The 230,686-nt window shown below is 65.9% G+C and carries 182 protein-coding genes, 3 tRNA genes, 1 rRNA gene, 3 pseudogenes and 1 riboswitch (1 of these 190 cut by a window edge); of the genes and pseudogenes, 83 read left to right on the top strand and 106 right to left on the bottom strand.

The features are described from left to right. Positions 1–85, top strand: partial view of a hypothetical protein gene (locus tag FEZ61_RS04625; RefSeq protein ID WP_017640235.1) — the 3' end only. It extends 161 nt beyond the left edge of the window; only the last 85 of its 246 coding nucleotides appear in the window; the start codon falls outside the window, past its left edge; its stop codon occupies positions 83–85. After that, a complete protein-coding gene (locus FEZ61_RS04620) occupies positions 85–948 on the top strand; it encodes a formate/nitrite transporter family protein (RefSeq protein ID WP_064308696.1) in 864 nt (287 codons plus the stop codon). The genes FEZ61_RS04625 and FEZ61_RS04620 overlap by 1 nt, the downstream gene beginning before the upstream one ends. A gap of 56 nt (positions 949–1,004) precedes the next feature. On the opposite strand, the gene fabI is transcribed toward FEZ61_RS04620, so the two are convergent. The 3 genes from fabI to gloB form a co-directional block, all read right to left on the bottom strand. Next, on the bottom strand, positions 1,005–1,805 hold the full coding sequence (fabI, locus tag FEZ61_RS04615) for an enoyl-ACP reductase FabI (RefSeq protein ID WP_017640233.1): 801 nt from the start codon (positions 1,803–1,805) through the stop codon (positions 1,005–1,007). 193 nt (positions 1,806–1,998) lie between these two features. Then, positions 1,999–3,633, bottom strand: a complete 1,635-nt coding sequence (locus tag FEZ61_RS04610; protein WP_026083748.1) for a lytic transglycosylase domain-containing protein — start codon at positions 3,631–3,633, stop codon at positions 1,999–2,001. Between the two features lie 145 nt (positions 3,634–3,778). After that, positions 3,779–4,558 (bottom strand): hydroxyacylglutathione hydrolase, encoded by a 780-nt coding sequence (gene gloB / locus FEZ61_RS04605; protein ID WP_093251086.1) that lies wholly within the window; start codon positions 4,556–4,558, stop codon positions 3,779–3,781. An 83-nt stretch (positions 4,559–4,641) separates the two neighbouring features. Between gloB and FEZ61_RS04600 the strand changes: the two genes are divergently transcribed. From FEZ61_RS04600 to nudC, 5 genes are all read left to right on the top strand, one after another. Beyond that, a complete protein-coding gene (locus FEZ61_RS04600; RefSeq protein WP_017640230.1) occupies positions 4,642–5,418 on the top strand; it encodes a methyltransferase domain-containing protein in 777 nt (258 codons plus the stop codon). Continuing rightward, positions 5,411–5,875: a ribonuclease HI gene (rnhA, locus tag FEZ61_RS04595; RefSeq protein WP_017640229.1), complete on the top strand. Its 465-nt coding sequence runs from the start codon at positions 5,411–5,413 to the stop codon at positions 5,873–5,875. Before FEZ61_RS04600 ends, rnhA begins: the two co-directional genes overlap by 8 nt. 18 nt (positions 5,876–5,893) lie before the next feature. Then, positions 5,894–6,628, top strand: a complete 735-nt coding sequence (dnaQ, locus tag FEZ61_RS04590; RefSeq protein ID WP_173147489.1) for a DNA polymerase III subunit epsilon — start codon at positions 5,894–5,896, stop codon at positions 6,626–6,628. 413 nt (positions 6,629–7,041) lie between these two features. After that, on the top strand, positions 7,042–8,742 hold the full coding sequence (locus FEZ61_RS04585; protein ID WP_173147487.1) for a ferrous iron transporter B: 1,701 nt from the start codon (positions 7,042–7,044) through the stop codon (positions 8,740–8,742). Further along, positions 8,739–9,566: an NAD(+) diphosphatase gene (gene nudC / locus FEZ61_RS04580; protein ID WP_173147485.1), complete on the top strand. Its 828-nt coding sequence runs from the start codon at positions 8,739–8,741 to the stop codon at positions 9,564–9,566. The genes FEZ61_RS04585 and nudC overlap by 4 nt, the downstream gene beginning before the upstream one ends. Here nudC and FEZ61_RS04575 read toward each other — a convergent pair. Together FEZ61_RS04575 and pobA are read right to left on the bottom strand one after the other, a co-directional pair. Next, positions 9,534–10,310 carry a TSUP family transporter gene (locus FEZ61_RS04575; RefSeq protein ID WP_173147483.1) on the bottom strand — a complete coding sequence of 259 codons (777 nt, stop codon included), beginning with the start codon at positions 10,308–10,310 and terminating at the stop codon, positions 9,534–9,536. The genes nudC and FEZ61_RS04575 overlap by 33 nt on opposite strands. Positions 10,311–10,388: 78 nt before the next feature. Beyond that, a complete protein-coding gene (gene pobA, locus FEZ61_RS04570; RefSeq protein WP_017640223.1) occupies positions 10,389–11,573 on the bottom strand; it encodes a 4-hydroxybenzoate 3-monooxygenase in 1,185 nt (394 codons plus the stop codon). Positions 11,574–11,687: 114 nt separating this feature from the next. Between pobA and FEZ61_RS04565 the strand changes: the two genes are divergently transcribed. Then, positions 11,688–12,602 (top strand): helix-turn-helix domain-containing protein, encoded by a 915-nt coding sequence (locus FEZ61_RS04565; RefSeq protein WP_017640222.1) that lies wholly within the window; start codon positions 11,688–11,690, stop codon positions 12,600–12,602. Here the strand turns inward: FEZ61_RS04565 and FEZ61_RS04560 are convergent. Both FEZ61_RS04560 and FEZ61_RS04555 read right to left on the bottom strand, forming a co-directional pair. Then, complete coding sequence (locus FEZ61_RS04560) at positions 12,565–15,636, bottom strand: hybrid sensor histidine kinase/response regulator (RefSeq protein WP_017640221.1); 3,072 nt, start codon at positions 15,634–15,636, stop codon at positions 12,565–12,567. The two genes, FEZ61_RS04565 and FEZ61_RS04560, sit on opposite strands and share 38 nt — an antisense overlap. A gap of 91 nt (positions 15,637–15,727) precedes the next feature. Then, a complete protein-coding gene (locus FEZ61_RS04555) occupies positions 15,728–16,996 on the bottom strand; it encodes a 3-phosphoshikimate 1-carboxyvinyltransferase (protein WP_173147481.1) in 1,269 nt (422 codons plus the stop codon). A gap of 204 nt (positions 16,997–17,200) precedes the next feature. Here FEZ61_RS04555 and FEZ61_RS04550 point away from each other — a divergent pair, with 204 nt between their 5' ends. The 5 genes from FEZ61_RS04550 to FEZ61_RS04530 all read left to right on the top strand — a co-directional run bounded on the left by FEZ61_RS04550 (position 17,201) and on the right by FEZ61_RS04530 (position 22,672). Further along, positions 17,201–18,778, top strand: coding sequence for an alkaline phosphatase D family protein (locus FEZ61_RS04550; protein WP_173147479.1), 1,578 nt, complete (start codon positions 17,201–17,203; stop codon positions 18,776–18,778). Positions 18,779–18,872: 94 nt separating this feature from the next. Then, positions 18,873–19,817 (top strand): DNA replication terminus site-binding protein, encoded by a 945-nt coding sequence (locus FEZ61_RS04545; RefSeq protein ID WP_173147477.1) that lies wholly within the window; start codon positions 18,873–18,875, stop codon positions 19,815–19,817. 593 nt (positions 19,818–20,410) lie between these two features. Beyond that, on the top strand, positions 20,411–21,511 hold the full coding sequence (locus FEZ61_RS04540; protein ID WP_173147475.1) for a saccharopine dehydrogenase NADP-binding domain-containing protein: 1,101 nt from the start codon (positions 20,411–20,413) through the stop codon (positions 21,509–21,511). Next, on the top strand, positions 21,508–21,999 hold the full coding sequence (locus FEZ61_RS04535) for a DUF2269 domain-containing protein (protein ID WP_093251054.1): 492 nt from the start codon (positions 21,508–21,510) through the stop codon (positions 21,997–21,999). The genes FEZ61_RS04540 and FEZ61_RS04535 overlap by 4 nt, the downstream gene beginning before the upstream one ends. Before the next feature lie 79 nt (positions 22,000–22,078). Then, positions 22,079–22,672 carry a DUF1349 domain-containing protein gene (locus tag FEZ61_RS04530; protein ID WP_093251050.1) on the top strand — a complete coding sequence of 198 codons (594 nt, stop codon included), beginning with the start codon at positions 22,079–22,081 and terminating at the stop codon, positions 22,670–22,672. Between the two features lie 11 nt (positions 22,673–22,683). Here FEZ61_RS04530 and FEZ61_RS04525 read toward each other — a convergent pair whose 3' ends face one another. Together FEZ61_RS04525 and FEZ61_RS04520 are read right to left on the bottom strand one after the other, a co-directional pair. After that, a complete protein-coding gene (locus FEZ61_RS04525; protein WP_093251047.1) occupies positions 22,684–23,457 on the bottom strand; it encodes an L-iditol 2-dehydrogenase in 774 nt (257 codons plus the stop codon). A 67-nt stretch (positions 23,458–23,524) separates the two neighbouring features. Then, positions 23,525–24,832, bottom strand: coding sequence for a sugar ABC transporter substrate-binding protein (locus FEZ61_RS04520; RefSeq protein ID WP_173147473.1), 1,308 nt, complete (start codon positions 24,830–24,832; stop codon positions 23,525–23,527). Between the two features lie 248 nt (positions 24,833–25,080). Between FEZ61_RS04520 and FEZ61_RS04515 the strand changes: the two genes are divergently transcribed. After that, positions 25,081–25,995: an AraC family transcriptional regulator gene (locus FEZ61_RS04515; RefSeq protein ID WP_173147471.1), complete on the top strand. Its 915-nt coding sequence runs from the start codon at positions 25,081–25,083 to the stop codon at positions 25,993–25,995. A gap of 93 nt (positions 25,996–26,088) precedes the next feature. On the opposite strand, the gene mgrA is transcribed toward FEZ61_RS04515, so the two are convergent. The 6 genes from mgrA to FEZ61_RS04485 form a co-directional block, all read right to left on the bottom strand. Further along, positions 26,089–27,126, bottom strand: coding sequence for an L-glyceraldehyde 3-phosphate reductase (gene mgrA / locus FEZ61_RS04510; protein ID WP_173147469.1), 1,038 nt, complete (start codon positions 27,124–27,126; stop codon positions 26,089–26,091). A gap of 689 nt (positions 27,127–27,815) precedes the next feature. Further along, on the bottom strand, positions 27,816–28,790 hold the full coding sequence (locus FEZ61_RS04505; RefSeq protein ID WP_173147467.1) for a biotin-dependent carboxyltransferase family protein: 975 nt from the start codon (positions 28,788–28,790) through the stop codon (positions 27,816–27,818). Beyond that, positions 28,787–29,659 carry an allophanate hydrolase subunit 1 gene (locus tag FEZ61_RS04500; protein ID WP_173147465.1) on the bottom strand — a complete coding sequence of 291 codons (873 nt, stop codon included), beginning with the start codon at positions 29,657–29,659 and terminating at the stop codon, positions 28,787–28,789. Before FEZ61_RS04500 ends, FEZ61_RS04505 begins: the two co-directional genes overlap by 4 nt. After that, a complete protein-coding gene (locus tag FEZ61_RS04495; protein WP_346342857.1) occupies positions 29,656–31,029 on the bottom strand; it encodes an acetyl-CoA carboxylase biotin carboxylase subunit in 1,374 nt (457 codons plus the stop codon). Before FEZ61_RS04495 ends, FEZ61_RS04500 begins: the two co-directional genes overlap by 4 nt. Next, positions 31,026–31,277 (bottom strand): acetyl-CoA carboxylase, encoded by a 252-nt coding sequence (locus FEZ61_RS04490; protein WP_017640209.1) that lies wholly within the window; start codon positions 31,275–31,277, stop codon positions 31,026–31,028. Before FEZ61_RS04490 ends, FEZ61_RS04495 begins: the two co-directional genes overlap by 4 nt. 92 nt (positions 31,278–31,369) lie before the next feature. Then, positions 31,370–32,134 carry a 5-oxoprolinase subunit PxpA gene (locus tag FEZ61_RS04485; protein WP_173147463.1) on the bottom strand — a complete coding sequence of 255 codons (765 nt, stop codon included), beginning with the start codon at positions 32,132–32,134 and terminating at the stop codon, positions 31,370–31,372. Positions 32,135–32,252: 118 nt separating this feature from the next. On the opposite strand from FEZ61_RS04485, the gene FEZ61_RS04480 reads away from it, so the two are divergent. From FEZ61_RS04480 to FEZ61_RS04470, 3 genes are all read left to right on the top strand, one after another. Beyond that, a complete protein-coding gene (locus FEZ61_RS04480; RefSeq protein WP_173147461.1) occupies positions 32,253–33,170 on the top strand; it encodes a LysR family transcriptional regulator in 918 nt (305 codons plus the stop codon). A 137-nt stretch (positions 33,171–33,307) separates the two neighbouring features. After that, on the top strand, positions 33,308–33,559 hold the full coding sequence (locus tag FEZ61_RS04475) for a helix-turn-helix domain-containing protein (RefSeq protein WP_173147459.1): 252 nt from the start codon (positions 33,308–33,310) through the stop codon (positions 33,557–33,559). Beyond that, complete coding sequence (locus FEZ61_RS04470) at positions 33,556–34,842, top strand: HipA domain-containing protein (RefSeq protein WP_173147457.1); 1,287 nt, start codon at positions 33,556–33,558, stop codon at positions 34,840–34,842. Before FEZ61_RS04475 ends, FEZ61_RS04470 begins: the two co-directional genes overlap by 4 nt. Before the next feature lie 9 nt (positions 34,843–34,851). Here the strand turns inward: FEZ61_RS04470 and FEZ61_RS04465 are convergent, their stop codons facing one another. Together FEZ61_RS04465 and FEZ61_RS04460 are read right to left on the bottom strand one after the other, a co-directional pair. Continuing rightward, on the bottom strand, positions 34,852–35,250 hold the full coding sequence (locus FEZ61_RS04465) for a hypothetical protein (RefSeq protein WP_173147455.1): 399 nt from the start codon (positions 35,248–35,250) through the stop codon (positions 34,852–34,854). A 34-nt stretch (positions 35,251–35,284) separates the two neighbouring features. After that, positions 35,285–36,292: a 1-aminocyclopropane-1-carboxylate deaminase gene (locus FEZ61_RS04460; RefSeq protein WP_197480268.1), complete on the bottom strand. Its 1,008-nt coding sequence runs from the start codon at positions 36,290–36,292 to the stop codon at positions 35,285–35,287. 165 nt (positions 36,293–36,457) lie between these two features. Between FEZ61_RS04460 and FEZ61_RS04455 the strand changes: the two genes are divergently transcribed. Beyond that, a complete protein-coding gene (locus FEZ61_RS04455) occupies positions 36,458–36,928 on the top strand; it encodes an Lrp/AsnC family transcriptional regulator (RefSeq protein WP_064308720.1) in 471 nt (156 codons plus the stop codon). A gap of 402 nt (positions 36,929–37,330) precedes the next feature. Beyond that, entirely contained in the window at positions 37,331–38,689 is a 1,359-nt protein-coding gene (locus FEZ61_RS04450; protein WP_068384191.1) for a DUF4041 domain-containing protein, read from the top strand. A gap of 180 nt (positions 38,690–38,869) precedes the next feature. Here FEZ61_RS04450 and FEZ61_RS04445 read toward each other — a convergent pair whose 3' ends face one another. Genes FEZ61_RS04445 through FEZ61_RS04415 form a run of 7 tightly spaced genes read right to left on the bottom strand, consistent with a single transcriptional unit; the run spans position 38,870 to position 46,800 of the window. Then, positions 38,870–40,024, bottom strand: coding sequence for a M20 family metallopeptidase (locus FEZ61_RS04445; protein WP_173147453.1), 1,155 nt, complete (start codon positions 40,022–40,024; stop codon positions 38,870–38,872). Further along, complete coding sequence (locus FEZ61_RS04440) at positions 40,024–41,418, bottom strand: M20 family metallopeptidase (RefSeq protein ID WP_068384187.1); 1,395 nt, start codon at positions 41,416–41,418, stop codon at positions 40,024–40,026. Before FEZ61_RS04440 ends, FEZ61_RS04445 begins: the two co-directional genes overlap by 1 nt. Before the next feature lie 14 nt (positions 41,419–41,432). Beyond that, positions 41,433–42,395: an oligopeptide/dipeptide ABC transporter ATP-binding protein gene (locus FEZ61_RS04435; RefSeq protein ID WP_173147451.1), complete on the bottom strand. Its 963-nt coding sequence runs from the start codon at positions 42,393–42,395 to the stop codon at positions 41,433–41,435. After that, positions 42,392–43,387, bottom strand: coding sequence for an ABC transporter ATP-binding protein (locus tag FEZ61_RS04430; RefSeq protein ID WP_173147449.1), 996 nt, complete (start codon positions 43,385–43,387; stop codon positions 42,392–42,394). The genes FEZ61_RS04435 and FEZ61_RS04430 overlap by 4 nt, the downstream gene beginning before the upstream one ends. A 14-nt stretch (positions 43,388–43,401) precedes the next feature. After that, the gene (locus FEZ61_RS04425) at positions 43,402–44,304 is read right to left on the bottom strand and encodes an ABC transporter permease (RefSeq protein ID WP_173147447.1); all 903 of its coding nucleotides are present in this window, start codon (positions 44,302–44,304) and stop codon (positions 43,402–43,404) included. 9 nt (positions 44,305–44,313) lie between these two features. After that, positions 44,314–45,231, bottom strand: a complete 918-nt coding sequence (locus tag FEZ61_RS04420) for an ABC transporter permease (protein ID WP_160922414.1) — start codon at positions 45,229–45,231, stop codon at positions 44,314–44,316. Between the two features lie 48 nt (positions 45,232–45,279). Next, positions 45,280–46,800: an ABC transporter substrate-binding protein gene (locus FEZ61_RS04415; RefSeq protein WP_093255713.1), complete on the bottom strand. Its 1,521-nt coding sequence runs from the start codon at positions 46,798–46,800 to the stop codon at positions 45,280–45,282. 171 nt (positions 46,801–46,971) lie between these two features. Between FEZ61_RS04415 and FEZ61_RS04410 the strand changes: the two genes are divergently transcribed. The 8 genes and pseudogenes from FEZ61_RS04410 to atzF all read left to right on the top strand — a co-directional run bounded on the left by FEZ61_RS04410 (position 46,972) and on the right by atzF (position 57,837). After that, complete coding sequence (locus tag FEZ61_RS04410) at positions 46,972–47,877, top strand: LysR family transcriptional regulator (RefSeq protein WP_173147445.1); 906 nt, start codon at positions 46,972–46,974, stop codon at positions 47,875–47,877. Positions 47,878–48,055: 178 nt separating this feature from the next. Continuing rightward, positions 48,056–48,155: riboswitch (guanidine-I (ykkC/yxkD leader) on the top strand. Positions 48,156–48,206: 51 nt separating this feature from the next. Further along, positions 48,207–49,271: a putative urea ABC transporter substrate-binding protein gene (locus FEZ61_RS04405; protein WP_017640189.1), complete on the top strand. Its 1,065-nt coding sequence runs from the start codon at positions 48,207–48,209 to the stop codon at positions 49,269–49,271. Positions 49,272–49,294: 23 nt separating this feature from the next. Then, on the top strand, positions 49,295–50,107 hold the full coding sequence (locus tag FEZ61_RS04400) for an ABC transporter permease (RefSeq protein WP_017640188.1): 813 nt from the start codon (positions 49,295–49,297) through the stop codon (positions 50,105–50,107). After that, positions 50,107–50,817, top strand: a pseudogene (locus FEZ61_RS04395) (ABC transporter ATP-binding protein); the annotation flags it as partial. The gene FEZ61_RS04400 and the pseudogene FEZ61_RS04395, both read left to right, overlap by 1 nt. A gap of 59 nt (positions 50,818–50,876) precedes the next feature. Next, positions 50,877–51,587 (top strand): urea amidolyase associated protein UAAP1, encoded by a 711-nt coding sequence (locus tag FEZ61_RS04390; protein ID WP_173147443.1) that lies wholly within the window; start codon positions 50,877–50,879, stop codon positions 51,585–51,587. A 9-nt stretch (positions 51,588–51,596) separates the two neighbouring features. Then, complete coding sequence (locus FEZ61_RS04385; protein WP_017640185.1) at positions 51,597–52,232, top strand: urea amidolyase associated protein UAAP2; 636 nt, start codon at positions 51,597–51,599, stop codon at positions 52,230–52,232. A gap of 191 nt (positions 52,233–52,423) precedes the next feature. After that, entirely contained in the window at positions 52,424–56,023 is a 3,600-nt protein-coding gene (gene uca, locus FEZ61_RS04380; RefSeq protein WP_173147441.1) for an urea carboxylase, read from the top strand. An 11-nt stretch (positions 56,024–56,034) separates the two neighbouring features. Next, positions 56,035–57,837 (top strand): allophanate hydrolase, encoded by a 1,803-nt coding sequence (gene atzF, locus FEZ61_RS04375; RefSeq protein ID WP_173147439.1) that lies wholly within the window; start codon positions 56,035–56,037, stop codon positions 57,835–57,837. A 54-nt stretch (positions 57,838–57,891) separates the two neighbouring features. Here the strand turns inward: atzF and FEZ61_RS04370 are convergent, their stop codons facing one another. The 9 genes from FEZ61_RS04370 to urtA form a co-directional block, all read right to left on the bottom strand. Continuing rightward, complete coding sequence (locus FEZ61_RS04370; RefSeq protein ID WP_173147437.1) at positions 57,892–58,926, bottom strand: AAA family ATPase; 1,035 nt, start codon at positions 58,924–58,926, stop codon at positions 57,892–57,894. Between the two features lie 24 nt (positions 58,927–58,950). After that, on the bottom strand, positions 58,951–59,994 hold the full coding sequence (locus FEZ61_RS04365) for an aliphatic amidase (RefSeq protein WP_173147435.1): 1,044 nt from the start codon (positions 59,992–59,994) through the stop codon (positions 58,951–58,953). Between the two features lie 33 nt (positions 59,995–60,027). Then, positions 60,028–60,375: a zinc ribbon domain-containing protein gene (locus FEZ61_RS04360; RefSeq protein WP_173147433.1), complete on the bottom strand. Its 348-nt coding sequence runs from the start codon at positions 60,373–60,375 to the stop codon at positions 60,028–60,030. A 49-nt stretch (positions 60,376–60,424) separates the two neighbouring features. After that, a complete protein-coding gene (gene fmdA, locus FEZ61_RS04355; protein WP_017640178.1) occupies positions 60,425–61,654 on the bottom strand; it encodes a formamidase in 1,230 nt (409 codons plus the stop codon). 192 nt (positions 61,655–61,846) lie between these two features. Further along, complete coding sequence (gene urtE, locus FEZ61_RS04350) at positions 61,847–62,536, bottom strand: urea ABC transporter ATP-binding subunit UrtE (protein WP_173147431.1); 690 nt, start codon at positions 62,534–62,536, stop codon at positions 61,847–61,849. A gap of 50 nt (positions 62,537–62,586) precedes the next feature. Next, entirely contained in the window at positions 62,587–63,351 is a 765-nt protein-coding gene (gene urtD, locus FEZ61_RS04345) for an urea ABC transporter ATP-binding protein UrtD (protein ID WP_173147429.1), read from the bottom strand. Next, entirely contained in the window at positions 63,348–64,511 is a 1,164-nt protein-coding gene (urtC, locus tag FEZ61_RS04340; protein ID WP_068384158.1) for an urea ABC transporter permease subunit UrtC, read from the bottom strand. The genes urtD and urtC overlap by 4 nt, the downstream gene beginning before the upstream one ends. Before the next feature lie 10 nt (positions 64,512–64,521). Then, the gene (gene urtB / locus FEZ61_RS04335; protein WP_017640174.1) at positions 64,522–65,439 is read right to left on the bottom strand and encodes an urea ABC transporter permease subunit UrtB; all 918 of its coding nucleotides are present in this window, start codon (positions 65,437–65,439) and stop codon (positions 64,522–64,524) included. 63 nt (positions 65,440–65,502) lie between these two features. Further along, positions 65,503–66,747: an urea ABC transporter substrate-binding protein gene (gene urtA, locus FEZ61_RS04330; protein ID WP_068384156.1), complete on the bottom strand. Its 1,245-nt coding sequence runs from the start codon at positions 66,745–66,747 to the stop codon at positions 65,503–65,505. Between the two features lie 295 nt (positions 66,748–67,042). Between urtA and FEZ61_RS04325 the strand changes: the two genes are divergently transcribed. Both FEZ61_RS04325 and FEZ61_RS04320 read left to right on the top strand, forming a co-directional pair. Next, complete coding sequence (locus FEZ61_RS04325; RefSeq protein WP_093255743.1) at positions 67,043–70,438, top strand: ATP-binding protein; 3,396 nt, start codon at positions 67,043–67,045, stop codon at positions 70,436–70,438. Next, on the top strand, positions 70,435–71,091 hold the full coding sequence (locus FEZ61_RS04320; RefSeq protein WP_173147428.1) for a response regulator: 657 nt from the start codon (positions 70,435–70,437) through the stop codon (positions 71,089–71,091). The genes FEZ61_RS04325 and FEZ61_RS04320 overlap by 4 nt, the downstream gene beginning before the upstream one ends. Before the next feature lie 96 nt (positions 71,092–71,187). Here the strand turns inward: FEZ61_RS04320 and FEZ61_RS04315 are convergent, their stop codons facing one another. Beyond that, complete coding sequence (locus FEZ61_RS04315) at positions 71,188–71,640, bottom strand: winged helix-turn-helix transcriptional regulator (RefSeq protein WP_173147425.1); 453 nt, start codon at positions 71,638–71,640, stop codon at positions 71,188–71,190. A 101-nt stretch (positions 71,641–71,741) separates the two neighbouring features. Here FEZ61_RS04315 and FEZ61_RS04310 point away from each other — a divergent pair, with 101 nt between their 5' ends. From FEZ61_RS04310 to FEZ61_RS04295, 4 genes are all read left to right on the top strand, one after another. After that, the gene (locus tag FEZ61_RS04310; RefSeq protein WP_068384149.1) at positions 71,742–72,353 is read left to right on the top strand and encodes a LysE family translocator; all 612 of its coding nucleotides are present in this window, start codon (positions 71,742–71,744) and stop codon (positions 72,351–72,353) included. A gap of 222 nt (positions 72,354–72,575) precedes the next feature. Further along, positions 72,576–73,901, top strand: a complete 1,326-nt coding sequence (locus tag FEZ61_RS04305; protein ID WP_173147423.1) for a tetratricopeptide repeat protein — start codon at positions 72,576–72,578, stop codon at positions 73,899–73,901. A gap of 99 nt (positions 73,902–74,000) precedes the next feature. Then, positions 74,001–74,405 carry an antitoxin Xre-like helix-turn-helix domain-containing protein gene (locus FEZ61_RS04300; RefSeq protein WP_017640167.1) on the top strand — a complete coding sequence of 135 codons (405 nt, stop codon included), beginning with the start codon at positions 74,001–74,003 and terminating at the stop codon, positions 74,403–74,405. Beyond that, a complete protein-coding gene (locus tag FEZ61_RS04295; RefSeq protein ID WP_173147421.1) occupies positions 74,399–75,106 on the top strand; it encodes an RES family NAD+ phosphorylase in 708 nt (235 codons plus the stop codon). The genes FEZ61_RS04300 and FEZ61_RS04295 overlap by 7 nt, the downstream gene beginning before the upstream one ends. Positions 75,107–75,121: 15 nt before the next feature. Here FEZ61_RS04295 and FEZ61_RS04290 read toward each other — a convergent pair whose 3' ends face one another. Genes FEZ61_RS04290 through FEZ61_RS04275 form a run of 4 tightly spaced genes read right to left on the bottom strand, consistent with a single transcriptional unit; the run spans position 75,122 to position 79,457 of the window. Next, positions 75,122–76,489, bottom strand: a complete 1,368-nt coding sequence (locus FEZ61_RS04290) for a glutamine synthetase family protein (protein WP_173147419.1) — start codon at positions 76,487–76,489, stop codon at positions 75,122–75,124. Further along, complete coding sequence (locus tag FEZ61_RS04285) at positions 76,486–77,886, bottom strand: aspartate aminotransferase family protein (RefSeq protein ID WP_173147417.1); 1,401 nt, start codon at positions 77,884–77,886, stop codon at positions 76,486–76,488. Before FEZ61_RS04285 ends, FEZ61_RS04290 begins: the two co-directional genes overlap by 4 nt. Before the next feature lie 40 nt (positions 77,887–77,926). After that, entirely contained in the window at positions 77,927–78,679 is a 753-nt protein-coding gene (locus FEZ61_RS04280) for an SDR family oxidoreductase (RefSeq protein WP_173147415.1), read from the bottom strand. A gap of 1 nt (position 78,680) precedes the next feature. Continuing rightward, positions 78,681–79,457 carry an SDR family NAD(P)-dependent oxidoreductase gene (locus FEZ61_RS04275; RefSeq protein WP_017640162.1) on the bottom strand — a complete coding sequence of 259 codons (777 nt, stop codon included), beginning with the start codon at positions 79,455–79,457 and terminating at the stop codon, positions 78,681–78,683. A gap of 86 nt (positions 79,458–79,543) precedes the next feature. Between FEZ61_RS04275 and FEZ61_RS04270 the strand changes: the two genes are divergently transcribed. Together FEZ61_RS04270 and FEZ61_RS04265 are read left to right on the top strand one after the other, a co-directional pair. Continuing rightward, positions 79,544–80,440 carry a LysR family transcriptional regulator gene (locus FEZ61_RS04270; RefSeq protein WP_173147413.1) on the top strand — a complete coding sequence of 299 codons (897 nt, stop codon included), beginning with the start codon at positions 79,544–79,546 and terminating at the stop codon, positions 80,438–80,440. 124 nt (positions 80,441–80,564) lie between these two features. After that, positions 80,565–81,332: an ATP-binding cassette domain-containing protein gene (locus tag FEZ61_RS04265; protein WP_017640160.1), complete on the top strand. Its 768-nt coding sequence runs from the start codon at positions 80,565–80,567 to the stop codon at positions 81,330–81,332. A gap of 180 nt (positions 81,333–81,512) precedes the next feature. Here FEZ61_RS04265 and fhuF read toward each other — a convergent pair whose 3' ends face one another. The 13 genes from fhuF to FEZ61_RS04200 all read right to left on the bottom strand — a co-directional run bounded on the left by fhuF (position 81,513) and on the right by FEZ61_RS04200 (position 120,893). Continuing rightward, positions 81,513–82,253, bottom strand: a complete 741-nt coding sequence (fhuF, locus tag FEZ61_RS04260) for a siderophore-iron reductase FhuF (protein WP_173147410.1) — start codon at positions 82,251–82,253, stop codon at positions 81,513–81,515. Positions 82,254–82,346: 93 nt separating this feature from the next. Beyond that, on the bottom strand, positions 82,347–83,345 hold the full coding sequence (locus FEZ61_RS04255) for a GNAT family N-acetyltransferase (protein WP_017640158.1): 999 nt from the start codon (positions 83,343–83,345) through the stop codon (positions 82,347–82,349). Continuing rightward, entirely contained in the window at positions 83,342–84,334 is a 993-nt protein-coding gene (locus FEZ61_RS04250) for a TauD/TfdA family dioxygenase (protein WP_173147408.1), read from the bottom strand. The genes FEZ61_RS04255 and FEZ61_RS04250 overlap by 4 nt, the downstream gene beginning before the upstream one ends. A 14-nt stretch (positions 84,335–84,348) precedes the next feature. Then, complete coding sequence (locus tag FEZ61_RS04245; protein WP_330219874.1) at positions 84,349–84,558, bottom strand: MbtH family NRPS accessory protein; 210 nt, start codon at positions 84,556–84,558, stop codon at positions 84,349–84,351. 64 nt (positions 84,559–84,622) lie between these two features. Continuing rightward, positions 84,623–85,558, bottom strand: coding sequence for an ABC transporter substrate-binding protein (locus FEZ61_RS04240; RefSeq protein ID WP_173147406.1), 936 nt, complete (start codon positions 85,556–85,558; stop codon positions 84,623–84,625). Beyond that, a complete protein-coding gene (locus FEZ61_RS04235) occupies positions 85,555–87,579 on the bottom strand; it encodes an iron ABC transporter permease (protein ID WP_242455100.1) in 2,025 nt (674 codons plus the stop codon). Before FEZ61_RS04235 ends, FEZ61_RS04240 begins: the two co-directional genes overlap by 4 nt. Positions 87,580–87,812: 233 nt before the next feature. Continuing rightward, positions 87,813–89,984 (bottom strand): TonB-dependent siderophore receptor, encoded by a 2,172-nt coding sequence (locus FEZ61_RS04230; protein WP_017639883.1) that lies wholly within the window; start codon positions 89,982–89,984, stop codon positions 87,813–87,815. Positions 89,985–90,145: 161 nt separating this feature from the next. After that, positions 90,146–91,531, bottom strand: coding sequence for a diaminobutyrate--2-oxoglutarate transaminase (locus tag FEZ61_RS04225; protein WP_017639884.1), 1,386 nt, complete (start codon positions 91,529–91,531; stop codon positions 90,146–90,148). Next, the gene (locus FEZ61_RS04220) at positions 91,521–107,522 is read right to left on the bottom strand and encodes a non-ribosomal peptide synthase/polyketide synthase (RefSeq protein ID WP_173147404.1); all 16,002 of its coding nucleotides are present in this window, start codon (positions 107,520–107,522) and stop codon (positions 91,521–91,523) included. The genes FEZ61_RS04225 and FEZ61_RS04220 overlap by 11 nt, the downstream gene beginning before the upstream one ends. After that, a complete protein-coding gene (locus tag FEZ61_RS04215; protein ID WP_173147402.1) occupies positions 107,522–117,070 on the bottom strand; it encodes a non-ribosomal peptide synthetase in 9,549 nt (3,182 codons plus the stop codon). Before FEZ61_RS04215 ends, FEZ61_RS04220 begins: the two co-directional genes overlap by 1 nt. 73 nt (positions 117,071–117,143) lie before the next feature. Then, complete coding sequence (locus FEZ61_RS04210; RefSeq protein WP_173147400.1) at positions 117,144–118,430, bottom strand: lysine N(6)-hydroxylase/L-ornithine N(5)-oxygenase family protein; 1,287 nt, start codon at positions 118,428–118,430, stop codon at positions 117,144–117,146. A 148-nt stretch (positions 118,431–118,578) separates the two neighbouring features. After that, positions 118,579–120,243 (bottom strand): multidrug ABC transporter permease/ATP-binding protein, encoded by a 1,665-nt coding sequence (locus FEZ61_RS04205; RefSeq protein ID WP_173147398.1) that lies wholly within the window; start codon positions 120,241–120,243, stop codon positions 118,579–118,581. Continuing rightward, the gene (locus tag FEZ61_RS04200; protein WP_081594575.1) at positions 120,240–120,893 is read right to left on the bottom strand and encodes a sigma-70 family RNA polymerase sigma factor; all 654 of its coding nucleotides are present in this window, start codon (positions 120,891–120,893) and stop codon (positions 120,240–120,242) included. Before FEZ61_RS04200 ends, FEZ61_RS04205 begins: the two co-directional genes overlap by 4 nt. A 561-nt stretch (positions 120,894–121,454) precedes the next feature. On the opposite strand from FEZ61_RS04200, the gene FEZ61_RS04195 reads away from it, so the two are divergent. From FEZ61_RS04195 to FEZ61_RS04165, 7 genes are all read left to right on the top strand, one after another. Further along, on the top strand, positions 121,455–122,066 hold the full coding sequence (locus FEZ61_RS04195; protein ID WP_173147396.1) for a glutathione S-transferase: 612 nt from the start codon (positions 121,455–121,457) through the stop codon (positions 122,064–122,066). A gap of 30 nt (positions 122,067–122,096) precedes the next feature. Further along, positions 122,097–124,124 carry a pyridoxamine 5'-phosphate oxidase family protein gene (locus tag FEZ61_RS04190; RefSeq protein WP_173147394.1) on the top strand — a complete coding sequence of 676 codons (2,028 nt, stop codon included), beginning with the start codon at positions 122,097–122,099 and terminating at the stop codon, positions 124,122–124,124. Between the two features lie 76 nt (positions 124,125–124,200). Further along, positions 124,201–125,109, top strand: coding sequence for a LysR family transcriptional regulator (locus FEZ61_RS04185; RefSeq protein ID WP_173147392.1), 909 nt, complete (start codon positions 124,201–124,203; stop codon positions 125,107–125,109). 141 nt (positions 125,110–125,250) lie between these two features. Next, a complete protein-coding gene (locus FEZ61_RS04180; RefSeq protein ID WP_173147390.1) occupies positions 125,251–126,714 on the top strand; it encodes an NAD-dependent succinate-semialdehyde dehydrogenase in 1,464 nt (487 codons plus the stop codon). A 302-nt stretch (positions 126,715–127,016) separates the two neighbouring features. Further along, positions 127,017–128,306 (top strand): 4-aminobutyrate--2-oxoglutarate transaminase, encoded by a 1,290-nt coding sequence (gabT, locus tag FEZ61_RS04175; RefSeq protein WP_173147388.1) that lies wholly within the window; start codon positions 127,017–127,019, stop codon positions 128,304–128,306. Positions 128,307–128,360: 54 nt separating this feature from the next. Continuing rightward, a complete protein-coding gene (locus FEZ61_RS04170) occupies positions 128,361–129,050 on the top strand; it encodes a hypothetical protein (RefSeq protein WP_173147386.1) in 690 nt (229 codons plus the stop codon). A 29-nt stretch (positions 129,051–129,079) separates the two neighbouring features. Continuing rightward, on the top strand, positions 129,080–129,571 hold the full coding sequence (locus tag FEZ61_RS04165; protein ID WP_007161776.1) for a winged helix-turn-helix transcriptional regulator: 492 nt from the start codon (positions 129,080–129,082) through the stop codon (positions 129,569–129,571). A 52-nt stretch (positions 129,572–129,623) separates the two neighbouring features. Here FEZ61_RS04165 and FEZ61_RS04160 read toward each other — a convergent pair whose 3' ends face one another. Beyond that, entirely contained in the window at positions 129,624–130,337 is a 714-nt protein-coding gene (locus FEZ61_RS04160) for a cupin domain-containing protein (protein WP_173147384.1), read from the bottom strand. A gap of 231 nt (positions 130,338–130,568) precedes the next feature. On the opposite strand from FEZ61_RS04160, the gene FEZ61_RS04155 reads away from it, so the two are divergent. Then, on the top strand, positions 130,569–131,495 hold the full coding sequence (locus tag FEZ61_RS04155) for a glyoxylate/hydroxypyruvate reductase A (RefSeq protein ID WP_173147382.1): 927 nt from the start codon (positions 130,569–130,571) through the stop codon (positions 131,493–131,495). A gap of 18 nt (positions 131,496–131,513) precedes the next feature. On the opposite strand, the gene argE is transcribed toward FEZ61_RS04155, so the two are convergent. The 11 genes from argE to FEZ61_RS04100 form a co-directional block, all read right to left on the bottom strand. Continuing rightward, on the bottom strand, positions 131,514–132,665 hold the full coding sequence (gene argE, locus FEZ61_RS04150; RefSeq protein ID WP_093255803.1) for an acetylornithine deacetylase: 1,152 nt from the start codon (positions 132,663–132,665) through the stop codon (positions 131,514–131,516). Further along, positions 132,662–133,822: an FAD-binding oxidoreductase gene (locus FEZ61_RS04145; protein WP_173147380.1), complete on the bottom strand. Its 1,161-nt coding sequence runs from the start codon at positions 133,820–133,822 to the stop codon at positions 132,662–132,664. Before FEZ61_RS04145 ends, argE begins: the two co-directional genes overlap by 4 nt. After that, positions 133,819–135,234: an FAD/NAD(P)-binding oxidoreductase gene (locus tag FEZ61_RS04140; RefSeq protein WP_173147378.1), complete on the bottom strand. Its 1,416-nt coding sequence runs from the start codon at positions 135,232–135,234 to the stop codon at positions 133,819–133,821. The genes FEZ61_RS04145 and FEZ61_RS04140 overlap by 4 nt, the downstream gene beginning before the upstream one ends. Beyond that, positions 135,219–135,524 carry a (2Fe-2S)-binding protein gene (locus tag FEZ61_RS04135; protein WP_093255810.1) on the bottom strand — a complete coding sequence of 102 codons (306 nt, stop codon included), beginning with the start codon at positions 135,522–135,524 and terminating at the stop codon, positions 135,219–135,221. Before FEZ61_RS04135 ends, FEZ61_RS04140 begins: the two co-directional genes overlap by 16 nt. Further along, entirely contained in the window at positions 135,521–137,365 is a 1,845-nt protein-coding gene (locus FEZ61_RS04130) for an ABC transporter ATP-binding protein (protein ID WP_093255813.1), read from the bottom strand. The genes FEZ61_RS04135 and FEZ61_RS04130 overlap by 4 nt, the downstream gene beginning before the upstream one ends. A gap of 1 nt (position 137,366) precedes the next feature. Next, positions 137,367–138,269: an ABC transporter permease gene (locus FEZ61_RS04125; RefSeq protein ID WP_093255816.1), complete on the bottom strand. Its 903-nt coding sequence runs from the start codon at positions 138,267–138,269 to the stop codon at positions 137,367–137,369. After that, the gene (locus tag FEZ61_RS04120; RefSeq protein WP_093255819.1) at positions 138,266–139,222 is read right to left on the bottom strand and encodes an ABC transporter permease; all 957 of its coding nucleotides are present in this window, start codon (positions 139,220–139,222) and stop codon (positions 138,266–138,268) included. Before FEZ61_RS04120 ends, FEZ61_RS04125 begins: the two co-directional genes overlap by 4 nt. A gap of 72 nt (positions 139,223–139,294) precedes the next feature. Further along, positions 139,295–140,932: an ABC transporter substrate-binding protein gene (locus FEZ61_RS04115; RefSeq protein WP_093255822.1), complete on the bottom strand. Its 1,638-nt coding sequence runs from the start codon at positions 140,930–140,932 to the stop codon at positions 139,295–139,297. Between the two features lie 609 nt (positions 140,933–141,541). Further along, the gene (locus FEZ61_RS04110; RefSeq protein WP_173147376.1) at positions 141,542–142,834 is read right to left on the bottom strand and encodes an FAD-binding oxidoreductase; all 1,293 of its coding nucleotides are present in this window, start codon (positions 142,832–142,834) and stop codon (positions 141,542–141,544) included. 27 nt (positions 142,835–142,861) lie between these two features. Then, entirely contained in the window at positions 142,862–143,533 is a 672-nt protein-coding gene (locus tag FEZ61_RS04105) for a haloacid dehalogenase type II (RefSeq protein WP_093255828.1), read from the bottom strand. 165 nt (positions 143,534–143,698) lie between these two features. Then, complete coding sequence (locus FEZ61_RS04100) at positions 143,699–145,174, bottom strand: aldehyde dehydrogenase family protein (protein WP_017639909.1); 1,476 nt, start codon at positions 145,172–145,174, stop codon at positions 143,699–143,701. 183 nt (positions 145,175–145,357) lie between these two features. Here FEZ61_RS04100 and FEZ61_RS24360 point away from each other — a divergent pair, with 183 nt between their 5' ends. Together FEZ61_RS24360 and FEZ61_RS24355 are read left to right on the top strand one after the other, a co-directional pair. Next, a complete protein-coding gene (locus FEZ61_RS24360; protein WP_242455099.1) occupies positions 145,358–145,564 on the top strand; it encodes a hypothetical protein in 207 nt (68 codons plus the stop codon). Next, positions 145,561–146,202, top strand: coding sequence for a GNAT family N-acetyltransferase (locus FEZ61_RS24355; RefSeq protein WP_346342856.1), 642 nt, complete (start codon positions 145,561–145,563; stop codon positions 146,200–146,202). The genes FEZ61_RS24360 and FEZ61_RS24355 overlap by 4 nt, the downstream gene beginning before the upstream one ends. 21 nt (positions 146,203–146,223) lie before the next feature. Here the strand turns inward: FEZ61_RS24355 and FEZ61_RS04090 are convergent, their stop codons facing one another. From FEZ61_RS04090 to hmgA, 11 genes and pseudogenes are all read right to left on the bottom strand, one after another. Beyond that, complete coding sequence (locus FEZ61_RS04090; RefSeq protein WP_173147374.1) at positions 146,224–147,003, bottom strand: ABC transporter permease; 780 nt, start codon at positions 147,001–147,003, stop codon at positions 146,224–146,226. Next, complete coding sequence (locus FEZ61_RS04085) at positions 147,000–147,821, bottom strand: ABC transporter ATP-binding protein (RefSeq protein WP_173147372.1); 822 nt, start codon at positions 147,819–147,821, stop codon at positions 147,000–147,002. The genes FEZ61_RS04090 and FEZ61_RS04085 overlap by 4 nt, the downstream gene beginning before the upstream one ends. Then, positions 147,821–148,861, bottom strand: a complete 1,041-nt coding sequence (locus FEZ61_RS04080; protein ID WP_173147370.1) for an ABC transporter substrate-binding protein — start codon at positions 148,859–148,861, stop codon at positions 147,821–147,823. Before FEZ61_RS04080 ends, FEZ61_RS04085 begins: the two co-directional genes overlap by 1 nt. A gap of 145 nt (positions 148,862–149,006) precedes the next feature. After that, positions 149,007–149,300, bottom strand: a pseudogene (locus tag FEZ61_RS04075) (ABC transporter permease subunit); the annotation flags it as partial. A gap of 58 nt (positions 149,301–149,358) precedes the next feature. Further along, on the bottom strand, positions 149,359–149,745 hold the full coding sequence (locus FEZ61_RS04070; RefSeq protein WP_242455098.1) for a hypothetical protein: 387 nt from the start codon (positions 149,743–149,745) through the stop codon (positions 149,359–149,361). Positions 149,746–149,843: 98 nt separating this feature from the next. Next, positions 149,844–150,980 (bottom strand): glycerate kinase, encoded by a 1,137-nt coding sequence (locus tag FEZ61_RS04065; protein WP_173147366.1) that lies wholly within the window; start codon positions 150,978–150,980, stop codon positions 149,844–149,846. 83 nt (positions 150,981–151,063) lie between these two features. Next, positions 151,064–152,158 carry a sugar diacid recognition domain-containing protein gene (locus tag FEZ61_RS04060; protein ID WP_173147364.1) on the bottom strand — a complete coding sequence of 365 codons (1,095 nt, stop codon included), beginning with the start codon at positions 152,156–152,158 and terminating at the stop codon, positions 151,064–151,066. Between the two features lie 94 nt (positions 152,159–152,252). Beyond that, positions 152,253–153,332, bottom strand: coding sequence for a 4-hydroxyphenylpyruvate dioxygenase (gene hppD / locus FEZ61_RS04055; protein ID WP_017639920.1), 1,080 nt, complete (start codon positions 153,330–153,332; stop codon positions 152,253–152,255). Between the two features lie 136 nt (positions 153,333–153,468). After that, a complete protein-coding gene (gene maiA / locus FEZ61_RS04050; protein ID WP_173147362.1) occupies positions 153,469–154,107 on the bottom strand; it encodes a maleylacetoacetate isomerase in 639 nt (212 codons plus the stop codon). Between the two features lie 143 nt (positions 154,108–154,250). After that, positions 154,251–155,549 (bottom strand): fumarylacetoacetase, encoded by a 1,299-nt coding sequence (gene fahA, locus FEZ61_RS04045; protein WP_173147360.1) that lies wholly within the window; start codon positions 155,547–155,549, stop codon positions 154,251–154,253. Next, positions 155,546–156,844 carry a homogentisate 1,2-dioxygenase gene (hmgA, locus tag FEZ61_RS04040; RefSeq protein ID WP_173147358.1) on the bottom strand — a complete coding sequence of 433 codons (1,299 nt, stop codon included), beginning with the start codon at positions 156,842–156,844 and terminating at the stop codon, positions 155,546–155,548. The genes fahA and hmgA overlap by 4 nt, the downstream gene beginning before the upstream one ends. A 122-nt stretch (positions 156,845–156,966) precedes the next feature. On the opposite strand from hmgA, the gene FEZ61_RS04035 reads away from it, so the two are divergent. Both FEZ61_RS04035 and FEZ61_RS04030 read left to right on the top strand, forming a co-directional pair. Continuing rightward, positions 156,967–157,740 carry an IclR family transcriptional regulator gene (locus FEZ61_RS04035; RefSeq protein WP_173147356.1) on the top strand — a complete coding sequence of 258 codons (774 nt, stop codon included), beginning with the start codon at positions 156,967–156,969 and terminating at the stop codon, positions 157,738–157,740. A gap of 174 nt (positions 157,741–157,914) precedes the next feature. Then, positions 157,915–158,946 carry a GGDEF domain-containing protein gene (locus tag FEZ61_RS04030; RefSeq protein WP_017639925.1) on the top strand — a complete coding sequence of 344 codons (1,032 nt, stop codon included), beginning with the start codon at positions 157,915–157,917 and terminating at the stop codon, positions 158,944–158,946. 63 nt (positions 158,947–159,009) lie between these two features. Here FEZ61_RS04030 and FEZ61_RS04025 read toward each other — a convergent pair whose 3' ends face one another. Next, on the bottom strand, positions 159,010–160,680 hold the full coding sequence (locus tag FEZ61_RS04025) for a methyl-accepting chemotaxis protein (protein ID WP_173147354.1): 1,671 nt from the start codon (positions 160,678–160,680) through the stop codon (positions 159,010–159,012). A 159-nt stretch (positions 160,681–160,839) separates the two neighbouring features. Here FEZ61_RS04025 and FEZ61_RS04020 point away from each other — a divergent pair, with 159 nt between their 5' ends. Then, positions 160,840–162,030 (top strand): MFS transporter, encoded by a 1,191-nt coding sequence (locus FEZ61_RS04020; protein WP_173147352.1) that lies wholly within the window; start codon positions 160,840–160,842, stop codon positions 162,028–162,030. Here FEZ61_RS04020 and FEZ61_RS04015 read toward each other — a convergent pair. Both FEZ61_RS04015 and FEZ61_RS04010 read right to left on the bottom strand, forming a co-directional pair. Then, positions 162,027–162,290 carry a hypothetical protein gene (locus FEZ61_RS04015; protein ID WP_173147350.1) on the bottom strand — a complete coding sequence of 88 codons (264 nt, stop codon included), beginning with the start codon at positions 162,288–162,290 and terminating at the stop codon, positions 162,027–162,029. The two genes, FEZ61_RS04020 and FEZ61_RS04015, sit on opposite strands and share 4 nt — an antisense overlap. 50 nt (positions 162,291–162,340) lie before the next feature. Beyond that, positions 162,341–162,793: a MarR family transcriptional regulator gene (locus tag FEZ61_RS04010; protein ID WP_017639929.1), complete on the bottom strand. Its 453-nt coding sequence runs from the start codon at positions 162,791–162,793 to the stop codon at positions 162,341–162,343. A 178-nt stretch (positions 162,794–162,971) separates the two neighbouring features. Here FEZ61_RS04010 and FEZ61_RS04005 point away from each other — a divergent pair, with 178 nt between their 5' ends. Together FEZ61_RS04005 and FEZ61_RS04000 are read left to right on the top strand one after the other, a co-directional pair. Beyond that, positions 162,972–164,204 (top strand): MFS transporter, encoded by a 1,233-nt coding sequence (locus tag FEZ61_RS04005; protein ID WP_026083712.1) that lies wholly within the window; start codon positions 162,972–162,974, stop codon positions 164,202–164,204. 89 nt (positions 164,205–164,293) lie between these two features. Further along, the gene (locus tag FEZ61_RS04000) at positions 164,294–164,950 is read left to right on the top strand and encodes an ion channel (protein WP_017639931.1); all 657 of its coding nucleotides are present in this window, start codon (positions 164,294–164,296) and stop codon (positions 164,948–164,950) included. Here the strand turns inward: FEZ61_RS04000 and solA are convergent. Together solA and FEZ61_RS03990 are read right to left on the bottom strand one after the other, a co-directional pair. After that, positions 164,947–166,116, bottom strand: coding sequence for an N-methyl-L-tryptophan oxidase (solA, locus tag FEZ61_RS03995; protein WP_173147348.1), 1,170 nt, complete (start codon positions 166,114–166,116; stop codon positions 164,947–164,949). The two genes, FEZ61_RS04000 and solA, sit on opposite strands and share 4 nt — an antisense overlap. Before the next feature lie 132 nt (positions 166,117–166,248). After that, positions 166,249–167,247 (bottom strand): fatty acid desaturase, encoded by a 999-nt coding sequence (locus FEZ61_RS03990; protein WP_173147346.1) that lies wholly within the window; start codon positions 167,245–167,247, stop codon positions 166,249–166,251. 663 nt (positions 167,248–167,910) lie between these two features. On the opposite strand from FEZ61_RS03990, the gene FEZ61_RS03985 reads away from it, so the two are divergent. Both FEZ61_RS03985 and FEZ61_RS24580 read left to right on the top strand, forming a co-directional pair. Further along, positions 167,911–169,134 carry an acyl-CoA dehydrogenase family protein gene (locus FEZ61_RS03985; RefSeq protein WP_173147344.1) on the top strand — a complete coding sequence of 408 codons (1,224 nt, stop codon included), beginning with the start codon at positions 167,911–167,913 and terminating at the stop codon, positions 169,132–169,134. Between the two features lie 103 nt (positions 169,135–169,237). Further along, positions 169,238–169,372: a hypothetical protein gene (locus FEZ61_RS24580; RefSeq protein WP_017639934.1), complete on the top strand. Its 135-nt coding sequence runs from the start codon at positions 169,238–169,240 to the stop codon at positions 169,370–169,372. A 30-nt stretch (positions 169,373–169,402) separates the two neighbouring features. Here FEZ61_RS24580 and tauD read toward each other — a convergent pair whose 3' ends face one another. The 5 genes from tauD to FEZ61_RS03960 all read right to left on the bottom strand — a co-directional run bounded on the left by tauD (position 169,403) and on the right by FEZ61_RS03960 (position 173,498). Further along, positions 169,403–170,254 carry a taurine dioxygenase gene (tauD, locus tag FEZ61_RS03980; protein WP_173147342.1) on the bottom strand — a complete coding sequence of 284 codons (852 nt, stop codon included), beginning with the start codon at positions 170,252–170,254 and terminating at the stop codon, positions 169,403–169,405. Between the two features lie 10 nt (positions 170,255–170,264). Further along, positions 170,265–171,080 carry a taurine ABC transporter permease TauC gene (tauC, locus tag FEZ61_RS03975; RefSeq protein ID WP_026083713.1) on the bottom strand — a complete coding sequence of 272 codons (816 nt, stop codon included), beginning with the start codon at positions 171,078–171,080 and terminating at the stop codon, positions 170,265–170,267. Continuing rightward, entirely contained in the window at positions 171,070–171,858 is a 789-nt protein-coding gene (locus FEZ61_RS03970) for an ATP-binding cassette domain-containing protein (protein WP_173147340.1), read from the bottom strand. The genes tauC and FEZ61_RS03970 overlap by 11 nt, the downstream gene beginning before the upstream one ends. A gap of 70 nt (positions 171,859–171,928) precedes the next feature. Continuing rightward, a complete protein-coding gene (gene tauA / locus FEZ61_RS03965; protein ID WP_173147338.1) occupies positions 171,929–172,960 on the bottom strand; it encodes a taurine ABC transporter substrate-binding protein in 1,032 nt (343 codons plus the stop codon). Positions 172,961–173,126: 166 nt separating this feature from the next. Then, entirely contained in the window at positions 173,127–173,498 is a 372-nt protein-coding gene (locus tag FEZ61_RS03960) for a response regulator (RefSeq protein ID WP_017639939.1), read from the bottom strand. A gap of 324 nt (positions 173,499–173,822) precedes the next feature. Between FEZ61_RS03960 and FEZ61_RS03955 the strand changes: the two genes are divergently transcribed. The 10 genes from FEZ61_RS03955 (at position 173,823) to FEZ61_RS03910 (ending at position 189,690) form a co-directional block, all read left to right on the top strand. Continuing rightward, a complete protein-coding gene (locus FEZ61_RS03955; RefSeq protein WP_173147336.1) occupies positions 173,823–174,944 on the top strand; it encodes a mechanosensitive ion channel domain-containing protein in 1,122 nt (373 codons plus the stop codon). 346 nt (positions 174,945–175,290) lie between these two features. Further along, complete coding sequence (gene glgA, locus FEZ61_RS03950) at positions 175,291–176,874, top strand: glycogen synthase GlgA (protein ID WP_242455096.1); 1,584 nt, start codon at positions 175,291–175,293, stop codon at positions 176,872–176,874. Between the two features lie 159 nt (positions 176,875–177,033). Then, on the top strand, positions 177,034–178,839 hold the full coding sequence (treZ, locus tag FEZ61_RS03945; protein WP_173147334.1) for a malto-oligosyltrehalose trehalohydrolase: 1,806 nt from the start codon (positions 177,034–177,036) through the stop codon (positions 178,837–178,839). After that, positions 178,836–180,902 (top strand): 4-alpha-glucanotransferase, encoded by a 2,067-nt coding sequence (malQ, locus tag FEZ61_RS03940; protein WP_068384057.1) that lies wholly within the window; start codon positions 178,836–178,838, stop codon positions 180,900–180,902. The genes treZ and malQ overlap by 4 nt, the downstream gene beginning before the upstream one ends. Continuing rightward, positions 180,899–183,706 (top strand): malto-oligosyltrehalose synthase, encoded by a 2,808-nt coding sequence (gene treY / locus FEZ61_RS03935; RefSeq protein WP_173147332.1) that lies wholly within the window; start codon positions 180,899–180,901, stop codon positions 183,704–183,706. Before malQ ends, treY begins: the two co-directional genes overlap by 4 nt. After that, positions 183,703–184,206 (top strand): DUF2934 domain-containing protein, encoded by a 504-nt coding sequence (locus tag FEZ61_RS24245; protein ID WP_178121330.1) that lies wholly within the window; start codon positions 183,703–183,705, stop codon positions 184,204–184,206. The genes treY and FEZ61_RS24245 overlap by 4 nt, the downstream gene beginning before the upstream one ends. Positions 184,207–184,455: 249 nt before the next feature. Next, on the top strand, positions 184,456–186,645 hold the full coding sequence (gene glgX / locus FEZ61_RS03925) for a glycogen debranching protein GlgX (protein ID WP_231893088.1): 2,190 nt from the start codon (positions 184,456–184,458) through the stop codon (positions 186,643–186,645). Further along, entirely contained in the window at positions 186,642–187,403 is a 762-nt protein-coding gene (locus tag FEZ61_RS03920) for an endonuclease/exonuclease/phosphatase family protein (RefSeq protein ID WP_017639947.1), read from the top strand. The genes glgX and FEZ61_RS03920 overlap by 4 nt, the downstream gene beginning before the upstream one ends. Beyond that, a complete protein-coding gene (clsB, locus tag FEZ61_RS03915) occupies positions 187,400–188,647 on the top strand; it encodes a cardiolipin synthase ClsB (protein WP_173147330.1) in 1,248 nt (415 codons plus the stop codon). The genes FEZ61_RS03920 and clsB overlap by 4 nt, the downstream gene beginning before the upstream one ends. Beyond that, positions 188,644–189,690: a YbhN family protein gene (locus FEZ61_RS03910; RefSeq protein WP_017639949.1), complete on the top strand. Its 1,047-nt coding sequence runs from the start codon at positions 188,644–188,646 to the stop codon at positions 189,688–189,690. The genes clsB and FEZ61_RS03910 overlap by 4 nt, the downstream gene beginning before the upstream one ends. 7 nt (positions 189,691–189,697) lie before the next feature. On the opposite strand, the gene FEZ61_RS03905 is transcribed toward FEZ61_RS03910, so the two are convergent. From FEZ61_RS03905 to FEZ61_RS03870, 8 genes and pseudogenes are all read right to left on the bottom strand, one after another. After that, positions 189,698–190,423 (bottom strand): polysaccharide lyase family 7 protein, encoded by a 726-nt coding sequence (locus FEZ61_RS03905; RefSeq protein WP_173147328.1) that lies wholly within the window; start codon positions 190,421–190,423, stop codon positions 189,698–189,700. 89 nt (positions 190,424–190,512) lie between these two features. Further along, the gene (gene glgB / locus FEZ61_RS03900; RefSeq protein WP_173147326.1) at positions 190,513–192,732 is read right to left on the bottom strand and encodes a 1,4-alpha-glucan branching protein GlgB; all 2,220 of its coding nucleotides are present in this window, start codon (positions 192,730–192,732) and stop codon (positions 190,513–190,515) included. Continuing rightward, a complete protein-coding gene (gene treS, locus FEZ61_RS03895) occupies positions 192,729–196,058 on the bottom strand; it encodes a maltose alpha-D-glucosyltransferase (protein WP_064308795.1) in 3,330 nt (1,109 codons plus the stop codon). Before treS ends, glgB begins: the two co-directional genes overlap by 4 nt. 133 nt (positions 196,059–196,191) lie before the next feature. Further along, entirely contained in the window at positions 196,192–198,195 is a 2,004-nt protein-coding gene (locus tag FEZ61_RS03890; protein ID WP_173147324.1) for an alpha-1,4-glucan--maltose-1-phosphate maltosyltransferase, read from the bottom strand. Positions 198,196–198,656: 461 nt separating this feature from the next. Beyond that, positions 198,657–199,484, bottom strand: coding sequence for an ammonia-dependent NAD(+) synthetase (gene nadE / locus FEZ61_RS03885; RefSeq protein WP_064308797.1), 828 nt, complete (start codon positions 199,482–199,484; stop codon positions 198,657–198,659). After that, positions 199,481–199,990 (bottom strand): CinA family protein, encoded by a 510-nt coding sequence (locus FEZ61_RS24350; RefSeq protein ID WP_173148073.1) that lies wholly within the window; start codon positions 199,988–199,990, stop codon positions 199,481–199,483. Before FEZ61_RS24350 ends, nadE begins: the two co-directional genes overlap by 4 nt. A gap of 162 nt (positions 199,991–200,152) precedes the next feature. Beyond that, a pseudogene (locus FEZ61_RS24345) lies at positions 200,153–200,638 on the bottom strand (nucleotidyltransferase family protein); the annotation flags it as partial. Positions 200,639–200,640: 2 nt separating this feature from the next. After that, positions 200,641–201,630, bottom strand: a complete 990-nt coding sequence (locus FEZ61_RS03870) for an XdhC family protein (protein WP_173147322.1) — start codon at positions 201,628–201,630, stop codon at positions 200,641–200,643. 144 nt (positions 201,631–201,774) lie between these two features. On the opposite strand from FEZ61_RS03870, the gene FEZ61_RS03865 reads away from it, so the two are divergent. The 6 genes from FEZ61_RS03865 (at position 201,775) to FEZ61_RS03840 (ending at position 208,343) form a co-directional block, all read left to right on the top strand. Then, positions 201,775–202,644: a Ku protein gene (locus FEZ61_RS03865; protein ID WP_173147320.1), complete on the top strand. Its 870-nt coding sequence runs from the start codon at positions 201,775–201,777 to the stop codon at positions 202,642–202,644. Between the two features lie 11 nt (positions 202,645–202,655). Further along, positions 202,656–205,214: a DNA ligase D gene (gene ligD, locus FEZ61_RS03860; RefSeq protein ID WP_173147318.1), complete on the top strand. Its 2,559-nt coding sequence runs from the start codon at positions 202,656–202,658 to the stop codon at positions 205,212–205,214. Between the two features lie 81 nt (positions 205,215–205,295). Continuing rightward, the gene (locus FEZ61_RS03855) at positions 205,296–206,345 is read left to right on the top strand and encodes an acyl-CoA dehydrogenase family protein (RefSeq protein ID WP_093255873.1); all 1,050 of its coding nucleotides are present in this window, start codon (positions 205,296–205,298) and stop codon (positions 206,343–206,345) included. After that, positions 206,333–207,094, top strand: a complete 762-nt coding sequence (locus FEZ61_RS03850) for a PIG-L family deacetylase (RefSeq protein WP_236712145.1) — start codon at positions 206,333–206,335, stop codon at positions 207,092–207,094. The genes FEZ61_RS03855 and FEZ61_RS03850 overlap by 13 nt, the downstream gene beginning before the upstream one ends. An 8-nt stretch (positions 207,095–207,102) precedes the next feature. Beyond that, complete coding sequence (locus FEZ61_RS03845) at positions 207,103–207,690, top strand: class I SAM-dependent methyltransferase (protein ID WP_068384038.1); 588 nt, start codon at positions 207,103–207,105, stop codon at positions 207,688–207,690. After that, the gene (locus tag FEZ61_RS03840) at positions 207,687–208,343 is read left to right on the top strand and encodes a glycosyltransferase (protein ID WP_017639962.1); all 657 of its coding nucleotides are present in this window, start codon (positions 207,687–207,689) and stop codon (positions 208,341–208,343) included. Before FEZ61_RS03845 ends, FEZ61_RS03840 begins: the two co-directional genes overlap by 4 nt. 3 nt (positions 208,344–208,346) lie before the next feature. On the opposite strand, the gene FEZ61_RS03835 is transcribed toward FEZ61_RS03840, so the two are convergent. Further along, a complete protein-coding gene (locus FEZ61_RS03835) occupies positions 208,347–209,138 on the bottom strand; it encodes a helix-turn-helix transcriptional regulator (RefSeq protein WP_068384204.1) in 792 nt (263 codons plus the stop codon). A 79-nt stretch (positions 209,139–209,217) separates the two neighbouring features. Between FEZ61_RS03835 and FEZ61_RS03830 the strand changes: the two genes are divergently transcribed. Next, entirely contained in the window at positions 209,218–210,228 is a 1,011-nt protein-coding gene (locus FEZ61_RS03830) for a bile acid:sodium symporter family protein (RefSeq protein WP_068384035.1), read from the top strand. A 24-nt stretch (positions 210,229–210,252) separates the two neighbouring features. On the opposite strand, the gene gorA is transcribed toward FEZ61_RS03830, so the two are convergent. After that, entirely contained in the window at positions 210,253–211,626 is a 1,374-nt protein-coding gene (gene gorA / locus FEZ61_RS03825) for a glutathione-disulfide reductase (protein ID WP_093255878.1), read from the bottom strand. A 127-nt stretch (positions 211,627–211,753) separates the two neighbouring features. Further along, on the bottom strand, positions 211,754–212,584 hold the full coding sequence (gene galU, locus FEZ61_RS03820; protein WP_007161840.1) for a UTP--glucose-1-phosphate uridylyltransferase GalU: 831 nt from the start codon (positions 212,582–212,584) through the stop codon (positions 211,754–211,756). A 227-nt stretch (positions 212,585–212,811) separates the two neighbouring features. Between galU and FEZ61_RS03815 the strand changes: the two genes are divergently transcribed. Next, positions 212,812–213,306 (top strand): hypothetical protein, encoded by a 495-nt coding sequence (locus FEZ61_RS03815; protein ID WP_026083720.1) that lies wholly within the window; start codon positions 212,812–212,814, stop codon positions 213,304–213,306. A gap of 149 nt (positions 213,307–213,455) precedes the next feature. Further along, positions 213,456–213,830, top strand: a complete 375-nt coding sequence (locus FEZ61_RS03810; protein ID WP_064308804.1) for a hypothetical protein — start codon at positions 213,456–213,458, stop codon at positions 213,828–213,830. Here the strand turns inward: FEZ61_RS03810 and FEZ61_RS03805 are convergent. The 3 genes from FEZ61_RS03805 to FEZ61_RS03795 all read right to left on the bottom strand — a co-directional run bounded on the left by FEZ61_RS03805 (position 213,796) and on the right by FEZ61_RS03795 (position 216,067). Next, on the bottom strand, positions 213,796–214,152 hold the full coding sequence (locus FEZ61_RS03805; protein ID WP_017639968.1) for an antibiotic biosynthesis monooxygenase: 357 nt from the start codon (positions 214,150–214,152) through the stop codon (positions 213,796–213,798). The two genes, FEZ61_RS03810 and FEZ61_RS03805, sit on opposite strands and share 35 nt — an antisense overlap. After that, positions 214,149–214,853: a hypothetical protein gene (locus FEZ61_RS03800; RefSeq protein WP_173147316.1), complete on the bottom strand. Its 705-nt coding sequence runs from the start codon at positions 214,851–214,853 to the stop codon at positions 214,149–214,151. The genes FEZ61_RS03805 and FEZ61_RS03800 overlap by 4 nt, the downstream gene beginning before the upstream one ends. 176 nt (positions 214,854–215,029) lie before the next feature. Next, positions 215,030–216,067, bottom strand: coding sequence for an NADP(H)-dependent aldo-keto reductase (locus FEZ61_RS03795; protein ID WP_173147314.1), 1,038 nt, complete (start codon positions 216,065–216,067; stop codon positions 215,030–215,032). 193 nt (positions 216,068–216,260) lie between these two features. Here FEZ61_RS03795 and FEZ61_RS03790 point away from each other — a divergent pair, with 193 nt between their 5' ends. The 5 genes from FEZ61_RS03790 to tcyN all read left to right on the top strand — a co-directional run bounded on the left by FEZ61_RS03790 (position 216,261) and on the right by tcyN (position 220,317). Next, entirely contained in the window at positions 216,261–216,914 is a 654-nt protein-coding gene (locus tag FEZ61_RS03790; RefSeq protein ID WP_064308808.1) for a 7-cyano-7-deazaguanine/7-aminomethyl-7-deazaguanine transporter, read from the top strand. A 68-nt stretch (positions 216,915–216,982) separates the two neighbouring features. Beyond that, complete coding sequence (locus tag FEZ61_RS03785) at positions 216,983–217,975, top strand: D-cysteine desulfhydrase (protein ID WP_173147312.1); 993 nt, start codon at positions 216,983–216,985, stop codon at positions 217,973–217,975. 112 nt (positions 217,976–218,087) lie between these two features. Next, a complete protein-coding gene (gene tcyJ / locus FEZ61_RS03780) occupies positions 218,088–218,885 on the top strand; it encodes a cystine ABC transporter substrate-binding protein (RefSeq protein WP_017639973.1) in 798 nt (265 codons plus the stop codon). After that, on the top strand, positions 218,882–219,556 hold the full coding sequence (tcyL, locus tag FEZ61_RS03775; RefSeq protein ID WP_064308810.1) for a cystine ABC transporter permease: 675 nt from the start codon (positions 218,882–218,884) through the stop codon (positions 219,554–219,556). Before tcyJ ends, tcyL begins: the two co-directional genes overlap by 4 nt. Next, positions 219,553–220,317 (top strand): L-cystine ABC transporter ATP-binding protein TcyN, encoded by a 765-nt coding sequence (gene tcyN / locus FEZ61_RS03770; protein ID WP_173147310.1) that lies wholly within the window; start codon positions 219,553–219,555, stop codon positions 220,315–220,317. The genes tcyL and tcyN overlap by 4 nt, the downstream gene beginning before the upstream one ends. Here tcyN and epsC read toward each other — a convergent pair. Next, entirely contained in the window at positions 220,308–221,252 is a 945-nt protein-coding gene (gene epsC / locus FEZ61_RS03765) for a serine O-acetyltransferase EpsC (RefSeq protein ID WP_017639976.1), read from the bottom strand. The two genes, tcyN and epsC, sit on opposite strands and share 10 nt — an antisense overlap. Positions 221,253–221,368: 116 nt before the next feature. On the opposite strand from epsC, the gene sseA reads away from it, so the two are divergent. The 6 genes from sseA (at position 221,369) to FEZ61_RS03735 (ending at position 226,074) form a co-directional block, all read left to right on the top strand. After that, positions 221,369–222,220, top strand: coding sequence for a 3-mercaptopyruvate sulfurtransferase (gene sseA / locus FEZ61_RS03760; RefSeq protein ID WP_173147308.1), 852 nt, complete (start codon positions 221,369–221,371; stop codon positions 222,218–222,220). Between the two features lie 157 nt (positions 222,221–222,377). Then, the gene (ahpC, locus tag FEZ61_RS03755; protein WP_007161854.1) at positions 222,378–222,941 is read left to right on the top strand and encodes an alkyl hydroperoxide reductase subunit C; all 564 of its coding nucleotides are present in this window, start codon (positions 222,378–222,380) and stop codon (positions 222,939–222,941) included. Between the two features lie 83 nt (positions 222,942–223,024). Then, positions 223,025–224,584, top strand: coding sequence for an alkyl hydroperoxide reductase subunit F (gene ahpF, locus FEZ61_RS03750; RefSeq protein ID WP_068384018.1), 1,560 nt, complete (start codon positions 223,025–223,027; stop codon positions 224,582–224,584). 213 nt (positions 224,585–224,797) lie between these two features. Then, on the top strand, positions 224,798–225,463 hold the full coding sequence (locus FEZ61_RS03745) for a gamma-glutamylcyclotransferase (RefSeq protein ID WP_173147306.1): 666 nt from the start codon (positions 224,798–224,800) through the stop codon (positions 225,461–225,463). Further along, positions 225,460–225,687, top strand: a complete 228-nt coding sequence (locus FEZ61_RS03740; RefSeq protein ID WP_173147304.1) for a TIGR02450 family Trp-rich protein — start codon at positions 225,460–225,462, stop codon at positions 225,685–225,687. The genes FEZ61_RS03745 and FEZ61_RS03740 overlap by 4 nt, the downstream gene beginning before the upstream one ends. 126 nt (positions 225,688–225,813) lie before the next feature. Beyond that, positions 225,814–226,074: a hypothetical protein gene (locus FEZ61_RS03735; protein WP_007161858.1), complete on the top strand. Its 261-nt coding sequence runs from the start codon at positions 225,814–225,816 to the stop codon at positions 226,072–226,074. Positions 226,075–226,116: 42 nt separating this feature from the next. Here FEZ61_RS03735 and FEZ61_RS03730 read toward each other — a convergent pair. From FEZ61_RS03730 to uvrY, 6 genes are all read right to left on the bottom strand, one after another. Further along, positions 226,117–226,203, bottom strand: a tRNA-Leu gene (locus FEZ61_RS03730). 107 nt (positions 226,204–226,310) lie between these two features. Further along, positions 226,311–226,384 (bottom strand) — tRNA-Cys (locus FEZ61_RS03725). Positions 226,385–226,420: 36 nt separating this feature from the next. After that, positions 226,421–226,496: transfer RNA gene (locus FEZ61_RS03720), tRNA-Gly, on the bottom strand. Positions 226,497–226,557: 61 nt separating this feature from the next. Next, entirely contained in the window at positions 226,558–227,118 is a 561-nt protein-coding gene (pgsA, locus tag FEZ61_RS03715; protein WP_007161859.1) for a CDP-diacylglycerol--glycerol-3-phosphate 3-phosphatidyltransferase, read from the bottom strand. A 31-nt stretch (positions 227,119–227,149) separates the two neighbouring features. Then, positions 227,150–228,976, bottom strand: coding sequence for an excinuclease ABC subunit UvrC (gene uvrC / locus FEZ61_RS03710; RefSeq protein ID WP_173147302.1), 1,827 nt, complete (start codon positions 228,974–228,976; stop codon positions 227,150–227,152). 1 nt (position 228,977) lies between these two features. Then, positions 228,978–229,622 (bottom strand): UvrY/SirA/GacA family response regulator transcription factor, encoded by a 645-nt coding sequence (uvrY, locus tag FEZ61_RS03705; RefSeq protein WP_027599189.1) that lies wholly within the window; start codon positions 229,620–229,622, stop codon positions 228,978–228,980. 167 nt (positions 229,623–229,789) lie between these two features. Here uvrY and FEZ61_RS24575 point away from each other — a divergent pair, with 167 nt between their 5' ends. Next, the gene (locus FEZ61_RS24575; protein ID WP_313959675.1) at positions 229,790–229,960 is read left to right on the top strand and encodes a DUF1698 domain-containing protein; all 171 of its coding nucleotides are present in this window, start codon (positions 229,790–229,792) and stop codon (positions 229,958–229,960) included. A gap of 452 nt (positions 229,961–230,412) precedes the next feature. Here FEZ61_RS24575 and rrf read toward each other — a convergent pair. Further along, positions 230,413–230,528, bottom strand: a 5S ribosomal RNA gene (rrf, locus tag FEZ61_RS03700). Between the last annotated feature and the right edge of the window lie 158 nt (positions 230,529–230,686).

Genomic DNA, 230,686 nt, shown 5'->3' with positions numbered 1-230,686 from the left:
GGAGGAGGCCGCCGATGCCGCGCTCAATCGCGTGACGGAGATCGGCGACGACGATGAACTCCTCTGGGACGAGCAGGCCGTCTGATGAAGAGAGACCAGGAGCGGGACGAAGAACCGCGACAGAGCCAGGAGTCCACGCCGGATGACCCGGAGCTGAGTCGCGAAGAAGAAGAGGACGTCGACGAAAACCAGTTGCCACGCGCCGTGGTGCTCCACGAGATCATCCGCACCCAGGGTGATCACGAATTGGAACGGACCATCGCGGCGTTGTTCTGGTCGGCGCTGGCCGCCGGCCTGACCATGGGGCTCTCGCTGATGGCGATGGGGCTGCTCAACGCCAATCTGCCCGAGGGCGGCTACAGCAAGGTCATCGCCAGCTTTGGCTATTCGGCCGGCTTCCTGGCGGTGATCCTGGCTCGTCAGCAACTGTTCACCGAAAACACCCTGACGGCGGTGCTGCCGGTGATGAGCGAACCCACCCTGCATAACTTCGGTCGCCTGGGGCGGCTGTGGGGGGTGGTACTGGTGGGTAATCTCCTCGGGACCATCCTGGTCGCCTATGTGATCCTCCATCTGCCGCTGTTCGATGCCAAGGCCGACGCGAAATTCTTGGAGATAGGAACCAAGGTGATGGAAAACGATGCCTCGGCGATGTTCGCCAAGGGCATCGTATCCGGCTGGATGATCGCCACCATGGTCTGGATGCTGCCGGCTGCGGAGCACGCCAGGATCTGGATCATCGTGCTCATCACCTACCTGATGGCCCTGGGGGACTTCACCCACATCGTGGTCGGCAGTCTGGAGGTGGCTTACCTGGTGTTCGCCGGAGAGGCGAGCTGGGGCGATTTCTGGCTGACCTTCGCCGGGCCGACACTGGCCGGCAACATCGTCGGCGGCAGTCTGATCTTTGCGCTGATCAGCCATGCCCAGGTGCGCAGCGACACCTGAAAGCGAAAGGGCCGGCAAATTGCAGGCCCTTCGCGGTGATCAGGTAGCTGCTTCGATCACTCGTCGTCGTTGAGCTGACCCATGGCGGTGGTGTTGAAGCCACCGTCGACATAGAGGATCTCGCCGCTGATGCCCGACGCCAGGTCGGAGCAGAGGAAGGCGCCGGCGTTGCCGACTTCGTCGATGGTCACGTTGCGGCGCAGGGGCGTCTGACGCTCGTTGGCGGCCAGCATCTTGCGGAAGCTCTTGATGCCCGAGGCGGCCAGGGTGCGGATCGGACCGGCGGACACGGCGTTGACGCGGGTGCCTTCCGGGCCGAGGCTGCCGGCCAGGTAGCGGACGCCGGCCTCCAGACTGGCCTTGGCCATGCCCATGACGTTGTAGTTGGGCATGGTGCGCTCGGCGCCCAGGTAGGACAGGGTCAGCAGGCTGCCGTTACGGCCACGCATCATCTCGCGACCGGCCTTGGCCAGGGCGACGAAGCTGTAGGCGCTGATGTCGTGGGCGATCTTGAAGCCGTCACGGGTGGTCACCGCGGTGAAGTCGCCGTCCAGCTGGTCACCAGGGGCGAAGCCGACCGAGTGAACGATGCAGTCCAGACCGTCCCACTTCTTCGCCAGCTCGGTGAACACGGCTTCGATCTGGGCGTCATCGGCGACATCGCAGGGGAAGCACAGCTCGGGATTGGAACCCCAGCCCGCGGCGAATTCTTCGACGCGACCCTTGAGCTTCTCGTTCTGGTAGGTGAAGGCCAGCTCGGCGCCTTCGCGGTGCATGGCGGCGGCGATGCCGGAGGCGATGGACAGCTTGCTGGCGACGCCGACGATGAGAACGCGCTTACCGGCGAGAAATCCCATGGTTTTTTCCTCTTCTGTGTTGAATCCCGGGCAGCCGCCAAGGGCTGAGGTCCGGGTTGGGCATGGCTCTGCGCAGGTCAGAGCGAGATCTGGCCTGGCTCCGCTAGGGGTCAGGCACGGGTGGGGCGGTAAGGTAGCAGGTCGATACCCGGGACAAAAGCGCTGGTTGACCGCTGCGGTGAGCGGTCGCGCCTCAGTTGAGGAACAGCGTCAGGGTCTGGCCGGGGGTCAGGGCGGAGGCCACGCGTGGATTCCAGTCCTGCAGCGCCTGCACGCCGATGTTGTAGCGCTTGGCGATCTGGTAGAGCGAATCGCCCGCCTTGACCCGGTAGTAGGTGGGCGCGGCCTTGGCGTTCTTGGTCGTCTTGACAGCTGCCTGGGTGGCCTTGACGGTATAGGAGGCCGGCATCGCCACGGCCGTGGCGGTGCCGCTGCCGGTACCGTGCAGCTTCAGGGTCTCACCGACCTTGAGGCCGCGCTTGCCGAGATCGTTCCAGCGCTTGAGATCGCCCAGCTCCACCTCGTTGGCCCGGGCGATGGACCAGAGGCTGTCGCCGGTGCGCACCTTGTAGGTCCGTACCACGGGCTCTTCGGCCACGGCGATGGTTTCCAGGGGCGTGGTGGTCTTGCCGGTCTCGCGCCGTGGGATCAGCAATTCCCGGCCAGCGGCCAGGCGGCTGCTGCCACTGAGCTTGTTGAGGGCGACGAGTTGCTCGACGCTCACGCGGTTGCGCTTGGCGACGCTGCGCAGGGTATCGCCGCGGCGAACCCGGTATTCCTGCCACTGCACCACGGCCTCGGGGGCGATGTCGGGCAGGGTCGCGACCAGGCGCTGGGCCTTTTCCGCCGGCACCAGCAGGTGCTTGGGGCCGTCCATGGTCACGCGCTGCGTGTAGGCGGGATTCAGACGATAGAGTTCGTTGGCGTCCAGGTCCGCCAGTTCCGCGACCCGGGCCAGGTCCAGGTGCTGCTTGATGTCCACCACTTCGAAGTAGGGCTCGTTCGGGATGGACTCCAGGGCCAGGCCGTAGGCGTCCGGATTGCGCACGATCTGGGAAACGGCGAGCAGCTTGGGTACGTAGTCCTGGGTCTCCGGCGGCAGGGAGGACAGGTTCCAGTAGTCGGTCGGCAGACCCAGTGACTGGTTGCGTTCGATGGCACGACCGACCGTGCCTTCGCCGGCATTGTAGGCGGCCAGGGCCAGCAGCCAGTCGCCACCGAACATGTCATGCAGCTTGCTCAGGTAGTCCAGCGCGGCATTGGTCGAGGCGGTGATGTCGCGGCGACCGTCATAGAAGCGGGTCTGGCGCAGATTGAAATACTTGCCGGTGGTGGGAATGAACTGCCACAGACCGGAGGCCGCACTGCGCGAGAGGGCATTGGGATTGAAGGAGCTTTCCACCACCGGTAGCAGGGCCAGTTCCAGCGGCATGTTGCGCTCTTCGAGGCGCTCGACGATGTAGTGCAGGTAGGGCGCGCCGCGGCTGCAGGATTGGGCGAGGGCGGCTTCATGGCTCGCATACCAGAGGCGCTGGCGATCGATGCGCGGATTGGTACCGTTGTCGCCTGCGCCCTGGAGCTGATAGCCGTCGCGCACCCGGTCCCAGATGTCGCCGCTGGTAGCCGCCGCGGTCGGCGCCTTGCGCAGCCATTCCGGGGGACGCTGCATCTTGCTTTGCGTCATGTGCAGATCGGCCTGATAGGCGCGATTCTCCGGCTGCGAGTTGCTTTGACAGCCGGCGAGAACGACCGCGAGGCAAAGCGCCGAGACTTTGAAGGAGGTGGCCAGCACGTCTAGTTCGCGGGTTTTCGGCGTCGCTGGCGGCATTGGTCTGGGCTTTCCGGGAGCTGGAGGATGGGCGATTCTAGGAACCGCATCCCGGGGGGTCAAGGAACAACCCCTTGGCCTGTGACCTGTACGACGACCGAAAACCGCGCGTTCCGGCGTGGTGACGGGACCTGGGCAATAGGTGTCAGAACGTGTCCTTCCAGCCTCTCAGGGCGGCGAAATAGGTATCCTCAGACGCCTCCGCAGCCACTCCGCGCTCCTCCTGCAGGCGTTGGCGCACGCCGTTTTCGGCCGTGCGCAGAAAGGGATTGATGCGGCGCTCGCGCCCCAGGGTGGAGGGCAGGGTAGGCCGCTGGGCCTCCCGCAACCGCTGGGTCTCGGCCAGGGCCTGTTGGACCGTGACATTCTCCGGTTCCACGGCCTGGGCGAAGCGCAGGTTGCTCAAGGTGTATTCGTGGCCGCAGTAGATTTCGGTGGCGTCCGGCAGGCTGGCCAGGCGCTGCAGGGAGGCCAGCATCTGGCTGGGCGTGCCTTCGAAGAGCCGACCACAGCCCGCCGAGAACAGGGTATCGCCGCTGAACAGCAGGGGTCGTTCGCCAGCCACATAAAAGGCGATGTGGCCGGCGGTATGGCCGGGCACGCGCAGCACCTCGAACGCGATCCCCAGGACTTCTAGCCGCTGGCCGTCGGCCAGGGGCAGGTCGACCGCGGCGATGCGCTCGTCGGCCGGCGCGCTCACCCGGGCGCCGCTACGCTGCTTGAGCGCGGCGATGCCGCCGGTATGGTCGTTATGATGATGTGTGATCAGGATATCGGTCAGGCGCCAGTCGGGATTCGCGTCGAGCCAGGCGAGTACGGGCGCGGCATCGCCGGGATCGACCACGACCGCCTGTCTTGTCGCCGCGTCCTTGATCAGCCAGATGTAGTTATCGTTGAAGGCGGGCAGCGGAAGGATGTCGAACATGGATGAGCTCTCGGGTCGGACTGCAGGCCCCTAGGGTAGCAGTGGGTGGTAGGGCATAGGCTTCAGTATGAGAGGACCAGACGATGCACGATGAATTCTCCGCCCAGGTCGATCCGCGCTGGCTGAAGTTGATGACTTCGGCGCGGGAATGGCTGGCAGGCCCCCTGGGCCAGTTGCTGCTGGAGCAGGAGCGGGTGCTGATCGACGAAGAACTCAAGCGCCATTTCGGCAGCTATCTCGTCCATTACGGACCGCACCCGACGGCTCCGGCCAATTGCGGTCAGCTCAGGCACGCGGTGCGCATCGGGCCGCCGCTGGGCGATGTCGACATCGTCTGCGAGGAAGGCGCCTGGCCGCTGAGTGAGCATGCGGCCGACGTGGTCCTGCTGCAGCATGGCCTGGATTTCTCCCTGGCGCCCCACCGGCTGTTGCGCGAAGCGGCGTTGAGCGTCCGGCCCGGCGGCCATCTGGTCGTAGTGGGCATCAATCCCTGGAGCCTTTGGGGCGTGCGTCATTACCTGGCCCGGGATGCGCTGCGCAAGGCCCGCTGTTTCGGCCCTAGTCGAGTCGGCGACTGGCTGTCGGTGCTGGGCTTCGCGCTGGAGAAACGCCGCTTCGGGTGTTATCGTCCGCCGCTTTCATCCCCCAAGTGGCAACAGCGGCTGGCCTGGATGGAGCAGGGCGAAGCCGAACCCAATTGCGAACAGGCAGCGGGTGCGGGTTTCTATCTGCTCTCGGCGCGCAAGCTGATGTTCGGCCTGCGTCCGGTGCCCCAGGCGCGCAAGGAACCGCGCGGCAAGCTGGTGCCCATGCCGGTGGCCAAGATCAGCCGCCGCGAATCGAGTGAATCCAATGAGTGACGACATCGTCGAGGTCTTTACCGACGGCGCCTGCAAGGGCAATCCCGGCCCCGGTGGCTGGGGTGCCCTGCTGAAATTCAAGGGTGCGGAGCGCGAGCTCTGGGGCGGCGAAGCCAACACCACCAACAATCGCATGGAGCTGATGGCGGCCATCCAGGCCCTGGCGGCGCTCAAGCGCCCCTGCCAGATCCGCCTGACCACCGACTCCGAGTACGTGATGAAGGGCATCACCCAATGGCTGGTGAACTGGAAGAAGCGCGGCTGGCAGACCGCCGCCAAACAGCCAGTGAAGAATGCCGAGCTCTGGCAGGCCCTGGATGAGCAGGTGCAGCGCCATCAGGTGGAGTGGCGCTGGGTGCGTGGCCATACCGGCCATCCAGAGAACGAGCGGGCCGACCAGTTGGCCAACCGCGGTGTCGATGAAGTCCGGCAGGCCAAGCAGGCCGCCAAGGCGTAACCAGCCAAGAGGTTAGCGATGAGATATGTAGTTCTGGATACCGAAACCACCGGCATGCCGGTGACCGATGGCCATCGGATCATCGAGATCGGTGGGGTCGAGGTCATCGGCCGGCGACTGACCGGGCGGCATTTCCATGTCTATCTCAATCCAGATCGGCAGATCGACGAAGGTGCCATCGCGGTCCACGGCATCACCGATGAATATGTCGCCGACAAGCCGCGCTTCGCCGAGATCGCCGACAGCTTCTTCGAATTCATCGAAGGCGCCGAACTGGTCATCCACAACGCGCCCTTCGACGTGGGCTTCATCAACATGGAGTTCGCCCGGCTGGGTGCCCATCCCGAGCGCGCCGACATCACCCAGCACTGCTCGGTGCTCGACACCCTGGTCATGGCGCGCGGTCGGCACCCCGGTCAGCGCAACAGCCTGGATGCGCTCTGCAAGCGCTACGGCGTAGACAACTCCAACCGTGAGTTGCACGGCGCCTTGCTGGACGCCGAGATCCTCGCGGACGTCTACCTGGCCATGACCGGTGGCCAGACCAGCCTGTCGCTGGCGGCCCACGGCCAGGAAGGCAACGGCGACGGCAATTACGTCATGCCGGTCAAGCGGCTGCCGACCGATCGTCAGCGGACCCGGGTAATCAGCGCCACCCCCGCGGACCTCGATGCCCATGCGGCGCGCATGGCGGCCATCGAAAAGAGCTGTGGACGGACCCCGCTCTGGCTGGCCGGCACCACCGCCGAATAGCCACCTCCGCCTCTCGCCATACGCCCGGTCGGCCAATGACTGGGCGTCCGCGTTCGTCTGAATAAGCTGAAAGACCTCACAATTTTCAGCTATCGTTCAACTAAGATGCTGCAGGCTGGTCATTTGAGCCCGCATGAAGCCTCGAATTTCGAATTGCGCGGAACTTTATTTCTGCCGCGAACTCGTATGACGATTCGGAATTATCGCTTCGCTTTTGTGGATTTACAGGTCTAGCGTTCCAGAGCAAGGTTCCCTGGCATGGCGAGAGGTCAGATCCCCGTCCGCCTGGAATGATGAGGGTGGCCCGGTCAGGAAGACGCAGGTACCTAGGCTCCAGTTGGAATAGCAAGCCTTTCTTCCCGTTTTAAAATGGCGTTGGCGAGGTTGTAATGGCGCAGGAGGCGTAAGGCACCATGGTGACCGGAGCAAGAGCTTTGAGCTTGGTCCGCGAACAGCTGTTCGCGACCATCGAGGAAGCTGAATCCCATCTTGAACGCTTCATCGTCGAGCGGCACTGCAGCAGCCTGTTGCAGCGTGCGGTCGAGAGTCTTGGCCAGATTCGCGGCGCCCTGACGCTGATCGAACTGGCAGGCGCCCAGTTGCTCGCCCACCAGACCCTGCAGATCGCCAACGACATCCCTGCGGGTGCCGGTCCCGAACACGACGAGCACCTGATGGCGATCTGTCGTGGGTTGCATGTGCTGCGCCGCTATCTCGAACAGCTGCGCAGCGGCCAGGACGAGATGCCCGAACTGTTGCTGCCGGCGATCAATGCCCTGCGCCTGGCTGGCGGCGAGCCAGAACTTCCGGAAAGCTACTTCTTCAGCGTCCGTCTCGACCAACGCCCCCTGATCAGCGCGACCACGCGCTTGGGCCTGCGCGAGCGTCAGGCCCAAGCGCGCCGAATGCGTCAAACCTACCAGATCGGCCTGCTGGGCTTTCTGCGTGACGTCAACGGTGCGGCCAGCCTCAGACTGATGGCGAGAGCGCTGGAGCGCTCCGCCGCGTTGCTGCACGATCATGTCGGCGGCTACCTGCCGTGGGTTGCCGCGGCCACGGTCGAAGGCTTCGCCCAGGGTCGCCTGACCGCCACGCGTGAACGCAAGCAGTTGTTCGCCCGGGTCGATCGCGAATTGCGTCAGATGCTGGGTAACGACCTGCACGAGCCGGCGCGTAGCACCCTCAAGGAACTCCTCTATCTCCTGGCGTTGGCTGGTGTCGAGGGCGCCCATCCGCAGGAGGTCATGAACGCCTACGGCTTCGAGCGCCTCGGATTCACCGATGCTCAGCTCGAAGCCGGCAAGAAGCGTCTCGCCGGTCCGGGCCATGCCGTGATGCATTCGCTGTCGGCCGCCATCCGCGAAGAGGTGGAAACGGTCAAGGATCTGATCGACCTCATCGAGGCCGAGCTGCGCACGGGCGCCGAGCAGCATCGTCTGCCGCGCTCCGATAACTTCTCCCGGCTGTATGTCCAGGTTGGCCTATTGGGCAAGACCCTGGAAATGGTCGGGCAGGAGAATGCCGGTCAGGTGCTGCAGCAGTGCCTGCCGAACATCTCTCAATTACGCGACAAGCCACTCGTGCTCGAAGATCTCGCACCGCTGGCCGATGCCCTGTTGCTGGTGGAAAGCCTGCTGGGCCAGCCCGAAGGGCAAGGCTCGCTGATCGACGTGCCGCTGGAAGCCGAAGGCGTCCAGCTCAGCGTCGCCAACTACCAGTTGGGCGAGGCCCAGGCGCTACTGCACCGGGAAGCCTACAAGGGCCTGACCGATGCCAAGCGCGCCATTGGCGCCTTTCTCGATTCGCGGGGCGATACCCTGCATTTGGCCACCGTGCCGGCGCTGCTGGATACCGTCCGCGGTGCGCTGTTCTTCCTGGGCAATCCCCGTGCCGCTGAACTGGTCCGTGCCTGCACTGGCTATATCCAGCGCTGCCTGATCGAAGGTGGTCAGGCTTGCGAGCCGGCGACCCTTGAGGTGCTGGCGGACGCTCTCAGCAGCATCGAGTTCTTTGTCGAAAGCGGTGGCACCGAGGGTCAGGACGGCACCCCGGAAATCCTCGATATCGCGGCGCAAAGCATCCGCGCCCTGGGCTGGACCTCGGCTGCGGCATGAGTCTCTGGCAACCTGGCTGGTTCCAGACCGCCCAACCCGCCGGCGGTTGGCTGGTCGTGCATAGCGGTCAGGCGTTTCTGACCGCGGGGACGGAGGTGCTCTTCGCCCCGGACGATCCGCGCGTCCAGGGGTTCGCAGGTGAGCACCATGGTCTGGGTCAGTGGCAGGCGCAGCCGGTCACTCTGCTCGAAGTGGATACGCCGGCGGACGTCGAAGGCTGCGTCTGGCAGCCGCTGCGGCCGCTGATGCTGCAGTCGCCCCATGCGCTGTTCAAGTTGCTGGGCTACGCCAATCAGATCGGCACCTGGGCCCGGCAGCATCGCTTCTGCGGGCAGTGCGGTACCCCTACCTTCGCCCTCGATGGCCAGCGTGGCCTCAAGTGCCCGAATTGCCAGCTCACCCAGTATCCGCGGCTGTCCCCGAGCATGATCGCCCTGGTCACGCGCGGCGATGAGGTGCTGCTGGCGCGGTCGCCACGCTTTGCGCCCGGGGTCTTCAGCACCCTGGCCGGCTTCGTCGAGCCGGGCGAGTCGGCGGAGGCCTGTGTGCACCGGGAGATCATGGAAGAGGTGGGCGTCTCGGTCACCAACCTGCGCTATCAGGGCAGCCAGAACTGGCCTTATCCGCATTCCCTGATGCTGGGTTATCACGTCGACTATCTGGGTGGAGACATCCGCTGCCAACCGGATGAGATCGAGGATGCACGCTGGTTCCATCTGCGCGAGTTGCCGACGCTGCCGCCGGCCTTTTCCATCTCGCGCTTTCTGATCGATCGCTATCGCGTCGAGCGGCTAGGCGGCGCTGAACCAGTGCTGCCAGATTAGCTTGACGGTCAGCGCCAGCACGACGCAGATGAACACCGGGCGGATGAACTTGGCACCGCCGGCGATGGCACTGCGCGCGCCCAGATAGGCGCCCAGGGTCAGCGACAGACCCATGGTCAGTCCCAGCACCCAGAGTACCTGCCCCAGGGCGATGAACATCACCAGGGCGACCCCGTTGCTGACGAAATTCATGGTGCGGGCCACGCCACTGGCCTTGAGCAGGTCCAGGGGGTAGAGCAGCAGGCTGCTGACCGTCCAGAAGGCGCCCGTGCCCGGTCCGAACAGGCCGTCGTAGGCGCCCAGCGTCAGCCCCTGCGGCCACTGGCGTCGCTGCGGTACGGACGCGTCGCTGAGTACCGGCGCCTTGGGTGTGCCACCGAACAGCAGATAGAGGGCGCAACTGAACACCACCACCGGCAGCAGCTGGTTGAGGAAGTCCGCGGAGAGATGGTGGGCGACCAGGGCGCCGATCCCCGCACCGAGGGCGGTAGCCACCAGGGCATGCCGCCACTGACGGGGATGGAACAGCTTGCGGCGGTAGAAGGTATAGGCAGCGGTGGCGCTGCCAAAGGTGGAGCTGAGCTTGTTGGTGCCGATCGCCAGGTGGGGAGGAACGCCGGCCATCAGCAGGGCGGGCACCGTGAGCAGGCCACCGCCGCCGGCGATGGCGTCGATGTAGCCGGCGAGGAAGGCGACCCCGGCGAGCAGCGTCAGGGTCATGGGGTCCAGGGCGAATTCGAGCATGGGGGTAGGGCGCCAGGTGGAACGGGGGCGCCATCATGCATCAGACGCGCAGCCGTCACCACCTGCAGGCGATCCCGATCAATCCAGTGCGGGGAAGGGCAATCCGACGTAGTTTTCCGCAAGGGTCGTGCGACCCGCTCTGGAATCGAGCAGTGCCTGGAGTTCGGCGTCCTGCACCCGCTGGGTGAAGGCATCGGTATCCGGAAAGCGGTGCAGGGCGGTGGTCATCCACCAGGAGAAGCGCACTGCCGCCCAGATGCGCTTCAGGCAGAGCGCCGAGTAGCGTTCGAGGCAGCTGGCATCGCCGCTGCGATAGGCGCGTTCCAGCAGCAGGTGCAGATTGCGCACGTCGCCCAGGGCCAGGTTGAGCCCCTTGGCACCGGTGGGCGGGACGATATGGGCGGCATCGCCAACCAGGAACAGCCGGCCGTACTGCATGGGTTCGACCACATAGCTGCGCAGCGGGGCGATGCTCTTTTCCAGCGAGGGGCCGGTCACCAGCTGGGCCGCCGTCTCGGCCGGCAGGCGCGCCTTGAGCTCTTCCCAGAAGCGCTCGTCCGACCAGTTCTCCACCGAATCCCCGGCTTCCACCTGCAGGTAGTAGCGGCTGCGGGTCGCCGATCTCATGCTGCACAGGGCGAAGCCACGCGGGTGATTGACGTAGATAAGTTCATCGGCGGCGGGCGGCGTATCGCTCAGCAGACCCAGCCAGCCGAAAGGGTAGACCCGCTCGTATTCGGTGAGTACGCCGTCGGGGATGCTGCGGCGCGAGACACCGTGGAAACCGTCGCAGCCGGCGATGTAATCGCAGTCGATGCGCAGCGTCTCACCGGCGACCTGGCAGGTGACATAGGGGCGCTCGCCCTTGAGTTCGTGGGGCTGGACCTCGCTGGCCTGGTAGAAGGTAGGGGCGCCGCTGGCCTGGCGGGCGGCCATCAGATCGCGGGTCACCTCGGTCTGGCCATAGACGGTGACGCAGCGTCCGCCCAGCAGATCGTTCAGATCCAGGCGCTCGCGCTGGCCGTGGATGGCGAACTCTACGCCTTCATGCACCTGGCCTTCCTGTTCCAGCCGCTCGGCGACGCCGGCCTGGCGCAGCAGATCGACCGTGCCCTGTTCGAGCACGCCGGCACGGATCCGACTGAGTACGTGGTCGGCGCTCTGGCGCTCGACGATGACATTGTCGATACCCGAGCGGGTGAGCAGCTGGCCCAGCAGCAGCCCGGAGGGGCCCGCGCCGATGATGACGACTTGGGTGCGCATGGAGTCTGTCCTTTTGTCTGGCGTGATCGCCGTTTTGTTATGGGGCTCCGGTATTTTTGGACGGTTTTCGCCGGTATCGGCAGCGACCTTTCCGATACTTTCTGGTACTTTTCAATGATTCGTGCGGCTATCGCCCAGGGACTGTCGATGACCACTGCCTTGCCACCCATCTTCAAGCTGTATGGCGAGGCCCAGGCCTGGCCGGCGCCGGACCTGCTGCACTGCGAAACCATCGAGAGCCGCAGTCGGCTGCATGCCTGGCATATCGAAACCCATCGCCATGCGGATCTCGCGCAACTGCTCTATGTGCGCCAGGGCGGGGTGCGTCTGCAACTGGAAGACTGGCAGGGAGAAAGGCGCGGACCGCTGCTGGTGGTGCTGCCGGTGCTGTGCGTGCATGCCTTCGAATTCGAGCCCTCGGTGGAGGGCTTCGTGATCACCCTGCCGGTGCCCCAGCTGGAGCGCCTGAAGCAGCGCTGCCAGAGAGCCGGGCAGGGGCTGTTCCTCGGGGCCGAGTGCCTGGCCCTGACCGGGCCGGATGCCACCTGGATCGATCAGTTGGTCGGCCAGCTCGTCGCCGAGTACGAAGGGCACAAGCCGGGGCGTGAGGTGGTACTCGAAGCCTTGCTCGACAGCCTGGCGATCTGGCTGCTGCGGCAGCATCGCCAGGAACAGGGCGCGACCCTGCCACGGCGCGCCGAACAACACCTGGGACGCTTCCTGGCGCTGGTGGAGCAGCATTATCGCGAGCACTGGAGCCTGGGGCGCTACGCGGCGGCGCTCGGGATCTCGGGAGTGCACCTGAATGGCCTCTGCCGGCAGCTGGCCGGCGCCTCGGCGCTGGCCATCGTGCACCAGCGCCTGCTGCTGGAGGCGCGCCGCACCCTGACCTACACCCAGGCATCGGTAGGCGAGATCGCCGACGCCCTGGGCTTTGCCGATCCGGCCTACTTCGCCCGGTTCTTCCGCCGTGGCACCGGCCAGAGTCCGCTCAACTATCGGCGTCTCGCGGATCAGCCGCAGCGCTGACGGCCAGGCTATCGGCTGCCGCCAGAGTTTCGCCGACACGTGCGGCCAGGGCGTCGAGATTGAAGGGCTTGGTGATCAGGGTCATGCCGGGGTCGAGATAGCCTTCCAGGTGCGCCCCTTCGGCATAGCCGGTGGCGAACAGCACCTTGAGGCCAGGCCGGCGCTGCCGCGCGATCTCGGCCAACTGGCGGCCATTCATGCCCGGCAAGCCGACATCGGACAGCAGCAGGTCGATGGGCCGCCCGCTTTCCAGCAGCGGCAGGGCGCCGCGGGCGTCTTCGGCCTGCAGGGTCGCGTAGCCCAGCTCCCTGAGCAGGTCCACCACCATCTGCCGGACCACGGGCTCGTCTTCCACCACGAGTACCGTCTTGCCCGCGCCCTGGGCCGTGACCGTGGGAGCGGCCAGCCGGGGTGGCTCGACATCGGCGCCCAGGTAGCGGGGCAGATAGAGGCCTACGGTAGTGCCCTGGCCCGGCAGGGAGTCGAGGCGGACATGACCCTTGGACTGCTTGGCATAGCCATAGATCATCGACAGCCCGAGACCGGTGCCCTGGCCAATGGGCTTAGTGGTGAAAAAGGGGTCGAAGGCCCGCGCCATGACCTCGGGCGGCATTCCGGTACCGTTGTCCGCCACCAGCAGCGCCACGTAGTCGCCCGCGCTCACGGCATCCAGGCCGTTGCCGCTGTCGGTCAGATAGACATTGTGGGTTTCGATGCGGATGTTGCCGCCATGGGGCAGGGCATCGCGGGCATTGATGACCAGGTTGAGCAGGGCGTTTTCCAGCTGGTGCCCATCGGTCAATGCCTGCCAGAGACCCCCATCCAGATCGAGCTCCAGCACGATGTCACCGCGCAGACTGCGCAGCAGCAGCTCCTCCATGGAACGCACGCAGTCGTTGACATGGATGGGCTGCAGATCGAGTGCCTGGCGCCGGGAAAAGGCCAGCAGGCGCTGGGTGAGGGCAGCCGCGCGTTGGGCGGAGGTCAGCGCCGAATGCAAATACTGGTCGAACTTGTCCTGGCGCCCGGCTTTCTGCTGCCGCTGCAGCATGTCGAGACTGCCCATAATGCCAGTGAGCAGATTGTTGAAATCGTGCGCGATGCCGCCGGTGAGCTGGCCCACCGCCTCCATCTTCTGCGCCTGGCGCAGTTGCTCCTGCAGCTCCTGCTGCTCGGTGACGTCACGCCCCACAGCGTAGATGAGATCGTCCTCGGCGCTGGCCGTCCAGTCGAGGATGCGATAGCTGCCATCGCGGGCACGCACCCGCGCCCTGAGGCCCGCCGAGCCCTGCTGGCGGCCCAGGCAGCGCAGGGTATCGAAGACCTGGCGCTGATCGTCGGGATGGATCAGTTCGGTGAGCTGGACGCTGGCCAGATCGGTCTCCCGCCGTCCCAGCAGGCGGGCGGCGGCGCTGTTCACGGTCTTCACCTCGCCATCGGCCCGGCAGATCACCATCAGGTCATGGCTGATACGCCACATCCGATCGCGTTCGCGGGTGCGCAGCTCGATCTGCTGTTCCAGCTCCTGGCGCGAACGGGTGAGGACCTCTCGCGCATCGACGATGCTCTGGATGTCGGTGCAGGTGCCGAACCACTGTTCGATGCGCCCCTTGGCGTCACGCACCGGCTGGGCGCGGCCGAGCACCCAGCGATAGCGCCCCGAGCGGTGCCGCAGGCGGTATTCGATATGGTAGGGCTCGCCGGTGCTGAGGCTGTGATGCCAGACCTTCCAGGTCCGTTCCTGGTCGTCGGGATGAAAGACGTTCGCCCAGCCTTCGCCCTCCGTGGAGCCTTCCGGCACCCCGGTGAACTCGTACCAGCGATCGTTGAAATAGAAGTGGTGGCCGTCGGGTCGCGTGGCCCAGACCATCTGGTCGATGGAGTTGATGATGGCGCGCAGCTGCGCCTCGTTGCGGGCCAGCTCCTGGGCCTGGCGGCGATGGCCGCTGATGTCGATGAACAGCACCGCGAAGCGATCGCCTGGCAGCTTGTGGGCGCGCACCTCGTACCAGTGTTCATGCTGCAGGTGCAGCAGGATGTCGAACTGGATGAACTCCGCATCGCCATTCATGAAGTCGATGTAGGCGGGCAGCAGATCGGCTTCCAGTTGCGGCAGGGAGGCACGCAGGGTCCGCCCCAGGACCTGATCCAAGGGAATGCCCGTCAGGGTGGCGAAGACCGGATTGACCTCCAGGAAGCGGAAATCCTCCATTCGGCCACTGGCATCGCGGATCGCCTGGGCCATGTAGAAGCCCTCGCGCATGCCGTGGTACAGCTCCTGCAGCCAGATATCACGCTCGGTGATGGCAGCTTCGTTGAGCTTGCGTTCGGTGATGTCATAGCACACGCCCAGGTAGCGATCACTGCCGTGGCTGGCCATCAACTGGCCGCGCCGACCGAGCCAGCGTTCTTCGCCGGTATCGGCGCGGCGGATGCGGTATTCGAGATAGTCCAGAGCGTCGTCGCCCGGCGTCGCGGTGAGGGTCCGCAGGCTGGCGACATCGTCGGGATGCAGTTGCCGGACCAGTTCGTCGAGGGAATAGCTACGTCGAACCGGGAGGCCCCAGAGCTGGCAAAAGCCCGAGGACACCAGCAGCCGGGCTTCCCCCGGCAACAGTTCGAAGGTGCCGACCCGGCCGACCTCCTGGGCCAGCCGCACCCGCTCTTCGGCCACCAGTTGTTCGGTGCGATCCTGCAGGACGTGCACGAAGCCGAGCGTGTCTTCGGCGTCCTTCAGCGCCGTGGTGGCGATTTCCACCCAGCGCGGCGTGCCGCCCTGAACCGTGATCCAACCCGCGCCCTGGCCATGCTCGTCAATTAGAGCCTGGTGCTGAGCGGTGGTCAGGAAGGCGGCATCGCGGCCCGCCGTCAGCAGCTCGATGAAGCGCTGACCCTGGGCTTCGCCGGCTGACCAGCCACACAGCAGCTCGGCCCCCCGATTCCAGCGCTCGATGCAGCCCTGGCGGTCGGTGATGACCAGGGCATGGGAGGTCAACTGCAGGAGCGCCTGCTGTTCGAGCAGAGAGATCGGCATGCGGGGATTCCATTCAGCGAGCGGGCGTGTGGCGAGCGTTTCCTGGGGCTTGCTGAAAAGTCGCCGAGCGCAGGCACTTTTCAGACAAAGCCTAGGCTTCGATACCCTCGCTCAACTGGATGTTCAAACTACGCAGGGCATTCCAGTACTCAGGATAGGTCTTGCCGACGCATTCGGGGTCCAGGATGCGGATACCGGCTATCTTCAGGCCTGCGAGGGCGAAGCACATGGCGATCCGGTGGTCGGCATGGGTCTCGATCACGGCATCGGTCCGGGTGCCGGCCAGGGCGGGATCCGCCGCCACCAGCAGGTCATCGCCCTCGACGCTGGCGAGCCCGGCACGAATGGCGTTCAGGCCATCGTGCAACGCCGCGACCCGGTCGCATTCCTTGACCCGCAGGTTGGCCAGGCCTACGAAGCGCACGGGCGTCTCGTTGAAGGCGGCCAGCACCGCCAGGGTAGGGATGGCGTCCTGCATCTGCGAACCGTCGATGACCGCCGGCAGCCGGGGGAAGGCGGCGATATGGTCATGGGCCTTGGCATCGGGCTGGGTAAAGGCGTCATCGGCCACGCCCAGGTCGATGGCGCCCCCGGTCAGGGCCTGGGCCGCCCAGAGATAGGTGGCGGCGGAAGCGTCCGGCTCGATGAAGTAATCGCGGGCGACATAGCCGGTCGGGGCCACCCGCCAGGTGGCGGCGTCCAGTTGCTCGACCTGGGCACCGAAGGCACGCATCGCCTCGACGGTCAGGTCCACATAACCGCGGGCACCGATGTCGCTGCCGCGCAAGGCGACATCCACCGGTTCGCTGCCCAGCGCTGCCAGCATCAGCAGCGCCGAGACGTATTGGCTGGAAAGCCCGGCATCCACCTCGAAGCGGCGAGCGGTGAGACGTCCCTGACCCGTGACGGTCACGGGCGGGCAGCCGCTAGGGGCCTCGACCTGGATGCCGTTGGCGCTCAGGGTTTCCAGCAGGGGACCGATGGGCCGCTTCTGCATATAGGCATCGCCGGTGAGGGTGACGGCGCCATCGACGGTGGCGACCGCGGCGGTCAGAAAGCGCACCGCAGTGCCGGCATTGCCGAGAAACAGCGGTGCGGCCGGTTGCTGCAGGAGCCCGGAGCTGGTCACCACGAAGGTGGTGGCATCGGGCTCGTCCACGGTGACACCCATCTGCCGCAGGGCCTCGGACATGTGGCGGGTGTCATCGCTCTTGAGCGCGCCGGTCAGGCGACTGGTGCCCTTGGCCAGAGCCGCCAGCAGCAAGGCGCGGTTGGTGATGGACTTGGAGCCGGGTGGGGCGATCCGACCATGCAGCGCGACGTTGGGCGGGGTAACGGTGATGTAGGGTCTGGCGGACATGGGGGCTCCAAGCAACTTCGCGACGGCCGAAACGGCGGATCGTAACAAGGCCGCCATGATGCCATTTCAGGCCTCCCAGACCAAAGTGTCCATTTATTAATACCACCCCTATAGGGCTGATCAGGCTTGCCTGATACCTCCTATATCACGAACAAGTCATCAAGGCGGGGTAGTGCTAACGGTTTTCCGCCAGAGGCCGCCACCATGTCCCTTATTCGTCCCGATCGTCGTCGTGTTCTGCAAGGCCTGGGAGCCACGCTGCTGTTACCGGCCCTGGGCCAGCGGACCTGGGCCGCACCGGCAGGGCGCCCGGGCATACCCGATGGTGTCCAGGCGGGTGATGTCACCGAGGGCCGGGCACTGATCTGGAGTCGTACGGATCGCCCGGCGCGGCTACTGGTGGAGTGGGATACCCAGGAAAGCTTTCGCACGCTACGCAAAGCGGCGAGGCCGATCACCACGGCCGCCCAGGACTACACCGCCCGTATCGATCTGGCAGGGCTGCCCGCCGATCAACATATCTTCTACCGGGTGCGCTTCGAGGACCTGGACAGCGGTGCGCTCAGCGAGCCCATCATCGGCCACTTGCGCTCGGCCCCCAGCCAGCGCGGCGACATCCGCTTCGTCTGGGGTGGTGACACCGTTGGCCAGGGCTTTGGCATCAACCCTGACATCGGCGGCATGCGCATCTACAACGCCATGCGCGAGCGGCGCCCGGATTTCTTTCTGCACAGCGGCGACACCATCTATGCGGACGGCCCCGTTCCGGCGCAATTGACGGTGGAAGAGGGACGCATCTGGCGCAACCTCACCACCGAGGCCAAGAGCAAGGTCGCGGAAACCCTGGACGAATTCCGCGGCAACTATCGCTACAACCTGATGGACACTCACCTGAAGAGATTTAATGCCGAGGTGCCCCAGGTATGGCAGTGGGACGACCACGAGACCACCAACAACTGGTCGCCGAGCAAGACGCTGGACGAGCGCTACCAGGTCAAGGACATCACTGTCCTGAGTGGTAGGGCGCGCCAGGCCTTTCTGGAGTACGCACCCATGCGCGGCGTCTCGGCAGACGGGGCAGGGCGCATCTACCGCCGCATCGCCTACGGCCCCTTGCTGGATGTCTTCGTGCTGGACATGCGCAGCTATCGTGCCGGCAATGACAGGAACCTGGGTGACGAGGAGGGCGGTCAGGGTGCCTTCCTCGGTCAGGAGCAACTCGACTGGCTGAAGAAGGAGTTGCAGGCGTCCAGGGCGACCTGGAAAGTCATCGCGGCCGATATGCCCATCGGGCTGCAGGTCCCGGACGGCAAGGATGCGCAGGGCCAGGCGCGCTGGGAGGCCATCGCCAATGGCGATCCCGGAGCCCCCAAGGGGCGCGAGCTGGAAACGGCCGACCTGTTGCGCTTCATCGCGCGGCAGGGGATTCGCAATACCGTCTGGCTCACGGCGGACGTGCATTACTGCGCCGCGCATCACTATCACCCGGACCGGGCGGCGTTCCAGGATTTCGAGCCCTTCTGGGAGTTCGTGGCAGGGCCCCTCAATGCCGGCAGCTTCGGTCCCAACCCGCTGGATGCCACCTTCGGCCCCGAGGTGGTGTTCCACAAGGCACCTCCCCAGGCCAATACGTCACCCCTTAGTGGCTTTCAGTTCTTCGGCGAGGTCGAGATCGACGGCACGACCGCGGAATTGCAGGTCACCCTCAGGGATCAGGATGGTCGTTCGCAATTTACCCAGAAACTGCAGCCCCTGAATAGCAATACCACCCCTGTAGCGTAGAAGAATTTCATGATAACCCTCTGCACAGCTATCAAGAAGAGGCCCAAGTTCTTGTAAATGCTACAATCTGGTAGTTATCAGGTTGGAGTTGGCCATGCACGAAGACATCAAGAACGCGTTCGAAGATCTCAAACTGAGCATCGCGACCTTCAACGAGCGCTGGCCCGGCAAGGTGATAGCCGCCCGGGTCTGGCGACTGCCTTTGTTGGCGCAGCAGCGAGTGCCGGATCACATCGCCGTGGAGGCTTTCGAGGGCAGCGCCGCGGTGGAGCTCACCCGCGACGCCTTGCTGGCTTTCCACCTGCAGCCAGGGCAGGCACCAGGCACCGTCAGTCGCTTGCCAGGCTATATCGCGCTGGCCGAGCCGTTGATGGAGGAGATCCTGGCCATCAATAGCTGCAAGGCGGCCTTCAGTGCCGCCATCGAGCAGACGCGTCTGGAGCTGGAACTGGCGCCCGAGGCGCGACCGCGCATCATGCGCAAGGCGCTGGGAGGGGCCTTCAATACCAAGCAGTTGATCCGCAAGGTGCACGGCTTTCCCGATCCGGTCCGCCAGCTGACCTTTACCTGGGCCGGTCATACCGCCGGAGGAGAGCGGGTAAAGGTGTCCAAGGTACGGGAACAACTGAAAACCCTGGCCATGGCGCGCGCCGACCGCGAGCGAATCGCCCTGGATCGCACCCCGGAATGGCAGGAACACCAGGCGCTCAATCGCATGGCGGATGACGACATCCTGGTCCGGCACAAGAAGATTGCCCCGCATCCACGGGCGATGCTCTGGTTCGGTGAGGAAAGCCGTTATGACGCCATGATCCACGCGAACCTGCCGGTCTTCGTGGTACCGGCCGAGGACGGCATGCAGGTCGTCGATCTGCGCGATTTCGACCGTACCCAGCGCGGCGCGCTGCGACCCGACATCAAGCCGCGTCGTGAGGTCCTGGCCACGCGGCTGCTCTACCTGCCCACCGACAATCCGGAACGTCCCGCCGCCCAGCGCAACAACGAGGCGACCCTCAAGCGCTCGACCTACAGTCGCTGAGGGTCAGTGGCGTTACCGAGGAGATGAATGTCGTAACCAGATCCTTCGCCGCCGAGTGAAAAGGTAACGAAATCCTCTGCAACAACTGCGTGAACGCCAAGCCCGAATCTATTAAACCTAGCAATTTCAATGGTTTATGAATGTTGGCACGGCGAGTGCTTTATTACTGGCACAAGAACAACAAGATGCGCCGCTAACCGCCCACAACAAGAACAAGACGGCCAAGGCTCGCGAACCGATCATTTTGGAACTCGCCAGAGCGACCAAAGTAATCTGTTCACTTCCCACCTCCTTGGTGGGGCGTACCAAAGATCGATGACGTTGACGTCCGACAACAAGAACAAGAGGACAGCAGACGTACTTGAACAGGGGAGCCTTAGGGCTCCCTTTTTTCATGCCTGCCAAAACGCTCTAATACCACTTGCAAGACGTCAAGCAGCCACATCTAGCCCCGCCTGCCTTAAGCCCATCCCCCCGTCCTGAGAAAGCGTTGCCCTTGGCCGGTGCTCCCGTCCTTGTTGGCCTATGCTCACAGGAAGGGCGTCGCCAGAGAGGCTGACGACACGGCTTGGCTGGAAAGGGGAGCGGTACTGGTGAGTTTGAACGTGATGGTAGTGGGAGCGTATGGAAATTTCGGCTCCATCATCAGCCGCCGTCTGGCGCGAGTGGACGGGATCGAGCTTGTGCTCGCAGGGCGCGGAGCGCAGATAGCCCAGTTGGCGCAGGAACTAGGCACCCGATTTTGGCAGGGCGATGTGCTCGGCGCTGACTTCGCCAAAGCGCTAAGCGCGTTCCAGGTCGGACTCGTCATTCACACTGCGGGGCCTTTTCAAGGGCAGGACTATGCGGTGGCCAGGGCCTGCATAGCCGCAGGCGCGCATTACTGTGATCTATCCGATGCACGGGAATTCGTGGCGGGTATCACCCAGCTCGACGAGTCCGCAAGGTCTCGCGGCGTGGCTGTGCTCAGTGGCTGCAGCTCCGTTCCTACGCTGTCCGCCGCCGTCATTGAGGCTTTTCTCGCGAAGGCAGGTGGCGATTTTCGCGCGCACAGCCTGCGCTACGGCATCACGTCCTCTGCCAAGATGCCCGGGCTTTCCACCGTCCAGGGCGTACTCAGCTATGCCGGACGTCCCGTTCCCCAGCAACGCAATGGACGGCTGGAGCAGGTGCCTGGCTGGTATGGCCTGCAGTGGGTATCCATAACAGGCATGCGTGGTCGGCGTCTCGTGGCCAACGTGGATGTGCCTGACATGGCGGTATTTCCAGAGCGCTATGGTCTTCGTGACGTCTGCTTCAAGGCCGGTCCAGGTCTCGCCTTGGGCACCTTCGCCAATCATCTGTTGGCACGCGCCATACGGAGTGGACTCATCAGCCGACCTGATGGCATCGCCAGCAGGCTGCATCGCCTGGGCCGCCGGTTTGAGGCTTTTGGCAACGGTAAAAGCGCCTTCTATCTGGAGCTGGGCGGTGTCAAAGGTGAGCAACCATCGCGCTACCGTTGGGAGCTTCTGGCTACGCACGACAAGGGCCCGCAGATACCCTGCTGTGCAGCCATTGCCTTGGCTTGCAAGATGGCAACAGGCTTCCAGCCCACGCCAGGCGCTCGCGTCTGTGTGGGCGAAATAGATCTGCAGGAGTATCTGGAGGCGATAGGGCCTTCGTTCATCACGGTCACGGAGTGGTCGCGATGACCTATCTGGTACTGAAGTACCTGCATATCCTGGCCGCGGTGTTCCTGTTCGGATTCGGCATGGGCTCCTACCTTTATCTGATCGCTGCCACACGCAGTCGTATACCTCAGGTCATTGCCCAGGTCGCACGCATGGTGGTGTTCTTCGATACCTGGATCACCACACCCGCCGGCTTTCTGCAGTTGGGCACAGGCATCGCATTGGTCACGCTGATGGGATTGTCGGCATCCTCCGGCTGGGTATTCGGCTCACTCCTGGTATTTTTCGCCGTAGGAGCGCTCTGGTTGCCGGTGCTCTGGCTGCAGGGGCGAATGCTGAAGCTTGCACGGCAAGCCTCGGAGCGCGGCGAGGCGCTTGGCCCGGATTTTCAGCGAGCCTACAGACTCTGGTTCTGGATGGGTGTCGCCGGCTTCCTCGGGATGTTCGTCATCCTGCTGATGATGGTCACCAAGCTCTATCCCCATCAGCTGCTGGCGTTGTATCGCTAGGGATTCACGGTCCGAGTTTGGCGCATCCCGCGTCCTTGATCTATCGTGTGCGCAGCCCATCAGCCGCGGATACCTGTCCATGAGCCTTGCGAAGACCTTGCCTGCCCAGTGGCTGAACGAACCGACTCACTGGTCCGATACGGATGGTCTGCTGCACATCAGTACCGATAGCGAAACCGACTTCTGGCAGAAGACCCAATACGGCTTCGAGCGTGACAGCGGGCATTTCCGCGGTTATGCGGCCGGTGCGGATTTCACCGTGCAGGTACGGATCACCGGGACCTTCACCGAGCTGTACGATCAGGCTGGCCTGATGGTACGGCAGGGTAGCGATCGCTGGTGCAAGACGGGCCTGGAGATCAACGATGGCATCGCCCATCTAGGCAGTGTCCTCACCCTGGGGCATTCCGACTGGGCCCTGGGGCCGATGCCCGATGCCGTCCGCGGCTTCTGGCTGCGCATGACGCTGCATGGCGAGGTGCTGCGCCTGCAGTATTCCCTGGATGGCCTGAGTTGGCCGCTGTTGCGGCTGTGTCGATTCGCCAGCGAAGAGGGTGCGGACCTACGAGTTGGCCCCTATTGCTGCTCGCCGCAGCGCGAGGGCTTGGAGGTCAGCTTTGCCGACCTCCAGATAGGGCCGGCGATCGTCAAGGAACTGCACGACCTAAGCTGACCGAGCGGCGATCAGCTCATCCAGTTGCCGCCGTCGACGTTGTAGGTCTGGGCCACCACGAAGTCGCTGTCACTGGACGCCAGGAACAGCGCCATGCCGACCAGGTCCTCGGCGGTTCCCATGCGGCCGTAGGGCACGGCTTCGCCGACCAGGCGCTTCTTCTCGCCGAGCGGTCGCTGCTCGTAGTGGGCGAAGAGGGCGTCCACGCCTTCCCAATGCTCACCATCGACCACGCCCGGGGCGATGGCATTGACGTTGATGCGGTGCTTGATGAGGTCGAGGCCGGCCGACTGGGTCAGGCTGATCACCGCCGCCTTGGTCGCGCAATAGACCGCAACCAGTGCTTCGCCACGACGCCCGGCCTGACTGGCCATGTTGATGATCTTGCCGCCATGACCCTGGGCGATCATCTGCCGGGCAGCGGCTTGCAGGGTGAACAGGGGACCGGCCACGTTGATGGCGAACAGCCGGTCATAGCTTTCCCGCGAGATCTCGACGATGGGTGCCAGGTCGAACAAAGCGGCGTTGTTGACCAGGATGTCGAGCTTGCCAGCGGTAGCGACCACTTGGGAGATGGCCGTGTCGATGGAGGCCTGGTCGGTGACGTCCATGGCCAGGGCATAGGCGCGCTCGCCCAGTTCCTCGGCCGTTTCGCGGGCTCTTTCGATATTGATGTCGGCGATGGCCACCGTCGCGCCTTCTTTTAGGTAGGCCCGGGCGAAGGCCTTGCCGATACCGCGTGCGGCGCCGGTGATCAGCGCGCTCTTTCCTTGCAGTCTGTTCATGGTCTGGCTCCAATCGAGAGACTGACCGCGCGGTGCAGTGCGCGATCATGTCCTGGATAAAGGGACGTTACTTGAGATAGCCCGCGCGTTTCATTTCGCGGGTCGTCGAGGTCTGGGCCGCGTTAAGGGCCTGCTCGACGCTCATCTGGCCGGTGAGGGCGGCGGAGAACAGCTTGCCGACCGAGGTGCCGATGGCCTGGAACTCGGGAATGGTCACGTACTGGATGCCGACATAGGGCACCGGCTTGGCCGAGGGATGGGCCGGGTCGGCGTGCTGCATCATCTCCAGGGTGATCTTGGCGAAGGGCGCAGCGCTCAGGTAGGCCTGGCTGTAGGTGGACTGGCGAGTGCCCGGCGGGACGTTGGAGATGCCGTCCTGGTCGGCCACCAGTTGGATGTATTCCTTGGAAGTCGCCCAGGTGATGAAGGTCTTGGCCGCCTCCTTGTGCTTGGCGCTCGCCGGGATCGCCAGCGACCAGGCGTACAGCCAGGAGGAGCCCTTGTCGGTGACCTCGTGGGGCGAGGCGGCGAAGCCGACCTCATCGACCACCTTGCTCTGGCCCTTGTCGGTGGTGAAGGAGCCGGCGACGCTGGCATCCACCCAGAGCGCGCACTTGCCGCTGTTGAACAGCGCCAGGTTCTCGTTGAAACCGTTGCTGGAAGCCCCGGGCGGCCCGTACTTCTTCATGTTGTCGACGTAGAAGTTGGCCGCTGCCGTCCACTCGGGACTGGTCAGTTCGGGGTGCCATTGCTCGTCGAACCAGCGCGCGCCGAAGGCGTTGCCCATCAGGCTGAGCAGCGCGACGTTTTCCCCCCAGCCGGCCTTGCCCCTCAGGCAGAGACCGTATTGCTCCTTGTCCGGCTGGTTGAGCTGGCTGGCGAACGCGGCGAGTTGCGACCAGGTCGGCTTGTCGGGCATCTGCAGGCCGGCGGCCTTGAACAGGTCCTTGCGGTAGTAGGTGACGGTGCTTTCGCCATAGAACGGCAGGGCATAGAGATGGTTGTTGACCGACAGTCCCTGGCGGACCGCCGGGAAGATGTCTTCGACGTCATAGCTGGCAGGCAGGTTGTCGAGCGGCTCCAGCCAGTTCTTGGCCCCCCAGAGCGGGGTTTCGTAGGTGCCGATGGTCAGGACATCGAATTGGCCGCCACCGGTGGTGATGTCGGTGGTCAGCCGCTGCCGCAGCACGTTTTCCTCGAGCACCACCCAGTTGAGCTTGATATCGGGATGCTGTTTTTCGAAGACCTGGGACAGCCGCTGCATGCGCACCATGTCGCTGTTGTTGACGGTGGCAACGGTGACCGATTCGACGGCCTGGGCAACACCGGTCAACCCGAGACCGGCCAACAGCAGCAAGGCGATAGGGCGCTTCATCTTCTTCTCTCCGTGACTGCCACGACGGGCAGCTTGTTGTTGTTATGAATGGCGGGCCGCCGATATAAATCTGATCTCGACAGCGCAGCTGGAGAGGATTACAACAGCAGGGCCAAGCCGCTGGCTAACCTGGCATTGACCAGTTGCCGATACATTTTTGACCTGGATCGCCGAGCGCATCGAGGTCAAAAAAGCATCGATAGCCAGGCTGGTCTGTGCGGGCCTACAAGAACAAGCAGAGGTACATCATGAAGGCGACCGCCTTCCTCGAGGCGCGACCGGCAGAGCTGGAAGTGATCCTTGCCGCGCCCGACCAGAGCTTTCGCTGGTACGAGCACGACTATCCCTACGCCTTGGCGCGCTGGAATCATCACCCCGAATACGAGATCCACCTGATCCGCCAGGGCAGCGGCCGGCTGCTGGCCGGCGACTATGTCGGGCCCTTTGCGGCAGGTCATGTGGCCATGATCGGGCCGGATCTGCCGCATGACTGGATCGGTGATCTGCCACCCGGCGAGGTGATCGCCGGCCGTGACGTGGTCATCCAGTTCAACGGCGAATTGTTGCGCTCGCTGAGCGCCGTGGCGCCGGAGCTGGGCGATTATCTGCCGTTGCTGGAACAGGCCCGCCGCGGGCTGGAGTTCACCGGCGACACGGCTCGGCAGGCGGCGGCCTTGATCGAGGCGATCGGCCAGGCCCACGGCGCCGAGCGGCTACTCAGGCTGTTCGCCTTGCTGGGCTTGCTGTCCCGGGCACCGGAAACCGAAAGGCTCGTCCTGGCCAGTGCCTGTTATGCGCCGGCGCTGGATGCCCGCAGTTCCGCCCGGGTGCATCAGGCCTTCGACTATCTGCTGAGCGAACTCACCGAGGATATCCGGCTGCCAGTGATCGCCAGGCGCGTCGGCATGAGCGAGGCGGGTTTTTCGCGTTTCTTTAAGAAGGTCACCGGCCACGGTTTCATCGAACTGGCGCGCAAGCTGCGCATCCAGCGGGCCTGTCGGCTGCTGCTGCAGGCGGAATTGTCCATCGCCGCCATCTGTTTCGAGGTCGGCTATTCCAATCTGTCCAATTTCAACCGGCATTTCCGTAACGAGACCGGACGGACGCCCAGTCAGTATCGACAGGAGCAGATCGGAACCCTGCGTCAGCAGCCGAATGGGTGAGGGCGGGCGAGGGTGGTTGTGCCCTGGACCGGTCGGGCTTTTATAGAGGTAGGCGTACCTGGCCCCGGAGCGCCAGATACGCCGAACACAGGCTTATTCCGCGCTGGACGGCTTGGCCCAGAGGTTGATGTCGCCTTCGACCGCATGGGTGTCGATCTCGGCCAGTTCCTCGGCGGTAAAGCTCAGGTTGTCCAGCGCCGCCACGTTTTCCACGATCTGTTCGGGCCGACTGGCACCGATCAGGGCGCTGGTGATGCGCGGATCGCGCAGGGTCCAGGCCAGGGCCAGCTGCGCCAGGCTCTGGCCGCGGCGCTTGGCGATGGCATCCAGGACGCGGACCCGGGCCAGGTTCTCGGCGGACAGATGGCCTTGCTGCAGCGACTGGCCACCGGGCTGATTGACCCGGGCTTCGGCCGGAACGCCATTGAGGTACTTGTCGGTCAGCAAGCCCTGGGCCAATGGCGTAAAGGCGATCACGCCACTGCCGATTTCCTCCGTCGCATCCAGCAGATCCTTTTCGATCCAGCGATTGAGCAGGTTGTAGGCCGGCTGATGGATCAGCAGCGGGATCTTCCAGTCGGCCAGCAGCTTGGCCATTTCCCGGGTCTTGGTCCCCGAATAGGAGCTGATGCCGATATAGAGCGCCTTGCCTTGCTGGACCGCGGTGGCCAGGGCACTGGCGGTTTCTTCCAGCGGCGTGTGTTCGTCGAAGCGGTGCGAATAGAAGATGTCGACGTAATCCAGGCCCAGGCGCTTGAGGCTCTGGTCCAGGCTGGCCAGCACGTATTTGCGCGAGCCGCCACCTTGGCCATAGGGCCCGGGCCACATGTCCCAGCCGGCCTTGCTGGAGATGATGAGCTCGTCGCGATAGGCGGCGAAGTCTTCACGCAGCAACCGACCGAAATTGATCTCGGCGCTGCCATAGGGCGGCCCGTAGTTATTGGCCAGGTCGAAGTGATTGATGCCCAGATCGAAGGCGGTGCGCAGCAAGGCGCGCTGACGATCCAGCGGCGTGGTATCGCCAAAGTTGTGCCAGAGGCCCAGCGACAACGCCGGGAGCACGAGACCGCTGCGACCCACGCGGCGGTAAGGAATACGGTCATAACGATCGGAAGCGGCTTGATAAGCCATGCAAAATTCCTCGGGATGGAATACGTGTTGGAAACCCAGGACATTCGCGCGTGGTGACACAGGCAGAGGCGCGACAACCAGAAAGAGCTCCGGGAAAGGACGCCATCCGATTAAAGCTGTCGACGGCGTCTTGTACAAACGGGCGCTGCGGAATTTGCGGTACAGGTGTGGCAGCGGCGATCTGAATGCCCGAAGCCGTAATGCCAGGCAAAATGACCAGATCGCAGGAAATGGAAGAAAGCAGCCAACGTGAAAAGGCAGCCACTCGATGCAGCACTCCATAACCATAACTTCGCATAATGTATATTATGTTAAATTGGATATGGACAGGTGCTGGTCATTGCCCTTTGCCATCCAATTAGCCCACTGCCTTTCTCCCTTACTGCCAGACCAGGCTCGGCTTCGACTTCCCTACCCTGGCATCGTCGACCAGCTTGTTTTTAACTGCAGCGATTGCTGCTTGTGACGAATCTTCGCTGCGCGAACAAAACCGTCTTTGGCTTGCACCGCTGGACCTGTACACGGCTGCAGAACAATTTCTCGCCGGCATCCAGTGTCACCCGCACGCATCGCTGCTCAGCGTTTCTGCTAAAGGTCGTTCAGCGACGATCCTGAAGACGCGCCTGTTACCGACCGCGCCTTCAGGATCTTTCAGCTCACCGTTGAACGTTCTGGCTGATTGTCGCCAGTCATCCAGCCAAGGCCTGCTCCAGGCGCTGCAAGCGTTCCTGGTAGATCCGACGTGCCGCTAATGCATCTTCCAACGTTACGGCGACGAACCGCGCCTTCTGGTTGGGCTGCAGCTGGCCGATCAGATCCAGGTCGCTGCTGATGACCGTGCCGATCATGGCGTAACCGCCGCCCGACACCGCGTCTCGGTGCAGGACGATGGGCTCGAGGCCCGCCGGTACCTGGATCGAGCCGATGGGATAACAGCTGTCGACGATATTGGATGGATCCGAGCCGGCCCCAAAGGGTTGTTCGCGCGGCGTGAATGCCAGCGGTCGACCGCCCTTGAATCTATAGCCGATGCGATCGGCTTCGGAGCCCACCGTCCAGGTATCGGCGAAAAAGGCCTCGGCGGCTTCCGCGGTCAGGCGGTGATGATAAAGCCCGGGTACGACACGCAAGGTCACTTCGCCGCCGCAGGCCGGTACCAGATCGCTCGGTAATCGAGTTCCAGGCTTGGCAGCTGCCGCTGGCGTTCCGATCGGCAATTCGTCTCCCGCGGCGAGACGTCGACCCTGGAAGCCACCGAGGCCACCCAGCGTATAGGTCGAACGACTGCCCAGCACCTCGGGCACATCGAAGCCTCCGGCCACCGCCAGATAGCCGCGGGCACCGGCCTTGAGGTAATCGAACTTGAGCACCTGGCCGGCCCGCACCATGAAGGCCTCGTCCAGCGGCATTTCGGCGCCGTCCAGGCGTGGCGTCATGCGCGCGCCGCTCAGGGCGACCAGGGCGTTTTCGGCGAACTGCAGCTCCGGCCCGAGCAAGGTGCATTCCAGCGCGGCGGCGCCGGCTGCATTGCCCACCAGCAGATTGGCCGCACGCAAGGCATAGCTGTCCATGGCGCCGGACGGCGGAATGCCCAGGTGATAGTAGCCTTCGCGACCGAGGTCCTGGATCGCGGTGGCCAGGCCGGGTTTGAGTACCTTGATCATGCCGGCTCCTCCATCAGGGCGCGCGGATAGCCACGGGGATCGTCGAGAAAGGCGTCCAGGGAAAAGTCCATGGGGCGTATGTTCAGGGTGAAGCTACCCTCCTCTACCTCGGCCAGCATCCGGTCGTACTCGGCGCGGTCAATGGCGCGGAAGCGGACGATGTCGCCGGGCCGGAAAAACACCATGTGCTCTTGCAGATAGTCGAGGCGCTGCGCCGGATCGTAGATGGGCGCTGGCGTCACCCCGAACATCTGGTAGCCACCGGCACCCCGGACCGAGTAGATGCAGCCGAAGCAGCCGCCGTGACCCAGGGTCTGTTTGGGCGTGTCGGTGCGGGGCCGCAGGTACTTCGGCACCTGCAGCTGCCGCTCCGGCTCCACCATCTGGAACATGAACGGTAGCCCGGCGACGAAGCCCACCATGGAGACGAACCAGGGCGCGCCGCTGTGGGCCGCGATAAAGGCTTCGACATCGGCCAGGCCGTTGATGCGCGCGGCGTATTCCAGATCAGTGGCGGACGGATCCTGGTGGCGATCGCGAAAGCGCATCAGCGTCTCGTGGGTCCAGGGGTCGTTGTAGAGCACCGGGATCTCGATGATGCGGGTGGCCAGTTGGCGCTCGGCCACCGCCAGGTCTTCCACGCCCTGGACGGCGGCCAGCAGCCGGTCGGGCGGCAGGACATCGGGATCGAAGCGAATCTGGAAGGAGGCATTGGCCAGGCAGATGTCGTGGATGCCGGGCAACTGCAGCGCCTGCACCGCGCGGGTCATGGCCAGGCCACGGAAAAAGGTCTCCAGGGACATGCTTTCGGACAATTCGACGAACAGGTGCTCGTCGCCGCCAAAGCTGTAGCGGATCGCGGTCGTCATGCGGGAATCTCCTCGGCCAGCCAGTGTTCCAGGGTACCGGTGTCGAAGCAGGCTTCGATCACCCAGGGTTCGTCCAGCAGCCGTCGATGCAGGGATGCGGTGGTGGCCATGCCGGTAAAGCGCAACTCGTCCAGCGCCTGACGCGCACGGGCCAGCGCCTCGGTGCGATCGGCGCCATGGGCGATGAGCTTGGCCAGCAGCGAGTCGTAGTAAGGCGGCACCCGATAGCCGGCATAGAGATGGCTGTCGACGCGGATGCCCGCGCCACGCGGCCAGGCGAGCTGCTCGACCGTTCCGGGACTGGGGAAGAAATTGCGCGCCGGGTCCTCGGCGTTGAGCCTCAGCTCGATGGCCGCGCCCAGCAGATGGATGTCTTCCTGGCGCAGCCGCAGGGGTTCGCCACCGGCGATGCACAGCATGGCCTGGACCAGGTCGATGCCGGTGACCATCTCGCTGACCGGATGCTCCACCTGGATGCGGGTATTCATCTCGATGAAGAAGAACTCGCCTCGGGCTTCGTCGAACAGGTATTCCAGAGTGCCCGCGCCGCGATAGCCGAGACTTTCGGCCAGACGGACCGCGCTGGCGCAGAGGGTCTCGCGCTGGGCAGCGCTCAGCACCGGTGATGGTGCTTCTTCCAGAAGTTTCTGACGGCGACGCTGTAACGAGCATTCGCGTTCGAACAGATGCACCGCGCGCTGGCCATCGCCCAGGATCTGTACCTCTATATGGCGAGCGTGCTCGATGAAGCGCTCCAAATAGAGGGCACCGTTGCCAAAGGCGGCCTGGGCTTCACGTTGAGCGAGGGGAAATTCCCGCGCCAGTTCGGCGGCATCGCGGGCCAGGCGGATGCCCCGGCCTCCTCCTCCCGCCGACGCCTTGATCAGCAGCGGATAGCCCACCGTCTCGGCTGCCGCTATGGCCGCTTCTATATCGGCCGGTTCGGCGGCGGAGCCAGGCACCACCGGCACGCCAGCCGCCAGGGCGGTACGCCGCGCCTCGGCCTTGTCGCCCATGCGGCGAATGATGTCACCCGAGGGGCCGACGAAGATGGCACCGGCCTCCTCCACTGCATCGGCGAAGGCCGCGCTCTCGGCCAGGAAGCCATAGCCGGGATGGACCGCATCGGCACCGCTGTCGTGCAGCGCCCTGAGCAGCGCGTCGATGTTGAGGTAGCTGCGATCCGCCCGCGCTGGGCCGATCACCACCACGGCATCAGCCTGCCGCGCCGCCAGGGAATCCTGGTCCGCCTCGCTGCAGGCTAGCACCGTCTCGATGTTCAAGGCCTTGGCGGCGCGCAGAATACGGACAGCGATCTCGCCACGATTGGCGACCAGCAGACGGCGGATGCCGCCCCCTGTCGTGCTCACGAGTCGGCTCCGCTCAGGGTCGCCAGCAACTGACCCGGCTCGACCGGATCGCCGTCTTCGACCACGAAGGCCGTGAGGGTCCCGGCGACCTCGGCGTGGACCTCCGAGAATTGCTTCATCACCTCGACCAGGCCGATCACGGTACCGGCGGTGACGGTTTCCCCGACATCCACATAGGGCGCCGCATCAGGTGTGGGTTTGCGATAGAACGTCCCGGGCAGGGGCGAGAGCACCGAATGTTCGGCCATGACGATTCCTCTTCTAGGCGATGTTGTCGGAAAGGCAGGCGTAGCGAAGGACTGGAGGACCCGGCGTCTTGGCGCCGGTGTCCGCATGAAAACTAGCCGGCGCCAGGGGCGCGGATGGCAATGCCGGCGGCGTCCAGGCGCTGGCGGATGGCCTGGGCCAGGCCCAGCGCACCGGGGGTATCGCTGTGCAGGCAGATGGATTCGAAGGTCACCTCGACCTCGCCCCCCTCCACCGTGGCGACCCGCCCCTGTTGGCAGGCTCTCAGCACTCGCTCGGCCACCGCCTGGGGATCCAGGGCGCCCACGCGCCGGACCAGTACGATGGAGCCGCTGGCGTCGTAGTCCCGGTCGGCATAGAACTCGCGTACCAGGGGCTGTCCCAGCTCGCGACCGATACGCCAGGTGGCGGAGTTGGGCAGGCAATAGAGCAGCAGCTCGGGTTCGAGCCGCTGCAGGGTCTCCACCAGCAGGCGGGCCGCCGCCTCGTCCCGTGACAGGTGCATGAACAGCGCGCCATGGGGCTTGAGGTGTTGCAGGCGCAAGCCGTGCAAGCGAGCGAATTCACGCAAGGCGCCGAGCTGGTAGACGATATCGGCTACCAGTTCTTCGGCGGGCATCTGCAACGGGCGGCGCCCGAAGCCCACCAGATCGCGATAGCCCGGATGGGCGCCGATGGCGACATTGCGCGCCTTGGCCTGCAGCACGGTGCGCTGCATGAGGCTGGGATCGCCGGCATGGAAGCCAGTGGCGATATTGGCCGAGCTGACCAGGTCGAGCAGCTGGTCATCCACGCCGTCGCCTAGGGTCCAGGCGCCCAAGCCCTCGCCCATGTCGGAATTGAAGTCCACCTCGATCATTGCGGTATTCCCTGGCAGCGGTGTGTTGTCCTCGACCTTAGGACTGCCCTGCCCCCTTGGGAAGATTTATTATCCAAGGTTCAGCGTTCGGAAAAATCGATACCTCAGGACGATCCCCATGGCCCTAACCCTGCGTCAACTGCGCTACTTTGCCGCGACCGCCGAACTGGGTCAGATCTCCCAGGCCGCCATCCACCTGAACATCTCCCAGTCGGCGGTGACCAGCGCCATCCAGGAACTGGAGGGCCTGCTGGGTGCCAGCCTGTTCGTCCGTTCGGCCCAGGGGATGGCCTTGACCGACGCCGGTCGGCATTTCCTCAACCATGCCTACGGCATCCTGCGCGGGGTCGACGACGCCCTGAGCAGCGCCCTGCCCGACCACCGCGCCAGCGGCGAGCTGCGCATTGCCGCCAGCTACACGGTGATCGGCTACTTCCTCCCCCACCACCTGCAACGCCTGGCACAGCTCTATCCCGAGGTGACGGTGGCGGTGCACGAGCAGGAGCGCCAGGCCATCGAGGAAGCGCTGCTGGACAAGCGCATAGACATGGCGGTGGTGCTGACCGCCAACCTGACCCACGAGGACATCGTCTCCGAAACGCTCTTCAATTCCGAGCGCCGCCTCTGGCTGCCCAGTGGCCATCCCTTGCGCGATCAACCCGACGTCAGCTTGGCCGATGTTGCCCGCGAGCCCTATGTCCTGCTCACCGTCGACGAGGCCGAACAGAGCGCCATGCGCTATTGGCGCCAGTCGGGCCTTGAACCCCAGGTGCGCTTGCGCACCAGCTCGGTGGAGGCCGTACGCAGCATGGTGGCCAACGGCAGCGGCGTGGCCATCCTTTCCGACCTGGTCTATCGGCCCTGGTCCTTGGAGGGCAAGCGCCTGGAAACGCGCACCCTGGTGGAGCCCATCACCCCCATGAGCGTGGGGCTGGCCTGGCACAGGGAGCATCCACTGACGCCGGCCATGCAGGCCTTTCGCAGCTACTTCCACAGCGCCTTTCTGGCGCCCCAGCAGCTGGGCGCGCGACGGTGACTGTAGATATAAATCCTCACGATCGAAAGGATTCGATCTGAATAATAGCTTGGATAGCTAAAATCCTCACGATCTTGAGGATTGCATCGGTTATCCCTTTGGCGTTAGCCTGATCCCCACGCTCGTGAGGATAAATCATGCAGGTGATACTCAAGAATGCCGCCGACCTGGGCGCCCTCGTCCGCCAGGCGCGCAAGGCCCAGTCGCTGCGCCAGGACGATGCCGCCGGCAGTCTCGGCGTCAGTGAAAACTTTCTCGGCAAGGTCGAGCGCGGTGGCGAAACCGTCCAGTGGGGCAAGCTGTTCCAGGTACTGGAAGGCCTGGGAGTGCGCCTGATCGTGGATCTGCCCCCCGAGGTGGAAGCCCAGCCGGATACTCGGACACCATGAGGCGTGAACTCCTGGCCTGGATCGACGACCAGCTGGTAGGTCGGCTGGCTGACGAGAACGGTATCTGGTCCTTCCAGTATGAACCCGGCTGGCAGGCCTTCGCGCTCTGTCCACAATTGCCCTTGCAGCGAGCGCCGCTGATCGATGGCAGTTCGCAGCGACCGGTGCAGTGGTACTTCGATAACCTGCTACCCGAGGAAGGCCAGCGGCAACTGCTCGCCCAGGATGCGCGCCTGGATGCCGCCGATGCCTTCGCCCTGCTGAGCTGGTACGGCGCCGAATCCGCCGGCTCCCTTACCCTGCTCGCCGAAGGTCAGCACCTGCCGCCGGGAGATCGCCGCCGCCTGAGCGATGCCGATCTCTCCCGGCGGATCCAGGCCATGCCGCAGCTGCCGCTGACCCACGAGGCGCACAAGCGCATGTCGCTGGCCGGCGCCCAGCACAAGCTGGCGGTGATCCTCGATGACCAGGGGCTGCAGGAACCCGTGGGCGCCCTGCCCTCTACCCATATCCTCAAGCCGGACCATCCCCACGAGGCCTTCGCCCATTCGGTGATCAACGAGTGGTTCACCATGCGCCTGGCGGGTCTGGCCGGGCTGATGGTTCCCGCCGTCGAGCGCCGCTACGTGCCCGAGCCGGTCTATCTGATCGAGCGCTTCGACCGCGTCCGTACCCCGGGCGGCTGGCAGCGACGCCACGGCATCGACGCCTGCCAGGTGCTGGGTCTGGACCGTCATTTCAAGTACCAGGCGGGTAGCGTGGAGCGCCTGGCCGAGCTGGCCCGGCTGTGCGAGGCGCCCGCCGTGACCCGGACGCGGCTGTTCACCTGGCTGGCCTTCAACGTGCTGGTGGGCAATACCGATGCTCATCTAAAGAATCTGGGCTTTCTGGTCTCACCGCGGGGGCTGGCCCTCGCACCCTGCTATGACCTGCTCTGCACGGCGGTATACGAGAGCCGCGCTTTCGACCAGCAGCGCTGGCCGGACGCAACCACCCTCGCCTGGCCGATCCTCGGTGAAAACCGGCTGGCGGCCATCGACCGCGAGCGATTGCTGGATGCAGCCGAGGTGCTGGGTATCAAACGCTCACCGGCCGCCGCCCAGCTGCAACGCCTACGGCAACGCCTGCCCTCCCAGGCTCAGCAGCTGCTGGAACAGACCGAGCGGGAAAATCAGGCCCTGGCCGGCGCGTGGCCGGAGTTGCGGGCGGTCTTCGCCGGCGAGTTGCGCTGCCTGCGGGCGATCAGGGCGCTGATCGCCGAACAGGTCGAGCGGCTGGCCTGACGGCTACGCTCAAAGTGGCAACACCGCCAGCAGCCGCTCGCGTCTGAGCTGTTGCAGGCGAGCGATCAGCTCACCCGTGGGCGTGCTGCTCGTGAACTGTTGCAGTCGTTGACCGGCGACCGATCCCAGCCATTCCAGCTCGTTAAAGCCTTCCGGCTCGACCGCCAGCAGCAGGCAGTCACCGCCCAGCAGGGACAACAGCCGTACGATCCGGCTCTGCGGACCCTGGGTGAGCCACTCCTCGTGCAGCCCGTCGACGTCCTCCAGCTGCAACACCGGGAGATCGCTGCAGCCGGGCAAGCCGCTGCGCAATTCCCCCGTTACCGTGGGGTCGAGACCGCCATGCAGGATGACCAGCGCCACGGCCGGTCGGAGGTCATCTACCGCTATCCAGGGTTGGCTCGTCATGCGGGACCTCCTCGTGACCGGTCGTGGCCTGGGCTCAGGCGAAGGCGTTGTGGTAGGCGTTGAGCGCCGGTGCGCCCCCGAGGTGAACATAGAGCACCCGGCTGCCCTTGGCGATCTCGCCACTGCGCGCCATGGCGATCAGCCCGGCCATGGATTTGCCCTCGTAGACCGGGTCGGTGAGCATCCCCTCCATCTGCGCGGTGTAGCGGATGGCCTCGACGGTGGGACCATCCGGCAGGCCGTAGTCCGGTCCGCAGAACCGTGGCTCGATGATGACGTCCTCGTCGCGGATCTCCTGCTTCAGGCCGATCATCTCGGCGGTGTTGCGCGCGATCTTGGTCACCGCGGCGCGGGTCATCTCGGCGTCCGCCGCCGTGTCAATGCCGATCAGGCGGCGTTCCCGCTCCTGGGCGCGAAAGCCCACCACCATGCCGCCCTGGGTAGAACCGGTACAGGTGGCCGTCACCACGGTATCGAAGAAGAGGCCCTGGTCGCGCTCTTGCGCCGCCAGTTCATCGGCAAAATGGGCATAGCCGAGGCCACCTAGGGGATGGTCCGAGGCGCCGGCGGGAATGGCGTAAGGCTTGCCGCCTTCACGCCGCACCTCGTCCAGGGCGCGCTCCCAGGTGGCCTTCACCGCGGTGGAATAGCCCTCGCCTTCCAGCAGCGTCTGGGCGCCCATCAGGCGGGACAGCAGGATGTTGCCGACCTTGTCGTAGACCGGGTCTTCCCACTTGGTCCACTCCTCCTGAACCAGCCGGCACTTCATGCCCAACACCGCGGCGACGGCGGCCACCTGGCGCGTGTGGTTGGACTGGATGTTGCCGATGGACACTAGGGTATCGCAGCCCTGCGCCAGCGCATCGGCGGCCAGCCATTCCAGCTTGCGCACCTTGTTGCCGCCATAGGCGAGACCGGAGGATACGTCGTCACGCTTGGCCCAGAGTTCGATACCGAGGTCCTTCGACATGCGCTCCAGCTTGTGCAAGGGCGACGGGAAATAACCGAGCTTGACGCGGGAAAAACGCTTTTCGAGGTCCAGGGACATAGCAGCGACTCCAGTGATGAGAGAACGCCTTCCATGCTAGGCAAAGCTCTGGAAAAGGTGCTTTCGAATGACCGGCACAAAACCTGCTTTCCTTCTGGATTAGGTGTTTGAACGACAAGACCCTTCAGTCAGAATCCTCTTCCAAAGGAGAATCTTTCGATGAGCGAAAGCGCGGAACTCACTCCGGTCGAACGCAAGATCCTGAGAGCCCTGCAACAGGACGGCCGTCTGAGCAATGCCGAGCTGGCCCGCCAGGTGTCCCTGAGCCCCAGCGCCTGCTGGAATCACACGCGTAAGCTGTTCGACAGCGGCGTCATCACCGGCGTCAGGGCCCATGTGGACCCCAAGGCCGTGCAGCGGGAGACCGCGGTACTGGTAGGGGTGGTGCTGGACCGATCGACCCCGGAATCCTTCCAGGCCTTCGAAGCGGCCGCCCGCGCCCTGCCCCCGGTGTTGGAGTGCTACCTGGTGGCCGGCGACGTCGACTACTTCATCAAGCTCAGGGTCAAGGACATCGCCGCCTTCAATCGCCTGCACAGCGAGCGGCTGATCGCCCTGCCCGGCGTGCGCCAGGTGCGCACCTTTTTCGTGCTGAACGAAGTCAAGACCGAGGGGTTGTTGCCTATCTGATTCGGCGGGTGGCGCCTAGGCAGGGACAGGTGCCGAGCGGCGCCCGTTCAGGATAGCTGTCGGTTTCCGAAATTGTTGCGACATTTTGGAAATACCTAAACCGGAATCAGCCAATGACAGAAATCGACCCTTAGCAGCCATTTGTGTAGCGCGTCCTCATAGGTAGAGTTGAGATAGGCAAGACACCAGGTCTAGGCGAACGATCCTCCGGTAGGCGCTATTTACTCTTACGGTCTAATGATGGCTGTGTGATCTCAGTCCGGTTACGCTCGGTCGCACCAGGAAGGAAGAGCGATTGCTTGTTCTTTTTGAGTTTCGAACTGAGGTGCTATAAAGAGTGTTAGAACACACCTCTCGTGCTTTCTGATATATGCAATTCGACTCACAGCGAGGAAGGACTCCATGTCTTTTAGTGACTATTGGAAAGGCCCAGCACACCGGCAGCGTGCGGAGGCCCTAGAAGCTGAGCTCGCGAAGCTTCATGCCAAATGTTCGCAGTTACAGGCGCTAATTACGCAAATAGGTGCCATGGACGTAGTAAACGTCCAGAACCTCGTTGAGCAAGAGAAGGTGAGGCTGGCGGCTGTTCGCGAAGAAACTCAACGATCAGAACGGGAGATGGCAGCGCTTGCCCAGCGTTCCACTGATCTGCAAGAGCAGATACTTATATGGGAGGAGACAGTTCTCCTAGAGAGTTTTGCGCTCTACGAGCCAAGGTTCAAGCTAACCACTAGCCAAGAGTACAAGGCTCGCTTAGATAGCGTCCGCGATAGACAGAAGGTGATGGTCAAGAATGCACAGGCCGCAACCGGCAACATGCAATGGACTGTGAACAACAGCCAGGCGCAAGGCCGCAAACTTGTGAACGACATGATTAAGCTAGTGATCCGCTCTTTCAACAACGAAGCGGATGCATGTGTAGCCAACGTGAAATTCGACAACGTTGAGCTTGGGGAAAAGCGAATCCTCAAATCGTTCGAAGCCTGCAATCGGCTCGGCAAGATCATGAGTGTAGAGATATCTGGTATTTACCTCGACCTCAAGCTTGACGAGCTTTATCTTGCCCATGAATTTCAGATCAAGAAACAAGAAGAAAAGGAAGAGGCAAAACGTGCCCGAGAAGAGCTTCGAGAGCAGCAGAAGCTGGAGCAGGAAATTCGCTCGGCGCGGGAGAAAATTGCTAAGGAGAGGAAGCACTTTACGGCTGCTATGCGCGACCTTCAGGCTCGTCTTGAGCAAGCACAATCGGATGAAGAGCGTTCAGCGCTACTAGTAAAGCTAGCCGAAATTGAAGCTAGTCGATCCGAGCTAGAGAGCGAGGAAAAGCTCATTGATTATCGCGAGCAGAATGCCAAAGCCGGATATGTGTATGTGATCTCTAACCTTGGGGCATTCGGTGAAGGTGTTTACAAGATAGGCATGACACGCCGTTTGGAACCTATGGACCGAGTAGACGAGCTAGGTGACGCCTCAGTGCCATTCTGGTTCGATGTGCATGCCATGGTTTTCTCGAATAATGCGCCCGCGTTAGAAGCAAAGCTGCACGACCACTTTGCATCAGGCCGGCTCAACAAGGTCAATGGGCGTAAAGAATTTTTCCGGGCTGACATTGCTGAGATCGAGCGAATCATTCGGGAAAATTATGATGCTGTTGTGGAAGTCACCCACGAGGCGGCAGCAGAGCAGTACCGTGAAAGTCTTCGCATGGCTCTTCCTAAGCCGGCTATTCAGCAAGCAGAGCGAATAGCTGCACGAGGATAAGGTGCGCCCGCTATGGGTCGATAGCAGGCCTCCGAGCTGTTCCCACCTATTAAAGGCCATCCCTAAAAATTGTTCACGGAAAATTCCGCAGGCAGTCGCAGCAGTTTCGAAAATCTAAAGTCGCCACTTGTGGCCCTCGCCGGCTAGGAGTCGCACCTGTTTCGGAAACCGACAAGAGGATCAAGCCTTTACGGCTAGAGCCAGGATGGTGGCCACCAGCGCCTGGGTGCGCGGGACCAGGGTGTCGAGCACCAGGAACTCGGCGTCGGTATGCACCTTGCCGCCAATCGGGCCCAGGCCACAGAGAGTGGGCACACCCAGGCTGGCGGTAAAGCCGGAGTCGGCGCAACCGCCGGTGAACTCCCCCTCCACGCTGAAGCCGAGTGCTTGCGCCTCGCGCTGGTAGAGCGCCAGCAGGTCACGGCTCAGGTACTCTTCCATGGGTAGGAACAGGCCGGTGGTGATGACGCTGGCCCGGGTTCCCGGCAGCTCTCCCTCGGCGACGATGGCCTCTATGCGCTTCTGCAGCTCGGGCCAGTCGGCCAGGGCGACGAAGCGCACGTCCAGGCGCGCGGTGGCGCTGGGCGCCACGGTATTGCTCGAGGTACCGCCCTCGATGAGACCGACATTGGTGGTGATGCCACGCTCGTAGTCGGTCAGGGCGTGCAGCTTGACCACCTTGAGCGCCAGGGCCTGGATGGCGCTGGCGCCCTCGGCGTGGCTGACGCCGGCATGGGCGGCACGACCGCTCACGCTGATGGCCAGGGTGGCGCCGCCCTTGCGCGCCTTGACCACGTTGCCACTGACCCGCCCGGGCTCGCAGTTGAGCACGGCCCGGGCGCCGCGGGCCGCCGCTTCCAGGTATGGGCGAGCCGTGCCGGAGCCGATCTCTTCATCGCCGGTGTAGAGCACCCGCACTGGAAACGGCAACTCGCCGGCGCGCTTCAGCGCGCGCAAGGCGAAGCAGCTCGCCACCAGGCCACCCTTCATGTCCGCGACACCGGGACCATAGGCCTGGCGGGCATCCTGGGTGAAGCCGCGGCTGGCCACGGTACCCGGCGGAAAGACGGTGTCGCGATGGCCCAGCAGCAGCACCGCGGCGCCCGTGGCGGGCCCCACCTGGGCGGCAAGGACGTCACCGAAGTCGGTAACCGGCGTCCGGGTGACCTCAATGCCGTCTTCGTCCAGGGCGGCGGTGAGCACGGCGCCGACGGCATCCACGCCGGCCTTGTCGTAGCTGTTGGAATCGGTATCGACCAGGCGTTGCAGGAGACGGGTCATCGGCTCGCGCTGGGTGGCGAGCCACTCCAGGGCAGTAGTCTTGGCAAGGGACATCAGCTGCGGCTCCAGCGATCGCCCAGGTCCCAGAACAGCCCGGCCATGAGTTGCAGCCCCTGCCGCACGACCGGGGCCAGGAGATGCTCATTGGGCGCGTGCTGGGAGCAGGCGGGATAGGAATGAGGTACCCAGAGGGTGGGCAGTTCGAGAATGTCGGCAAAGATGTCATTGGGCAAGCCGCCGCCGAAATTGGGCAGCAAGGCGGGCTTTGCGCCCAGGGTGTGGGTCAGGGACGTCAGGGCCCAGTCCACCCAGGGATTCTCCGGGTCCAGGCGCGAGGCGTGGAGGATCTCGTCTTTGGCACGGGTGACCCGCACCGCGGCGAAACCCTGCTCGGCCAGGTGCGCCTCGATCAGCGGGATGAAGGTCGTGCAGTCGCAGCCGGCGACGAAGCGGATTTGGCAGTGGGCACGGGCACTACCAGGAATGGCATTGACCGGTGCCTCGGGATTGCCGGTGGTGAAGGCCAGTAGTTCGAAGGTGTTCCAGCCATAGACGCGTTCGGCTGGGGTCAACCCAGGCTCGCCCCAGAGGGGATCGATGGCCGGATCACCCGGCGCGCCGCCCACCTCGATGTCGGCCAGCGCCCTGCGCACCGGTGCGGGCAGCTCGGTGGGCTTGAGCCCCGCGACCTGGATCTGGCCCCGGGCATCCACCAGGCTGGCCAGGGCGTGGGCGAGAATGATGCCGGGATTGGCCAGCAGTCCGCCCCAGTTGCCGGAGTGATGGCCGCCATCGCGCAGCTCCAGGTGCAGGTCGAAATTGAAGGTGCCCCGGGCACCCAGGAACAGCGTTGGCCGGGATGCCGAAACCCGCGGACCGTCGGACGCGATGAACAGATCGGCGGCCAGCGCCTGGCGCTGCTCCTGGCAAAAGGCGCGCAGCCCGACCGAGCCGATCTCCTCGCCCATCTCCAGCAGCAGCTTGACGTTGTAGCCCAGGCGTCCGCCGCGGGCGGCGATCACCTGTTCCAGCGCCGCCAGGTTGAGCAGGTGCTGGCCCTTGTTGTCGGCGGTGCCGCGGCCGTACCAGCGCTCGCCCTGCTCCACCAGGGTCCAGGGCGCAAGGCCTTCGCGCCAGCGGCTGGCATCGCCACGCACCACGTCACCGTGGCCATAGCTGAGCAGGGTCGGCAACGCCGGATCCTCGATCCGCTCGGCGATCAGCAACGGTCCCTTGCCGGCGACCGGATTGTCCAGCTGCCGGCTGGTGAAGCCGAGACTGGCCACATAGGGGGCGATGAACTCATTCAGGTAGCGCTGCAGCTCCGCCTGGCGCTCGGGTTCCTGGCTTTCGGTGGGATGGGCCACGGCGGTGGCGAGCCGGGCACGGAAGGCGCCGCTGTCGAAGTGCGCGGCGGCAAGCTCAAGGGCATGGGTACGGCTGGTCATGGCGGACTCCGGGGTCAGGCGGGTTCGGGGAGGTGGCAGCGCTTGCTGCCGCCGGGGATGGGTTCACGTTCCGGATAGCGCTCGGCGCAGGGGCCGAAGCAGCGCGGGCAGCGGGGATGGAAGGCGCAGCCACTGGGCGGCGAGATGGGATTGGGAAAGCTGCCGCCCAGGCCCAGCGCCGGCAGGCCCAGGCTGGGATCAGGGGTGAGCACCGCATCCAGCAGCGCCCGGGTATAGGGATGCGCCGGCTGGGCGAACAGCGCCGCTCGCTCGCGCTCCTCGACGATCTTGCCGAGGTACATCACCGCCACCCGGTCGGCCAGGTGCTCCACCACCGCCAGGTTGTGGCTGATGAGCAGATAGGTCAGGCCGAATTCACGCTTGAGTTCCAGCAGCAGATTGAGGATCTGCGCCTGCACGGAGACGTCCAGCGCCGAGGTGGGTTCGTCGCAGATCAGCACGTCCGGGCGCATCACCAGGGCGCGGGCGATGGCCACCCGCTGGCGCTGGCCGCCACTGAGCTGACCGGGATGGCTGTCGGCGGCGCGCCGTGGCAAGCCCACCACGTCGAGCATCTCCGCGACCCGCCGTTGCTGCTCGGCGGGCGTGCCCAGGCCATGCACCTTGAGCGGCAGCGCCACGATCTCGCGCACCGTCTTGCGCGGATTGAGCGACGAGTAAGGGTCCTGGAAGATCGGCTGGATGTGCCGGGCCATGCGCTTGCGATCCACCCCGCGCAGGTGCTCGCCGCCCACTAGGATGTCGCCGCTGGTGGGCGCCAGCAGCCCCAGCAGCAGCTTGGCCAGGGTGCTCTTGCCGCACCCCGATTCCCCCACCAGACCCAGGGTCTCGCCGCGATAGAGCCGTAACGAAATGCCATCCACCGCCTTGAGGGTGGCCGGCGGGCGGAACAGACCGCGTCCCAGGGTGAATTCGCGGCGGATGTCACAAAGCTCCAGGACGATCTCGCGGCTCATCGCACACCTCCGACCCGGCGCAGGGGTTCGCTGGGCTGGGCGAAGTGGCAACGCGCCAGGTGCGCGCCCTTCTCCAGCAGCGGCACGCTGTCGGCGCAGGCCGCCACCGCCTGCGGGCATCTGTTGCGAAAGGCGCAGCCGTGCTGTTCGCCGACCAGGCTGGGGACCAGGCCGGGGATGGCGCCCAGCGGCTGGCCGGGACGGGTCCGGCCCGGTACCGGGATGCTCGCCAGCAAGCCACGGGTATAGGGGTGTCGCGGCGCGGCGAAGAGTTCGGCGGCCGGTGCCTGCTCGACGATTTGGCCGGCATACATGACCGCTACCCGATCGGCGATGCGCGCCACCAGCCCCAGGTCGTGGGTGATGAAGACGATGGCCGTGCCGAATTCCCGCTGCAGGTCGCGCAACAGGTGCAGGATCTGCGCCTGGATGGTGACGTCCAGCGCCGTGGTGGGCTCGTCGGCGATGATGAGGTCCGGTTCGCACAGCAGCGCCATGGCGATGATCACCCGCTGCCGCAACCCGCCGCTGAGCTGGTGCGGATACTGGCGCAGGCGCTCGCCGGCGTTGCTGATGCCGACCTTTTCCAGCATGGCCTCGGCCCGTGCCCAGGCGGCCTTGCGGCCCAGCCTGCGGTGGCGCCGCAGTACTTCGGCGAGCTGATCACCGATGCTGTAGGCCGGATTGAGGGCGGTCATGGGCTCCTGGAAGATCATCGCCAGGCGATTGCCGCGCAGGTCGCGCATGCCCCTTTCACCCAGGGTCAGCAGGTCGTGTTCGCCCAGCATCAGCCGCGCCGCCTGGCGCCGGGCCTGGCGCGGCAGCAGATCCATCAGCGCCAGGGAGGTGAGCGACTTGCCGCAGCCGGATTCGCCCACTAGGCAGAGCGTCTCGCCCCGCTCCACCTGCAGGTCCAGGCCGCGCACGGCGTGCAGCGTGTCGTCCCCCAGGGGGATGTCGATGCGCAGGTCTTTAACGTCGAGCAGTGCCATGGTCAGTCCTCCGCTTAGTTGCGCCCGCTGGGCGCGGCCAGGTCCCGGATACCGTCACCGACCAGATTGATGGCCAGCACCAGCAGCATCAGGGCGACACCGGGAATGGCGATCACCCAGGGCGAAAAGAACATGTAGGGCTTGCCTTCGGCGATCATCAGGCCCCAGGACGGCAACGGTGGCTGCACGCCAACGCCGAGAAAGGACAGGGTCGCCTCCAGCAGGATGGCGTGGGCCATCTCCAGGGTGATCACCACGATCAGCGCCCCCAGCACGTTGGGCAGGATCTCGCCGACGATGACCCGCCAGGGTGAACAGCCCAGCGCCTGGGCGGCGGCCACGTATTCGGCGTCGCGGATCTGCTGCACGGCGGCACGCACCACCACGGCGAAGCGATCCCATAGCAGGCAGCCGAGCAGGATCACCACCACCTGCAGCGAGCCACCTACCAGGGAGGCGGCGGCCAGGGCCACCATCACCACCGGCAGGGCCAGGCGGGTGGTCACCAGGTAGCTCACCAGGGCGTCGATCTTGCCGCCGTAGTAGCCAGCCAACACCCCGAGCAAGGTGCCGATGGCGCCGGAGATGAGCGCCGCGGCAAGGCCGATGAATAGCGAGATGCGCGCGCCATAGAGCAGCCGGGAGAGATAGTCGCGGCCGAGCTTGTCGGTGCCCAGCGGATGGGCCCAGGTGCCCTTGGCCATCCATACCGGTGGTTTCATCCGCTGCATCACGTCTTGGGCATAGGGGTCGTGGGGCGCCAGCCAGGGCGCGGCCAGGGCGGCGAAGACGATGACGACGAGCAGCACGGCGCCCAGGGCGAAGCCGCGGTGACCGAACCAGCGGCGCAGCTGGCGGCCCAGCGTCGGGCGCGGGGGCAAATAGTCGTCGAGCACGAAGGGATTGGCGACGGTCATAGGGGCCTCCTAGCGCACGCGAATGCGCGGGTCGAGCAAGGCGTTGAGCAGATCGGCCACCAGTGTCAGCACGATGTAGATCAACGCGATCAAGAGGACGATGGCCTGCACCACCGGGAAGTCGTTGCGGGCGATGGCGTCCCAGGCCAGCTGGCCGATGCCCTGCAGGGAGAACACCGCCTCGATCACCACCGAGCCGCCCAGCATGAAGCCGAACTCCACCGCGGCCAGGGCCACCACCGGGATCAGCGCATTGCGCAGGGCGTGCTTGAACAGTACCCGCGCCGGACTCAGGCCCTTGGCTCGGGCGGTGCGGATGTAGTCAGCGCCCAGCACATCGAGCATCCCGGCACGAGTCAGGCGCATCAGCGAGGGGGTGGCGTAGTAGCCCAGGGCGACCGCCGGCAGGATGAAGTGCTGCCAGCTGGTGTTGCCAGATACCGGTAGCCACTTCAGGGTCACCGAGAAGATGACGATCAGCACCAGGGCGAACCAGAAGCTGGGCATGGCCTGGCCGAAGGTCGCCAGGGTCAGCGCCAGACGGTCGATCCAGGTATCGCGCTTGACCGCGGCCAGCACCCCGAGCGGGATGGCGATGAGCAGCGCCACCAGCAGCGCGATGGCGCCCAGGGTCAGGGTGATGGGCAGGCGGCTGGCGATGAGATCCCGCACCGATTCCTGGAAGAAGAACGACTGCCCCAGGTCCAGCCGCAGCAACTGCCCGACCCACTCGACGTACTGGGTCGCCAGGGGCTTGTCGAGTCCGTGTTGATGACGCACCACCTCGATCTGTTCGGCGGTGGCCTCGGGGCCGGCGATGGCGGTGGCCAGGTCGCCGGACAGGTGCAGCAGGAAGAAACTGATGAGGGAAACGGTAAAGGCCACGGCCAGGGCGATACCCAGGCGGCGCAGGAGGTATGCGGACATGCTCAGCTCCTCGGCTAGGGGCGCCCCCGTGGGGGGCGCCGGGACGGATCAGTTCCAGTGGGCCAGGGCGAAGCGCGGCAATTCGTCCGGATAGGGCTGGAAGGCCAGGTCCGAGGTGAAGGCGTAATTGATGGAATAGTTGAACACCGGCGCCCAGTAGGCCTGCTCGGCGATCCGCTGCAGCGCCTTGCGGTAGTTCTCCTTGCGCACGGCCGGGTCCATGGCGGTGTCGGCCACCTTGAGCCAGTCGATCACCTGGGGATCCTTGGCCACGTCGTCGGCGTTGCCCTTGAAGTAGACGCCGGTGGCCGCCGAAGCATCGGCGATGGAGAAGGAACCCCAGGCCAGAAAGGCCATGGGCACCTTGCCGGCGCGCTGCTGGTCACGCAGGGCGGCGTATTTCAGATAGCGCAGCTTGGCGTCGATGCCCACCGCACGCAGGTCCCCGATCAGCGCCTCGACCACGTCGCGGTCGCGGTAGGCGAAGATCTCGGTGCTGAAACCGTTGGGATAGCCGGCGGCCTTGAGCAGGGCCTTGGCCTTCGCCGGGTCGTAGGGGTAGCCCGGTACCGCCTTGGCGTCGCAACCGAATTGCTCCGGATAGCACGCCACCTGCAGCGGCTGGCTGCCGCCCCCCATGAGCTGACTGGCGATGGCTTTACGGTTGATCGCGTAATTGATCGCCTGGCGCACCTCTGCCTTGGCAAAGGGCGAATCCGGACTGGAGCTGCCCTGGGCATCCATGCTGAGGAAGCCGATCCTCATGCTGGCCCCGCTCTCCACGGTGAGATTGGGCGCGGCCTTGAGTTGCTCGGCCTGGTCCGGCGCCACGCGCCAGGCCCAGTCGATGCCGCCGGTCATGAGTTCGGCGAGACGGGTCTCGGCGTCGGGGATGACGCGGAACTGGATGTGGCCAATGCGCGGCTGCCCCTGGGGACTGTCCTTGAAATAGTCCGGATTGCGCTCCAGCGTGACCCCCTGACCGCTGGTGACCGCGACGATGCGATAGGGCCCGGTACCCACCGGCTTCTGCGCGAAGCCCGCCAGACCGACCTTCTGGAAGTACTTGCCGGGATAGATAGGCAAGGGATTGGCCAGGTATTCCAGCGCGGCTGGAAATGGCTGCTTGAGGTGCAGGCGGACCTTATATTCGCCCAGCTTCTCGGCGCTCTTGATCCAGTTGACGTTCTGCTGGGTGACCACCTTGCCCTCGGGCGAGGCCACGTAGTTGAAGGTGAAGACCACGTCATCGGCGGTGAAGGGATCGCCGTTGTGGAAGGTCACGCCCTGGCGCAGATCGAAGTCGAGGGTCAGCGGATCGACCTGCTGCCAATGGGTGGCCAGCATCGGCTTGTATTCGCCGGTCTGGGGATCGCGGTAGATCAGGGTGTCCCAGGCCAGGTGGGCGAGGATGACGCCTTCACGGGCATCGTTGTGATAGGGGCTGACGTTCTCGGGCTCGGTATCCGAGGCGTAGACCAGGGTGTCGTTGGCCTTGCCGGCGAAGGCCTGGCCCTGGGCCAGAAAGAGGGAAAACGCGATGCCACAAGCGAAACCTTTGAGTCCCATGCCGTCTGTCTCCGGGGCGGTGGTTGGTCAAAGGCAGGTCCGCGAAACGCGGGGAAGGAAGTCTTGCTGAAGGCTGTTATTGATCTCTTGACCCGACTCTAGGTCTTGCCATCCCATGCCACAAGCAGAATATTTAGATGCGAGCCATGCCTTTTCGGCAAAGGAGGCCCCATGCAGCCCTACGGAATCCAGTCCACTGCCCTGCGCTATTTCCTTGAGGTGGTGCGCTGCGGCTCCATCAGCGAAGCCTCCCAACGGCTCAATGTCGCGGCCAGTGCCGTGAGCCGCCAGATCGCCAAGCTGGAACGCGAACTGGAGACGCCGTTGCTCGAACGCCGCGCTCGCGGGGTGGTGCCCAGCGCCGCCGGCGAGCGTCTGGCGGTGCATGCGCGCAAGGCGCAGCTGGCCAGCGAGCAGGTGGCGGCCGAACTGCGCGGCCTCGCCGACCTGCGCCGCGGCCAGGTGCGTCTGGCCACCACCGAAGGCTTTTCGCTGGACTTCCTGCCCGAGGTCATCGTTGCCTTTCGCCAGGGCTATGCCGGCATCCACTTTTCCCTGGAGGTCTGCGCGCCGGCGGCGGTCACGCGCCAGGTCCAAGAAGGCGATGCCGACCTGGGCCTCACCTTCAGCCTCAGGCCTGAGCCGGACATCAGCGTCGACGCCACCTTGAGTGGCGCCATCGAGGCGGTGGTGGCGCCCAAACATCCCCTCGCCGGCCGTACCGAGCTGACCCTGGCCGATCTACAGCCCTTTCCGCTGGCGCTGCCAATGCCCGATACCACGGTGCGGCAGCTGTTCGACATCTGCTGTGGCGTCCAGGGACTCTCCTTCGAGCCGGTGCTGGTAAGCAACAACATGCAGGCGCTCTATCGCTTCGCCGCCTTGGGCGGCGGCGTGGCGCTCTCCAGCGAACTGAGCCTGCGTAGTCGACTGCGCGAAGGCCAACTGGTGGCCCTGCCCCTGCTGGACGAAGGCCTGGCCGCGCGGCGGATCGAATTGCAGAGCATGGCGGGCCGCGAATTGCCGCCGGCGGTCAATGCCTTTCGCCACGCGCTCATCGAGGCGCTGGGGCGCTGAATCAAAGCGGTGCATTGCGCCGCTTCGAACGCACTGCGATGGGGCGGCGCGCGGGGTGCAGCCTCAATGTCCAGGCGAGCAATCCGCCTGGTACGGGACCTGGCGGTAACTGGCACGCATCTGGCAAAGGCCATAGGGTGCAGGAGCACCGGCCAGCCGGTTTGATGCACCACAATCTGCAATGGATGACTAGGGTTCCGACTCGCTCGTGCGGGTGTCTGGTCCGAGAGTCGTCGACCTCTGATGGGGTTACACGGCGGGACAAAAGCCCGGGAGACACAGCGCCAGTCGCGTGCTCCTGTCCCGTCGTCCATCCTATTGGAGGTCCCATGCGCCATCCCCTGCTCGCCTCGCTCGTTCTCGGTTGTTCCCTGCTGCTTGGTGCCACCGCTCAGGCGGCACCGCGTGACGACTTCAAGGTGTGCTGGACGATCTATGCCGGCTGGATGCCCTGGGGCGAAGCCCAGGCCCAGGGCATCATCGACAAGTGGGCCAAGAAATACGGCATCCACATCGAGGTCGTGCAGCTCAACGACTACGTCGAATCCATCAATCAATACACCACCGGCCAGTTCGACGGCTGCGCCATGACCAACATGGACGCCCTGACCATTCCGGCCGCCGGCGGCGTGGACAGCACGGCGCTGATCGTCAGCGACTACTCCAACGGCAACGACGGCGTGGTGATGAAGGGCAAAGGCAAGACCCTGGCCGACCTCAAGGGCCAGCAGGTTAACCTGGTGCAGTTCTCCGTCTCCCACTACCTGCTGGCGCGAGCGCTGCAGAACGTGGGGCTGAGCGAGAGGGACCTAACCACCGTCAACACCTCCGACGCCGACATGGTGGCCGCCTTCCAGACCGCCGACGTGCGCAGCGTGGTGACCTGGAATCCGTTGCTGGCCGAGATCAAGGCTCAGCCCGACACCACCGAGGTATTCGATTCCAGCAAGATTCCCGGCGAGATCCTCGACATGCTGGTGGTGAACACCGCCACGCTCAAGGACAACCCGGCCCTGGGCAAGGCCCTGACCGGTGCCTGGTTCGAGATGCTGGCGCTGATGCAATCCGGCGACGCCAAGGGCAAGGCGGCTCTGGAGGCCATGGCCAAGGCCTCGGGTACCGATCTCGCCGGCTTCCAGGCGCAACTGGACAAAACCCGGCTATTCGCCACGCCCGCCGAGGCCCTGGCCTTCGTCAAGGATCCCGCGCTGCCGACCACCATGCAGCGCATCGCCCACTTCTCCTTCGAACACGGCCTGCTGGGCCAGGGCGCACCCAGCGCCGAGGCCATCGGCATCGCCTATCCGGGCGGCAAGACCAGCGGGGACGCGGGCAATCTCAAGCTGCGCTTCGATCCGACCTTCGTACAGCTGGCCGCCGACGGCAAGCTCTGAGCCCCGCCGCGAGGACGACGCCCATGCGCTTCATCAATCGGCATCCCGATCGGGGCGGCCGGCTCCTGCTGGTCCTGCTGCCCTTCGCCCTGCTCGCCCTGCTCTATCTGGTGGGCTCGGCCACCCGGCTGGCAGAAAACCCCAACGACAAGCTGTTGCCCAGCGTGGCGCAGATGGCCGATGCGGTACAGCGCCTGGCCTTTACCGCCGACGTGCGTACCCGGGGTTATCCGTTCTGGCAGGACACCCTGGCCAGCCTGCAACGCCTGGGCCTGGGCCTGGGGATCGCCGCGCTGATCGCCCTGGTGGTGGGCATCGCCGCGGGCAGCCTGCCCCTGGTCGGCGCGCCGCTGTCGCCGCTGGTGACGGTGCTCTCGATGATCCCGCCGCTGGCGATCCTGCCGATTCTCTTCATCGTCTTCGGCCTGGGCGAACTGGCCAAGGTGATGCTGATCGTGGTGGGCGTCACCCCGGTGCTGATCCGCGAGCTGGACCAGCGCGCCCGGGAGCTGCCACGCGAACTGCTGATCAAGGCCCAGACCCTGGGCGCCAACAGCTGGACGGTGATCCTGCGCCTGGTGCTGCCGCAACTGCTGCCGCGCCTGCTCATCGCCCTGCGGCTGCAGCTGGGTGCCGCCTGGCTGTTTCTCATCGCCGCCGAGGCCATCGCCGCCACCGATGGCCTGGGCTATCGCATCTTCCTGGTGCGGCGCTATCTGGCCATGGACGTGATCCTGCCCTATGTCGCCTGGATCACCCTGCTGGCCTGGCTGCTGGACGCGGGCCTGCGCCTGCTGACGCGGCGCGCCTTTCCCTGGTACGGGGAGGGTCGCTGATGATCGAGGTCCGCAATCTCTGGCAGCGCTATGGCGAGCAGGTGGTGCTCGAAGGCCTCAATCTGCAGGTGCGCGAAGGCGAATTCTGCGCCCTGGTCGGTGCCTCCGGCTGCGGCAAGTCCACCTTCCTGCGCCTGCTGCTCGGCCAGGAGCGGCCCAGCCGCGGCGAGATCCGCATCGATGGTCAGCCGCTCTCGGCGGAACCGGATCCCGAGCGGGGCGTGGTCTTTCAGCGCTATTCGGTGTTTCCCCACCTGAGCGTGCTGGACAACGTCGCCCTGGGCCTGGAATTGCCCAGGTCCCCGCTGCTCGGCCGGCTGCTGGGCACGGCCAAGCGCCAGGCCCGGGAACAGGCCGCCGCCCTGCTCGAACGCGTCGGCCTGGGCCAGGCGCTGGGCAAGTACCCGGGGCAGCTGTCCGGCGGCATGCAGCAGCGCCTCGCCATCGCCCAGGCGCTGATCGCCCGGCCGCGCATCCTGCTCCTGGACGAGCCTTTCGGCGCCCTCGATCCCGGCATCCGCAAGGACATGCACGCCCTGCTGCTGGAGCTCTGGCACGAGCGCCCGCTCACCGTGTTCATGGTCACCCATGACCTGCACGAGGGCTTCAGCCTGGCCACCCGGGTGCTGGTGTTCGACAAGGTCCGCCAGGACCCGCAAGCCCCCGGCGCCTATGGCGCCCGCATCACCTACGACCTGCCCCTGACCGCCAAGACCCGGCCCGTGCATGCGGCTGGGACTCGGCCAGCCCTTACCTGACGAGATTGCCCATGACTGACGAACTGCTCTACCAGGAACGCGTCCTCGGCGGCGGCACCGCCTCCTTCATCCTGCGCCGCGGCCAGACCCTGCGGCTGACCGACGTGGAAGGCGGCGCCAATGTCAGCCTGCTGCTGTTCAATGCCGATGACCGCAGCGAGCGGTTGAACCTGCCCGATACTCTCAAGGGCCAGCACACCGCGCGTCTCACCGCAGGCCATTGCCTCTATTCCGACATGGGGCGGGTGCTGGCGGCCGTGGTGCGCGACACCTGCGGCTGGCACGACAGCTTTGGCGGCGTGGCCAATGCCGCCGAGGTGGCGGAGAAATACGGCGCGGGTCGCTATCAGGAGTTGCGCAACGGCTTCCACCGCAATGGCACCGACAACCTGCTGGTGGAACTGGCCAAGTGGGGCCTGGGCCTGGAAGACCTGCTGATGACCCTCAACCTATTCAGCCGGGTGGACGTGGATGCCGCGGGCGCCTTTGCCTTCGTGCCCGGCAACTCCCGCGCCGGCGATCTGATCGAGCTGCATGCCCCCATGAACACCCTGGTGGTGCTGACCGCCCTGCAGCATCCGCTGGACCCGGACCCGGTCTATGCGCCGCGCCCGGTCGATCTCGCCCAGTTGCGCGCGGCGCCCGAGGTGGCCGAACGCTGCCGCACCTCGCGCCCGGAAAACGAGCGCGCCTTCCAGAACACCGCCCGCTACTTCCTCTGAGGCCCCGCCATGACCCTGATCGCCAGCACCAAACGCCCGGAAGATGCCAGCTACCGCGCCCTCCTGCCGGCCGGAGCGCCCTACCTCAAGGAGGTCAAGGCCGGCCAGACCCTGCGCATCCATGACCTGGAAGGCAACCAGGCGGTGGACACCCTCTTCTACGCCGCCGCCAACCCCCAGGAACGCTACGATCCCCAGCGCACCCTGAGACGCCAGGGCCGGGTCTATCTGTCGACCGGCAGCGTGCTCTATTCCAACCTGGGCAATCCCCTGCTGACCATCGTCGCCGACACCTGTGGCCGCCACGACACCCTGGGCGGCGCCTGCTCCCAGGAGAGCAACACGGTGCGCTACGCCCTGGATCGCCGGCAGATGCACAGCTGCCGTGACAACTTCCTCTGCGCCGGTGGCCATGACGGGCGCCTGGGCAAGCGCGACATCGGCGCCAACATCAACTTCTTCATGAACGTGCCGGTGACCGCGGACGGCGGCCTGACCTTCGCCGATGGCATCTCCGGCGCCGGCAAGTATGTGGAGTTGCGCGCCGAGACCAACGTCATCCTGCTTATTTCCAATTGCCCGCAACTCAACAACCCCTGCAACGGCTGGAACCCCACCCCGGCGGAGGTGCTGCTATGGGACTGACCCGCGCACGCCAGCTCTGGCAGTGGCTGCGACCGCGTCTCCATCGCCTCTGCGAAGTCCGCGCCGGGCGCTACAGCTACCGCGGCAAGCGCTAGACGCCGACTGACCTACCGCCCTCGCGCGGCCTCTTGGGGACGACCCCGAGAGCTTTTATCTGGCGGGACGGCCCGCCGCCTTCGAGGACGCCTCGAATGTTCACCACCCTGCTCATCGCCAACCGTGGCGCCATCAGCTGCCGCATCCAGCGCACCCTGCGCGACCTGGGCGTCGCCGCGGTCGCCGTCTACAGCGAAGCCGATCGCGCCAGCCGCCACGTCAGCGAGGCCGACCAGGCCTTCAGCCTGGGCGAAGGCGCTGCCGCGGCCACCTACCTGGACACCGCCAAGCTGCTCGAAGTGGCGCGCCAGAGCGGCGCCCAGGCCATTCACCCGGGTTATGGCTTCCTTTCCGAGAACGCCGCCTTCGCCGAAGCCTGCGAAGCGGCCGGCATCGCCTTCGTCGGCCCTACCCCCAAGCAACTGCGTACCTTTGGACTCAAGCACACGGCGCGGGCCCTGGCGCGCGCCCAGGGCGTGCCGCTACTGGAGGGCACCGAGCTGCTGGAGACCCCGGAGGCGGCCCTGGCGGCCGCGCAGGAGATCGGCTATCCGGTGATGCTCAAGAGCACTGCCGGCGGTGGCGGCATCGGCATGCGCGTGTGCCGCACGGACCCTGAACTCGCCGAGGCCTTCGACGCCGTGCGCCGGCTGGGTCAGAACAACTTCAGCGATGCCGGCGTCTTCCTGGAGAAATACATCGAGCGGGCGCGGCACCTGGAGGTGCAGGTGTTCGGCGATGGTCGGGGCGAGGTCCTGGCGCTGGGCGTGCGCGATTGCTCGGTACAGCGCCGCAACCAGAAGGTGCTGGAGGAAACCCCGGCGCCCAACCTGCCGGCCGGCATGGCCGAAGCGCTCTGTGCCGCCGCGCTGGAGCTGGCGCGCGCGGTGCGCTATCGCAGCGCCGGTACCGTGGAGTTCGTCTACGACAGCGCCGCCGACCGCTTCTACTTCCTTGAGGTGAACACCCGGCTGCAGGTCGAGCACGGCGTCACCGAGCAGGTCTGGGGCGTGGACCTGGTGCGCTGGATGATCGAACTGGCCGCCGGTGACCTGCCGCCGCTGGCCGAGCTGGCCAAGGAGCTTCGCCCCCAGGGCCATGCCATCCAGGCGCGACTCTATGCCGAAGACCCGGGCCGCGACTTCCAGCCCAGCCCCGGGCTGCTCACCCAGGTCGACTTTCCATCCGCTGATGGCCGGGCGCTGCGCCTGGACACCTGGGTCGAAGCCGGCTGCGAGATCCCCCCCTATTTCGATCCCCTAGTGGCCAAGGTTATCGCCTGGGCCCCGGACCGGGACTCGGCTCGGCAGCGCCTCGACCAGGCCCTGGCCGCAACCCGGCTTTATGGCGTGGAAACCAATGGCGACTACCTGCAGCAGATCCTCGCCGCCGCGCCCTTCGCCAGCGGCCAGCCCTGGACCCGCTGCCTGGAAGGCCTGACCTACCAGGCCACCACCCTGGAGGTGCTCAGTGCCGGCACCCAGACCACGGTGCAGGACGCCCCCGGACGCCTCGGCTACTGGTCGGTGGGCATTCCCCCTTCCGGCCCCATGGACGACCGCGCCCTGCGCCTGGGCAATCGCCTGCTCGGCAACGATGGCCGCGCGGCCGCCCTGGAAATCACCCTGGCCGGCCCCACCCTCAGGTTCAACACCGAGGCCGTGGTGGCGGTCACCGGCGCGGCGCTGCCGATCCTGCTGAATGACCAACCCCAGGCCATGGACAGCGTCTTTCGCGTCCCCGCGGGTGCCATCCTGCACCTGGGCGCCATCACCGGCGCCGGCGCCCGCAGCTATCTCTGCCTGAGAGGCGGCCTGGACCTGCCTGACTACCTGGGCAGTCGCAGCACCTTCACCCTCGGCCAGTTCGGCGGTCACGGTGGCCGCGCCCTGCGCGCCGGCGACGTGCTGCACCTGTACCCGCTGACCGACGCACGCGCGGAGGCCCGACTGCCCGCCGCCCTGACCACCCGGCTGCCCGAGACCCGCACCCTGCGCGTCATCTATGGGCCGCATGGTGCGCCGGACTATTTCAGCCCGGCCTATCTGGATCTCTTTCTCGCCACCGACTGGGAGGTGCACTTCAATTCCAGTCGTACCGGCGTGCGCCTGATCGGCCCCAAGCCGGAATGGACCCGCGAAGACGGCGGCGAGGCCGGTCTGCATCCCTCCAACATCCATGACAATCCCTACGCAGTCGGCGCCGTGGACTTCACCGGCGACATGCCGGTCATCCTCGGCCCCGACGGCCCCAGCCTGGGCGGCTTCGTCTGCCCGGTCACGGTGATCGAAGCCGACCTCTGGCAACTGGGCCAGCTCAAGGCCGGCGACCGGCTGCGCTTCCTGCCGGTGGACCTGGCGACCGCGCGGCGCCTGCAGCAGGCACGCCTGGCCGAGGAAAGCAGCTTGCAGCCGCAGGCGGAGATCGCCATTACGCCCGAGCGCGGCGATCCCGTGGTGCTGGATCTGGGCCAGGGCGCCGAGCGCCTGGTGGCGCGGCTTTCCGGGGATACCCATCTGCTGCTGGAGATCGGCCCACCGGAGCTGGACCTGGCCTTGCGCTTTCGCGGCCATGGGCTGATGCAGGCGCTGGCCGCGCTGGCGCTGCCCGGGCTGTGCGAGCTCACCCCCGGCATCCGCTCGCTGCAGGTGCACTACCAGCCCGAGGCCCTGCCCCTGGCCGAGTTGCTGGCGGCGGTCAGTCGCTGCTGGCAGGCGCTGGGCGATGCCCAGGACCTGCGGGTACCCTCGCGCATCGTCCATCTGCCGCTGTCCTGGGATGATCCGGCCTGCCGCCTGGCCATCGAGAAATACACCACCACGGTACGCAAGGACGCGCCCTGGTGCCCGAGCAACCTGGAGTTCATCCGCCGGGTGAATGACCTGGAGTCCCTGGAGGCGGTTAAGCGCATCGTCTTCGACGCCAGCTACCTGGTGATGGGCCTGGGCGATGTCTACCTCGGCGCCCCGGTGGCCACACCCCTGGATCCGCGGCACCGGCTGGTGACCACCAAGTACAACCCGGCGCGCACCTGGACCGCGGAAAACTCGGTGGGCATCGGCGGCGCCTATCTGTGCGTCTATGGCATGGAAGGTCCCGGCGGCTACCAGTTCGTCGGTCGCACCCTGCAGATGTGGAATCGCTACCGTGCCGTGGAAGCCTTCCACGGCCAGCCCTATCTGCTGCGCTTCTTCGATCAGATCCGCTTCCATGAGGTGTCGGCGGACGAGCTGCTGCGCATCCGCGCGGACTTCCCCCTGGGTCGCGTGCCGCTGCGCATCGAAGAGAGCGAATTGTCCCTGGCCGACTACCAGGCCTTCCTGGCACGCGAAGCCGAGGGCATTACCACCTTCCGCACGCGCCAGCAGAGCGCCTTCGCCGCCGAGCGGCAGCGCTGGATCGACTCCGGCCAGGCGCATTTCGACAGCCAGGAAGCCGCCGTCGAAGCCACCGAGGATGCCCCCCTCGCCAGCCACCAGCTGGCCCTGGAAAGCCCGGTGGCCGGCAATCTCTGGCAGGCCCAGGTGCAGCCGGGCGACCAGGTGGAAGCCGGCCAGCCGTTGCTGATCCTGGAATCCATGAAGATGGAAATCCCGTTGCTCGCGCCCTGCAGCGGCCGGATCCACGACCTGCAGGTTCAGCCCGGCTCGTCGATCCGCGCCGGCCAGCGCCTGCTGGTCATCGACAAGACGTGAAGGAAGCCACCATGACATTCGATCTGCGCCTCGACACCCTGAGCGCCGCCTATGCCGCCGGGACCCGGACCCCACGCACGCTCATCGCCGAACTGCGGGAGCAGGCCGCGGCCCTCAACCCCGAATACCACCTGTTCATCCACCTGCTGACCCCAGCCGAGCTGGAGCCCTATCTCGCCGCCTTGGACGCTCGCGATCCCGCCGAGCTGCCGCTCTATGGCATCCCCTTCGCCATCAAGGACAACATCGACCTCGCCGGCATCCCCACCACGGCGGCCTGCCCGGCCTATGCCTATGTGCCCGAGCGCTCGGCGACCCTGGTGGAACAGCTGGTCGCCCTGGGCGCCGTGCCGCTGGGCAAGTGCAATCTCGACCAGTTCGCCACCGGCCTCAACGGCACCCGTTCGCCCTACGGCGCCTGCCGCAACAGTGTCCACCCAGACTATCCTTCCGGCGGCTCCAGCGCCGGTTCGGCCCTGGCCGTGGCCCTGGGTGTCGCCAGCTTCGCCCTGGGCACCGATACCGCCGGTTCCGGTCGCGTGCCCGCGGGGCTGAACAACCTGGTGGGTCTCAAGGGCAGCAAGGGATTGCTGTCCACCGCCGGCGTGGTGCCCGCCTGCCAGACGCTGGACTGCGTGACCTTCTTCACCGCCACCGCCGCCGAAGCCAGCACGCTGCTGGCGCTCACCGCCCGCCTCGATCCGCGCGATCCCTACAGCCGCGCCAATCCACAGTGGAACGACGCCAGCGCCTTCGGCCGCCCGCGGCCGTTCCGCTTCGGCGTCCCGACCCAGCTGGAGTTCCTCGGCTGCCCGGAAAGCCCGGCGCTGTTCGCGGCGGCCAAGGCGCAGCTGGAAGCCCTGGGTGGCGAAGCCGTACCGTTGGATCTTGCGCCCTTCCTGGAAGCTGCACGCCTGCTCTATGAGGGTCCCTGGGTGGCCGAACGCTACAGCGTGGCCGGTGCCCTGATCGAGGCCGAGCCGGACGCCGTACTGCCGGTGATCCGCGCCGTGCTGGAAAAGGCGCCCGGTACCAAGGCAGTGGACGCCTTCCGCGCCGGCTACCGCCTGCAGGCGTTGAAAGCCCAGTGCGACGCCCTGCTCGCCGAACTGGACTGCGTGCTCACCCCCACCTATCCGCGCCCGGTGACCCTGGCGGAACTGGCCGCCGAACCGGTCGCCCGCAACGCCGACCTGGGTTACTACACCAACTTCATGAACCTGCTGGACTACGCCGCCGTGGCCGTGCCGGCGGGCGTCATGGCCAACGGACTGCCCTGGGGCGTGACGCTGTTCGGCCGGGTCTTCACCGACCAGTACCTGCTGAGCCTGGCCGCGGCCCTGCAGGAAGCCCAGGGTCTGCCCCTGGTGGGCGGCGCCCTGCCGCACGCCAGCCTGCCGGCGCGTCCCGCCCGCCATGACCGTGCCCGCCTGGTGGTCTGCGGTGCCCATCTACAGGGGCTGCCACTCAACGGCCAGTTGCTCGCCCGCGATGCCCACCGCCTGGCCCTGACCCGGAGCGCGCCGCACTATCGCCTCCACGCCCTGGCCGGCGGCCCGCCGCTACGCCCGGGCATGGTCCGGGTCGCCGAAGACGGCGCCGCCATCGAGGTGGAGGTCTGGGAGCTACCCAGCAGCGAACTGGGCAGCTTTCTCACCGGCATCCCCGCCCCGCTCGGCCTGGGCAAGGTGGAACTGGCCGATGGCAGCTGGGAAACCGGCTTCATCTGCGAGCCCTATGGCCTGGCGGGGGCCGAGGACATCACGGCGCATGGTGGATGGCGGGCGTGGTTGGCGAGTCGCAGCGCCCGCTAGCGTAACCCCCAGGCTCGGGAATCCGCATCGGATCCCGAGCCCCGTGGGAAGCCATCAGCCGGCGTCCACCTCGCGCACCACCAGACGCTCCCCCTCCTGAATCGCCAGCAACCGGACAGCCATCGGCTGCGCCAGCAGACAGTCGGCCACCGCCGGCTCCAATAGCCGGCGCAGCCGCCGGACCAGATCGCGAGCGCCGAAGCGGGCATCGTGCCCACGCGTCAGGAACGTCCTGGCACTCTCGTGCAACTCCAGGCTTTTTCCCCGACGGCCCAGACGCTGATTGAGCTTGTCCAGCTCGATGGCGAGCAGCCCGGGTAGCCAGTCCTGGTCGATGCGCTCGAAGGCCAGGATCCGCTCGATACGATTGAGAAATTCCGGATCGAAATGCACGTGCAGCGCCTCCTCCAGGATAGATCCGGAGTCCGCCGACAGCTTGAGCCAACGACGCCAGCCGCGCGCGAAACGGGCACGCTGCTGCTGGACGGCGCGGGCGCCCAGGTTGCTGGTCATGAAGATGAGGCTGTTGCGAAAGTCCAGGCGCTTGCTGCCGGCACTGAGCCCCAGCTGGCCGCTGTCGAGCACGTTCAACAGGGTACGGATGACCTGGCGATCGGCCTTTTCCAGCTCGTCGAACAGTACGATGCCGGGGCGGCCGTAGCTGCCGGCGATGGCGTCGGCATCGAACAGCGTGGTGCCTTCCTTGCTGCCCACGTAGCCGGGCGGCGCGCCGGCCAGGGCCGCGGCGTAGTGCTCCTGGGCCAGGGTATTCATGTCGATGCGGCAGAGGGCTTCCGCGCGCCCGTGTATGGCCTGGGCCAGCAGACGGACGATCTCGGTTTTGCCGACGCCGGTGGGGCCAAGGAACAGACTGACACCCAGGGGTCTTTCCGGATCACCGATGTCGGCCTTGACCACCTTGAGCAGGGCTTCCACCTCATCGAGCACCCTGGCCTGGCCCAGGATGCGCGCTCGCAGCAAGGCCATGACCGCTGCCGGCTCGAACAGGAAGCGCGAGGGCAAAGGCGCCTGCCCCTCGCGGGCGAGCTGGCCACGGTTATGCTCGATCAGGTCATTGACGAAAGGCATGGCCCGCTCCTCGCGCCGCCGGCGCTAACCCAGCTGACGTTCCTGGCCGGGATGCGGCAACTCGCCCACCGGGCAATCCGCTACACCGAGGGTGGAGCGAGTCATCCGCTCGACGTCGGCCTGGGCCTTCTGCGCATCCAGGACCCAGGTGCGATAAAAGTCGAAGGGACAGTCGGCCACCCCCTTGTCGCCGTCGCCGGAGTTGTAGACCCCGGTGTAGCCGCGGTGCAGCAGCTTGAACAGGTGGTTCTGCGACTGGTCATTGGCGCGGGCATCGCGAATCTGCGAGATCGACAGCTGGGCGTACTGAATGCCCATCTCCTCCTCGCCGCACTCGCCCAGGGTGCGGCCATCGAAACCGATCAGCGCCGAATGGCCGAAGTAGCTGTATACCCCGTCGAAGCCGGTGGCGTTGGCCACCGCCACATAGCAGTTGTTGGCCCAGGCCATGGTCTTGGCCATCAGCACCTGCTGCTCCTTGGCCGGATACATGTAGCCCTGGCAACGTACGATCAGCTCGGCACCCTTCATGGCGCAGTCGCGCCAGATTTCCGGGTAGTTGCCGTCATCGCAGATGATCAGGCTGATCTTCAAGCCTTTGGGGCCCTCGCTGACATAGGTGCGGTCACCGGGATACCAGCCCTCGATGGGGCACCAGGGAATGCACTTGCGGTACTTCTGCAGGATCTCGCCATGGTCGTCGATCAGCACCAGGGTGTTGTAGGGCGCCTTGTGCGGGTGCTCCTCGTGGCGTTCGCCGGTGAGCGAAAAGATCCCCCAGGTTCTGGCCTCGCGGCAGGCGGCGGCGAAGATCGCCGTCTCCTCGCCGGGGATGGTCGCGGCGGTGGCCATCATCTCGTCCTTGTCGTACATGATGCCCATGGTGCTGTACTCGGGGAACACCACCAGATCCATGCCCGGCAGGCCGAGCTTCATGCCCTTGATCATCGCGGCGATCTGCTGGGCGTTGGCCAGCACCTCCGCCCTGCTGTGCAGGCGTGGCATCCGGTAGTTGACGACAGCAACGCCGACGGTACCGGGGCTGCTGGAAGTATCGCCGTGGCGCATGGAGTGGCTCCTTCGAAAGGGCTGGACCGGGAATCAGTGGCTGATCATCCAGGGGCGGGTTGACGGACTGGTCTTCAGGCCATGGGGATTGGCCTTGCTGCGTGCCGCCGGCTTGCTTAGCGCGCAGCAGCTGCAACCGGCGCCATGACTGCGCTTGGCTTGGTATTCCTCAAGGGATTGGGGCGCGTGGCGCGAACGCTCATTGGTCTCCTGGGCGCGACGCGCCCCATGCGCCAGGGTCGCCAGGCCAGGGGCACTGAGGATCACCCGGGGGCTGGGCGTAGCACAGACGGGACAGCTGCAGGGATCGTCGCGCTGGGCCATGGGCCGCAGCAGGGTGAAATCCCCGCAGTCGGGGCAGTCGTATTCGTAGATCGGCATGACGGGCTCCTGGCGGCGGGGGCGCGACCGGCGGCCGCACCCGGGCGGCTCACTTGTCGTAGGCGATGGGCATGTCGATGCTGCCGTCCAGGTAGCGGGTCGGTCCGGCGGCAGTGGGATTGATGTCGAATTCGAAGATGTCCGTCGGCAGCCAGAGGGTGGCGCAGGCGTTGGGAATGTCGACCACCCCGCTGATGTGGCCCTGCACCGGCGCCGAGCCCAGCAGCGAATAGCCCTGGGCGCCGCTGTAGCCGAATTTCTTCAGGTACTCGATGGCATTGAGGCAGGCCTGCTGGTACGCCAGGTTGACGTCCAGGTAGTGCTGCTTGCCGGCGTCATCCACCGAGATGCCTTCGAAGATCAGGAAGTTGTTGTAGGTGGGCACGATGGGGCTGGGCTTGAAGATGGGATTCTTGATGCCGTACTTGGCCATGCCGCCCTTGATCAGCTCGACCTTCATGTGCACCCAGCCCGCCATCTCGATGGCGCCGCAAAAGGTGATCTCGCCGTCGCCCTGGCTGAAGTGCAGGTCGCCCACCGAAAGGCCCGCGCCCTCCACATAGACAGGGAAGAAGATCTTCGAGCCACGCGACAGGTCCTTGATGTCGCAGTTACCGCCATGCTCGCGCGGCGGTACGGTGCGTGCGCCGGTAGCGGCTGCCGCGTCGCGGGCCGCGCCGGTAAGCTTGCCCATGTGGGCGGTCGCGGCGAACGGCGGATTGGCCAGGGGCGGTACCCGGGTCGGGTTGCTGTCGATCAACTCCTGCTCGCGGGCATTCCAGTTGGCCAGCAACTTGGGGTCCGGCAGGCAGCCGATCAGTCCGGGGTGGATGAGCCCGGCGAAGCGTACGCCGGGGATGTGGCGACTCTTGGTGAACATGCCCTCGAAGTCCCAGATGGATTTCTGCGCCGAGGGAAAGTAATCGGTGAGAAAGCCGCCGCCGTTCTGCTTGGAAAAGAAGCCGTTGAAGCCCCACTGGGACTCGGCCTTGGCGCCGATGTCGAGCAGATCGACCACCAGCAGGTCGCCCGGCTCGGCGCCCTTCACCCCTACCGGGCCGGAAAGATAATGCACGGTCGACAGGTCGACATCGCGCACGTCGCTCGCATCGTCGTCGTTCTTGATCGCGCCACCGGTCCAGTCGTAGGTTTCCAGGATGAAGTCATCCCCCGGCTTGACCCAGCAGGCCATGGGGATGTCCGGATGCCAGCGGTTGTGGACGTTCTCGTTGTCGGTGGCGGCCTGGTTAAGGTCAACTTTGATCAGGGTGTCGGTCATCGCGCAGCTCCTGGCTGTTGGCTGTTGGCGGTAGCGGGAGGGTTCCAGGTCAGTCTCGGGGCTGGGATTGGGGCTGCAAATACGTCGGATGACGTAGGCGCAAACCCAGACAAGGCAAGGCTTGGACGGGATTACCAGGCAGCCGGAAGCGACCGCCGTGCTGCTGCAGGGCGGCCGCGCAGAGCGCCGGGATCAGACCGACAGGTAGCGGCTGATGGTGGCTTCGTCGACCTTGTCGCGGGTTTCCTCGACCACGAAGCGGCCCTTCTCGATCACCAGAAAACGGTCGGCGATGTCGAGGGTGAAGGACAGCACCTGCTCTGACACCACGATGGTCAAGTCACGCAGGGCGCGAATCTCCTTCAGGGTGCGGGCGATGTCCTTGATGATCGAGGGCTGGATGCCCTCGGTCGGCTCGTCCAGTAGCAGCACCTTGGGATTGGTGGCCAGGGCGCGGGCGATGGCCAGTTGTTGCTGCTGGCCACCGGAGAGGTTGCCACCCTTGCGCTGGCGCATCTCGTGCAGCACGGGGAAGAGCGCATAGAGATCGTCCGGCACCCGGCCCCGGGCCGAGGCCGGCAGGCCGGTCTGGATGTTTTCCAGCACCGTCATGTGGGAAAAGATCATTCGCCCTTGCGGCACATAGGCGATGCCGCGCTTGACGCGCTGGTGGGTCTCCAGCCGGGAGACGTCCTGGCCGTCCACCGCTACGTGGCCGCTCCAGGTCGGCAGAATACCCATCAGGCTGCGGAACAGGGTGCTCTTGCCCATGCCGTTGCGGCCCATGACGGCGACGATTTCCTTGTGCGCCACGTCCAGGCTGAGGTCGTGGAGGATGCGGCTCTGACCGTAGCCGGAGACGAGGTTCTGGATGGTGAACATGACCGGGTTCTCCCGTGATCGACTGCAGGAAAAGGGCTAGAGGCGAGGGCTCAGTGCCCCAGGTACACCTCGATAACCTTGGGATTGCTCTGCACCGTTTCCATGCTGCCTTCGGCCAGTACCTTGCCCTGGTGCAGCACCGTGACCTTGTGGGCGATGCTTTTGACGAATTCCATGTCGTGCTCGATGACCAGCACCGAGCGCCCCTGACTGATGCGGTTGAGCAGCTCGGCGGTCTGGGATCGCTCGGACACGCTCATGCCCGCCACCGGTTCGTCGAGCATCAGCAGCTCCGGGTCCTGCATCAGCAGCATGCCGATCTCCAGCCACTGCTTCTGGCCGTGGGAGAGCAGATCGGCCTGCTGGTGCAGCAGGTCGGCGAGAAAGATCTCCGCGGCCACCGCCTGCACCCGCGCGACCACCGCGGCGCTGCGCTTGAAGAACAACGCGCCGAACACCTTGCGGCCCTCGGGATAGGACATCTCCAGGTTCTCGAACACCGTGAGATTCTCGTAGATCGAGGGGTTCTGGAACTTGCGGCCGACACCCGCGCGAACGATGTCGAATTCCTTCATCCGGGTCAGTTCACGACCGTTGAATTCGATGCTGCCGGCAGTGGCGCGGGTCTTGCCGCAGATCAGGTCCAGTACCGTGGTCTTGCCGGCGCCGTTGGGGCCGATCACCACGTGTACCTCGTTGCGGTCGACATAGAGATTGAGGTCGTTCACCGCCTTGAAGCCGTCGAAGGAGACGGTCAGGCCTTCGATGGCCAGTACCGGCTTGGCAAGTTGGAAACCGACGGGACTGGTAATCATGGCGTGGTCTCCAGGCGGGAGGCTTTGGTTGCCGTGTACGGCGCTGACGAGGTGACGGGCGCGCTCGCCGGCTGGCGTCTCAGGCGTGCCACCAGGCGCTGCCCATGGCTCTTCCACAGACCGGCCAGGCCATTGGGGAAATAGAGGACGACCACGATGAAGAGCCCGCCCATCAGGTACAGCCAGAGCTCGGGAAAGGATTCGGAGAAGTAGGTTTTGCCGAAATTCACCAGTAGCGCGCCGTACACCGCACCGAGCAGCGATAACCGCCCGCCGACCGCAGCGAAGATGACCATCTCGATGGAGGGCACGATGCCGACGAAGGACGGCGACATGAAGCCCACCTGCAGAGCGAACATGGCCCCGCCCACCGCCGAGAAGGCCGCGGCCAGGCAGAACACGAAGATCTTGAAGCTGGCCACGTCGTAGCCGGAGAAGCGCACCCGCTCCTCCTTGTCACGCATGGCCACCAGCAGCCGGCCCAGCTTGGAGGCCAGCACGAAGCGGCCGATCAGGATGCAGCCGAACAGCAGCGCTGCGTTGACGAAATACAGCACCACCTTGGCGCTGTCCGAACGGATGTCCCAGCCCAGCAGCGTCTTCAGGTCGGTGATGCCATTGACCCCGCCGGTGAGGCCCTGCTGACCGATGATGAGAATGGTCAGGATGGCGGCGATGGCCTGGGTGACGATGGAAAAGTACACGTCCCCTACCCGCCGCTTGAACATCGCCAGGCCGATGATGAAGGCCAGCAGCACCGGAACCGCGATCACCGCCACCAGGGTGAAGCCGAAGCTATGGAACGGCTGCCATAGCCAGGGCAGCTCGGTAATCTGGTTCCAGTCCATGAAGTCGGGAATGCCGGGGGTGGACTGGATCTTGGTGCTTTCCGGATCCGAGGCTTCGAGTTTGAGGAACATCGCCATGCAGTAGCCGCCGAGACCGAAGAAGATTCCCTGGCCGAGACTGAGGATGCCGCCATAGCCCCAGCAGAGCACCAGGCCGACCGCGACGAAGGCGTAGGTCAGGTACTTGCCGACCATGCTCAGGCGGAAGATGTCCAGGGTCAGCGGAAACACCAGCAGGATCAGCGCGGCCAATACCAGCAGGCCTAAGGTGCCCTGCCGGCCGCCGAGCAGGTTGTCGATTGCCTTGTTCATCGTGGACTCCCTACTTGCGGACTTTTGCCGAGAACAGCCCCTGGGGCCGCAGCATCAGGATGAGGATCACCGCCGACAGGGTCAGCACCTTGGCCATGGAACCAGAGAGGAAGAATTCCAGCAGCGACTGCGCCTGGGCGATCCCGAAGGCCGAGGCGATGGTGCCGAGCAGGCTGGCTGCGCCACCAAAGACCACCACCAGGAAGGTGTCGACGATATACAGCGAGCCCGAGGTCGGACCGATGGAGCCGATGGTGGTGAAGGCCGCGCCCGCCACCCCGGCCACGCCGCAGCCCAGGGCGAAGGTCAGGCGGTCTACGCGGCGGGTGTTGATACCCACGGCGCGAGCCATCACCCGGTTCTGCATGGTGGCGCGCACCTGCAGCCCCCAGCGCGAGCGGTACAGCATGAAGAACAGGGTCAGGGTCAGCAGCGCAGTCACGACCATGACGAACAGGCCGTTCTTGGGGATATCGATGCTGGCGGTCGGGCTCCAGGAGCCCATGATCCATTCCGGCAGTTCGGCACTGACCTCGCGGGCGCCGAATACCGAGCGAAACACCTGCTGCAGGATCAGCGACAGGCCCCAGGTGGCCAGCAGGGTGTCCAGCGGGCGCTGGTAGAGCCGGCTGATCATCGCCCACTCCACCAACCAGCCGATGGCGCCGGCGACGAAGAACGCCAGGATCAGGGCGAAAAAGAAGTAGTAGGGCTGCAAGGCCGGAAACAGGTGCAGGGTAAGCGAGGACATCACGTAGGTGGTGTAGGCCCCCACGGTGAGAAATTCGCCATGGGCCATGTTGATCACGCCCATCTGCCCAAAGATGATCGCCAGCCCCAGCGCCATCAGCAGCAACACGCAGAACACCGAAAGGCCGTTGAAACCCTGCATCACGGCGATCGCGCCGAAGTCGGATAAGCTTTCCATGGAGATCTTCCCGTGAAGGTGGACGGAGGCGTCCGTCAGGCGACGCCTCCGGTCAGGCAAGGCTTACTGGTAGCCTTTGGGGAAAGGATTGGGCTCGATCAGATCGGCGGATTCGTGGACCACCTTGAAGGTGCCGTCCGGTTGGATCTGGGCGATGCGCGAGCGGCTCCAAAGGTGATGGTTCTCGTGAACCTTCACGTAGCCTTCCGGTGCGGTCTTCAGCTCCAGGCCCGGAGACGCCGCGACCACCTTGTCGACATCGAAGCTGCCGGCCTTCTCCACCGCCATCTTCCACAACCAGGGACCGAGATAGGCCGCCTGGGTGACGTCGCCCACCACCGCATCCTTGCCGTACTTGGCCTTGAACGCCTCGACGAAGGCCTTGTTGTTGGGATTGTCCAGGGTCTGGAAGTACTTCATCGAGGAGTAGAAGCCGGCCATGTTCTCGCCACCGATGCCGAGCATCTCATCCTCGGTCACCGAGAGGGTCAGCAGAGTCTGCTTGGCCGAAGTGATGCCAGCCGCCTTGAGCTGCTTGTAGAAGGCCACGTTGGAGCCCCCGACGACCGCGGCAAAGACCACATCGGGCTTTTTCAGCTTGATCTTGTTGGTCAGGGAACCGAACTGGGTGCCGCCCAGCGGGTAGTACTCCTCCCCCACCACCTCGCCATGCAGCACGTTTTCAATGTGCTTGCGGGCGATCTTCATCGAGGTCCGCGGCCAGATGTAGTCCGAGCCCACCAGGTAGAACGTCTTGCCGCCCTTCTCCTTGGCCAGCCAGTCCAGCGCCGAGAGAATCTGCTGGGTGGCTTCCTGGCCGGTGTAGAAGACGTTCTTCGACTGCTCGAGGCCCTCGTAGAAGGTCGGGTAGTAGAGCAGGCCGTTGTCCTTCTCGAAGATCGGCAGCACCGCCTTGCGCGAGGCCGAGGTCCAACAGCCGAACACCGCCGCGACCTTGTCGGCCTCCAGTAGCTTCTTGGCCTTTTCGGCGAAGGTCGGCCAGTCGGAGGCGCCGTCTTCCTGGATGATCTTGACCTGCCGCCCGAGCACCCCGCCCTGGGCATTGATCTGCTCAATCGCCAGCCGCTCGGCCTGGATGGCCCCGGTCTCGGAGATGGCCATGGTGCCGGTGGCGGAATGCAACTGGCCGACTGTCACGGTGGTATCGGTCACGGCCAGGCCGGTGGTATTGGCGGCGTCCGCCATCACGCCCTGGCTGAACACGCTGGCTGCCAACAGGGACAATGCCGCGGCGCCCAGCGCCAGGCGTCGCGGAAGACTGGATTTCACGCCCGCTGATCTGTGCATCTTGTCGCTCCTCTAGATGATGTGCAGGTCGCCCCCGGGGACCGGGACTGCGGCTTGCGCTGCGGAGCAAGGATGGGCCGGGACAGGCGGCGCGGAACATACGCAGGATGACGTAACGGCCTACGTCATCTGACGTACAGCCCGCTGCAACGCCCTGAGGCATGCTCTGTCTGTCGCGCGCCCGCGCGGGGCACGCCAGGCCGGGCAGACAGTGGCCACAGAGAGGCAGGAGGCCAAGACGGCCGAGGCATGGAACTTGCCTGAACACCGCCACGCAGACCCCAGGAGCCCTGCCGTGCAGCAGACCGGGACGCAACGCATCGCCAAGATCCGCAGGGACTACAACAGCTGGGTGGCCGACGAGACGCTGGAAGACTACGCCCTGCGCTACACGCCCCGGTCGTTTCGCAAGTGGTCGGAATTCCGCATCGCCAACACCGCCCTGGCCGCCGTGTCCTTTCTGGCCCTGGAAGCCATCGGTGGCGCCCTGGCGATCAGCTATGGCTTCACCAATACCCTCTGGGCCGTGCTGGCGGCGAGCCTGGTGATCTTTCTCACCGCCCTGCCAATCAGCTATTACGCGGCGCGCTACGGGGTGGACATGGACCTGCTGACCCGGGGCGCCGGCTTCGGCTACATCGGCTCGACCATCACCTCGCTGATCTACGCCAGCTTCACCTTCCTGTTCTTCGCGCTGGAAGCGGCGATCATGGCGCTGGCCCTGGAACTGTACTTCCGCATTCCGCTGGCCCTGGCCTATGTCATCTGTTCGATCATCGTCATCCCCCTGGTCACCTATGGCATCACCCTGATCAACCGCCTGCAGCTCTGGAGCCAGCCGCTCTGGCTGATCCTGCTGCTGTTGCCCTATGCCTTCGTCATCGCCAAGAATCCCGGGGCCCTGGCGGACTGGACCACCTTCGCCGGCCGCGAGGGCGAGGCCGGCGCCTTCAACCTGCTGTCCTTCAGCGCCGCCTGTACCGTGGCCCTGGCCCTGGTGACCCAGGTGGGCGAGCAGGTCGACTACCTGCGCTTTCTTCCGGAAAAGACCGCGCAGAATCGCCGGCGCTGGTGGGCGGCGCTGCTGATGGCCGGTCCCGGCTGGATAGTGCCCGGCGCCCTGAAGATGCTGGCCGGCGCCTTCCTGGCCTTTCTCGCCCTGCAGCACGAGATTCCCCTGGAGCGTGCCGCCGAACCTACCCAGATGTACTTGGTCGCCTTCGGCTACGTGTTCGCCTCGCCCGGCTGGGCCATGGGGGCCATGGTGCTGTTCGTCATCGTCAGCCAGGTCAAGATCAACCTGACCAATGCCTATGCCGGCTCCCTGGCCTGGTCCAACTTCTTCGCCCGGGTCACCCACAGCCACCCGGGAAGGGTGGTCTGGCTGGTGTTCAACGTGCTGATCGCCCTGATGCTGATGGAGCTGGGAGTGTTCGAGGCCATCCAGGAGGTGCTTGGGCTCTATGCCAACATCGCCATCGCCTGGATCGGCGCCGTGGTCGCCGACCTGGTGATCAACAAGCCTCTAGGGCTGTCACCCCGGCACATAGAGTTCAAGCGGGCGCACCTCTACGACATCAACCCGGTCGGCGTCGGTGCCATGCTGCTCGCCTCGCTGCTGTCCGGTCTGGCTCATGCGGGGCTGTTCGGCGCCCTGGCGCAAGCCGCCTCACCCTTGGTATCACTGGTCTCCGCGCTGATCTGCGCGCCGCTGCTGGCCTGGCTCACCCGGGGCCGCTACTACATCGCCCGGACCAGCGTGCTGAAGTTGCTGCATCCCGCGCAGGTCCATCTGGAATGCGTGCTCTGTACCAACGCCTTCGAGCGCGAAGACATCGCCTTCTGCCCTGCTTACGGCGCGCCCATCTGCTCGCTCTGCTGCGCCCTGGATGCGCGCTGTGGCGATCTCTGCAAGCCCAGGGCGCGCCTCGCCGAGCAGGTCGATACCCTGCTGCGTTGGCTGCTGCCGAACACCTCGGTGCCGCGCCTGCATACCCGCTTGGCGCACTATCTGGGCGTGCTGCTGGTCATGGTCGGGCTGATGTTCTGTGCCCTGGCGCTGATCTACAGCCAGGTCTCCCAGGGGCTGCAGGTCGATGAGCGTCACCTGTTGTATCAGGGATTCTTCAAGGCCTTCATGGTGCTCACGCTGTTTGCCGGCGCCCTGGCCTGGTGGGTGGTGCTGACCCGCGAGAGCCGCCATGTGGCGCTGGAGGAATCGACCCGGCAGACCGCGCTGCTGATGCAGGAGATCGAGGCGCACCGCAGGACCGACGAAGCGCTGCAGCGGGCCAAGGAGGCTTCCGAAGCCGCCAACGCGGCCAAGAGCCGCTACGTTACGGGCTTGTCCCACGAGTTGCGCACGCCGCTGAACAGCATCCTCGGCTATACCCAGATCCTGCAGCGTGATCCGGCCAGCAGCGGCCATCAGCTGGATGCCCTGGCCACCATCTACCGCAATGGCTCGCACCTGCTCTCGCTGATCGACGGCCTGCTCGACGTGGCCCGGATCGAAGCGGGCAAGCTGCAGCTGGAACCCTCGGAGATTCCCTTTCCGGAGTTTCTCGAACAGCTGCAGCAGATGTTCACGCCCCAGGCCCAGGACAAGGGTCTGAGCTTTGCCCTCGAGGTCGGGGGACGCCTCCCCGCCGTGGTGCGCGGCGATGAAAAACGGGTGCGGCAGATCCTCATCAATCTGCTCGGCAATGCCGTGCGCTACACCGACCAGGGTGGCGTGATCCTGGCGGTCACCTATGCGCGGGAAACCGCTACCTTCGAGGTCATCGACAGCGGTCTGGGCATCGCCGCAGAGCAGCTGGAGCGGCTGTTCCAACCCTTCGAACGGGGTGATCCGCTGCGCCAGGACAACGGCCTGGGACTGGGTCTGACCATCACCCGCATGTTGGTGACGTTGATGGGCGGCGCCCTTGACGTGACCAGCACGCCCGGCCAGGGCACCCGCTTCGTGGTGCGCCTGTTCCTGTCCGAGGTACGGGTGCCCCAGGCGCTGGTCCACGTCGAACACAGCATCAGCGGCTATCAGGGCCCGCGACGCCGGGTGCTGCTGGTGGACGACCACCTGGATCACCGCCGGGTGCTGGCCGGCATGCTCGAACCTCTTGGCTTCGAACTGGCGGAGGCCGCCAATGGCCAGGACGCCATCCGCCAGGTTGCCCTCTGGCAGCCGGACCTCATCCTCATGGATCTTTCCATGCCGCTGCTGGACGGACTGGAGACCAGCGCGCTGATCCGCCGCAATGGCCTGTCCAGGGCGCCGATCATCGTCATTTCCGCCAATGCCTTCGCCGTTGATCGCGAACGCAGCACCGCGGCCGCCTGCGATGATTACCTGGCCAAACCGGTCCATACGCCGCAGCTGCTGGAAAAGATCAGGATGCACCTGAATCTGACCTGGCTGGAGCGGACCGCCGGACCGCCTGGCGCACGATCGATTTCGCTCCAACCGCCGAGCGCTGCCAGTCTGGAAGCGTTACAGGAGCTTGGGGCGCTGGGCTATGTGAAAGGCATCCACGCCTGCCTGGACCGCATCGAGCGCGAGGAGCCGGCCAGCGCCGCCTATGTCGATACCCTGCGCGCACTGGTGAAACGCTTTCAGCTCAACGACTTCAATCGCCGTCTCAAAGACGCGCTGCAGCCGGCCGACCTGCCCCTGGAAGGAGAGAATCCATGACCGCCGCCCTACCGCCCAGCGTGGTGCTGATCGTCGATGACACGCCGGACAACCTCGCCCTGCTCTCCGACGCCCTGGACGCCAGCGGCTACATGGTGCTGGTGGCCCTTGACGGCGCCAGTGCCTTGGAACGCATGCAGCGGCGCCGCCCGGACGTGGTGCTGCTGGACGCCATGATGCCCGGACTGGATGGCTTCGAGACCTGCCGGCGGATCAAGGCACAGGCCGAACTCGCCGACATCCCGGTGCTGTTCATGACCGCCCTGACCGAGACCGAGCACGTGGTGGAGGCCTTCGCCGCTGGCGGCATCGACTACGTGACCAAGCCACTCAAGACCGATGAAGTCTTGGCACGGGTCGCGGCCCACCTGCGCACGGCGCGCGAACTCCAGGCGGCGCGCAACCTGCCAGCGAGCCGCCCGTATGCCAGGACCGCGCTGGACCTGGCGCCGCTCAGCAGCCGCTACCAGCTGACCGGCCGCGAGGTCGAGGTGCTGCACTGGGTCGCCTGCGGCAAGACCAATCGCGACATCGGCGACATCCTCGGCCTCTCGCCCCGCACGGTGAACAAGCACCTGGAACACGTCTACGTGAAACTCGGGGTAGAAACGCGCACTGCGGCGGCGACCCTGGCCATCGCGACGTGCCGCTAAGCGTTCGGGCGCCGTCAAGCACCTCCCAGGGACCGCTGTCAGCTAATGCAGGAGCGGAGAATCACTGCCGCTACCTAACTGCAGGACGTTGCCAAGCTAGGCACGCTCGTCCTTGGCGGTATCCATGACGATGTAGCTGACCACCGAATGGACATGGGGCAGTACGCCGAGAACCTGGGTATGGAAGGTGCGATAGGCACTCATGTCGGCGACCTCTATGCGCAACAGATACTCGACCGCGCCGGTGACGGTGTGGCACTCGACCACATCCGCCGAATCGCTGATGGCCGCTTCGAAGGCATCCAGCACCGCGCGGGAGTGAGAGGACATGCCCACCGCAACGTAGACGACGAAGCCAATGCCCAGCAGCGATCGATCCACCACCGCTCGATAACCCTTGATGACACCGGAGCGCTCCAGCTCCTGTACGCGCCTGAGGCAAGCCGAGGGCGACAGCCCTGCCCGTTCAGCCAGCTTGACGTTGGTCTGTCGAGCATCCCGTTCGAGCTCACGCAATATTCGGCGATCAAGACGATCTACTTTGATCATTAATTGCACTCTAGCCGTCCAGGAAGAAGTTTATGCAATCCTATATCGATATCAAAGCAATAAAATACGACCTAATTTCCTAAAGCCGCACTACCGTTGCCATGACCGATCTCGCCGTCCTGCTGCCCTTTCTGCTGTTTTGTTTCATCCTCACCGCGACTCCAGGTCCCAATAACGTCCTGGTGCTCGCCAGCGGCGCCCAGGTGGGCGTGAGACGTACGCTGCCGCTAATTGTCGGGATCGCCATTGGGGTAGCGCTGCAGTTGGCGGTAGTGGGTCTTGGTCTAGGCGTAGTCTTTGCCGCCCTACCCGGCCTGCATCTGCTGCTGAGCATTCTGGGACTGGCTTATCTCCTGCTGCTGGCCTGGCGTATCGCTACCTGCGGACCTATTCGGCTCGACGCCGAGGCCACCACGCCGATGGGCCTGCTGGGCGGCGCGGCCTTCCAGTGGATCAATCCCAAGGCCTGGACGGTATCCATCAGCGCAGCGGCCACCTATATACCGGTGCAGCATCACCGCCTGGACGTGATGCTGGCCGCTACCCTGTTGGCGCTGGTGAGCCTTCCCTGTGTAGGGATCTGGGCGCTCGCCGGCAGCGTCCTGCGTAATGGGTTGGCCGATGAACGCCGCGCGCGCTGTTTCAATCTGGCCATGGCCGTCACGCTGCTGGTCGCCACCTTGCCGCCGCTCTATCAGCTTTTCACCCACTGACTAGGAAAACGGTTCTTCGCGGCTGTGGGAAGGTCGCCGGTGGCACACCCAAGCAACGCTCCTGGGGCAGACAGATCCGTTCCTGGCGATGAGCCGCACTCATGTCATCGTGAGCGACGGGCACTATTCAATGTCCGGTCTGGCTGCTATCCATGATGCCCGATAGCGCTCCTGCGCCAGAGCCGCGGCCCTCTCCCCTCACCTAGATGATAGATACACACGATGTCCACGCCTTATACCGACCGCTACGACCTCCCCTTGTCGACCTTCTCTGCCTTCGCCGCCGAGCGCTACCAGGCCGGTGTCGATCTGCTGCTGTCGCTCTGGCCGGGGGCGGCCGAGGCGCTGGACGAGGCCATCGCCGCCGATCCTGATTTCGCCCTGGCGCTTGCAGCGCGGGCGCGGCTGCAGCTGATCGACAACCAGGCCGGTGCCGCCCGGGAGGCCATCGTGCGGGCGCAGCGGCTGGTCGAGCGGCGCGGCACGGAGCGCGAGCGCAGCCATGTGCAGGTCCTGCAGCGGCTGATCGCCGGTGAATCCGCCCAGGCGCTGCTAGGCGCGCTGGCGCATGCCGACCGCTGGCCGCGGGACATCCTGATCCTGGGCTTGCCCCTGGGTGCCTTCGGTCTGTTGGCATTTTCCGGGCGGGCCGATCACGATCAGGCGCGGGTCGACCTCTGCGAGCGCCATGCCCGTCATTTCGCCGCGGATGACTGGTGGTTCCTGACCTACCGCGGCTGGTCCCTGGGCGAGAACGGCGAGGTGGTGCGGGGCCGTACGCTCACCCAGCGGGCGCTGGAGCTACGCCGCCACAACGTCAATGCAGCCCATGCCCTGACCCATGTCCTGCACGAATCCGGCGACAGCCAGGCCGCGCAGGCCCTGATCGCAGGCTGGCTGCCCGAGTACCCCCATCACGGTACCCTGCATGGCCATATCGCCTGGCACGGCGCCCTGGTGGCCCTCGAACAGGGCGACAGCCAGGGCGCGCTGGACCTCTATCAGCGCTTCGTAGCGCCAGCCGCGTCCACCGCCGGTCCGCTCAACCGGGTCAGCGACAACGCCTCCTTTCTCTGGCGCCTGGGGCTTTATGGCCACGAGGTGCCAGCCGACCTCTGGCAGGCTACTGCGGCCAGTGCGTCCGGGCTGTTCCAGCAACCGGGGCTGGCTTTCGCCGACGTCCATATGGCCCTGATCGCCGCGGCGACCGGGGATCGGCAGGCGCTGGAAGAACGCGTGGCCGGACTCGAAGCCCGCCTGTGCGACGGCACTCTTTCCGCCGGACCGGTCGTCCCCCTGCTCTGCCGCGCCTTGCTGGCCTTCGCCGACGAGGACTATGACGGCTGCGCACGGCTGCTGGAGCCGCTGCGCACGGATGTCGCCCGCATCGGTGGCAGTGGCGCCCAGCGCGAGGTCATCGAAGACACCCTGCTGGTCGCCCTGCTGCGCGGGGGCGACCACACCAAGGCAGGCGTACTGCTAGACGAGCGCCTGCACCGGCGGCCTTCGACCCGCGATCGGCACTGGCGGGCCAGCCTTGCATCCTGATCCGGGATGTTCACGGACTACCCGGTGATCAGTTTTACCTTATCTCTTTATCTGTAGACGCATTTTCATTATATTTGCATCTACAGATTGGAGAGTCCTATGTCCCAGGTCGTTGCCGTTGAACAGTTTTCGAAAAGCCAGAGCACGGCCGGCCTACGGGCAGCGCTCAACATTCTGGACAGATGGCAGGCCTCCAGTGAGCAGAGTTGCCGCATCTTGCGCATCTCGCGCAGCACCTACACCCGGGCCTTGCAGCGGGAAGGTAACTGGGCGGTGAGTCTGGATGCCGATCAGCTCCAGCGTGTCAGCCTGGTGCTGAACATGCATTCCGCGCTACGCCTGGTCTTCGACAACCCGGAAAACGTCTACGGCTTCGTCGCCATGGCCAATCACAATGAGTTCTTCAATGGCCGTTCGCCGCTGGAGATCATGGCCCAGGGCGACATGATCTCGCTCTATGAGACCTTCCGGCGTATCGACGTCCTGCGCGGTGCCGGATGGTGAAGCTGGAAGACCTGCCTCTGCTCGCGGATGAGCGGCTACAGGGGCATCGCCTGATCAACTCCAAATTTCCGCCAATCGACCTGTTCGACGATGTCGCCAATGCCGAGGACTTCGCGGCGCTGCACCAGTTGCAGACTCTGACCAACCCGCGACTGCAGAACGAGCTAGGGCGTCTGGAGCTGATCCCCCTGGCACAGATCCCCTTCGGTATCTCTGGCTGCTCCTATGCCGTGGCACCTTTCACCCATGTAAACCCCGCAGGGTCTCGCTTCAGTGATGGCAGCTTTGGCGTTCTCTACCTGGCCGACCATCCCGATACCGCCCTTACCGAGGTTCGCTATCATCAGCAAGCGTACTGGTCGAAGGTGCCCGCGCTGAAATACGAGCGGTTCGTCTTCCGCAATCTTTCGGTGAGCTTCTCCGAAGAGGGCTTCCGCGATGCCCTGGTGCTGGAAGCGACCGATGCCCTCTACCACCCCGCAGACTACGGCGCGGCGCGTAGTCTTGGCGCCGCCGCCAAACGCGCCGGCTGCCCAGGCCTGCGCTATCGCTCGGTGCGACGTCCCGGCAACCACTGCTGGGCATTGCTGACCCCAGGACGGATCAGTGCGGTGGTCCAGGCGGCGCCGGTTGAGATGATCTGGAACGGCGGCATCATCAGCGTCAATCACATCACCGCCGTGCCGGGCGAGCCGAACTGATCAGGTAGCGCCCCCTCAGGCGTGGGTCAGATACCACCGCCAGTCCTGCTCTCCCACCTCGGCCATGAATTGCCGGTACTCCGCGCGCTTGATCGCCAGATAGACATCGATGAAACGCTCACCCAGCGCCTCCCGGATCCAGCTGGAGCGCTCCAGCGCCTGCAGCGCGGTGAGCCAGTCGGTGGGCAGGAAGTCGGTGGCCTGCTCGTAGCCGTTGCCGACGATGGCCGGCCCCGGGTCACGCTCGTCACGGATGCCTTCGTGGATGGCGGCGAGGATGGCCGCGGCGGCCAGATAGGGATTGGCATCGGCGCCGCAGATGCGGTGCTCGATATGGCGACTGCTGGCCGGACCGCCGGGCACGCGCAGGGACACGCTGCGGTTGTTGACCCCCCAGCTCTTGGCCAGCGGCGCGTAACTGTTGGCCTGGAAACGGCGGTAGGAGTTGGCGTTGGGACAGAAGATCACCAGGGCATCCAGCATCCGGTGCTGCATGCCGCCGATGGAATGGCGCAGCAGCGGCGTGCCTTGCGGGTCCTCGCTGGCATAGAGGTTGTTGCCCTCGGCGTCGGCCAGGCTGACGTGCAGGTGCAGGCCACTGCCCGCCTGGTCGCCGAAGGGCTTGGCCATGAAGCAAGCCTGTAGGCCGTGGCGGTTGGCCACGCCCTTGACCAGGCGCTTGTAGCGAATCCCTTCATCGATGGCCTGGAGGGCATCGAAGCGGTGCAGCAGGGTCAGTTCGAGCTGGCCGGGGGCGTATTCGGAGATGGCCGTGCGCACCGGCAGGCCCTGCACCTTGCAGGCGGCGTAGAGGTCATCGAGAAACGGCTGCAGCTGCTCCAGTTCGTAGACCCCGTAGACCTGCGGCGAACCGGGTCGCACGCCATTCATCTGCAGCGCCGGTTGCGGCCGGCCCTGGGCGTCGCGGGTGCGGTCGAGCAGATAGAACTCCAGCTCCACCGCCATCACCGGCTGGAAGCCGTCGGCCTGCAGCCGCTCGATCACCCGTACCAGGGCATGTCGGGGATCGGCGGGCGTGGCCGGCAGCCCCTGGGTCGGGTGCATGCTCACCTGCACCTGACCGGTCGGGGTGCTGCGCCAGGGTTGCAGGGTCAGACTGCCGGGCAGTGGATAGGTCCAGCAGTCGACATCGGCGACCTCCCAGACCAGGCCGGTGGCTTCGACGTCTTCCCCCTGCAGGGTCAGCGCCAGGATGGAGCTGGGCAGCGGCCGGCCCTCCTCGTAGATGGCCAGCAATTCGTCACGGTGCAGCAGCTTGCCGCGGGGCACGCCATTGGCATCGATCAGCATGAGTTCGATGCTGCGCACCTCGGGGTGGGCGGCGAGGAAGTCGCGGGCTTCCTGGGCGTCGGCGAAGTTCATGGCTGACACTCCCGGGCGCCTGGCAGCGCCAGGAGTTCGCCGAGGCCCTGGTCGAGGGTGGCGAGCAGTAGATCGACGTCTGCCGCAGCGAGATCCGGGCAGCACAGGGTCATGTTGTGGAAGGGCGTGATGAGGATGCCCCGGTTGATCAGATAGAGATGCAGCGCCTGTTGCAGGCTGTCGTGGAAGGCGGCTTCCGCCTCGGCGCCGGTGGTGGGCGGCGTGGCGCAGAACTGGAATTCGCAGCGGGCGCCCAGTTCGGTCACCGACCAGGCCAGGCCATGGCGGGCGATCACCTCGCGCAGGCCGGCGGCCAGTCGCGCCGCCAGCGGCAGCATCCGCGCATAGGCGGCCGGTGTCATGACCTCTTCCAGGCTGATGCGCAGGCAGCGCATGGCCAGGGCATTGGCCGACAGCGTGGTGCCCATGCCGCTGTGCCCATGGCCGTGGCTGGTCTCGCTGGCGTGCTGCTGCGCCAGGCGCATGGCCTGGGCCATCTCGTGGCTGCAGCCATAGGCCGAACAGGGCACGCCCCCGGCGATGGGCTTGCCGAAGGTGATGAAGTCCGGCTGCAGATTCCAGGCGCGGGTGCAGCCGCCGGGGCCGGTGGACAGGGTATGGGTCTCGTCGATGATCAGTAGGGTGCCGTACTGCCGGGTCAGGGCGCGGACCTGCTCCATGAAGCCCGGGGCGGGCAGCACCATGCCGATGTTGGTCATGGCCGGTTCGCAGATCAGCGCGGCGACGTTGCCTTTCGCCAGGGCCGCCTCCAGCGCCGCCAGGTCGTTGAAGGGTACGGCCCGGCTGGTCTCGGCCAGGTTGTGCGCCTGGCCGATCAGGCCGCCGCGGTGCACGGTGCGGCCCTCCTGATGGCGCACCATGACGTCGTCGACGGTGCCGTGGTAGCAGCCGTCGAACACCAGCAGCATCTTGCGATTGGTGATGGCGCGCGCCCAGCGGATGACATAGCGGTTGGCGTCGGTGGCGGTGGTCGCCACCTGCCAGAACGGCAGGCCGAAGCGCTCGGCGAGCAATTCCCCGGCGACCACGGCATCCTCGCCGGGCAGCATGGTGGTGAGTCCGCGCGCGCCCTGCTCGGCCAGGGCCCGGGCGATGGGCGCCGGCGAATGGCCGAACATGCTGCCGGTGTCGCCCAGGCAGAAGTCGATGTATTCGTGGCCGTCGACGTCATGGAAGCGCGAGCCCTGGGCATGGCTGACGAACAGCGCGCTGGGCATCGACCAGTCGTTCATCCAGTGCATGGGCACCCCACCGAACAGCGAGTGCCGGGCGCGCTCGGCCAGGGCCAGGGAGGTGGGATTGCGCGCCAGGAAGCGCTCGCGTTCGGCCGCGACGAAGGTCTGGACCGCGGCTTCGCTGATACCACTGGTGGTCATGTCGGATTCCTCTTGGGGTGGAGGGCGAATCGGCCCGGGCTCAGTGCCCGGCCGAGACGCCGCAATCGATGGCCAGGTCGGCGCCGGTGATGGAGCGGGCGGCGGGTTGGCACAGGAAAAAGGCCAGTTCGGCGATTTCCTCGGGTTGGATGAAGCGCGCCTGCTCGCCTTGCGGATACTTCTCCAGCAATTCCTGCAGATAGGCGGCGGGATCGCCCTTGCCGTAGCGCTCTGCCTGAAAGCTCAGCATGGGCGTCGCCACATCGCCGGGGGAGATGCTGTTGCAGCGCACCCCGCAGGGCGCTAGATCCAGCGCCAGGGCCTTGGTCATCAGGGTCACCGCGCCCTTGCTGGCGCAGTAGACGGCGGCATTGCGATTGCCCTGGCGACCGGCATCGCTGCTCAGGTTGACGATGGCGCCGCGGGTGTCGCGCAGCGCGGGAATGGCCGCGGCGCAGAGAAAGAAGCTGGCCTTGAGATTGACGTCCAGCACTAGGTCGAAGTCTTCCTCGCTGAAGGTCTCGGCCGGGCCCTCGCGCCAGACGCCGGCGCAGTTGACCAGGGCATCCAGGCGCCCCAACGTCGCCGCGGCGGCCACCACCTCGCGGGCCGCGCCGGTCCGGCGCAGATCGGCGGCGTGGTAGCCGGCCAGCCTGCCGTCGGCCTGCAGCGTCGCCAGGGCCGCGCCGTCGAGATCGGTGCCAAAGACCCGCCAGCCCGCCTGCAGGAAATGCTCGCGCACCGCCCCCCCGATGCCACCCAGTACCCCACTGACCAGTACGACCGGCTGCATGTCAGGCCCCCTTGTTTTCGATGCGGCTGTTGCCGCCGTCCACCACCAGGTACTCGCCGGTGATGTAGCTCGCCTCGGGCGAGGCCAGGAAGGCCACCGCCGCGGCGACCTCGGCGGGGCGGCCGGCGCGACCCACGGGGACCCGCGTCGCCGCCTGCAATTCTTCCGGCAGGCTCGAGGCGGTTTCGATCCAGCCAGGGGCCACGGCGTTGACCGTGATGCCCTGCCCGGCCACCTCCAGCGCCAGACTCATGTTCATGCCGACCATGGCCGCCTTGGCCGCGCTGTAGGCCGCTGCCTGCGGAATGCCCGCCCGGGTGCCGGTGGCGGAACTGACGTGGACGATGCGGCCATAGCCGCGCGCCTGCATGCCGGGCAATACGGCGCGGGTCAGCAGGAAGGCCGTGGTCAGGTTGCGCGCCAGGGTCAGATTCCAGTCGGCCAGGGTCATCCGCGCCACCTCCACCAGGGGCTCGGGACTGCCCTGCATGGTCATGCCGGCGTTGTTGACCAGGATGTCGATGCGGCCCCAACGCGCCTCGGCCCACTGGCAGAAGTCGCCAACGGCGGCCTCCTCGGTGAGATCCAGGGCCTGACCTTCAGCGGTGAAGCCGGCGGCGCGCAATTCCGCCACCCGTTCGGCGATGCGCGCACTGCTGGCGGTGACGATCAGCCGTGCCCCCGCCGCGCCCAGGCGGCGGGCTATCGCCATGCCGATGCCGGCTTCGCTGCCGGCACCGCTGATCAGGGCCACCTGGCCCGCCATCGACTCGCTCATGTCGCTGTCTCCATCGTTGTCTGACTGGACTCTAAGCCTGTCTGGCTGATACAAAAAGACGATCGTTATCAGCGAAATTGACAACCATGGCCTTTACCAGCGAAACGCTTCGGGTCTTCCTCGCCGTCATCGACGAGGGCTCCTTTTCCGCGGCGGCTCGCGTCCTGGGGCGGGTGCCGTCAGCGGTGAACATGGCGATCTCCCAGCTGGAGGCCGAACTGGACCTGGTGCTGTTCGATCGCGCCACCCGCAAGGCCTTGCCGACCCCCGCCGCGCGCGCCCTCGAACCTCAGGCGCGGCAGGTGGCCAGCCAGCTCACCCTGCTCGACGCCCATGCCCTGCAATTGCACGCAGGGCTGGAACGGCGCTTCGTGCTGGTGATGGCGCCGGAGTTGCAGACCGGTGCCTGGAGTCGCCCGCTGGTAACCCTGGCCGAGGAATTTCCGGCCTTGGAAATCGAGATCCGCTCGGCCGCCCGCGCCGAGGCGATCCGCCTGCTGCACGAGGGCAGCGTGGACATGGCGCTGATCTTCGAGCGCCCGGGGATCAACGCGCTGGAAGGTTTCGCCGAGGCCGGCAGCCAGTTGCTCACGGCGGTGGCCGCGCCCGGCTATCCCGCCTCCCGCCAGGATCGGCCACTGGGCGAAACGCTGATGGCCGATACCCGCCAGATCGTGGTGGCTGGGGGCGACCGCAATGCCTCGGATCCACAGATCGTGCTGTCGCAACGGGTCTGGCTGACCGACAGCTACCTGGCGACGCTGGACCTGGTGCAGGCGGGGCTGGGCTGGGCCTATCTGCCCCACCCGCTGGTGCGGCCGCTGATCGCCGCCGGCCTGCTCGAACAGGTGCAATTCGACAACATGGCCAGCCAGATCCGCCGCTGGATCGACGTCATCTGGATCAAGAATCGTCCCCAGGGCCTGGGCGCGCGGCGCTATCTGCAACTCTTGCGCGAGCAGATCGGCACCAAGCCGGAATAGCGGCTTGGGCAAGGCTGCCTCCGCCTTGCCCAGGACTCCGCATTGGATTTGGCAGGTTTCCAGTTGCCCAGGTAGCATACGCGGAACGATTCTCATCTGAAGCTGCAGCTGTCCAGGAATAGCGATGTTCGACTTAAACCAAGCAAGCTTTTCGCTCAACGGTCGGGCCTTGCTGCATCCAGTATCTCTGCAACTGCCCCGCGGCCGGACCGTTGGCCTGATCGGCCACAATGGCTCGGGAAAGTCTACGCTGCTCAAGTTGCTGGCTCGTCAGCTCACGCCCTCCGGCGGCACCCTGACCCTGGATGGTGAGGACCTCACCGCCTGGAAGACCCAACGCTATGCCCAGCAGGTGGCCTATCTGCCGCAACAGTTGCCCGCCGCGGAGGGCATGAGCGTCCGGGAACTGGTCGGCATGGGCCGCTATCCCTGGCACGGAGCCCTTGGCCGCTATGGGCAAAAGGATCGCGATCACGTCGAACGGGCAATGCAGCTGACGGGGACCGATAGATTCGCCGAGCAACTGGTGGATACCCTATCGGGCGGTGAGCGACAGCGGGTGTGGCTGGCGATGTTGCTGGCGCAGGACACCCGCTACCTGCTGCTCGACGAGCCCACCTCGGCGCTCGATATCGCGTACCAGGTCGAGGTTCTGCAGCAGATCCAGACGCTGGGCCGGCAACTGGATCTCGGCATCATTCTGGTACTACACGAAATCAACATGGCGGCGCGCTATTGCGACCACTTGATCGCCCTGCGTGCGGGTCGGGTATTGGTGGAAGGCAGCCCCGCCGAGTTGATGAACGCGGCGACCTTGCAGGCCATCTATGGCATTCCCATGGATGTCCTGCCGCACCCCCATGATGGTACCCCGTTGGGCTTTCACTGCTAGGTCCTGTAAGAAAAGTGCCTACGCGCGCTGATGCTTCGTTGAAAGGCCTGGATCGCCAGGCCGATCGCAATGCTCGTTTACCGCTCTTAAACCCGAGCGCGGGGCCGAACGCTTCCTAGCCTTTTCGTGGGGCCGCCTAGGCCTCGCCTGATCTTCGCTCGGCGACTTTTCGTACCGAATCTAGGCAGCAGGCTGCGGGTCCTTGAGCAGCGGGCAATTGCTGCAAAGTTCTTCTTCCGGCAGGCGGTAGCGGATGCAGCACACCCGTCGCTGCCGCCATTGCCAGGACTTTTGCTCGGCGCTTCCCGCCAGGGGCAGTTCGACGTAGATCACCGGCTTGAACAGCGGATTGCGCGCGCCCTGGGCATCGGTCGGTTGTTCGAGCCAGTGCTCGAAGGGCGGTAGCGCGCCGCCCTGGGGTCGCGCCTTGCGCAATTCGCCAACAAACCATTCCAGGTAGTTGCCGGCATTGCTCCAGAGCACCTTGGGCGACACCCTGATCTGCGCACAGGCGCCATCGATGAAGGGGCGCAGATTCTCCAGCACCAGCGGCTGGAGGACATCCGGGTGGTCCACGGCAAAGGCCTCGCCCGCGTGGGGCAGGACGAAGGCTTCCGGCACCCGGTCCTCGTTCAACACCAGTCCCAGCTGGTCCACCGCCAGGGGCAGCCGCCAGCGCAGCAATAGCGCCGCCGCCACGACCGGGGGAATCAGCCGGGAAAAGTAGTACTTGGACCAGACCGAGAGCAGCGCCCGCCGATCCAGCTCCGGAGCCCCGCCGTAGCAGTCCAGCAGGTCCGGCAACCCTTCTTCGAGCAAGAAGCTCAGCGGGACCACCGACTCTCCTGCCGTAGGTAGCCGCAGTACCGGGGCGAACGCCTGGAGAGGACCGGTGAACAGAGGGGCCAGAACAGGAATCATCGGGTGCGCGATCCGACAGCGAGGAGATCAGGATTCATCCGCTTACCTTAGGCCGCTGCCCGGTCACGGCCAAGCTCTCCGGCGCCAGCCCCCTCATGCCAGCACGCAATGGTCGAAGAAGCGCTCGCGCTCGAGCAGCATGAGCGCCGCGCGCTTGTGGGGAAAGTCGAACTCTTTCTGCCGATAGAAACCCTGGCGTTGCAGATGGCCGATCATCCGCTCGTTATCGGCACGGGGCTCGCAGACGATGCGCCGGGTGCGCGGTTCGTCCAGCAGCAGGTAATGCACCAGCGCCGGCAGCCAGCAGGCCACTCGCTGGGGGCCGCGCAGACTGTCCTCTCCCACCAGCATGTGGATGCCACGATCGTAGTCATCCACGGCGTAGAACGGCGCGATGCGGTCTTCGGCCGCCCAGTAGGCTTCGAAGTAGGCGAAGGGCTGATCGTCCAGGCTGCCGACCAGGGTCAGTACATGGGGATCGGCGGCCTGGCGTTGCAGATAGGCTCGGTGTTGCTTGAGGCTGCCCTCCTCCTGCCAGAAGGCCGCCACGCGCGGCTGATTCTGCCAGCGATGAAACAGCGGCAGGTCATCCTCCACCGCCAGGGCGCGCAGGACGATCCAGGCGCCCAGCCGATGGTCGTAGCGGCGATAGACCTCTCCCGTCGGCTTGGGTGGGCGGCTGGGGTGACGGCGCTGGCCGGTGAGCTGGGCCAAGGCTGGATAGCCCGCGCTGCCCGGCTGGCGCAACCAGGGCTGCGGCCGCTGCCAGAATTGGGCGCGCCAGGTCCGCCAGCCGCCCTCGGCGTCCTGGGTCAGCAGTCCCTGGCGCACGGCCTCGGGCAGCGCCGGCAGTCCCTCCCAGAGCAGTGCCGGCGCCTCGGGCGCGCGCAGCAGCAAGCCCAGGGCGAGCACCGCCAGGCGCTCGCCCGTCAGCTCGGCACTGCCTCCTGTGACAAGGACTTTTAGGCCTTCCGGCACTGGCTGTTCGCGGCAACGTAGCCAGAGTTCGTCACCGACCCGCCACAGGCTGTCACCGTCGAGGCTTTCGTGCACCAGGCGCAAGCCGCCCGGCAGTTGCAGGAGCGACGTCATAGCGGGATCTCGCGGGGCTGGGGGTCTTCATGACGGCCTTCGGTCATGGCCACCACCACCTTGCGCGGGCCCTTGAATGGGGCGCGCCCATGGGCGGTGAGCATGTTGTCGAGCAAGAGGATGTCGCCGGTGCGCCAGGGGAAGAGAATGCGACACTCATTCAGCACTCCGCGAATCTCGTCCAGGGCGCTGTCTTCCAGCGGCGCGCCGTCGCCATAGAAGACATTGCGCGGCAGGTCTTCCTCGCCGACGGTATCGAGCAGCACCTCACGCATCTCCGGCTCCAGCGCCGAGACATGGAACAGATGTGCCTGGTTGAACCAGACCCAGTCGCCGGTACGCGGATGCCGGGCGACCCCTTGGCACAGCTGGCGGGTGCGCAATTCGCCGTCCGCCTTCCACTCGCAGGCGATGCCACGGGCGGCGCAGAAGCGCTCCACGGTGGCTCGGTCTTCGGTGTCGAACACCTGCTGCCAGGCCACGTCCAGGCCATTGCCATAGTTGCGCACATAGCTCAGTCGGCGTTCGGCGAAGCGTCGGCGCAGGGCCGGATCGATGCGCGCGAACACCTGGCGGCTATCGGCGATGGGCGTCTCACCGCCCTCTTCCGCGGCCTGGGCACAATAGAACCAGATGCGCATGGGCCAGTCGCAGGTGTAGGCCTGCTCGTTGTGCAGTGGTATCCACTGGCGCGCCGGGTATTCGGTCGAGGTATAGACGCCGTCGGCGGTCACCCGGCTCCGCGGGGTGGAGCCGAATTCATAGTTCAGCAGCGGATGGCCGAAGCCGCTGGCGAAGGTCTGGAAGCCGGCGACGCCCGGGTCGGCGAAGCCATGCAGGAGCATACCGCCGGCCGTTTCCAGATGTTGGTCCACCAGGGCGTGCAGCGCGCTGGAAACATCGCCCAGCCCGCAACCCGGCGCGCGCGGGGACAGACGGAGCGGCAGGCCGGATTCCAGTTCCAGGAGATCCGCAGGTAGCGTCGTCATGGTGGACCTCCGGTCTAGTGGGTCATGGCCTGGCGCAGACTCAAGGGACGCATGTCGGTCCAGACCTGCTCGATATGGGCCAGGCAGGTGGCCTTGTCGCCACTGACGCCGATGGCGGTCCAACCAGCCGGCAGGGCCTTGTAGTCCGGCCAGATCGAATACTGCTCTTCGGCATTGATGACGACCTGGAACTGGGTGCTGTCGCTGTCGAAACTCATCGCTATCCTCCTGCAAGACAACCGCCTCGTGCGGCTTTCCTCTTAAAGGACGAACGAGGGGCACGGCTGTTCAGCGCCCATTCGGTGGCGGCGGCACGCCACGCAGTGCGGTGGCGATCTGGTGCGCCAGCATCGTCACGCTGGCCGGACCGCCAAAGGTCCAGTACGGACTGGGCAGACTGGCATGGCGGCCGCTGCGCGCCAGCGGCATGGCCTGCCAGAGCGACGAGCGAAAGAAGGGATGCCCGGTCTGCTCACCGACGAACAGGGCCGTGAGGTCTGGTACCGCGGCGATCTCCTGGACATCTTGGTAGCGGTGCAACACCCGGCTGGAGACCAGTGGCCAGGGGTCTTGGCCACCTAGGCGCCGGACCAAGGCATTGATCAGCACACGTCGGTTGAGGGTGATGAACACCCCCTGCTGCGGCAAGGGGAAAAGCACGACAAACGGTTGACCGACGATACCCGCGGCCTGGGCCGCGACCTGGGTGTCGGCCAAAGCGCGGTCAGCCTGGATATTCACCGCCGTAGCCTCCGCTGTCCGGCCGACCCGCCTACCGAGATCGCTGAGCAAGGCGCTGGCGCGCGCCACGGCGTCATCGTCCGCCGTGTCCATTCCGTAGCGGTAGAGCAGCGTCGGGCCCAGGCTCTCCAGTCGACGGAACAGTCCCAGGTGGAGATAGCCGGAGCCGAGGATCAAATCCGGCCGTAGCCGGGCGATGGCTTCGAGGTCGGGTTGCTGAATGCTGCCGAGAGGCTGGCTGTCCTTGAGCAGGTCGGCGCCGAGGCCGACATAGCGCCGATAGCCGGCCAGATTGGCCACCCCCACCGGCGCCAGCCCCAGGGAGGTCACCAATTCAGTGGCGACATCGTCGAGCGTGATGATGCGCAGCGGGCGCTCGGGCAGCTGTGCCGACTGGCGGGCGATCAGGTCATCAGCCGCCCAGGCCGCGCGGGTGGCGATCCAGAGCAACACCAGCAGGATACGCAGCAGCTGCGTGCTCATCGGCGCACCTTTCTGTAGCTACGGGCCAGCAGCAGCAGAAAGGCCGGCGCACCCAGGGCCGCGGTAGCAATGCCGAGGGGAATGTCCAGCGGCGCCAGGCTCCAGCGCGCCAGCAAATCGGCCACTACCAGCAGGCAGGCACCCAGCAGCGGCGCCACCACCAGACGCTGGCGCGCCCGGTGCAAACCGAGCAGGCGCACACCATGGGGCACCAGCAGCCCAACGAAGGCCACCGGACCGACCACGGCCACGGCCGCCGCGATCAGCACACTGGCCAGGGCCACCAGCAACAGCCGGCGACTGGCCACGGAGAGTCCCAGTCCAGCGGCCACGCCCTCGTCCAGCGCCAGCAGATCCAACCAGCGCGCGGTCAGGCCGGCGGCGCCCAGCCCGAGCAGCAGCCAGGGCAGCAGCGCCTGGACATCGTCCCAGGTTCGACCGTAGCTGCTACCCACCATCCAGGTCAGCGCCTGGGCCACGTTGCTCGCATACTGGGCGATCAGTACGCTGGACAGCGCCAGCACCAGGCCACTGATGGCAAAGCCGGTCAGTACCAGGCGCAAGGGCTCCAGCCCGCGCCGCAGGTTGGCGCCTATCACCCAGGCCAGGGCAAGACCAGCCCCCAGCCAGGCCAGGGGGAAGCGCCATTCGGCTGCCAGGTCCGGGACCAGGACGATGGCGCCCAGCACGGCCAAGCCAGCGCTCTGGCTGACCCCGAGGATTTCCGGCCCGGCCAGGGGATTGCGCGTCACCGCCTGCAGCAGCAATCCGCTGGTGGCGAGCAACGCGCCTGCCCCGGCATCCACCAGCAGTCGCGGCAAGCGCAGATCCAGCAGTAGCCCGGCCTCGGGTGCACCGGCGAGCAGCGCCTGCAGGAACGCCCAGGCACCCGGGCCGACACCGCCGCAGAGACCGGCCGCTACCAGCCCCAGCAACAGCACCAGCAGGCTGCTGGCGAGCGGCAAGACCGCCCCTCGCCGCGCGCCGGTCTCGCTGGCCAACAATCCGACGGCGGCACGCGGGCCAGCGTCGAGGCGCCCCAGGAGCAGCAGCAGGCAGAGCGAGCCCAGCAGGGCCGAGAGGACACCCAGCGGCAGGGTGATCCAGCCGGCCAGCAGCCGGACCAGCCCATCGGCGGCCAGGGTCAGCACGGCGCCCCAGAGACCGGAGAGCGCGACCAGGTGGGAGGGACGGCTCACGCCTAGGCCGAGGCGTAGCAGATTAGGCGCGATCAGGCCTATGAAGCCCAGGGGGCCGGCCAACTGGATGGCCAGCGCGGTCAGGGCGCTGGCCAGCAGCAGGCTGGCGGCCTTGATCCCGGCCGGTGGCAGGCCCAGGCCGCGCATCTGGCCATCCCCCAGCCGCGACAGATCCAGCGGCCGCCGCAGTAGCCATATCAGCAGTAAGGCCAGCGGGACCAGGGGCGCGGTGAACGCCAGGTGACCCCAGCCCAACTGCCGCAACGAGCCGGTATTCCACAGCGAAAGGACCATGGCGGCCCGGTCGTTGAGACTGAGAAAGAGAGTGATGGCCGCGGCGGCGGCCTGGGCGATGGCCACGCCGGCTAGGGTCAGGCGCAAGGGCGTGGTGTGCCAGCCACCGGCCATGGCGAAGGTGAACAGGGCCGCCAACAGGCCACCGAGAAACACCAGCGGCAACCCGAGAAAGGCCGGCAGCAGCAGGCTTAGGATGAGCCCGACCTGGGCGCCGGCAGTGATGCCGAGCAGATCGGGAGACGCCAGGGGATTACGAGTGACCACCTGCATGAGCGCCCCGGCGATGCCCAGGCTCGCCCCCACCACCAGACCCGCCACGGCGCGCGGCAGTTGCAGCCACCAGAGCGCCAGCCCTGGCCAGGAGGGTGTGCTCGACCAGGGTGCGGCCCAGGCTTGCGCACTGGGCCAGCCGGTGGCGAACAGCGCCTGCCAGAGGAACAGGCCGAGCAGCAACAGACTGCCCAGACCAAGGGAAAGAGACCAAGCGGGCGACCGCGAGACGGCGCCCCTGGGGGACTGCGACATGGAGACTTCGCTTATGCAACGCGGGCGAAGCCTGCTGGCTTCGCCCGTGACTGGAGAGCATTGCCCACGCCAGCGGCGTGGGACTCGACCTTAGAACCTGTTCACGATCTCGCGAGCTAGAGACAAACCAGGCGAAAATGGCTGAGGAAGCGGAGTTTACGAGTGGTAAATGAGCATTCCGAAGCCATTTTCAACGCCGTTTGGCCGACGCGCAGCAGATCGTGAACAGGTTCTTACCAGCGATAGGCGACGGTGCCTATGACGCTACGTTCGTCGCCCCAGTAACAACGACCGGCATCGTTGCAACCCGAGACGTACTCCTTGTCGAACAGGTTCTTGGCGTTGACGTCCAGTGACCAGTGGCGGTCGAAGTCATAGCCGATACCAGCGTCCACCAGGGTGACGTCGCCGGTATCCAGCTTGCCGTAGGTGGTGGTGTAGGAGTACACGCTGTCGATGTAGCGCACGCCGCCGGACAGGCGCAGACCGCGCAGCTCGCCATCTTTGAATCTGTAGGTCAGCCAGCTGGAGGCGAAGTTGCGTGGCACCCCGGTCATCTGCCGATCCTCGAAACGTGAGCCAGGCGCGTCCTTGGTGATCCGGGCATCGGTATAGGTGTAGGCCGTCACCCAGTTCAGGTTGTCGGTGAGGTTACTGTTGATCTCCAACTCGAAGCCCTTGGAGCGACTCTCACCGACCTGGCGTGGCAGGTTGTTCTCGGTGATGACGTCGTTGTCCTTGCGCAGGTCGAATGCCGAGGCCGTAACGCTGGTGTTCCAGCCCTTGGGTTCGTACTTCATCCCTACTTCGTACTGTTCGCTGGTGATGGGGCTGAACGCCGGACCATTGACCGGCGGCTGCTGCACCGGTACGAAGCCGCGGGCATAGCTGACATAGGGCGACAGCCCATTATCGAACTGGTACATCAGCCCGGTCTGCCAGGTGAACTTGTGGTTCCAGTCGCTATCGTCCTGCGCCGCGGCGGCGAAGGTGCGGCGGTTGCGGTATTCGCTCTGGGCCCAGTCCATGCGTCCGCCCAGCAGGAAAATCCAGTTGTCGTACTTGGTCTGCAGCTGGCTGTAGGTGCCGTAGAGATTTTGGGTCAGCAGACTGTCGGCAACGGAGAGCGGCGTCGTGGGGTCACCGGCGTAAACGGGGTTGAAGACGTTGACGAGAATCGGTGCCCTGGGGTCGTTGGCGTTCCAGTCCTGGCTGTAGGATGTCCGGTCGTAGCCCGCGCCAAACAACAGGGTGTGCTGGAAGTTGCCAGTATCGAACTTGCCTTCGAGCTGGTTATCCAGCGAGTAGACCATCGACTTGTTCTGGCGATCGTACGCCGATACCGCCACGGTGGTCCCGAACCCACCTTGATTCAGGGCTCCCGGCCAGATCTCATGCCGGTCGATCCGCGACTGCAGGTAGCGGGAATTCTGGCGGAAGGTCCAGACGTCGTTGAACTGGTGGGAGAATTCGTAGCCCAGACTCCAGGTCTCGCGCTCGAACTTGTCCCAGTCTGGGTTGCCGAGCATGGCGTTACGGCTGAGCTTGCCGTTGGGGTTGTTGAACAGGGTTCCGGCGGCCGGATAGCCCAGCTCGATGGCGGTACGGTCACGCTGGTAGCTGGACAGCAGCGTCAGGGCGGTGCTGTCGCTCAGGTTGAAGGTGATCGACGGCGCGATGTAGAAGCGGTCATCGGGCACATGGTCCACCTGGGTGTCGGATTTGCGGCCAAGCATCACCACCCGCCCGAGCACACTGCCGTCATCGGTGAGGGGGCCGGAGACGTCCAGTCCGAGCTGGCGCCGATTGTTACTGCCATAGCTTGCCTGAACTTCACCACGTGAATCAGCCGTGGGACGCTTGCTGACCAGGTTGACCAAGCCGCCAGGGGCGTTCTCGCCGTAGAGGATGGAGCTTGGCCCGCGGAATACCTCAACCCGCTCCAAGCCATAAGGCTCCGAGGTGGTGTCGTAGCGATTGCCCTGAACTCTCAGGCCGTCGCGATAGAGGCCATAGCCATAGTCGGTCGCATTGAAGCCGCGGATGAAGAAGTAGTCGCCGGCCAAGCCGTCGCCCACGGCGAACGGTGGCGAAAAGATTCCCGGGGTGTAGCCGAGGATGTCGGTCAGGGTCTGTGCTTGCTGATCCTTGATGCGTTGCTGGGTAACCACCGAGACCGAACGCGGGGTCTCCGCGAGCGGAGTACTTGTCTTGCTGGCTGCCGCGCTGTTATTGGCCTTGTAGCCCACGTCCGGACCGACTGGCGAGGGCTCGGCCTCGGCGGTAATGGTCGTCGGCGCGATGGCGGCGGGCGCTTCCTTCGCCTGGGCCGTCGCCTGGGTCTGCCAGGCGACGGCCGCCGCCAGCAGGGTGATCTGGAATCCGTGAGCTACGACTTTGTGCATGGCTAGCAGCTGTCCTTGAAATGATCCTTAGAACCGCGCACCAGGCGCGTTCCCCTAAACCGTTCAATACTCTATTACATGGCAATAAGATATCAAATCAGAATCGTTACTATTTAGAAGTCAATCACTGCCTGGTGGCCGTCCCTGGCATACGGGCAGAATCAGGCTGCCGTCATCACCGTACGTAAGGCGGTCGCCAGGCAACCGGCGATCTGATCGATTTGCTCGGACTGCACGATGAGCGGTGGCAGGAAGCGCAGCACGGCGCCATGGCGCCCGCCGACCTCGATGATCAAGCCGCGTCTCAGACACTCCTGTTGCAGGCGCGCGGCCAATACACCGTCGGCCAGGGGGTGCCCCTGACGGTCGGTCGGGCCATTGGCACGCACTATTTCCACCCCCAGCATCAGCCCCCGCCCCCGGACATCACCCAGTTGCGGATAGTCGCGTTGCAAGGCGCGCAGGTGCCCGGCGAGGCGCTCGCCCATGGCGGCCGCATGCAGCTCCAGGCGTTCCTCGCGTACCAGGCGCAAAGTGGCGGTGCCAGCGGCCATGGCCAGCTGGTTACCACGGAAGGTGCCGGCATGGGCGCCAGGTGCCCAGCGATCCAGCGACTCGTGATAGACCACCACCGCCAGCGGCTGGCTGCCGCCGATGGCCTTGGACAGGACCAGCACATCGGGCTCGATGTCCGCGTGCTCGAAGGCGAAGCGCCGCCCACTGCGGGCGATGCCGGACTGGATCTCGTCCAGCACCAGGGGGACGCCGGCCTCCCGGGTGATGCGGCGGACCTCGCGCAGCCAGGTGATGGACGCCGGATTGACCCCGCCCTCCCCCTGGATCGGCTCGACGATCAGCGCCGCCGGCGGCAGCACCCCGCTTTCCGGATCGTTCAGCATGGTCTCCAGGTAATTCAGCGCCGCCCGCTCGCCCAGCTCGCCCCCCAGGCCGAAGGGGCAGCGATAGGCATGGGGAAAGGGCAGGAATTGCACGCCGCCGTTCATGCCGTCCAGGTGGCGCTTCGGCCCATGGCTGCCCATCAAGCCGAGGGCGCCCTGGGTCATGCCGTGGTAGGCGCCATGGCAGGCCAGCAACTGGCGCCGGCCAGTGGCGGTACGGACCAGTTTGATGGCGGCCTCCACCGCATCGGTACCGGCTGGGCCGCAGAACTGGATGCGCGCATGGCGGGCGAAGCCCTCCGGCAACAGGGCATAGAGTTCGCGGATGAAATCGTCCTTGGCTTCGGTCATCAGGTCGAGGGTGTGCAGGGGGCGCTCACCGTCCAACAGGCCGCGCATGGCGTCGAGGACCACCGGGTGGTTGTGCCCAAGGGCCAGGGTGCCGGCGCCAGCCAGGCAGTCGATGAACCAGCGACCCTCGCTGTCCTGCACATGAATGCCCTGGGCTCGGCGCAACTCCAGCGGCAGCCGCCGTGGATAACTGCGGGCATTGGACTCCAGGGCGGCCTGGCGCTCCAGCCGCGGAGTGCTGGTGAAGCAATAGTCGGCGTCGGCGGGGACAGACGGCAACGGATGACTAGCGGACATGATCGTACTCCTCGAAACCCGGGTTGCGGGCGCTATGGGCAAGAGATGAATTCAGGTTTTCGGCAACCTCGGCCAGCAGGCGCGGATCGCGGACGATGCCTAGATGGTCGGCGTCGATCCAGCGGGACTGCGCCAGGGGGCGTCCCAGTCCCTGCTCCAGCAGGGACTGGCCGTTATGGTTGTTTTCCGGCGAGCGGCTGGCCCACCAGGCATGGACCGGAGCACGCAGGGGCTGCAGCTGCGAGTGCTCGCGCGCCAGGTGGTGCAGGTGGGCTTCGACGGCCAGCAGCTGCGCCCAGGCGCCGCTCTCCTCGATCGAGCTATCGGCTGCCACTGGCGCCGGTCGCCGGACCAGACCCGCGCCGGGGACATAGCCATCGACCAGCCCGACGAAGGCCACCATCTTGCCCAGGCGTTCGAGCAGACTGGCCATTTCCAGCACCAGGGTACCCCCCAGGGACCAGCCGAGCAGCCGATAGGGGCCGCGTGGCTGGGTCTCCAGCAGCATCCGGACATAGTCGCGAGCCAGTTGCGCCAGGCTGGTATCACGCCAGCTGGGGTCGAGGATCTGGCGGTTCTGCAGGCCCCAGACATCCCACCGGCCGGCCAGTTGCTGCGCCAGGGAGTAGTAACCCACCACGGTGCCACTGACCGGATGGGGGCAGAACAGCGGCGGCTGCCCGGTGCTGCCTGGCGTCAAATGGAGCCGCGGATCGGCGCCTTTAGCGGCAACGACGGGCACCGCTGCCGTGGCGCTGGCGGCGAGCGCGGCCAAGGCCTGGTCAAAGGCGGCGAGCAGGCGCTCCACCGTGGCAGCCGCATAGCGCTCACCGCTGTAGCGGCAGCTCAGCCCCAGCCGGCCGTCGTAGACCTGGGCGTTGATCTCCAGCTCCCGCAGCAACGGGGTAGCCGGATCGACCAGTTCGCCACAGGCTTCCCGGGCCGGGACGAAACGGCCGTCGCCCAGGGCGCCGTCGAGCTGGCCGAGGTAGTTGAAGGCCAGCGGCGGTTCCGGCTGGTCGACCAGGACCTCGGCCTTGGCCAGGTAGCGCAGCGCGCCATAGTCCAGGCCGCGCTGGCCACCCGCGGCCAGTTGCGCGCGCAGCCCCTGGAGGGTGGCGAGCGGGCTCTCTGCACAGCTCAATCGCAGGGGATAGAGACTGGTGAACCAGCCCAGGGTACGGCCCGGGTCGAGCTCGGCGAACAGGGCCTCGCGACCGTGGCCTTCCAGGGCGATGACATGGCCGTCCTGGCCGCTCCAGTCGCGCACCGCCTGGGCCAGTGCCGCCAGCAACACCTCGTCAAGCCGCGCCCCCAGCGCAGTCGGCGCTTCGCGCAGCAGCCAGCGGGTGCGGGCGGGATCGAGCTGCACCTCCGCCGTGCACACCTGGCCCTGGGTGGCGCCGCCCGTGGGATGGTCCACCGGCCAATCCGGCCGCGGTGCCAGGTCCTGCCAGAACGCCAGCCGGGCTTGGGTCGACGGCTGCACCGCCCAGCCGGCCAGGCGCTCGGCCCAGGCCTGGTAGGCCGGGGGCCGCGGCTCGTCGACGAGCGGCTCGTCGCGGCCCAGGGCCGAATAGATCCGCCCGAGATCGTCCAGCAGCAGCCGCCAGGACACGCCATCCATGATCAGGTGATGGGCGCAGATGAACAGGCGCTGATCGCCTTCTGGATAGTTCGCCAGGACCAGGCGCAGCAAGCCGCCGCGGGCCAGGTCGAAGCTCCGCTGGGTACGCGCACAGAGGGCTTCCAGCGCCGCCGCATCGGCCACCTCGACCTGTTGCAGCAGCTGCTCGACGCCAACCGCGTCGCGGTAGCCGGCTTGCCAGCCCTGGGCGCTCGGCCAGAAGGCCAGCCGCAGGACATCGTGCCGTTGCAGCAGCCAGGCCACCGTCGCCGCCAGCCGCACCGGGTCCAGGGGCTCGCGCACCTCCAACAGCAAGGCCTGGTTCCAGTGCGCAGGGTTGGGCAGCGGCTGGGCGAAGAAGTGCGCCTGGATCGGCGTCAGGCGCTGTTCGCCCTGGGCCGGCTCCCAGGCGGGTTGGGTGGCGAGAGGTTGGAGACAGAGCGCCAGGTCGGCGAGTCTAGGACTGCGGAAGACCTCCTTGGGCCCCAGCTGCCAGCCCGCGCGTTGCAGGCGACTGATCAGCGCCAGGGACTGGATGGAGTCTCCGCCCAGCTCGAAGAAGCCGGACGCCCTACCAATCCGCTCGACACCCAGCAAGTCGCGCCAGAGTCCAGCCAGCAGTTCCTCGCGTGGCCCCTGGGGCGCCTCGTCGAGGGTTTGGCTGACGAATTCCGGCAATGGCAGCGCACGACGATCCAACTTGCCGTTGGGCAACTGCGGCAAACGCTCCAAGAGCACCAGGTGCTGGGGTACCAGGTGGCCGGGAAGGTGCTGGCGCAGCCGCTCCAGCAGCGCCGCTTCCTGCAACTGGGCACCGCCGACATAACCCACCAGGCGGGCGCCAGCCGGGGTCTCGCGGACCATGACCAACGCCTCGCGCACGCCGGGGCAGGCCTTGAGCGCCGCCTCGATCTCGCCGGTCTCGATGCGGAAACCGCGCAGCTTGATCTGCTGATCGGCGCGGCCGAGGTATTCCAGCAAGCCCTCAGCGTTGAGCCGCACCCGGTCACCGGTGCGGTAGAGTCGCTCGCCGGCGCGGAAGGGATTGGGCACGAAGCGTTGCGCCGTCTCGCCGGGCCGCTCCAGGTAGCCGCGGGCCAGGGCCCCGCCCAGGTACAACTCACCCTCCACGCCCACGGGCAGCAGGTTGAGATCCTGATCCAGCACATAACCCTGGCGCTCGCCCACCAGGTCGCCGATGGGCGCATAGGCACTGGCGAAGTCCGCCGTGGCCGCGGATGCCCGCCACAGGGTCGGGGTGATGACGGTTTCGGTCGGGCCGTAGCCGTTGATGACCCACTGGGGCTGGAGATACTCCACCACCTCGCGCAGCAGGCGGTGATCATAGGCTTCACCGGCGAAGCAATAGGTCTTCACCCCAGGACCCCGACCCTGCACCCGGCCCCAGTCGGCCAGTTGCCGCAGATAGCTCGGTGGGAAGGCGGCCACGGTGATGCCCTCTTCCTCCAGCGCCTGCCAGGTCTCCTGCACGCTCCATAGCGCCTGGTCGCGGATGACGATCCGAGCGCCTTGGCTCAGCGGCGTCAGCCAGCGCTCCTGGGCACCGTCGAAGCTGATGGAGAGGAAATGCAATTCGCGATCCTGCTCGGTGAGTTCGTAGCGCTGCGCAATCCCCTGGCAGTGGCGCGCCAAGGGACCATGGGCCACGGCCACGCCCTTGGGCCGACCGGTGGAGCCAGAGGTGTAGATGACATAGGCTAGTTGCTCGGGATGCAGGACCAGATCAGGGAGCCTGTCGGACTGCTGGCTGAGATCCAGTCGATCCAGGGCGACCGCTTCGACCCCGGCCACCTGGGGTAGCCGGTCGAGCAGCTTTTGCTGGGTCAACAGCAGTCGGGCGCCGCTGTCTTCCAGCATCAGCGCCAGCCGCTCGGCCGGGTAGTCCGGATCCAGCGGCAGGTAGGCGCCACCGGCCTTGAGCACCGCCAGCAAGGCGACGAACAACTCGACACCGCGCTCGCAGGCCACGCCGACCCGGGTTTCCGCCGCGACGCCCTGCCCACGTAGCCACTGCGCCAGGCGATTGGAGCGGATCTCCAGGCTGGCAAAGTCCAGCCGCTCCTGGCCATGCACCAGGGCAATGGCCCGAGGTTGGCGGCGGGCCTGCTCGGCGATCAGTGCGGGCAGCAGTGGCGTATCCGTATTGGCCTGCGCGGGTGGATTCCAGCGTTGCCAGGTGGCCAGGCCTTCGGCATCGAGCAACGGCAGGTCGCCCAGCGGCGTCTCGGGTTGGCGGACCAGGCCGTCGAGCAGGGTCAGCCAGATGCGCAGGAAACGTTGGGCGGTGGTTCGCTCGAAGAGGTCGCTGGCGAAGTCCAGGTAGCCGGAAATACCGCCGTCGGCTTCGTCGAAGGTGCCGAGCGACAGGTCGAAATGCACCTGGTCACCCGCACCGTCGAGGGCTTCGGCGGTCAGGCCGGGTAGCCGGGCCAGCGCCTGTTCACCACGCGCCTGGTGGTTGAAGGTCACCTGGAACAGGGGGTTATGGCTTAGGTGGCGCTCGGGTTGCAGTGCTTCGACCAGTTGCTCGAAGGGCAGCTCCTGGTGGGCCTGGGCGTCCAGCAGCCGGGAACGTACCTGGGCGGCCAGGGCACTGGCTGGCATCCGCCCGGCCAGTTCACCGCGCAGGACCAAGGTGTTGACGAAGCAACCGACCAAGGCCTCGGTCTCCGCCCGTACCCGCCCCGCTACCGGCACGCCGATACGCAGGTCGGTCTGGCCGCTGAGACGGAACAGCAGGGTCTGCCAACTGGCCAAGAGCAGCATCGCCGGGGTGACCGCCAGCATCTGGGCCGTACGGCGCAGGCGCTGGGAGGCGGTCGCATCCAGGGCGAAGGTTTCCCGCCCGCCGCGGCCATCGCGCTGGGCGGGGCGTGGGTGGTCGGCTGGCAGTTCCAGCAGCGGGTGTTCGCTACCCAGTTGCGTGCGCCACCAGGCCAGCTGTCGTTCGCCCTCCCCGGCGGCCAGGCGCTCGCGTTGCCAGGCGGCGTAGTCGGCATAGTCCAGCGGCAGAGGTTGTAGTTGCATCCGGTCATCGCCCAGGGCCTGGCGATAGAGGCTGACCAGGTCTTCCAGCAGCAGCCGCATCGACCAGCCATCGGCCAGCAGGTGGTGCAGGCACAGCAGCAGCAGGTGCTCGTCCGGTGCCAGGCGCACCAGGGCCAGGCGCCAGGGCGGCGAGGCTTCCAGGTCGAAGGGTTGGCTCATGAAGGCGCGGCGATAGGTGTCGGCCGCCGCCGCGTCCAGGGTCACCACCTCGAACTGGGGCTCATGCACGGCATGGATGAGCTGCTGGGCGCCCTGCTCGCCGTGGCCGAAGTTGGTCCTCAGGCTGGCGTGGCGGTCGGTGAGCCGCTGGAAGGCCGTGCGCAGCGCGGCCTCGTCGAGTCGACCCTGCAGGCGCAAGCCACCCGGCAGGTGATAGGCCGCACTGTCCGGTTCGAGCTGGGCGAGAAACCACAGACGCTGCTGGGCGAAGGACTGCGGCGCCCGGGCGGGCGTACCGGGCCAGTCACGCCGCTGCAGCGGCGCCTCGTCCACCTGGGCCAAATCGACCAGGCGCTTGGCGAAGGCCGCCAGGGTGGCGGCTTCGAACAGCAAGCGGACCGGCACCTCCCAGCGGTGATCGCGACGCGAGCGGGCGACCACCTGCAGGGCGAGCAGCGAATGCCCGCCGAGGGCGAAGAAGTCGTCGTCCCGCCCTACTCGCTCCACCTGCAGCAGCTCGGCCCATAGCACGGCCAGCTCGGTCTCGATACCCGGTTCCGGCGCGCGATAGGCTTGCTGGGTAATGTCGGGCTCCGGCAGCGCCTTGCGGTCCAGCTTGCCGTTGGGCGTTAACGGCAGCTGATCAAGCGCCAGCAGATGGCTGGGCACCATGAAATCTGGCAGCCGCGCCAGCAGCGCCTGGCGCAACGCGGCTTCGTCCAGACCTGGCGTCACCAGGTAGCCCACCAGATGCGGACCGGTGGCGCTCTGGCGCAGCAGCACCACGGCCTCGCTCACTCCGGCCAACTCGCGCAACGCCGCCTCGATCTCGCCCAGCTCCAGGCGCAGCCCACGCAGCTTGACCTGGTGGTCCAGCCGACCCAGGTAGTCCAGGGCGCCGTCGTCGCGCCAACGGGCCAGATCGCCACTGCGATACAGCCGGCCACCCGGGGTGAAGGGATCGGGGACGAAGCGTTCGGCGGTGAGGCCAGGGCGACCGAGATAGCCCCGCGCCAATCCAACACCGCCGATGTACAGCTCGCCGGCCACGCCGACCGGTTGCGGGTTGAGGCGTTCGTCGAGGATATGGATCCGCAAGTTGGCGATGGGCCGGCCGATGGGCACCGCCAGGCGATCCTCTGGCTGGCAGGTCCAGTGGGTGACATCGATAGCCGCCTCGGTAGGGCCGTAGAGGTTGTAGAGCGCCACCTGGGGCAACCGCTGGCGCACGGCCTGGGCCAGTTCCGCCGGCAGGGCTTCGCCGCTGCAGACGATACGGGTCAGGCTGGCGCAGCCGGAAAGATCGTCCTGGGCCAGGAAGGCGGCCAGCATGGACGGCACGAAGTGCAGCGTGGTGATGCCCTCGCGGGCGATCAGGGCGCTCAGCGCCGCCGGGTCGCGATGGTCGCCCGGTCGAGCCAGCACCAGACGGGCGCCGGCCTGCAACGGCCAGAAGAATTCCCACACCGAGACGTCGAAGCTGAAGGGGGTCTTCTGCAGGACGTGGTCACCGGCATCCAAGCCATAGGCCGCCTGCATCCACTGCAGGCGGTTGTGCAGCGCCGCCTGGGTGTTGCCCACGCCCTTGGGTCGGCCGGTGGAACCGGAGGTGTAGATCAGATAGGCCAGTTGCTCGGGATGCACCTGAAGCTCGGGGGCGCTGGCGGGCTCGCTGGACAGGTCCAGTTGTTCCAGGTCCAGTACATCCAGCGACAGCTTTTCCGGCAACAACGAGAGGGCTGGCCCATGGCTGAGCAACAGACGGGCACCGCAGTCTTCCAGCATGAAGGCCAGACGTTCGGCCGGGTAGTCCGGGTCCAGCGGGACATAGGCCGCGCCGGCCTTGAGCACCCCATAAAGAGCGATCACCATCTCCACCGAACGCAGCATGGCCACGCCGACCCGGCTCTCGCGGCCGATACCACGGCCGCGCAGATAATGAGCCAGGCGATTGGCCGCCTGGTCCAGCTCCAGGTAGCTCAGGCGGCGTTCGTCCAGGCACAGGGCCTCGCGCTCCGGATACACGGCGACCTGCTGGAGGAAGCCCCCCAGCACGCCAGCGGGCGGCAGTGGTGCATAGACCTCCGAGGTGGCATTCCAGTTGGCCAGCCGTGCAGGCTCGTCGGGCAGCAGTAGCGGCGCCTCGGCCAGGGCTTGCTGGGGCGCGTCGAGCAGCCCCTGCAAGAGCACCAGGAAGCGGGCGTGCAGTTGCCTGATGCGCGCCGGTTCGAAGAGATCGAGGGCAAAGGTCCAGCTACCGCCGAGGCGGCCGTCCGGGTCTTCCCAGGTCGCCAGGGCCAGATCGAACTGGGCCTGGGTGGCTGGCGTGTCGAGGATACGGGCTTGCAGCCCCGGCACGTCGGCCAGGGCGCGGTGATCGCGTCGCTGATGGTCGTAGCTGACCTGAAACAGCGGGTGCTGGCTGAGGCTCCGCTCCGGCTGCAGGTGCTCCACCAGGTGCTCGAAGGGCAGATCCTGGTGGGCCTGGGCGTCGAGCAGAGTCTCGCGCACCTGGTGCACCAGGGCGGTGAAATCCGTCGGGGTGGCAAGGTCCAGGCGCAGTACCTGGGTATTGACGAAGCAGCCGATGAGGTCGTGCAGCTCGGCGCGCGTGCGCCCCGCCACCGGTACCCCAATGCGCAGGTCGCGTTGCCCGCTGAGCCGACCCAGCAGCACGCCATAGCAGGCCAGCAGCAGCATGAAGGGCGTAACCCCCAGGGCATGGGCAGCCTGGCGCAGGGCCTTGGCCTGGTCCGCCGCGAGAGTGAAGTCCAGTCGCTGCCCGGCACCGCCGCGCCGCGCCGGCCGTGGCCGGTCGGCCGGCAGATCCAGAGTGGGCGACTCGCTGCCCAGTTGGGCGCGCCAATAGGCCAGTTGCCGCTCGCCTTCCCCGGCGCTCAGGTGCTCACGCTGCCAGCGTGCATAGTCGGAGTACTGCACCGGTAGTGCCGGCAGATCCGGTGCCACGCCGCTGAGCGCTGCCCGATAGAGTTCGGCGAAATCACGCAGCAAGAGGCCGACGGACCAGCCGTCCGAGATGGCATGGTGCAGGCACAGCAGCAGGCGGTGGCGCTGTTCATCGAGGCGCACCAGGGCCAGCCGCCAGGGCGGACTGCTGGCGAGGGCGAAGGGCCGGGCGATGAAGGCCTGCAACAGGCCGGCGAATTCGACCTCCTGGTCGACACCCGCGGCGAGCGCCAAGCGCTCCACGGCCACGGGTGCCGGCGGCAGGATGCGCTGGCGGGGCGGATCACCCGGCAGCAACAGCGTCCGCAGGCTGGCATGCCGCGCCGCCAGAGCGGTAAAGGCCGCGGTCAGGGCTTGCTCATCCAGGGTCCCCTGCAGCTCCAGGACCCCCGGCAGATGATAGGCCGCGCTCTCGGGTTCCAACTGCGCGAGGAACCACAGCCGTTGCTGGGCATGGGATTGCGGTGCCTCGTCCAGCGCCAGGGCCTGGAGTTCCAGCCCCTGGCGCTCGGGCGCCAGGGCGGCGATCCGCGCGGCTTGTTCCGCCAGGTGCGGCGCCTCGAACACCAGGCGCAGCGGCACCTCCCGCCTTTCTTCCAGACGCAGACGGGAGATGAGTTGGGTCGCCAGCAGGGAATGGCCGCCCAGGGCGAAGAAGTCGTCCTGGCGACCGACCCGCTCGACCTGGAGCAAGGCTTGCCACAACTCAGCCAGACGCTGCTCCAAGGCGTTCGCCGGTGCTGCATAGTCTTCGCTCGCCGCGACTTCAGGCGCGGGCAGCGCCCGACGATCCAGCTTGCCGTTGGGCAACTGCGGTAAGCGCTCCAGCACCACCAGGTGCTGGGGGACCAGGTGGCCGGGCAGGTGCTGGCGTAGCCGCTCCAGCAGCGCCGCCTCCTGCAGCTGGCCACCGCCGACATAGCCCACCAGCCGAGCACCAGCCGGGGTCTCGCGGACCATCACCAGCACCTCGCGCACGCCTGGGCACGCCTTGAGCGCCGCCTCGATCTCGCCGGTCTCGATGCGGAAGCCACGCAGCTTGATCTGCTGATCGGCGCGGCCAAGGTACTCCAGCAGGCCCTCGGCATTGAGCCGCACTCGGTCGCCGGTGCGGTAGAGTCGCTCGCCGGCGCGGAAGGGATTGGGCACGAAGCGTTGCGCCGTCTCCCCGGGGCGCTCCAGGTAGCCGCGAGCCAGGGCGCCGCCCAGGTACAGCTCGCCTTCAACGCCCACGGGCAACAGGTTGAGATCCTGATCCAGCACATAACCCTGGCGCTCGCCGACCAGGTCGCCAATGGGGGCATAGGCGCTGCTGGTGAAATCTGCGATCGCCGCGGATGCCCGCCAGAGGGTCGGGGTGATGACGGTTTCGGTCGGGCCGTAGCCATTGATGACCCACTCGGGCTGCAGGTACTCCACCACCTCGCGCAGCAGGCCACGGTCGTAGGCTTCACCGGCGAAACAATAGGTCTTCACGCCAGGGCCGCGGCCCTGCACCCGGCCCCAGTCGGCCAGTTGCCGCAGATAGCTCGGCGGGAAGGCGGCCACGGTAATGCCCTCCTCCTCCAGTGCCTGCCAGGTCTCCTGCACGCTCCATAGCGCCTGGTCGCGGATGACGAGGCGAGCCCCTTGGCTCAATGGCGTTAGCCAGCGTTCCTGGGCGCCGTCGAAGCTGATGGAGAGGAAATGCAGTTCGCGATCCTGCGCCGTGAGTTCGTAGCGTTGCGCGATGCCGCGGCAGTGCAGCGCCAGGGGGCCATGGGCCACGGCCACGCCCTTGGGTCGACCGGTGGAACCGGAGGTGTAGATGACGTAGGCCAGTTGTTCGGGATGCAGGACCACGGCCGGCGCCGAGTCTGGCTGGTCAGTGAGATCCAGTCGATCCAGGGCGACCGCTTCGACGCCGGCCACCTGGGGTAGCCGGTCGAGCAGGTCGTGCTGGGTCAACAGCAATCGGGCGCCGCTGTCTTCCAGCATCAGCGCCAGGCGCTCGGCCGGGTAGTCCGGGTCCAGCGGCAGGTAGGCGCCACCGGCCTTGAGCACCGCCAGCAAGGCGACGAACAAGTCGACGCCGCGCTCGCAGGCCACGCCCACCCGGATTTCGGTCGCGACACCCTGCCCACGCAGCCACTGCGCCAGGCGATTGGAGCGGATTTCCAAGGTGGCGAAGTCCAGCTGCTGCTGGCCGTGTACCAGGGCGATGGCCCGGGGTTGGCGCCGGGCCTGCTCGCCGATCAACTCGGGCAGCAGTGGCTCAGCCACGCTCGCTGGCGCGGGTGGATTCCAGCGTTGCCAAGTGGCCAGGCCTTCGGCGTCGAGCAGTGGCAGATCGCCCAGGGGCGTCTCCGGTTGGCGGACCAGGCCGTCGAGCAATTGCCCCAGGTGCGCCGCCAGCCGCTGGACCTGAGCAGGCGTGAAGCACGCGCGCTGGTAGTGCAGGTGCAATTCCAGGCGCGCACCGGCCATGACGGCGATACTCAGCGGATAGTGGGTGCGCTCGCTCACCGTGACCGCGCCGATGGCTGGGGCCTTGGCGTTAGCGCCGCGCAGGGCGGCGTCCACCGGATAGTTCTCGAACACCAGCAGCGTATCGAACAACGCCTGACCGGCATGGCCGGCCAAGCGCTGCACCTCGAAGAGCGGCGTATGCTCGTGCTCACGCAGGGCCAGGTTGTGAGCCTGCAAGGCGGGCAGCCATTGGGCGGCGGTCAGCTCCGGTGCAGGTGCCTGGACCACCGGCAGAGTGTTGATGAACAGCCCCAGCAGCCGCTCGCTACCAGCGACCTCGGCCGGACGACCGGCGACGGTGGCGCCGAAGGCGACCCGGCGCTGACCGGTGTAGCGTTGCAGCAATAGGGTCCAGGCCGCCTGCACCAGGGTGTTGAGGGTGACGTGCAGCCGCCGGGCGGCGGCATCGAGCGGGGCCCGGTCGCGGACCAGGTGCTGTTCGCCACTGCGCGGGTCGTCGGCCGTGGTCGAGCGACCGAGGCTGTCGGCCAGACGGGTCGGCAATTCGAAGTCGGCCAGTTGCCCTTGCCAGAATTCGCCGCTACGCGCCGCGTCACGGCTGGCCAGCCAGGCGAGATAATCGCGGTAGCGACCCGGTGCCGGCAGCGCCGCGCCGCGGGTCGCCTGGAGGACTTCCGCCAGCAGCGCCGCACTGCTCCAGCCGTCGAGCAGAATATGGTGCAGCGTCCAGACCAGTTGCCAGCGCTCGTCGGTCAGCCGTACCAGCAGCAGGCGCATCAGCGGCGGCCTGGCGAGCTCGAAGGGCCTTTCGCGCTCCTCGCGTTGCAGGTCAGCCAGGGCAGCCGGGTCCGCCTGGCGGTCGCGCCAATCCAGCTCGCGCACGCCGAGGTCGACGTGGCGCCAGATGGCCTGGACCGCCCGGCCTTCGCCGGCCAGTCGCAGGAAGGCGGCCCGCAAGCCGGCATGGCGCCGTAGCGCCTGCCGCCAGGCATCGAGGAAGGCCGCCTTGGGTAGACCGTCCAGCTCGACGCCTACCTGGTTGACGTAGAGATCACCCGCCCCGCCCAGCTCGGCGTGGAACAACAGCCCCTGCTGCATGGGCGTGAGCGGATGCAGGTCTTCGATGGCGGCCAGCGGTAGCGCATCCAGTTGCGCCTGGGTCAGGGCCAGCAACGGGAAGTCCGAAGGGGTCGCACCACTGCGCTGGCGGCACAGGGTGAGAACCTCGTCCAGCGCCGTGCCGAAGGCCTCCAGCAAGGCCTGGATGCGGGATGTGCCGTGGCGCTGGCCGCTGTAGGTGCAGACGAACTGCAACTCGCCGCCGCGGACGATACCCTCCAGGGTCAGCTCGGCCTCGAGGGGGGTACGAGGATCACGCGCCCGCCCGGTAGACTCGTCCGCCAGACGGAAGCCGCCCTGGTCGGTGTCCAGCTGCCCCAAGTAGTTGAACAGCAGCGAGCCGGTGGTTTCCGGCAGGTCCGCGTCGCCACGGGCCTGGAGCAGGCCATAGCCGAGACCGCCGCGCGGGATGAGTCTCAGACTTTCCTTGATGCCTTTGAGACTGGTGGCGAGATCCGCATGGTCGCGCAGCCGGACCGGATAGAGGCTGGTAAACCAGCCAAGGGTGCGACTCAGGTCGAGGCCGGGGAACAGGTCTTCGCGGCCATGACCTTCCAGCAGCAGCCGCGCCTCGGCGTTCCCGCTCCAGCCATGCAGGGCTCGCACCAGGGCGGTGAGCAGCAGATCGTTGACCTGAGTGCGGAAGGCGGCGGGCGCCTGGGTCAGCAGTTCGCGGGTGCGCTCGGCATCCAGCCGCAGGCTCAGGCGCTGGGCGTCGCGCTCCCAGGCGCGTCCGGCGGGATCGTCGCAGGGCAAGGCCGGCGCCTCCGGCAACCCCTGCCAGTAGGCCCGCTCATCGTCCAGCGCCAGGCACTGCAGGGCCTGGACCCAGCTGGCATAGGGCGGCGTCGCCGGCAGCGGCCGGTCGGGTTCGGCGTAGGAGCGCGCCAGGTCGTCCAGCAGGATGCGCCAGGACACGCCATCCACCGCCAGGTGATGGATCACCAGCAACAGGCGCTGACCGCCCTCGGCGAGGTCGGCGAGCACGGCGCGCAGCAGCGGTCCCTGATCCAGGCGCAGGCTGGCCTGGGCCTCGTCGGCCAGGGCCGGTAGCTCGGTGCGGGTCACCGAGGAATGCCAGAGCAGCTCGGCGTCTTCGCTGGCGCGATAGTGCTGCTGCCAGCGACCTTCGGCCTGGGTGAAGCCGAGGCGCAGAGCGCCATGGGTGGCTACCAGCCGCGCCAGGGCTCGGCGCAGTCGCTCGGGCTCCAGCGGCGCCTCCGGTTCCAGCAACAGGGCTTGGTTCCAGTGTTCGGGGCGCGGCAAGGCGCGAGCGAAAAAGGCGTGCTGGATGGGTGCCAGCGCAAAGGGTTCACGCGTTTCGGCGGCAATCTCGCCAGGCGTCTCCAGGTGCTGCACCACGGGGGCCAGTTCGGCCAGGGTCTGCCGCTCGAACAGCTGCCGCGGGCTGAACACCAGCCCCAGGCGCCGCGCGCGGGCGATGATCTGCAGACTGAGGATGGAATCGCCGCCGAGGGCGAAGAAATTGTCGTCCCGCCCGACCCGCTCCACCTGCAGCAGTTCGGCCCAGAGCGTGGCCAACTCGGTCTCGATACCCGGCTCCGGCGCACGATAGGTCTGCTGGGTAATGTCGGGCTCCGGCAGCGCCTTGCGGTCCAGCTTGCCGTTGGGGGTCAGCGGCAGTTGTTCCAGTGCCAGCAGATGGCTGGGTACCATGAAGTCCGGCAGCCGCGCCAATAGCGCCTGGCGCAACGCGGCTTCGTCCAGACCTGGCGTCACCAGGTAGCCCACCAGCTGCGGACCGGTGGCGCTCTGGCGCAGCAGCACCACGGCCTCGCTCACTCCGGCCAACTCGCGCAACGCCGCCTCGATCTCGCCCAGTTCCAGCCGCAGGCCACGCAGCTTGACCTGGTGGTCCAGCCGGCCCAGATAGTCCAGGGCGCCGTCGTCGCGCCAACGGGCCAGATCGCCGCTGCGGTACAGCCGACCACCCGGGGTGAAGGGATCGGGGACGAAGCGTTCGGCGGTGAGGCCAGGGCGACCGAGATAGCCCCGCGCCAATCCAACACCGCCGATGTACAGCTCGCCGGCCACGCCGATGGGCTGTGGGTTGAGGCGTTCGTCGAGGATATGGATCCGCAAGTTGGCGATGGGCCGACCGATGGGCACCGCCAGGCGATCCTCCGGCTGGCAGGTCCAGTGGGTGACGTCGATAGCCGCCTCGGTGGGGCCATAGAGGTTGTAGAGCGCCGCCTGCGGCAGCCGCCGACGGACTTCTTGGGCCAGCTCCGCCGGCAAGGCCTCGCCACTGCAGACGATACGCGTCAGGCTGGCACAGCCGGAAAGATCGTCCTGGGCCAGGAAGGCCGCCAGCATGGACGGCACGAAGTGCAGCGTGGTGATGCCTTCGCGGGCGATCAGGGTGCTCAACGCCGCCGGATCACGATGCTCGCCCGGACGGGCCAGCACCAGCCGGGCGCCGACCTGCAACGGCCAGAAGAATTCCCAGACCGAGACGTCGAAGCTGAAGGGCGTCTTCTGCAGGACGTGGTCGCGGGCATCCAAGTCATAGGCCGCCTGCATCCACTGCAGGCGGTTGTGCAGCGCCGCCTGGGTGTTGCCCGCGCCCTTGGGTCGGCCGGTGGAACCGGAGGTGTAGATCAGATAGGCCAGTTGCTCGGGATGCACCTGGAGGTCAGGCGCGCTGGCGGGCTCGTCGGACAGGTCCAGTTGCTTCAGGTCCAGCACGTCCAGCGACAGCTTTTCAGGCAACAAGGCGAGGGCTGGCCCATGGCTCAGCAACAGGCTGGCGCCACAGTCTTCCAGCATGAAGGCCAGACGTTCGGCCGGGTAGTCCGGGTCCAGCGGCACATAGGCCGCGCCGGCCTTGAGCACCCCATAAAGAGCGATCACCATCTCCACCGAACGCAGCATGGCCACGCCGACCCGGCTCTCGCGACCGATACCACGGTCGCGCAAATAATGAGCCAAGCGATTGGCGGCCTGGTTCAGCTCCGCGTAGCTCAGGCGGCGTTCGTCCAGGCACAGGGCCTCGCGCTCGGGATGCAGGGCGACCTGCTGGAGGAAGCCCCCCAGCACGCCGGCGGCCGGCAGCGGCGCATAGGCCTGCGCGGTGGCGTTCCAGGCGGCCAGGCGCGCGGGCTCGTCAGACAGCAGCAGCGGCGCTTCGGCCAGCGGCTGCTGGGGCGTGTCGAGCAGCCCCTGCAAGAGCACCAGAAAGCGGGCGTGCAATTGCTCGATGCGCGCCGGCTCGAAGAGATCGCAGGAGTAATTCCAATTACCACCGAGGCTGCCGTCACCCAATTCCCAGGTATGCAGCGCCAGATCGAATTGGGCGCTACCGTTGTCCAGCGGCAGCAGTTCGGCGCGCAGCTCGGGGCCCAGTTGCAGGGCGTCGAGCTGCCGCGGTTGATGGTTGTAGAGCACCTGGAACAGGGGGTGGTGACTGAGGGTACGTTCGGGAGCCAGGGCGTCCACCAGTTGCTCGAAGGGCAGGTCCTGATAGGCCTGGGCCTCGCGCACCCGCTCCCGAGCCTGGGTCAGCAGCGCCAGGAAGTCCGCCGCGCCTGCCAGTTCCAGGCGCAGTACCTGGGTGTTGACGAAGCAACCGATGACGCGCTCGACCTCGCTACGCTGGCGCCCGGCGACGGGCACGCCGATGCGCAGGTCCTGCTGGCCGGACAGGCGGCCGAGCAGGGTCGCATAGGCGGCCAGCAGCACGGTGAACAGGGTGGTGCGCTGAGCCCGGGCGAAGTCGCCCAGCTGTTGCGCCAGGGGCGCCGGCAACGCGAAGTTCAGCCGCCCGCCACGCTGGCTGGGAGCCGCCGGACGCGGTCGGTCCGACGGCAGTTCCAGCACCGGGTGCTCGCGGCCCAGGCGTGCGCGCCAGAATTCCAATTGGCGCTCGTCCTCCCCGGCGTCGAGGCAGGCGCGCTGCCAGAGGGCATGATCGGCGTAGCTGACCGGCAAGGCGGGCAGCTCGGCGACCTGCCCCGCCAGCGCCGCGCGATAGCAGGCAGCAACGTCGTCCAGCAGCACCTGGATTGACCAGCCATCGGCGATGGCATGGTGCAGGCAGAGCAGCAGATGCGCCGGCGCCCCGTCGACGCCCCGCGCCAGGCCCAGTCGCCACAGCGGCCCGCGTTCCAGGTCGAAGGGCCGATTGGCGAAGGCGCGGGCCACGGCGGGCAGGTCCTGGAGCGTGACCTCGCCCAGGGCCTCCAGCGGTACCTCACTGCGCTCGGCGACCCGTTGCAGGGGGATGCGGCCCGGCCCTTGCTCCAGCGTGGTCCTCAGGCTGGGATGGCGCGCCGTGAGGGCCGCGAAGGCCGCCTGTAGCGCGGTCTCGTTCAGGCGGCCGTGCAGGCGTAGCGCACCCGGTAGGTGATAGGCCACATTGCCCGGTTGCAGGCGTTCGAGGAACCACAGCCGTTGCTGGGCATGGGAGGTTTCTGCACAGGCCGCCGCGGCGCCACCGGGAATCGGCAGCGCGCCGGCATCGAGGCCCTGGTCGCGCAATTTGGCGAGGAAGGTACGGCGCTGCGCCGGCGGCAGGCCGAGGAAACGTTTGGCCAGGGGCTGGGCTTTGTCGTGCAACATCAAGGGGTCTCCTCCAGCTCGTCCAGCAGCGCGTCCAGCGCGTCCAAACGGGCGTCGTCCAGGGTCTGCTCGCGCAGGGTGTCGATGAGTTCGGCTTGAGCCGCCACGGTGGTGGCGGTAAAGGCTGCGGCGAGGGGCACGCGCACGCCGAGCCGTTCGTGGATGCGCGATAGCAGCCGGGTGGCCAGCAGCGAGTGGCCGCCCAGGGCGAAGAAGTCGGCATCGCGGCCTACCTCCGGCACCTGCAGCAGTTCCTGCCACAGAGCGGCCAGCTGTCGTTCGGTGCCGGTTTGAGGCGGTTGCCCCGGCGCGGCGTCCAGTTCTGGTACCGGCAACGCGCGGCGATCGAGCTTGCCGTTGGCAGTGCGGGGCAGCCGTTCCAGCCAGAGCGTCTGGGTCGGCACCATGAACAGTGGCAGGCGCTGCGCCAGTGCCTCGCGCAGCGCGGCCAGGCTCGGGCGCTCGCCGTTCTGGGGCTCCAGATAGGCCACCAGTTGCGACCCCTGGGGCGTGGGTTGGGCGGCGACCGCAGCATCCCGCACGCCGGGTTGCGCCCGCAGCAGGGCCTCGATCTCGCCCGGCTCCAGGCGTTGGCCGCGTAACTTGATCTGGAAGTCGGTGCGGCCGACATACTCCAGCTCGCCGCGGACGTTCCAGCGCACCAGGTCGCCGCTGCGATAAAGCCGCTCGCCGGCCGCGAAGGGACTGGGCACGAAGCGTTCGGCGGTCAGTCCGGCACGGCCCACGTAGCCACGGCCTACGCCGGCACCGCCGATGTACAGCTCGCCCACCCCGCCACGGGGCACCAGACGCAGCCGCGTATCGAGCACGAACAAGTGGGTGTTGTCGGTCGGCTTGCCGATGGGGATGTCCGCCTGGGGCGCCCGCAGTAGCTGCAGGGCCACGTCGTCGGCGCACTCGGCAGGGCCATAGGCATTGACCAGCGGGATGCCGGGGTAGCGTTGCAGCCAGCGCGCCGCCAGATCCGGCGCCAGCGCCTCGCCGGTGGGCAGCAGCCAACGCAGTGCCGGTAGGGGCTGCGGCGGCAACTCCAGCAGCGCGGCGATCACCGTCGGCACGCATTCCAGGACGCTCACCTCGCCGGCAACAACGCGCGCCAGCAGGGTTGCTGGGTCTTGCACCTCGGCTTCGGCGACGATCTCCACCCGGCCGCCGAACAGCGGCGCGGTGAGGAACTGCCACACCGAGACATCGAAGCCGGTGGCGGCCGTCTGGGCGATGACGTCGTCCTCGCCCAGTTGCAGGAAGGGCAGCTTGCTCAGCTGGTTGTTGAGCATGCCCTGCTGGGTGACCATCACCCCCTTGGGCTCGCCGGTGGAACCGGAGGTGAAGATCACATAGGCCAGCTGGTCGGGTCGGCTGCGCACGCCGGGGCCGCCCTGGGGCTGCCCGGCCAGCAGTTCTTCGAGCAGTAACAGCCGCGGCGGTCTCTGGCTCAGCGTCAGGATGGCCTGGGCCTTTTCCCGCTCGGCCCGAGGCACCACCAGCACCGGTGCGGCGCTACCGTCCAGCAGCCGGGCACTGCGCGCCGGCGGGTGACGCTCGTCCAAGGCCAGGTAGGCAGCGCCGGCCTTGAAGGTGCCGACCATAAGGGTCAGCAGTGCCAACCCCCGCGGCGCCCAGAGCGCCACGACCTGATCCGGACCGACACCCTCAGCCGCCAGGGCGCGGCCCAGGCGGCCCGCCTGGTGGTCCAGCTCGCCATAGCTCAGGCTGGCCTCGCCGCAGCGCGCCACGCTGCGCTCGGGATGAGCGGCGGCATGGGCCTCGAAACGCTCGATCCAGGGCAATTGATACCAGTGCGGTTGCGCCGCGCCACGGCCCCAGCCGAGCAGCCGCTCGCGCTCATCCGCCGCCAGGGGCTCCAACTGCTCCAGGACGCGTTCCGGCGCCTCGATCAGGGCCAGCAAGAGTCGCTCGAACTGGTCCAGCAGGGTGCGCATGTCGGCGGCGGCGAACAGGCCGCTGTCGAAGGTGAATTGCAGACGCAGCTCGTTGCCCGGCAGCAGGACCACCGTGAGCGGATAGTTGGTGTGGGTACGGTTGGCCAGGGGGGTGATGTCGAACTCGCGCACGGCCTCCTCCACCGCGCCGCCCAGGGGCACGTTCTCGAAGACAAACAGCGACTCGAACAGCGGCTCACCGGCCGGGACCGAGGCCAGCTGCTGCACCTCGGCCAACGGCAGATGTTCATGCTGGCGCAACTCCGCGTTACGCGCCTGCAACTGCTGCAGCAACGCCAGCGCCGGCACCTCGGCGGTCGGCCGGACGACCCGCAGCGGCAGGGTGTTGATGAACAGGCCGAGGGCTTCCTCGATGCCGTCCAGCTCAGGCGGCCGGCCAGCAACGGTAACGCCGAAGACCACCTCGTCCTGGCCGCTATGGCGCATGAGCAGCAGCGCCCAGGCCGCCTGGACGAAGGTATTGGCGGTCAACTGGTGACGCCGCGCCTGGGCCGCCAGGGCGCGGGTCGCCTGCGCCGACAATGCCACGGCTTCGTCGCGCATCTCACCCGAGGCCAAGCCTTGGCGGCGATAGGGCAAGGGCGTGGCCGCTTCCACCCCGGCCAGCTCGGCGCGCCACCAGGCGCGACCCGCGGCGGTATCCTGGGCCGCGAGCCAGGCGAGGAAATCGGCATAGGGTCGGGCGGGTGGCAGTGCCAGCTCGGTCCCGGCGACGGCTGCCCGATAGCGGGCAAAGAATTCGCCCAGCATCAGGCCGCGGCACCAGGCGTCGATCAGCACATGGTGATGGGTTTGCACCAACTGGTAGTCGTTCGGGCCGAAGGTGACCAGACGCAGGCGCAGCAGCGGTGGCCGGGCGAAATCGAAGCCCGTGCGGCGCTCCTCGGCCAGCAGCGCCTCCAGCGCCGCCACGCCCTCCTCCCGCGGCCGGTCGCTGAAGTCCAGCAGGCTGACCGGCGACGGCACCTGGCGATGCACCACCTGGCGCCATTCGCCGTCCAGCTCCTGGAACCCGGTCCGCAGCGCCGGATGTCGCGCCACCACGGCGTCCCAGGCCTGGCGGAAGGCCGCGGCCGCCAGCGGTTGGCGCAGCTCATAGCGATCCTGCATCAGGTAGATGCCACTGCCCGGCTCCAGCAGGCTGTGCATGAGAATGCCTTCCTGCATGGACGCCAGGGGCAGCACGGCTTCGTGCTCGGCTTCCGGCGCCTGGGCACCAGCGCTATCGAGCAGCGCCATCAGCCCGTCCACGAAGCCCTGGTGCAACTCCTCAATGGCGTCCGCCGCGAAGCGCGCGGCGCTGTAGCGCCAGTCCAGACGCAACTGGCCGTTCCGCACCTGGGCATCCAATACCAGGGCACTGGTCAGCGGCCCCTCGGGGTCGCGACTGCTGCGCAGCTCCAGCTCCCGCAGCGGGAAGCCGGCCACCGTCGGCCGCTCGAAACGTCCCAGGTAGTTGAAGGTCAGTCCGTCGCGGGTATCGGCCAGGTCAGCGCCGCCCAGGTAGCGCAGCAGCCCGTAGCCCAGGCCGCGCTCGGGCACCTCGGCCAGGGTCCGCCGCGCGCGCGCCAGGGTGGCGGCCGGAGTCGACTCGGCGCCCAGCACCAGCGGATAGAGGCAGGTGAACCAACCCAGGGTTCGACTCAGCTCCAGGCTGCCGTCCAGCTCCTCGCGGCCATGGCCTTCGAGGGCGATGCGGGTGGCCGCGCGGCCCGTCCACTGCCGCAGCGCCTCGGCCAGCGCCGCTAGCAGCACCGCTTCGGTGCCGGGTAGCTGGAGCAGCCGCTCGGTCAACTCCGCCGGCAGTCGCAGCGCCAGGCTACCGGCGTCGCGGACGCGGCAGCTGCCATGGGGGTCCAGGCACGGCAGGGTCTCGGGGACCGCGGTGACCGCGTCCCAGTAACCGCGCTGCTGCTGCAACCGTGGATCGGCGGCGCGTTGCGCCAACTGCAGGGTCCAGGCGCTCCAGTCGCTGCCCGTCTCGCCCAACTCCAAGAGCGCACCGGCTGCCGCCTGCTGATAGGCCAACGCCAGGTCATCGAGCAGGATGCGCCAGGAGACGCCGTCCACGGCGAGGTGATGGATGGCGATCAACAGCTGGGGACGCTGCGCCGGCCCTTCGGCCAGCACCACGCGCAGCAAGGGTCCACGGGCCAGGTCCAGGCTGCGTTCGGCTTCGTCGAACAACGGCGCCAGCTCGGCCTCGTCGGCGACCCGACAGGTCCAGAGCAGCCGCTCCGGGTCTTCCTGGGCTCTTAGCCGCTGCCGCCAGCCGCCCTGCTCGTTCGGCTCGAAGGCCAGCCGCAGGCTGCCGTGGCGGGCGACCAGGGCCGACAATGCCTGGCGCAGGGCCGCAACCTCGATGGGGGCCGCTAGTTCGAGAATGACGGACTGGTTCCAGTGCGCGCGCTGCCGGACCGGCTCGCTGAAGAAGCGGGCCTGGATGGGCGTCAAGGGCAGTTCGCCGGGGACGGCAGGCACAGACGCTGGGGCCACGGACGGCGCGGCGGCAGGCACCGCGACCGCGGCCAGGGCGGCGATGGTCTGGTGTTCGAACAGTTGCTTGGGCGTGAGCTTGAGGCCCTGGCGGCGGGCCCGGGCGATGATCTGCAGGCTGAGGATGGAATCGCCGCCCAGGGCGAAGAAATTGTCGTGCCGACCGACGCGCTCTACCTTGAGCGCCTCGCTCCAGAGCGCCGCCAAGGCGGTCTCGACCTCGCCCTGGGGTGCGGCGAACTCGGCCTGGCGGGCTTCGGGTTCCGGCAGGCGGGCGCGGTCCAGCTTGCCGTTGGCAGTGAGCGGGAAAGCCTCGAGCAACAGGATCTGAGCCGGTACCAGCGCCTCGGGCAGCAGCTGCGCGAGACGCTCGCCCAGGCGTTCGCCAGTGAGCTCGCGGCCAGTCACATAGGCCACCAGCTGCCCACGGCCATCCAGCTGCACATGGGCCGCCGCCACGCCGGGTTGTGCCAGCAGGGCCGCCACGATCTCGCCCGGCGCCACACGATAACCCCGTATCTTGAGCTGGTCGTCGTTGCGACCGAGGAACTCCAGCCGGCCGTCCGCGGCCAGCCGTACTCGGTCACCGGTGCGATAGAGGCGCTCGCCGGGCACCCAGGGATCAGGGAGGAAGGCCGCGGCGGTATCGCCCGGTCGGCCCTGGTAGCCCCGCGCCAGGCCCGCCCCCCCGAGGTACAGCTCGCCGGCCGCACCGGCGGGGAGCGGATTGAGGTCGGCGTCCAGTACCCGGGCGCGCAGATTGGGCAGCGGCGTGCCCAGGGCGATGCCCGCTGTCGGCTCGTCGAGGACCGCGGTCAGGGCGCCCACGGTGCTTTCGGTGGGGCCGTAATGGTTGAACAGCCGGCACCCAGGCTTGAGTTCGCGAACCCGCGCGGCCAACGGTTCTGGCAGCGCCTCGCCGCCCAGCACCAACGCTGCGGACGGCAGCAGGGGCGTCGGATCGGCGGCCTGCAGCAAGGCGTTCAGATGGGTAGGGACGATCTTGAGCACCGCCACGGGATGGCGCGCGAAATAGTCGGCGCAGCGATCGGCATCCTGGACCACCTCGTCAGCCAAGAGGTGCAAGGTGCCGCCAGTGGCCAGGGCGCCAAACAACACCGTGTGGCCGAGATCGGCGGCAACCGTGGAAACCATGGCGAAACTGGCCTGCGGCGGCAACGCCAGCCGCTGCAGCACGCCCTGCACATAGTTGGCGATGGCGCCATGGCTGACCACCACCCCCTTGGGCCGCCCAGTGGTCCCGGAGGTGTAGATCAGGTAGGCCTCCTGGGCCGGCAGTACCATGACATCCAGCGCCTCCGCCGACGCCTGCCGCCAGTCCGCCGTGGCGTCCAGCGCCAACGCGGGCGGCCCCTCGGGCACGGGCATGCCGAGCAGCAACTGGGCACCACTGTCAGCCAGCACCTGCGCCTGGCGCGCCGCGGGCCACTTGGGATCGACGAAGACGCAGGCCCCGCCGGCCTTGAGAATGCCCAGCAGGCCGACGACGAAGCTGGCCTGCCGTGGTTGGCAGAGCGCTACCCGGACCTCGGCACCAATTCCCTTGGCGCGTAGCGTCCGCGCCAAGCGATTGCTGTCGGCCTCCAGCTGGGCATGGCTCAGGCTGGCATCGCTGGCCACCAGGGCCGGTTCGTGCCCGGCCTGCGCCAGCCCCGCGCGCCACAGTGCCAGCAGGTCCGTTGCCGGGAAGGCTTGGGATTCACCGGCCAGTCCCGCTTCCTCCTTGGCCAGGCGGTAGCACGCCAGGGGTTGCTCGGCATCGGCCACCACCTGCTGCGCCAGGTGCGCGAAATCGTCCGCCAGCGCGGCGATGCGCGGCGCCTCGAAGAGGTCGGTGGCATAGGTGAACACCGCTTCGATGCCCGTCGCCAGGTCGGTGATGTCCAGGCCCAGGTCGAAGTGCGCGGCGCCATCGTCGAGCTGCCGCGCGGACAGCGTCACCCCGCCCAGGTCCAGCGCCTGGGGCAGTGGGAATTGCTGGGTGAATTTCACCTGGCACAGCGGATTCCAACCCAGGTGCCGCTCCGGCGCCAGGGCTTCCACCAGCAGGTCGAACGGCAGGTCCTGATGAGCCTGGGCTTCCAGGGCGCGCCACTTGACCTGGTCGAGCAGGACGCTGAACGAGCGGGCGCCGTCCAGCTGGCATCGCAGCACCTGAGTGTTGACGAAAAAGCCGATCAGGCGCTCCGTCGCCCGTTGGGTGCGCCCGGCCACGGGAACACCCACGCACAGGTCGCTGCTGCCGCTATGGCGCTGCAACAGCAGCTGGAACAACGCCAGGCCGACCATGAACAGCGTCGCCCCCTGGCGTTGGGCCAGATCATGCAGGCCCGCGTTGACGGTGGCGGGCAGGCTGAAGGCGAAGCGCGCGCCGCGCCCGCTCTGCTGCGGCGGTCGGGGGCGGTCGCCGGCCAACTCCAGGCGTGCGGGCGCGTCGGCCAGTTGGGCCTGCCAGTAGGCCAATTGGCGCTCGCGGGCTTCACCGGCCAGCAGCTGGCGCTGCCAACGGGCGAAGTCGGCATAGGTGATGGTGAGGGGCGCCAGCGCGGGCGTCTCGCCCTCGGCAGCGCGGTACAGGGCGGCGAAATCTTCCAGCAGCACCTGGATCGACCAGCCATCGGCGATGATGTGGTGCAGTACCAGCAGCAGCCGATGGTCCTCGGCGTCTCGGCGGATCAGCGCCATGCGCCACAGCGGCCCTTGGCGCAGGTCCAGCGGACGGCGCACCAGGCTCTCGACCAAGGTGGCCTGGGCCGCCTCGGGCTGTGCGGCCTGGCTCAGGTCATGGTGCTCGACCGCCCCTTGCGCCAGCATTTCGATGCATTGCTCGGGCACCTCACCGGCACCTGCCGAGAAGCGGGTGCGCAGCGCCGCATGGCGCTGCACCAGGGCCTCCAGCGCCCGCTCCAGCCGTGCCACGTCCAAGCTTCCGTGAAGGAGGATTTCACCGGCCAGGTGATAGGCGGCATTGCCCGGCTCCAGCTGATCGAGAAACCAGAGGCGCTGCTGCGCGAAGGACTGGGGCGCGCGGGGCGCATCCTCGGCGACGGGGCCTTCCGCCGCGGCTTCGCGCGGCAGCGCGGCCACCCGCGCGGAAAAGGCGCCCAGCGTCGAGGCCTCGAACAGCAGCGCCGGATCGATCGACACCCCAAGCGACTCGCGCAACCGCGCCTGCACCTGCACCACGGTGACCGAATCCCCGCCCAGGGCGAAAAAATGCGCCTGGGCGGTCAGGTCATCGCGCCCGAGCACCTCGGCCCAGGCCGTGCGCACCTCGGGCAGTACGGGCGGCGCCGCGACCTGGGACTCGCCCTGGGCCAGGGCGCCATCGCGCCACTCGGCGAAGCTGTCCAGGCTGCCCGCCAACCAACCGGCCCGGCAGGCGGCGCGTTGCAGCTTGCCGCTGGTGGTGCGCGGCAGCGTTCCGGGCTCCAGCAGCGCAATGGCTCTGGGTGCGACCTGAAAGGCCTGAGTCAAGGCCTCCACCAAGGCCCCGCAGATGCGTTCGGCCGGTACCAGGCGGCGCACGTTGCGACTGATCTCCAGCGCCAGACCGATGCCCTCGCGACCGTCCTCGCCCACCAGGGCGAAGGCCGCCACCCGGCCCCGCCGCAGGTAATCGGCCACCTGCTCTTCCAGCACCAGCTCCACGTCCTGCGGATAGAGATTCTGTCCATTGAGAATAATGAGGTCCTTCAGCCGCCCGGCGATATAGAGTTCGCGCTCAGCGGCGATGCCCAGGTCGCCGGTGCGCAGCCAACGGCGACCATCGCGCTCGATGAAGGCCGCGGCCGTGGCCTCGGGATTGTTCCAGTAGCCTTGCGCCAGGCTGGGGCCGGCGACCCACACCTCGCCGGCGCGGGTCTCGTCCAGCGGTTCCAGGGTGTGCGGATCGACGATGCGCAACTCGTGGTCGGCATCGCACCAGCCGCACCCGGCCAGGCGGCCGTGTTGCAGCGCCGCCTCGGCCCCGGCGGCACTCAAGGCGTCACCGGCGAATCGCTGGATACGGAATTCGTCGGTCGGCTCGTGGGCGCAGACATAGAGGGTCGCTTCGGCCAGGCCATAGGCCGGGGTCAAGGCCTGCCGGCGGAATCCCGCGGCGGCGAAGCGCTCGCAGAAGGCATCCAGGGTGTCCACTCGGATCGGCTCGGAACCGGAAAAGGCCATGCTCCAGCGACTCAAATCGAGCTCGGCCAGGGCACTGTTGCTGATCCGCTCCACGCACAGGCGGTAGGCGAAGTCCGGCCCGCCGCTGACGGTGCCGCCGTATTGGCTGAGCGCTTGCAGCCAGCGCGCCGGGCGGGTGAGGAAGTGATTGGGCGACATCAGCGTCAGGGTGCCGCCATGAAAGATCGGCAGCAGCAGTCCGAGCATCAGGCCCATGTCGTGGTAGAGCGGCAACCAGCTCACCCATTCCTCGTCGCGCCCGGTGAAGAAGCCGCGCTGCATGGCCTTTTCATTGGCAATCAGGTTGGCATGGCTGACCATCACCCCCTTGGGCGCCGACGTCGAACCCGAGGTGTATTGCAGGAAGGCCAGCGCCGAGGGGTCCACCACCTGGGGGCGATAGGTCAGCGCCCAGCTGGCCTCGATGTCTTCCACCGCCTGGCACAACGCGCCCTCGGGCAGCGCCTGCGCCAGGGTGTCGGCATGGGCGGCGAGGCAGGCCCGCTCGCCGAGCACTACCCGCGGCTGGGCGTCGTCGAGGATGCCGCGCAGGCGCTCGATGTGCATCTGCCGACTGTTTTCCGGCGGGAAGGCCGGCACGGCGATGACCCCGGTATAGAGGCAGGCGAAGAAGGCCGCGGCGTAATCCGGGCCGCTGGGTAGCAGAAGCACGCAGCGCTCGCCCCGGGTCTGCCCGAGCCGCTCCTGCAGGTAGCCGGCCAGGCTCAGCGCCCGGTTGCGCAGCTCGGCATAGGAGGTCAGCTGCGGCGTCTCGTCGTTGGTCAGATGGCGCAGCACCGTCTTGTCCGGCTGGCGCTCGGCGTAGAAATCGAGGACGTCGACGAAGTGCTCGGCTTGATCCGCTCGGGAGGTCATGGCTTCACCTGCAAAAATAGAAGGCCGGACGCCGCCGTGGCAGCGTCGCGAAAAGAAAGGAGTGACGGGTGGCTCAGGCGGAACGCATCGCCACCGGCGGCGCGCTGGCCAGGGTCATGGCCTTGACCAGCTCAGCGGAGCGAATCGCCAAGACCGACAGCAGGGTGTCGGACAGCCCGTGGCTGACCTCGCAGCCACCTTGCAGGAACACCTGGACCGCGCCGCCCGCCGCCAGCGGCAAGCGGTAGTGGCGGTCGGGCTCGCCGTCTTGCAGATGCTCGCGCAGGCCGGCCAGCAGGTGCTGGTGGTAGTCACGGCGATAGCCGGTGGCCAGGATCACCACGTCATAGCCCAGGGTGGTGCGGCTGCCGTCCAGCCGCCCTTCCAGCTCCAGCTCCAGCCCCTGCGCGGATGGCAGGCAGGTCACCACGTCTCGCTCGCAGAGCAGTCGATGGCGCTCGTGACCGCGCAGCTTCTGCAGGTAAAAGAGTTGGTAGAGGTTCTCGATCAGCTCCAGGTCGACGACCGAGTAGTTGGTATTGCGGTACTCGGCGAACAGGCGTTCACGGCGCTCGGGCGATTGCGCATAGATCCGGTCGGTAAAGGACGGATTGAAGATCTCGTTGACGAAGGGGCTGTCATCGGACGGTTTGAGTGCCCCGCCCCGCAGGATCAGCGACGCCTCGACCTGGGGAAAACGCTGGGTAAGGTCCTGGAAGATCTCGGCGGCGCTCTGGCCGCCACCGATCACCGCCACCCGGCGCGGCTGGGCCGGATCGGCCAGCAGCGCCTCGATCCGCCCGCGATAGGTCGAGGAATGCAGTACCCGCGGATCGCTCAGCCCGGCGAAGGCCGGTGGTACCTGCGGTGTCCCACCAATGCCGAGGATCAGATTGCGCCCCAGGCGCCGTTGCAAGGTGCCCTGCTGATCGCGGGACACCACCTGCACCGCGGCCAGGCTACCGTCGCGGTACCAGGGCTCCACCGCCACTACCTCTTCACCGTAGTGCACCTGCTCGGCGAAGGCGGCCGCCGCCCAGCCGAGGTAGTCGTTGTACTCTTCGCGGCTGGGGAAAAAGGTCTTGAGATTGATGAAGTCTTCCAGCCGCCCGCGTTCCTTCAGATAGTTGATGAAGGTGAAGCGGCTGGCCGGATTGCGCAGGGTGGCCAGGTCCTTGAGAAAGGAGATCTGCATCGTGCTGCCCTCGAGCAGCATGCCTTCGTGCCAGCTGAAGGCCGGCTTGCGCTCGATGAAGCAACCACGGGGCTGGCGCTCGGCGGCCTGCTCGTCCGCGGCGATGGCCAGCGCCAGGTTGGAAGGCCCGAAGCCGATGCCGATGTAGTCGTGGACCTGTTCCATGCGAACCTCTCGTCGATAACCGGGTGGGATTGCCCTCGCGACACAGCACGACTGACAATCATTCTCACCTTCCTCGACGAACAGCCCTGACGCTTGTTCAGGGCTTTTTTGCCGATCCCTGTCCAGATCGGCGACTGCTTCTCACCTCCTAGCCGGCGATCTCCCGCAGGGCATCGCGACTGGCCCGCTCGCGCTGCTCACCGACCAGTTCCACCAGGCGGCCGCCATCCATCTTCAATAGCCGATCGGCCTGATCGAAATAGGCGTCGTCATGGGTGATGGCAAATACCGTCAACCCCGCCGCCTTCATCAGGGGCAACAGCTCCCGATAGAACAGCTGGCGAAACAGCGGGTCCTGGTCGGCGGCCCACTCATCCAGTAGGACGATGCTGCGCCCCTCCAGCATGGCCAATAGCAGAGCCAACCGCTTGCGCTGGCCCTGGGACAGGCGGGTATCGCTCAGCCGCCCCTCCGCCACCCGCACTTTGCGCTCCAGATGCAGGCGTCGCAGCCAAGTCTGCACCTGAGACCCCTCGGCAAGCGTGCCATCGGGCCCGAGCAGGCGATCGAACAGATGGAAGTCGGTAAAGACCGCGGCGAACAGCTGGCGATAGGCCGTCCGATCGGCCACGCCCACGACCCTGTCGTCCACCGCGATGACGCCGCGTTGCGGCTGATACAAGCCGGTCAGCAGACGCGCCAGGGTCGACTTGCCACTGCCGTTACCCCCCATCAGGAACACCGTCTCACCGCGCCTGAGCGTAAGATTCAAGGGTCCCACATCGAAGCCCTGCTCATCGCCCTGGGTCTCGTAGCGATACTCCACGCCACGCAACTCCAGGCGCTGCCAGTCTCCTGCGAAGGCCGGCACCGACTTGGCGAAATCTTCCGCGGCGGGCGCCAGGGCCAGAGCCTCCACCCGCTCCAACGCCACCTGCCCCGCCATCAGCGGTGGTAGCGCCCCGACCGCCATCACCAGCGGCGTGCGCAGGAACAGGATGGTCAGGGCATAGGTGGCGGCCACCTCGGTGCTGGCCCAGCCCAGTCCGTTCGCCAGGTAGAACGCCAGGCCGATGGTGCCCAGCACCATGGTGTTGGCCCAGTTGCTGGCGAGGGCGTTGTAGCGATCCGCCAGCGTCACGTGCTCGCGATAGGCGCTGGCGTTGTCCTCGAAGTCCTCCTCGAAGAAACGCTGGGCGCGGGCACGATTCAGCGCCAGTTCCTTGCGCCCCTCGATCAGCGCCTGGTAGTCCGCATAGAGGCTATTCTCCGCATCGCGCAGCAGATGCAGATGGCGATTGAGCCGCGTCACCAGCAACCAGCCCAGGCCCAGGGTCAGGGTCATCCAGGCGAGCGTCACCAGGAACAGCGACCAGGACAACCAGGCCATATAAAGGAACGCCGCCAGGCTCAGCACCGCGCCATAGAGCAGCCCAGGCAGCTGCACGAAGGCCAGGGTGAGGTTGCGCAGGTCGCTGGATAGACTGGCCAGGATGGCCGGCCCCCCCACGGCCTCGAGGCGTTCGATATCGGTATCCAACACCCGCTTCACCACCTGCCGCCGCAGATCGTAGACGAAGCGATGGCCCAGCGCGGTCAGGGCCACCTGGGCGCCGGCAGCCATCGCCAGCAACAGTAGCAGCAACCCGAGGAATTGCAGCAGCGCCTCGGTCGGCGCTGTCTGGACGGTCACCAACCGCCAATTGATGAAGGCGATCACCCCGACGCTGAGCAAGGCACTCCCCAGGCTGAGCAACAGCACCAGGGTCGTGGCCAGCGGGCGATAGCGCAGGATGAGGCGGATGAGGGTCATGGGCGACCTCGCTTCGGACAGTTACGGGCAAGACAGTTGCCGGTCAGGGAGTTGCGACAATGCACGGTAGCGTCCTGCAGCAGGACATTGACCAGCGCCGGCGAGGCACCGATCCGCCGGGCGACATCACGCTGGGTCAAGCCCTCAACCCGACACAGGGTGATCACATCCTGGGTGCGGGGCGGCAGCTGCCGCAACGCCCGGACCACTAGCCCGATCTCCTCCCGGGCCTGGACCACTCGCTCGGCGGACACCTCGCCCGGCACCCCTTCGGCCTGTTCATCGGGGCTGGTGAACCAGCGCTCCTCCAGCTTCCGGCGGCGCAGCTGATCGACCGCCAGATTCTGCACCACCCGATACAGATAGCGCGAAGGCTCCACGACCTCCCGGGAATCGCGCTGCTCCCAGAACTTGAGGAAGGCGTCTTGAACGATGTCTTCGGCACGCTTGCTACAGCCGAGCAACCGCGTCGCGATTCCGAGCAGGCGGCTACGGTGATGATCGAACAGCTTTCCCAGCGCCGGACCCTGAGCGGCGCCCCCCTGCCCGACCGGCTGCGGTGGTGAAGCCTGAAGGGTCGGCGGGGTGACCTCATCAAGGGGAAACCCGGGCTGACGTGACGCCTGAAGTGGAGCAAGCAGCGATAGCATTTTTGCGTCCATGTAAAACTAGGAACGCGAAACTCTAATTGATACTCATTCTCACATCAACGAACCGTTTAACGTTTCGTGATCCTGCTTGTTGAGCACTCTTGGAATGGGCGAGGGCCAAACCCTTAGCGGCTTAGCGAGTTTTGCGAAGAAGCATGCCTCGACAGTTATACCCGGCGCAAAGCGCGGGCAGGTAGAGCGGCGCCGCAGACTCTAGACAGCCGATGGCCACCGTGCCCGAGACCCTCTCGTTTTCCACCTTGGCGTTCTGTTCCAGTTCCTGGGACAACTGCAACAGTACCTTGGCCTTTTCGTGGAGTCGGCGCCCGCTGGCATGGCCCAGGGTCACAAGCCGGACGAATTCATCACCCAGGCGCAGCTGGATGGCTGCAACGTCATGCTGGAGCGGGTGTTGGCCTTCGCCTGTCGCTGACTCGATCATTCCAGTTTGCGGAATGCTGAAGTGACCAGAAGGCCCATTCCCTCGCGAAGGTTCTGATTCCAAGCTGGTAGCACCTGTCGGGACCACCCTTGGCCCCGATGCCTGCCAGGAGTCGGCTCATGCAGCTCTATCACACCCCGCTGTCCGGTCATGCCCATCGTGCTGTGCTCTTCGCCTCCTTGTTGGGATTAGAGGTCGGGCTGATCGACGTCGATATCCCGGGCGGCGCCAATCGCACGCCTGAATTTCTCGCCCTCAACCCCTTTGGTCAGGTACCGGTCCTGCGGGATGGCGAAACGGTGGTCGCCGATGCCAACGCCATCCTCGTCTACCTGGCGAAAAAGACGGGCCGCAGCGACTGGCTGCCTGAGGACCCGGCTGGTGCCGCCGCCGTACAGCGCTGGCTGTCGGTAGCAGCCGGCGAGCTGGCCTATGGCCCGGCGGCGGCGCGCTTGATCACGGTATTCGGCGCCCAGCTGGATGCCGACGAGGTCATCGCCCGCGCCCATGTCCTGCTCGAACGCCTGGAGGCCCACCTGGCCTCGCGAGACTGGCTGGCGGCCGCTTACCCGACCGTCGCCGATATCGCCCTCTATAGCTATTTGGCCGGGGCGCCGGAAGGCAATGTGGATCTGGCACCCTACGCGGCCGTGCGCGCGTTCCTGCAGCGGGTGGAAGCCTTGCCGGGCTTCGTGCCCTTCCCCCGGACCGCGGCAGGCCTCAGGACCTGATCGCGCGTCGCCTAGCTGGAGGTCACGGTCATGCACGAATCCCTACCCACCTGGCACGCCGGTGAAACCCTTATTCAGGAACGCCTGGGCGTCCGTGAGCGCATGGCGGCCCTGGGTCCGCGGGTGATCCGCTCGTTCATGCCTGACCAGCATCGGCAGTTCTTCGCGCAGTTGCCCTTTGTGATACTGGGCAGCGTCGATGCCGAGGGGGCGGCCTGGGCGACGATCCTGGCAGGCCAGCCCGGCTTTCTCGCCTCGCCCACGCCCACCACCCTGGACATCGCCGCCCGTCTCTCAGCCGAGGATCCGGTAACCCCGAGCCTGGGCGACGGCGCCGCCGTGGGCCTGCTCGGCATCGAGTTGCATACGCGCCGCCGCAATCGCATGAACGGCACACTCAGCGTCACTGCCCAGGGTCTGCGCGTGACGGTGGACCAGAGCTTCGGCAATTGCCCGCGCTATATCCAGCTGCGCGATCTGAGCGTCGTCCACGCGCCAGGCCCGCCCCCGGTCGCATCGGTGGAGAACCTCGCCTGCCTGGACGCCGATGCTCGCGCGTTGATTGCCGGCGCCGATACCTTTTTCGTCGCTTCCTATGCCGACCAGCAAGGCCAGCGGCGGGTCGATGTCTCCCATCGCGGCGGCAAGCCGGGCTTCGTCCGGGTCGGCGCCGAGGACCTGCTGACCATTCCCGACTTCAACGGCAATCTGTTCTTCAACACCTTGGGCAATGTCGTCGCCAACGGCCGGGCCGGGCTGCTGTTCATGGACTACGAACACGGGGATCTGCTGCAGCTGAGCGGCACCGCCGAGGTGCTGTTCGACTCGCCGGAGATCGCGGCTTTCGACGGGGCCGAGCGGCTCTGGGCCTTTCGCCCACGGCGGATCGTTCGCCGCCGCGCCGCCCTGGCGCTGCGCTGGAGGGCCCAAGCCGGAGGAGCGTCGGACAGCAGCCAGCTGACCGGCAGCTGGCTGGAAGTCGAGCGGCGCCTGGAGGCTGGGGCCCAGGGCCGCCACTGGCGCCCGCTACGCATCGCCCGGATCGTCCAGGAGAGCACCACCATCCGCTCCTTCCATCTCGAACCCGTGGGCGCCGCCGGCTTGCCTCCCTATCAGGCCGGTCAGTTCCTGCCGATTCGAGTGACACCTCGGCCGGGCCAGCCCTACCTGGTGCGGACCTATACCCTGACCTCCCTCCCCGCGGACGGTCGCTACCGCATCAGCGTCAAGCGCGACGGTCTGGTCTCTCAGCTGCTCCACGACCAGTGGCGCGAAGGCGATTTGATCGAAGCGCGAATGCCCGCCGGCGACTTCACCCTGGCACCCGCTGACACTCGTCCCCTGGTGTTGCTGGCCGCCGGAATCGGCATCACCCCACTGCTGGCCATGTTGCGGCAGCTGGTCCATGAAGGTCGGCGAACCGTCACGCTGTTCTATGGCGCCCGCACCAGGGCGGAACGGGCCTTCGACAGGGAGCTCGCCGAGCTGCTGGCCCAGGCGCCGGAGTCGATACGGATGATCAGGGTGCTGAGCGATCCCTCCGATGCGCTTCCCGGGGTGGACTATGACGCCGCCGGACGCATCGAGATGGCGTTGCTGGAGCGCTACCTGCCCTTTGGCGACTACGACTTCTACCTCTGTGGTCCGGCTGCCTTCACCCAGGGGCTCTATGACGGCCTGCGGGGTCATGGCATCGAGGATGATCGTATCCATGCCGAAGCCTTCGGGCCGGCTGGACTGATGCGCACCGTCACGGCGACAGCGGAAGTAACCCGCCCAGCGGTGTCCACCGAGACCATTCCGGTGCGCTTCACGGCGTCCGGCCGGGAGGCGCGGTGGACGCCTGCGGCCGGCAGCCTGCTGGAACTGGCCGAGGCCCAGGGGCTGGAGCCTGCGTTCAGCTGTCGCGAGGGGCACTGTGGCAGCTGCCGCACCCCCTTGCTCAAGGGCGCCGTTGCCTATCTCAAGGAACCCGCCGCGGCGGTGGGCGCCAATCAGGCGCTGCTCTGTTGCGCGCGGCCCGCGGCCGGGTCCGCGCCGCTGGAATTCGATCTCTAGGCTGGTCAGCCTGGTCGGGTCGACTACCATGCACCTCTGGCCGGTCCGCTCCGGCGCCGTGAGGAAGACCCCGCAGATGGATCGTTGGCAGGCGATGCGCGTGTTCGTGAAGGTGGCCGAAACCGAGAGCTTCGCCCGCGCGGCCCGGGAACTGCACCTGAGCGCACCGGCGGTGACGCGCCTGGTGGCCGGCCTGGAGGCGCTGGTCGGCGCCCGCTTGCTGGTGCGCACCACCCGCTCGGTGAAGCCCACCGAGGCCGGCGCCCGCTATCTGCAGGATTGCCGGCGCATCCTCAGCGAGATCGCCGAGGCGGAACTGGCCGCCGCCGGGCACCAGGTCGAGCCTTCGGGCACCCTGGCGATCACCGCACCGCTCTTGTTTGGCCAGCTACACGTACTGCCGCTGGTGCTGGACTTTCTCGCGCTCTATCCGGAGATGCGCGTCCGTACCTTTTTCGTCGACCGGCAGGTGAATCTGTTGGACGAGGGCATGGATGTCGCCCTGCGCATTGGTCAGTTGCCGGATTCGGGGCTTACCGCCATCCAGGTCGGCCAGATGCGGCGGGTGGTCTGCGCGGCCCCGAGCTATCTGGAGGCGCGCGGTACTGGTACTCCCGCCACTCCAGCCGCACTCAAGGAGCACCGCATCCTTGTCTGCCAGGGCGCCTGGGCCTCGCCGGAATGGCGCTTCGCCCGCGGACAGCGGGTGGTGGTGGATCCGCTGTTGCTGTGCAACACCAACGAAGCCGCCATCGCCGCGGCCAAGGCGGGGCACGGTCTGACCCGGGTGCTGCATTACCAGATCGCCCCGGCGCTGGCCGAAGGCAGCCTGAGGATCGTGCTGGCGGACCACGAGGAGGCGCCCCTGCCGGTGCACCTGGTCTATCCCCAGGGCCGCCAGGCGGCGGCCAAGGTCAGGGCCTTCGTCGAACTGGCCGTGGCGGCGTTGCGCGGTGATCCGCTGTTTGGCGAACCGTCCGACTGAGCGGGCCTATTGGCCACCGCACAAACTGCGGCCAGGACACGCCGAACGCGTTCCGCCACCGCTCGTGCAGCGCCAATTCGGCATCCGCCGCCGCCACCGCTCCCTAGACTCAGGGCCTGACCTGCCTTTGGGAGCGCCACCATGCCGCTGCACCTCGATCTGCAAGACCCCCGTCTGTTCAAGGAATCCGCCTATGTCGACGGCCACTGGATAACCGCCGATAACGGTGCCACCTTCGTCGTGGAAAACCCTGCCACCGGCGAGACCATCGCCCAGGTAGCGGCCCTGGATGCTACGGAAACCGCCCGGGCCATCGCCGCGGCGGAAGTGGCCTGGCCAGCCTGGCGCGAGCGTCCGGCGGCCGAACGCGCGGCGCTGCTGGAGCGCTGGTACGCCCTGATGCTGGAACACCAGAATGACCTCGCCCTGCTGATGACCCTGGAACAGGGCAAGCCCCTGGGCGAGGCCCGTGGCGAGATCGCCTATGGCGCCAGCTTCGTCAAATGGTTCGCCGAGGAAGCCCGGCGCAGCTTTGGCGACATCCTGCCCGCCCCGACGCGCGATCGCCGCGTGCTGGTGCTCAGACAACCGGTAGGCGTCGCCGCCGCCATCACCCCGTGGAATTTCCCCAACGCCATGATCACCCGCAAGGCCGCGCCGGCGCTGGCGGCCGGCTGCCCGGTGGTGATCAAGCCCTCGGACCTCACCCCGCTCTCGGCCCTGGCGCTCGCCGAACTGGCCGACCGCGCCGGCTTTCCGCCCGGAGTATTCAACGTGCTCACCGGGATGCCCGCCGGCATCGGTGGCGAACTGACCGGCAATCCGGCGGTGCGCAAGCTGTCGTTCACCGGCTCCACCCGCATTGGCCAGCTGCTGTTGGCGCAGTGCGCGGCCACGGTGAAGCGCACCAGCATGGAGCTGGGCGGCAACGCCCCCTTCATCGTCTTCGACGACGCCGATCTGGACCTGGCCGTCGCCGGGGTGTTGCAGAGCAAATTCCGCAACGCCGGCCAGACCTGCGTCTGCGCCAACCGCATCCTGGTACAGGACGGCATCCACGATCGCTTCGCCGAGCGCCTGGCCGCCGAGGTCGCCAAGTTCAAGGTGGGCAACGGCCTGGAGACCGGAGTGACGCTGGGTCCGCTGATCAATCGCCAGGCGGTGGACAAGGTGGCCCGCCACGTCGACGACGCCCTGACCCAGGGTGCCAGGGCCCTGTTCGGCGGCCTGCCCAGCGGCCGTGACCGGTTCGTCATCCCCACGGTGCTCACCGGCGCCACGGCGGACATGCTGCTGGCCAGCGAGGAGACCTTCGGCCCGGTGGCGCCGTTGTTTCGCTTCCGCGACGAGGCCGAGGCCCTGGCCCTGGCCAACGCCACGCCCTACGGCCTGGCCGCCTACTACTACACCCAGGACCTGCGCCGCGCCTGGCGGGTGGGCGAACGGCTGGATTTCGGCATGGTGGCGCTCAACACCGGCACCCTGTCGATGGAAGTCGCACCCTTCGGCGGCGTGAAGCAATCCGGCCTGGGCCGCGAAGGTTCGCACCTGGGGTTGGACGAGTACCTGGAGGTGAAGGCCTGGCACCTCGGCAGCCTCGCCTAGGCTTATCTGAAAACTGCCTGCGCTCGGCCATGCTGCGTTGAAAATCAGCTGGGTCGCCAGTCCGATCGGAATGCTCATTTACCACTCGTAAACTCCGCTTCCTCACTGATTTTCGCCTTGCCTGACCTTCCCTCGGCAACTTTTCAGAAAAGCCTATGAACGCTTTTGGCGGCAGGCAACCGAAAATGCCGCCGCCCCCAAGCAAAACAGCCGATCGCGATGCCGGGGCCAGCAACTTCAGCGTTACCGACCCCAGGGCCTGCGTAGGCTGGAACTCTCGCCCCTGCCTGGAGTATCGCCGCATGAATTCCGCTGCCAAAGCCACCGAACGCCTGCTGGGTTATCGCGAACAAGGCGTGCCCCGCGGCATCATCACCGCCCACCCCGTCGTGGTGGCCCGCGCCCAGGGCAGCGAGGTCTGGGACGTGGATGGTCGCCGCTACCTCGATTTCGTCGGCGGCATCGGCGTGCTCAACGTCGGTCACAATCACCCGCGGGTGGTGGAGGCCGTCCGCCGCCAGGTCGGGGAGATCTCCCACGCCAGTTTCCAGGTGATGGCCTACGAGCCCTACCTGGAACTGGCCAGCCGCCTCAACACCCTGATCGGCGATGGTGAGGCCTACAAGACGCTGCTGCTGACCTCCGGCGCCGAGGCGGTGGAAAACGCCATCAAGATCGCCCGTGCCCACACCAAAAGGCCCGGGGTGATCGCCTTTCGCGGCGGCTTCCACGGTCGCACCCTGCTCGGCGTGACCCTTACCGGCTTCGCCCAGCCCTACAAGCAGAATTTCGGGCCCTTCCCTGGTGACATCTATCACGCGCCCTACCCCGATGCCTTCCGCGGGGTGGACAGCCAGCAGGCCCTGGCCGGCTTGCGCGAAGTGCTCGCCACCCAGGTCTCCCCCGACCAGGTGGCTGCCATCCTGATCGAACCGGTACAGGGCGACGGCGGTTTCCGCCCGGCGCCGGTGGAATTCCTCCAGGGGTTGCGCGCGCTGTGCGACCAGCACGGTATCGTCCTCATCGCGGACGAGATCCAGACTGGCTTCGGCCGTACCGGCAGCCTCTTCGCCTTCCAGCAGACCGGCATCCAGCCCGACCTGGTGACGGTGGCCAAGAGCCTGGCCGGCGGCCTGCCGCTTTCCGGGGTGGTCGGCCGCGCCGCCATCATGGACGCGCCCCTGCCCGGTGGCCTCGGCGGTACCTACGGCGGCAACGCCCTGGCCTGCGCCGCGGCCCTGGCGGTCCTGGACATCTTCGACGAGGAAGACCTGGTCGCCCGTGGGATCGCCCTGGGCGAGCAGCTGCGCAGCGGTCTGGTCGATTTGCAACGCCGCCACCCGCGCATCGGCGAGGTCCGCGGTCGCGGCTTCATGCTGGCGGTGGAGATGGTGGGCGCGGACGGCAGGAGCCCGGACGCCGCCCTCGCTCAGCAGGTCATCGAGGGCGCTCGTCAGGCCGGATTGCTGGTGATCAAGTGTGGGGTGGAGCGCAATGTCATCCGTTTCCTGGCGCCTCTGGTCACCACCGAGGCACAACTGGCCGAAGCCTTGCAGATGTTCGGCCAGGCTCTCGCCCAGGCTGGTGCCTGAGGTCAAACGTAACGCCGCCCGGCCCGGCTGTGGCAGCGCCAAGGGAATCCGACCATGAGAATCACGCGTTACCAGGCCCTAGGCTTTTCCTGCTACGGCACCCTCGTCGACCGTGAAGGGGGCATCCTCGAAGCCCTGCGCCCCCTTGTGGCGCAGGCGGGCCTGAGCACCCATCCCGACTGGCTGCTCGGCAGCTACCACCGCCTGGCCCGCGAAATGCGCCAGGCGGCTCCCACTGCCAGCCAGACCAGCCTGCACCTGCGCATTCACCAGCGACTGGCGCAGGAGTTGCAACAGGAAGCCGACCTGGATGCCAGCGTGGCTTTTGGAAACGCCACGTCGTGCTGGCCGGTGTTCGAGGATGCTCCGGGCGCGCTGCAGTACCTGAGCAAGTTCTATCGATTGGTGTTGCTGGCCTCGCCCGATGACGGCGAGGCGGCAGCGGTCACGGCGCGCTTGCCTGAGGTGTTCGCCGCCGTGATCCCCAACCGCGGTGGCGATCTGCGCCAGGCGTTGGACAACACCCTGGAAGAACTGGGCTTGGCGCGTGGGGATTTGCTGCCCATCAGAGGCAGTGAACCGGACGATCCCTGGAGTGCCCTGGTGGATTTTCCCCTGTGTACCCTGCGCCGTGATCGCTCGCGGCCCTGGAACCTTTCGCGGCAGGCCCTGGATGGCACGCGGTGCGAGTACGCGAGTCTCGCCGACCTGGTGCATGCGCACCAGACCGCCCTGCGTGCCTAACCTGCCGTTCACGATTGCGAGGAACGACGATGGACGCCGCAACAAAACTGGATCGCATCGACATCAACATCCTGGTGCAGCTGCAGAAGGATGGCCGGATGACCAATGTCAGTCTCGCCGAAGCCGTGGGCCTCTCCCCCAGCCCCTGCCTGCAGCGGGTCAAGCGCCTGGAGGCGGCCGGCTACATCAGTGGCTACGAGGCCCACGTCAATCTCGCCAAGATCGCCAACTCGGTGACGGTTTTCACCGAGGTCACCCTCTCCGACCACAAGCGCGCCGACTTCGTGAAGTTCGAGTCCTTTATCCGCGGGGTCGACGAGATCCTCGAATGCCACCTCATCAGCGGGGGCTACGACTACCTGCTGCGCTTCATGTGCAGCAGCATCGGTCACTACCAGGAATTGATGGAATCCATCCTCGACCGCAACGTCGGCATCGAAAAGTACTTCAGCTACATCGTCATCAAGTCGCCGGTGGTCAAGAACGCCCTGCCGCTGCGCAGCTTGATCAAGGCGGGCTAGTACTCCCCGGCTCGACGCTCCGCCAGCATCCCGCTGCCGGAGCGCGCCGTTCCTAGCGCAGGATGCAATAGAGCTTGCGTACCGTCTCCCGACTGTCCCAGGCCATGGGTGTCGCCGCCGGCACCAGCACCGCCTCGCCCGCCCTGACACTGCAGGGCGCTTCACCCTCGACGGCCAGGGTCACAGAGCCGGCATAGAGCAGCATCAGTTCGCAATGGGGATTGGTCACTGCCTTGCGCACGTAACCGGTGCATTCCCACATCCCTACCCGCAAGGCGCCGCAGCCGCTTTCGAACAGATCGCAGCCGGTGGCCGTGGGCTCGGGACTGAGCAAGACGCTGGCCGCCGGTGGCGACGAGGGTTCGCGCGGAGCCGAGGGATCCAGCAGCACGGGCGCCTGGGGCATGGCGCCTTCGCTGGCGCGGCCGGGAAAGGCCATGAACAGGCGACGTAGCTCGCCACTATGACGCCAACGGCAACTCAGGCCCCGGGGCAGGACAAAGGCATCGCCGGCCTTGAGCTGCAGGGCGCCACCGGCCCACTCCAGCTGCAATTCGCCCGCTTCGAGAATGCTCACTTCCACCCAGGGAAAGTCATCCAGCTGGCAATCGGCGAAGTGGCTGGTGGCGCAGCCCATGACATAGCCCAGGCGGTCGTCGTGCAGGTGCAGTTCCCGGCCGGCAGCCAGGGGATCACTGTGCAGGGGCTGCAGCGCGCGCGGCAGCTGCCGGTCATTGGGCGGTTGGCAGTAGTGCAACAGGGGCATGGCGGATCCTCACGACCAGAGGCGCGGCGGGCATGCCGCGGACAGGGTCAGTATCGGTCGCCAAGACGGCCGGGTTATGGCGTTTCCGGCGCGAGGCAGCACAGAAGCTGCCGTTTTTCCCAGATGCGGCGCAGTTTCCACCGCACCACCGATCATGGCGGCGGCAGCGGAGAATTCGGGACAAACTACCGCGCCCTTGCGCCATCCTTGAGCTTTGCCGGAGACCTTCCCATGACGCTGCTCTACAAGGCCGATCCCGAACGTGGCCAGGCCTGGCGACGCCTGTTCCAGGATCGCGCCCCCGATATCGCCTTCCGCCAGTGGCCGGACGTGGGCAATCCCGAAGAAGTCCGCTACCTGGCCTGCTGGCAACCGCCGGAAGACCTGGCCAACCGCTTTCCCAATCTGGAGGTGCTGTTTGCCACCTCGGCCGGCGTCGACCAGTTCGACCTGAACCTGTTGCCGCCAGCGCTGCCCGTGGTGCGGATGCTGGATCCCGGTATCGTCGCCGGCATGGTGGAGTACGCGACGCTCATGGTGCTGGCCCTGCATCGCCAGCTGCCGCGCTACCTCGACCAGCAAGGCGCGGGGCGCTGGCAGGAACATGCCCTGGTGACAGCGGAGAACAGACGCGTCGGGGTACTCGGCCTTGGCCAGATCGGCCAGGCGGTGCTGGAGTGCCTGAAGAGCTTCGGCTTCGCGTTGTCGGGCTGGTCGCGATCGCCCCATGAGCTGCCAGGGGTACGCTGTCATGCCGGTCCCGAGCAGCTGCCGGCGTTTCTCGCCGATTGCGAGATCCTCATCTGCCTGCTGCCCCTGACCCCGGAAACGCGTGGAATTCTCGATGCCGAACTGTTCGCCGCCCTGCCTCGTGGCGCCAGCCTGATCAACCTGGGCCGTGGCGCCCAGCTGGTGGAAGCCGATCTGCTGGCGGCGCTGGACAGCGGTCAGCTGAGCCAGGCGATGCTGGACGTGGTGGAGCCGGAACCGCCCACGGCCGACCATCCCTTCTGGCAGCATCCGCGCATCTGGCTGACGCCCCACGTGGGCGCCATGACGGTGCCGGAAACGGCCTTCACGGTCTTGCTGGACAACATCCGCCGCCATCAGCGCGGCGAGCCGCTGCGTGGGCTGGTCGATCGGCAGCGGGGGTACTAGTCGAGAGGCGGGGTGGCCTTAGCCCAAGGCCACTCGCAACCGTCCGAGCAAGGCATCACAGGCTTCCAGCTGGCTGATCTCGACGTACTCATCGGGCTTGTGCGCCTGCTCGATGCTGCCGGGCCCGCAGACCACCACCGGGGTGTCCAGACGATTGGCGAAGAGGCCGCCCTCGGTGCCGAAGGCCACCTTGAGCTGGGCAGTGCCGGGCTCGACCAGGGTCTGCAGGAAGCGCACGGCTTCGACACTGGGATGGGTGTCCAGGCCTGGATAGGCATTGACCGTCTCGATCTCGATGGCAGCCTTGGCTGACGTCTGCCGCGCCTCCCTGACCAGGCGGTCCGCCGTTTCCTGCAGCTTGGCCACCAGGCTGGCGGGATCGTCCGCCGGCAGGTGGCGGATCTCGAAATCCAGGGTGCAGAGATTGGGCACGATATTCAGCGCCTTGCCGCCATCGATCCGGCCGACATGCAGGGTGGTGTAGGGAATGTCGTAGGCCGCGTCACGGGCGCCCTCTTCCGCCAGGCGCCGCTGGCTGGTGCGCAGGGCCGTGACCAGATCGCTGGCCAGGTGGATGGCGTTGACGTGCAGCGGGGCGCGCGAAGAGTGCCCTTCCTGGCCTTGGCAGTGGGCGCGCAACGCCGCCTTGCCTTTGTGGCCAAGGGCGACCTGCATGTTCGTGGGTTCGCCGACGATGCAGAGGAAAGGCCGCACCGGAGTCAGCTCCAGCACCTCCAGCAGTCGCCGTACACCGACGCAACCAATCTCCTCGTCGTGGGAGAGCGCCAACTGCAGGGGTCGTTTCAGCGGTTCACCGCGAGCGGCGTCCAGCAGGGCCACCACCGCGCAGGCGACGAAACCCTTCATGTCGCAGGCACCGCGCCCGTAGATCCGGCCGTCCTGCAGGGTGCCGGCGAAGGGTGGCAAGGTCCAGGCCTGGCCTTCCACCGGCACCACATCGGTATGCCCGGACAACAGCACCCCCGGTACGTCGGTAGGCCCCACGCTGGCGAAGAGATTGGCCTTGCGGCCGCTCTCGTCCAGCACCAGCCGGCAGGCGATGCCGGCGGCTTCCAGCAACCCCTGCACATGCCTGATCAGCGCCAGGTTGGAGTCGGCGGAAACGGTGGGGAAGCCGATCAGGGTGCGCAGCAGATCCTGGCTGTTCATCCGGCAAGGCTCTCCCGGCGCGGTTGCGCGAAACGGGCCACGTCGAAAGCCGCCAGGGGGGTGTCGGTATGGCCGGTGGCGATCAGCTCGGCCATGGTGTCCCCTACCCCCGGGCCGAGCTGGAAGCCGGCGCCACAGAAGCCGAAGGCGTAGTAAAGCCCCTCGACCTGGCTGCTGGGGCCCATGATCGGTAGGTCGTCAGCGATGTAACCCTCGACCCCGCTCCAGGTACGGATCACGCTGACCCGCCCCAGGGCCGGCGCCAGGCGGCGCAGCTGGGTGAGCTGATTGAGCAGGCCGTGGGGTTCGGCGCGAGCCAGACGGGTGTCCAGATCCGGCCGGGTGCGGAAGCAGCCGCCGAAGATCACGTTGCCGCGCGGGATCTGGCGGAAGTAGATGGTCTCGCTCACCAGCGGCGAAGACACGCCCACCGCCTCCCTGAAGACATAGGGCAAGGGCTCGGTGACCCCCATTTGCGGGCCATGGGTCTCGATGGGCACCGGCTCGCCGAACTGGCTCGACAGCCGGCTGCCCCAGGCCCCGGCGGTGATCAGCAATCGTGGCGCCTGGTAGCGGCGACCATCGGCGGCCTGCACCAGGAAGTCACCGCCCGGCTTGGTGACCTGGGTGATCTCGACCCCTTCCTGGAGATTGACGCCTTCGCGCACCGCAGCGCGAGCGAACGCCGGGGCGGCCAAGCGCGGATTGGCATGGCCATCGTGGGGTGCATAGGATCCCGCCACCACCTCAGGCCCCAGGTAGGGAAACTTCTCGTGCAGCGCCGCGCCTTCGAGCACCTGCAGCTCCAGGGCGGCGGTTTCCGGCGCCTGTGCATACTCGTGCAGCATGGCGATGCGCGACGAATCGTAGACCACCCGCAGATGACCGCCTGGAATGAACTCCAGATCCTCTCCGATAAGCTCCGGTAGCCGACCCCAGACCCCCCGCGAGCGCGTGGCGAGCGCTACCTGACTCAGGTAGCGCCCCTGACGGCGGACATTGCCGAAATTGGTGCCACTGGCGAAGCGCCCGACCTGGTCACGCTCCAGCAGGAGCACCGACAAGCCCCGGCGCCGCAGGAAAAAGGCGCTGGCGCTGCCCATGATGCCGGCGCCGACGATGATGACGTCGGCCTGGTTGGCGGCATTCTGGCTCATGATGAAACCTCCTCTTCGCTGGTAATGATCCCCAGCGGCAATGGCCGGACCGGCGCCTGGCCACGCAGGCGGCCGACGGTCTCGACCGGCACCCCGGATTCGGCGGCGATGATCTCCGCTCCGGCCTGGGCGCAATAGCGACCCTGGCAGCGACCCATGCCGACGCGGCTGAAGGCCTTGGCGCGATTGGCCTCGCGAGCGCCCTTCTCACGGACCACGGCGCGCAACTCGCCGGCGGTGATGCCTTCGCAGCGGCAAACCACCGCCGTGTCCGGCAGGCTCGCCATCTGCCTGGCCGGCCAGGGGAAGGCTTCGGCCAGGCCCAGGCGGAAGCGCTCTTGCACCGCCAAGCCCTCGCGGCAGCGCTCGGCAAGCCCCGTGGGCGGCGTGCGGCCGAGATCGGTCAGGACCGCGCAGGCGGCCAGTTGCCCGGCCAGCTCGGCGCCGTCGGCGCCCCGTACCCGCGCCCCATCCCCGGCGGCATAGACGCCGGGCGTGGAGGTGCGGCCGTCGCCGTCCAGTTGCAGTACCCACTGGCCGGTCGCCTGCTCGAACTCGAAGGCGCAGCGGGCCAGATCGGCCAGTTGGGTTTCCGGACGCAGGTGGTAGCCCAGCCCCACGGCGTCGCCGACCACCTCCTGACGCAGTCCGCGGGCATCGGCGAAGGCCACGCCACGCACGCCCTGCTCGGCATCGCCCAGGATCTCCAGCGGGGTGACGCCCAGGTGCAAGGGCACCCCGGCGCGCTTGAGCGAGGCCATGAGCTGCACGCCCTTCCAGGCCACACCCGGGCGGGCCAGCAGCTTGGGGGTGGCGAGGGCGCGCAGGCGCAGGGGCGCGGTATCGAGCACCGCCGCCACCGTGGCCCCGGCCTGCTGATACTGGCTGGCGACCAGATAGAGCAAGGGACCGCTGCCCATGAAGATCACCCGCCGGCCGATGGACACCGCCTGGGCCTTGAGGGCGATCTGGGCGCCGCCCAGGGTATAGGTGCCGGCCAGGTTCCAGCCCGGTACCGGCAGCAGGCGGTCGCTTGCGCCGGTACAGAGCACCAGGGCGTCGAAGTCCAGGGTCCGCTGGCGATTGCCCTGCACCGTGTAGAGGGTGCGCTCGTGCAGGTGCCAGGCCAGGGTGTCGGGGCGGTAATCGAGGCGTCCGCGCAGGCCGTCGAAGGTGCGGTGCAGGTCCTCTGCCTTGGCCGCCTCGCTGCCATAGAGGGTGGCATAGGCCCGCTGGAAGCCCTCGGGCTGACGACGATAGATCTGACCGCCGTCGCGCCGATTCTCGTCGATCACCACCGGGGTGACGCCGGCGGCCAGCAGGGTCTCGGCGCACCGCACGCCGGCCGGACCGGCGCCGACGATGACCACCCGGGGAGTGCTCTTGCCCGGTTGGGCTAGGCCAGATTCCATATGGCCTCCGGTTGCGCGGTGAGGATCTGCAGCCCTTCGCGGACCTCGGTGCCGCAGGCACGCAGGCGCTCGCCCTCGGCGGTCCACACCCAGCAATCCTGACAGGCGCCCATCAGGCAGAAGCCGGCACGGCGCTCGTCACCGAATTCGGAACGCCGCAGCGCCGGGCCGTTGGCGAGCAAGGCGACCATCAGGGTATCGCCGACCAGGGCCGTGACCGGCAGGCCATCGACGGTGAGACTGACCTGCGGCCGGCCGGTTTCGGCGAGTCGCTGGAAGCGGGAAGTCATGCGCGAACTCCTTGGGAATGCAGCACGGCGCCACCCTGCAGACGTTGCAGGGTCTCGCCATCATGGTGACAGAGGATGCGGTTGCCGCCGGCCAGCGTCTGGGGTCGTGGCGGCACCCGGTCGCAGCGCCCTTCCAGCCGTACCGGGCAACGCTGCAGGAAGCTGCAGAGGCGTCCGCTGGCCGGAGCCGACGAGGCCAGGGGCAGCAGCGTGCGGACCGGTTGTTCTTCCAGCCAGCCCTGGCGCAGCGCGGGCACCGAGGCAGTGAGCAATTCGGTGTAGGGGTGCAGCGGCGGATGCTGCAGTGTGGCGGGGGTGCCGAGTTCCACGGGCTGCCCGGAATAGAGCACCAGCACCTCGTCGCAAAGGCTGCGCACCGTAGAGATGTCGTGGCTGATGAACAGATAGGCCAGCCCCAGCTCGCGGCGCAGTTCGGCGAGCAGGTCGAGAATGGCCGCGCCGACCACGGTATCCAGCGCCGAGGTCACCTCGTCGCAGAGGATCAGCTCGGGTTCGGCGGCCAGGGCGCGTGCCAGGTTGACCCGCTGCTTCTGGCCGCCGGACAGCTCGCCCGGTCGCCGGCTGGCCAGACTGGCCGGCAGCTGCACCCGGTCGAGCAATTCGCGAACCTTGCGCTGACGGGTGGCCTTGTCGAAGGCGTGATAGGTCTCCAGTGGACGCGTGAGGATGCGCTCCACGCTATGGGCTGGATTGAGCGCCGTGTCGGCATTCTGGTAGACCAGCTGCACCCGGCGGAACTGCTCGCGGGTGCGTCCTTCCAGGCCCGGCGGCAGGAGTTCGCCACCCAGGCGCACGCTGCCCTGGGCCGGCGGCAGCAAGCCGGCAATGACCCGCGCCAGGGTCGACTTGCCGGAGCCGGATTCGCCGATGACCCCCAGCGCCTGGCCGGCGCCGATACGCAGATCGATACCCTCCAGCACCCGATAACGCGGCAGGTCGTCGGCGCCGATGGGGCCATAGCCGGCCACCAGGTCCTTGATCTCCAGCACCGGCGCCTGGCTGTCGACGGTCGGCAGGCCACGTTCCGCCAGGGGTTCCGGCTGGGCCGCGGCCAGCAGGCTGCGGGTATAGGGATGGCGGGCGCTGGCGAGCAGCCGCTCGGTGCGGCGATTCTCATAGACCTCGCCGCCGTTGAGCACCAGGATACGGTCGGCCATCTGGGCCACCACGGCCAGGTCATGGGAGACGTAGATAGCGGTCACGCCACGCTCTCGGACCACCTGCTTGAACACCCGCAGCACCTCGATCTGGGTGGTCACGTCCAGCGCCGTGGTGGGTTCGTCGAGGATCACCAGGGTCGGATCGGTGATCAGCGCCATGGCCGCCATCAGCCGCTGCAATTGACCGCCCGAGACCTGGTGCGGATAGCGCTGACCGATGTGCTCGGGATCCGGCAGCGCCAGCTCCCTGAACAGTTGCAGCGCCCGCGCTTCGGCTTCCTGGCGCGTCAGTACACCATGGATCAGAGCGCTCTCGATGATCTGTTCCATCAGGCGCCGCGACGGGTTGAAGGCCGCCGCGGCGCTCTGGGCGATATAGGCCACGGTGCGACCGCGCAGGCGGCGCAGGCCAGCGACGTCCAGCTCCAGCACCTGGGTATCGCCGACGCGGATCGAGCCGCCGGCCAGTCGGCAACCCTCACGGGCATAGCCGAGCAGCGACAGGGCGATGGTGGTCTTGCCCGAGCCGGACTCGCCGATCAGCGCCAGCACCTCACCCTTGGCCAGGTTGAAGTCGACGTCCTTGACGATGGGGGTTTCGCTGCCGTCGTCGCCTTGGGCGACCACGCGCAGGTCCTTGACCTCTACCAGCAATTCCATCTCAGCGCCCTCCCCGGCGTCGCGCGCCGAACCGGTCGATGAGCAGGTTGACGCCCACGGTCAGGGTGCCGATGGCCAGCGCCGGCATCAGCACCGCCGGGGCGCCGTCGGCCAGACCACCGATGTTTTCCCGCACCAGGGAGCCCAGGTCGGCGTTGGGCGGCTGCACGCCGAGACCAAGAAAGCTCATGCCACTGAGCAGCAGCACGATATAGACGAATCTCAGGCCCAGGTCGGTGAGCAGCGGCAGGCGCATGTTGGGCAGCATCTCGCGCAGGGCGATATACAGCCGGCCCTCGCCACGGGTGCGGGCGACCTGGACGTATTCCAGCTCGATGAGATTCATCGCCAGGCTGCGGGCGATCCGATAGCAGCCGGGGGCATAACCCACCACCGCCATGACGATCAGCAAGGGCACCGAGGAGCCGAAGGCCGAGACCATCACCAGCGCCAGCATCTTGCTCGGCAGGGAGATCAGCGCATCGATCAATCGCGACAGCGGCTCGTCCACCCAGCGCCCGGACAGCGCCGCGAGCAGACCGAGACCGGTGCCGAGCACGCAGGCCAGCACGGCCGCGATCAAGGCCAGACCCACGGTGAAGCGGGCACCGTCGAGGATGCGGCTGAGCACATCACGGCCCAGGTAATCGGTGCCCAGCGGATGGGCGGCGCTGTAGCCGGCCAGCACCGCGCTGTCGCCCAGGGCGCCTGGGTCATAGGGCGCGAGCCAGGCGCCGAACACGGCGAGGAATAGCCAGAAGGCCACCAGGATGCCACCGAGCAGTCCGGTCAGTGACCAACGCGCGCGGCGACGAGTGCGCGGCGGCGACAGCTGGGCATCGAGCGTCTTGCCGTCCACCGGCAGGACGGACGCGGCACGTACGGGAGTCACGGGTCGGGTCATAGCGTTCTCAGCCTCGGATTGGACAGGATGGCGCAGAGATCCGCCAGGGTCATGAGCACCAGGTAGGCGCAGCAGAACAGCATGGCGCAGGCCTGGATCAGCGGCAGGTCGCGACTGGCGACGCCGTCCACCATCAGCTGGGCGATGCCCGGGTAGTTGAAGATGGTCTCGACGATCACCACCCCGCCCATCAGGTAGGAAAGACTCAGGGCGATGGAGTTGGCGATGGGCCCCACGGCGTTGGGCAAGGCATGGCGCAGCACGGCGCGCACCGGACCGACGCCCTTGAGCCGGGCCATCTCCACATAGGGACTCTGCAGCTGCTCCACCAGGGCCGCCCGAGTCATGCGCGCCATCTGCGCCACGATCACGCAGCACAGGGTGCCCACCGGCAAGGCATAGGCACGCAGGAAGTCCAGGGGGCCGGCGATGTCGTGGGCGAAGGTCAGCGCCGAGGTCCACTGCAGGTGCACGGCGAAGACCAGGACCGCGAGGGTCGCCACCAGGAATTCCGGTACCGCGACGATGCCCAGGGTGAAGACGTTGAGGGCGCGGTCCAGGCGGCCGCCGGCGTTCATCGCCGAGACGATGCCCAGGCCCAGTGCCAGGGGCACCGACACCAGGGCGGTGACCCCGGCCAGCATCAGGGAGCCGCCGAGCCGATCGCCGATCATGGCGGAGATGGGCATCTGGCTGGCCAGCGACTGGCCGAGATCGCCGTGCAGCAGGCCGCTCAGCCAGTGGAAGTAGCGCAGCAGCGCCGGCTGGTCGAGGCCCATCTGGGCGCGCAGCGCCGCGACCTGCTCGGGCAGCGCGAACTGGCCCAGGGCCTGCTGCGCGGCATCGCCCGGCAACAGCGCCGAGACGAAGAACACCAGCAACGAGACGATGAGCAGGGTCAGCAACCCGCCCCCGAGGCGTCTGGCGATGAGGGAAAACACGGAAAGGTCCAAAGCCACCTCCTGCTTGAGCGTGGAGTGGCGAGTCCTGTCCCTGCGGACCGACTCGCCGTCAGGCACCGGGCGTCAGGCCTCCAGCCAGACGTGTTCGGCGAACATGTAGCCCATGAAGCCCCCGATAGGGATGATTCCGTAGCCGCCGAGCTTGGGCGAATGGGCATCGATGGAACTGGTGAAGATCGGCAAGCCGATGCCGGCGTGCTGGTGGATCAGCAACTGCATGTCGGCGTACATCTGCTTGCGCTTGGCCAGGTCGGTCTCGCCACGGGAAGCCACCAGCAACTGGTCGAATTGCTCGTTCTTCCAGCCCGATTCGTTCCAGGGTGCATCGGACTTGAAGAACTGCGATAGCAGGATGTTGGCAGTGGGTCGGGCGTTGATGTTGCCGAAGCCCAGGGGATCCTTCATCCAGTGGTTGTCCCAGTAGCCGTCGGCACTGACCCGGTTGACCATCAGGTTGAGCCCGGCCTGGCGTGCCGACTGCTGCAGCACCAGGGCCATCTCGTTGGCGTTGTCGGCGGCGGTGGAGGTCACCAGCGGCATCCGCGCACCGGCGATCCCGGCTTTCTGGAAAAGGAACTTAGCCTTGTCCGGATCATAGGGCCGTTGCGGCAGGTCCGCGGCGTGATAGGGAGTGCCGGGCATGATCGGCTGGTCGTTGCCGATGGTGCCGTAGCCCAGGAACACCGACTTGAGGATCTGCTCGCGGTCGAACAGCAGCTTCATCCCCTCGACCACATTGGGATCGTTGAACGGCCGATTAGGGATGCGCATGATCAGATCGGTGTAGCCACCCGAGGTGTTGGCCACGATCTTGAGTTTGCCGCTCTGCTTGAGGCGGTCGGCGGAGCGCGGATCCACCGAGACGGTCAGCTGGACGTCACCGGCCAGCAGCGCATTGACCCGCGAGGGTTCGTCGCCGATGCCGATCAGCTCGATCTCGTCCAGATAGGGCTTGCCGGACTTCCAGTAGTTTTCGTTGCGCGTGCCGACGGTGCGCACCCCCGGCTTGAATTCCTTGACCTTGAAGGGGCCGGTGCCGTTGGCGGTGGAGAAGTCCTTGGTGCCATCGGCGATGATCAGGAACGGCGAGATGGCCAGTACGGCGGGCAACTCGGAATTCGGCGACACCAGGCGGATACGCACCTCGTCGGATGACACCGCGGTGATCTCGGCGAACTGGTCGGCCAGCGCCTTGACCTTGGAGCCCACCGCCGGGTCCTTGTGGCGCAGCAGCGAGTAGACGACGTCGGCGCTGTCGAAGGTCTTGCCGTTATGGAACTGCACGCCCTGGCGCAGCTTGATCGTCCAGGTCAGGGCGTCCTGGGTGTCGAAGCTGGTGGCCAGGGCCATCTGCGGCTCCAGATGGCTGTCGAACACGGTCAGGCCGTTGTAGAAGAAATAGTGGCGCGCGTAGTCACCGGAAAAGGCGCCACGGGCCGGGTCGAGGGTATCGGCGGTGGACGAACCCGCCGCCGCGGCGCGCACCCGACCGCCGCGACGCGGGGTGCCGGTGACCGCATCTTCTGCCGCGAAGGCCTGACCATCACGGCCGAGCAGACTGCCCACGCCGGTCGCCAGCAGCCCGGCGGCGCCGAGCAGGCGGAGCGCATCGCGCCGCGACACACCCCGCTGCAGGGCCTCGAAGGCACGCACGCTTTCAGCAGCACCTATCAGGGGACTTCCAGTCTTTTTCTCGGTCATGTCGGCTCGCTCGTTGGGGGCTCTGTCACCAGCGCCGCGATCCCCTCCCCGGGCCTGCGGCACTGTCCTCGTGGCCGCCGTGTCGCACGGCCTGGTTCATTACAGCACCGGCCCTTCGTCGAATACGGTCGAATTGAGCAGGCGACGAGACAGAAAAGACCGTTTTGGCCAAGCCGCTCAGCATTGTTTGCGGTGTGCGTCGCCACAGCGCAACGGGGCTGCCCATGCCCGGGTTTGGCGCGCTGCCAGCCGTCTCGCTGGCCAGCGGAGCGGCGTTTCCGACCAGGTACAAGATGCGAACGCCGACCCTCGCAGCAGCTTTCACGCTGGCCACCTGCCTGGCACAGGGGAAAATGCCAAACCGCCCGTTGGCCTGCAGAAACGACAAAACCGCCCGCCTTGACGCTGCGGTTGGTTGGCAGGTCCGGGCGCGCGGTTCGTTGCTCAGGATCTAGGTTCTGTACGAAAAGTCGACGAGCGAAGGTCAGGCGAGGCGAAAAAGGCTGAGGAAGCGGAGTTTACGAGCGGTAAATGAGCATTCCGACCGGCTGGCGATCCAGGCCTTTTTCAACGAAGCATCACCGAGCGCAGGCACTTTTCGTACAGAACCTAGTGCAGGCGATCCTGGACCCGGTAATACAACCCTACCAGCGGCAGGAACCAGGGCTTGCCAAAGTGGCCGGGAATAGCCGGCCAGTCCAGCACCCGCCAGGGATTGGCCTGGCTGCGCCCTTCCAGCACCTCGGCCATCACCCCGCCCATGTGCACCGACATCTGCACCCCGTGGCCGCTGTAGCCCATGGCGTAGAACAGGCCATCCTGCTCGCCGGCGCGAGGCAGGCGGTCGGCGGTCATGTCCACCAGACCGCCCCAGCAATAGTCGATGGGTGTCCGGGCCAGGCCGGGAAACAGCTGGCCCAGGGCGTTGCGCAGCACGGCGCCGCTCTTGGCGTCCTGGCGCGGATCGGACAGGGCGAAACGCGCCCGCCCGCCAAAGATCAGCCGGAGATCCGGCGTGGTGCGGAAATAGTTGCCGATGATGCGGCTGGTGACATAGGTGCGCCGATTGGGCAGCAGTTCGTCCAGCTGCGCCTTGGGCAGCGGCGCCGTGGCGATGATGAAACTGCCCACCGAGGCGATGCGGCGACGAAACCACTGGAAGGGGCCGACGCTGGCGTTGCCCGTGGCCACCAGTACCTGGCGGGCGCGCAACTCGCCCTTGGCGCTGATCACCCGAAAGCTACCATCGGGCAGGCGCTGCAGATCGCTCACCGCCGCGCCCTCGTAGACCTGGGCGCCCCGTCGCACCGCCGCGTCCGCCAGCCCTACGCCAAAGCGGCCCATGTGCATCTGGGCACCGTTGTGCTGCAGCAGCCCCCCATGGAAATCATCTGATGCCACCTCGACCCGCACCTGGGCAGCGCTGAGCAGTTCGACCTGCGGATCCACCTCCTGGCGGATCAGTTCGCAGGTGCGCGCCAGGTTGTCGTAGTGCTGCGGCTTGGCCGCCAGCTTGAGCTTGCCGGCCTTGTGGAAATCGCAGGCGATGCCCTCTTCGGCGATCACCGCCTCGACGCTGGCCACCGCATCGGCATAGGCCTGGTAGAAGGCCCGGGCCTTTTCGGCCCCCAGGCTGGCGTGCAGGGCCGCGTAGTCCTGGGCGACGCCGGTGTTGCAGTGGCCGCCGTTGCGTCCGGAGGCTTCGCCGATCACCCGACCGGCCTCCAGCACCGCCACGCTGGCACCGCGCCGGCGCAGGGCGACGGCCGCGGAGAGCCCGGTGAAGCCGCCGCCGATGATGGCGACATCCACCTCGCCCGCGACCGGCCCGGGGGTGGCCCCGGTAAAGCCCGGCGCGGTCGCGAGCCAGTAGGAATCGGACGATGCTGGGCCAAGACTCATGGGCGGGCGCTCCGGCAGCTCAGGGGGTTATTCGAGACCGACGACCGCGGCCAGGCCGCCGATGTCCTTGATCTCGGTGTTGCTGTAGAACGGCGTGCTCGGCTCATGGCCGCGATTCACGAACACCTTGTTCTTGATGTTCATGTAGTCGGCCGGAATGAGGTCGTAGCGAAAGCTCGACGACACGTGCAGCACGTCTTCCGGACCGCAGCCGAGGTTGTCCAGCATGTATTCGAAGGCCTGCAGGCGCGGCTTGTAGGCCTGGCCCTGCTCGGCGGTGAAGACGCGGTGGAAGGGCACGCCCAGCTTGTCGACGTTGGACATGATCTGCTCGTCGGCGGCGTTGGAATAGATCACCAGCGGGATCTTGTCGGCGATCTTGGCCAGGCCCGCGGTCACGTCCGGATGCGGTCCCCAGCTCGGCACCGCCTCGTAGTAGGCATTGGCCTCGGCGTCGGTGAAGGAGATGCCCCAGCGCTTGCAGGTACGTTCCACCGCCGAGTACAGCACCTCCGAATAGGGTTTCCAGGCGCCAAGCACCTCGTCGAAGCGATAGCCGTTGAAGTCCTTGCAGAACTGGTCCATCGCCGCGGCCGGAATGCGGTCGGCGAACATCTCGCGGGCCATGTCGGACATGCGGAAGCGGGTCAGGGTGCCGTAGCAGTCGAAGGTGATGTACTTGGGCCGAAAGGCGGTCATGGCAAGGGTCCTTTGACAGGGGTCGTGAGTGATAGGCCGGGGCGCCGGTGGCGTCCCTGGCAAGCATTACAGCACCGGCGGGCCTGACAGTTGTCCGCTTTCAGGCGCCGCGGGAGACAGAAAAAACCGTTTTAGCGGTAGGGCCCAGCATTGTTTGCGGCGACCTCAGGAGTGTTCCAGGTCGATCAGCACGCTCTTGCTGCGCAGGGTCGCCTCATAGGCGGCGCGGCCCAGGTCCTTGCCGATGCCAGAGCGCTTGTAGCCGCCGGTGGGGATGATCCAGTCGTGGCTGCGGCCATAGCGATTGACCCAGACGGTACCGGCTTCCAGCGCCCGGGTCAGGCGCAGCGCCCGGCCGAGGTCGGCGGTGTGCACGCCGGCCGCCAGGCCGTAGGTAGGGTGGTCGGCGAGCGCCAGGGCTTCGGCTTCATCGTCGAACACCTGCACGGTCAGCACCGGGCCGAAGATCTCTTCGCCCACGGCGGGATTGTCCGCGCCGACCCCGGTGATCAACGTCGGCTGATAGTAGACGCCGCCCAACCCCTCCTCCAGCGCGCCACCGATCAGGATCTCAGCGCCGGCCGCCTGACTGCGAGTGACGATGTCTTGGATACGTTGGCCCTGGCGCTGGGAAATGATCGGCGACAGCGTCGCTGCTGCCGACCAGGTCGGCCCGGGACGCAAGTCGGCGAAGGCCGCGCGAATGCCTTCCAGCATCGGCTCCAGGGCGGCGCGCTGCACCAGCAGCCGCGAACCCGACACGCAGACCTGGCCGGCATTGCCGGTGATGGCCGCTGCCACGCTGCGGGCGGTCCGTGCCAGATCCGGCGCATCGGCGAACACCAGCTGCGGACTCTTGCCGCCCAGCTCCAGGGTCACCGGCTTGGGGCCGCTCTCGGCGCAGGCGGTCATGATGGCGGTGCCGGTACCCGTGGAGCCGGTGAAAGTGACCTTGCCGATGCGCGGATGCCGGCACAAGGCATCGCCGGTCACCCGGCCATCGCCCTGAACCACGCTGAGGATGCCGGCGGGCAGCCCGGCCAGCGTGGCCAGCTCAGCCAGGCGCAGGATGGAAAAGGGCGTCAGCTCCGACGGCTTGATCACCACCGCATTGCCGGCCGCGAGCGCCGGCGCGATCTTCCAGCCGGCCATGCTCAGGGGAAAATTCCACGGGGCGATGGCGCCCACCACGCCATAGGGCTCGGTGATCTGCAGGCCCAGGTGACTGGTGGCGGTGGCCGCCACCTCGCCACCGTGCTTGTCGGCAAATTCGGCGAAGAAGCGGATACCCTCGGCCACATAGGGGATGTCCCAGGCCAGCACCTCGCGCAACGGACGGGTCGACCCCACGGCTTCCAGCGGACCGAGCACCGCGCCATCGGCCTCCACCAGATCGGCCCAGCGGCGCATCACCCGCGCCCGTTCCCGGGGCGGACGGCTGGCCCAGTCACTGGCCTTCCAGGCGCGCCAGGTGCCTTCCACCACCTCATCTACCAGATCCGCCGAGGCGCACGGCAGCCCGCTCTGGAAGCCGCCATCGGAGGGCCGGAACACCTCCAGCTCGGCGCGGGCGTCGCAGGTGCGCCCCCCGATGAAATGGGCACAACGAACCGCAACTTCTCTGGGGTCGAACGAGGCCATGGGGCGCTCCGCTAGGGCTGTGGGCTTGGCCCCATGCTAGGCCGGCGGACCGCCATCTTTTGCCGATCTGGCCCGGACCTTCGGCGCCTCACGCCGCTGCACCCGGCCATCGGCAACCGAATCTGCCGTCGCGTCTTGCTAGGCTGACGTCTGCATCAGCCAGACCCGAACCGGAGCCCTGCCGTGTCCCACGCCACCCTGAGACCCCTGCGCGAAACCGACCTCGCCACCGCCTACCGCCTGTCCCAGGCGCTGCACTGGCCCCATCGGCCGGAAGACTGGCAATGCCTGTTCCATGCCGGCGAAGGCCTGGCGCTGGAAGACGACCAAGGGGTGTTCGGGACCGGCTTCTGCGTCCCCAGGGCGATTACGCCACCATCGGCCTGGTGATCGTCGCCGACAGTCACCAGGGCCAGGGCCACGGCCGCCGCCTCATGGACGGCCTGATCGGACTGGCCGGCACCCGCACGCCGTTGCTGGTCGCCACCCTGCGCGGCGCCCCGCTCTATCGCAGCCAGGGCTTCGTCTCCTACGAGCGTATCTATCAGCACCAGGTCGCGACGCTGCCGGCCATGGACGACCAGCGCCACCCGCTGGAAAGCCAGGTTCAGGAGCTGACGCTGGCCGCAGCTCCCCAGCTGCAGCGCCTCGCCCAGGCCGCTACCGGCCTGGACCGCACCACCTTGCTTCAGGAACTGCTGCCACAGGCCGAACGCATCGTCGGCCTCGAACGCGGCGGCGAGCTGCGCGGCTTCGCCTTGTTGCGTCCTTACGGTCGCGGGTTGTCGGTCGGTCCGGTGATCGCCGAATCCGCCGACCAGGCCAGGGCGCTGATCCTCGCCCTGCTGCGCCACGCCGAAGGGCGCTATGTGCGCTTCGACGTGACGGCTCGTAGCGGCCTCAATCCCTGGCTCAGCGAGCTGGGCATCCCCCAGGTCGACGAGGTCGAGCAGATGGCCAGGGGCGAGGCGCCGGTATCCCGCGATGACCTGGATCAGTTCGCGCTGCTGACCCAGGCGCTGGGTTGATCCGCGCAAATCGAGCCGGGCTCAAGCACGCGCCGACAAGCCACGCCGCCAGCGCAGCAGCCGTGCTTCCAGCAGGGCCAGCACCGCATTGAGCGCCAGGCCCACCACTGCCAGCAGCAGGATGCCGGCGTACATGCTGGGGATCTGGAACACCTCCTGGGAGTTGAGGGTGAGAAAGCCCAGCCCCGAGTGGGCGCCGATCATCTCGGCGGCCACCAGCGCGGTGATGGAATAGGCACCGGCCAGGCGGATGCCGGTGAAGATCGACGGCGCCGCCGCCGGCAGCACCACCTTGAGAAAGAGGAAGCGTCGGTTGGCCCCCATGGACAGCGTCGAATTCACCAGCAGCGCATCCACCTGCTTCACGCCGCTGATGGTGCTCAGCAGGATCGGCCAAAAGGACGCCCAGAAGATGATGGCGATCTTCGAGGCCTCGCCGATGCCCAGGAACAGGATGAACACCGGGAACAGCGCCAGGGCGCTGGTCTGGCGGAACAGTTGCAGCAGTGGATCGAGCAGCCGTTCAAGGCGGATGAACCAGCCCATCAGCAGGCCCAGGAGCACCCCTGCGCCTATGGCCAGCAGCAGGCCGGCCAGCGAGCGTAGCAGGCTGGCGCCGAGGTGCCGCGCCAGGCTGCCATCGCGCGCCAGGTCGAGGATGCTCTGCAGCACCACCGAGGGCGGACTCAGGTAGCCGGGGTTGACCAGGCCCAGCCGCGGCAAGGCTTCCCAGAGCGCCAGGAACAGCAGGATGCCGAGGCTGCCGTCGAGCAGCCGATGGGAATGGCGTATCAGCTTCATGCGCCTACCTCCTGGCGTCGCGGTGCCGCTGACGGCACGGGTGCAGGCGCCCCGCGCAGGGCTTCCCAGGCATGTTGGCGCAAGGCCGCGAAGGCCGGGGTGTTGCGCACCTCGGCCGCCCGCGGACGCGGCAGGTCGATGTCGAGCAAGCGGTGGACCCGCCCCGGGCGGGGCGTCATCACCGCGACCCGGTCGGCGAGGAAGATCGCCTCGTCGAGACTGTGGGTGATGAAGACGATGGTCTTGCGTTGCCCGTCCCAGATGCGCAGCAACTCGTCCTGCAGATGCTCGCGGGTCTGGGCGTCCAGCGCGGCGAAGGGCTCGTCCATCAACAGCACGTCCGGCGCATAGGCCAGGGCGCGGGCGATGGCCACCCGCTGGCGCATGCCGCCGGAGAGTTCGTGGGGATAGCGAGCGCCCTGCCCCTCCAGCCCTACCAGCGCCAGATACTCTCGCGCCGTTGCGAGCCGCTCGCGACGCCCCACCCCGCGAATCTCCAGACCGATGGCGATGTTGTCCAGCACCGAGCGCCACGGCAGCAGCGCATAGCCCTGGAATACCACGCCCTGATGCGGATTGATGCCTTGCAACGGTCGGCCGTCGATGGTCAGCTCACCCGCGCTCTTCTGCGCCAAACCGGCGAGAATGTTGAGGAAGGTGGACTTGCCGCAGCCGGATGGCCCCAGCACCGCCAGGAATTCGCCTTGGCGCACCTCCAGGTCGAAGTCCTGCAACACCGGTACCCGCTCCTGGGCGCCGCTTTCGCTACGGCCGTCATAGGCCAGCGCCAGGCCCCGGGCGACGATCTTGGCGCTCATCAGACGGTACCCTGGACGAAGGGATTGAAGGCATTGGTGTAGACGTCCTTGACCTGCACCGCGCCGGGCTTGAGCTTGCCTTCGTGTTCGAGGATATCGATGTAGTACTGGATCGGCGGCTCGGTGATGACCAGATCGTCGACGTAGGCGAAGCGCTCGACCAGTTCCAGCTTCATGCCCAGGCGCTCGGCGGTGATCTTGCGGGCGTCGTCGGGATGCCCGTTGACCCAGTTGGCCGCCTTGGCCAGCGCCTGGACCACGTCCCGCGCAGCCTCGGGATGGTCGCGCAGAAAGCGGCCATGGGCGCTGTAGGGCGCCATGCCGCCCAATCCCTCGTCCAGGTCGAAATCGCTCCACAGCTTGCGCAAGGCGGGATTGTGCTCGGCGCTGCCGGAGGTGGGCGGATGGATGATCGCCAGATCGATGTTGCCGGTGGCGAGCGTCTGTTCGGCCTGGACGTCCGGGACCACCACCCATTTGATGCGATCGACGTCCACGCCCTGCTGGCGCAGGTATTTCTTGGTGACGAACTCGGCGCAGGCGCCGAAGCTGTTGAAGCCCACCGTCTTGCCCTCGAGGTCCTTGGGCGTGCGAATGCCCGAGTCGTCACGCACGAAGTACTTCATGTGCGGCGCTTCCTGCAACGTCTTGCCCCCGGCGGCCACCACCTTGAGGTCGAGGCCGCTGGCGATGGCGGAGATCACCAGCGGCACCATGCGCGTGCCCAGGTCCAGCTCGCCGGTGCCGACCAGCGGGATGATCTGCGGCGCGGCGACCTTGCCGACGTATTGGGGACGCGCCCGGGTACTACCCTCGAAGTAGCCCAGGGAGTCGGCGACGTAGACCAGATCGAAGGTGGGGTTGTCGGGGTAGCGGAACGGGACCACCTGATCCGAGCGCTGGCTGATCACTGCCGGTGCGCCGGCCTGGGTACCGGGTTTGTCGTCGCAGCCGAACAGGCTGGTACCCAGGGCACCCAGGGCGGTTACGGTGGTTAGCTGTCGAATGAAGCGGCGTCGGCTGAGTGGCTCGAGATCCATTGGGGCTCCTGTCCTGGTTGGCAGCTTGTACGAACGGCTAGGCATGCTGCCCCAGGGTGGCGGACGACTCCAAAGACCCAGATTCTTTATGAATAGATCGAATGGTTAGACGCCATAATCTTTCACTCTAACCATATTCTTTCCGCTATCGGCCGGGTAGGAAGCGTTGGTGCAACTGGCGCGCCAGTACGTCCAGAGTGAAGCCCAGCAGGCCGATCAGCAGCACCAGGGCCATCAGCTCCCCATAGGCCAGGCGGTCGCGGGTGTCGAGGATGTAGTAACCGAGGCCGGCGCTGACGCCGAGCATCTCGCAGGGCACCAGCACGATCCAGAGGATGCCGATGGCCAGGCGCACGCCGGTCAGCACCTGGCCCAACACGCCGGGCAGGATCACCCGCCGCAGGATTTCCCAGCGGGTAGCGCTCAGGCTGTGGGCCAATGAAGCCGCAAGCGGGACACACGCAAGTGACGGGCGCCCCTCAAGCGCAGCCCTCCTGCTAGCGCCACTCGCATCCTGCCACGCGATTGCAGCTGGTGCGGGCGCGGTCGCCCTGGGAGGTGGAGAAGCGGCTGATGACGTTCCAGCCCAGCTGGTGGGTACGACCCAGCCAGAGGTTGCCGTCGCTGGTCAGGCCGCTGAAGAACTGCAGCCGCCCCAGGCGGGTGCTGGTCTGGGACCAGGAGAGGCCCGAGACCGGATCGTAGCCGCGCATCAGGGTATCGTTGCCCTGCACCGCCACCCCATACCAGCCGCCCTGCCCGTCCTGGCAGCGCAGCACGAAGGCGCTGCGCACGCAGGTGTTGGCCGGCTTGAGACTGGGAATGGCCGCCTGGGCGGAACACAGCGGCAGCAACAGCGCGGCGGACAGCAGGCAGCTACGCATAATCAGGGACGAGGTCATTGCGGTAATTGGTCGAGAGCGGGACGCCCAGCATGAGGCAAATCCCGCCACCCTGCCAGCCATGAACGAAGGCTCTGGCTTCAGCCTTTCGCCGTCCGCCAGAGCCGGCCAATGTCGCGCGCGGTGCGTTCCAGCAGCACCTCGGCCTGGGTCAAGGCTTCTTCCAGGCTGAGCGGTCCCGGCACCAGGCTGAAGGCGGCGGCGAGGCCCTGTTCATAGAGGGCGTCGTACCCCTCGCCCAGGGAGCCGGCCACCGCCACCACCGGCACGCCGTGACGCCTGGCCAGGCGCAGCACGCCCGCTGGGGTCTTGCCTCTCAGGGTCTGGCCGTCCAGCCGCCCTTCCCCGGTCAGCGCCAGGTCGGCGCCCATCAGCGCGTGCTCCAGACCCACCAACTCCGCCACCACCTCGATGCCGGGGCGGAAGGTCGCCTGGAGAAAGGCCAGCGCCGCGAAACCCACCCCTCCGGCAGCGCCGGCACCGGGTTGCTCGCGGACATCGCGGCCCAGGATCGCGGCGGTGACCTTGGCGAAATGCGCCAGTGCGCCATCGAGCTCCAGCACCTGATCGGGCGAGGCGCCCTTTTGCGGTCCGAAGATGTGGCTGGCGCCCTGGGGACCGCAGAGGGGATTGTCGACGTCGGCGGCGATGACCACCTCCACCTCGGCCAGGCGTGGATGCAGCTGGCTCACGTCGAGGTGAGCCAGGTTGGCCAGGGCCGCACCGCCCGGCGCCAGGGGCTGGCCCTGTTGATCCAGCAGCCGGCCCCCCAGGGCCTGAAGCAGACCTGCCCCGCCGTCATTGGTGGCGCTGCCGCCGATGGCCAGCACCAGGCGCTCGGCGCCGGCGTCCAGTGCGGCGTGCAGGAGCTCGCCGGTCCCCCGCGAGGTGGCCACCCGCACATCGCGATGCGCCTTGGGCACCAGCTCCAGACCGCTGGCGCTGGCCATCTCGACGAAAGCGGTGCGCTGCGCGGCCAGCCAACCCCAGCGGGCGGTCACGGGCTCGCCGAGGGGACCGGTCACCTGCGTCTGGCGCACCTCGCCACCGGTCGCGGCCAGCACGGCGTCCAGGGTGCCCTCACCGCCATCGCCTAGCGGGCATTCGATGAGTTCGGCCTCCGGTAGCGCGTGGCGCAGGCCGCGGGCCAGGGCACGGGCGACCCCGGCGGCGGACAGGCTTTCCTTGAAGGAATCAGGGGCGATGACGATCTTCATGGGGGCGATTCTCCTTTGTTATGTGCCGAGTGTTTCGCGGATCGCTCAGCACAACAACAGGACAATTGCCCACCATCGAAAGATCAAGATCGTGAACTTGCCCAGTGCTGATCCAGTATCAGCAAGGCGCAATAGAGTTCGGCAGCCTCGGTGAAGCGCCGCGGATCCCGCCCGGTCAGCCTCTGGATCCGGTCGAGTCGATGGCGCAGGCCGTTGCGATGCAGCCCCAGCGCCTCGGCACAGGCCTGGGGGCTGGCGTCCTGGGCGAACCAGTTGCGCAGGGTCGCCAGCAACTGGCCATCCCGGTCGGCTTGGCGCAAGCGCTGCAGTGGCTCCAGCAGCCAGGTAGCGGGCGAGCACTCAGCCTGCCCCTGTAGCCAGGTGGGCAAGGCCAGGTCGTCCAGCGCTACCCGCACAAGGTCAGGTCGCAGTCGCCTGGCCACCGCCAGCAGATCCACGGCCCGCTGGGTCGTCTCGGCCAGGCCGGTCCAGGGTCGCGGCGCGGGGATCCAGGCGCTGCGCCCCAGTGACCAGCCCTGCCCCGGCAGTTCCTCTAGCAGCGCCTCTGGCGCCTCCGCTCCGGGTCGATACCAGAGCCATTGCCCCTCCTCCCGTGGCAGGCACCAACTTTGGGTTACCCGCTGCTGCGCCCAGTCGCCAAAACCCGGTGCTGGCGCGGTGAACTCCAGCAGTAGCACGTCTCGTGGCAGCGCCGGCTGCAGGCCGAGCAGATTGGCGTGGCGACCCAATTCGGGCGCCGCACCAGGTGCGAGCAACTGACGCAGCAAGGGTACGGTCATGCAGGTAGTCGCAGGCGCCTGCCCAGTGGCCTGTTCGATCAGCATTTCCGCGGTCAGGCGCAGGAGTTCGGCGGGCAGCCGCAGCTGTTCGGCGTCTTCCCCGGTCACGCCGAGAACGCCGACCAGCTCGCCCTGGCGATACAGCGGCAGGTTGATACCGGGCTGGGCACCCGCCAGCCGGGTGGCGGCAGTGGCATCCAGCGCCACCGCCCGGCGTTCGGCGATGACCTGGCGCGCCCCGGCATGGCGGGTGAACAATCGCGCCGGATCACCCGAGCCGATGATCAGCCCGGACGCATCCATGACATTGACGTTGCCGGGCAGGATCCGCATGGCGCGTTCGACGATTTCCTGCGCCAGGGTCTGGCTCAGTTCCATGGCCACCTCTGTAGTTTGGGCGCGCCCTCGTGACGCGCCGTCACCTTAGAGGCGTCGCCTGCCGCCGGGCAAGCCGCCAGACGACTGGGCGCCGTTACTCCGAGGTGCTCAGCACGCCGCGGCGTACCTGGTCGCGCTCGATGGATTCGAACAGCGCCTTGAAGTTGCCCTCGCCGAAACCGGTGTCGCCCTTGCGCTGGATGAATTCGAAGAACACCGGACCCAGCAGGGTCTGGGAGAAGATCTGCAGCAACAGCCGGCGCTCGCCGCCCTCGGCACTGCCATCGAGCAGGATGCCGCGGGATTTCAGCGCGTCCACCGGCTCGCCATGATTCGGCAAGCGACCTTCGAGCATCTCGTAGTAGGTCTCCGGCGGCGCGGTCATGAAGCGGGTGCCATAGGCCTTGAGGCGATCCCAGGTGGCGATCAGGTCATCGGTGAGAAAGGCCACGTGCTGGATGCCCTCGCCGTTGAACTGCATGAGGAATTCCTCGATCTGCCCGGCGCCGCGGGAGGATTCCTCGTTGAGCGGGATGCGCACCAGACCATCCGGCGCGGTCATGGCCTTGGAGGTGAGGCCGGTGTATTCGCCCTTGATGTCGAAGTAGCGCAACTCGCGGAAGTTGAACAGTCGCTCGTAGAAGTCGGCCCAGTAGGCCATGCGCCCGCGATACACGTTATGGGTCAGGTGGTCGATCACCTTGAGCCCGGCGCCGAAGGGCTTGCGCTCCACCCCCTCCAGAAAGACGAAGTCGATGTCGTAGATGGAGCTGCCCTCCTCGAAGCGATCGATGAGATACAGGGGCGCGCCGCCGATGCCCTTGATCGCCGGCAGGCGCAATTCCATCGGCCCGGTGGGCATGTCCACCGCCTGGGCGCCCAGCTCCAACGCCTTGGCATAGGCGTGGTGGGAGTCGCGGCAGCGAAAGGCCATGCCGCACACGGACGGGCCGTGCTCCACGGCGAAATAGGCCGCATGGCCGGTCTTCTCGCGATTGACGATGGCATTGATGTCGCCCTGGCGGAACAGCACCACATCCTTGGATCGGTGGTTGGCGACGTGGCTGAAGCCAAGACTCTCCAGTACCGGCTCGATGACATTGGGAGTGGGCGAGGCGAATTCGATGAACTCGAAGCCCATGAGGCCCATGGGATTTTCAAACAGATCGGCCATGATTGGCTCCTTGACGGGTGACGTGCGAACGTTGTCGATGACGCGGGTCAGCGTGTCGTCAAGGGTGGCGCGCAGGAGATCCCGCGTACGCTGCGGGCCAGGAAGTCACCGAGCAGAAGCTGGCAACCGAGGAACTTCACGAGGTCACCCGCTCCGGACTATCCGCTTGCAGCGCGGGGTGGGCTTGTTGAAAGGCGGGGTCAGCTGCGGCCAGGTCCTCCACGCGCAGCAGGCGCGGGTAGACCGACAGATCCACCTGGAAACGCCGCGCGGCATAGAGCTGAGGCAGCAGATAGACGTCCGCCAGCCCCCGTTCGCCGAAACAGAATCCGCTATCACCGACCTGCGCCTCCACCGCGGCCAGACCTTCACCTATCCAGTGCGAAATCCAGTCGAGGATGGCCGGCTCGTCCAGGCCCAGAGCGCGCAGGCGGTTGAGCACCGCGGCATTGTGCAGCGGATGGATATCGCAGCCGATCAGCGCGGCGATGCCGCGATGACGAGCGCGCAGCAGTGGCTCGGCTGGCAACAGCGGCACTGCCGGATAGCGTTCTTCCAGGTATTCGAGGATGGCGGGTGACTGGATCAGTACCTCACCGCTGTCGAGGCGCAGGCTGGGCACCCGGCCCTGGGGGTTGAGCGCCCGGTAGGCCGGCTGGCGCTGCTCGCCGTCCAGCAGATTGACCGGTACGGCGCGCCAGTCCAGCCCCTTCAGCGCCAGGGCAAGACGCACCCGGTAGGACGAAGTCGAGCGATAGTAGGTATAGAGGTCCATCAGGGCTGTCCTGCGGTCGCCGGTCGGCTTCTTATTATGCGTAAGTCAGTTACGTTGAAAGGAATCTGCGCGTGTCCGGCGGGCTTGTCAACGGCGCTCAGGTCGGGAGCCATCCTGCTGACCGCGTCGAAGCCCGCCCTTCCCTAGCCTGCCGGCAGCACCCGTCCGCGGCACTCGCCGAAGCCGATGCCGGGCAATCCAGGCGCCTCGCAGCGGGCCCTGAAGATGACCTCGTCGCCGTCCTCGAGAAAGGTACGGGTCTCACCACCGGGCAGCTGTAGCGGCTGCTTGCCGCCCTGGGTGAGTTCCAGCAGGCTACCGCAGCTGTCGGCATCCGGACCGGACAGGGTGCCCGACCCAAAGAAGTCGCCCGGCTTGAGGGCGCAGCCGTTGACCGTGTGATGGGTCACCATCTGCGCCACCGTCCAGTACATGTTCAGGGTGTTGCTCAGGGCGATTCGTTGGGCAGGCAGCCCCTGCGCCTCCATGCGCGGCGTACGCAGCAGCACCTCCAGCTCGATATCCAGGGCGCCCCCGGCTTGGTCGTGCTCGTTGAACAGATAGGGCAACGGCTGGGGATCGCCCTCGGGCCGCGCCGGTTGCGCCCGGCGATAGGGTGCCAGGGCTTCCGCCGTGACCACCCAGGGCGACAGGGTGCTGGCGAAACTCTTCGACAGAAAGGGCCCCAGCGGCTGGTATTCCCAGGCCTGGATATCCCGCGCCGACCAGTCGTTGAGCAGGCAGAAGCCAGCGATATGCGCTGCCGCGTCGCCAATGGCGATGGGCTCGCCCTGGGCATTGCCCGGCCCGATCCAGATGCCCAGCTCCAGCTCGTAGTCCAGCCGGCGGCAGGGTCCGAAGACCGGTACGTCCTGCCCGGGTGGCAGCGTCTGGCCCTTGGGCCGCTTGAAGGCCTCGCCGGAAACCCCGAGCGTCGAGGCGCGACCGTGATAGGCGATGGGCACGTGCTTGTAGTTGGGCAGCAGCGGATTGTCCGGGCGGAACAGCCGGCCGATCTGGGTGGCGTGGTGAATACCCACATAGAAATCGGTGTAGTCGCCGACCCGCGCGGGCAGGTACATCCGGCAGGCACCCTGGGGCACCAGCAGGTGTTCGCCCAATTCCTGCAGGTGCTCGCGTTGCGGATGATCGGCGCGCAGCAGCGCCTGCACGGCCTGGCGTAGGGCGACCCGCGCTTGCGTGCCGGCGGCGAAGAAGGCATTCAGTGTCGTCTGGCCGGCCAGCTCGGCGGCGCGCTGGGCCTCGCCCTGGAACAGGCTGGCTTCGAGGGCGAAACCGAGATCGAGGATGAAATCACCCACGGCCACGCCCCCACGGGGCGTCTCCTCGCCACGACTGAATACGCCCAGGGGCAGGTTGTGCAGGGAAAAATCCGCATGGCCGTTGGCCGAGGCCACCCAGCTGTGCAATTCGTGGGTCATGCCGGTTCTCCCGCGTTGGGCGCGACAAAGGTCTTGGCGAGGCCTGCCCAGCAGGCGTCGTAGTCAGGCTGAAGCAGCGGCGACGCCAGCGCGTGACGGGTCGGCCGCAGGACGCGAGCGGTCTCGAACATGAAGGCCATGGTGTTCTCGATCTTGTGCGGCTGCAGGTCGGCGGCGATGGCGTTCAGGGTTGAGACGTGGTCCGGCCCATGGGCGCTCATGCAGCCATGCAGGGAGGCGCCACCCGGCGCGAAGCCATCGGCCTTGGCGTCGTAGGCGCCCTGGATCAGCCCCATGAATTCGTTCATCAGGTTGCGGTGGAACCAGGGCGGGCGGAAGGTGTTTTCCGCCACCATCCAGCGTGGCGGAAAGATCACGAAATCGATGTTGGCCATGCCTTCGATGGCGCCGGGCGCGGTCAGCACGGTAAAGATGGATGGATCCGGATGATCGAAACTGACCGTGCCCAGGGTGTTGAAGCGGCGCAGGTCGTATTTGTAGGGCACGTGGTTGCCATGCCAGGCGACCACGTCCAAAGGCGAGTGATCCAACTCGGTTTCCCAGAGCTCGCCGAGAAATTTCTGCACCAACCGGGTCGGCGTCGTGACCTCCTCGAAGCGGGCCACGGGCGCCTGGAAGTCCCGCGGATTGGCCAGGCCGTTGCTGCCGATGGGGCCCAACTCCGGCAGGCGCAGGGAGCGACCGTGGTTCTCGCAGACATAACCGCGGACCGCTTCGCCCTCCACCAGCTCCACCCGAAATTTCATTCCGCGCGGGATCACCGCGATCTCCAAGGGTTCGATACGCAGCAACCCCAGCTCGGTGAGTAGATCGAGACGGCCCCACTCGGGCACGATCAGCAATTCGCCATCGGCGTCGTAGAACACCCCGGTCATGCTGGCGTTGGCGGCATAGCGATAGAGGCTGACGCCCTCGGCCTGGTCGCCCTCGGCAGTAGCGACGATCCGCTCCAGCCCGGCGAGGAAATCGGTGGGGGCTTCCGGGAGCGGCAAGGGATTCCAGCGCAGGCGATTGGGCGTTGGGCCACCTAGCTCGGCGCCGGTCAACTGGACGACGCTGCGCTGAAAACGGCCGTGAGCGGCCGATGGCCTGAGTCGATACAGCCAGGAGCGCCGCGCCTCGTGGCGCGGCACGGTGAAGGCCGTCCCGGACAGTTGCTCGGCATAGAGCCCGAAGGGCGCCCTTTGCGGCGAATTCTGCCCGATCGGCAACGCGCCCGGCAGCGCTTCGGTACTGAAGTGATTGCCGAAGCCGGACTGATAGGTCACGGGCATGGCTGCTTGTTCTTGTCTGTTCACCTGAGCACCCATTATGCGTAATAGGTTTACGCAAAAAGTAAATTGAACCCAAGGGAGCGTCAAGCTATAACGCTGCCTTTCCCCATGCGATCGAGCAGATGACGAACATCCCAGAAGAAGTTCCCCCACGGCGGCAGAAGGTGCAGGCAGCCGAGGTCGGTACCGACATCCTCAAGGCCCTCGCCGAGCTGGCACCCGCTACCTCCTTGTCACGCTTGGCCAGCCACCTGGACATGCCCGCCAGCAAGGTGCATCGCTATCTGCAGGCCCTGATCGCCAGCGGTTTCGCCGAACAGGATCCGCGCACCAACCATTACGGCCTTGGCCAGGCGGCGCTTTTCGTCGGTCTGGCGGCCTTGGGTCGCCTGGATGTGGTGAAGCTGGCGGCCCCGGTACTGGCCGAGCTGCGCAATGAGGTGGGCGAAACCTGCTTTCTGGCGGTCTGGGGTAACAAGGGGCCGACCGTGGTGCTGGTGGAGCAAGCGGTGCGCGCCGTCACCCTGGTGACCCAGGTCGGTTCGGTGCTGCCGTTGCTGGGCTCCTCCACCGGCCTGGTGTTCAACACCTTTCTGCCAGATGCCGAGACCGCGGCGTTGCGTGAAGAGGAGCTGTGCCAACCGGATGCGCCCGCTGCAGCAACGCTGGAAGAAACCGCACGCCAGTTGCGGGAAACCCTAATCCAACCGGTACACGGCCTGCTGATGGCCGGCGTCAACGCACTCTCCGCGCCCTTGCTGGGTACCGGTCGCCGGCTGGCTGGGGTGCTGACCGTGGTAGGGGCCGCACCAGGCTTCAAGGCCGAGGTGGAAGGTCCTGCCGCGCTCCGCCTCCACGCCGCTGCCCAGGCCATCAGCAGGCGTCTGGGCGGATAAGACAGACAATCTCAACCAACCGGACCCTGCGTTAAGCGCCGCCAGCGGGCGCGACGCTCCGCCTGATCCTTTCTATACTCCATTCGGCTAAAGGATGACCCAGAATGGCCGTTTGCCATTAAGCTTACTGTTAGCGCGTTTATTATTGGCGCACTGCTTTATGGTGACCCCTTCATGAGTGCTCTTTCCTACCGCGATCGCAACCAGGCTCTCAACGACTCCCTGGACAAATTCTGGCAAGTCGCCAAACCCGTGGTCCAGGCGGCCATGGTGATTCATGTAGCGTTACTGGTCATTTTCGTCCTGCTCGACCAGATGCTGATGGCCTGGACCAACGTAATCAGCGTAGCGGCCTATGTGGGCTGCCTGATCGCCCTGCGACAGCGTCGCTATCGCATCGCCAGCCTGACGATGAGCTGCGAGATCGTCGCCCACGCCTGGATCGCCACCTGGCAACTCGGCTGGGACAGCAATTTTCATTACTACGTGCTGTGCATCCTGCCCATCGTCATCTACAACTACCGCACCGCCCCTCTGCGGCATCTGCTGCTGGTCATCGGCATTCTGGTGACCCTGGCGGGTGGCTATCTGCTGCACACACCGGCGACCCTCGCCCCGCTGACGATGAAGCTGTTCGGCACCCTCAACATCATCAGTGCCCTGTTGTTGCTGCTCTACGGCACCGGTGCCTCCTTTCATCACAGCACCAAGATGCAATTGGACCTGCTGCATTCCGCCAGCCACGACAGCCTCACCAACCTCTACAACCGGCGGCGCATTCTCGACCAGGCCGAGAAGCGCAGCGGCGTGAGTGGCAGCCTCATCCTCTTCGACGTCGATCACTTCAAGCACATCAACGATCGCTTCGGCCACGACTGTGGCGACCTGGTGCTGCAACGCATCGCCGACGTCATCCGCCGTGAGGTTCGCCAGTCGGATCTGGCCGCGCGCTGGGGTGGCGAGGAATTCCTGGTACTGCTGCCCAAGGCCCAGAGCGAGGTGGCCTGGGGCGTGGCGGAGCGGATCCGCCAGCGACTGAGCGAGGTGACCCAGTCCCTGGAGCGCGGTCCCGCGCGCGTCACGGCGACCCTGGCCGTGTGCGAGATCCGCGACTGCGAAGCCTTCGCCAGCGCCCTGGAGCGCGCCGACCAGGCGCTCTACCGTGGCAAGCAGGAAGGCCGCGACCGGGTGATGCTGGCGGCCTGAATTCGGGCTCGCCCTAGGCTCAGTACGAGAAGTGCCTGCGCTCGGCGACGTTTCGTACAGAACCTAGACCACGAAGCGCTGCAAGGCATTGTGCAGATCGGCAGCCAGGGCGGAAAGTTGCTGGCTGCTGGCGCTGGTCTGCTGAGCGCCGGCGGACGTCTGGGTCGCCGCGTCGCGGATCAGCGTCAGATTGCGATCGACCGCCGCGGTGGTGGCGGTCTGCTCTTCGGTGGCCGCGGCGATGGCGTCGTTGCGCTGGCCAATGGCGGTGATGGCCTGGGTGATGCCCTCCAGCACCTGCCAGGTCGCCTGCGCCTGCTCGCGGGTGTGGCTGGCCTGGATCCGGCTCTGGTCGAGGGCGACCACGGTCTTCTCGCTGACCTGCTGCACACCGTCGATCAGGCCCTCGATCTCCCGGGTGGACTCGCCGGTACGCCGCGCCAAGCCACGCACCTCGTCGGCCACCACGGCGAAGCCCCGCCCGGCATCACCCGCACGGGCGGCCTCGATGGCGGCATTGAGCGCCAGCAGGTTGGTCTGCTCCGCTACGTTCCGGATGACGTCGAGCATCTTGCTGATGCCCTTGGACTGCTCGGCCAGGTGATCGGCCTGGGTAGCGGCTTCATCCACGTTACCCACCAATTGAGTGATGGCGACCAGCGTCTGCTGCACCTGCGCCTGCCCCTGCTTGGCCTGATCGACGCAGCGACGCGATTCGGCGGAGGTGGATGTGGCGTGCTCGCACACCGACTGCACCGCCTGATTGAGCAGATTGACCGCATCCGCCGCGTGCTGGATATCGGTCGTCTGCTGCTCCAGGTTGCGGCTGCTCTCATCCATTACCGCGCTCATCTGGGTCGAGGCCGAGGCCAACTGCTCGGAGGCATTGCCGGTATGGGCCAGCACCTCGCGCAGATTGCCTTGCATGCGCTCCAGTGCCAGCAGCAGCATGGCCGCCTCGTCGCGTCCTTGAGGCTGGATGGTCTGCCGCAGGTCACCCGCGGCGATGCCGGCGGAGATGCCCAGTGCCTGCCGCAGCGGCTGCACCACGCTCCGGGTCAGCCGCCAGGCCAGCAGCAGCAAGAGGAGAATGGCGCCGCCAATGACCGACCAGACGATGGCGCGGGCCTGGAGGAACTGGGCATTGGCCACCTCCTTGGCCTGGGCGGCGCCCTGCTTGTTCAATTCGCGCAGGAGCTGCACCTGCATGTCCATCAGGTCGCCCTTGAGGCCAACCACGGTATCCAGCTGCATCCGCGCAGCCGGAAGCTGCTGCTGCTCGATCAAACGCACCTCCTCGCGCAGTCCTTCCACGAAAGGCAGGTAGGCCTCGTGCAGGGCCTTGACCGAATCCCGCTCGGTCGCATCGGTGATGACCGGCTCATAGTCGCGGAACAGTTGGTCGGTCTCGTTGACCAGCTGCTCCAGGGTCACTCGGCTCATGGCCACGGCGCCCGGGTCTTCGGCGTTGAGCAGGACCACCGAGGCCTGGTTGCGCAACTTGCCGAGGTTGATCGCCAGCGAATCGGCGATGGCGATGCTCGGCAACCAGTCCTGTTCCATGCTCAGGGCCTGACGACGCAACTGCTGCATTTCCCATAGCGAAAAGCTGCCCAGCCCGGCGAGCAGGACGGCGGCGAAGGTAAAGGAACACAGCATCCGCGGACCGGTCTTTAAAGCTCTCAGCCAGGAACGACGCGACAGACGACGAAATGGAGCGAGGATACGGCGCATGGAAGGTCACTGCAAAAAGACGTTCGAGTCAGCAGTCTAGGCAAGGGAGATGTCGGATTGATTGCAAAATACTGGCGCCAAAAAACAAATCAGACGATTGCGGTGAAGAAGGGTCGCCGCTAAGGTCCGCCTCCTCCTTTCCGGTCGGTGCAGTCCGCCATGTCCGTCGTTTCCGCCAAGGCCTCCACGTCCCACATCCTGCTGCTCGGCGTCGCTCAGATCCTCGTCTGGGGTGGTTCCTTCTTCATTCTGGCCGTGCTCGCCGATCCGGTGGTTCAGGAGACCGGCTGGTCTCGCCAATGGGTCTATGGGGGTCTCTCGCTCGGGGTGCTGGTGTCCGGGTTGCTGGCACCCGCTTGCGGACGCCTGATCGCCCGCCAGGGTGGCCGCACGTTGCTGTCGCTGAGCGGACTGGGCGTCGCCGCCGGCCTGACGCTAATGGCCTGCGCCCAATATCTGCCGGTGTTCCTGCTGGCCTGGGTGGTGATGGGCATCGGCATGGCCGCCGGTCTCTACGATGCACTGTTCGCCACCCTGGGTACCTGCTACGGCGCCCAGGCTCGCTCGGCGATCAGCGGCATCACCCTGGTATCCGGCTTCTGTACCGCCATCACCTGGCCCGTCGCGGCCTTCATGGTCAGTCACCTCGGCTGGCGCGGTGCCTGCCTGGCCTATGCGGCCGTTCTCTTGCTGACGATCTGGCCCCTGTACCGGCGCGCCCTGCCCGCGCCAGCCCTCGCCGCCCAGGCACCACGGCCAAGTCAGGTGGCGCCGGAGGTAGCGGTAAACCGTCTGCTCTATACCGTGCTCACGGCGCTCTTCACCCTGGGCGCCGTGCTGATGACGGCCATTTCCATCCAGCTGATCACCCTGCTGCAGGGCCTTGGCTACAGCCTGGCGAGCGCGGTGGCCCTGAGCGCCTGCCTGGGGCCGAGCCAGGTGGCCTCGCGGATCATCGACCTGCTCAATCGCAATGGCCACCCCCTGTGGACGGCCCTGGCCTCGGTGATCTGCACGGCAGTCGGTCTGCTGCTGGTGACCCTGGGGCCGAGCCTCGTCTGGGTGACGGTAGTGGGTCTGGTGATCTTCGGCGCAGGCAATGGCCTCAGGGCGATCATTCGCGGCGCCTTGCCCCTGGCGCTGTGGAGTCCAGCCGAATACGCCACGATCCTGGGGCGGATGGCGCGCCCGGCGCTCTTGGGCCAGGCGGCCACGCCCCTGCTTTGCGGTTATGTGCTGGAGCACCAAGGTCCGCAGGCAGTGCTGGGATTGCTCTGCCTGCTGGCGCTGATCAACGTGGCGCTGGTCGCCTGGTTGTTCAGGACGCTCCTTGGCCGTGGCGCCGCCTAGTCACAGGCGATTTCCAGAGGGACCAGGCGCAGTTTGATACCGGTACGACGCAGGGTGAGGATATCCCCCTTGCGTTGGCCGACCTCGTCGCCCAGGGTGCTGCGCAGCGTTTCGTCGAGCAGCTGCGCATAGGTCCGGGGATCCTCTTCCTGGCAGCTCTTGGCGATGTGCAGCTCGCCCTGCAGCAACTTGCCCGCAGTGCGACCGCTGGTGAGGTCCACGAGCAGGTAATCTTGATCGGGCTGGTAGGTGAAGGTCATGCGAATTCCCCGGCGGCTGTAGCCATGGGAACCGTGCGTCCCCGGTTGGTTCAGGAAGTCGGATTGCCTTCCTCGTCCAGTCGATTGCGCAGCATCACCAGCGTCTCGCGCAAGTCATCCAATCCGGCGTCGCCCAGCGCGCACACTTCCCGAACCCGGCCGTTTACGCCATTGGCCTGCTCCCGCAGCGTGCGACCTGCAGGCGTCAGTTCGATCGACAGATTGCGCTCGTCTTCCGCGCTGCGGCGGCGCGTGACCAGTCCGCCCGCTTCGAGACGCTTGACCACCGGGGTCAGGGCGCCGGAATCCTGTCGCAGACGGTTGGACAGCTCCTTGAGGGTGAGGCCGTCGTGCTCCCAGAGCACCAGCATGATCAAATATTGTGGAAAGGTCAGGCCCATGCTCTCCAGCAGGGGCTTGTAGAGCTGCGTCATCGCCAGCGAAGCCGAATACAGGGAGAAGCACAATTGCTGATCGAGGAGCAGTGGATCTTTGGCTGTCATGGGATTTGCCATTACAAAAAGCGTGAAAGAGTGGAAGGTGCGATCGATCCCAATCCAGGTCAATAGCCCAGATGATAAGGGGTCGGTTGCCGGAAACATCCGGTAACTGGCACTGGATTCCGATGCCACAGGATGCCACAGTGAGCGGCTGGACATAAATAATAAGGGTAATACCTGCATGGCCGTTTCCCCTGCCACGCCAGCCACCGCTGGCGAAACTCCAACCGCCGTTGCCGCAGGCGCTTCGCCGCTGGTAGCAGGAATCTTGGCCTCCTGTGCGCTTGCCCATCTGATCAACGACCTGATCCAGTCCGTACTGCCATCGATCTATCCGATGCTCAAGGACAGCTATGGTCTGACGTTTACCCAGATCGGTCTGATCACCCTGGCCTTCCAGATCACTGCCTCCCTGCTGCAACCCTGGATCGGTTTCCACACCGACCGCCATCCTAAACCCTATCTGCTGCCGGCTGGCATGGTCTGCACCCTGATTGGCGTACTGCTGCTCGCCTTTGTCGGCAGCTTTCCGGCAATCCTGGCTGCGTCGGCGCTGATCGGTGTCGGCTCCTCGACCTTCCATCCCGAAACTTCGCGGGTGGCGCGCCTGGCGTCGGGCGGTCGCTTCGGTCTGGCGCAATCCACCTTCCAGGTCGGCGGCAACGCCGGCACGGCCATCGGCCCGCTGCTGGCCGCAGCCATCGTCATCCCCTACGGCCAGACCCACGTCGCCTGGTTCGCGCTCTTCGCGCTGTTCGCCATCGGCGTGCAATACGGGCTATCGCGCTGGTATCGCAATCACCTGCGCAGCGCCAAGGGTCGCAAAGCGGCCGCGGTCAGCCACGGCCTGTCGCGCGGGCGAGTGACCTTCGCCTTGATCGTGCTGGCCTTGCTGGTGTTCTCCAAGTACATCTACATGGCCAGCATCACCAGCTACTTCACCTTCTACCTGATCGAAAGATTCGGTCTCTCGGTGGCCAGCTCCCAGCTGCACCTCTTTCTCTTCCTGGGTGCAGTCGCGGCGGGCACCTTCTTCGGTGGCCCCATCGGCGATCGCATCGGTCGCAAGGCCGTCATCTGGTTCTCGATCCTGGGTGCGGCGCCCTTCACCCTCGCGCTACCCTACGTCGATCTGTTCTGGACCAGTGTGCTCAGCGTCGTCATCGGCTTCATTCTGGCTTCGGCCTTTTCGGCCATCGTGGTCTACGCCCAGGAACTGGTCCCGGGCAACGTCGGCATGATCGCCGGAATATTCTTTGGCCTGATGTTCGGCTTCAGCGCCATCGCCGCCGCCGGCCTGGGCAATCTGGCAGACCATCGCGGCATCGAGTACGTTTACCAGCTGTGCTCCTACATGCCGCTGCTGGGCATCCTCACCATCCTGCTGCCGTCCACCCGCCGCAAGGCGGTCTGAGGCCCAAGCCACGGGGGCGCAAGGCTCCCGTGGCGAAGCGCTGCGCCACCCGCTACGCTGGCCGCCCCTTGAGCTTTCGCCGAGTCGCGATGAAGAGTCCGCTGCACTACCTGGTCCGTTATCCTTCCGCCAACCTGCTGTTCATCCAGTTGCTCGGCCTGCTGCTCTATCCCTTCGTGGAACAGGAAGAGCATGGTCGCGCCATCATCGGTGCCTTTGGCATCATCGTCCTGGCCACCGCCCTGCGCATGGTCCGACGCAGCCCGACCATCCAATGGCTGGGCTTCATCCTCGCCGGCTGCATCCTGGTGCTCACGGTACTGGTGGAATGGCATGGCAATCGGCACCTGGTGGTGTCCCTGGCCATCCTCGATGCGATCTTCTATTTCTATGCCGCTGGCAGCCTCATCGCCTACATGATGGAGGATCAGCGAGCCACCACCGACGAACTTTTCGCAGTGGGCGCGACTTTCACACTGCTGGCCTGGGCCTTCGCTCACGCCTATTCGGCCTGTCAGATCCTGCAGCCCAACAGTTTCACCGCCGCCAACGATCCTCTCGCCGCCCGCACCTGGACGGAGCTGCTCTACGTCAGCTTCGCCATCCTGTCGGGTGTCGGCCTGAGCGACATCTACCCGATCAAGCCGATGGCGCGCTCGCTGGTCATGCTCGGTCAGTTCTCCGGGGTCATGTATATCGCCCTGGTAGTGACCCGGTTGGTCACCCTGACGGTGCGCAACCGCTAGCCGAATCTCGCCAGGCTGAAGCTGTCCAGATCGATGTCGCTGTGCCCGGTGGTCACGCGCTGGGCAAGCGCCTCGCCCAGCGCGGCCGAATGCTTGAAGCCATGTCCCGAACAGGCGCTGACCACGGTCACGCCCGGCAGCGCGGGATGCTCGTCGACGATGAAACCGAAATCGGGTGTGACGGTGTAGGCGCAGACGGCGCTGCGCACCGTGCGCGCCGAAAGACCGCCGACCCACCTCCCCACTTGATCACTGAACAGCTGGTGCGATTCTTCCGGGTGTAGATTTCGATCAATGCATATAGGGGTGGTATTATCCGTATATTGTTCGGTGGCGACCTTTACGGCGTTCTCGCCGGGCAACGGTGGAAAGCCGTAGAAGAGATCGGCGTCGCCACTGCCGTGGGCCAGGATGAAGCTGGGCGAATCGCTCGGAAACAGCGTGGGGTCGGCCACCTCGAACCAATGCAGGCTCTGGCGGCAAACGCGCAGCAACCGATCGAAAGGCGCTCCCAGCAGTTCAGCGCTCCACATGCCGGCGGCGACGATGACCCGCTTCGCGCGCCAGCTGCCTTGGGCAGAATGCAGTCGCACGCCCTGCCCGTCCGCTTCCAGGCGTTCGATGACCGTATCGGTTTGGATCCGCGCACCCCGCTCCCGAGCCCCGTCCAGCTGCGCCTGGATACAGGCTTCCGGATACAGATAGCCGCCTCCCGGCTCGAAATAGCCGAGGGCATCGTCTGCCACGCGAAATTGCGGGAAACGCTGGCGAATGGCGGCGCCCTCCCAGGCTTCGTGGGGGATGCCGTATTGGCGAGCCAGTTCCAGCGTCGCCCGGGTGAAATCCGGGCGACCGTGATGGGAGGTGGCCGTCGCCGTGGCGGTCATGATCAGCACGCCACATTGCTCGAAGAGGCTGACGCCCCGCTCCGCTTCCAGCTCGCGCCAGAGCTGCTGCGAGCGGAGCGCCAGGGGCACGTAGGCTGCGCCCTCGCCCACCGCCTGGCGGGTAATGCGCGTTGCGCCGTGACTGGAACCCAGGTCGTGGGGTGGCGAATGGCGATCGATGCCCGCGACCTTCACGCCACGCTTGGCCAAGTGGTAAAGCGTGGCCGAACCCATGGCGCCCAGCCCCAGCACGATCACGTCAAAGGTCGAGTCTTGCACGCCTATCTCCTGGGCATCCTGGCGGAGTGGGCACTCTAGCAGAGCTGCCAAGGTCGTAAGGGGCACTGCACCACCCTGTTTTCCATTTGGCACGGTGCGAGACACGCAGGGATCTTTTACGAAGGGGTGGTATTACCAGGGAAGACTGGAAACGCAAGGGCGATCCTCGGTCCCTAGCGGGCGCGCTGAAAGGGGCGCCGTAGGGTGTAACGGTGCATCCACGGCGCGCCAGCCAAAACGCCGACCCAGTTCGCGATAACCGGAGAACACGAAATCACCGCTGCGCATCCGGTAGGCACCGCGCCGGGCGCGGTAGACCCGCGGGATGAGATACCAGGGCAAGCCCGGAAGATCGTGGTGAACCAGGTGCAGGGTATTGTTGAGAAACAGCCAGCGCATGGCCCCGCCGCTTTCGTTGAGCACGCAGCGCTGGGCAGGATCCACGGCCGGGCGATGCTCGTAGAAGGATCTGACCAGTGCCAACGCCAGCGCCGGCCAGGCGACCCCCAGCACATAGACGGCGACGGGCATTCCAGACAGCCCGTGGATCGTCAGAAGCAGTCCCGCGCACAGCGCCAGATGCTCCAGCCAGACGCGCAGTACGCCCTGCTCGCCACGCCGCCAGCGACCCCGTTCGTGATCCAGCATGCCGTGCAGCGACAGGACCGGTCCCACCAGGATTCGCCCGATCAGGGTCTTGTCCAGCCAGAGCAAGGCACGCCCGGTCTGTCCTCGCCGCTCCCATAGCTCCCCATCGACATAGCGGCTCTCGGGATCCAGCGCGGGGTCGGTAAGGGTCTCGCGGCGATGGTGGGCCAGATGGCTATCGCGGTAGAGCGGAAAGGGAAACCAGAGGCCGAGCGGCGGATAGGCCAACAGCGCATTCACACGGGACCAACGCGTGGGGTGACCATGGATCAGCTCGTGTTGCAGGGACTGGTGCAGCACCACGACCAGTATCAGCGGCGGCAGTGTCCAGTAGCCGAGCAATGGCCAGGCCCAGATGAGCGTCAGCCAACTGGCGTAAACGCCAACCACCAGCCCCCAGGTAGGCCACTCGCTGCGGGCGGCAAAGGTACTCAGAAGTAATTTGACCAGGCGGCGATGCCGCGCATCCAGATAGACAGTCACCACGGGGTCCTGATAGCGGATAACAGTGGTGACCCTAGGGACAAACAGTCGAGAAGCCAAATATCGTTAAAGCATTACCTCATGAAGAAGTTGCTCTCGGGCATTCGGTCTAGACAACTCCAGCGCTATTCCAAACGGGTTCCGACACCAACTTTCCATCACTCACTGCTTTATACCCCTAGCTTTAAAAGCCTAAGCTTAGAAGTAAAAAACCCATTAACTGAGTTCAGGTGTTGCCGGAAAGACAGTTATCTGGCGAGACAACTAAGGGCATATCCTTAGCAGCTTTGAAGATTGGCAGCGCTCTCCGCAAGTCTTCTAGACTCGTTGGACTTTCGTTCTGCCAGAAGTGGCCATGCGCTTCTTTATCGATATTTTCCCTAGCACTAAGACCGCGCGCTTTTTCGCGGCGAAAGGCCCTGCGAGCCAGCGGGCCTTCCACCCGCGCCGGGTCAAGGTGCGGCGGGCAGCCGCTCACGGACAGGCCAAATCCCCTGGCTGTCGCCCGGTAACGAGGCTACCGGCGCTGAACGACCTGGTTCATCGCCTGGTCGCGACGATCCTGCTGATCGGTCGCACCAACGCCGCCCACACCGAAATGGCCCGTCTTGGCCTCGCTTGCCCTGAATCCCGCCCGACACGACCACAAGGATCTCCTATCCCATGAGCACCCTCTCCGCAGGCTGGGGCGCCGGCCCTTCCGAACGCCATGCCGAACTCTCAGCGCGCTTCCAGCCGCTGTTCCAGCGCATTCGCGCAGGCGCCATCGAGCGCGAGGTGCAGCGGCGGCTGCCGGTCGAAGAACTGGACTGGCTGAAGGCGGCCGGCTTCACCGCGTTGCGAGTACCGATCGAGCACGGTGGCGCCGGTGTCACGCTGCCAGAGTTGTTCGCCCTGCTCATCGAGCTCGGCGAGGCGGATTCCAATCTGGTCCAGGCGCTGCGCGGTCACATGGGCTTTGTCGAAGGGTTGCTCAACAGCGATGACCAGGCACGCCGCACACGCTGGTTCGCCCGTATTGCCGCCGGCGAAACCCTGGGTCCGGCGTCCAGCGAAGTCGGCGATGCCCGGCGGGCCGAATTCAGCACCCGCTTGCGCCGGGAGGGAGACGCCCTGCTGCTCTCCGGCACCAAGTTCTACACCACCGGTTCGCTCTATGCCGACTGGATCGACGTGGGTGCCACCGACGACGCTGGCGACCGCGTAATGGCCACTGTCCGCCGCGAGACGCCCGGCGTCGAGGTGGTGGACGACTGGAACGGTTTCGGCCAGACCCTGACCGCCAGTGGCACGGCGACCTTCACCAATGTGCGGGTGGAACCCACCGATGTGGTCACCGTGGGCGAGCGCTTCCGCTATTCGCCCGGCTTCTTCCAGGTCTTTCACCTCGCCAATCTGGCGGGCCTGGGCCGGGCCATGAGCAGCGAGGTGGCCGCCGCGGTCGCGGCCCGTACCCGCACCTTCACCATCGGCAACGCCGACCGTGTCAGCCAGGATCCGCAGGTGCTGGCCGTGGTGGGCCAGGTACGCAGCGCCGCCTATTGCGCCGGGGTGATCGCGCTGAAGAATGCCGAGGCATTGCAGCGCGTGCATGACCTCCGGCAGGCGGACGACCAGGCTGCTGAGGACAGCGCCGTGGCACTGGCCGAACTGGAGGTCTGCCAATCGCTCAATGTGGTCACGGACCTGATCATCGACGCCTCCGGCCGCCTGTTCGATGCCTTGGGCGCCTCGGCCACGCTGAGACCCTTGGGACTGGATCGCTTCTGGCGCAATGCCCGCACCCTCGCCTCCCACAATCCGCGCATCTACAAGGATCGTATCGTCGGTGACTTCGCGGTCAACGGCACTCCGCCACCGCCGCAATGGAAGATCGGCGTCGCCTAGGCTGCCGAAGCAGCCGGAAACGCCGACGAGAGCGGCCCTGCCCCGCTGTTCGCCGCCCCCGGCGATGCTTTAAGCTCGCCGGCTTTCTCCCAGGAGCGGTGTCATGGAAAGGTCGCGCAGCAATCGTCAGGCCATGTGGAAGGCTATCAAGGATCCGCGCTTCATCCCTGTCGTCGTGGCGGCGGTGTGCATCGTGCTGTTCTTCGTCCTGGGGCTGGTCGACGTCCTGGGCAACTGATCCCGCCGCTCCCGGTCGCGGCACGCGCCATCACCGCGCCTCGCCAGGGCCACGCGGACGGTCACCCAGAATGGTCGCCCGATGCATCACGCGACGCTGGGGACGATAGTCGTCGCAGGCATAGTGCTGGGTGATGCGATTGTCCCAGAAGGCCAGGTCGCCCGCCCGCCATTGCCAGCGCACCTGGAACTCCGGTCGGGCGGCATGGGCGAACAGCAGCTGCAGCAGCGCATCGCTTTCGGCCTCTTCCAACTCGTGGATCCGGGTGGTGAAGCCGGCGCTGACGAACAATCCCTTGACCCCGGTTTCCGGATGTACCCGTACCACCGGATGGCGTACCGGCGGATTGGCGGCGCGTGCCGCGTTGAAGCTCTGCAGGCCCTCCGCGGTATGGCCGAAGCGTTCCAGTGGAAAGGACTTGCTCAGGTCGTGCCAGGCGCTCAGGCCGTCGAGCAATTCGCGCAGCGGCGCGGACAAGGCCGCATAGGCCGCCGAATTGCTCGCCCAGAGGGTGTCGCCGCCGTACGCCGGCACCTGGCGTGCGCTCAGCAGCGATCCCAGGGGTGGCGTCTGGATGAAGGTGACGTCGGTATGCCAGAGCGCATTGTCCCGCAGATCGTTCAACTCGGTATCCAGCACCAGGATTTCCTGCTGCTCGGGATGCTTGGGATAGATCGGATGGATGTGCAGATCACCGAAGTGGGCGGCTACGTCCCGTTGCTGGCGAGGCGTGAGCAACTGGTCACGGAGGAACAGCACCTGGTGCTCCAGCAATCCCCGATGCAGTGCGACATGGCTGGCGGGATCCAGGGCCTCGCGCAGATCCAGGCCATGGACGCGCGCACCCAAGGCAGAGCCGAGACGTTCGAAGGTGATGGCCATCGTGAGCTCCTCAGCGCCAACCGGCGTATCGGCGCTGCAGGGCGCGCAAGCCGAGCTCGATGGACAGCGCGATGCTGGCGATCAGCAGGATGCCCACCACCACCACGTCGGTGGCCATGAATTGCGCCGCCGATTGCACCATGAAGCCCAGGCCGCGATTGGCGGCGATCAGCTCGGCCGCCACCAGGGTCGACCAGCCCACACCCAGGGCGATACGCAGGCCGGTGAGAATGTCCGGCAAGGCGCTGGGGAGGATGACGTGACGCACCACCTGCCCTCGCGACGCGCCCAGGCAGCGCACTGCCTGGAGACGCGCTCGATCGACCCGCCGCACCCCGCCCACGGTGGCGATCAGCAACGGTGCGAACAGCGCCAGATAGATCAGCAGCACCTTGGACAACTCGCCGATACCGAACCAGATCACCATCAGCGGCAGATAGGCCAGCGGCGGGATCGGTCGATAGAACTCCACCAGTGGATCCAGTGCGGCATTCAGCGTGGGATTGAGGCCCATGGCGATACCCAGGGGCACCGCGGTCAACACGGCTGCCAGTAGCGCAGCCAGGACTCGCAGGAGGCTGGTGCCCAGGTGTTGCCAGAGGCTGGCATCCAGGTAGCCCTCGGCGAGCAGCCCCTGCAGGGCGACCAGCAGTTGCTCGGGCGACGGCAGGAACAGGGTGTCCACCCAGCCCAGATGGGTCGCGCTCCACCAGAGCGTCGCCACGCCGGCCAAGGTGCCTAGCGCCGCCACGCGACGGCGATCCAGGCGCAATCGACGGCGCTCTCGGGAGTCTTGCAGAGTGGAAACGAGGGTGTCAGAGGACATGGTCGGGCGACTCCTGCAGAAAGAGGTCGAGCAACTCCTGGCGCAGCTCGGCGAAACGGGGATCGGCCTTGATCTGGCGAACGGGCTCCCCTGCCAGATAACGGCGGGCGAAAGGCACGTCCAGGCGCCGCACGATGCGCGCCGGCGGCCCGTCCAGCACCAGCAGTTCGGTGGCCAGAAACAGCGCCTCATCGACGCTGTGGGTGATGAGGAACAGGCCCTTGCCGGTGCGCTTCCATACCTCCAGCAGCAGCACCTGCATCCGTTCCCGGGTCAGGGCGTCGAGGGCGCCGAAGGGTTCGTCCAGCAGCAGGAAATCCGGATCCACCGCCAGGGCGCGGGCGAGCCCCAGGCGCTGGCGCTGCCCCCCGGACAATTCGCCGATGCCATGGCCGGCATGGTGCGCCAGCCCGACCAGGTCGAGCATCTCGCGGGCCTTGTCCTCGCGTTCACGCCGGCTCAACCCCCGCAGGCGCAAGCCGAGCGCGACATTGTCGAGGGCATTGAGCCAAGGCATCAGGGCATCGTCCTGGAACACCACGCCGCGCTCGCCGCCCGGTCCCGCCAAGGTACGACCATCGAGCTGCACACGCCCCGCGTCCAGCGGCTGGAACCCGGCGAGGACGTTGAGCAGGCTGGATTTACCGCAGCCGGACGGCCCCAGTACCACCAGGGAAGCGCCCTTCTCCACCGCGAGGTCGAGCTGCTGCAAGATCGGTTGACGGCGACCACCGCGGACGAATCCGAGACTGGCCTGTTCCAGGGTGAGTCGACTCATGACCGGCTCCTGTCGGCAGGGAAAAAAAGCCCCTCCAAAGAGGGGCGAGTCGTGGCGTGAAGAAGGGTCGTTACTGGGCCGCGCGGACGTATTCGGCGCTGACATAGGGCGAGTAGTCGTCGAGCACCGTGGGAATGCGCTTCTGCTCCTTGAGGAATTCGGCGGTACGGGCGATGGCCTTGGCCGTGCCACCACCGAGCAGCTCAGGGCCCAGCTGGGCCTCGGCATCCGGATAACGGGACCCGGCGAGGAGCTCAGGCACATCAGCGGCGTCCGCGCCGGTCAGGCGAGCGATCTTCTTGGCCTGCTCGGACCCGGCGTTCCAGTCCTTGCCGTGGGCCTGATAGTCGGCGAAGGCCTGCAAGGTGACCTTGGCGTACTGGGCGAGGATCTCGGGATGCTTTTCAGCGAAGTCCTTGCGCGCCACCCAGACCTCGAAGGTCGGTGCCCCCCAGCTGCCTACCTGGGCCGCATCGGCGAGGACCTTGCCGTTCTTCTTGATCTCGCCCAACGCCGGTGACCAGACAAAGGCGCCATCGATGTCGCCCCGGCGCCAGGCCGCGGCGATCTCGGTGGGATTGAGATTGACGATCTTGACCTTGGTCGGGTCCACGCCCCAGTGCTTGAGCGCACCGAGCAGGCTGTAGTGCGAGGTGGAGACGAAGGGGGTGGCGATGGTCTTGCCAACCAGTTGCTCGGGTTGGTCGATACCGCTGCCATTGCGCACCACCAGGGCTTCGGCGGAATCGATCTGTGCGGCGACGAGGAAGGTCACCAGCGGCAGCTTGCGCGAGGTGGCCGCTGCCAGGGGGCTGGAACCTAGATTGCCGATTTGCACATCCCCCGAAGCCAGTGCGGCGACGACCTCGGGACCATTGTTGAAACGGCGCCAGTCGATCTTCTGACCGACCGCCTTATCGTAGAGGCCATCGGCCTGGGCGACCTTGGATGGATCGACACCGGTCTGGTAGCCCACCACCAGATCGACCGCGGACGCCTGCCCCGCGAGCGCTGCCATGCCTACAGTCAGAACCAGGGATTTGATCAGCGAATTCACAAAGGCCTCCTTGTCGGCAGACGCGCCAAAGCGCGTCCTCGGCATCAACGCGATGCCTGTTGGAGGCCAAGCTAAACGATCTAAAGATCGCTTGATAAATAACTATATGGAATCAGCTTAGGCAGAGAGCCGGAAGGTCATTTACAGGCTGGCAAGGTAACCGTTCCGAACAGCGAGCCGCGGCCTGGAACCAGGCCGCAAGAGACAGGGATCAGCCTTTGCGCTGATTGAGGAAGCGGAAGCAGCCAGCCAGCAGATCGTCGAAGCGCCAGGGCTTGGGCAGATAGTAGATATCGGGGGCGCGTTCGGGCTGGAGTTCTTCGAAATAACCCGAAGAGACGATGATGGGCAGACCCGGCAGCTGCTGCTTGACGCGGCGCGCCAGCTCCAGACCATCGATGGCACCTGGCATGCGGACATCGGTGATCAGCAGATCCGGCGTCGGACGCGCACTCGACAGGTACTCCCAGGCTTGATCCGCGGTACCGAAGGTGCGCACCTGAAAGCCTTCACCTTCGAGCACCTCTTCCATCAGCCCGAGCAACATGTTCTCGTCTTCGACGACCACTACCACTGGTTTCATAAATCCGCTCGATCTCCGCAGGTCCGCCATCTGACTGGACGTATCTCGTTGGGGCGCGAATTCTACTCCTATCCGGCGTCAGCTGCGCAGTCTCCCCTGAGCTTAGACGTGTGGTGCGACATCCTGCCTCACTGACTACAAAAAAATTGTCCGGTTACCAAAGCTTTCAACTTTAGGGGTGGTATTACCAGAAAGCCTGGTTTCTCCAGGGAACCGTACCGGAGCTCCTCAGTCGGAAAACAGGTATCTCGAAAGGCTCCCTCGCGATTCCGGCGTGTCAGCTTTTCAGGATCACGGGGAGCCGTCTGCCGGAGGAAAATGCGCATGACGGCCATCGATTGGACGGGTTGGCTCAACGCCCCCTGGATCACCACGCTGATTGCGGCGGCGGTCGCCCTGCTGATCAGTACCATCGCCCTGACGCTGGCATTCGCCGCCATCCGCCGCCTGGCCAGTCCCTTTCTGCTCGCTCGCAGCCTGGTCAAGTACGCAGAAAAACCCGCACGCCTCGCCGTACCCCTGGTGGTGCTCCAAGGTGTCTGGAACTCCGCACCCGATGCCCTGCCACTGTTGCGCGCCGTACAGCACGTCACCGGTCTACTGAGCATCGCTGCCTTTACCTGGCTGGGCCTCCGGGCGGTCAAGGCCGTCGGGGCCACAATCGCCCTGCGCAATCCGGTGGATGTGGTGGACAACCTGCGGGCCCGCCGGATTCAGACGCAGAACCGGGTGCTGGTGCGCAGCCTCAGCTTCATCGTCCTGCTGGTGGGTATCGCCTTGATGCTGATGACCTTTCCGGCGGTGCGCCAAGTAGGTGCGAGCCTGCTCGCCTCCGCTGGTGTCGCCGGCCTGGTGGCGGGCATCGCCGCGCGCCCGGTCCTGGGCAATCTCATCGCCGGCCTGCAGATCGCCGTGACCCAACCGATCCGGCTGGATGACGTGGTCATCGTCGAGGGTGAATGGGGGCGCGTGGAAGAGATCACCGGTACCTATGTGGTGGTACGCATCTGGGACGACCGCCGCCTGGTGGTACCCCTGCAATATTTCATCGAAACCCCCTTCCAGAACTGGACACGCTCGTCGTCCAGTCTCATTGGCTCGGTCTTCATATGGGTTGACTATTCCCTGCCGTTGGCGCCGATCCGCACCGAATTGGAACGCGCCTGTGCCGAAGTGCCCCATTTATGGGACGAGCGTGTCTGCGTGCTGCAGGTGACCGATGCGTCCCATGATTCCATCCAGATCCGGGTGCTGGTGAGCTCGGGCGATTCCTCGAAGAACTGGGACCTGCGCTGCTTTGTGCGGGAACGGCTGATCACCTACATCAATCGCGAATTCCCCCTCTGTCTGCCCAAGCTACGGACTGAACTGGGGCGCCGCGATGCCCTTCCCACGTCGCGATCCGACGAAAGGCGGGAGCCAGTCGTACGCCAGCCAGAAGTCTGATTTTTCGGCCAATTGCAGCGATCAGGCGCCCATAAAGCGGTTCACCTGACCCTTATTTCTTAGCGCACCAAGAATGAGCGTCACCTTTTGGGCATGTATTTGGCAACGCGAAGCAAGACCGCAACATTCGCGCGGGAAACTTGTGACGTCGTCCGTGAGTCAGTGCGAGAGCAATCTGGAAATCCGCGAAGCAGTTCTCGCCCAAATCCAGACATCTCAGAAGAGGTGACCGGCAAAAAGGCTGTAGCAGCTCGGCTGTAGGCGTTTTTGAACCAGGAGCATCGAGCTTCAGGAAGAAGCAATCAGGTAAACCTCAGTCTCGAACTTGCTGCATTGGGAGCGCACCATGGCAAATGCCGTCGTGGGGAAATTTGGGGCTCTGGAGCCCGTAGAAACTGCCACTCGCACCACCACATCCAGCTCTCCTCGCAAGCGTGTCGAAGAGCCTCAGCTGACGCTGAGCTCCGTTGTCGAAAGCCGCAAGCGCATTCTTTTCGTGACCCCGGAGATTTCCGACTTCGTCAAGGCTGGTGGCCTGGGCGAGGTTTCGGGCGCCCTGCCGCGCGCCCTCGCGGCCTCCCATGACGTCCGGGTGCTGATTCCCGGTTACCGTCAGGTGATGGCTGCGATCAAGGACCGTGTGCAGATGGTCGGCCGCATCGCTGCCCGTGCCGCCATGCCCGCCTGTGACATTGGTCGCGTCAATCTGGACGACGGGCTGGTCGTCTATGTATTGATCTGTCCCGAGCTGTACGAGCGCTCGGGCAACCCTTACGGCGACCTGAACGGCGCCGACTGGGCTGACAACCACATCCGCTTCGGTCGTCTGGCCAGCGCTGCCGCTGACTTCGCTCTAGGCGATGCCTCGATTCGCTGGGTACCGGATCTGCTGCACCTCAACGACTGGCAGACTGGCCTCGCCGCCGGCTACCTGCGCTGGAAGGGTGCCAGCACTCCCTGTCTGACCACCATCCATAACCTGGCCTATCAGGGCCTGTTCCCGGCCTCGGTCATGGCCGACCTGGACATTCCGGCCCACGCCTTCCAGATGGAAGGTCTGGAGTTCTGGGGCAAGGTCTCCTTTCTTAAGGCCGGTCTGGTCTATGCCGACCATATCACCACGGTCAGCCACACCTACGCCCAGGAAATCACCACGCCGGAATTCGGCTGTGGCCTGGAAGGCCTGCTGCAGGTCAAGGCGCGGGACGGCAAGCTGACCGGCCTGCTCAACGGCATCGACGATGGCTGGAGCGCTTGCAGCGATCCGCACCTTTGCCAGCAGTTCCACGAATCCGACTGGGACGGCAAGGCGGTCAACGCCGCCCGCATCCGCGAGGAATTCGGCCTCGAGCCGTCCAATGGCCCACTGTTCGCCGTGGTCTCGCGTCTGGTCCAGCAGAAAGGCATCGATCTGACCATCCAGGCCGCCGATCACATTGTCGCCCGCGGTGGCCAGTTGATGATCATCGGTTGCGGCGAGCCGCACATCGAGCGGCAGGTGCGCGCTCTTGCTCTGCGCTATCCAGGTCGTGTCAGCGCCCACATCGGCTTTTGCGAGACGGAAGCCCGACGCATGTATGCAGGCAGCGATTTCCTGCTGATGCCTTCGCGCTTCGAGCCCTGCGGCCTGAGCCAGATGTATGCCCAGCGCTTCGCCTCGCTGCCAATCGCTACCCGTACCGGTGGCCTGGCCGACAGCATCGAAGACGGTACTACCGGCTTCCTGTTCGCCCCGCTGTCGCTGGAAAACTACATCGGTGCGATCGATCGCGCCCTGGGTGTTTTCGAACGCCAGGGCCTGCTGCTGGCCATGCGTCACAGGGCCATGCAAGGGCCGTTCTTCTGGTCCGAATGCGCCAAACCCTATGCCTCGCTGTACCTTGATCTGCTCCAGGCCACCGCTCACCAGGAGCGTCACGTCGGCGTCTGATGTCCGACGTGGCTACCAAGCGCTTTTCCCTGGCCAAAAGGCCGACGAAAAGCGCTCACCCCGCCCAACTTTGAGCAACTCTCACCGGTCATAACAGCAACTGCGGCCAATTGGGCCGCAGTGCCTTTTTTGCCGTCCGGTTTCGGGAGTTCTCCATCCATGACTGATATTTCGCGCGACGCAGCCGCGGTGACCGGGGGCTACGCCTGGCAAACCCGCGCCGGTGCCACCCTGGTGAGCAAGGACCGTACGCTATTTCACTTCTGGGCGCCCAGCGCCGACGCCGTGTCGGTGGTGCTGGAAGGCGGCATGACCATCCCCATGGAAGCCGAGCAAGACGGCTGGTTCGCGGTGGAGGCTCAGTGTGGTGCCGGCACCCGCTATCGCTATCAGATCGAAGATCTGCTGGTCCCGGACCCTGCTTCCCGCGCCCAGGCCGGCGATGTGCACGAGCCGAGCATCGTCATCGACCCCACCACCTACCACTGGCAGTCCGTCGAGTGGCAGGGTCGCCCCTGGCACGAGAGCGTCATCTACGAATTGCATGTCGGCACCCTGGGCGGGTTCTCGGGCGTGGAGAAATTGGTACCCCGCCTGGCCGCGCTGGGCGTCACCGCCATCGAACTGATGCCCCTGTCGGAGTTCCCGGGCAGTCGCAACTGGGGCTATGACGGCGTCCTGCCCTATGCCGTGGAAGCTTCCTACGGCACCCCCGACGATCTCAAGTCGCTGATCGATACCGCCCACACCCATGGCGTCATGGTCTATCTGGACGTGGTCTACAACCACTTCGGCCCCGACGGTAACTACCTGCACGCCTACGCCGAGCGCTTCTTCCGCGAAGACATCCATACCCCCTGGGGCGCCGCCATCGACTTCCGCCAGGACGCCGTGCGCCGCTACTTCATCGACAATGCCCTGATGTGGCTGATGGAGTACCGCTTCGACGGCCTGCGCTTCGATGCCGTCCACGCCATTGGCGACAAGGGCTTCCTCGAGGAAATGGCCGAGGAGATCCGCAGTACCGTCGAGCCGGGTCGCCATGTCCACCTCATGCTGGAAAACGAGGACAACACCGCTACCCTGTTGGGCGGACAGCATTACGACGCCCAGTGGGCGGACGACTGGCACAACGTCATGCACCCGTTGCTGACCGGTGAGAACGAAGGGTACTACCAGGACTTCACCGAGGATGCGACGGCCAAGCTGGTGCGTTGCCTGGGCGAAGGCTTCATCTATCAGGGCGAGCCGACCCGTCATGGCAAGGCCCGGGGCGAACCGAGCAAGAATCTGCCCGCCTCGGCCTTCGTCATCTTCCTGCAGAACCACGACCAGGTGGGTAACCGCGCCTTCGGTGAACGCCTGACCCGACTGGCGCCGGAACCCGCACTGAAGGCCGCTACCGCCCTGCTGCTGCTCAGTCCGATGATTCCCTTGCTGTTCATTGGTGAGGAATGGGGCAGCCGCCAACCCTTCCTGTTCTTTACCAGCCACAACGACGAGCTCGCCGAACTGGTACGTGATGGCCGCCGCAACGAGTTCAAGGACTTCGACTTCTTCACCAGTGAAGAACATCGCCAGCAGATCCCTGACCCGAACGCGCCCAAGACCTTCGAAGATTCCAAACCCAACTTCGGCGAGGCCGATCAGCCTGACCATGCAGCCTGGGTGGGCTTGTATCGCGAACTGCTGGAGATTCGTCGCCGGGAACTCTTCCCGCGCCTGGAAGGCGCCCGTGCCGAAGGCGCCGAAGCCCTGGCCGACCGCGCCGTGCGGGCACGCTGGAGCCTGGCCGATGGCAGCCGCCTGACCATCGAACTCAACCTGAGCGAGAACGCCGTGCAGGTGGACGAGGCGCCCCAGGGTGAATTGCTGCACAGCAGCGACGCTGCAGCAACGCCAGCCCGGCAGGAGGGTCAGCTGGCTGCCCACTGCGCACTGGTCTGGCTGGAGAAACAGGCATGAGTGGAGATCGTCTGGAACAATTAGCCAAGGCCGCCGGTATCGCCATCGAATGGACCGCCTACGATGGCAAGTGCCAACGGGTGAGCCCCGAGGCGCTACGCAATCTGCTCAAGGCCATCGAGCTACCCGCGGACAGTGACGCGGACATCGATGCCAGCCTGCGCAAGCTGGCCGAGGTCGGTGACAAGGATCACCTGCCACCCCTCCTCACGGCCGTGGTCGGTAAACCCGTCGGGACACCCGACCAGTTCAAGCGTGGCGTCCGCTATGAGGTGCAGTTGGAAGACGGCGAGCGCCTGGAAGGTCAGGTAGATGACCAGGGCCAGCTCGCGCCCATCAGCACCGCCGGTTATCACCAGGCGGAAATCGGTGGTGAAGCTCTGATCCTGGCCGTCGCGCCAGAGCGCTGCTTTACCATCGCCGACGCCACAGGCGACGAGCAGGCCAGGCTTTGGGGCCTGGCTGTGCAGCTCTACAGCCTCAGACGCGACGGTGGCAGCGGTGCGGGCGATTTGCAGGGTCTGGTGCAGCTCGCCAAGGCAGCTGCCGGCAAGGGCGCCGATGCCCTGGCCATCAGCCCGCTGCACGCCATGTTCAGCGCCGATGGCAGTCGCTACAGCCCCTATTCGCCGTCGAGCCGGGTGTTCTTCAATGTGCTCTATGCCGCGCCAGAGCTGGTGCTGGGCGCCGAGCCCGTGCGTCAGGCCATGCAGCGCGCCGGCCTGCAGGCGGAAGCCGAGCGCCTCGAACAGCTTGAGCTGATCGACTGGCCGGCCCTGGCCAAGCTGCGGCTGCGCCTGCTGCGTACCCTGCACCTGGAGTTTCGCACCGCCGCCGGCACACTGCGCGAGCGCTTCGAGGCCTTCCGTCGCGACGGTGGCGAAGCCCTGGAGAATCACTGCCGCTTCGAAGCCCTGCATGCCTCCTTCACCCAGGGCGCTGCATCGCCGAGCTGGCAGCATTGGCCGCAGCAGTATCGTGATCCCAAGAATCCTGCCGTGGCTGAATTTGCCGAACGCCATGCCCAGGACGTGGAGTTCTATGCCTTCACCCAGTGGCTGGCCAGCGAAGGGCTGTCCGCCGCCCAGAAGCAGTGCCGCGAATCGGGCATGAAGATCGGTCTGATCGCCGACATCGCCGTGGGCGCGGATGGGGGTGGCAGCCAGGCCTGGAGTCGTCAGGAAGAGCTGCTGGCCTCGGTCACCGTCGGTTGTCCGCCGGACCTGCTCAACCAGAAAGGCCAGGGCTGGGGCATATCCGCCTTCTCGCCTACCGGCATGATCCAGCACGGCTTCCGCGCCTTCATCGAGATGCTCAAGGCGAACTTCGCGCACGCCGGCGGTGTGCGCATCGACCATGTGATGGGTCTGCAACGGCTCTGGCTGGTGCCCGAGGGTGCCTCCCCGGCCGACGGCGCCTATCTCTCCTACCCCATCGACGACCTGCTGCGCCTGGTCGCCCTGGAATCCTGGCGGCATCGCTGCGTGGTCATGGGCGAAGATCTGGGTACGGTGCCCGAGGGCTTCCGTGAACGACTGGCCGAACGCGCCATCATGGGCATGCAGGTACTGCTGTTCGAGCGCGACGACAAGGCGTTCAAGCAGGCCGCGCAGTGGTCGGACACGGCCATGGGCATGCCCACCACCCACGACCTGCCGACGCTCACCGGCTGGTGGCAGGGTCGCGACGCCGACTGGCAGGAAGAGCTCGGCCTGCTGCCCGACGGCACATCGCGCCAGGACCGACTCGACGAGCGCGCCGAGGATCGCCGCTACCTGGCCAAGGCCCTGGAATTGGACGACAGCCGCGAAAGCAATGTCGAACAGGCCGTCGATGCCGCCATCGATTTCATCGGTCGCACGCCGGCGCCCCTGATCATCCTGCCGGTGGAAGACGCCCTGGGCCAGCTGGAGCAGGCCAACCTGCCCGGCACCACCAACGAACACCCCAATTGGCTGCGCCGCTGGGACGCTCCCGCGGAGCGCCTGCTGGACGCCGCCACCCCTGAACGACGCCTAAGCGTGCTGAGCACTGCCCGTAACAATCCGGAGAACACTCGATGAGTCGCTTGCGCGCTACCGTACGCCTGCAGTTCCACAAGGATTTCACCTTCGACGATGCCCTGCCCCTGGTCGATTATTACGCCAAACTGGGCATCAGCCATATCTATGCGTCGCCCATCACCACCGCCCGCGCCGGCTCCGTGCACGGTTACGACGTGGTCGACCCCACCCGGGTCAACCCGGAGCTGGGCGGTGAAGAGGCGCTGCGTCGCCTGGTCGCTCGGCTGCGCGAACATGGCATGGGCCTGATCGCCGACTTCGTGCCCAACCACACCAACGTGGGCGGCTCGGAGAACGCCTGGTGGCTGGACATCCTCGAATGGGGCCGCCAGAGCCGCTATGCCGGCTTCTACGACATCAACTGGTACGGGCCGGACCCGGATCTACAGGGCCAGGTGCTGCTGCCCTTCCTGGGTGACGCCTACGGCAACGTGCTGCAGGCCGGTGAGCTCAAGCTGGTGTTCGACGCCGAGCAAGGCGCCTTCCGCGTGGAATACTACGCCCACCACTTCCCCATCAATCCAGGGACCTACGGCCAGATCCTGCGCGAGAGCGACCTGCCCCAGCTGAGCCTGTTCGCCGATGCCTTCTCGGCGCGTGCCAAGGACCTGGAAGAAGCGCGCGGCGCCCAGCGCCAGCTGGCGGACGCCGCCAAGGACCCGGCCGTGGCGGCCGCCATCGACAAGGCGGTCGCCGCCTTCGACGGTAGCCAGCCGGCCAATCAGGAACGCTTGCACGCCCTGCTGGAGAGCCAGCACTATCGCCTGGCCAGCTGGCGCACTGCCTCGGACGACATCAACTGGCGGCGCTTCTTCGACATCACCGAACTCGGTGGCCTGCGCATGGAACGCCACGAGGTGTTCGAGGAAACCCATTCGCTGATCTTCCGCCTGATCAGCGAAGGCCTGCTCGACGGCCTGCGCCTGGATCACATCGACGGCCTGGCCAATCCGCGCGCCTATTGCCGCAAGTTGCGCCGCCGGGTGGACGACCTCTGTGCCAACCGTGCCGGCGGTGCGCCGGAAGATGGCTTCCCCATCTACATCGAGAAGATCCTGGCCGAAGGCGAGCAGCTGCGCGAAGGCTGGGGCATCGACGGCACCACTGGCTACGAGTTCATGAACGAGGTCTCAGCGGTGCAGCATGCGGCCAGCGGTGAAGCGCCGCTGCGCCGGTTCTGGGCCGAGCAGACCGGTCGTACCGAGGACTTCCTCGAAGAGGTACGGGAAGCACGGCGCCTGGTGCTCACCGGCGCACTGTCCAGCGAATTCGAATCGGCCGTGCACACCCTGCACCTGCTGGCCCAACAGGACTGGCGTACCCGCGACACCAGCCAGGGCGCCATCCGCCGGGTGTTGCTGGAGCTGATCGTGCAGTTCAAGGTCTATCGCACCTATGCCGGCGCGGCGGGTTTCGTCGGCGCCGATGCCCAGTGGTTCGATACCGCGCTGGAGGCCGCCCGCCCCCATGTCAGCGAAGCGGAGCAGCCGCTGCTGGAGCAACTACGCGCCTGGCTAGGTGGCGATGCGCCGCGCCACAAGCCAGTGGGCAGCGTGGCCCGTCGCGAACAGCGCCGTGCCATCACCAAATTCCAGCAACTCACCTCGCCCATCGCCGCTAAGGCCGTGGAAGACACCGCCTGCTATCGCTCCGCTCCACTGCTATCGCGCAACGACGTGGGCTTCGATCCGCAGCATTTCGCCCAGCCGGTCAGCGCCTTCCACCAGGCCAGCGGCTGGCGTGCAGAGCATTTCCCGCGCAACATGCTGACCACCGCGACCCACGACCATAAGCGTGGCGAAGACACCCGCGCCCGCCTGGCGGTGGTCTCGGAACGCCCGGAAGCCTATATCGCCCAGGTCAGTGGCTGGATGGAACAGGCTGCTCCTCTGCGCGGCCAGTGGAACGATGCACCCGCACCGACCCCAGGTGATGAGCTGATGCTCTACCAAACCCTGCTCGCCAGCTGGCCGCTACAGCTGCAGGCCGACGACCCGCAGGGCCTGCAGGCCTATCTGGAGCGCCTGCTGCAGTGGCAGGAAAAGGCCCTGCGCGAAGAGAAGCTGGAGTCCGACTGGTGGGCGCCGAATGGCGACTACGAAGCGGCCTGCAAGGCCTTCCTGGAAGGCCTCCTCACCGACGACAATTATCTTGCCCTGCGCCGCGAGATCGTCGCAGCCGTCCGTGAACTGGCTCCAGCCGGTGCCCTGAATGGCCTGGTGCAGATGTTGCTGCGCAATACCGCGCCCGGCGTGCCCGACCTCTACCAAGGTGGTGAATTCTGGGATTTCAGCCTGGTGGAGCCCGACAATCGCCGCGCCGTGGACTACGCCCCGCGGCAGCAGGCCCTGGCCAAGCACACCACTGCCGACGCGGCTCTGGATACCTGGCAGAACGGCGAGATCAAACAACAGGTGCTGGCCAGCGTGCTGCAACTGCGCAAGCTGCAGCCACAGCTGTTCACCGAAGGTAGCTACCTCCCGCTGTCCGTTGCGGGCGCCCACGCCGATCAGGTACTGGCCTTCGCCCGTACCTGGGAGCAGCAGGCGGTGATCGTCATCGTGCCGGTGCATGCCTCCGACCTGCTGGAGAACAGCGAAACATTGCGCTTTTCTGCAGCGGCCTGGGGTGATACCCGGATAAAACTCCCGGAAACCTTGTCCATGTACCGTTTTGGGGAAACTTTTGCCCCTTCGTCTGTCCATGACCAGAAGAAAGAGCTTTCTGTCGGCGAGGTTCTGGCACGTTTTCCGCTTGGATTGCTCAGCACACAAGACATCACTCAAGGAGCCGCACCGCAATGACCCAAAAAGACGAACGCATCCAGCAGCTCGCCTATCAGATCTGGGAGTCCGAAGGACGGCCGGCCCACGAACACGATCGCCATTGGGAAATGGCGATCCGACTGTACGAAGCCGAACAGGAAGGCGTGGCCAAGAAGACCGCGACCAAGAAGCCTCGTGCAACCAAGACCACTGCGGGCGCGGACACGCCCGTGGCGAGCAAGGCCCGCACCGCTGGCAAGACCAAGAGTGGCAGCGAAAAGGCGGCCACCGAGGCGGAAGCTACCGGTGAGTCCGTGACCGAGAAGGTCGAGTCGGCTGCCAAGAAGGTCGCCTCCAAGGTCAAGCAGGCGGTCAAGCCCAGTGCCAGCAAGACCACCGCGAGCAAGACCACGGCCAGCAAGGCCAAGGCCGATGCCAACGTCGAGGCTACCGGCGTAGGTGTCGCACCGGCTACGCCGAAGAAGCCGCGTGCCTCCCGGGCCAAGGCGACGACGGCCAAACCCGCCGCCAGCGAGTGATGTGATGTTTCGGCCTGGCCACTCGGCCAGGCCTTCTCTTTGCCGCCTCGCTGCGGCGTCTGCGTTATCCCTGGTTTTCTGATTTTTCCTGCAAAAACAACGCTTTGTCGGCTCGCCATGGGAGCTCGGAACTGCGCTGCGCCGGGCCTTTCATATGCAGGTAGCCGGATCTGTATCGATTCAGCCACCGGCAGGTATTGAGAGCCGAGTCAGAGCTACTTCCTTCCTAGCTATCCCGAGAGCGTCGAAATGACTTCAACTGAGTCCAACAAGCCGTTAACTGAAGCAACCACTTTCATCAGTAAGTCCAAGTCTCGTGTTCGTGAAGGCCTGCCCTATCCCCTGGGCGCTACCTGGGACGGCTCCGGCGTGAACTTCGCCATCTTTTCCGCCAACGCCACCAAGGTCGAACTCTGCCTCTTCGACGATGAAGGCAAGGAAGAAATCGAGCGCATCGAACTGCCGGAATTCACCAATGAGATCTGGCACGGCTATCTGCCCGATGCCCGTCCCGGCACCCTCTACGGCTACCGGGTACACGGCCCGTACGAGCCGCAGAACGGCCACCGCTTCAATCACAACAAGCTGCTGATCGATCCCTATGCCAAGCAGATCGTCGGCGAGCTGGAGTGGAACGACGCCCTGTTCGGCTACACCATCGGCCACGCCGATGGCGACCTGTCCTTCGACGAGCGTGACAGCGCGCCCTTCATGCCGCGCTGCCGGGTCATCGACCCGGCCTTCACCTGGGGCAACACCACCCATCCGCGGGTCCCGCGTGATCGCACCGTGTTCTACGAGACCCACGTCCGGGGTTACACCATGCAGCACCCGGCCGTCCCGGAAAGTGCCCGCGGTACCTTCTCCGGCCTGCAGGAAAGCGAGGTCATCGACTACATCAAGTCCCTCGGCATAACCTCCGTCGAGCTGATGCCGATCCACTACTTCCTGGACGACAACCACCTGCTGGAAAAGGGCCTGAAGAACTTCTGGGGCTACAACACCCTGGCCTTCTTCGCGCCGCATTCGCGCTACATGGCCAGCCAGTCCATCGGCGAATTCAAGGTGATGGTCGCGCGCATGCACAATGCCGGCCTCGAGGTCATTCTCGACGTGGTCTACAACCACACCGCGGAAGGCAACGAGATGGGCCCGACTCTCTCGCTCAAGGGCATCGACAACGCCAACTATTACCGCCTGATGCCCGATGATGCGCGCTACTACATCAACGACACCGGTACCGGCAACACCCTGAACATGAGCCATCCCTGCGTGCTGCAGATGGTGACCGACTCGCTGCGCTACTGGGCCACCGAGATGGGCGTGGACGGCTTCCGCTTCGACCTGGCCACCATCCTGGGCCGCGAGCCGGATGGCTTCGACGAAGGCGGCGGCTTCCTGCACGCCTGCCGTCAGGATCCGATCCTGGCCGAGACCAAGCTCATCGCCGAGCCCTGGGACTGCGGTCCCGGCGGCTACCAGGTCGGCAACTTCCCACCCGGCTGGATGGAGTGGAACGATACCTTCCGTGATACCGCGCGGGCCTTCTGGAAGGGTGACGAAGACAAGATCGGCGATTTCGCGAAGATCTTCCTGGGCTCCGGCGACAAGTTCAACCGTCGCGGTCGCAAGCCCTATTCGTCGGTGAACTTCGTGACCGCCCACGACGGCTTCACCCTGGCCGACACCGTGTCGTATAACGACAAGCACAACGAGGCTAACGGCGAAGGCAACAACGACGGCCATTCCCACAATCTGTCGTGGAACTGTGGTGTCGAAGGCGAGACCGACGATCCGGAAATCATCGAACTGCGCTATCGCCAGATGCGCAACCTGCTGGCCACCCTCTTCCTGTCCCAGGGCACGCCGATGCTGCTGGCCGGTGACGAATTCGCCCGTACCCAAGGCGGCAACAACAACGGTTACTGCCAGGACAGCGAGATCGGCTGGGTCAACTGGGAGATCAGCGAAAAAAGCGCCGAGCTCCAGGAATACGTGCGCAACCTGATCGACCTGCGTCGTCGCTATCCGCTGCTGCGTCGCAGCCGCTTCTTCACCGGTGCCTACAACGAGGAACTGGGCGTCAAGGATGTCACCTGGCTGCAGCCCGGCGGCACCGAGATGGGCGACGAGCAGTGGCAGGATGGCAGCAACAAGTGCATGGGCATCCTGCTCGATGGCCGTGCCCAGCCGACCGGCATTCGTCGCAAGGGCGCGGATACCTCGCTGCTGATTCTGGTCAATGCTCATTATGACGTGGTGGATTTCACCCTGCCGGAAGTCCCCATGGGCGAGCATTGGTCCCTGCAGCTGGATACCAATCAGCCTGACCTGGATGCCGGCGACGTCTTCAATTTCGGAGACACCTATCAGGTCACCGGACGCTCGGTACTGCTGTTCGAGCTGACCCAGACCAAGCGGAGGAAGCGCCAGGCATGACGAACGCGCAACAGGGTTTTTCGTTCAAGGTCCTGACCATCAACACGCACAAGGGCTTCACGTCCTTCAACCGCAAGTTCATCTTGCCGGAATTGCGCGAGGCGGTGCGGACGGTGTCAGCGGACATTGTCTTCTTGCAGGAGGTGTTGGGTACCCACGAAAAGCACCCGTTGCGCTTCGAGAACTGGCCGGCGGCGCCGCAGTACGAGTTCCTGGCCGATTCGATGTGGACCGATTTCGCCTACGGGCGCAATGCGGTCTACCCGGACGGCCATCACGGTAATGCGGTGCTGTCGAAGTTTCCCATCGTCAGTTACGACAACTTCGACATTTCCATCGCCGGTCCGGAAAAACGCGGGATGCTGCATTGCGTCCTGCGCGTACCGGATCAAGGGGTGGATCTGCATGTCATCTGTGTCCATCTGGGGTTGCGGGAAAAGCATCGCCAGATGCAGATGAAGCTGATCTGCGAACACATCAATTCCCTGCCCAGCGACGCGCCCGTCGTGGTGGCGGGGGACTTCAACGACTGGCGCCAGAAGGCCAACGACATCCTTGGCCAGGGCGCGGGACTCGAAGAGGTGTTCATGAAGACCGCAGGGCGGCTGCCCAAGACCTTCCCGGCGAAGCGTCCCCTGCTCTGCCTGGATCGCATCTATACCCGCAACGTCAGCGTCGGTCGCCCACAGGTGCTGGGCAATCAGCCGTGGTCGCACCTCTCCGACCACGCACCCCTGGCTGCGGACTTTCACCTATGAACTTCGAGTGGCGGGACGGAAACCGCATCGCCTTGCTGGAAAACGGCGAGGACTTCTTTCCCCGGGTCTTCGAGGCGATCCGCGAGGCGGAGCGCGAGGTCATCATCGAGACCTTTATCCTGTTCTACGACAAGGTGGGTCAGGGCCTGCAGCAAGAACTGGTGGCGGCGGCCAAGCGTGGTGTCCAGGTGGACATCACCGTAGACGCCTATGGCTCGCCCGATCTGCCGCGTGATTTCATCGATGAGATGGTTCATGCCGGCGTACGCTTCCGCTACTACGATCCGCGCCCGCTGGTCATGGGCATGAGGACCAACCTCTTCCGCCGCCTGCATCGCAAGATCGTGGTGGTGGATGGCCGCCTGGGCTTCATCGGTGGCATCAATTATTCCGCCGAGCACCTGGGTGACTTCGGGCCGGAAGCCAAGCAGGACTACGCCGTCGAGGTGGAAGGCCCCATCGTCGACGATATCCATCGCTTCGCTCGCGACGCCATCAACTCGCCGGAGGAAACCCACCGCTGGTGGGGCAAGCGTTCGCAGAAGCCGGCCAACAACCGCAACCCGGGCAATGCCCAGGCCCTGCTGGTGTACCGCGACAACGACGAACATCGCGCCGACATCGAAAAGCACTACCTGGAAATGCTGCGCAACGCCAAACGCGAGGTGGTGATCGCCAACGCCTACTTCTTCCCGGGCTATCGTCTGCTGCGGGAGATGCGTAACGCGGCGCAGCGCGGCGTCCGGGTGGTGCTGATCGTGCAGGGCGAGCCGGACATGGCCATCGTCAAGGTCGGCGCCCAGATGCTCTACAACTACCTGGTCAAGGCCGGGGTGGAGATCTACGAATACTGCCTGCGCCCCTTGCACGGCAAGGTGGCGACCATGGACGAGCACTGGTCCACCGTGGGTTCGAGCAACCTGGACCCCTTGAGTCTTTCGCTCAATCTCGAATGCAACCTGATCTTCCATGACCACGCCTTCAACCGTGAATTGCGCGGTCGCCTGGAGACCCTGATCCAGCATCACTGCGAGCACGTCGACAGCAGCAAGGTGCCCAAGCGCACCTATTGGCACCTGGCCAAGACGATGCTGGTCTTCCACTTTTTGCGCCACTTCCCCGCCTGGGTCGGCTGGCTGCCCGGTCATACCCCCAAGATCGAACTGGTGAGTCCACCGGTGCAGCCCGAGCTGGAAACCCAGGACCGGGTCGATTCCCCGATTTCAAGGTATCCCCAACGATGAGCAGCCACAGCGACACCCTGGATCACGCCGACGACCAGGAAGACGGGCAGACTGCCGCCAAGCCGCAGAACGGCCGCTGGGTCCTGGCCAAGAAGATCCTGACCTGGGTGTTCCTGATCGCGGTCGTGGTGCTGCTGGTGATCTACGCCCGCAAGGTCGACTGGGGCGAGGTCTGGAAGGTCTTTACCGGCTACAAGTGGACGACGCTGGCCATGGCCGGTGGCCTGGTGGTGCTGTCCTACATCATGTACGGCTGCTACGACCTCATCGGTCGGGCCTATTGCGGGCACAAGCTGGTCAAGCGCCAGGTGTTCCTGGTGTCCTTCATCTGCTACGCCTTTACCCTCACCCTGAGCACCTGGGTCGGCGGCATCGGCATGAGGTATCGCCTCTACTCGCGATTGGGTCTTTCCAGTGGCACCATCACCCGCATCTTCTCTCTGAGCATCGCCACCAACTGGCTGGGGTACGTGCTGCTCGCCGGTGGCATCTTCGTCAGCGGTGTGGTGGACATGCCACCCAACTGGTTCGTCGGCGACACCACGCTGCGGCTGATCGGCTTCGGCTTGCTGGCCTTCATCGTCTTCTACCTGGGTGTCTGCGCCTTTGCCAAACAGCGCGAATGGACGGTGCGCAAGCAGCGGCTCGCCCTGCCCTCGCTACGCATGGCCTGCCTGCAACTGCTGGTGTCTTCGATCAACTGGATGGCCATGGCGGCCATCGTCTATCTCTTCCTCGGCCGTCAGGTGGACTATCTGCATGTGCTCGGCGTACTGCTGCTCTCCAGCATCGCCATGGTCATCGTGCATATCCCGGCTGGTGTAGGCGTACTGGAGACGGTCTTCATCGCCCTGCTGGCCAATGACGGACTCAGCCAGGGCAAGATCATCGCCGCCCTGCTTGGCTACCGGACGCTGTATTTCATCATCCCGCTGCTGATCGCTGCGGTGCTCTATTTCGCCTTGGAAGGTCGTGCCAAGAAGCTCAAGGTGAGCAATGATCGGCGCGAAGAGCGCAAGCAGCAGGAAAAGCACGCCACCTGAGACGGGCCTACCGATTATTGGGCTGGTGCATGGAAATCAGCCGGTAGAAGAGTACCCGTCCGCCCTCGGTGGCGGGTCCTTCCCCGTCACGTAAGTGGGCGCCCGCCTTGAAATACAGGTGATGGTTGCTCCAGGCGTTGTCCAGTTGCAGACCCAGATCCCCGTTTCGTGAACCGGCACCATGGGCACGTATGGTGAGCACGCCACTGCGCGTCAGCTTGATGTCGTAGCTGAAGCGACTGTTGAGCGGCAGGTGCTCCAGCAGGATGACGTCCTTGGGGCTGTCGCTGGGGCTCTCTCGCAACCGGGCGATCAGTTGACCCTGGGCGACCTGCCCATTGCCCGTGGCCGGACTCTCCACCCGATAGACCAGTTGCAACAGCGCCTGAGGCGCAGCCGGTATCGGGGTTTGATCCTCAATCTGGCTGATGATGACCTCAGGGCGTGACGGCACCTGCTGCACCGCCGCCTCGGCCTGTAGCAGGGCGTCCGCCTCGCGGTACTTCCAGGCATAGGCACTGCCGTCCGGACGCGTCTCGCGGAGCTCGGTGGCGGGATAGTTGTTGAAGGGCTGCGGGGTGCCGGTCACCGGGACCCAGAACACCAGCGATCCCCCCTCGCCGCGCGTGAGGTAGGGGCTGCGAAAGGCGCTGCTGTTGAGTTCGGCGGTCTGTACCTGGGCCACGGGCATGGGTACGGGAACCGTCAGATTCCATTCGGCGAGATCGATCATGGGTTTCTCGGTGGCCAGATGCCTGACAAGCATCGCCCAGAACGGGGATGCCTGTCAGCGGAACGCGCCCCGTATGGGGCGCTCCCGGATCAGCCCTGCGGCTTGAACACCAGCAGACCCAGCGGCGGCACTTGCAGATTGAGCGAGGCCGGCTGGCCGTGGGCACCGATTTCCTCGGCCGTCACGCCGCCGCCATTGCCCAAGTTGGAGCCGCCGTAGCGCTCGGCATCGCTGTTGAAGATCTCCTGCCAATGGCCCAGTGCAGGCACGCCCACCCGGTAGTCGTGACGCGGCACCGGGGTGAAGTTGGCGATGACCAGCAGCGGTCGCTGCTGGGCGTCCTTGCGCAGCCAGGCGAAGACACTGTTGCCATTGTCGTCCCCTACCACCCAATCGAAGCCCTCAGGCAGATGATCACGCTCGTGCAGGGCCGGCTCATGACGATAAAGGTGGTTGAGATCGGCCAGCAGCTGCTGCACGCCCCGGTGGGTGCCGTGCTCCAGCAGGAACCAGTCCAGCTCGCGGTCATGACTCCACTCGCGCCACTGACCGAATTCGCAGCCCATGAACAGCAGCTTCTTACCCGGGTGGGTCCACATGAAGCTGAGGTAGGTACGCAGGTTGGCGAACTTCTGCCAGACGTCGCCCGGCATCTTCTCGATCATCGAGCCCTTGCCGTGCACCACCTCATCGTGGGAAATGGGCAGCATGAAGCGTTCGGACCAGGCGTACACCAGGCCAAAGGTCATCTGGTGGTGATGGTACTGGCGATAGACCGGATCCTCTTCCACATAGTGGAGGGTGTCGTTCATCCAGCCCATGTTCCACTTGAAGTCGAAACCCAACCCCCCTTCGCTGACCGGTGCGCTGACGCCCGGCCAGGAGGTGGATTCCTCGGCGATCACCAGGGCACCTGGTGCCTCTTCGTGGACCACCTCGTTGAGGTGACGCAGGAAGGCGATGGTTTCCAGGTTCTCGCGACCGCCGTGGATGTTGGGGATCCACTCACCGTGCTTGCGCGAATAATCACGGTAGAGCATGGAGGCCACGGCATCCACCCGCAGGCCGTCGATGTGGAAGTGCTTGAGCCAATGCATGGCCGAGGCCAGCATGAAGCCATGCACCTCGTGGCGCCCCAGGTTGTAGATGTAGGTGTTCCAATCCTGGTGGAAGCCTTCGAAGGGGTGCTCGTACTCGTACAGGGCGGTACCGTCGAAACGAGCCAGACCGTGTTCGTCGGTGGGGAAATGCGCCGGGACCCAGTCGAGGATGACACCGATGTCCGCCTGGTGACAGGCATCGACGAAGGCAGCGAAGTCTGCCGGGGTGCCAAAACGCGAGGTGGGCGCGAACTGGCCCAGCGGCTGGTAGCCCCAGGAACCGCTGAAGGGATGCTCCATGATCGGCAGCAGCTCGATATGGGTGAAGCCCATCTCGCGGACGTAGGGAATCAAGCGCTCCGCCAGCTCGCGCCAGTTGTACTGGCGCCCCTCGTCACCCCCTTCGCGGCGCCAGGAACCGGCGTGCAATTCATAGACTGAGATGGGTGCTTCCACACCTTGCAACTCGCGACGGCGAGCCATCCAGTCCTGATCGTGCCAGGTGAAAGGCTTGTTGTCGGCCACCACCGAGGCTGTGCGCGGTGGCAACTCCGCCGCCAGGGCAATGGGGTCGGCCTTGAGCGGCAACACGCCGTGCTGGCCGAGGATCTCGTACTTGTAGGCCGTGCCGACCGGCAGGCGCGGGACGAACAGCTCCCAGACGCCACTGTTCGCACGCAGGCGCATGGGCAGGCGGCGGCCATCCCAGCTGTTGAAGTCGCCCACCACCGAGACGCGCCGGGCATTGGGGGCCCAGACCGCGAAGCGCACGCCCTCGATGCCGTCGACCTGGCAGCGTTGGGCGCCAAAGGTCTCGCCGAGGTTGCGGTGGCGGCCTTCGTTGAACAGGTAGAGATCGGTCTCCCCCAGCAACAGGCCGAAGGAATAGGGATCCTCGGTTTCCTGAACGCCGCTGGGCCAGCGGATGATCAGCTTGTAGGGCGCGGCGTACTCCAGCCGTGCGACGAACAGGCCGGGCACCCGCCCGGGCTGCATCTGGGCCAGGGGCCGACCGCTGACGCGATCGACCAGTTCGACACCCAAGGCACTGGGCAGAAAGGCGCGGACGATTACGCCCTCGCCATCGGGATGGGGACCGAGCACGGCGAAGGGATTGCCGTGCTCGCCGCGGGCCAGCGACTCGGCTTCGGCAGCCGAGAGCCGGGCGTCGTCCAGGAGAGCGACGGGGGCGGTATTGTGATCGGTCATGCGCGGGCTCCGGACAAGAGGGTCTCGACGATGGCGGCGACGCCACGTAGCGGGATGTTGATCCAGGTGGGTCGATTGGCAGCCTCGTAGCCTATCTCATAGACCGCCTTCTCCAGGCTGTAGAGATCCAGCGCCGCCTGCTCGCCCCGCTCGCTCCACTGGTGGCCGATGTCGGCCGCCGCAGTGCGATAGCCTTCCAGGAAGGCTGCGTAGGACGCATTGCGGTAGGTCTCTGCCGCCTTGGCACGCAGTTGCAGATGCTCTTCCGAGGTATCGGCGCCGGCGTTGCTCGACTGGGTGACCATGGCCGCCGCGTAGTCGAAGGAGCGCAGCACCCCGGCGACGTCCTTGTGCGGACCGTACTTGCCGCGGCGTTCTTCCAGCGACCGCGCCGGCTCGCCTTCGAAGTCGATGAGGATGGCATCGTCCTGGGCCACCAGCACCTGACCCAGGTGCAGATCGCCGTGGACACGGATACGCAGACCACCCTCGACGTCGGCGGCCAGGGCCTCGATCCGCTTGGCCAGGGCTTCGCGCTTGCCGACCAGACGCTGCAGCAGCTCCTTGCCGGTAGCATCGAGCTGGTCGCCCATGCCCTGCAGGGTATCCAGAGCGCCGTCGACCTGGACGCGCACGCGATGCGCCAGTTCCTTGGCCGCCTGGGCGTCCACGGTCTCGGGGGCAAAGGCTGCATCCTCGGTGGGCTGCGCCAGCACCCGATGCATTTCACCGAGACGCTTGCCCAGTACGCCAGCGAAGACCGTCAGATCGCCCATGGCGGTGAATTCGTTCTCCACGTCGGAGATGCCGCCACTGAGCAGATCGCGGGTGACGCGATCCAGCCCGTCCAGGCTCCAGGTCCAGGCATCACCCTGGTTGTGGATGTGCTGCTGGACCAGCATCAGTACGTGCGGCGTGCCATCCGCGGCGACGCGCTGGGCCACGGCGTGGGTCGCCGCGATGTTGGCGAATCCGGCCTGGGCCAGATAGCGGCCCATCTCCACTTCCGGATGGATGCCCGGCGCCACCTTGCGGATCAGCTTGAGCATCAGGTGATCGCCGACGATCAGCGAACTGTTGGATTGCTCCACGCCCAGGTGCTTGATCTCGATGTCCGGATCCAGCGCGAAGTCCTCGGCCTGATCGTAGACCTCGAAGCGCAGTTCACCCGCGGGCACGGCAAGCTTGGCGCCCTTGTGGAAGGCGTCGAACACGCCATGCACGAAGCTGGTCAGGGCGAAGGCGTCGGTCACCAGGCCCACGCGGCGCACATGACGGATGCGGGAAATGGCCAGTTGGGTCGCCAGCGGGCTGCAGTGCTGGTCTTCCTCGGCAAGGAAACCCAGGGGCAGCGCATAACGCTCCTCGCCCTTGGCGTTGGTCACCACCACTTCGCTGAACATCACCGGCAGCTTGGGGGTATTGATCTGGGCGGCGTAGTCCAGCCGCACGCCGGTGATGGCCTCGTCCTTGGAACCGAACCAGCGGCGCTTGGGCAGATAGACCGGCAGTACCTCTTCGAAGATGCGGCGCGGCTCGCCGTCGAGCAGCTCCTGCAGATTGCGCTTGATCACTACCGTCTGGTAGTCGGGCATCGGCGCCGGCGGCTCGGTGTGCCAGGCGGGCATCTGCTCGTTGCCAGCCAGGTAGAACCAGTAGAAGCCATAGGGCGGCAGGGTCAGCATGTAGGGCAGCTGGCCGATGGGCGGGAAGGCGCTGCCGCCGATCATTTCCACCGGCACCTGACCGGCGAAGCTGGACAGGTCCAGCTCCACCGCCTGGGCGGCACGGGAAACGTTGGCCACGCAGAGGATGGTCTCGTGCTCACCCTGGGCATTGGTGAAATCGCGCAGGTAGGCCAGGATGCGTCTGTTGGTGGGCGACAGCATCTTCAGGGTGCCGCGACCGAACGCCTTCTGCTGCTTGCGCACGGCCAGCATGCGCCGCGTCCAGTTGAGCAGCGAATGGGGATCGCGGGACTGGGCCTCGACGTTGATTGCCTGGTAGCCGTAGAGCGGATCCATGATCGACGGTAGCACCAGGCTGGCTGGATCGGCGCGGGAGAAGCCGCCGTTGCGGTCGACCGACCACTGCATCGGGGTCCGTACGCCATCGCGGTCGCCCAGGTGAATGTTGTCACCCATGCCGATTTCGTCGCCGTAGTACATCGTCGGGGTACCGGGCATCGACAGCAACAGGCTGTTGAGCAGCTCGATACGGCGACGGTCGCGCTCCAGCAGAGGCGCCAGACGACGACGGATGCCGAGGTTGATACGCGCGCGGCGATCCGAGGCGTAGTAGTTCCAGAGATAATCCCGCTCGCGGTCGGTCACCATCTCCAGGGTCAGTTCATCGTGGTTGCGCAGGAAGATCGACCACTGGCAATTGGCCGGGATCTCCGGGGTCTGGCGCAGGATATCGGTGATGGGGAAGCGGTCTTCCTGGGCGATGGCCATGTACATGCGCGGCATCAGCGGGAAGTGGAAGGCCATGTGGCATTCGTCGCCATCGCCGAAGTACAGCTGGGTGTCTTCCGGCCACTGGTTGGCCTCGGCCAGCAGCATGCGGTCCGGATAGTTGGCGTCGATCTCGGCGCGAATCTCCTTGAGCACCACGTGGGTCTCGGGAAGGTTCTCGTTGTTGGTACCGTCGCGCTCCACCAGATAGGGAATGGCGTCCAGGCGCAGACCGTCGACACCCAGGTCCAGCCAGTACCTCATGATGGAGATGACGGCCTTCATGACCTGGGGATTGTCGAAGTTGAGGTCCGGCTGGTGGGAATAGAAGCGGTGCCAGAAGTACTGGCCGGCGACCGGGTCCCAGGTCCAGTTGGACTTCTCGGTGTCGAGGAAGATGATGCGGGTGCCATCGTACTTCTGGTCATCGTCGGACCAGACGTAGAAATTGCGCGCCGCTGAGCCCTTCTTGGCGCGGCGGGCGCGCTGGAACCAGGGGTGCTGGTCGGACGTGTGGTTGATGACCAGCTCGGTGATCACCCGCAGGCCACGGGCATGGGCTTCGGCGATGAATCGCTTGGCATCGGCCATGGTGCCGTAGTCGGGGTGGATGCCACGGTACTCGGCGATGTCGTAGCCGTCGTCGCGGCGCGGCGAGGGATAGAACGGTAGCAGCCAGATGGTGTTGACGCCCAGGCTGGCGATGTAGTCCAACTTGTCGATCAGGCCGGGGAAGTCGCCGATGCCATCGTTGTTGGAGTCGAAGAACGACTTCACGTGCACCTGGTAAATGATCGCGTCCTTGTACCACAGCGGATCGTCGATGAAGGCGGCAGGTTTGCGGGAACGAGCTTTATTGGGTTTTGCCATGTCGTCAGGTCCTTAACAGGGCGTCTGAATCAGATACGTGCGCCGGTCGTCCATGCCGCCCGGCGATGGAGATGGATCGGACCAGGCACGCTGGGATATCTCCCGCTGCCTGGTCGACCCGTCTGAGAGGTCGCTAGTGGCCCGCCTGGATGCGCCAGATGCCGAAGGGCATCGACGGCTCCAGCCGTGTCCATTGGGTCTTGCCGTGCCAGGCCCAGCGGTGCCCGGTCATCAGGTCTTCGCCATAGGTAGTGGCGTGATCATCGAGGCCCAGCTCCCACAATGGCAGTTCGAAATGGCCTTCCTGGGCGTTGAAGGGATCCAGGTTGATCGCCACTAGGATGAAGTTGCCCAGGTCGTCGGTGCGTTTGCCGAAATAGAGGATCTGGTCGTTCCAGCAGGTGTAGACCTTGAGCCCCAGATGGGTTTGCAAGGCGGGGTTCTGCCGGCGGATACGGTTGAGCTGGGCGATCTCGCCCATGATGTTGCCCGGCGCATAGAAGTCGCGCGGGCGCAGCTCGTACTTCTCCGAATCCAGGTATTCCTCCTTGCCGGCCGTGAGGGGCGCGCCCTCGCAGAGCTCGAAGCCGGCGTACATGCCCCACAGACCGGAACCCATGGTGGCCAGGGCCGCGCGGATCAGGAAGCCGGGACGGCCACTGGTCTGCAGGAAGCCCGGGTTGATGTCCGGCGTGTTGACGAAGAAATTCGGCCGGTAGCAATCGCGCAGCGGCGCTTCGTTGAGCTGGGTGAAATACTCGGTCAGCTCAGCCTTGGTGTTGCGCCAGGTGAAATAGGTATAGCTCTGGCTGTAACCGACCTTGCCCAGGCGCGCCATCATCGCTGGCTTGGTGAAGGCTTCGGCGAGGAACATGACATCGGCGTCGCGCCCACGGATGTCGGCGATCAGCCATTCCCAGAACGGCAGCGGCTTGGTGTGGGGGTTGTCGACACGGAAGATCTTCACGCCCTGCTCCACCCAGTACCAGACCACGTCACGCAACGCCAGCCACAGATCCGGCACGGCATCCTTGGCATAGAAGTCGACGTTGACGATGTCCTGGTACTTCTTCGGCGGGTTCTCTGCATAACGCATGGACCCATCCGGCCGCCAGGAGAACCAGCCCGGATGTTCCTTGAGCCATGGATGGTCGGGCGAACACTGGATGGCGAAGTCCAGAGCGATCTCCAGGCCGTGGTCGGCGGCCGCGGCCACCAGGGCGCGGAAGTCCTCCAGGGTACCCAGCTCGGGATGCACGGCATCGTGGCCGCCGTCGGGGCTGCCGATGGCATAGGGACTGCCCGGCTGATCCGCGCCCGCCCCCAGGGTATTGTTCTTGCCCTTACGGTGGGCCAGGCCGATCGGGTGGATCGGCGGGAAGTACAGGACATCGAAACCCATGTCGCGAACACGCGGCAATTCGCCGATCACGTTACGGAAAGTGCCGTGGCGCTGGGGGTCATCGGTGATCGAGCGTGGGAAGAGTTCGTACCAGCTGGCGAATTCGGCGCGCAGGCGCTCGATGTCCAGCGGGTATTCGATGCTGTGGGTCAGATGCACATAGGCATCCACAGGTGCCATGGCCTGGCTGGCCTCACCTGCCAGCAGCACGGCGACCTTGTCACCCTCACTGCCCGCCTGATCGAGGCGCTGCAGTAGCGCCTCTAGCGGACCGCGCTGCTCGCCTTCAGCGCGAGACAGCGCCTGTTCCACATGGATGCGGCCTTCCTGCAATTCCAGGTTCAGGCCGACACCCGCGGCGTACTTCTTCTCGATCTCGTAGCGATAGGTGCCCCAGACGTCCCACCAGGCCTGGACCACGAATTCGTAACGACCCACGGCCGGCGGTGTGAAGCGACCGCGCCAGAGATCGTTGGTTTCCAGGGTCAGCGGAGCCTGTTGCCAGTTCTCCTCGCCCTCCTGACGCCAGAGCACGCTGGCAGCCAGCTTGTCGTGGCCATCGGCGAAGATCTTGGCGGTCACCTCGACGACCCGACCGGCGATACCTTTGGCGGCAAACTGGCCATTGTCCACGGCCGGAGTGACCGATTCGATGGCGATGCGCGGGGTCTGGGCAGCCGTGGCGGGATCGAGGGAAAGCGTGGAAAAAGAACCGGGGAGATCGGTGTTCGACATCGAGCCTGACTCCATCTAGAGACGCGTGAAAGGTCGCAGCGCTCAAGCGCTGCGACCTAGGTCATAAACCCACTACTGCTTGGCTTGCCGCCAAAGAGGCCTGGCTGGCCAACCCCTCGCAGAGGGATCGGTAACCCGTAGCGATGCCCAGAAGGACACCACTCCAGACAGCCGCGGCTCTACTGCAACCGGAAGCACTCACGCGGGTGTGTCTGAAAGAGTCTGAGCACCGAGGGCGCGCAAAAGTTCAGCCAAACGGCAATGACCGATAGCTTCTGAAAAATGGATAAAATCCATAAATATCATCTGCTTATGACAGGAATATAAAGCTATTTATAAATAAAGAAGCCTGTGTCCCGGTATTCGCTGGGATATACCGGGACGCAGGCTGAAAGGCGGGCAATATTCAGGAACGGACGTCAGAAAAAACCTTTATAAAACGTCCTAACCCTTTGAATCAATTAGAAAGGGGTATAGGGAAGATCACGCTTATGGGCACTGCGCCGGTAAGTGTTGAGGATTATCTCCAGGGTTGCCGGGCTCACCGGTTTGCCTTCGAGGAAGTCGTCGATTTCGGCGTAGGTGATGCCGAAGGCATCTTCGTCGGCCTTGCCCGGTGAGAGGGATTCCAGATCAGCGGTGGGCACCTTGTGTACCAGATCGTCCGGCGCCCCCAGCCATTCGGCCACGGCCCGGACCCGCCGTTTGTTGAGGCCGTGCAAGGGCGTGAGATCGCAGGCGCCATCGCCGAATTTGGTATAGAAGCCCATCAGAGCCTCCGCCGCATGGTCGGTGCCTATCACCAGCCCTCGACGGGCGCCGGCCACGGCGTATTGGGCGATCATGCGCTGACGCGCCTTGATGTTGCCCAGCGTGAAGTCTTCATGGAGCTCGTCATCGAAGGCCACCTGCGCCTCGCGCACCGAGGCGAGCATGGCGTCGCTGGCCGGCTTGATGTTGACGGTATGGGTCTCGTCCGGCTGGATGAATTTGAGCGCGCGCTGGGCATCTTCCTCATCACGCTGGACACCATAGGGCAGGCGCATGGCGATGAATCTCAGACGTGCGTTGCCGCTCTCCTCGCGCGCGCGCTCCACGGCCAGCTGCGCCAGGCGGCCGGCGGTGGAGGAATCCACGCCGCCACTGATGCCCAGCACATAGCTCTCCTGGCGGCTGTTGAGCAGATAATCCTTGAGAAACTGGATGCGCCGCTCGGCCTCCTGGGCTGGATCGAATTGCTCGGGTACCTGCAGGGCCTGGATGATGTCGCGCTGAAGGGCTTCGGTCATCGGGCATTCTCCTCTGATTCGCGTTCGAGACGTTGATGATAGGGCACTACGGCGTTCAAGCTGTGCCGGGCCGCGGCCAGCTGCACGGCCTCGCGGTCACCGTCGAAATGCTGGGTTTCGGAATAGAGCACGATGTCGTCACCGACCCGATAGCCCCAGGCGAAGCAGACGGTTCCCTGGGGAATGCCATCCGCCCCGCCCGGCCCGGCCAGCCCGGTATTGGCGATGGCCACCTGGGCCGGACTGTCGCGCAGGGCGCCCGCGGCCATCTCTCGTGCCACAGCTTCACTGGTGAGGTTGTAGCGTTCGATGGTCTCGGGCTTGACGCCCAGCAGACGTTGCTTGGCTTCGGGCGAATAGACGACGTAACCGGACTCGATACAACTGCCGCTGCCGGGTATTTCCGACAGCAACCCTACTACTTTGCCCGCGGTGCAGGATTCCGCCGTGGTGAGCTGCAGCTCGTGATCCTTTAGATAGTCCAGCATAGACTCGATGGTGTTCATGATCGTCTTGCCCCAAATAGCGTTCTCCTGCGTTGGAAGAACAGCGAAATGAGGAAGTTCGAGAGCCATCGAGGGTGTTTTTTCAAGGTCAGCGGGGGTATCGATGTCAAGGTGGATACCGGCGTCCGTCACCTTCCGCTCTAGCACCGATGCCTGGCGCAAGAGCCGTTTCGCTCCTTCGTCGCCCTGGAGGTCACCCAGCGCAGCGGCAAAATTCCGACCAAAGAGCACGGGGTGACCGCGCTTCTCCTGAAAAACGGGTACGACGACGCGCGCGGGGTCATGCAGCGCCAGCAGCTGTCGCGCCGTGGCGGGCTGCACGAAGGGCATGTCGCCCAGGGCGACCAGCCAACCGGATGCGTCCGGCGTCGCTCGCACCGCGGCGGCCAGGCTGTCGCCCATGCCGGTGGTGGGCAGAGTCAGCACTTCCAGGCCTTCCTCTCGGGCCAGCTCGGCGCGCCAGGGGGCTCCGCTCGCGACCACTACCAGGCAGGGCAGATCCAGGCTCTTCCAGAGGCGAAAGGTGGCTTGCAATACTGTCGATTCGGGGTGACCGGGCAATGGTGCCTGCAGCTTGTCGTCACCGCCCGCTGCGCGGAAACGGCTACCGGCTCCGGCTGCCAGGACGAGCACCTGTACCCCTGTCATCCCTAGGCGACCTGTTCCACCGCCACCAGGGCCCGCTTCTTCTGGGTCAGGGCGATGCCGTTCTTGACCGCTACCACCTCCGCCAGCAGCGACAGCGCGATCTCCGGCGGCGTATGGCTGCCGATATGCAGGCCGATGGGGCCATGCAGGCGGTTGATGGCCGCCACTGGCACCTCCAGCTGCAGCAGCCGCTCACGACGGCGGTCATTGTTGCGCAATGAACCCAGGGCGCCGACATAGAAGGCATCGGACTGCAGCGCCGTCAGCAACGCCAGGTCATCCAGGCGCGGATCGTGGGTCAGGGCCACCACCGCGGTGCGTTCGTCCGGGCGGATCGACAACACCGCATCGTCCGGCATGCCGGAAATAAAACGCGCCTGACGTGTCTCCCACCCCTGGCGGAACTCCTCACGGGGATCGCAGACCAGCACCTCGAAATCGAGCATGGCGGCCATGTCGGCGACATAGAGCGAAAGCTGACCGGCACCGATCAGCAGCAGGCGCCAGCGTGGTCCATGCACCAGGCGCAGGCGTCGTTCGTCCAGGGTGACCGGCTCGTCGCGCGTGGTGCTGGAGATCCGCACCTCGCCGGTGGCCAGGTCCAGCTCGCGCAAGGCCAGTTCATGACCGTCGCAGCGTTGCAGCAACTGCTCCACCCAGCACCAGTCCCCGACCTGTTCCTGAACCAGACGCAGGGTGCCGCCACAGGGCAGCCCGAAACGCGCCGCTTCATCGCCGGAGACACCGTAGGTGATGATCTCCGGGCGTTCCCCAGCGAACTGGCCGGCATGCAGTCGGGCGATCAGATCGTCCTCGATGCAGCCACCGGACACGGAGCCACAGACCTGGCCATCTTCGCGCAAGGCCAGCATGGCGCCCGGCGGCCGCGGCGAGCTGCCCCAGGTCTGGACCACGGTGAACAGGCTGACGCCATGGCCCTCCCGTCGCCAGGCCAGGGTCTTGCGCAAAACTTCCTGATCGACACTGTCCACGCCCTGCTCCTCTCTACCCTGCACCTGCAACGGCAAAATCGTCGTTCGGGGGTAGAACCCAACAACGAAGCGGGGTTCCCCGGGGGCGGAACCGGGTGGATCGCCGGCCTATCCATAGAGGGACACCCCTCAAGGAGAACGTCCATGCCCCGCTCGATCTGGAAAGGCGCCGTCAGTTTCGGCCTGGTGCACATCCCCGTCTCGGTGGTCTCGGCGACCCGGCAGTCGGGCATCGACTTCGATTGGCTGGACGAACGCAGCCTCGACCCGGTGGGCTACAAGCGCATCAACAAGACCACCGGCAAGGAGGTGCCCAGCGAACACATCGTCAAGGGCATCGAACATGGTAAGGGCAAGTACGTGGTGCTCAGCGAGGACGAGATCCACAACGCCCTGCCCGAGGCCACCCGCACCATCGACATCCTGACCTTCGTCGAGGCGCGCGAGATCTCCATCCTGCACTTCGAGAAGCCCTATTACCTGGCGCCGGACAAGAATGGCGAAAAGGTCTATGCCCTGCTCCGTGACACCCTGAGCGCCGCCGGCAAGGTCGGGGTGGCCAACCTGGTGATGCACTCCAAGCAGCACCTGGCGGTGATCATGCCGCTGGGCGATACGCTGGTACTCAATACCCTGCGCTGGGCCGACGAGGTGCGGTCCGCGGAAGACGTCGGACTCGAAGGGTTGGACGCCAAGGTGAGCAAGAAGGAAGTGGACATGGCCCAGCGCCTGGTGGACGACATGACCGAGCAATGGGATCCGGACCAGTACCACGACACCTTCAAGGACAACGTCATGGCCTTGGTCGAGCGCAAGCTCAAGGATGGCAAGCTCGAAGCCGTCGCCGAGGAGCCCGAAACCGAAGACAGTGGCGCCGACGTCATCGACCTCACCGAATTGCTGCGCCGCAGCCTGGGTGGCAAGCAGGACAAGGCCAAGGATTCACCCAAGCCCAAGAGTTCTGGCCGCTCGACCAGTCGGCGTAGCCCTGCCGCCCGTCGCAAGGCCAAGTGAGGATCGCTGCCATGGCTCCTTTGACCAGCGAATACAACCGCAAGCGCAACTTCGACATCACCGCCGAGCCGCGTGACGAGGACAGCCCACGTCGACGCAAGGCCAAGGGCGCTCTGAGCTTCGTCATCCAGAAGCACGACGCGCGCCGGTTGCACTATGACTTCCGCCTGGAACTGGACGGCACCCTCAAGAGCTGGGCGGTGCCCAAGGGGCCCAGCCTGGACCCGGGTGAAAAGCGCCTGGCGGTGCAGGTCGAGGATCATCCCCTCGCCTATGGCAGTTTCGAGGGCAGCATTCCCGAAGGCCAGTACGGCGCGGGCGACGTCATCGTCTGGGATCGCGGCGAGTGGCAGGCCGATGGCGATGCGGCCGAGGGCTATGCCGCCGGCAAGCTCAAGTTCGAACTCAGGGGCGAAAAGCTGCGCGGCCACTGGACCCTGGTGCGCACCCGGTTGCAGGGTCATAGCGACAAACCTCAGTGGTTGCTGATCAAGGAACGCGACGACCAGGCCCGTGACATCGCCGACTACGACGTGACCGCCGCCGAGCCCGACAGCGTGCTGAGCGACAAGACCCTGCCGCGCCTGGGTCAGGGCAAGCAGACCAAGGCCAGCACCCGCTCGACCAGTCCCAAGCCGCCGGCACGCAGGGCCAAGGCGCGTAAGGCCGAATTACCGGAGACCCTGGAGGCGCAACTGGCCACCCTGGTCGACAGTCCACCCGCCGGCGACTGGCTGTACGAGGTGAAATACGACGGCTACCGCCTGCTCGCCCACATCGAAGGCGGCGAGGTGCGCCTCTTCACCCGTAGCGGCAACGACTGGACCGAGCGCCTGCCGGAACAGGCCCGGGCGCTGGCCGCGCTGGGCCTCGACAACGCCTGGCTGGACGGCGAGATCGTGGTCAACGACGGCCAGGGCGTCTCCAGCTTCCAGGCGCTGCAGAATGCCTTCGAGACCGGCAAGGCCACCCGCATCGCCTATTACCTGTTCGATATGCCCTATCTGAACGGTGCGGACCTGCGCGAGGTCCCGGTCGAGCAGCGCCGCGAGCTGCTGGGCAAGCTGCTGGAGGACAGCAACGGCAGCGACCTGCTGCGCTTTTCCGCCGCCTTCGAGGTGCCCGCCGATCGCATCCTGGCGAGTGCCTGCGAACTCGGTCTCGAGGGGGTTATCGGCAAGCGCCTGGGCAGCCCCTATCGCTCTCGGCGCAACAAGGACTGGATCAAGCTCAAGTGTGCCCACCGCCAGGAATTCATCATCGTCGGCTACACCCCGCCCAAGGGCGGGCGGCAGCACCTGGGCGCGCTCCTGGTGGCGCTGCATGATGAGCAAGGGGAGTTGCACTATGCCGGCAAGGTCGGCACCGGTTTCACCGCAGCGATGCTCAAACAACTGCATGGCAGATTCCAGCCGCTGATCGTAGAGCGGCCACCCGTGGTGGATCCGCCCAAGGGCGCCGCCTACCGCGAGGTGACCTGGCTGAAGCCCGAACAGCTGTGCGAAATCGCCTACGCCGAGATGACCCAGGATCGCATCGTCCGCCAGGGCGTCTTCCATGGCCTGCGCGACGACAAGCCAGCCCGGGAGATCGGGCTGGAGGAGGCGACTCCGGCCCGGGAGGCCGAGGCGGCGCCCCCCTCTGCCTCACGCCGCCCGTCCGCAGGCAAGGAGAGGGATGCCACCGTGGCCGGGGTACGCATCAGCCATCCGGAGCGGGTCATCGACGACGCCAGCGGCGCCCGCAAGCTCGACGTGGCCGGCTACTACGCCGCCGTCGCCGACTGGATCCTGCCGCACCTGGCCGACCGGCCCGTCGCCCTGGTCCGCACGCCCGAGGGCATCGCTGGCGAGCAAATCTTCCAGAAGCACAAGCAGACCCTGGCGATCCCCCACATCCGCGAACTGGATCCGGTACTGGATCCCGGCCACGCTCCCCTGATGGTCATCGACAGCCGCGAGGCGCTCATCGGTGCGGCCCAGATGGGTACGGTGGAACTCCATACCTGGAATGCCACCGCTGACCGTATCGAGCGCCCCGACCGCTTCATCCTCGATCTCGACCCTGATCCCGCCCTGCCCTGGTCGCGCATGGTGGAGGCGACGGAGCTGGTACTGACCCTGCTCGACGAGCTGGAGCTGCAGGCCTTCGTCAAGACCAGCGGCGGTCGCGGCCTGCACCTGGTGGTGCCCCTGGATCGGCGCCAGGACTGGGAGATCGTCAAGGCCTTCGCTCAGGCGGCAGCGCAGCACCTGGCCAATACCCTGCCCAAGCTCTTCGCCGCCAAGATGGGCGCGCAGAATCGCCAGGGGCGGATCTTCGTCGACTATCTGCGCAATCGCCATGGCGCCACCACGGTCAGCGCCTTTTCCCTGCGCGCCCGTCCGCACCTTGGCGTTTCGGTGCCCATCGCTCGCGAGGAGCTGTCGTCCCTGGAGGCGAGCGATCAATGGCGCTTCGACTCCCTGCTGCCACGCCTCGAAGCGCTCAAGGACGATCCCTGGGCCGGGTATGCCAAGGTGCGCCAGGGCCTCACGGCGGCACGGCGCAAACGGCTGGGCGTCGAGTAGCGACGCGCCTGCCGTCGGCCAACGTACCGCCTAAGCGAAACCCCTCCGCGTTGCCCGTGGTCTGCACTAACGAGCGTTGTCGTGGACAGCGCCGTCGCCAGCCACGGGATGGAGCCGATGTCGATCGATCTGGATAACCTTCAGGACACCCTGGACGAGTGGGCCTATGACGAGGTCACTCCTGCACTGCTGCAACACCGACTCCAGATTCTCAACCAGCGCGGCCTCGATCGCCTGCCGCTGCCAGGCCAGGGGCAGACCCTGGAGCGCTGGCGCGCCCTGGCCAAGGTAGCCAATCACGACCTGGGCCTGGTCAAGCTGTACGAAGGCCACACCGACGCCCTCGCCATCCTCAGCGAACTGGATGGCTTCGTGCCGCCGCCCGCCAGCCTCTGGGGTGTCTGGGCAGCCGAGCCGCCGGATGCCCGGCTGCTGGTGCGCTATGGCGCCGACAGCATGGTCACCCTGCACGGCCGCAAGTCCTGGTGCTCCGGTGCCGCTCTGGTCAGTCACGCCCTGGTCACCGCTTGGATGGACGACCATCCGATGCTGGTGGCGGTGGAAATGAATCAACCCGGCGTCGAGGTCACTCAGGACGGCTGGCGGGCGATCGGCATGCAGCATACGGGCAGCGTCGACGTGCTGTTCGATGGTGCAGCCGGCGTACTGGTCGGTGCCCCTGGCCGTTATCTGCATCGCCCTGGCTTCTGGCACGGCGGCGGGGGAATCGCCGCCTGCTGGTATGGCTCGGCCACCGCCCTGGCCGACACCCTGCGCGCCTACTGCAAACGCCATCGCGAGCCCCATGCCCTGGCCCATCTGGGCCACGTGGATGCCGCGTTGCTCGGCGCCGCGACCGCGCTGCGTCAGGCGGCCCACTGGATAGATCAGGAGCCTGTAGCGGACGCCCGCTATCCCATCTGCCAGCTACGGGCCCTGGTCGAACAGTGCGCCGAAATCGTCGTCCGCCATACCGGCCGGGCCTTTGGCGCCGCGCCGCTATGCCGCGACGCCTACTGCGCCCGCCATATGGCGGACCTGCCGGTCTACCTGCGCCAGAGTCATGCCGAGCGTGATCTGGCGGTACTGGGTGACCTCAATCTGCTGGAGGGTGCCCCTTGGCAACTGTAGGCGATCGTCAGATTCAAGGAGCCGGCACCACGCCCGAGGCCTGGCTACAGTGGTCCGGCTTTGGCGAGATGCCGGCCATCGAGGCGTCGCAACTGGTCCCGCCCGGACATCGCGCGGTGGTCGTCGCGCCGCATCCGGACGACGAGATCCTAGGCTGCGGCGGCCTGCTCTGCCAGCTGGGTGAACTGGGTCGCCGCCTGGCGCTGGTAGCGGTCACCGATGGCGACGGCAGCCACCCGCGATCCACCCTCTGGCCCACCACCCGACTGCGCAATACCCGTCCGCTGGAGACCCGCGAAGCCCTGCGCCGCCTGCGCCTGGAGCGCGCCACCGTGACGCGCCTGGCGATTCCGGATGGCCAGGTGAGCGAGCAGGAAGCCGTGCTGCAACAGCGGCTGCTGGAGTTCATCACGCCCGAGGACGTGGTCTTCGCCACCTGGCGGCTGGATGGCCATCCCGATCACGAAGCCACCGGCCGCGCTGCGGTGGAAGCCTGCCGGCTGCGTGGCGCTCGCTGCATCGAAGTACCGGTCTGGACCTGGCACTGGGCCGCTCCGGGTGACCCACGGGTGCCCTGGGAAAGAGCGCGCCGCCTGGATCTGGAAGAAGACGTTTTGGCGCTGAAGAAGCGTGCGGTGAATGCCTTCGGCAGTCAGTTGACCGAGGATGCCAGCACGGGACAGGGGCCGATCCTGCCGCCTGCGGTGGTCGCCCGTCTCACCCGTGCCTGGGAGGTCTATCTGACGTGACCGTCTCCATGAGCTATTTCGACTCCCTGTACGCCAGCAGTGAAGACCCCTGGGACTATCGCCATCGCTGGTACGAGGCGCGCAAGCGGGACCTGACCCTGGCCATGCTGCCCCACCGCCGCTACACCCAGGGCTACGAGCCGGGCTGTTCCACTGGTGAGCTGTCCAGGCGGCTGGCCGAGCGTTGCGAACGCCTGCTGGTCAGCGACGGCAACGCCTCCGCGGTCGCCACGGCCCGTGAGCGCCTGGCCGATCAGGCCCATGTCGAGGTACGCCACCTGCTGTTGCCGGACGCCTGGCCGGCAGGCGCCTTCGATCTCATCGTCATCAGCGAGATCGGCTACTACCTCGGCGAGAACGGCCTGGCGGCCTTGCTGGATCGCGCTCACAGCGCCCTGCTACCCGGCGGCGTCCTGCTCGGTTGCCACTGGCGCCACCCCATCGAAGGCTGCGCCCTGACCGGCGACCAGGTCCACGAACGCATGGCCGCCCTGCCCGGCCTGCATCGCCTGAGCCACCTCGAAGAATCCGATTTTCTCCTCACCCTCTGGTCCTCCGACCCCACCTCCGTCGCCCGCCGGGAGCAGCTTCTATGATAGGTGCCGTGATACCCGCTCATAACGAAGAGCAACACGTCGAACGCTGCCTGCAATCGGTGCTGCGCGCCGCGCGACATCCGGCGCTGCTGGGTGAAGCCGTCGAGATCGTCATCGTGCTGGACAGCTGCACCGACGGCACCGCCGACATCGTTCACCGCTTGCCGGTGACCGCCCTGGAGGTCTGGGCCTGCAACGTCGGCCTGACCCGGGCGACCGGTGCGGCGCACCTGATCCAGCGTGGCGCTCGCTGGCTGGCCTGCACCGATGCGGACTCCGAGGTGGCGCCGGACTGGTTCGCCGCCCAGCTCGCCTATGGCGCCGATGCCGTCTGTGGCGTAGTGGAGGTGGATGACTGGACGCCACATTCGCCTGGTCTGAGAGCCCGCTACGAGGCGGCCTATCACGACCGCGAAGGCCATCAGCACATCCATGGCGCCAACTTCGGCATTTCTACCGCAGCCTATCTGCAAGCCGGCGGCTTTCCGTCCATGACCGTGGACGAAGACGTCAGCCTGGTCACCGCGCTCAAGACCCAGGGCGCACGCATCGCCTGGAGCAACAGCGTACGCGTCCGTACCAGCTCACGGCTGGATTGCCGCGCGCGCGGCGGCTTCGGCGACTACCTGAATCTGCTTGGCGCTACCGCCTGACCCTTAGGCCCCCAGGGCGAAGGCCCCGGGTGTGGCGCCGAACTGCCGGCGAAAGGCGGCGATAAAGGCCGACGGCGAGTTGTAGCCGCAATCCAGCGCCACCTCGGTCACCGCGGCGCCCTGCTCCAGGCGCTCCAGGGCACTGATCAGCCGCAACCGCTGCCGCCAGGTTCTGAAGGTCAGCTCGGTATCCCGCAGAAAGGCCCGACTCAGGGTCTTTTCCGAGGCGCCCAGCACCCCGGACCACTGCGCCAGGGTACGATCGTCCGACGGATTGGCCGCCAGGGCCTCGCACAGCAGGCGCAGCCGGCCATCCTGGGGCGCCGGCAGCGATAGCCCCACCTCGGGCGCCGCCTGCAACTGATCCAGCATCACCGACACCAGCCTGCCCTCGGTACCGTCCTCGTCATACTCCCGGGCGAAGCCACTGAAGGTCTTGATCAGCTCACGGATCAACGGACTCACCGCCACCACCCGACAGCGCTCACCGACATAGGGCGCCGCCTCGGCACTGACATAGAGACTGCGCATCTCCGCCTTGGGCGAGGAACGCACCTGATGCTCGACATCGGCGGCGATCCACACCGCCCGCTGCGGTGGCGCCACATAACTGCCCTCGGCGGTGGTCACCGTGAGCACGCCCTTGATGGCATAGGACAGCTGCCCCCAGGGATGTCGGTGCCAGGGTGTCCAGGCCGGTTGCGCCAGGGATTCGACCCGGGCATAGAGGCGCCGTGGCAGGTTGGCGAGTTCGGGAACGGGACGTTCGACCGCAGAATGTCCGTTTGACGACATCATTGGGGCTTTTCGCGTTAGTCGGCTAGGTCAGGAGACGATAGCCTTGGGGCTATTCGCAGACAACCCGAGAGAGACCATGGCTCGTCCCCGCCTGATGCCCGATAACTTCACCCTAATGCTGGTCGCCACGGTGATTCTCGCCAGCGTGCTGCCCTGCCGGGGCCTCGCCGCCCAGATCGCCAACGTGGTGACCAACATCGCCATCGGCCTGCTGTTCTTCCTGCATGGCGCCAAGCTGTCGCGCCAGGCACTGGTGGCCGGCATCACCCATTGGCGGCTGCACCTGCTGGTGTTCGCCTTCACCTTCATCAGCTTTCCGCTGCTGGGCTGGGCGCTGCAGCCGCTGCTGGCGCCGCTGGTGACGCCCGAGCTCTATCTGGGCGTGCTGTTCATGTGCGCCCTGCCCGCCACGGTGCAGTCCTCCATCGCCTTCGTTTCCATGGCCCGCGGCAATGTCTCGGCGGCGGTCTGCAGCGCGTCGTTGTCCAGCCTGCTCGGTATCTTCCTCACGCCGCTGCTGGTCCGGCTGCTGCTTGACGCCCATGGCGGCTCGGATGGCCAGAGCACCCTGGATGCCATCGTCAAGATCTGCGTCCAGCTGCTGCTGCCCTTCGTCGCCGGCCAGCTGCTGCGCCCGGTGATCGGCCACTGGGTGGACCGCCACAAGGGCAAGCTCAAGTTCGTCGACCAGGGCTCCATCCTGCTGGTGGTCTATACCGCCTTCAGCGCGGCCGTAATCGAAGGCCTGTGGCGGGAGACCCCGATCCTGTCGCTGGTAGGCCTGGTGTTCATCTGCGCCACCCTGCTGACCCTGGTGCTGCTCGCCACCCGCTACAGCGCGCGGCTGCTGGGCATGAGCAAGGAAGACGAAATCACCGTGGTCTTCTGCGGTTCCAAGAAGAGCCTGGCCACGGGGGTGCCCATGGCCAAGGTGCTGTTCGCCGGCAGCACCATGGGGCCGGTGCTGCTGCCGATCATGCTGTTCCACCAGATCCAGCTGATGGTCTGCGCGGTGCTGGCCCAGCGCTACGCCAAGCGTGAGGCGGTAGCGCCTGTCACGCCCGTGGTAGCGCCGCTACCCAAGTGATGCGCGCGGTGGCGAGGCGCCCGATCAGCGCGCCTCGTCCTCGCGAACCGGTTTGCGCATGGTGACCCACTCTTCCGCGGCGGTGGGATGGATGCCCAGGGTGTCGTCGAAGCAGGCCTTGGTCGCCCCCGCCTTGAGGGCGATGGCCAGGCACTGGATCTGCTCGCCGGCGTCCGGCCCCACCATGTGGCAACCCAGCACCTGATCGCTGTCGGCATCCACCACCAGCTTCATCAGGGTGCGCTCCTGCACCTCGGTCAAGCTCAGCTTGGTCGGCCGGAAGCTGCTCTGGAAGATCTTCAGCCGGTGGCCACGCTCGCGCGCCTCCTCCTCGCTCAGGCCGATGCTGGCCAGGTTGGGCAGGCTGAAGACCGCGCTGGCGATCAGGTCGTAGTTCAGCGGGCGATAGCTGTCGGGGCTGAACAGGTGTCGCGCCAGGGTCATGCCCTCGGCCAGCGCCACCGGAGTCAGTTGCACCCGACCGATGACATCGCCGATGGCGTAGATCGATGGCTCCGTGGTCTGGAAGGTCTCGCCGACCTCGATGAAGCCGCGCTCGTCCAGGGTGACGCCGGTGTTTTCCAGGCCCAGGTCATCCAGCATCGGCCGACGGCCAGTGGCATAGAAGACGCAATCGGCTTCCAGGAGGCGCCCGTCCTTCAGCGTCACCTGCAGGCTGCCATCGGCGGCCTTGTCGATCCGCGCCACGTCGGCGTTGAACTGCAGATCATGGCCACGTTTGAGCATCTCGTCGCGCAGGTGCTCGCGCACGCCCTGGTCGAAGCCGCGCAGGAACAGTTCGCGGCGATACAGCAGGGTGGTCTTGGTGCCCAGGCCCTGGAAGATCGAGGCGAATTCCACGGCGATGTAGCCACCGCCTACCACCACCACCCGCTTGGGCAGCTCCGGCAAGTAGAAGGCTTCGTTGGAGGTGAGGGCATGCTCGCGACCGGGGAAATCCGGCACGTCCGGCCAGCCACCGGTGGCGATGAGGATGCGCTCGCAGCGATAACGCCGGCCTTCCACCTCGACGGTGTGGGGATCGAGGATGCGGGCATGGGCCTCCAGCAGGGTCACTCCGCTGTTGACCAGCAGGGCGCGGTAGATGCCGTTCAACCGGCGGATCTCGTGATCCTTGCTGGCGACCAGGGTATTCCAGTCGAAGGCCGGGACCTCGGCGTCCCAGCCATAGCCCCGGGCCTGACGGAATTCATCGCGAAAGGAAGCGCCGTAGATGAAGTATTTCTTGGGCATGCAGCCCACGTTCACACAGGTCCCGCCGAGGTAACGGCTTTCCGCTACCGCCACCCGGGCCCCGAAGTCGGCGGCGAAACGCGCCGCGCGCACGCCGCCCGAACCGGCGCCGATCACGAAGAGGTCGAAATCATAGGTCGTCATGGAGCTCTCTCTCTGCTGCTGCTGGCGCCAGCATAACGCAAGGCCACCCCGGGCAGCGGCGCGGCTGGCCAACCGCCAGAAACGACGAGGCCACCCGCAGGTGGCCTCGTCCATCGCACAGGGCGTCTTACAGCGCCTTGTACAGATTCTCGAAGCAGAAGTTGGTGGCTTCCACGAAGCCTTCCGCGCTACCGCAATCGAAACGCTGCCCCTTGAATTTGTAGGCCAGTACGCAACCGTCCTGGGCCTGCTTCATCAGGGCATCGGTGATCTGGATCTCGCCACCCTTGCCCGGCTCGGTCTGTTCGATCAGGTCGAAGATGTCCGGGGTCAGGATGTAGCGGCCGATGATCGCCAGGTTGGACGGCGCATCTTCCGGCTTGGGCTTCTCGACCATGTTGTTCACCCGGTAGATGTCGTCACGGATCATCTCGCCGGCGATCACACCGTACTTGTTGGTCTCGTTGGCCGGGACTTCCTGGATGGCCACGATGGAGCAACGGAACTGGTTGTACAGCTTGACCATCTGCTTGAGGACGCTGTCGCCTTCCAGGTTCAGGCAGAGGTCGTCCGCCAGGACCACGGCGAAAGGCTCGTCACCGATCAGCGGGCGGCCGGTCAGGATGGCGTGACCCAGGCCCTTCATTTCCACCTGACGGGTGTAGGAGAAGGTGCAGTTGTCGATCAGCTTGCGAATGCCGACCAGGTACTTTTCCTTGTCGGTGTTCTTGATCTGGCTTTCCAGCTCGTAGCTGATGTCGAAATGGTCTTCCAGCGAGCGCTTGCCACGACCGGTGACGATCCCGATCTGATGCAGGCCCGCCTCCAGAGCTTCCTCCACGGCGTACTGCACCAGCGGCTTGTTCACAATGGGCAGCATTTCCTTGGGCATGGCTTTGGTCGCAGGGAGAAAACGAGTGCCATAGCCGGCTGCCGGAAACAGACATTTGGTGATCATGGGAGTCCTTTGATCTGTACGTGAAGGCAAAACGAACGGCGGTCTATCCAGCCGCTTGTCGCATACAATGCCCGAAGCGCGCGACGCTGGAAATAGCCAGGCATGGGCGCTCTGTGGACGTGCGGATACGACTCCAGGATTGCCTTCCGGTTCTGCGCAAAGCTGCAAAGAACTGCTATCGTCCAAAGTTTGGAACCAGCGTCACGACTCCGCGGATAGATCTCGACATGAAGAAATGGATGCTCCCGTTGCTGTGTGTTTCCCTCGCCGGCTGCTCCCTGGGCGGTCACCACGAGGTAGCGGAAACGCGGCCGCTCAGCGCGGAACAGACCACCCTGCTGCGCCAGAACGACCTTTTGCAGGCCAAGCTGCTGGTATTGGGTGGCAGCGAAGAACAGCTCAAGCTCGCGGATGCCCTGCTCTTGCGCAACGGCGGGACCAGTGCCGATGGCGAGGTGGAGTTCTATCGCGCGGTGATCGCCATCAAGCAGGGCCCGCAGACCGATGATGTCCTGGAATTGCTGAACGCCTCTGCCGATCATCGTTATCCGCTGGCCTATGCCCTGCTCTATCGCCTGTACACCGATCCCTTCCTGGTTCCTGAAGCGGATCCCATCCAGGCGCAGACCTACAAGAGCGCCTATGGCGAGCTGGCGGTGGCCAAGAGTGGCTATCCGTCCTTCGACAAGGCCGTGGAAGTCACCCGCCAGCTGGCGCCCTGAGCCGCCCCTCTAGCCGGCCGCTTTGCGGCCGTTCACAGTCTGGCACTGGCGAATGAGCAGCCGTTGACCTTTCCTTCATGTGAATGATGTCAATGGGCCGCACGACGGTAGCATCGAGCCTCTACCGTCCGCCGCCCAGAGCCATTCCCATGTCCTCGCTTGGCAAGCTGTCACCCGATATCGTTGCCGCCCGCACCGTGACGCAGCGGCTCGTCCTGCTGCTGATCGGGTTCTTCGCGCTGGCCATCCTGCTGACGCGGCTGCCGACCTTCATCAACGCCGCCAGTGGCGAAACCTGGCAGATCCGTGGCGGCCAGATTCCGCTGATGCAGTATCCCTCGATGCCGGAGCGCAGCGTGGTCGCCAATCGCCAACTGCTCGCCATGCTCGAACCAGGGGACCGCATCCTGGTCCTCGAAAGCGCGCCCTTCCGCCCCTGGAAGAAGGTCATGCTGATCGGCGAAGACAGTCGCATCGGCTGGATTCGCGTCACTCCGGCGCTGGGCGCGATCCGCCTGGAATGACGCCCGTCCCGGTGCGCGACGACAGCAGTCGCAGGACCCGGGTGTCATGCCAGCGATACCAGCGTTCATGGCCCAACCGTTGCGCCTGGCGATGCTCCGGATGGGCACCCCAGGCCGCGACCGCGGCTTGGTCGGTCCAATAGGACAGGGTGATGCCCAGGCCATCGGCGCCGCGTACCGATTCCACCCAGAGAAAACCCGGTTGCGCCTGCGCCAGCTCCAGCATGCGCGCCGCCATGCGCTCATAGGCCGGATCGTCGTCTGCCCGTTGCGAGACGAAGGCGATCACCACACAATCGGGCGGTAGGTCCGGCCGGCTCATGGTTGTAGTCTCCGCGCTGCGACCACGGCCTCCAGCCAGGCGCGCACCGCGGCGGGCACCCGGCCGGTCAGCGCTTCACGCTCGGGCTGATAGAGGGTGCCGAAGTGGCAGGGCTGGGTACCCAGCTCGAAGGCCACGGGCACCTCTTCCTCATCCCAGGCCAGTACCCGCCAGCCGGCGGCGAGCAAGGCCGGCAGGTACTCGGGATTTACGCCGAAGCGACAGTGATAGCTGGCCTGCGCCCGCAGACCGCCCTCGCCCTCCGCCAGGCGCGAACCAGGCTCCAGGCGGAGATCATTGTGATACTCGATGCGGGCACAGCTCAGGGGCGCCAGCAGCGCTCGCGACGTCAGCGGATCCTCCTCGGGGTGGGCCGCATCCGTCCATCCCAACACGGCATGAGCGTACTCCAGCAGGGCGTACTGCAGCCCGCCACAGGTACCGAGAAAGGGAATCCGTCGTTCACGGGCGGTGCGGATGCTCGCCAGCACCCCGTCTCGATTACGGTAGGGACTACCCGGCACGCACCAGAGGCCATCGCACTCAGCCAGGGCGCCATCGGCCGCCACACTCGGCAGCCAGCGTGATCGCAACGTGATGCCCAATGTCCTGGCGGTCAGCGCCAGGGCCTGGGGGATGGCCTGATGAGCCACGATGGAAGCGTCCTGGTCACCCAGGAGCACGATTTCGTAAGACGTCATGACGGATACCTGCAGGCGTGGAAGGTCCGACCGACTCTAGGGCGTCGGGGCCGCGGTTTTAATAGGCGTCGCGGACAGCAGGCCTTGCGCCACTGCCCTGTTGGTCACCGTCCAGTCAGGCGAGCCAAAAAAAGCGCCCGGTACCGCTGCTGTACCGGGCGCCGGATACCGCGCGATCAGGGCGCCGGATTGGGCTGGTCGACGTGGATGGCTTCGATGGCGGCCAGGGTTTCCTGGTCCAGTACCAATTCGCTGCTCGCCAGGTTGCTCTCCAGCTGGGCAAGCGAGGTGGCGCCGATGATGTTGCTGGTCACGAAGGGCCGGCTGGTGACGAAGGCCAGGGCCATCTGCGCCGGATCCAGACCGCGTTCCCGTGCCAGCTCGACATAGGCCTGGGCAGCCCTTTGCGCCTGGGGATTACTGTAGCGCTGGAAGCGTTCGAACAGGGTCAGCCGCGCCCCTTCCGGGCGCGCGCCCTGCAGGTACTTGCCCGCCAGCACGCCGAAGGCCAGCGGCGAATAGGCCAGCAGGCCCACCTGCTCGCGGATGGCCTGCTCGGCCAGGCCCACCTCGAAGCTGCGATTGAGCAGGTTGTAGGGATTCTGGATGGAGACCACCCGCGGCCAACCCCGGGTCTCGCTCAGGTGCAGGAATTGCTGGACGCCCCAGGGCGTCTCGTTGGACAGCCCCACATGGCGGACCTTGCCCGCGCGCACCAGGCCGTCGAGGGCCTCCAGGGTCTCTTCGAGGGGCGTGAAGGCCGCCTCGCTGTGCTCGTAGCCCAGCTGACCGAAGTAGTTGGTGCGGCGATCCGGCCAGTGCAGCTGGTAGAGATCCAGATAGTCGGTGTTGAGCCGCTGGAGACTGGCCTCCAACGCCGCGGTGAGATTGGCCTTGGTAAAGGCCAGACCACCCTCGCGGATATAGTCCATGTCGCGCCCCGGACCGGCCGCTTTGCTGGCCAACACCCAGTCGGCGCGATCGCCATGCCGACGGAAGTAGTTGCCGATGATGGTCTCGGTGCGGGTATAGGTCTCGGCACGTGGCGGCACCGGATACATCTCCGCCGTGTCGATGAAATTGACCCCAGCGGCCTTGGCGGCGCGCAGTTGTTCGAAGGCCTCGGCCTCGGTGTTCTGCTCACCCCAGGTCATGGTGCCCAGCGCGATGGCGCTAACCTTGAGATCGGTACGACCCAGCGATCGAAAGTGCATCAGGAAGCTCTCTGTCGGTGCGGAAGTCGTACAAGTTAGCAGGAGGCTGCCCGCTCTGCCCATCGCGCCGATGAGCCTTTCGATCGGGCGCCGACCACCGCACCCTCGCCAGGTGCGCCGCGAATCCGTAGAATGCCGCCCCGCCTCAGCGCCCTGGGTTCCCTCACCCCAGGTAACCAAAAAAGGACTGCCCATGTCTGCCTTGCTTGTCACCCCGCAGCGTGCCCTGGTGGCCGCGCTCGTCGCTTTCCATATCCTCATCATCATCGCCAGCAACTACCTGGTGCAGTTGCCGCTGCAGCTGTTCGGCTGGCACACCACCTGGGGCGCCTTCAGCTTCCCCTTCATCTTCCTGGCCACCGACCTCACCGTCCGGGTGATGGGCAAGGCGCCGGCCCGCCAGGTCATCGCCCGGGTGATGCTCCCAGCGCTAGTGGTTTCCTACGCGGTCTCGGTGCTGTTCCAGGACGGCGGCTTCCAGGGCTGGGCGGCGCTGGCCGCGCTCAACGTCTTCGTCCTGCGCATCTCCCTGGCCAGCTTTTGCGCCTATGTGCTCGGCCAGTTGCTCGACATCCAGGTGTTCGACCGGCTGCGGCGTTCGCGCCACTGGTGGCTGGCGCCTACGGTCTCGACCCTGTTCGGCAACGCCCTCGATACCCTGGCCTTCTTTTCCATCGCCTTCTGGCACAGCGACAATCCCTTCATGGCCAGCCACTGGCCGGAGATCGCCCTGGTGGACTACGGCGTCAAGCTGACGGTCAGCCTGCTGCTCTTCGTCCCCCTCTACGGCGTGCTGCTGCGCTCATTGGTGCCCCAGGCCTGGGCGCGTCGTCCGGACCTCGCCTGAGGCCAGGATTGCTGGCGGGCAGGGCTTGGCCCTAGAGTGATGCCCTCTTCACTGCCCAGGGTCCCGCCATGCTCGCCACTGCCCTCGCCCGCTTTCCGCGCCTGACGCTGCAACCCTCGGCGACCCCGCTGGAGGTCCTGCCGCGGCTCTCGGCAGAGCTGGGCCGACCGGTCTACTGCAAGCGCGACGACACCACCAGCCTGGCCCTGGGCGGCAACAAGGTGCGCAAGCTGGAATACCTGGTCGCCGAGGCGCTGGGCGCCGGCGCCGACACCCTGGTGACCGCCGGGGCCATCCAGTCCAATCATGTCCGTCAGACCGCCGCCGTCGCCGCGCAACAGGGCCTGGCCTGCGTCGCCCTGCTGGAAAATCCCATCGCCACCGCGGATCACGGCTATCTGCACGGCGGCAATCGCCTGCTGCTGGAACTGTTCGGTGCCGAGATCAGGTCGGTCGCCGCACTCGACGACCCGATCCGCCAGCTGGAGGCCGAAGCCGCGCGCCTGCGCCAGCAAGGACGCAAGCCCTGGGTGATCCCCATTGGCGGCTCCAGCGCCCTGGGCGCCCTCGGCTATGTGCGTGCGGGTCTGGAACTGGACGCTCAGTTGGACGCCCTGGATCTGCAACCCGCGGCCATCATCCTGGCCTCCGGCAGTGCCGGCACCCAGGCCGGCCTGGATCTGGCCTTGCACCATTTGCGCCCCGACCTGCCGGTGATCGGCGTCACCGTCTCCCGTACCCAGGCCGACCAGTTACCCAAGGTCACCCTGCTGCGCCAGCAACTGGCCGAGCTGCTGGGCGTCGCGCTGCCCCAGGATCCGCCGCAACTGCGCGACGGCTACTTCGGCCCCCGCTATGGCGAACCCAATGCCGGGACCCTGGCGGCCATTCGCCGGCTGGGCCAGCTGGAAGGCCTGGTGCTCGACCCGGTCTACACTGGCAAGGCCATGGCCGGCCTGCTGGACCTGGTGGCGAGCGGCGCCCTGCCACCCGGCCCGCTGGTCTTCCTGCACACCGGCGGCGCGCCGGGCACCTTCGCCTATGGCGACTGGTTGGCGTGATCGGCTAGCCAACGAACTGGACGATGGCATAACGTCAGCAGTTTTCGGACTTGGGATGTCAGATCAGACACCCCCATAGTGGCGCACCCTCACAACCTCAAGGATTTCCTTCATGCGCAAGCCTCTCCCCCAGCGTCTGCTCCGTAGCGCCGCCCTGCTGTTGGCCCTGGGCCTGGCCCACCAGGCCACCGCCCAGGCGGAAGACCTCCTGCAGACCGTCAAGCAGCGCGGCGAACTCGTCGTCGGCCTGGAAGGCACCTACCCACCCTTCAGCTTCCAGAACGAACAGGGCCAACTGACCGGGTTCGAAGTGGACTTCGCCAAGGCCCTGGCCAAGGAGCTGGGCGTCGATGCCAAGATTCAGCCCGGCAAGTGGGATGGCCTGCTGGCCGCCCTGGAATCCCGTCGCCTGGACGTGGTGATCAACCAGGTCACCATTAGCGACGAGCGCAAGAAGAAATACGATTTCTCCACCCCCTACACCGTCTCCGGCATCCAGGCCCTGGTGCGCAAGGACGACGTCGACAGCATCAAGACCGCCGCCGATCTCGCCGGCAAGAAGGTCGGTGTCGGCCTGGGAACCAACTACGAGCAGTGGCTGCGCCAGAACGTACCCAAGGCGGACGTGCGCACCTACGAAGACGATCCCACCAAGTACCAGGACCTGCGCGTCGGCCGCATCGACGCCATCCTCGTCGACCGCCTCGCCGCCCTAGAATTGCTGTCCAAGACCAAGGATCGTCTGGCCCTGGCCGGCGAACCTTTCAGCCGCCAGGAGTCGGGCATCGCCGAACGCAAGGGTGATCCGGAATTCCATGCCGCGGTCGACCAGGCCATCGCCAAGCTGCGCGCCGACGGCACCCTGGCCAAGATCTCCGAGAAGTGGTTCAAGGCCGACGTCACCCAATGAGCGACACGCTACAGCTCCTGCTCGATTCGCTGCCCTTCCTCCTGAAGGGCGCGATCTGGACCGTGGTCCTCAGCCTCGGCGGCATGTTCTTCGGCCTGCTGCTGGGCTTCGGCCTGGCCCTGTTGCGTCGCTCCCAGAGTCTGCCGCTACGCAGCCTGGCGCGGCTGTACATCTCGTTCTTCCGGGGTACGCCGCTGCTGGTGCAGCTGTTCGTCATCTACTACGGCCTGCCCGAGCTGGGTCTGCAGCTCGATCCGCTGCCGGCGGCGCTGATCGGCTTCTCGCTGAACATGGCCGCCTACACCGCGGAAATCATCCGCTCGGCCATCGGCGCCATCGACCGCGGCCAATGGGAAGCCGCTGCCAGTATCGGCATGACGCCGTTGCAGACCCTGAGGCGGGCCATCCTGCCCCAGGCCCTGCGCATCGCCCTGCCGCCACTGGGCAACAGCTTCATCTCGCTGGTGAAGGACACCTCGCTGGCCGCCACCATCCAGGTGCCTGAGCTGTTCCGCCAGGCCCAGCTGATCACTGCCCGCACCTTCGAGATCTTCAGTCTCTACCTGGCGGCAGCGCTGCTCTACTGGGTGCTGGCGAGCCTGCTGTCGACCCTGCAGAACCGCCTGGAACGGCACTACGGACGCCACATCAACGAACGAGGCCCGTCATGATCGAGGTGCAGGGGCTGTCCAAGTCCTTCCGGCAGCAGACCGTGCTCCAGGCCATCGACCTCCAGGTGGCTCAAGGCGAGGTGGTGGCCATCATCGGTCCCAGCGGTTCGGGCAAGACCACCCTGCTGCGTTGCCTGAATCTGCTGGAGACCCCAGAGGCCGGCAGCATCCGCCTGGGGGACCTGCGCATCGATGCCAACCGGCCGCTGAAGGCCCAGCAGGGCAGCATTCGCACGTTGCGCCAGCGCATGGGCTTCGTCTTCCAGAACTTCAATCTGTTTCCCCATCGCACCGCGCTGGAGAACGTGATCGAGGGTCCCCTCATCGTCCAGGGCGAGCCGCGCGATACCGCCCTCGTCCGCGGTCGCGAGCTGCTGGCCAAGGTCGGGTTGGCCGACAAGGTCGACAGCTATCCAGGGCAGCTATCGGGTGGCCAGCAGCAGCGGGTCGCCATCGCCCGGGCGCTGGCCATGCGCCCCCAGGCCATCCTCTTCGACGAACCCACCTCGGCGCTGGATCCCGAACGGGTCGGCGAGGTGCTGGAAACGATCCGTGGGCTGGCCCAGGAGGGTCGCACCCTGCTCATCGTCACCCACGAGATGGCTTTCGCCCGCGACGTCGCCCACCGGGTGCTGTTCATGGACGGTGGACGCATCGTCGAGCAGGGCCCGGCGGCCGAGTTGTTCAATCACCCACGCGAGGAACGAACCCGGCGCTTTCTCGCCAAGTTCGCTCGTGACAACGCCGCCGACTACTCCTGAGCCAGACCGGCGCAGCCCTGCAGGCTGGCCTGGCTGACGTTGCTGTTGGCCGGCACGCCATGGGTCAGCCAGACGTTGCCGCCGATGGTCGAGCCCTGGCCGATGGTGATGCGCCCGAGGATGGTGGCCCCGGCATAGATCACCACGTCGTCCTCGACGATGGGATGGCGCGGGTGCCCCTTCTTGAGGTTGCCCTCGGCATCGGCCGGGAAGCGCTTGGCGCCCAGGGTCACGGCCTGATAGATGCGTACCCGGTCACCGATGATGCAAGTCTCGCCAATCACCACGCCCGTGCCATGGTCGATGAAGAAGCCTTCGCCGATCTGGGCGCCCGGATGGATATCGATCCCGGTCGCCGAATGCGCCCGCTCACTGACCATGCGCGCCAGCAACGGCAAACCGCTGCGATAGAAGTGATGGGCGATGCGGTGATGGATCATCGCATGGATGCCCGGATAGCAGAGCAGCACCTCGTCCACGCTGCGCGCCGCGGGATCGCCCTGGTAGGCGGCGATCACGTCGGTATCCAGCAGACGGCGCAGGTCCGGCAACGCCAGGGCGAAGGCCTGCACCAGCCGGCGCGCCTCGTCGGCGCGATTGACGCCATTCTCGCCACGCTGCTTGGCGAAATAGTCCAGCTCCAGCTTCGCCTGGATCATCAACGCATTGAGCGCGCGCTCCAGCTCGAAGCCGACATAGAAGTCCTCGCTTTCCTGGCGCAACTGATCCGGACCGAGGCGCAGCGGAAAGAGCGCACCGCTCAGGGATTCGATCACGCTGGCCATGACGCTACGCGACGGCAATTCGCGGCCGCTGAATTCGCGGAAGCGTCCATGGGTCTCGCGCCATTGGCTGCGCGCCTCATGCAGTTCACCGACGATCCGTCCTAGTTGCCAGTCATTGCCGCCCGTGGATTGCCCGTTAAGTTCGCTCATAAGTCATCTATCCAGTTGCCAGGCTGACGAGGATAAAGTATCCGCTGATCCCTGACAGCCCACGTCGCGCCAGGCGCGCTAAGCTGTCGCCCTTTGTTCATCAAGGAACGCCGCCCATGATCGCCTCCCCGCTGGTCACCGCCACCTGGCTGCAGGAGCAACTCGGTCGCCCGGATCTGCTGATCCTCGATGCCAGTCTCTACCTGCCCAACGAACCCCAGATCGCCGACGAGACCTATCGACAGCAGCACATCCCGGGTGCCCTGCGCTTCGATATCGAACACTTCTCCGATCCGGACACCCCGCTGCCGCACATGGTCCCCAGCGCGGGCCGTTTCGCCCGCCTCGCGGGCGAATTGGGCGTCACCCCCGAGACGACCCTGGTGGTCTACGACCAGAAGGGCCTTTTCTCTGCTGCCCGGGCCTGGTGGCTGTTCCGCCTGTTCGGCCACGACCAGGTGATGGTGCTCGATGGCGGCCTGCCACTCTGGCGGGAACAGGGCCTGCCGCTGGAGGCCGGTGAAAACCAGCCCAGCCCGCAGCCGCCCTACCCGGTCATCTTCAACAATCGCCTGCTGTGTGGCCTGGGCGATGTGCAGACCGCGCTCAGCCTGGGCCAGACCCAGGTCCTCGATGCCCGCGGCGCCAAGCGCTTCACTGGCGAAACTCCCGAACCACGCCCAGGCGTGGCCTCTGGTCATATGCCCGGCAGCCAGAATCTGCCCTACGACAGCCTGCTGACCGCGGCCGGTACCCTGCTGCCACCCCAGGAGCTGCGCCAGCGCTTCCAGGCACTGGGTATAGATGGCCTGCATCCGGTGATCACCAGCTGCGGCAGTGGCGTCACCGCCGCGGTACTGCTGCTCGCCCTCAGCGTCGCCGGCCTGCCGGATGGTCGACTCTACGACGGCTCCTGGAGCGAATGGGGTCAGCATCCTGCTACGACTAAGGCGCTGGGCCCGGCCTGAGGCAGGCTAAGTCACTGATTTGCCTCAATACCTGTAGTATCCGATAGAGACGCCCAATCGTTGGCATCGCCTTTAACAATGAGGTGAATCGTCAAAATGCGATTAGTATGCGTCCTATCGATTTCAACCCTGACTTAAACCCATCAAGGAGTCATCAATGTCCCTGATCAACACCGAAGTGAAGCCTTTCACCGCGACCGCCTACCACAACGGCAAATTCGTCCAGGTGACCGAGGCCGATCTGAAGGGCAAGTGGTCCGCCATCGTCTTCTACCCGGCCGACTTCACCTTCGTGTGCCCCACCGAACTGGAAGACCTTGCTGACCTGTACCCCGAGTTCCAGAAGCTGGGCGTCGAGATCTACGGCGTGTCCTGCGACACCCATTTCGCGCACAAGGCTTGGCACGACACCTCGGAAGCCATCAAGAAGGTGAACTACCCGCTGGTAGGCGATCCCACCGCTCGCTTGGCACGCAACTTCGAAGTCCTGATCGAAGAAGAAGGCCTGGCCCTGCGTGGCACCTTCCTGATCAACCCGGAAGGCCAGATCAAGCTGTGCGAAATCCACGACAACGGCATCGGCCGTGACGCCAGCGAACTGCTGCGCAAGGTCCGCGCTGCCCAGTACGTCGCCAACCACCCGGGCGAAGTCTGCCCCGCCAAGTGGAAAGAAGGCGAAGCGACCCTGACCCCCTCGCTGGACCTGGTCGGCAAGATCTAACGCCCGCCTGATCTAGCCCGAGCGCCCGGGCGCCTTGCCCGCGCGCTCTTTTTTTGCCCATTTTTTACGGAAGCCACGTCGCCATGTTGGACGCCAATCTGAAAGCCCAGCTCAAGACCTACCTCGAACGCGTCACGCGCCCCATCGAGATCGTCGCGTCCCTCGACGATGGCGCGAAGTCCCGTGAAATGCACAGCCTGCTGCAGGACATCGCCAGCCTGTCCGATCAGGTCAGCCTAAGCACTGACGGCAGCGATGCGCGTCGTCCCTCCTTCGCCCTGCTGACCCCAGGTCAGAACATCGACCTGCGCTTCGCCGGCCTGCCCATGGGCCACGAATTCACTTCCCTGGTCCTGGCCCTGCTGCAGGTGGGCGGTCATCCCTCCAAGGCCAGCCAGGACGTCATCGAGCAGGTCAAGGCCCTCGACGGCGACTACCAGTTCGAAACCTATTTCTCCCTCTCCTGCCAGAACTGCCCGGACGTGGTGCAGGCCCTGAACCTCATGGCCGTGCTCAATCCCCGGGTCAAGCACGTTGCCGTCGACGGCGCCCTGTTCCAGGACGAGGTCGAGCGTCGCCAGATCATGGCCGTGCCCAGCGTCTACCTGAACGGCGAACCCTTCGGCCAGGGCCGCATGGGCCTGGAAGAAATCGTCGCCAAGCTCGACACCGGCGCCGCTGCCCGCTCCGCCGACAAGCTCAACGCCAAGGACGCCTTCGACGTTCTGGTCATCGGTGGTGGCCCTGCCGGTGCCGCCGCAGCCGTCTACGCCGCACGCAAGGGCATTCGTACCGGCGTCGCCGCCGAGCGTTTCGGCGGTCAGGTACTGGACACTCTGGCTATCGAGAACTTCATTTCCATCAAGGAGACCGAAGGTCCGAAACTGGCCATGGCGCTGGAAGAGCACGTCAAGCAGTACGAAGTCGACATCATGAACCTGCAGCGCGCCGAGCAGCTGATCCCGGCCCACGAAGCCGGCGGCCTGCATGAGGTTCGCTTCACCGATGGCGGCTCGCTCAAGGCCAAGACGCTGATCCTCGCCACCGGTGCCCGCTGGCGCGAAATGAACGTCCCGGGCGAGCAGGAATACCGCAACCGCGGCGTGGCCTACTGCCCGCACTGCGACGGCCCCCTGTTCAAGGGCAAGCGCGTCGCCGTGATCGGTGGCGGCAACTCGGGTGTCGAGGCCGCCATCGACCTCGCCGGCATCGTCGCCCAGGTGACTCTGATCGAGTACGACGGCCAGTTGCGTGCCGACGCCGTGCTGCAGCGCAAGCTGTTCAGCCTGCCCAACGTGACCGTCATCACCAGCGCCCTCACCAGTGAAGTCAAGGGTGACGGCCAGAAGGTCAACGGCCTGGTCTACAAGGATCGCAACTCCAGCGAATTCCATCACATCGACTTGGAAGGCGTTTTCGTACAGATCGGCCTGGTGCCCAATACCGATTGGCTCAAGGGCACCGTCGAGCTGTCGCCGCGTGGCGAGATCGAAGTGGACGCCCGTTGCCAGACCTCCCTGCCCGGCGTCTTCGCCGCAGGCGACGTCACCACCGTGCCCTACAAGCAGATCGTCATTGCTCTGGGCGAAGGCGCCAAGGCGTCCCTGGCCGCCTTCGATCACCTGATCCGCACCAGCGTCTGATTGGTCTCGTGCTCTTTTCTCAGCCCGGCAACCGCCGGGCTTTTTTTCGTCTGGCGCTTTTCCGCTGCGCCCTGGCATGTTTCTCGCTGCAACCTAACCAGGCGTCATAAAGATGGGCACGAACGGTCTAGGAGTTCTTCCCGGACTTTCGTTAGGATCTTAGTGCCGGGTTCCTAGACCTGGCAGCTCCAGCGGTTGAGGACCAGGCGACATATGCATAGACAGATTTCTTCCAGCACCCACGATTCCTATCCCCCCAAGCTGGCGCCCGCCACCCCGCTCACCCATCCTGAACTCGTAGCCTCTCTGGAGGCCACCCTGGCCCAACGCCAACCCGGCCCGGTGTGGCTGTTCGCCTACGGCTCGCTGATCTGGCGCCCCGAGTGCCCCGCCGTCGCCGTGCGCCGGGCTCGGGTACATGGCTATCACCGTGGCCTCTATCTCTGGTCCCAGCTACACCGCGGCACCCCCGAGCAGCCTGGCCTGGTACTGGGCCTGGATCGCGGCGGCTCCTGCTCGGGCTTCGCCTACCAGTTGCCCGATGATCAGCTGGACGATCATCTGCTGGCGCTCTGGAAACGGGAGATGCCGGATGGGTCCTACCGCCCCCGCTGGCTGCAATGCCACCTGGAAGACGGCAGCAAGGTGCAGGCGCTCGGCTTCGTGCTGAAGCGCAATCTGCCCTGCTACGCCGGCAGCCTGCCCGATGACATCCTCAACCGCGTCCTGACCGAAGCCTGCGGCCATTTCGGCACCACCCTGGAATACGTCGAGCGCACCATCACGGCGCTCAGGGCCCACGCCATGCCCGATCGCAACCTGGAAGCCCTGCTGCAGCGCTATCGCAGCGCTCCGCTGCTGGAGGCCATGCAGGGATGAGGCAACGTCAGATCGACCCCCACAAGCTACTGCTCAGCAAATGGACGGCTGTCCAGCCACGCGAACGGCAAAAGCACTTCATCGTCACCCGGGTTCATACCCCGGAAGTCGAGAGCGACCCCATCTCGCAGATAGATCTGCAAGCCGTTCTCACTCGTCGTACCTGGACGCTGGACTGGCACGAGTTGCAGGATGCAGAATGCTGGCTGCAAGGCTGGCAATGAAACTCCGAAAGCAGGGCCGGGATTTTGCGACTAGCATCGCGATATGACGGCACTTTTCTGCAAAGGTGAAACCCTGTAGCAGCCAATGCTGTCACAGTGCCACCTTTGAACAGGAAGCTCTTCCGGATGACCCTCTATGTCGAACTCGCCAGCGCCTTCAACACCCTCAAAGGCGGATTCGAGCCCCTGCGCTGCGTGATCTCCACGCGTGACCAGCGCGCCTACGATGTCGAGGTCTTTTCCCGCAGCGGTCAGTCGGTACTGAATCGCCCTATCGCCCGCACCGAATTGCTCGACGCGGCCATGCTCGAAGCCTTCATCCTCGACAGCCGCTCTCGTATCGAACGCGATGCGGACGAAACGCCCTACTGGACGATTCCCTCGTAAACGAAAAAGGCCACTCGAACAGGAGTGGCCTTTTCATTTGAATGGTGCCCGAGGCCGGAATCGAACCGGCACGACGGTTAAGTCGAGGGATTTTAAGTCCCTTGTGTCTACCAGTTTCACCACTCGGGCAGAACCGAACCCTCAGACAAGCGGATTCGTAGAACCTGATCCAGTATTCACACATCCCTGGATGATGAAAAGCCCCGTAGACCTGGGATCTACGGGGCTCTCAATAGTGGAGGCCGAGGTCGGAATCGAACCGGCGTACACGGATTTGCAATCCGCTGCATGACCACTCTGCCACCCGGCCTCAAACCTGAATGTCTTGCGACACTCATGTAAAACATGGAGCGGGAAACGAGACTCGAACTCGCGACCCCGACCTTGGCAAGGTCGTGCTCTACCAACTGAGCTATTCCCGCTTGGTGACGGGCGCCATTTTATCTGAGCCACCCTTTATGTCAAGCCATTGATTCAAAAAACTTATTTCTTTTTCTCGGCGCTCATCAGATGCGGCCAGGCCGCCATCAGATAGGTGCACATCGACCACAGGGTCAGGGCTGCTGCGACGATGAGCAACGCGTAACCACTGATGACCCAGAAGGTCATCTGCGGCGGGTTGGCCAACAGGATGACCAGCGCCAGCATCTGCGCCGCCGTCTTCCACTTGCCCAGATTGGATACCGCGACCTGGGCCCGGGCGCCCAACTCGGCCATCCACTCCCGCAGCGCCGATACCACGATCTCGCGACCGACGATGATGACGGCAGGCAGCGTCAGCCAGGCATTGGCATGCTCCTGCACCAGCAACACCAGGGCCACGGCGACGATGAGCTTGTCCGCTACCGGATCCAGAAAGGCACCGAAGGGCGTGCTCTGCCCCAGGCGCCGCGCCAGATAACCGTCCAGCCAGTCGGTCGCACAGGCGATGGCGAAGATGGTGCTGGCGGTCCAATAACTCCAGTGGACTGGCAGGTAGAACAGGATGACAAAGAGCGGAATGAGGAAGACGCGCAGTACGGTAAGCAGATTTGGAATATTCATTGGCGCGGCTGTTGGTGAACGTGAGGCGATTCTACTCGCTGTGCAAGGCCGCATAAATCTGCTCGGCCAGCTTTTTGCTAATGCTTGGCGCTTTGGCGATCTCTTCGATGCTCGCACGCTGCAGCTCACGGAGTCCGCCAAAGTGCTTGAGAAGCTCCTGCCGGCGCTTGGGCCCGATCCCGGCAACCTCCTCCAGCGATGACGTCCGGCGCGCCTTGCCACGGCGTGCGCGGTGCCCGGTGATGGCGAATCGGTGCGCCTCGTCGCGAATCTGCTGAATGAGGTGCAGCGCGGGCGAATGAGCCGGCAGGGTGAATTCGTTGGACGGATCGTCCAGATAGAGGACTTCGAGACCCGGTTTGCGGGTAACGCCCTTGGCGACGCCCAGCAGAACCAGGTCCGGCACCGCCAGCTCCCGGAGCACCTCACGGGCCATGGCCAACTGGCCCTTGCCACCATCCACCAGCAGGATGTCAGGCAGCTTGCCCTCGCCCGCCTTGAGCCGACTGAAGCGGCGGGTCAGCGCCTGATGCATCGCCGCGTAGTCATCGCCAGCGGTTACACCCTCGATGTTGTAACGACGATAATCCGATTTGAGCGGTCCTTCCGGCCCGAAGACCACACAGGACGCCACGGTCGCCTCGCCGCTGGAATGACTGATATCGAAACACTCCAGCCGCTGAGGCGGTTCCGGGAGATCCAGCGCCTGCACCAGGGCATCGAAACGCACGCCCATGTGCTGCCGATTGGCCAGTCGCGTATTCAGCGCCTGCTCCGCATTGGTCACCGCCAACTGCTGCCAGCGGGCTCGGGTCCCCCGGACGCGATGAGCGATGACCAGCTGCCGCTTGTGGACCTCGGCAAAGGCATCGATCAGGGTAGCGAAGTCCTCATGGACGGAATTCACGATGACCTCGTCCGGCAGATCCCGCTCCAGGTAGGCGAGGTAGTATTGCTCCAGGAAGGCCGCCAGCACTTCGCTGGAGTCCTCCTCGATCCCTACCTCCGGGAAGAAATTCTTGCTGCCCAGCACTCGTCCGCCGCGGACACTGACCAGGTGCACGCAGGCACCGCCCGGATTGACGAGAGCCGCGATGACATCGACATCACCGGTGCCACCCTCGATGCTCTGCTGATCCTGAACCCGTCGCACCAGGGCCACCTGATCACGCAACTCCGCTGCCCGCTCGAACTGCAGATTGACCGAGGCGCTTTCCATCTTGGCTTGCAGTTCTTCAGCCAGGGCATTGCTGCGCCCTTCCAGAAACATGGCCGAATGACGGACGTCCTCGCCATATTCTTGCTCGCTGACGAGCGCGACACAGGGACCCTTGCATCTCTTGATCTGATACTGCAGGCACGGCCGCGTACGATTGCGAAAGTAGTTGTCATCGCATTGCCGTACCTGAAAGGCTTTCTGCAGCAGATTGAGACTTTCGCGGATGGCACCGGCGCTGGGATAAGGACCGAAGTAGCGCCCCTTCCCTCTCTTCTCTCCACGGTGAATGGTCAGTCGCGGATACTGATCCTCAGTCGAGAGATAGACATAGGGGTAGGACTTATCATCCCTCAACAGGATGTTGTAGGGCGGGCGCCACTGCTTGATGAGATTCTGTTCCAGCAGGAGCGCTTCGGTCTCGTTGCCGGTGATGGTGGTCTCGATCTGAGCGATCTTGGACACCATGGAAGCCGTCTTGGGTGCCAAGCCGGTCTTTCTGAAATAGCTGGAAAGTCGGTTCTTGAGATTCTTGGCCTTACCAACATAGAGGAGCTTGCCGCCCTCATCGAACATCCGATATACACCCGGACGTCCACTGCAACCGGATAGAAAGGCTGCAGCATCGAAAGATTGACTCATATCAACTCGTTGCATCTACCATGCCGTGGCGAACAGCCAACATGGCTAGTTCGACATCGCTGGTAATCGATAATTTCTCGAAGATCCGATAGCGATAGGTGTTGACGGTCTTCGGCGACAAACAGAGCTTGTCGGAAATGACCTGGACTTTCTGGCAACCTGCGATCATCAGCGCGATCTGAATCTCTCGCTCGGACAGCTGATCGAAGGGCGACGCTTCGGCCTTGGACTGAAAGGGTTTCAAGGCCAGCTGCTGGGCGATCTGCGCACTGATGTAACGCCGACCGGCGAAGGCCTGCTTGATGGCGGTGATCATCTCTTCGATGTCGGCACCCTTGGTCAGATACCCTGCAGCACCCGCCTGGAGCAGACGCGTCGGAAAAGGATCTTCCTCGCAGGCCGTGACGACCACCACCTTCAGGTCGGGTCGGCTGCGCAGGAGCTTGCGGGTAGCTTCCAGCCCACCGATACCGGGCATCCGGACGTCCATCAGGACTACATCCGGCTCGAGCTCACGGGCCAGCATCAGTGCATTTTCGCCACTGTCTGCCTGGCCGACGACCTGGATTCCTGCCACATCCGCCAACATCCGTACGATGCCGGTACGAACAAGATCATGATCGTCGACAACTAGCACCTTGATCAAAATCGAATCCCCTTCGCTTGCGCTTTCATCGCTTGCGTCACCTAAACAACTATCCGCTGGCCCTACCCGTTAAGGAATAGGATCCTAGGCTACGCTATAAATTTGATTGGTCATGCAAAGAAAAAGGGGTACGACGCTTCGCACCCCTTGCCTGCCGGCCTTAGGCCATTGGGCATTGTATACCGAAAAGAGCTGGAGAAATGAAGCAGATCGGAATCATTCCCGGTCAGGTTACCAATGGTTCGCCGAGGTGTTGGCTCAATCCGCAAGATCCAGGCCTGACCGTCGAAGGCCTCCCCGCTCCCCTGCGCGCCACCCTGATAGCCCGCAAACCCTGAACCCAAAAAGCCCGGCATCTGCCGGGCTTTTTCTTGCTCTTGTAACGCTGCGGTAGGTTGGGTTGAGCGCAGCGAAGCCCAACATCCAGCCATCCGATCGCGGCCATGGGCCGCTCCTACTGCATGCCTTCTAGCAGGAGCGGCCGCATCGGCGGACCACCATGGCCGCAACAGCCCGGCGCAGCCGGGCTGTTGTGGCTCTTTTGCTCTTTGCAGAATGCCAGCAGCGCCCGTCTAGCAGGCCCTGCGCCAAGCTCTCCGACGCTCCGCTTCTAGTCCCCTCTCCCCCCGGGAGAGGGCTAGGGTGAGGGCAACCTCAGCGACCTAGCCTCAGGCTTTCGCTTCCCGATCATCTGCCCCAGCGCCTAGGCATCCTGCCCCGCCAAACTTTTCCCGCCCCAAAGACAACACCCCCGCCAGAATGAACTGAGCGGGGGTGCTGGGTGTTAGGCGCTTGACGATGACCTACTCTCACATGGGGAAGCCCCACACTACCATCGGCGATGCATCGTTTCACTTCTGAGTTCGGGAAGGGATCAGGTGGTTCCAATGCTCTATGTTCGTCAAGCAATTCGGTTGGCTGGCCAGGCGTAGAGCATGCCTGGCTGGCCCAATTGGGTCGGTGATCGAAGTAGACGTGTCGTCTTTGGGGTCTTGCGAACCCACGCGCCGTTTTCGGCGTCGTCTTCCTCACGCTCTGACACGCGGTCAGATTGTTTGGGTGTT

Source organism: Pseudomonas sp. MS15a(2019) (genome assembly GCF_013277805.1).
Lineage (GTDB): Bacteria > Pseudomonadota > Gammaproteobacteria > Pseudomonadales > Pseudomonadaceae > Chryseomonas > Chryseomonas benzopyrenica.
Note: the sequence above shows the minus strand (reverse complement) of the source record. Positions and strands in the feature narration are given on the sequence as shown.

What these genes read in the sequence shown, in the direction of transcription:
- FEZ61_RS04620 (WP_064308696.1), top strand. Translation starts at nt 85, where the DNA reads ATGAAGAGAGACCAGGAGCGGGACGAAGAACCGCGACAGAGCCAGGAG.
- fabI (WP_017640233.1), bottom strand. Translation starts at nt 1,805, where the DNA reads ATGGGATTTCTCGCCGGTAAGCGCGTTCTCATCGTCGGCGTCGCCAGC.
- FEZ61_RS04610 (WP_026083748.1), bottom strand. Translation starts at nt 3,633, where the DNA reads ATGCCGCCAGCGACGCCGAAAACCCGCGAACTAGACGTGCTGGCCACC.
- gloB (WP_093251086.1), bottom strand. Translation starts at nt 4,558, where the DNA reads ATGTTCGACATCCTTCCGCTGCCCGCCTTCAACGATAACTACATCTGG.
- FEZ61_RS04600 (WP_017640230.1), top strand. Translation starts at nt 4,642, where the DNA reads ATGCACGATGAATTCTCCGCCCAGGTCGATCCGCGCTGGCTGAAGTTG.
- rnhA (WP_017640229.1), top strand. Translation starts at nt 5,411, where the DNA reads ATGAGTGACGACATCGTCGAGGTCTTTACCGACGGCGCCTGCAAGGGC.
- dnaQ (WP_173147489.1), top strand. Translation starts at nt 5,894, where the DNA reads ATGAGATATGTAGTTCTGGATACCGAAACCACCGGCATGCCGGTGACC.
- FEZ61_RS04585 (WP_173147487.1), top strand. Translation starts at nt 7,042, where the DNA reads ATGGTGACCGGAGCAAGAGCTTTGAGCTTGGTCCGCGAACAGCTGTTC.
- nudC (WP_173147485.1), top strand. Translation starts at nt 8,739, where the DNA reads ATGAGTCTCTGGCAACCTGGCTGGTTCCAGACCGCCCAACCCGCCGGC.
- FEZ61_RS04575 (WP_173147483.1), bottom strand. Translation starts at nt 10,310, where the DNA reads ATGCTCGAATTCGCCCTGGACCCCATGACCCTGACGCTGCTCGCCGGG.
- pobA (WP_017640223.1), bottom strand. Translation starts at nt 11,573, where the DNA reads ATGCGCACCCAAGTCGTCATCATCGGCGCGGGCCCCTCCGGGCTGCTG.
- FEZ61_RS04565 (WP_017640222.1), top strand. Translation starts at nt 11,688, where the DNA reads ATGATTCGTGCGGCTATCGCCCAGGGACTGTCGATGACCACTGCCTTG.
- FEZ61_RS04560 (WP_017640221.1), bottom strand. Translation starts at nt 15,636, where the DNA reads ATGCCGATCTCTCTGCTCGAACAGCAGGCGCTCCTGCAGTTGACCTCC.
- FEZ61_RS04555 (WP_173147481.1), bottom strand. Translation starts at nt 16,996, where the DNA reads ATGTCCGCCAGACCCTACATCACCGTTACCCCGCCCAACGTCGCGCTG.
- FEZ61_RS04550 (WP_173147479.1), top strand. Translation starts at nt 17,201, where the DNA reads ATGTCCCTTATTCGTCCCGATCGTCGTCGTGTTCTGCAAGGCCTGGGA.
- FEZ61_RS04545 (WP_173147477.1), top strand. Translation starts at nt 18,873, where the DNA reads ATGCACGAAGACATCAAGAACGCGTTCGAAGATCTCAAACTGAGCATC.
- FEZ61_RS04535 (WP_093251054.1), top strand. Translation starts at nt 21,508, where the DNA reads ATGACCTATCTGGTACTGAAGTACCTGCATATCCTGGCCGCGGTGTTC.
- FEZ61_RS04530 (WP_093251050.1), top strand. Translation starts at nt 22,079, where the DNA reads ATGAGCCTTGCGAAGACCTTGCCTGCCCAGTGGCTGAACGAACCGACT.
- FEZ61_RS04525 (WP_093251047.1), bottom strand. Translation starts at nt 23,457, where the DNA reads ATGAACAGACTGCAAGGAAAGAGCGCGCTGATCACCGGCGCCGCACGC.
- FEZ61_RS04520 (WP_173147473.1), bottom strand. Translation starts at nt 24,832, where the DNA reads ATGAAGCGCCCTATCGCCTTGCTGCTGTTGGCCGGTCTCGGGTTGACC.
- FEZ61_RS04515 (WP_173147471.1), top strand. Translation starts at nt 25,081, where the DNA reads ATGAAGGCGACCGCCTTCCTCGAGGCGCGACCGGCAGAGCTGGAAGTG.
- mgrA (WP_173147469.1), bottom strand. Translation starts at nt 27,126, where the DNA reads ATGGCTTATCAAGCCGCTTCCGATCGTTATGACCGTATTCCTTACCGC.
- FEZ61_RS04505 (WP_173147467.1), bottom strand. Translation starts at nt 28,790, where the DNA reads ATGATCAAGGTACTCAAACCCGGCCTGGCCACCGCGATCCAGGACCTC.
- FEZ61_RS04500 (WP_173147465.1), bottom strand. Translation starts at nt 29,659, where the DNA reads ATGACGACCGCGATCCGCTACAGCTTTGGCGGCGACGAGCACCTGTTC.
- FEZ61_RS04490 (WP_017640209.1), bottom strand. Translation starts at nt 31,277, where the DNA reads ATGGCCGAACATTCGGTGCTCTCGCCCCTGCCCGGGACGTTCTATCGC.
- FEZ61_RS04485 (WP_173147463.1), bottom strand. Translation starts at nt 32,134, where the DNA reads ATGATCGAGGTGGACTTCAATTCCGACATGGGCGAGGGCTTGGGCGCC.
- FEZ61_RS04480 (WP_173147461.1), top strand. Translation starts at nt 32,253, where the DNA reads ATGGCCCTAACCCTGCGTCAACTGCGCTACTTTGCCGCGACCGCCGAA.
- FEZ61_RS04475 (WP_173147459.1), top strand. Translation starts at nt 33,308, where the DNA reads ATGCAGGTGATACTCAAGAATGCCGCCGACCTGGGCGCCCTCGTCCGC.
- FEZ61_RS04470 (WP_173147457.1), top strand. Translation starts at nt 33,556, where the DNA reads ATGAGGCGTGAACTCCTGGCCTGGATCGACGACCAGCTGGTAGGTCGG.
- FEZ61_RS04465 (WP_173147455.1), bottom strand. Translation starts at nt 35,250, where the DNA reads ATGACGAGCCAACCCTGGATAGCGGTAGATGACCTCCGACCGGCCGTG.
- FEZ61_RS04455 (WP_064308720.1), top strand. Translation starts at nt 36,458, where the DNA reads ATGAGCGAAAGCGCGGAACTCACTCCGGTCGAACGCAAGATCCTGAGA.
- FEZ61_RS04450 (WP_068384191.1), top strand. Translation starts at nt 37,331, where the DNA reads ATGTCTTTTAGTGACTATTGGAAAGGCCCAGCACACCGGCAGCGTGCG.
- FEZ61_RS04445 (WP_173147453.1), bottom strand. Translation starts at nt 40,024, where the DNA reads ATGTCCCTTGCCAAGACTACTGCCCTGGAGTGGCTCGCCACCCAGCGC.
- FEZ61_RS04440 (WP_068384187.1), bottom strand. Translation starts at nt 41,418, where the DNA reads ATGACCAGCCGTACCCATGCCCTTGAGCTTGCCGCCGCGCACTTCGAC.
- FEZ61_RS04435 (WP_173147451.1), bottom strand. Translation starts at nt 42,395, where the DNA reads ATGAGCCGCGAGATCGTCCTGGAGCTTTGTGACATCCGCCGCGAATTC.
- FEZ61_RS04430 (WP_173147449.1), bottom strand. Translation starts at nt 43,387, where the DNA reads ATGGCACTGCTCGACGTTAAAGACCTGCGCATCGACATCCCCCTGGGG.
- FEZ61_RS04425 (WP_173147447.1), bottom strand. Translation starts at nt 44,304, where the DNA reads ATGACCGTCGCCAATCCCTTCGTGCTCGACGACTATTTGCCCCCGCGC.
- FEZ61_RS04420 (WP_160922414.1), bottom strand. Translation starts at nt 45,231, where the DNA reads ATGTCCGCATACCTCCTGCGCCGCCTGGGTATCGCCCTGGCCGTGGCC.
- FEZ61_RS04415 (WP_093255713.1), bottom strand. Translation starts at nt 46,800, where the DNA reads ATGGGACTCAAAGGTTTCGCTTGTGGCATCGCGTTTTCCCTCTTTCTG.
- FEZ61_RS04410 (WP_173147445.1), top strand. Translation starts at nt 46,972, where the DNA reads ATGCAGCCCTACGGAATCCAGTCCACTGCCCTGCGCTATTTCCTTGAG.
- FEZ61_RS04405 (WP_017640189.1), top strand. Translation starts at nt 48,207, where the DNA reads ATGCGCCATCCCCTGCTCGCCTCGCTCGTTCTCGGTTGTTCCCTGCTG.
- FEZ61_RS04400 (WP_017640188.1), top strand. Translation starts at nt 49,295, where the DNA reads ATGCGCTTCATCAATCGGCATCCCGATCGGGGCGGCCGGCTCCTGCTG.
- FEZ61_RS04390 (WP_173147443.1), top strand. Translation starts at nt 50,877, where the DNA reads ATGACTGACGAACTGCTCTACCAGGAACGCGTCCTCGGCGGCGGCACC.
- FEZ61_RS04385 (WP_017640185.1), top strand. Translation starts at nt 51,597, where the DNA reads ATGACCCTGATCGCCAGCACCAAACGCCCGGAAGATGCCAGCTACCGC.
- uca (WP_173147441.1), top strand. Translation starts at nt 52,424, where the DNA reads ATGTTCACCACCCTGCTCATCGCCAACCGTGGCGCCATCAGCTGCCGC.
- atzF (WP_173147439.1), top strand. Translation starts at nt 56,035, where the DNA reads ATGACATTCGATCTGCGCCTCGACACCCTGAGCGCCGCCTATGCCGCC.
- FEZ61_RS04370 (WP_173147437.1), bottom strand. Translation starts at nt 58,926, where the DNA reads ATGCCTTTCGTCAATGACCTGATCGAGCATAACCGTGGCCAGCTCGCC.
- FEZ61_RS04365 (WP_173147435.1), bottom strand. Translation starts at nt 59,994, where the DNA reads ATGCGCCACGGCGATACTTCCAGCAGCCCCGGTACCGTCGGCGTTGCT.
- FEZ61_RS04360 (WP_173147433.1), bottom strand. Translation starts at nt 60,375, where the DNA reads ATGCCGATCTACGAATACGACTGCCCCGACTGCGGGGATTTCACCCTG.
- fmdA (WP_017640178.1), bottom strand. Translation starts at nt 61,654, where the DNA reads ATGACCGACACCCTGATCAAAGTTGACCTTAACCAGGCCGCCACCGAC.
- urtE (WP_173147431.1), bottom strand. Translation starts at nt 62,536, where the DNA reads ATGTTCACCATCCAGAACCTCGTCTCCGGCTACGGTCAGAGCCGCATC.
- urtD (WP_173147429.1), bottom strand. Translation starts at nt 63,351, where the DNA reads ATGATTACCAGTCCCGTCGGTTTCCAACTTGCCAAGCCGGTACTGGCC.
- urtC (WP_068384158.1), bottom strand. Translation starts at nt 64,511, where the DNA reads ATGAACAAGGCAATCGACAACCTGCTCGGCGGCCGGCAGGGCACCTTA.
- urtB (WP_017640174.1), bottom strand. Translation starts at nt 65,439, where the DNA reads ATGGAAAGCTTATCCGACTTCGGCGCGATCGCCGTGATGCAGGGTTTC.
- urtA (WP_068384156.1), bottom strand. Translation starts at nt 66,747, where the DNA reads ATGCACAGATCAGCGGGCGTGAAATCCAGTCTTCCGCGACGCCTGGCG.
- FEZ61_RS04320 (WP_173147428.1), top strand. Translation starts at nt 70,435, where the DNA reads ATGACCGCCGCCCTACCGCCCAGCGTGGTGCTGATCGTCGATGACACG.
- FEZ61_RS04315 (WP_173147425.1), bottom strand. Translation starts at nt 71,640, where the DNA reads ATGATCAAAGTAGATCGTCTTGATCGCCGAATATTGCGTGAGCTCGAA.
- FEZ61_RS04310 (WP_068384149.1), top strand. Translation starts at nt 71,742, where the DNA reads ATGACCGATCTCGCCGTCCTGCTGCCCTTTCTGCTGTTTTGTTTCATC.
- FEZ61_RS04305 (WP_173147423.1), top strand. Translation starts at nt 72,576, where the DNA reads ATGTCCACGCCTTATACCGACCGCTACGACCTCCCCTTGTCGACCTTC.
- FEZ61_RS04300 (WP_017640167.1), top strand. Translation starts at nt 74,001, where the DNA reads ATGTCCCAGGTCGTTGCCGTTGAACAGTTTTCGAAAAGCCAGAGCACG.
- FEZ61_RS04295 (WP_173147421.1), top strand. Translation starts at nt 74,399, where the DNA reads ATGGTGAAGCTGGAAGACCTGCCTCTGCTCGCGGATGAGCGGCTACAG.
- FEZ61_RS04290 (WP_173147419.1), bottom strand. Translation starts at nt 76,489, where the DNA reads ATGAACTTCGCCGACGCCCAGGAAGCCCGCGACTTCCTCGCCGCCCAC.
- FEZ61_RS04285 (WP_173147417.1), bottom strand. Translation starts at nt 77,886, where the DNA reads ATGACCACCAGTGGTATCAGCGAAGCCGCGGTCCAGACCTTCGTCGCG.
- FEZ61_RS04280 (WP_173147415.1), bottom strand. Translation starts at nt 78,679, where the DNA reads ATGCAGCCGGTCGTACTGGTCAGTGGGGTACTGGGTGGCATCGGGGGG.
- FEZ61_RS04275 (WP_017640162.1), bottom strand. Translation starts at nt 79,457, where the DNA reads ATGAGCGAGTCGATGGCGGGCCAGGTGGCCCTGATCAGCGGTGCCGGC.
- FEZ61_RS04270 (WP_173147413.1), top strand. Translation starts at nt 79,544, where the DNA reads ATGGCCTTTACCAGCGAAACGCTTCGGGTCTTCCTCGCCGTCATCGAC.
- FEZ61_RS04265 (WP_017640160.1), top strand. Translation starts at nt 80,565, where the DNA reads ATGTTCGACTTAAACCAAGCAAGCTTTTCGCTCAACGGTCGGGCCTTG.
- fhuF (WP_173147410.1), bottom strand. Translation starts at nt 82,253, where the DNA reads ATGATTCCTGTTCTGGCCCCTCTGTTCACCGGTCCTCTCCAGGCGTTC.
- FEZ61_RS04255 (WP_017640158.1), bottom strand. Translation starts at nt 83,345, where the DNA reads ATGACGTCGCTCCTGCAACTGCCGGGCGGCTTGCGCCTGGTGCACGAA.
- FEZ61_RS04250 (WP_173147408.1), bottom strand. Translation starts at nt 84,334, where the DNA reads ATGACGACGCTACCTGCGGATCTCCTGGAACTGGAATCCGGCCTGCCG.
- FEZ61_RS04240 (WP_173147406.1), bottom strand. Translation starts at nt 85,558, where the DNA reads ATGAGCACGCAGCTGCTGCGTATCCTGCTGGTGTTGCTCTGGATCGCC.
- FEZ61_RS04235 (WP_242455100.1), bottom strand. Translation starts at nt 87,579, where the DNA reads ATGTCGCAGTCCCCCAGGGGCGCCGTCTCGCGGTCGCCCGCTTGGTCT.
- FEZ61_RS04230 (WP_017639883.1), bottom strand. Translation starts at nt 89,984, where the DNA reads ATGCACAAAGTCGTAGCTCACGGATTCCAGATCACCCTGCTGGCGGCG.
- FEZ61_RS04225 (WP_017639884.1), bottom strand. Translation starts at nt 91,531, where the DNA reads ATGTCCGCTAGTCATCCGTTGCCGTCTGTCCCCGCCGACGCCGACTAT.
- FEZ61_RS04220 (WP_173147404.1), bottom strand. Translation starts at nt 107,522, where the DNA reads ATGTTGCACGACAAAGCCCAGCCCCTGGCCAAACGTTTCCTCGGCCTG.
- FEZ61_RS04215 (WP_173147402.1), bottom strand. Translation starts at nt 117,070, where the DNA reads ATGACCTCCCGAGCGGATCAAGCCGAGCACTTCGTCGACGTCCTCGAT.
- FEZ61_RS04210 (WP_173147400.1), bottom strand. Translation starts at nt 118,430, where the DNA reads ATGGAACAGGTCCACGACTACATCGGCATCGGCTTCGGGCCTTCCAAC.
- FEZ61_RS04205 (WP_173147398.1), bottom strand. Translation starts at nt 120,243, where the DNA reads ATGACCCTCATCCGCCTCATCCTGCGCTATCGCCCGCTGGCCACGACC.
- FEZ61_RS04200 (WP_081594575.1), bottom strand. Translation starts at nt 120,893, where the DNA reads ATGCTATCGCTGCTTGCTCCACTTCAGGCGTCACGTCAGCCCGGGTTT.
- FEZ61_RS04195 (WP_173147396.1), top strand. Translation starts at nt 121,455, where the DNA reads ATGCAGCTCTATCACACCCCGCTGTCCGGTCATGCCCATCGTGCTGTG.
- FEZ61_RS04190 (WP_173147394.1), top strand. Translation starts at nt 122,097, where the DNA reads ATGCACGAATCCCTACCCACCTGGCACGCCGGTGAAACCCTTATTCAG.
- FEZ61_RS04185 (WP_173147392.1), top strand. Translation starts at nt 124,201, where the DNA reads ATGGATCGTTGGCAGGCGATGCGCGTGTTCGTGAAGGTGGCCGAAACC.
- FEZ61_RS04180 (WP_173147390.1), top strand. Translation starts at nt 125,251, where the DNA reads ATGCCGCTGCACCTCGATCTGCAAGACCCCCGTCTGTTCAAGGAATCC.
- gabT (WP_173147388.1), top strand. Translation starts at nt 127,017, where the DNA reads ATGAATTCCGCTGCCAAAGCCACCGAACGCCTGCTGGGTTATCGCGAA.
- FEZ61_RS04170 (WP_173147386.1), top strand. Translation starts at nt 128,361, where the DNA reads ATGAGAATCACGCGTTACCAGGCCCTAGGCTTTTCCTGCTACGGCACC.
- FEZ61_RS04165 (WP_007161776.1), top strand. Translation starts at nt 129,080, where the DNA reads ATGGACGCCGCAACAAAACTGGATCGCATCGACATCAACATCCTGGTG.
- FEZ61_RS04160 (WP_173147384.1), bottom strand. Translation starts at nt 130,337, where the DNA reads ATGCCCCTGTTGCACTACTGCCAACCGCCCAATGACCGGCAGCTGCCG.
- FEZ61_RS04155 (WP_173147382.1), top strand. Translation starts at nt 130,569, where the DNA reads ATGACGCTGCTCTACAAGGCCGATCCCGAACGTGGCCAGGCCTGGCGA.
- argE (WP_093255803.1), bottom strand. Translation starts at nt 132,665, where the DNA reads ATGAACAGCCAGGATCTGCTGCGCACCCTGATCGGCTTCCCCACCGTT.
- FEZ61_RS04145 (WP_173147380.1), bottom strand. Translation starts at nt 133,822, where the DNA reads ATGAGCCAGAATGCCGCCAACCAGGCCGACGTCATCATCGTCGGCGCC.
- FEZ61_RS04140 (WP_173147378.1), bottom strand. Translation starts at nt 135,234, where the DNA reads ATGGAATCTGGCCTAGCCCAACCGGGCAAGAGCACTCCCCGGGTGGTC.
- FEZ61_RS04135 (WP_093255810.1), bottom strand. Translation starts at nt 135,524, where the DNA reads ATGACTTCCCGCTTCCAGCGACTCGCCGAAACCGGCCGGCCGCAGGTC.
- FEZ61_RS04130 (WP_093255813.1), bottom strand. Translation starts at nt 137,365, where the DNA reads ATGGAATTGCTGGTAGAGGTCAAGGACCTGCGCGTGGTCGCCCAAGGC.
- FEZ61_RS04125 (WP_093255816.1), bottom strand. Translation starts at nt 138,269, where the DNA reads ATGACCCGACCCGTGACTCCCGTACGTGCCGCGTCCGTCCTGCCGGTG.
- FEZ61_RS04115 (WP_093255822.1), bottom strand. Translation starts at nt 140,932, where the DNA reads ATGACCGAGAAAAAGACTGGAAGTCCCCTGATAGGTGCTGCTGAAAGC.
- FEZ61_RS04110 (WP_173147376.1), bottom strand. Translation starts at nt 142,834, where the DNA reads ATGAGTCTTGGCCCAGCATCGTCCGATTCCTACTGGCTCGCGACCGCG.
- FEZ61_RS04105 (WP_093255828.1), bottom strand. Translation starts at nt 143,533, where the DNA reads ATGACCGCCTTTCGGCCCAAGTACATCACCTTCGACTGCTACGGCACC.
- FEZ61_RS04100 (WP_017639909.1), bottom strand. Translation starts at nt 145,174, where the DNA reads ATGGCCTCGTTCGACCCCAGAGAAGTTGCGGTTCGTTGTGCCCATTTC.
- FEZ61_RS04090 (WP_173147374.1), bottom strand. Translation starts at nt 147,003, where the DNA reads ATGAAGCTGATACGCCATTCCCATCGGCTGCTCGACGGCAGCCTCGGC.
- FEZ61_RS04085 (WP_173147372.1), bottom strand. Translation starts at nt 147,821, where the DNA reads ATGAGCGCCAAGATCGTCGCCCGGGGCCTGGCGCTGGCCTATGACGGC.
- FEZ61_RS04080 (WP_173147370.1), bottom strand. Translation starts at nt 148,861, where the DNA reads ATGGATCTCGAGCCACTCAGCCGACGCCGCTTCATTCGACAGCTAACC.
- FEZ61_RS04070 (WP_242455098.1), bottom strand. Translation starts at nt 149,745, where the DNA reads ATGCGTAGCTGCCTGCTGTCCGCCGCGCTGTTGCTGCCGCTGTGTTCC.
- FEZ61_RS04065 (WP_173147366.1), bottom strand. Translation starts at nt 150,980, where the DNA reads ATGAAGATCGTCATCGCCCCTGATTCCTTCAAGGAAAGCCTGTCCGCC.
- FEZ61_RS04060 (WP_173147364.1), bottom strand. Translation starts at nt 152,158, where the DNA reads ATGGAACTGAGCCAGACCCTGGCGCAGGAAATCGTCGAACGCGCCATG.
- hppD (WP_017639920.1), bottom strand. Translation starts at nt 153,332, where the DNA reads ATGGCCGATCTGTTTGAAAATCCCATGGGCCTCATGGGCTTCGAGTTC.
- maiA (WP_173147362.1), bottom strand. Translation starts at nt 154,107, where the DNA reads ATGGACCTCTATACCTACTATCGCTCGACTTCGTCCTACCGGGTGCGT.
- fahA (WP_173147360.1), bottom strand. Translation starts at nt 155,549, where the DNA reads ATGACCCACGAATTGCACAGCTGGGTGGCCTCGGCCAACGGCCATGCG.
- hmgA (WP_173147358.1), bottom strand. Translation starts at nt 156,844, where the DNA reads ATGCCCGTGACCTATCAGTCCGGCTTCGGCAATCACTTCAGTACCGAA.
- FEZ61_RS04035 (WP_173147356.1), top strand. Translation starts at nt 156,967, where the DNA reads ATGACGAACATCCCAGAAGAAGTTCCCCCACGGCGGCAGAAGGTGCAG.
- FEZ61_RS04030 (WP_017639925.1), top strand. Translation starts at nt 157,915, where the DNA reads ATGAGTGCTCTTTCCTACCGCGATCGCAACCAGGCTCTCAACGACTCC.
- FEZ61_RS04025 (WP_173147354.1), bottom strand. Translation starts at nt 160,680, where the DNA reads ATGCGCCGTATCCTCGCTCCATTTCGTCGTCTGTCGCGTCGTTCCTGG.
- FEZ61_RS04020 (WP_173147352.1), top strand. Translation starts at nt 160,840, where the DNA reads ATGTCCGTCGTTTCCGCCAAGGCCTCCACGTCCCACATCCTGCTGCTC.
- FEZ61_RS04015 (WP_173147350.1), bottom strand. Translation starts at nt 162,290, where the DNA reads ATGACCTTCACCTACCAGCCCGATCAAGATTACCTGCTCGTGGACCTC.
- FEZ61_RS04010 (WP_017639929.1), bottom strand. Translation starts at nt 162,793, where the DNA reads ATGACAGCCAAAGATCCACTGCTCCTCGATCAGCAATTGTGCTTCTCC.
- FEZ61_RS04005 (WP_026083712.1), top strand. Translation starts at nt 162,972, where the DNA reads ATGGCCGTTTCCCCTGCCACGCCAGCCACCGCTGGCGAAACTCCAACC.
- FEZ61_RS04000 (WP_017639931.1), top strand. Translation starts at nt 164,294, where the DNA reads ATGAAGAGTCCGCTGCACTACCTGGTCCGTTATCCTTCCGCCAACCTG.
- FEZ61_RS03985 (WP_173147344.1), top strand. Translation starts at nt 167,911, where the DNA reads ATGAGCACCCTCTCCGCAGGCTGGGGCGCCGGCCCTTCCGAACGCCAT.
- FEZ61_RS24580 (WP_017639934.1), top strand. Translation starts at nt 169,238, where the DNA reads ATGGAAAGGTCGCGCAGCAATCGTCAGGCCATGTGGAAGGCTATCAAG.
- tauD (WP_173147342.1), bottom strand. Translation starts at nt 170,254, where the DNA reads ATGGCCATCACCTTCGAACGTCTCGGCTCTGCCTTGGGTGCGCGCGTC.
- tauC (WP_026083713.1), bottom strand. Translation starts at nt 171,080, where the DNA reads ATGTCCTCTGACACCCTCGTTTCCACTCTGCAAGACTCCCGAGAGCGC.
- FEZ61_RS03970 (WP_173147340.1), bottom strand. Translation starts at nt 171,858, where the DNA reads ATGAGTCGACTCACCCTGGAACAGGCCAGTCTCGGATTCGTCCGCGGT.
- tauA (WP_173147338.1), bottom strand. Translation starts at nt 172,960, where the DNA reads ATGCCGAGGACGCGCTTTGGCGCGTCTGCCGACAAGGAGGCCTTTGTG.
- FEZ61_RS03960 (WP_017639939.1), bottom strand. Translation starts at nt 173,498, where the DNA reads ATGAAACCAGTGGTAGTGGTCGTCGAAGACGAGAACATGTTGCTCGGG.
- FEZ61_RS03955 (WP_173147336.1), top strand. Translation starts at nt 173,823, where the DNA reads ATGACGGCCATCGATTGGACGGGTTGGCTCAACGCCCCCTGGATCACC.
- glgA (WP_242455096.1), top strand. Translation starts at nt 175,291, where the DNA reads ATGGCAAATGCCGTCGTGGGGAAATTTGGGGCTCTGGAGCCCGTAGAA.
- treZ (WP_173147334.1), top strand. Translation starts at nt 177,034, where the DNA reads ATGACTGATATTTCGCGCGACGCAGCCGCGGTGACCGGGGGCTACGCC.
- malQ (WP_068384057.1), top strand. Translation starts at nt 178,836, where the DNA reads ATGAGTGGAGATCGTCTGGAACAATTAGCCAAGGCCGCCGGTATCGCC.
- treY (WP_173147332.1), top strand. Translation starts at nt 180,899, where the DNA reads ATGAGTCGCTTGCGCGCTACCGTACGCCTGCAGTTCCACAAGGATTTC.
- FEZ61_RS24245 (WP_178121330.1), top strand. Translation starts at nt 183,703, where the DNA reads ATGACCCAAAAAGACGAACGCATCCAGCAGCTCGCCTATCAGATCTGG.
- glgX (WP_231893088.1), top strand. Translation starts at nt 184,456, where the DNA reads ATGACTTCAACTGAGTCCAACAAGCCGTTAACTGAAGCAACCACTTTC.
- FEZ61_RS03920 (WP_017639947.1), top strand. Translation starts at nt 186,642, where the DNA reads ATGACGAACGCGCAACAGGGTTTTTCGTTCAAGGTCCTGACCATCAAC.
- clsB (WP_173147330.1), top strand. Translation starts at nt 187,400, where the DNA reads ATGAACTTCGAGTGGCGGGACGGAAACCGCATCGCCTTGCTGGAAAAC.
- FEZ61_RS03910 (WP_017639949.1), top strand. Translation starts at nt 188,644, where the DNA reads ATGAGCAGCCACAGCGACACCCTGGATCACGCCGACGACCAGGAAGAC.
- FEZ61_RS03905 (WP_173147328.1), bottom strand. Translation starts at nt 190,423, where the DNA reads ATGATCGATCTCGCCGAATGGAATCTGACGGTTCCCGTACCCATGCCC.
- glgB (WP_173147326.1), bottom strand. Translation starts at nt 192,732, where the DNA reads ATGACCGATCACAATACCGCCCCCGTCGCTCTCCTGGACGACGCCCGG.
- treS (WP_064308795.1), bottom strand. Translation starts at nt 196,058, where the DNA reads ATGGCAAAACCCAATAAAGCTCGTTCCCGCAAACCTGCCGCCTTCATC.
- FEZ61_RS03890 (WP_173147324.1), bottom strand. Translation starts at nt 198,195, where the DNA reads ATGTCGAACACCGATCTCCCCGGTTCTTTTTCCACGCTTTCCCTCGAT.
- nadE (WP_064308797.1), bottom strand. Translation starts at nt 199,484, where the DNA reads ATGACCGAAGCCCTTCAGCGCGACATCATCCAGGCCCTGCAGGTACCC.
- FEZ61_RS24350 (WP_173148073.1), bottom strand. Translation starts at nt 199,990, where the DNA reads ATGAACACCATCGAGTCTATGCTGGACTATCTAAAGGATCACGAGCTG.
- FEZ61_RS03865 (WP_173147320.1), top strand. Translation starts at nt 201,775, where the DNA reads ATGCCCCGCTCGATCTGGAAAGGCGCCGTCAGTTTCGGCCTGGTGCAC.
- ligD (WP_173147318.1), top strand. Translation starts at nt 202,656, where the DNA reads ATGGCTCCTTTGACCAGCGAATACAACCGCAAGCGCAACTTCGACATC.
- FEZ61_RS03845 (WP_068384038.1), top strand. Translation starts at nt 207,103, where the DNA reads ATGAGCTATTTCGACTCCCTGTACGCCAGCAGTGAAGACCCCTGGGAC.
- FEZ61_RS03840 (WP_017639962.1), top strand. Translation starts at nt 207,687, where the DNA reads ATGATAGGTGCCGTGATACCCGCTCATAACGAAGAGCAACACGTCGAA.
- FEZ61_RS03835 (WP_068384204.1), bottom strand. Translation starts at nt 209,138, where the DNA reads ATGTCGTCAAACGGACATTCTGCGGTCGAACGTCCCGTTCCCGAACTC.
- FEZ61_RS03830 (WP_068384035.1), top strand. Translation starts at nt 209,218, where the DNA reads ATGGCTCGTCCCCGCCTGATGCCCGATAACTTCACCCTAATGCTGGTC.
- gorA (WP_093255878.1), bottom strand. Translation starts at nt 211,626, where the DNA reads ATGACGACCTATGATTTCGACCTCTTCGTGATCGGCGCCGGTTCGGGC.
- galU (WP_007161840.1), bottom strand. Translation starts at nt 212,584, where the DNA reads ATGATCACCAAATGTCTGTTTCCGGCAGCCGGCTATGGCACTCGTTTT.
- FEZ61_RS03815 (WP_026083720.1), top strand. Translation starts at nt 212,812, where the DNA reads ATGAAGAAATGGATGCTCCCGTTGCTGTGTGTTTCCCTCGCCGGCTGC.
- FEZ61_RS03810 (WP_064308804.1), top strand. Translation starts at nt 213,456, where the DNA reads ATGTCCTCGCTTGGCAAGCTGTCACCCGATATCGTTGCCGCCCGCACC.
- FEZ61_RS03805 (WP_017639968.1), bottom strand. Translation starts at nt 214,152, where the DNA reads ATGAGCCGGCCGGACCTACCGCCCGATTGTGTGGTGATCGCCTTCGTC.
- FEZ61_RS03800 (WP_173147316.1), bottom strand. Translation starts at nt 214,853, where the DNA reads ATGACGTCTTACGAAATCGTGCTCCTGGGTGACCAGGACGCTTCCATC.
- FEZ61_RS03795 (WP_173147314.1), bottom strand. Translation starts at nt 216,067, where the DNA reads ATGCACTTTCGATCGCTGGGTCGTACCGATCTCAAGGTTAGCGCCATC.
- FEZ61_RS03790 (WP_064308808.1), top strand. Translation starts at nt 216,261, where the DNA reads ATGTCTGCCTTGCTTGTCACCCCGCAGCGTGCCCTGGTGGCCGCGCTC.
- FEZ61_RS03785 (WP_173147312.1), top strand. Translation starts at nt 216,983, where the DNA reads ATGCTCGCCACTGCCCTCGCCCGCTTTCCGCGCCTGACGCTGCAACCC.
- tcyJ (WP_017639973.1), top strand. Translation starts at nt 218,088, where the DNA reads ATGCGCAAGCCTCTCCCCCAGCGTCTGCTCCGTAGCGCCGCCCTGCTG.
- tcyL (WP_064308810.1), top strand. Translation starts at nt 218,882, where the DNA reads ATGAGCGACACGCTACAGCTCCTGCTCGATTCGCTGCCCTTCCTCCTG.
- tcyN (WP_173147310.1), top strand. Translation starts at nt 219,553, where the DNA reads ATGATCGAGGTGCAGGGGCTGTCCAAGTCCTTCCGGCAGCAGACCGTG.
- epsC (WP_017639976.1), bottom strand. Translation starts at nt 221,252, where the DNA reads ATGAGCGAACTTAACGGGCAATCCACGGGCGGCAATGACTGGCAACTA.
- sseA (WP_173147308.1), top strand. Translation starts at nt 221,369, where the DNA reads ATGATCGCCTCCCCGCTGGTCACCGCCACCTGGCTGCAGGAGCAACTC.
- ahpC (WP_007161854.1), top strand. Translation starts at nt 222,378, where the DNA reads ATGTCCCTGATCAACACCGAAGTGAAGCCTTTCACCGCGACCGCCTAC.
- ahpF (WP_068384018.1), top strand. Translation starts at nt 223,025, where the DNA reads ATGTTGGACGCCAATCTGAAAGCCCAGCTCAAGACCTACCTCGAACGC.
- FEZ61_RS03745 (WP_173147306.1), top strand. Translation starts at nt 224,798, where the DNA reads ATGCATAGACAGATTTCTTCCAGCACCCACGATTCCTATCCCCCCAAG.
- FEZ61_RS03740 (WP_173147304.1), top strand. Translation starts at nt 225,460, where the DNA reads ATGAGGCAACGTCAGATCGACCCCCACAAGCTACTGCTCAGCAAATGG.
- FEZ61_RS03735 (WP_007161858.1), top strand. Translation starts at nt 225,814, where the DNA reads ATGACCCTCTATGTCGAACTCGCCAGCGCCTTCAACACCCTCAAAGGC.
- pgsA (WP_007161859.1), bottom strand. Translation starts at nt 227,118, where the DNA reads ATGAATATTCCAAATCTGCTTACCGTACTGCGCGTCTTCCTCATTCCG.
- uvrC (WP_173147302.1), bottom strand. Translation starts at nt 228,976, where the DNA reads ATGAGTCAATCTTTCGATGCTGCAGCCTTTCTATCCGGTTGCAGTGGA.